Annotated in this window: 170 protein-coding genes, 1 rRNA gene and 1 riboswitch; of the genes, 66 read left to right on the top strand and 105 right to left on the bottom strand. The window is 50.4% G+C overall.

The genetic code is table 11. The features are described 5' to 3' along the window. Positions 1-955: 955 nt before the first annotated feature. The gene (locus tag CWI84_RS08720) at positions 956-1,675 is read right to left on the bottom strand and encodes a M48 family metallopeptidase (protein WP_157981011.1); all 720 of its coding nucleotides are present in this window, start codon (positions 1,673-1,675) and stop codon (positions 956-958) included. Positions 1,676-1,795: 120 nt separating this feature from the next. On the opposite strand from CWI84_RS08720, the gene gorA reads away from it, so the two are divergent. Beyond that, positions 1,796-3,148 (top strand): glutathione-disulfide reductase, encoded by a 1,353-nt coding sequence (gene gorA, locus CWI84_RS08715; RefSeq protein ID WP_126842208.1) that lies wholly within the window; start codon positions 1,796-1,798, stop codon positions 3,146-3,148. 81 nt (positions 3,149-3,229) lie between these two features. On the opposite strand, the gene gdhA is transcribed toward gorA, so the two are convergent. The 5 genes from gdhA to CWI84_RS08690 form a co-directional block, all read right to left on the bottom strand. Beyond that, positions 3,230-4,582 carry an NADP-specific glutamate dehydrogenase gene (gene gdhA / locus CWI84_RS08710; protein WP_126842207.1) on the bottom strand — a complete coding sequence of 451 codons (1,353 nt, stop codon included), beginning with the start codon at positions 4,580-4,582 and terminating at the stop codon, positions 3,230-3,232. 23 nt (positions 4,583-4,605) lie between these two features. Beyond that, on the bottom strand, positions 4,606-5,154 hold the full coding sequence (locus tag CWI84_RS08705) for an acyloxyacyl hydrolase (protein WP_126842206.1): 549 nt from the start codon (positions 5,152-5,154) through the stop codon (positions 4,606-4,608). Between the two features lie 87 nt (positions 5,155-5,241). After that, complete coding sequence (locus CWI84_RS08700) at positions 5,242-6,435, bottom strand: GGDEF domain-containing protein (RefSeq protein ID WP_126842205.1); 1,194 nt, start codon at positions 6,433-6,435, stop codon at positions 5,242-5,244. A gap of 6 nt (positions 6,436-6,441) precedes the next feature. Then, positions 6,442-6,873, bottom strand: a complete 432-nt coding sequence (locus tag CWI84_RS08695) for a secondary thiamine-phosphate synthase enzyme YjbQ (RefSeq protein ID WP_126842204.1) — start codon at positions 6,871-6,873, stop codon at positions 6,442-6,444. A gap of 25 nt (positions 6,874-6,898) precedes the next feature. Continuing rightward, the gene (locus CWI84_RS08690; RefSeq protein ID WP_126842203.1) at positions 6,899-7,090 is read right to left on the bottom strand and encodes a zinc ribbon domain-containing protein; all 192 of its coding nucleotides are present in this window, start codon (positions 7,088-7,090) and stop codon (positions 6,899-6,901) included. A gap of 3 nt (positions 7,091-7,093) precedes the next feature. Here CWI84_RS08690 and CWI84_RS08685 point away from each other — a divergent pair, with 3 nt between their 5' ends. Then, entirely contained in the window at positions 7,094-8,236 is a 1,143-nt protein-coding gene (locus CWI84_RS08685) for a GNAT family N-acetyltransferase (protein WP_126842202.1), read from the top strand. On the opposite strand, the gene hemH is transcribed toward CWI84_RS08685, so the two are convergent. Together hemH and CWI84_RS08675 are read right to left on the bottom strand one after the other, a co-directional pair. Then, positions 8,202-9,302 (bottom strand): ferrochelatase, encoded by a 1,101-nt coding sequence (gene hemH / locus CWI84_RS08680; protein ID WP_126842201.1) that lies wholly within the window; start codon positions 9,300-9,302, stop codon positions 8,202-8,204. The genes CWI84_RS08685 and hemH overlap by 35 nt on opposite strands. A 95-nt stretch (positions 9,303-9,397) precedes the next feature. Next, positions 9,398-10,126 (bottom strand): sulfite exporter TauE/SafE family protein, encoded by a 729-nt coding sequence (locus CWI84_RS08675; RefSeq protein ID WP_126842200.1) that lies wholly within the window; start codon positions 10,124-10,126, stop codon positions 9,398-9,400. 115 nt (positions 10,127-10,241) lie between these two features. On the opposite strand from CWI84_RS08675, the gene trhO reads away from it, so the two are divergent. Both trhO and CWI84_RS08665 read left to right on the top strand, forming a co-directional pair. Continuing rightward, positions 10,242-11,171 (top strand): oxygen-dependent tRNA uridine(34) hydroxylase TrhO, encoded by a 930-nt coding sequence (gene trhO, locus CWI84_RS08670; protein ID WP_126842199.1) that lies wholly within the window; start codon positions 10,242-10,244, stop codon positions 11,169-11,171. 148 nt (positions 11,172-11,319) lie between these two features. Next, positions 11,320-11,796: a Dps family protein gene (locus tag CWI84_RS08665; protein WP_126842198.1), complete on the top strand. Its 477-nt coding sequence runs from the start codon at positions 11,320-11,322 to the stop codon at positions 11,794-11,796. A 68-nt stretch (positions 11,797-11,864) separates the two neighbouring features. On the opposite strand, the gene CWI84_RS08660 is transcribed toward CWI84_RS08665, so the two are convergent. Continuing rightward, positions 11,865-14,336, bottom strand: coding sequence for a TonB-dependent receptor plug domain-containing protein (locus CWI84_RS08660; protein WP_198674502.1), 2,472 nt, complete (start codon positions 14,334-14,336; stop codon positions 11,865-11,867). Positions 14,337-14,541: 205 nt separating this feature from the next. Here CWI84_RS08660 and CWI84_RS08655 point away from each other — a divergent pair, with 205 nt between their 5' ends. Continuing rightward, on the top strand, positions 14,542-14,739 hold the full coding sequence (locus CWI84_RS08655) for a DUF3185 family protein (protein ID WP_126842197.1): 198 nt from the start codon (positions 14,542-14,544) through the stop codon (positions 14,737-14,739). A 1-nt stretch (position 14,740) separates the two neighbouring features. Here the strand turns inward: CWI84_RS08655 and CWI84_RS08650 are convergent, their stop codons facing one another. The 9 genes from CWI84_RS08650 to trxA all read right to left on the bottom strand — a co-directional run bounded on the left by CWI84_RS08650 (position 14,741) and on the right by trxA (position 24,143). Continuing rightward, on the bottom strand, positions 14,741-16,063 hold the full coding sequence (locus CWI84_RS08650; protein WP_126842196.1) for an MFS transporter: 1,323 nt from the start codon (positions 16,061-16,063) through the stop codon (positions 14,741-14,743). Then, positions 16,038-16,847 carry a choline kinase family protein gene (locus CWI84_RS08645; protein WP_126842195.1) on the bottom strand — a complete coding sequence of 270 codons (810 nt, stop codon included), beginning with the start codon at positions 16,845-16,847 and terminating at the stop codon, positions 16,038-16,040. Before CWI84_RS08645 ends, CWI84_RS08650 begins: the two co-directional genes overlap by 26 nt. A 9-nt stretch (positions 16,848-16,856) precedes the next feature. After that, the gene (pnuC, locus tag CWI84_RS08640) at positions 16,857-17,465 is read right to left on the bottom strand and encodes a nicotinamide riboside transporter PnuC (RefSeq protein WP_126842194.1); all 609 of its coding nucleotides are present in this window, start codon (positions 17,463-17,465) and stop codon (positions 16,857-16,859) included. 3 nt (positions 17,466-17,468) lie between these two features. Beyond that, positions 17,469-17,717 (bottom strand): YkoF family thiamine/hydroxymethylpyrimidine-binding protein, encoded by a 249-nt coding sequence (locus CWI84_RS08635; protein WP_126842193.1) that lies wholly within the window; start codon positions 17,715-17,717, stop codon positions 17,469-17,471. A 9-nt stretch (positions 17,718-17,726) separates the two neighbouring features. Further along, the gene (locus CWI84_RS08630; RefSeq protein ID WP_126842192.1) at positions 17,727-19,853 is read right to left on the bottom strand and encodes a TonB-dependent receptor; all 2,127 of its coding nucleotides are present in this window, start codon (positions 19,851-19,853) and stop codon (positions 17,727-17,729) included. A 59-nt stretch (positions 19,854-19,912) separates the two neighbouring features. After that, a riboswitch (TPP riboswitch) is annotated at positions 19,913-20,015 on the bottom strand. 37 nt (positions 20,016-20,052) lie between these two features. Continuing rightward, a complete protein-coding gene (gene fre / locus CWI84_RS08625) occupies positions 20,053-20,751 on the bottom strand; it encodes an NAD(P)H-flavin reductase (RefSeq protein ID WP_126842191.1) in 699 nt (232 codons plus the stop codon). After that, entirely contained in the window at positions 20,752-22,224 is a 1,473-nt protein-coding gene (gene ubiD, locus CWI84_RS08620; RefSeq protein ID WP_126842190.1) for a 4-hydroxy-3-polyprenylbenzoate decarboxylase, read from the bottom strand. Between the two features lie 53 nt (positions 22,225-22,277). Next, the gene (gene rho / locus CWI84_RS08615) at positions 22,278-23,546 is read right to left on the bottom strand and encodes a transcription termination factor Rho (RefSeq protein WP_126842189.1); all 1,269 of its coding nucleotides are present in this window, start codon (positions 23,544-23,546) and stop codon (positions 22,278-22,280) included. A 270-nt stretch (positions 23,547-23,816) separates the two neighbouring features. Continuing rightward, complete coding sequence (gene trxA / locus CWI84_RS08610) at positions 23,817-24,143, bottom strand: thioredoxin TrxA (RefSeq protein ID WP_126842188.1); 327 nt, start codon at positions 24,141-24,143, stop codon at positions 23,817-23,819. An 88-nt stretch (positions 24,144-24,231) separates the two neighbouring features. Between trxA and rhlB the strand changes: the two genes are divergently transcribed. Both rhlB and CWI84_RS08600 read left to right on the top strand, forming a co-directional pair. Next, positions 24,232-25,509 carry an ATP-dependent RNA helicase RhlB gene (gene rhlB / locus CWI84_RS08605; RefSeq protein WP_126842187.1) on the top strand — a complete coding sequence of 426 codons (1,278 nt, stop codon included), beginning with the start codon at positions 24,232-24,234 and terminating at the stop codon, positions 25,507-25,509. A gap of 16 nt (positions 25,510-25,525) precedes the next feature. Next, the gene (locus CWI84_RS08600) at positions 25,526-26,455 is read left to right on the top strand and encodes a Ppx/GppA phosphatase family protein (RefSeq protein ID WP_157981010.1); all 930 of its coding nucleotides are present in this window, start codon (positions 25,526-25,528) and stop codon (positions 26,453-26,455) included. Here the strand turns inward: CWI84_RS08600 and hemB are convergent. The 11 genes from hemB to trmH form a co-directional block, all read right to left on the bottom strand. After that, positions 26,452-27,453, bottom strand: a complete 1,002-nt coding sequence (gene hemB, locus CWI84_RS08595; protein WP_126842185.1) for a porphobilinogen synthase — start codon at positions 27,451-27,453, stop codon at positions 26,452-26,454. The two genes, CWI84_RS08600 and hemB, sit on opposite strands and share 4 nt — an antisense overlap. A 3-nt stretch (positions 27,454-27,456) precedes the next feature. Then, positions 27,457-29,304, bottom strand: coding sequence for a sensor domain-containing diguanylate cyclase (locus tag CWI84_RS08590; RefSeq protein ID WP_126842184.1), 1,848 nt, complete (start codon positions 29,302-29,304; stop codon positions 27,457-27,459). Between the two features lie 8 nt (positions 29,305-29,312). Next, on the bottom strand, positions 29,313-30,095 hold the full coding sequence (locus CWI84_RS08585) for a TatD family hydrolase (RefSeq protein WP_126842183.1): 783 nt from the start codon (positions 30,093-30,095) through the stop codon (positions 29,313-29,315). Continuing rightward, positions 30,085-30,825: a twin-arginine translocase subunit TatC gene (tatC, locus tag CWI84_RS08580; RefSeq protein WP_126842182.1), complete on the bottom strand. Its 741-nt coding sequence runs from the start codon at positions 30,823-30,825 to the stop codon at positions 30,085-30,087. Before tatC ends, CWI84_RS08585 begins: the two co-directional genes overlap by 11 nt. Then, on the bottom strand, positions 30,822-31,193 hold the full coding sequence (gene tatB / locus CWI84_RS08575; protein ID WP_126842181.1) for a Sec-independent protein translocase protein TatB: 372 nt from the start codon (positions 31,191-31,193) through the stop codon (positions 30,822-30,824). Before tatB ends, tatC begins: the two co-directional genes overlap by 4 nt. Positions 31,194-31,198: 5 nt before the next feature. After that, on the bottom strand, positions 31,199-31,417 hold the full coding sequence (gene tatA, locus CWI84_RS08570; protein WP_126842180.1) for a twin-arginine translocase TatA/TatE family subunit: 219 nt from the start codon (positions 31,415-31,417) through the stop codon (positions 31,199-31,201). Positions 31,418-31,431: 14 nt separating this feature from the next. After that, a complete protein-coding gene (gene ubiB / locus CWI84_RS08565; protein WP_126842179.1) occupies positions 31,432-33,093 on the bottom strand; it encodes a ubiquinone biosynthesis regulatory protein kinase UbiB in 1,662 nt (553 codons plus the stop codon). Continuing rightward, positions 33,086-33,706, bottom strand: a complete 621-nt coding sequence (locus tag CWI84_RS08560) for a ubiquinone biosynthesis accessory factor UbiJ (RefSeq protein WP_126842178.1) — start codon at positions 33,704-33,706, stop codon at positions 33,086-33,088. Before CWI84_RS08560 ends, ubiB begins: the two co-directional genes overlap by 8 nt. Further along, positions 33,706-34,461 (bottom strand): bifunctional demethylmenaquinone methyltransferase/2-methoxy-6-polyprenyl-1,4-benzoquinol methylase UbiE, encoded by a 756-nt coding sequence (ubiE, locus tag CWI84_RS08555; protein WP_126842177.1) that lies wholly within the window; start codon positions 34,459-34,461, stop codon positions 33,706-33,708. The genes CWI84_RS08560 and ubiE overlap by 1 nt, the downstream gene beginning before the upstream one ends. A 64-nt stretch (positions 34,462-34,525) precedes the next feature. Continuing rightward, positions 34,526-36,613, bottom strand: a complete 2,088-nt coding sequence (gene recG, locus CWI84_RS08550; RefSeq protein ID WP_126842176.1) for an ATP-dependent DNA helicase RecG — start codon at positions 36,611-36,613, stop codon at positions 34,526-34,528. Further along, a complete protein-coding gene (gene trmH, locus CWI84_RS08545; RefSeq protein WP_126842175.1) occupies positions 36,614-37,297 on the bottom strand; it encodes a tRNA (guanosine(18)-2'-O)-methyltransferase TrmH in 684 nt (227 codons plus the stop codon). 59 nt (positions 37,298-37,356) lie between these two features. On the opposite strand from trmH, the gene CWI84_RS08540 reads away from it, so the two are divergent. Together CWI84_RS08540 and CWI84_RS08535 are read left to right on the top strand one after the other, a co-directional pair. Further along, positions 37,357-38,049, top strand: coding sequence for an RluA family pseudouridine synthase (locus CWI84_RS08540; protein ID WP_126842174.1), 693 nt, complete (start codon positions 37,357-37,359; stop codon positions 38,047-38,049). A 37-nt stretch (positions 38,050-38,086) separates the two neighbouring features. Further along, a complete protein-coding gene (locus CWI84_RS08535) occupies positions 38,087-39,295 on the top strand; it encodes an EAL and HDOD domain-containing protein (RefSeq protein ID WP_126842173.1) in 1,209 nt (402 codons plus the stop codon). Here the strand turns inward: CWI84_RS08535 and CWI84_RS08530 are convergent. After that, entirely contained in the window at positions 39,292-40,827 is a 1,536-nt protein-coding gene (locus CWI84_RS08530; protein WP_126842172.1) for a carbon-nitrogen hydrolase family protein, read from the bottom strand. The two genes, CWI84_RS08535 and CWI84_RS08530, sit on opposite strands and share 4 nt — an antisense overlap. 114 nt (positions 40,828-40,941) lie before the next feature. Between CWI84_RS08530 and CWI84_RS08525 the strand changes: the two genes are divergently transcribed. After that, positions 40,942-42,306 carry a Na+/H+ antiporter NhaC family protein gene (locus tag CWI84_RS08525; RefSeq protein ID WP_126842171.1) on the top strand — a complete coding sequence of 455 codons (1,365 nt, stop codon included), beginning with the start codon at positions 40,942-40,944 and terminating at the stop codon, positions 42,304-42,306. On the opposite strand, the gene CWI84_RS08520 is transcribed toward CWI84_RS08525, so the two are convergent. The 4 genes from CWI84_RS08520 to gmk all read right to left on the bottom strand — a co-directional run bounded on the left by CWI84_RS08520 (position 42,303) and on the right by gmk (position 45,903). Further along, entirely contained in the window at positions 42,303-42,695 is a 393-nt protein-coding gene (locus tag CWI84_RS08520; RefSeq protein ID WP_126842170.1) for a RidA family protein, read from the bottom strand. The two genes, CWI84_RS08525 and CWI84_RS08520, sit on opposite strands and share 4 nt — an antisense overlap. A gap of 1 nt (position 42,696) precedes the next feature. Then, complete coding sequence (gene spoT, locus CWI84_RS08515; RefSeq protein ID WP_126842169.1) at positions 42,697-44,802, bottom strand: bifunctional GTP diphosphokinase/guanosine-3',5'-bis pyrophosphate 3'-pyrophosphohydrolase; 2,106 nt, start codon at positions 44,800-44,802, stop codon at positions 42,697-42,699. Between the two features lie 124 nt (positions 44,803-44,926). Continuing rightward, positions 44,927-45,199 (bottom strand): DNA-directed RNA polymerase subunit omega, encoded by a 273-nt coding sequence (gene rpoZ, locus CWI84_RS08510; protein ID WP_126842168.1) that lies wholly within the window; start codon positions 45,197-45,199, stop codon positions 44,927-44,929. A 41-nt stretch (positions 45,200-45,240) separates the two neighbouring features. Beyond that, entirely contained in the window at positions 45,241-45,903 is a 663-nt protein-coding gene (gene gmk / locus CWI84_RS08505; protein ID WP_126842167.1) for a guanylate kinase, read from the bottom strand. A gap of 155 nt (positions 45,904-46,058) precedes the next feature. On the opposite strand from gmk, the gene mntP reads away from it, so the two are divergent. Then, the gene (gene mntP, locus CWI84_RS08500) at positions 46,059-46,625 is read left to right on the top strand and encodes a manganese efflux pump MntP (RefSeq protein WP_126842166.1); all 567 of its coding nucleotides are present in this window, start codon (positions 46,059-46,061) and stop codon (positions 46,623-46,625) included. Positions 46,626-46,665: 40 nt separating this feature from the next. Here mntP and arfB read toward each other — a convergent pair whose 3' ends face one another. From arfB to CWI84_RS08485, 3 genes are read right to left on the bottom strand one after another with little or no spacing between them, the layout of a single operon-like run. Beyond that, the gene (gene arfB, locus CWI84_RS08495; protein WP_126842165.1) at positions 46,666-47,076 is read right to left on the bottom strand and encodes an alternative ribosome rescue aminoacyl-tRNA hydrolase ArfB; all 411 of its coding nucleotides are present in this window, start codon (positions 47,074-47,076) and stop codon (positions 46,666-46,668) included. Then, positions 47,073-48,056 carry an META domain-containing protein gene (locus CWI84_RS08490; RefSeq protein WP_198674501.1) on the bottom strand — a complete coding sequence of 328 codons (984 nt, stop codon included), beginning with the start codon at positions 48,054-48,056 and terminating at the stop codon, positions 47,073-47,075. The genes arfB and CWI84_RS08490 overlap by 4 nt, the downstream gene beginning before the upstream one ends. Positions 48,057-48,078: 22 nt before the next feature. After that, positions 48,079-48,579 (bottom strand): DUF1543 domain-containing protein, encoded by a 501-nt coding sequence (locus CWI84_RS08485; protein ID WP_126842214.1) that lies wholly within the window; start codon positions 48,577-48,579, stop codon positions 48,079-48,081. Between the two features lie 170 nt (positions 48,580-48,749). On the opposite strand from CWI84_RS08485, the gene pgsB reads away from it, so the two are divergent. The 3 genes from pgsB to pgsW are packed head-to-tail and all read left to right on the top strand — an operon-like array spanning position 48,750 to position 51,719. Next, positions 48,750-49,982 carry a poly-gamma-glutamate synthase PgsB gene (gene pgsB, locus CWI84_RS08480; RefSeq protein WP_241968761.1) on the top strand — a complete coding sequence of 411 codons (1,233 nt, stop codon included), beginning with the start codon at positions 48,750-48,752 and terminating at the stop codon, positions 49,980-49,982. Next, entirely contained in the window at positions 49,979-50,557 is a 579-nt protein-coding gene (gene pgsC, locus CWI84_RS08475; RefSeq protein WP_126842163.1) for a poly-gamma-glutamate biosynthesis protein PgsC, read from the top strand. Before pgsB ends, pgsC begins: the two co-directional genes overlap by 4 nt. A gap of 10 nt (positions 50,558-50,567) precedes the next feature. Beyond that, positions 50,568-51,719, top strand: a complete 1,152-nt coding sequence (pgsW, locus tag CWI84_RS08470; RefSeq protein WP_126842162.1) for a poly-gamma-glutamate system protein — start codon at positions 50,568-50,570, stop codon at positions 51,717-51,719. Here pgsW and CWI84_RS08465 read toward each other — a convergent pair. Continuing rightward, positions 51,716-52,696 carry an LLM class flavin-dependent oxidoreductase gene (locus CWI84_RS08465; RefSeq protein WP_126842161.1) on the bottom strand — a complete coding sequence of 327 codons (981 nt, stop codon included), beginning with the start codon at positions 52,694-52,696 and terminating at the stop codon, positions 51,716-51,718. The genes pgsW and CWI84_RS08465 overlap by 4 nt on opposite strands. A 103-nt stretch (positions 52,697-52,799) precedes the next feature. Between CWI84_RS08465 and CWI84_RS08460 the strand changes: the two genes are divergently transcribed. Next, complete coding sequence (locus CWI84_RS08460) at positions 52,800-53,258, top strand: DUF3293 domain-containing protein (RefSeq protein ID WP_126842160.1); 459 nt, start codon at positions 52,800-52,802, stop codon at positions 53,256-53,258. A gap of 3 nt (positions 53,259-53,261) precedes the next feature. Here the strand turns inward: CWI84_RS08460 and CWI84_RS08455 are convergent, their stop codons facing one another. From CWI84_RS08455 to CWI84_RS08445, 3 genes are read right to left on the bottom strand one after another with little or no spacing between them, the layout of a single operon-like run. Then, positions 53,262-53,720 (bottom strand): GNAT family N-acetyltransferase, encoded by a 459-nt coding sequence (locus CWI84_RS08455; RefSeq protein WP_126842159.1) that lies wholly within the window; start codon positions 53,718-53,720, stop codon positions 53,262-53,264. A 33-nt stretch (positions 53,721-53,753) separates the two neighbouring features. Continuing rightward, positions 53,754-54,533: a dioxygenase family protein gene (locus CWI84_RS08450; protein WP_126842158.1), complete on the bottom strand. Its 780-nt coding sequence runs from the start codon at positions 54,531-54,533 to the stop codon at positions 53,754-53,756. Continuing rightward, a complete protein-coding gene (locus CWI84_RS08445) occupies positions 54,533-54,976 on the bottom strand; it encodes a DoxX family protein (RefSeq protein WP_126842157.1) in 444 nt (147 codons plus the stop codon). The genes CWI84_RS08450 and CWI84_RS08445 overlap by 1 nt, the downstream gene beginning before the upstream one ends. A gap of 124 nt (positions 54,977-55,100) precedes the next feature. Here CWI84_RS08445 and CWI84_RS08440 point away from each other — a divergent pair, with 124 nt between their 5' ends. Next, the gene (locus CWI84_RS08440; protein WP_126842156.1) at positions 55,101-55,982 is read left to right on the top strand and encodes a LysR family transcriptional regulator; all 882 of its coding nucleotides are present in this window, start codon (positions 55,101-55,103) and stop codon (positions 55,980-55,982) included. A 79-nt stretch (positions 55,983-56,061) separates the two neighbouring features. After that, entirely contained in the window at positions 56,062-57,156 is a 1,095-nt protein-coding gene (locus tag CWI84_RS08435) for a S41 family peptidase (protein ID WP_126842155.1), read from the top strand. Positions 57,157-57,222: 66 nt separating this feature from the next. Here CWI84_RS08435 and katG read toward each other — a convergent pair whose 3' ends face one another. The 3 genes from katG to CWI84_RS08420 form a co-directional block, all read right to left on the bottom strand. After that, positions 57,223-59,451 (bottom strand): catalase/peroxidase HPI, encoded by a 2,229-nt coding sequence (katG, locus tag CWI84_RS08430; protein WP_126842154.1) that lies wholly within the window; start codon positions 59,449-59,451, stop codon positions 57,223-57,225. Between the two features lie 229 nt (positions 59,452-59,680). After that, positions 59,681-61,495 carry a ferrous iron transporter B gene (feoB, locus tag CWI84_RS08425; RefSeq protein WP_126842153.1) on the bottom strand — a complete coding sequence of 605 codons (1,815 nt, stop codon included), beginning with the start codon at positions 61,493-61,495 and terminating at the stop codon, positions 59,681-59,683. 52 nt (positions 61,496-61,547) lie between these two features. Next, entirely contained in the window at positions 61,548-61,778 is a 231-nt protein-coding gene (locus CWI84_RS08420; RefSeq protein WP_126842152.1) for a FeoA family protein, read from the bottom strand. A 180-nt stretch (positions 61,779-61,958) separates the two neighbouring features. Here CWI84_RS08420 and CWI84_RS08415 point away from each other — a divergent pair, with 180 nt between their 5' ends. Then, complete coding sequence (locus tag CWI84_RS08415) at positions 61,959-64,106, top strand: TonB-dependent siderophore receptor (RefSeq protein WP_126842151.1); 2,148 nt, start codon at positions 61,959-61,961, stop codon at positions 64,104-64,106. A gap of 84 nt (positions 64,107-64,190) precedes the next feature. Here the strand turns inward: CWI84_RS08415 and yjjJ are convergent, their stop codons facing one another. Next, complete coding sequence (yjjJ, locus tag CWI84_RS08410; RefSeq protein WP_126842150.1) at positions 64,191-65,567, bottom strand: type II toxin-antitoxin system HipA family toxin YjjJ; 1,377 nt, start codon at positions 65,565-65,567, stop codon at positions 64,191-64,193. A 182-nt stretch (positions 65,568-65,749) separates the two neighbouring features. Continuing rightward, positions 65,750-65,968, bottom strand: coding sequence for a DUF1653 domain-containing protein (locus CWI84_RS08405; RefSeq protein ID WP_126842149.1), 219 nt, complete (start codon positions 65,966-65,968; stop codon positions 65,750-65,752). Positions 65,969-66,068: 100 nt separating this feature from the next. Here CWI84_RS08405 and CWI84_RS11825 point away from each other — a divergent pair, with 100 nt between their 5' ends. Then, a complete protein-coding gene (locus CWI84_RS11825) occupies positions 66,069-66,176 on the top strand; it encodes a peptidyl-prolyl cis-trans isomerase (RefSeq protein WP_241968760.1) in 108 nt (35 codons plus the stop codon). Positions 66,177-66,221: 45 nt separating this feature from the next. Here CWI84_RS11825 and CWI84_RS08400 read toward each other — a convergent pair whose 3' ends face one another. The 4 genes from CWI84_RS08400 to CWI84_RS08385 all read right to left on the bottom strand — a co-directional run bounded on the left by CWI84_RS08400 (position 66,222) and on the right by CWI84_RS08385 (position 68,729). After that, positions 66,222-66,563 (bottom strand): zinc ribbon domain-containing protein YjdM, encoded by a 342-nt coding sequence (locus CWI84_RS08400; protein ID WP_126842148.1) that lies wholly within the window; start codon positions 66,561-66,563, stop codon positions 66,222-66,224. Positions 66,564-66,710: 147 nt separating this feature from the next. Then, a complete protein-coding gene (locus tag CWI84_RS08395; RefSeq protein ID WP_126842147.1) occupies positions 66,711-67,937 on the bottom strand; it encodes a TonB family protein in 1,227 nt (408 codons plus the stop codon). Beyond that, on the bottom strand, positions 67,930-68,325 hold the full coding sequence (locus tag CWI84_RS08390; protein ID WP_126842146.1) for a BlaI/MecI/CopY family transcriptional regulator: 396 nt from the start codon (positions 68,323-68,325) through the stop codon (positions 67,930-67,932). The genes CWI84_RS08395 and CWI84_RS08390 overlap by 8 nt, the downstream gene beginning before the upstream one ends. Before the next feature lie 107 nt (positions 68,326-68,432). Then, a complete protein-coding gene (locus CWI84_RS08385; protein WP_126842145.1) occupies positions 68,433-68,729 on the bottom strand; it encodes a hypothetical protein in 297 nt (98 codons plus the stop codon). Positions 68,730-68,794: 65 nt separating this feature from the next. On the opposite strand from CWI84_RS08385, the gene CWI84_RS08380 reads away from it, so the two are divergent. Beyond that, entirely contained in the window at positions 68,795-70,489 is a 1,695-nt protein-coding gene (locus CWI84_RS08380) for a class I SAM-dependent methyltransferase (RefSeq protein ID WP_126842144.1), read from the top strand. Between the two features lie 20 nt (positions 70,490-70,509). Here CWI84_RS08380 and CWI84_RS08375 read toward each other — a convergent pair whose 3' ends face one another. The 4 genes from CWI84_RS08375 to CWI84_RS08360 form a co-directional block, all read right to left on the bottom strand. Beyond that, on the bottom strand, positions 70,510-71,511 hold the full coding sequence (locus CWI84_RS08375; protein WP_241968759.1) for an SEC-C domain-containing protein: 1,002 nt from the start codon (positions 71,509-71,511) through the stop codon (positions 70,510-70,512). 45 nt (positions 71,512-71,556) lie between these two features. Then, on the bottom strand, positions 71,557-72,630 hold the full coding sequence (locus CWI84_RS08370; protein WP_198674500.1) for a Fic family protein: 1,074 nt from the start codon (positions 72,628-72,630) through the stop codon (positions 71,557-71,559). A gap of 212 nt (positions 72,631-72,842) precedes the next feature. Beyond that, positions 72,843-75,971: a DUF3427 domain-containing protein gene (locus CWI84_RS08365; RefSeq protein ID WP_126842141.1), complete on the bottom strand. Its 3,129-nt coding sequence runs from the start codon at positions 75,969-75,971 to the stop codon at positions 72,843-72,845. Between the two features lie 111 nt (positions 75,972-76,082). Then, the gene (locus CWI84_RS08360; RefSeq protein WP_126842140.1) at positions 76,083-76,961 is read right to left on the bottom strand and encodes a YicC/YloC family endoribonuclease; all 879 of its coding nucleotides are present in this window, start codon (positions 76,959-76,961) and stop codon (positions 76,083-76,085) included. A gap of 166 nt (positions 76,962-77,127) precedes the next feature. On the opposite strand from CWI84_RS08360, the gene CWI84_RS08355 reads away from it, so the two are divergent. Beyond that, positions 77,128-78,048 carry an alpha/beta fold hydrolase gene (locus CWI84_RS08355; RefSeq protein ID WP_126842139.1) on the top strand — a complete coding sequence of 307 codons (921 nt, stop codon included), beginning with the start codon at positions 77,128-77,130 and terminating at the stop codon, positions 78,046-78,048. Next, complete coding sequence (locus CWI84_RS08350; protein WP_126842138.1) at positions 78,041-79,114, top strand: RNA polymerase sigma factor; 1,074 nt, start codon at positions 78,041-78,043, stop codon at positions 79,112-79,114. The genes CWI84_RS08355 and CWI84_RS08350 overlap by 8 nt, the downstream gene beginning before the upstream one ends. Here the strand turns inward: CWI84_RS08350 and smrA are convergent. Beyond that, the gene (smrA, locus tag CWI84_RS08345; protein WP_126842137.1) at positions 79,104-79,694 is read right to left on the bottom strand and encodes a DNA endonuclease SmrA; all 591 of its coding nucleotides are present in this window, start codon (positions 79,692-79,694) and stop codon (positions 79,104-79,106) included. The two genes, CWI84_RS08350 and smrA, sit on opposite strands and share 11 nt — an antisense overlap. 149 nt (positions 79,695-79,843) lie before the next feature. Here smrA and rph point away from each other — a divergent pair, with 149 nt between their 5' ends. Together rph and pyrE are read left to right on the top strand one after the other, a co-directional pair. Next, positions 79,844-80,560 (top strand): ribonuclease PH, encoded by a 717-nt coding sequence (rph, locus tag CWI84_RS08340; protein ID WP_126842136.1) that lies wholly within the window; start codon positions 79,844-79,846, stop codon positions 80,558-80,560. 12 nt (positions 80,561-80,572) lie between these two features. Beyond that, positions 80,573-81,217, top strand: coding sequence for an orotate phosphoribosyltransferase (pyrE, locus tag CWI84_RS08335; RefSeq protein ID WP_126842135.1), 645 nt, complete (start codon positions 80,573-80,575; stop codon positions 81,215-81,217). Positions 81,218-81,290: 73 nt separating this feature from the next. Here the strand turns inward: pyrE and CWI84_RS08330 are convergent, their stop codons facing one another. Continuing rightward, entirely contained in the window at positions 81,291-82,970 is a 1,680-nt protein-coding gene (locus tag CWI84_RS08330; RefSeq protein ID WP_126842134.1) for a cyanophycinase, read from the bottom strand. Positions 82,971-83,122: 152 nt separating this feature from the next. Between CWI84_RS08330 and CWI84_RS08325 the strand changes: the two genes are divergently transcribed. Genes CWI84_RS08325 through fieF form a run of 3 tightly spaced genes read left to right on the top strand, consistent with a single transcriptional unit; the run spans position 83,123 to position 85,827 of the window. Beyond that, positions 83,123-84,454, top strand: coding sequence for a type 2 periplasmic-binding domain-containing protein (locus CWI84_RS08325; protein WP_126842133.1), 1,332 nt, complete (start codon positions 83,123-83,125; stop codon positions 84,452-84,454). Between the two features lies 1 nt (position 84,455). Continuing rightward, the gene (locus tag CWI84_RS08320) at positions 84,456-84,920 is read left to right on the top strand and encodes a tRNA (cytidine(34)-2'-O)-methyltransferase (protein ID WP_126842132.1); all 465 of its coding nucleotides are present in this window, start codon (positions 84,456-84,458) and stop codon (positions 84,918-84,920) included. A 1-nt stretch (position 84,921) separates the two neighbouring features. Next, positions 84,922-85,827: a cation efflux pump FieF gene (gene fieF / locus CWI84_RS08315; RefSeq protein WP_126842131.1), complete on the top strand. Its 906-nt coding sequence runs from the start codon at positions 84,922-84,924 to the stop codon at positions 85,825-85,827. Here fieF and CWI84_RS08310 read toward each other — a convergent pair. From CWI84_RS08310 to glnA, 6 genes are all read right to left on the bottom strand, one after another. Next, the gene (locus tag CWI84_RS08310) at positions 85,821-86,819 is read right to left on the bottom strand and encodes an alpha/beta fold hydrolase (RefSeq protein WP_126842130.1); all 999 of its coding nucleotides are present in this window, start codon (positions 86,817-86,819) and stop codon (positions 85,821-85,823) included. The two genes, fieF and CWI84_RS08310, sit on opposite strands and share 7 nt — an antisense overlap. A 78-nt stretch (positions 86,820-86,897) precedes the next feature. Next, positions 86,898-88,247 carry a sensor histidine kinase gene (locus CWI84_RS08305; protein WP_126842129.1) on the bottom strand — a complete coding sequence of 450 codons (1,350 nt, stop codon included), beginning with the start codon at positions 88,245-88,247 and terminating at the stop codon, positions 86,898-86,900. Next, positions 88,244-88,924 carry a response regulator transcription factor gene (locus tag CWI84_RS08300; protein WP_126842128.1) on the bottom strand — a complete coding sequence of 227 codons (681 nt, stop codon included), beginning with the start codon at positions 88,922-88,924 and terminating at the stop codon, positions 88,244-88,246. Before CWI84_RS08300 ends, CWI84_RS08305 begins: the two co-directional genes overlap by 4 nt. Positions 88,925-89,086: 162 nt before the next feature. Beyond that, complete coding sequence (ntrC, locus tag CWI84_RS08295) at positions 89,087-90,490, bottom strand: nitrogen regulation protein NR(I) (protein WP_126842127.1); 1,404 nt, start codon at positions 90,488-90,490, stop codon at positions 89,087-89,089. Then, a complete protein-coding gene (glnL, locus tag CWI84_RS08290) occupies positions 90,487-91,536 on the bottom strand; it encodes a nitrogen regulation protein NR(II) (protein WP_126842126.1) in 1,050 nt (349 codons plus the stop codon). The genes ntrC and glnL overlap by 4 nt, the downstream gene beginning before the upstream one ends. Positions 91,537-91,656: 120 nt before the next feature. Next, on the bottom strand, positions 91,657-93,066 hold the full coding sequence (gene glnA / locus CWI84_RS08285) for a glutamate--ammonia ligase (protein ID WP_126842125.1): 1,410 nt from the start codon (positions 93,064-93,066) through the stop codon (positions 91,657-91,659). Positions 93,067-93,410: 344 nt separating this feature from the next. On the opposite strand from glnA, the gene CWI84_RS08280 reads away from it, so the two are divergent. From CWI84_RS08280 to typA, 3 genes are all read left to right on the top strand, one after another. Continuing rightward, positions 93,411-93,698 (top strand): metal-sensitive transcriptional regulator, encoded by a 288-nt coding sequence (locus tag CWI84_RS08280; protein ID WP_126842124.1) that lies wholly within the window; start codon positions 93,411-93,413, stop codon positions 93,696-93,698. A 9-nt stretch (positions 93,699-93,707) separates the two neighbouring features. Next, entirely contained in the window at positions 93,708-95,912 is a 2,205-nt protein-coding gene (locus tag CWI84_RS08275; RefSeq protein ID WP_126842123.1) for a heavy metal translocating P-type ATPase, read from the top strand. A 134-nt stretch (positions 95,913-96,046) separates the two neighbouring features. Beyond that, complete coding sequence (gene typA / locus CWI84_RS08270) at positions 96,047-97,891, top strand: translational GTPase TypA (protein ID WP_126842122.1); 1,845 nt, start codon at positions 96,047-96,049, stop codon at positions 97,889-97,891. 12 nt (positions 97,892-97,903) lie between these two features. Here the strand turns inward: typA and CWI84_RS08265 are convergent, their stop codons facing one another. The 3 genes from CWI84_RS08265 to CWI84_RS08255 are packed head-to-tail and all read right to left on the bottom strand — an operon-like array spanning position 97,904 to position 100,629. After that, complete coding sequence (locus CWI84_RS08265; protein ID WP_126842121.1) at positions 97,904-99,697, bottom strand: sensor domain-containing diguanylate cyclase; 1,794 nt, start codon at positions 99,695-99,697, stop codon at positions 97,904-97,906. Beyond that, positions 99,698-100,354: a PAQR family membrane homeostasis protein TrhA gene (gene trhA / locus CWI84_RS08260; protein ID WP_126842120.1), complete on the bottom strand. Its 657-nt coding sequence runs from the start codon at positions 100,352-100,354 to the stop codon at positions 99,698-99,700. Beyond that, on the bottom strand, positions 100,351-100,629 hold the full coding sequence (locus CWI84_RS08255; protein ID WP_126842119.1) for a DUF3081 domain-containing protein: 279 nt from the start codon (positions 100,627-100,629) through the stop codon (positions 100,351-100,353). The genes trhA and CWI84_RS08255 overlap by 4 nt, the downstream gene beginning before the upstream one ends. A 188-nt stretch (positions 100,630-100,817) precedes the next feature. Between CWI84_RS08255 and CWI84_RS08250 the strand changes: the two genes are divergently transcribed. After that, positions 100,818-101,414 (top strand): TetR family transcriptional regulator, encoded by a 597-nt coding sequence (locus CWI84_RS08250; RefSeq protein ID WP_241968758.1) that lies wholly within the window; start codon positions 100,818-100,820, stop codon positions 101,412-101,414. On the opposite strand, the gene CWI84_RS08245 is transcribed toward CWI84_RS08250, so the two are convergent. The 6 genes from CWI84_RS08245 to CWI84_RS08220 are packed head-to-tail and all read right to left on the bottom strand — an operon-like array spanning position 101,411 to position 104,526. Next, positions 101,411-101,932, bottom strand: a complete 522-nt coding sequence (locus CWI84_RS08245; protein ID WP_126842117.1) for an NADPH-dependent FMN reductase — start codon at positions 101,930-101,932, stop codon at positions 101,411-101,413. The two genes, CWI84_RS08250 and CWI84_RS08245, sit on opposite strands and share 4 nt — an antisense overlap. A gap of 26 nt (positions 101,933-101,958) precedes the next feature. Further along, positions 101,959-102,597 carry a DUF2959 domain-containing protein gene (locus CWI84_RS08240; protein WP_126842116.1) on the bottom strand — a complete coding sequence of 213 codons (639 nt, stop codon included), beginning with the start codon at positions 102,595-102,597 and terminating at the stop codon, positions 101,959-101,961. After that, entirely contained in the window at positions 102,597-102,836 is a 240-nt protein-coding gene (locus tag CWI84_RS08235) for a YqaE/Pmp3 family membrane protein (RefSeq protein ID WP_126842115.1), read from the bottom strand. Before CWI84_RS08235 ends, CWI84_RS08240 begins: the two co-directional genes overlap by 1 nt. Positions 102,837-102,847: 11 nt before the next feature. Further along, positions 102,848-103,327, bottom strand: a complete 480-nt coding sequence (locus CWI84_RS08230) for a carbohydrate porin (RefSeq protein WP_157981009.1) — start codon at positions 103,325-103,327, stop codon at positions 102,848-102,850. Between the two features lie 54 nt (positions 103,328-103,381). After that, complete coding sequence (locus CWI84_RS08225; RefSeq protein WP_126842113.1) at positions 103,382-103,789, bottom strand: hypothetical protein; 408 nt, start codon at positions 103,787-103,789, stop codon at positions 103,382-103,384. A gap of 23 nt (positions 103,790-103,812) precedes the next feature. Next, the gene (locus tag CWI84_RS08220; RefSeq protein ID WP_126842112.1) at positions 103,813-104,526 is read right to left on the bottom strand and encodes an SDR family NAD(P)-dependent oxidoreductase; all 714 of its coding nucleotides are present in this window, start codon (positions 104,524-104,526) and stop codon (positions 103,813-103,815) included. Between the two features lie 155 nt (positions 104,527-104,681). On the opposite strand from CWI84_RS08220, the gene CWI84_RS08215 reads away from it, so the two are divergent. Genes CWI84_RS08215 through CWI84_RS08200 form a run of 4 tightly spaced genes read left to right on the top strand, consistent with a single transcriptional unit; the run spans position 104,682 to position 107,822 of the window. Then, complete coding sequence (locus CWI84_RS08215; RefSeq protein WP_241968763.1) at positions 104,682-105,476, top strand: virulence factor BrkB family protein; 795 nt, start codon at positions 104,682-104,684, stop codon at positions 105,474-105,476. Next, the gene (gene pip, locus CWI84_RS08210; protein ID WP_126842111.1) at positions 105,463-106,461 is read left to right on the top strand and encodes a prolyl aminopeptidase; all 999 of its coding nucleotides are present in this window, start codon (positions 105,463-105,465) and stop codon (positions 106,459-106,461) included. The genes CWI84_RS08215 and pip overlap by 14 nt, the downstream gene beginning before the upstream one ends. A gap of 18 nt (positions 106,462-106,479) precedes the next feature. Beyond that, the gene (dtd, locus tag CWI84_RS08205) at positions 106,480-106,923 is read left to right on the top strand and encodes a D-aminoacyl-tRNA deacylase (RefSeq protein ID WP_126842110.1); all 444 of its coding nucleotides are present in this window, start codon (positions 106,480-106,482) and stop codon (positions 106,921-106,923) included. Then, complete coding sequence (locus CWI84_RS08200; RefSeq protein ID WP_126842109.1) at positions 106,920-107,822, top strand: bifunctional GNAT family N-acetyltransferase/hotdog fold thioesterase; 903 nt, start codon at positions 106,920-106,922, stop codon at positions 107,820-107,822. The genes dtd and CWI84_RS08200 overlap by 4 nt, the downstream gene beginning before the upstream one ends. Here the strand turns inward: CWI84_RS08200 and hutH are convergent. From hutH to hutC, 3 genes are read right to left on the bottom strand one after another with little or no spacing between them, the layout of a single operon-like run. Beyond that, positions 107,819-109,351, bottom strand: a complete 1,533-nt coding sequence (gene hutH / locus CWI84_RS08195) for a histidine ammonia-lyase (RefSeq protein ID WP_198674499.1) — start codon at positions 109,349-109,351, stop codon at positions 107,819-107,821. The genes CWI84_RS08200 and hutH overlap by 4 nt on opposite strands. A 9-nt stretch (positions 109,352-109,360) precedes the next feature. After that, positions 109,361-111,037 carry a urocanate hydratase gene (gene hutU, locus CWI84_RS08190; protein ID WP_126842107.1) on the bottom strand — a complete coding sequence of 559 codons (1,677 nt, stop codon included), beginning with the start codon at positions 111,035-111,037 and terminating at the stop codon, positions 109,361-109,363. A gap of 4 nt (positions 111,038-111,041) precedes the next feature. Then, entirely contained in the window at positions 111,042-111,764 is a 723-nt protein-coding gene (gene hutC / locus CWI84_RS08185; protein ID WP_126842106.1) for a histidine utilization repressor, read from the bottom strand. A gap of 124 nt (positions 111,765-111,888) precedes the next feature. On the opposite strand from hutC, the gene hutI reads away from it, so the two are divergent. Beyond that, positions 111,889-113,097, top strand: coding sequence for an imidazolonepropionase (hutI, locus tag CWI84_RS08180; RefSeq protein ID WP_126842105.1), 1,209 nt, complete (start codon positions 111,889-111,891; stop codon positions 113,095-113,097). Here hutI and CWI84_RS08175 read toward each other — a convergent pair. Together CWI84_RS08175 and rraA are read right to left on the bottom strand one after the other, a co-directional pair. Continuing rightward, entirely contained in the window at positions 113,094-114,134 is a 1,041-nt protein-coding gene (locus CWI84_RS08175; protein WP_126842104.1) for a formimidoylglutamase, read from the bottom strand. The two genes, hutI and CWI84_RS08175, sit on opposite strands and share 4 nt — an antisense overlap. Positions 114,135-114,136: 2 nt before the next feature. Continuing rightward, on the bottom strand, positions 114,137-114,622 hold the full coding sequence (gene rraA, locus CWI84_RS08170) for a ribonuclease E activity regulator RraA (RefSeq protein ID WP_126842103.1): 486 nt from the start codon (positions 114,620-114,622) through the stop codon (positions 114,137-114,139). Positions 114,623-114,810: 188 nt separating this feature from the next. Here rraA and CWI84_RS08165 point away from each other — a divergent pair, with 188 nt between their 5' ends. Beyond that, complete coding sequence (locus CWI84_RS08165) at positions 114,811-116,907, top strand: putative bifunctional diguanylate cyclase/phosphodiesterase (protein WP_126842102.1); 2,097 nt, start codon at positions 114,811-114,813, stop codon at positions 116,905-116,907. Here the strand turns inward: CWI84_RS08165 and hslU are convergent. The 5 genes from hslU to priA all read right to left on the bottom strand — a co-directional run bounded on the left by hslU (position 116,897) and on the right by priA (position 123,484). Further along, a complete protein-coding gene (gene hslU / locus CWI84_RS08160; RefSeq protein ID WP_126842101.1) occupies positions 116,897-118,234 on the bottom strand; it encodes an HslU--HslV peptidase ATPase subunit in 1,338 nt (445 codons plus the stop codon). The genes CWI84_RS08165 and hslU overlap by 11 nt on opposite strands. Before the next feature lie 13 nt (positions 118,235-118,247). Then, positions 118,248-118,793 (bottom strand): ATP-dependent protease subunit HslV, encoded by a 546-nt coding sequence (gene hslV, locus CWI84_RS08155; protein WP_126842100.1) that lies wholly within the window; start codon positions 118,791-118,793, stop codon positions 118,248-118,250. A 103-nt stretch (positions 118,794-118,896) separates the two neighbouring features. Next, a complete protein-coding gene (locus CWI84_RS08150; protein WP_126842099.1) occupies positions 118,897-119,460 on the bottom strand; it encodes an SPOR domain-containing protein in 564 nt (187 codons plus the stop codon). A gap of 2 nt (positions 119,461-119,462) precedes the next feature. Continuing rightward, the gene (gene argS, locus CWI84_RS08145) at positions 119,463-121,205 is read right to left on the bottom strand and encodes an arginine--tRNA ligase (protein WP_126842098.1); all 1,743 of its coding nucleotides are present in this window, start codon (positions 121,203-121,205) and stop codon (positions 119,463-119,465) included. A 98-nt stretch (positions 121,206-121,303) separates the two neighbouring features. Continuing rightward, complete coding sequence (gene priA, locus CWI84_RS08140) at positions 121,304-123,484, bottom strand: primosomal protein N' (RefSeq protein ID WP_126842097.1); 2,181 nt, start codon at positions 123,482-123,484, stop codon at positions 121,304-121,306. A gap of 194 nt (positions 123,485-123,678) precedes the next feature. Between priA and rpmE the strand changes: the two genes are divergently transcribed. Both rpmE and CWI84_RS08130 read left to right on the top strand, forming a co-directional pair. Next, positions 123,679-123,891, top strand: a complete 213-nt coding sequence (gene rpmE / locus CWI84_RS08135; protein WP_126842096.1) for a 50S ribosomal protein L31 — start codon at positions 123,679-123,681, stop codon at positions 123,889-123,891. Positions 123,892-124,141: 250 nt separating this feature from the next. Continuing rightward, the gene (locus CWI84_RS08130; protein ID WP_126842095.1) at positions 124,142-125,398 is read left to right on the top strand and encodes a malic enzyme-like NAD(P)-binding protein; all 1,257 of its coding nucleotides are present in this window, start codon (positions 124,142-124,144) and stop codon (positions 125,396-125,398) included. On the opposite strand, the gene metJ is transcribed toward CWI84_RS08130, so the two are convergent. Continuing rightward, positions 125,395-125,721 (bottom strand): met regulon transcriptional regulator MetJ, encoded by a 327-nt coding sequence (gene metJ, locus CWI84_RS08125; protein WP_126842094.1) that lies wholly within the window; start codon positions 125,719-125,721, stop codon positions 125,395-125,397. The two genes, CWI84_RS08130 and metJ, sit on opposite strands and share 4 nt — an antisense overlap. A 178-nt stretch (positions 125,722-125,899) precedes the next feature. On the opposite strand from metJ, the gene CWI84_RS08120 reads away from it, so the two are divergent. Further along, positions 125,900-128,344, top strand: a complete 2,445-nt coding sequence (locus CWI84_RS08120; RefSeq protein ID WP_126842093.1) for a bifunctional aspartate kinase/homoserine dehydrogenase II — start codon at positions 125,900-125,902, stop codon at positions 128,342-128,344. Between the two features lie 16 nt (positions 128,345-128,360). On the opposite strand, the gene CWI84_RS08115 is transcribed toward CWI84_RS08120, so the two are convergent. Next, positions 128,361-130,847 carry a penicillin-binding protein 1A gene (locus CWI84_RS08115; protein WP_126842092.1) on the bottom strand — a complete coding sequence of 829 codons (2,487 nt, stop codon included), beginning with the start codon at positions 130,845-130,847 and terminating at the stop codon, positions 128,361-128,363. 140 nt (positions 130,848-130,987) lie between these two features. On the opposite strand from CWI84_RS08115, the gene CWI84_RS08110 reads away from it, so the two are divergent. The 13 genes from CWI84_RS08110 to yjjG all read left to right on the top strand — a co-directional run bounded on the left by CWI84_RS08110 (position 130,988) and on the right by yjjG (position 142,219). Then, positions 130,988-131,779, top strand: a complete 792-nt coding sequence (locus CWI84_RS08110; protein WP_126842091.1) for a hypothetical protein — start codon at positions 130,988-130,990, stop codon at positions 131,777-131,779. A 53-nt stretch (positions 131,780-131,832) separates the two neighbouring features. Next, positions 131,833-132,258: a hypothetical protein gene (locus CWI84_RS08105; protein ID WP_126842090.1), complete on the top strand. Its 426-nt coding sequence runs from the start codon at positions 131,833-131,835 to the stop codon at positions 132,256-132,258. Next, entirely contained in the window at positions 132,251-133,144 is an 894-nt protein-coding gene (locus CWI84_RS11820; protein ID WP_241968757.1) for a hypothetical protein, read from the top strand. Before CWI84_RS08105 ends, CWI84_RS11820 begins: the two co-directional genes overlap by 8 nt. Further along, positions 133,051-134,307, top strand: coding sequence for a type IV pilus secretin PilQ (locus CWI84_RS08100; RefSeq protein WP_241968762.1), 1,257 nt, complete (start codon positions 133,051-133,053; stop codon positions 134,305-134,307). The genes CWI84_RS11820 and CWI84_RS08100 overlap by 94 nt, the downstream gene beginning before the upstream one ends. A gap of 126 nt (positions 134,308-134,433) precedes the next feature. Continuing rightward, positions 134,434-134,961, top strand: a complete 528-nt coding sequence (gene aroK, locus CWI84_RS08095; protein ID WP_126842088.1) for a shikimate kinase AroK — start codon at positions 134,434-134,436, stop codon at positions 134,959-134,961. A 22-nt stretch (positions 134,962-134,983) separates the two neighbouring features. After that, positions 134,984-136,075 (top strand): 3-dehydroquinate synthase, encoded by a 1,092-nt coding sequence (gene aroB / locus CWI84_RS08090; RefSeq protein WP_126842087.1) that lies wholly within the window; start codon positions 134,984-134,986, stop codon positions 136,073-136,075. A gap of 25 nt (positions 136,076-136,100) precedes the next feature. Further along, positions 136,101-137,666: an AAA family ATPase gene (locus tag CWI84_RS08085; protein WP_126842086.1), complete on the top strand. Its 1,566-nt coding sequence runs from the start codon at positions 136,101-136,103 to the stop codon at positions 137,664-137,666. Between the two features lie 43 nt (positions 137,667-137,709). Continuing rightward, positions 137,710-138,585, top strand: a complete 876-nt coding sequence (locus CWI84_RS08080) for a Dam family site-specific DNA-(adenine-N6)-methyltransferase (protein WP_126842085.1) — start codon at positions 137,710-137,712, stop codon at positions 138,583-138,585. A gap of 14 nt (positions 138,586-138,599) precedes the next feature. Next, entirely contained in the window at positions 138,600-139,061 is a 462-nt protein-coding gene (locus CWI84_RS08075; protein ID WP_126842084.1) for a GNAT family N-acetyltransferase, read from the top strand. Further along, positions 139,058-139,828, top strand: a complete 771-nt coding sequence (locus CWI84_RS08070) for a class I SAM-dependent methyltransferase (RefSeq protein ID WP_126842083.1) — start codon at positions 139,058-139,060, stop codon at positions 139,826-139,828. Before CWI84_RS08075 ends, CWI84_RS08070 begins: the two co-directional genes overlap by 4 nt. After that, on the top strand, positions 139,821-140,303 hold the full coding sequence (locus CWI84_RS08065; RefSeq protein ID WP_126842082.1) for a peroxiredoxin: 483 nt from the start codon (positions 139,821-139,823) through the stop codon (positions 140,301-140,303). The genes CWI84_RS08070 and CWI84_RS08065 overlap by 8 nt, the downstream gene beginning before the upstream one ends. 6 nt (positions 140,304-140,309) lie before the next feature. After that, on the top strand, positions 140,310-141,536 hold the full coding sequence (locus CWI84_RS08060) for a BaiN/RdsA family NAD(P)/FAD-dependent oxidoreductase (RefSeq protein ID WP_126842081.1): 1,227 nt from the start codon (positions 140,310-140,312) through the stop codon (positions 141,534-141,536). 8 nt (positions 141,537-141,544) lie between these two features. After that, on the top strand, positions 141,545-142,219 hold the full coding sequence (gene yjjG, locus CWI84_RS08055; protein WP_126842080.1) for a pyrimidine 5'-nucleotidase: 675 nt from the start codon (positions 141,545-141,547) through the stop codon (positions 142,217-142,219). Here yjjG and CWI84_RS08050 read toward each other — a convergent pair. From CWI84_RS08050 to CWI84_RS08025, 6 genes are all read right to left on the bottom strand, one after another. Beyond that, positions 142,211-143,827, bottom strand: coding sequence for a phosphoethanolamine transferase (locus tag CWI84_RS08050; RefSeq protein WP_157981008.1), 1,617 nt, complete (start codon positions 143,825-143,827; stop codon positions 142,211-142,213). The two genes, yjjG and CWI84_RS08050, sit on opposite strands and share 9 nt — an antisense overlap. Beyond that, positions 143,827-144,552 carry a phosphatase PAP2 family protein gene (locus CWI84_RS08045; RefSeq protein WP_126842078.1) on the bottom strand — a complete coding sequence of 242 codons (726 nt, stop codon included), beginning with the start codon at positions 144,550-144,552 and terminating at the stop codon, positions 143,827-143,829. The genes CWI84_RS08050 and CWI84_RS08045 overlap by 1 nt, the downstream gene beginning before the upstream one ends. A 103-nt stretch (positions 144,553-144,655) precedes the next feature. After that, a complete protein-coding gene (locus CWI84_RS08040) occupies positions 144,656-146,395 on the bottom strand; it encodes an ArnT family glycosyltransferase (RefSeq protein WP_126842077.1) in 1,740 nt (579 codons plus the stop codon). Continuing rightward, positions 146,379-147,065: a TVP38/TMEM64 family protein gene (locus tag CWI84_RS08035; protein ID WP_126842076.1), complete on the bottom strand. Its 687-nt coding sequence runs from the start codon at positions 147,063-147,065 to the stop codon at positions 146,379-146,381. The genes CWI84_RS08040 and CWI84_RS08035 overlap by 17 nt, the downstream gene beginning before the upstream one ends. Then, positions 147,049-147,792, bottom strand: coding sequence for a glycosyltransferase family 2 protein (locus CWI84_RS08030; protein ID WP_126842075.1), 744 nt, complete (start codon positions 147,790-147,792; stop codon positions 147,049-147,051). Before CWI84_RS08030 ends, CWI84_RS08035 begins: the two co-directional genes overlap by 17 nt. After that, the gene (locus CWI84_RS08025) at positions 147,789-148,784 is read right to left on the bottom strand and encodes an SDR family NAD(P)-dependent oxidoreductase (RefSeq protein WP_126842074.1); all 996 of its coding nucleotides are present in this window, start codon (positions 148,782-148,784) and stop codon (positions 147,789-147,791) included. The genes CWI84_RS08030 and CWI84_RS08025 overlap by 4 nt, the downstream gene beginning before the upstream one ends. 146 nt (positions 148,785-148,930) lie before the next feature. On the opposite strand from CWI84_RS08025, the gene CWI84_RS08020 reads away from it, so the two are divergent. The 3 genes from CWI84_RS08020 to CWI84_RS08010 all read left to right on the top strand — a co-directional run bounded on the left by CWI84_RS08020 (position 148,931) and on the right by CWI84_RS08010 (position 152,478). Continuing rightward, entirely contained in the window at positions 148,931-150,004 is a 1,074-nt protein-coding gene (locus CWI84_RS08020; RefSeq protein ID WP_126842073.1) for a transporter substrate-binding domain-containing protein, read from the top strand. A gap of 8 nt (positions 150,005-150,012) precedes the next feature. Then, positions 150,013-151,869, top strand: a complete 1,857-nt coding sequence (locus tag CWI84_RS08015; protein WP_126842072.1) for an ABC transporter ATP-binding protein — start codon at positions 150,013-150,015, stop codon at positions 151,867-151,869. Positions 151,870-152,013: 144 nt separating this feature from the next. Beyond that, complete coding sequence (locus tag CWI84_RS08010) at positions 152,014-152,478, top strand: Hsp20 family protein (RefSeq protein ID WP_126842071.1); 465 nt, start codon at positions 152,014-152,016, stop codon at positions 152,476-152,478. Positions 152,479-152,547: 69 nt separating this feature from the next. Here the strand turns inward: CWI84_RS08010 and CWI84_RS08005 are convergent, their stop codons facing one another. Beyond that, a complete protein-coding gene (locus CWI84_RS08005; RefSeq protein ID WP_241968756.1) occupies positions 152,548-153,999 on the bottom strand; it encodes a sensor domain-containing diguanylate cyclase in 1,452 nt (483 codons plus the stop codon). Positions 154,000-154,135: 136 nt separating this feature from the next. Here CWI84_RS08005 and CWI84_RS08000 point away from each other — a divergent pair, with 136 nt between their 5' ends. Further along, complete coding sequence (locus CWI84_RS08000; RefSeq protein ID WP_126842070.1) at positions 154,136-154,759, top strand: LysE family translocator; 624 nt, start codon at positions 154,136-154,138, stop codon at positions 154,757-154,759. Here CWI84_RS08000 and CWI84_RS07995 read toward each other — a convergent pair. The 4 genes from CWI84_RS07995 to recQ are packed head-to-tail and all read right to left on the bottom strand — an operon-like array spanning position 154,756 to position 161,425. Further along, positions 154,756-156,522, bottom strand: coding sequence for a cation:proton antiporter domain-containing protein (locus CWI84_RS07995; RefSeq protein ID WP_241968755.1), 1,767 nt, complete (start codon positions 156,520-156,522; stop codon positions 154,756-154,758). The genes CWI84_RS08000 and CWI84_RS07995 overlap by 4 nt on opposite strands. Next, positions 156,515-159,337 (bottom strand): EAL domain-containing protein, encoded by a 2,823-nt coding sequence (locus CWI84_RS07990; protein ID WP_126842069.1) that lies wholly within the window; start codon positions 159,335-159,337, stop codon positions 156,515-156,517. The genes CWI84_RS07995 and CWI84_RS07990 overlap by 8 nt, the downstream gene beginning before the upstream one ends. Beyond that, positions 159,330-159,599, bottom strand: coding sequence for a DUF3630 family protein (locus CWI84_RS07985; RefSeq protein ID WP_126842068.1), 270 nt, complete (start codon positions 159,597-159,599; stop codon positions 159,330-159,332). The genes CWI84_RS07990 and CWI84_RS07985 overlap by 8 nt, the downstream gene beginning before the upstream one ends. Next, the gene (recQ, locus tag CWI84_RS07980; protein ID WP_126842067.1) at positions 159,596-161,425 is read right to left on the bottom strand and encodes a DNA helicase RecQ; all 1,830 of its coding nucleotides are present in this window, start codon (positions 161,423-161,425) and stop codon (positions 159,596-159,598) included. The genes CWI84_RS07985 and recQ overlap by 4 nt, the downstream gene beginning before the upstream one ends. A gap of 78 nt (positions 161,426-161,503) precedes the next feature. On the opposite strand from recQ, the gene CWI84_RS07975 reads away from it, so the two are divergent. The 3 genes from CWI84_RS07975 to CWI84_RS07965 all read left to right on the top strand — a co-directional run bounded on the left by CWI84_RS07975 (position 161,504) and on the right by CWI84_RS07965 (position 164,714). Further along, positions 161,504-161,959: a thioesterase family protein gene (locus tag CWI84_RS07975; RefSeq protein WP_126842066.1), complete on the top strand. Its 456-nt coding sequence runs from the start codon at positions 161,504-161,506 to the stop codon at positions 161,957-161,959. A gap of 14 nt (positions 161,960-161,973) precedes the next feature. After that, positions 161,974-162,906 (top strand): EamA family transporter RarD, encoded by a 933-nt coding sequence (gene rarD, locus CWI84_RS07970; protein ID WP_126842065.1) that lies wholly within the window; start codon positions 161,974-161,976, stop codon positions 162,904-162,906. 92 nt (positions 162,907-162,998) lie between these two features. Further along, positions 162,999-164,714 carry a sensor domain-containing diguanylate cyclase gene (locus CWI84_RS07965; protein WP_126842064.1) on the top strand — a complete coding sequence of 572 codons (1,716 nt, stop codon included), beginning with the start codon at positions 162,999-163,001 and terminating at the stop codon, positions 164,712-164,714. Positions 164,715-164,756: 42 nt separating this feature from the next. On the opposite strand, the gene CWI84_RS07960 is transcribed toward CWI84_RS07965, so the two are convergent. The 8 genes from CWI84_RS07960 to lptM form a co-directional block, all read right to left on the bottom strand. After that, entirely contained in the window at positions 164,757-165,179 is a 423-nt protein-coding gene (locus CWI84_RS07960; protein ID WP_126842063.1) for an OsmC family protein, read from the bottom strand. 58 nt (positions 165,180-165,237) lie between these two features. Continuing rightward, a complete protein-coding gene (gene uvrD, locus CWI84_RS07955) occupies positions 165,238-167,415 on the bottom strand; it encodes a DNA helicase II (protein WP_126842062.1) in 2,178 nt (725 codons plus the stop codon). Between the two features lie 79 nt (positions 167,416-167,494). Next, positions 167,495-168,199, bottom strand: a complete 705-nt coding sequence (locus tag CWI84_RS07950; protein ID WP_126842061.1) for an HAD-IA family hydrolase — start codon at positions 168,197-168,199, stop codon at positions 167,495-167,497. Between the two features lie 10 nt (positions 168,200-168,209). Continuing rightward, on the bottom strand, positions 168,210-169,115 hold the full coding sequence (locus tag CWI84_RS07945; RefSeq protein WP_126842060.1) for a tyrosine recombinase XerC: 906 nt from the start codon (positions 169,113-169,115) through the stop codon (positions 168,210-168,212). Next, positions 169,102-169,797 carry a DUF484 family protein gene (locus CWI84_RS07940; RefSeq protein WP_126842059.1) on the bottom strand — a complete coding sequence of 232 codons (696 nt, stop codon included), beginning with the start codon at positions 169,795-169,797 and terminating at the stop codon, positions 169,102-169,104. The genes CWI84_RS07945 and CWI84_RS07940 overlap by 14 nt, the downstream gene beginning before the upstream one ends. Then, a complete protein-coding gene (dapF, locus tag CWI84_RS07935) occupies positions 169,794-170,621 on the bottom strand; it encodes a diaminopimelate epimerase (RefSeq protein ID WP_126842058.1) in 828 nt (275 codons plus the stop codon). Before dapF ends, CWI84_RS07940 begins: the two co-directional genes overlap by 4 nt. Before the next feature lie 3 nt (positions 170,622-170,624). Continuing rightward, positions 170,625-171,899 carry a diaminopimelate decarboxylase gene (gene lysA, locus CWI84_RS07930; RefSeq protein ID WP_126842057.1) on the bottom strand — a complete coding sequence of 425 codons (1,275 nt, stop codon included), beginning with the start codon at positions 171,897-171,899 and terminating at the stop codon, positions 170,625-170,627. After that, complete coding sequence (lptM, locus tag CWI84_RS07925) at positions 171,896-172,048, bottom strand: LPS translocon maturation chaperone LptM (protein WP_126842056.1); 153 nt, start codon at positions 172,046-172,048, stop codon at positions 171,896-171,898. The genes lysA and lptM overlap by 4 nt, the downstream gene beginning before the upstream one ends. A gap of 82 nt (positions 172,049-172,130) precedes the next feature. Here lptM and cyaY point away from each other — a divergent pair, with 82 nt between their 5' ends. From cyaY to CWI84_RS07895, 6 genes are read left to right on the top strand one after another with little or no spacing between them, the layout of a single operon-like run. Next, positions 172,131-172,454 (top strand): iron donor protein CyaY, encoded by a 324-nt coding sequence (gene cyaY, locus CWI84_RS07920; protein ID WP_126842055.1) that lies wholly within the window; start codon positions 172,131-172,133, stop codon positions 172,452-172,454. A 13-nt stretch (positions 172,455-172,467) separates the two neighbouring features. Further along, complete coding sequence (locus CWI84_RS07915; protein WP_126842054.1) at positions 172,468-172,884, top strand: DUF2914 domain-containing protein; 417 nt, start codon at positions 172,468-172,470, stop codon at positions 172,882-172,884. After that, the gene (hemC, locus tag CWI84_RS07910) at positions 172,881-173,810 is read left to right on the top strand and encodes a hydroxymethylbilane synthase (protein ID WP_126842053.1); all 930 of its coding nucleotides are present in this window, start codon (positions 172,881-172,883) and stop codon (positions 173,808-173,810) included. The genes CWI84_RS07915 and hemC overlap by 4 nt, the downstream gene beginning before the upstream one ends. Then, a complete protein-coding gene (locus CWI84_RS07905) occupies positions 173,811-174,548 on the top strand; it encodes a uroporphyrinogen-III synthase (protein ID WP_126842052.1) in 738 nt (245 codons plus the stop codon). Beyond that, positions 174,545-175,648, top strand: coding sequence for a uroporphyrinogen-III C-methyltransferase (locus tag CWI84_RS07900; protein ID WP_126842051.1), 1,104 nt, complete (start codon positions 174,545-174,547; stop codon positions 175,646-175,648). The genes CWI84_RS07905 and CWI84_RS07900 overlap by 4 nt, the downstream gene beginning before the upstream one ends. Next, positions 175,645-176,802: a heme biosynthesis HemY N-terminal domain-containing protein gene (locus CWI84_RS07895; protein ID WP_126842050.1), complete on the top strand. Its 1,158-nt coding sequence runs from the start codon at positions 175,645-175,647 to the stop codon at positions 176,800-176,802. The genes CWI84_RS07900 and CWI84_RS07895 overlap by 4 nt, the downstream gene beginning before the upstream one ends. Before the next feature lie 35 nt (positions 176,803-176,837). On the opposite strand, the gene CWI84_RS07890 is transcribed toward CWI84_RS07895, so the two are convergent. The 3 genes from CWI84_RS07890 to rrf form a co-directional block, all read right to left on the bottom strand. Further along, positions 176,838-177,413 (bottom strand): YceI family protein, encoded by a 576-nt coding sequence (locus tag CWI84_RS07890; RefSeq protein WP_126842049.1) that lies wholly within the window; start codon positions 177,411-177,413, stop codon positions 176,838-176,840. After that, the gene (locus tag CWI84_RS07885) at positions 177,410-177,964 is read right to left on the bottom strand and encodes a cytochrome b (RefSeq protein ID WP_126842048.1); all 555 of its coding nucleotides are present in this window, start codon (positions 177,962-177,964) and stop codon (positions 177,410-177,412) included. The genes CWI84_RS07890 and CWI84_RS07885 overlap by 4 nt, the downstream gene beginning before the upstream one ends. A 922-nt stretch (positions 177,965-178,886) precedes the next feature. Then, a 5S ribosomal RNA gene (gene rrf / locus CWI84_RS07880) occupies positions 178,887-179,002 on the bottom strand. Between the last annotated feature and the right edge of the window lie 12 nt (positions 179,003-179,014).

Here is a 179,014-nt window from a genome sequence, read left to right as displayed (position 1 = left end):
AGAGGAAGCCTAGGTATGTTATTCAAAGAAAACCGACCGAGGCCATCAAGACCAAGGTCGGTTAAACTATCCAAAACCCGCTATCCGGTGAATCGCAATGCTGCTCCGCTTAAGTGAACAGCATTGCGCTTAACCGCGGGCTTTTTTGTGCCTGCCAATTCTTTACTGCGGCTGTTAGCTTGGGCTCGCGGCAGGCTTGGGATTGGTTGCTCTCTACCACGGCGTCTAGCTTGGGTGCGTCGGCATCGTGAGGGGCTGGAGGGCGCTTGGTGTGTAGGCGCTTGTTAGAGTCATTGCACGGCACCCCGCCGGTTCACGAAGCTGGGGAAAAAGCCGCTCAAGCTCATCCATGAGGCGCTTAGTCTCCGGCCGTCCATGGCCGGAGATACTTTTTCCCCAGCTTCGCGCCCCAACGTTGTGCGTTAAATGTAGGTGAAGTCGCGCCTACACCCCAAGCTTAGGGCTACGGAGAAGCGATGCCGAAGCCACACCGAGCGCGCCGTGGCAGAGAACAACCAACCCCAAATAGGCTGTCTGAAGCTAATAAATAGAAGCGAGTGGATAAAAGCTGGTACTTCTTTACTGCGGCTTTCCGCGATGGTGGACGGCATCGCTTCTCCGCACCTATTTGGCTCGGGGTGTGGGTGCGTTTTCCTCGATATTGATTAGCGTGTCGTTGGGGCGCGGGGGCTCCGGTAAAAAGCATCTCTGGCCAGGGAGGGCCAGAGACTGAGCGGCCATGGATGGCTCGAGCGTCTTTTTACCGGAGACACCGTGAACCGACGGGACGCTGAGCACCAATCACCCCAGCGCCCACACCCCGAGCCTTCCCCCAACCCTGACGATGCCGCGAGCCCAAACCCCCGGCCGCAGTAAAGAATTGGCCCCTCACGATGCCAACATGCTCAAGCTCATCGCCGTGGTAGGGAACAAACAACATCCCCGACCCCATGATTCAGTTTGCGAAGGCGGTGTAATGAGGGTTCAGTACGGTGATGCCGTGGCGCTTTAGCCAGGCTTCTGCGGCTGGGTAGTTGGGGTCGTGCTGTTCGACGAGCTGCCAAAAGGCTTTACTGTGGTTAAAATGCTTTAGGTGGCAGAGTTCATGGATAACCACGTAGCGCACGACATATTCCGGTGCTAACCAAAGGCGCCAGCTCATTCGGATAGCTCTGGTGGCGGAACAGCTTCCCCATTTTCCGGTAAAGCTCGCAATATCATGGCTGCTGGGTTGTAACTCCGCCACCTGCCAACTATGGATAAAGTGATCTAGCCATTGTTTAGCAAGCGCTTTGTAGCAATCTTCGACTAACTTTTGGGTATTTTTTTGGGGCTGCTTTACTCGGTTGGATAAGGCGACTTGAAAGCCATTATCGTTAAATTCACAGTGGGATTGCTTGGCACCTAAGTGCACCCATAGTGGATAGGTTTCACCCAAATACTGTAGTGTTTCGCCATTTTCCCAGAGCCGTTCGGCGAGCTTTGACAACTGCTGTTGTTGCCGCGCTAAATGGCGGTTTATCCAGTTTGCCTTGGCACTGACAAACTGCTGAATCTCGCGCTCGGCTAAACCATGTGGTGCATTCACCCGTACTTCGCCTTGCACAACTTTAATTGATAAGCTGCGTCGTCGACTTCGATGGATAGAATAGATTAGGTCTATCGGTTCTTTCACCGCGGCTTCCACTGTTGGTTAATTGATTAAAACGGCGTTTTACGCGACCATAATGGCATTTTTCGCACGACCCGTGTCGGCGGCATCCGCGTGCTGCCAGTTGAATCAAGGAGTTTCTACATGAGCAGACATTATGACTATCTTAGCATCGGTGCAGGTAGCGGGGGAATCGCCTCAGCTAACCGCGCGGCAATTCACGGCGCCAAAGCAGCCGTTATCGAAGCCAAAGCGGTTGGTGGCACCTGTGTGAATGTCGGCTGTGTGCCGAAGAAAGTCATGTGGTATGCCGCTCACGTTGCAGAAGCGGTAAAATACGCGCCGTCGTTTGGTTTTAACCTTGAGCAAGGCCAATACGATTGGGCCACCATGGTCAAAAATCGGGAAGCCTATATTGAGCGCATCCATGGCGGCTATCATCGTGGTTTCCAAGGGAATGGCGTTGAATATATCGAGGGTTTTGCCAAGTTTGTGGATCCACACACCGTCGAGGTGAATGGTGAACGCATTACCGCCGACCATATCACTATCGCCACTGGCGGTCGGCCAATGATTCCTGATGTACCCGGTGCCGAACATGGCATCGACTCTGACGGCTTCTTTGCCCTCACTGAACAACCGAAAAAGGTTGCCGTCGCTGGTGCCGGTTACATTGCCGTAGAAATTGCCGGGGTATTCCACGCGTTGGGTTCAGACACCCATTTGTTGGTCCGCCGCGATCGACCGCTGCGTGACTTTGATAGAACCCTGACTGACGGATTAATGGAGCGGATGCAACAAGACGGTCCAACGTTGCACACCGAGACCACGATTCAACAAGTGGTGAAAGAAGATAACGGCAAATTGACGCTGCATTTCACCAACGGTGAACAGATGACTGATGTTGATTGCCTCGTTTGGGCGATTGGGCGTGTACCAGCGACCGACAACATCAACATTGAATGCACGGGCGTAGATGTGGATGAGGCCGGTTATGTCCGTACGGACTTATTCCAAAACACCAATGTGCAAGGCATCTATGCAGTAGGCGACATCACTGGCCGCGCACAGTTAACGCCGGTGGCCATTAAAGCTGGTCGGCAACTGGCTGAACGGTTGTTTAACAACAAACCGAACGCCCACTTTAACTACGAGAATATTCCTACTGTAGTGTTTAGCCACCCCACTATCGGCACTGTGGGCTTATCGGAAGAAGATGCCATCGTGAAATATGGCGAAGAACAAGTGAAGGTTTATAAGTCGTCTTTCGCGGCCATGTACAACGCAGTAACACCGCATCGCGCGCTGAGTTTCTTCAAACTCGTCTGCGTTGGTAAAGAGGAAAAAGTGGTCGGTATTCACGGCATTGGTGAAGGCATGGACGAAATCCTTCAAGGCTTCGCGGTCGCATTAAACATGGGCGCCACCAAAGCAGACCTCGATAACACCGTGGCTCTGCATCCCACCAGCGCCGAAGAGTTCGTGACCCTGCGTTAAAAATGCATCATCAAATAATACTGTAAATAGAAAAGGGGCGCTGAGCGCCCCTTTTCTTATTTCGCTAGCTGCGAAAGCGGTTTATACAACACCCTGCTGGATCATTGCGTCCGCGACACGGCGGAATCCAGCGATATTGGCCCCTAACACTAGGTTATCGGGCTCGCCAAATTCTTCCGCGGTGGTTTTCGCGTTGGTATAAATGCTGTGCATGATTTCCTGCAAGCGTGCATCCACCTTTTCAAACGGCCAGTGTTCCATTCCGGCATTTTGCGCCATTTCTATTTGGCTGGTTGCGACACCGCCAGCATTGGCCGCTTTACCTGGTCCGTAAGCCAATTTTTCGGCAATGAATAAATCCACGGCAGCTTGTGTAGAAGGCATGTTGGCGCCTTCAATCACACCAATACAACCGTTACTGAGCAACGCTTCGGCATCTTTTTCGGTCAACTCGTTCTGGGTTGCACAAGGAAATGCCAAGTCGGCTTTATAGCGCCAAATGGTATGGCCGTCAGACGGGTAGTCATCTCGCGCGGTGTATTCTGCATCAGAGTGGGTGTCTAAATAGGCCTTCAAGCGCTCATGGCGGTGCTCTTTCAGGTCTTTAACCAAATCTAGGTCAATGCCTTTGGCGTGGTACAACGTGCCGCTAGAGTCGCTACAAGCAACCGGTTTAGCCCCCAACTCGTAGAGTTTTTCCATGGCATAGATAGTCACGTTGCCTGAGCCTGAAACCAAGCAGGTTTTGCCCTCTAGGCTCTCACTCTTGCCTTCAAGCATGTACTTAGCAAAATAGACTGCGCCATAGCCAGTTGCTTCTTTGCGCACTTGTGAACCACCAAACAGCAAGCTCTTACCGGTCAGCACACCGTCAAAGCGGTTGGCCAGTTTTTTATACTGGCCAAATAGGAAGCCAATTTCGCGTCCACCCACACCGATGTCACCGGCAGGAACGTCAGTATTAGCACCGATATGACGGTAAAGCTCACTCATAAATGATTGGCAAAAGCGCATGATTTCTGCGTCTGATTTACCTTTCGGGTCGAAATTGGCACCACCTTTACCGCCGCCAATCGCCAGTCCTGTTAAGGCATTTTTAAAGATTTGTTCAAACCCAAGAAACTTAATGATGCCGGCATTTACACTCGGGTGGAAACGCAGTCCACCTTTATACGGACCCAGCGCCGAATTAAACTCGATGCGGTAGCCTTTATTCACTTGAATATCGCCGTTGTCATCCATCCACGGCACGCGGAACATGATTTGCCGTTCGGGTTCGACTAAACGCTCAATAATGCGTTGCTTGCGATACAACGGCCGTTCTTCAAGTAGTGGCTCAATAGACTCCAATACATCTTCTACCGCTTGGTAAAATTCGGTTTGTGCCGGGCTGGTACGTTTTAATTCATCAATCGTCTCTTTGATGTAAGACATTCTCTCCTGCCTGTTGTTAAATGTTATAGGGGCATTACCCAGTACAGCGAAAAAAAGTTCACGCCATCATTCGGTGCTTCAATATCTGCGTTCGAGTAATGCGAAAAATATAACGATAACCGTTGCTTCGAATCGGGGTCGAATTGCCAAGAAACACCAACACGATCCTCAAACTGAAAGTGCGTCGATAAATCACGGTCGCCAATCGAGGTCTGGTCAAGATAGCTACCACCTATTCCAGCTTCTAAATAGATCGGCGTCGCAGACTCTGTCAGTTGCCAGCGAAACATCGGGCTTAACGTTAGTGCAGTTATGTTATCAGAATGGAGATCGGAATTTTGCCAAACATTCAGCGCGCCTTCTAAACCGATTTCAGGATCACCAAACCATTGCTGCAAACCACTTGGTAACTGCCAGCCCAAATCGGTCAAGCGATAACCTAATCTTACGCCGCGTTCGTGCGAAGGGGAATAGGCTGCGCCAATGTGCCATTCATCGGCATCAGCGTTCACAGTGGTGACCAAGGAAAGAAACATGATTGCGCTGAAAAAGCGCCAGAATTTAGCCCGCATACAACGACCTCCGACTACAACTGCGGAAAAAATTAATCATACATACACGAATGTATGATTGTTGGATCAACTTTTCCCGCTAAGAGGTCAAGAAATCAACGTCACACGGTTCCTTCCAGCTTTCTTCGATTTGTATAAGGCTTGGTCCGCACGTTTTAGCAACGCCTCGGTCGCTTCGCCGGGTTGGCGCAGGGCGCAACCTAAGCTAATGGTAATACGTAATGTTTTACTGGCGCTGCCCTTGCCGCGTTCTGCTTTACCTTGGCGTTTATCTTCGGGGCGTTGTTGGTCGCGAAGCACAAGTGGGTAGTCGGCAACCTGCTGCCTCACATCTTCCAGCGTCTCGGCAATGCGTTCAGCCTTGTTATGCGAAAACACCAAGGTAAATTCTTCACCACCATAACGGTAGGCTTTACAGCGCTTTTCCTTGCTTAGCAAGCTACCGAGTAGTTTCAGAACTTGGTCTCCTACGTCGTGACCATGGCGATCATTAAATTTTTTAAAGTGGTCGACGTCTAGCATTGCCACGGCACTGCGTCTACCTAGTCTTTGCAGATGGTTTAATAGCGCCCGTCGCTGCGGCAATTGCGTTAGCTCATCAATGTACGCCAAACTCAATAACCGTTGCGTCAGCGCCAACAAGAATCCCACTAAAATGCTCAAGGTCATCCATGCGGAGGCATAGGGTTGGGCAATAAAAAACAAAAACACCATACTCGCCAGCCATGCCGCCCACTGGCTCCAACGATAGCTCTCTACTTTTCGGTAGAGTAATGCTGTTGCCCAAAGGCCTGAGATCAAAACGGTCCATAGTACCAACCCAGAATGGGCGTACCAATCAGCCATAGAGGGCAATAACAACCATTGGTTGGGCTCAATAATGGCGAGCGTGCCGGCAATACTGGCTAACAGCAAGCTCTGCGGTAATAGCCCAATCAGCGCGACAACAAGGAAGCCTCTTACCGTCGGCAATGGCGGTCGGGGTAATAACGCCAATAATACGCCTGACACACTCAGCCATACCGCTAACGCCTGATAGCGCGCCATAATATCGGGGTCGGCCAGTGGTTGTTGCAGCCCTTGTTGGATAAAGGCGTAATTGCCGCCCACCCAAGCTAACCAGAACCACCAATCCCATTGCCTTAATACTGCGGTTAACACCGCCACCAAGGCTATCGCGCCGACCACTGTCGACAGCTCAGAAAATGGAAATTGCGCCAACCACTCAGGCCGCCACAACGCTAATAGAATACCCGCAATAACGGGAAGGGCTCCCCACATCCTTGTTTACTCTCCGTGTATTGTGGCGATAATACGTCGCGCACCCGCGTGGTCGCGATGCTCGCCAAGGTATATTCCTTGCCAGGTGCCCAAGTTTAAACGGCCATTACTGATCGGCAAGGTTAACTGCACACCAAGCAAACTGCTTTTGATATGCGCCGGCATATCGTCAGGGCCCTCGCAGGTGTGCTGAAAATACTCTGCACCATCCACTACGGCGCGATTAAAATGGCGTTCAAAATCCCCTCGCACATCAGCATCCGCATTTTCGTTAATAGTGAGCGAGGCCGATGTGTGCTGTAAAAACAACTGCAAAAAGCCGATTTGGTAATCGCCAATCTCAGGCAATTGCGACACAATTTCTTCGGTGACTAAATGAAAGCCTCGTGGTCTAGGCTTTAGTTGCAGCGTCTTTTGTTGCCAAAAACGTGAAACCAATGGGTACTCCTTATCGATGTCTGTATTAGGCGTTTTCCGCCTCAGCGTCTACACGCCACTGGCTGCCCTCTCGCCATACCGTTAACACAATAGGTTGGCAGCAGATTTGGCAATCTACCACGAATTGCTGACCATCATCATGGTACTCGTCAATTTCCAAATCATTGGTTACCATGCAGTACGGGCAGTTAAATGTTGTTGAATAGGTTAAGCTCATTTCGTGTCACACTCCACCGCTTTCATCGATGCTATAGACACCATCCCCAGTGAACAATGGGATGCGTTATTTCCTGCGTCGGAGCCGTTTACCCAGCACGCGTTTTTGCACAGCCTAGCAAGCTCTGGCGCTACCACCGCGCGGAGCGGATGGCAGCCACATCACTTTTGCGTTTGGCAAGGCGAACAGCTCATTGCCGCCGTGCCGCTGTACCAGAAAACTCATTCGTATGGCGAATACCTGTTCGACTGGCCTTTCGCCGAAGCGCACCAACGCTATCAACAACCATACTACCCCAAATGGCTTGGCGCTATCCCCTTTACCCCAGCCACCGGACAACGCTTTGGGATTCACCCACAGGCGCCGCAATGGCTAACGGTTGAATGGTTGCTGCAAACTGTTGCCGATAAAGCCCAGCAGGCGGGCATTCAGCATCTTCAAATCTTGTACCCGTTAGCAACAGAAGCGGTGCAAGCGCCCGAGCCTTGGTTAACCCGTTACGATTTACAATTTCACTGGTATAACCGTGGATATCAAGATTTCGAACAGTTCTTAGCAGCACTGAAGTCACGCAAACGCAAAATCGTGCGAAAGGAGCGCCAACAGGTTGCTCAGCTGCCACTCAGTATCGAGGAATACTCGGGGGATCAGCTCACTGCAGCGCAGATTCGTCGCTGTTTCGCCTTTTACCGCGACACCTATACCAAACGCTCCGGCCATTTAGGCTATCTTACCGAGCAGACCTTCGAGCAATGGTTTACACGCTTAGGCCAATCGATTGTGGTGGTTGCAGCTAGTGATGCCAACGGTTGGGTTGCGGCGGCGATATTCTTCCGTTCTGAAACCACACTGTATGGTCGTTACTGGGGTTGTTTAGAAGATTACGACAAGTTGCATTTTGAGCTGTGCTACTACCGGGGCATTGATTACTGCATTCGTCATCAATTACAACGTTTTGACGCCGGTGCGCAAGGTGAACACAAGCGGTTACGCGGGTTTGAAGTCACTCGGTGCTATGGCCTTTACCATGTTGAGGCCTCGGCGTTGGCAGCCGCAATTAGCGATTACTGCCAAACCGAACGCCAACAAATAGATGCCTTAGCGCAGGAGTTTATTGCTCAGTCACCTTATCTTGCTGAGCCTTGAGCGCATCGATATGCTGTTGCCGCTGCGCTGCGTCATCAGCACTGACGTTCCAACCTTGCAAATGTTGCTCAATCAACTGGGTTAAGGCATCAATATGCTCAGGCTCTGCGTTCAGTGCAGAAATATACTGGTAGTCCTTACCACCACTCTGAAGAAAATACTCACGGTTTTCCTCACCAATTTCCTCAATCGTTTCTAAGCAGTCAGCGGAGAATCCAGGACAGAAGACTTGCACCGATTTCACCCCGTTATTTGGCAAAGACTTCAAGGTTTCATCGGTGTACGGGCGGAGCCATTCTTCACGACCAAAGCGCGACTGAAAGGTGGTGAGATACTCATCGCCTTTTAGCCCCAACTGCTCAGCGATTAAACGTGACGTTTTGTGGCATTCACAGTGGTAGGGGTCGCCATTTTTTAGGTAACGCAGCGGAATGCCATGGTACGAAAAAATCAGTTTATCGGCTCGACCATGTTCTGCCCAATGGTTTTCAATGCGTTGTTTGGCAGCATTAATAAAAGCCGGAAAATCGTGATAGTGCGCCACAAAGCGCAATTCTGGTAGCCAGCGGCGTTGGGTAAAGTCCTTTGCCAAGGCGTCGAAGGTTGATGCGGTCGTGCTCGCCGAATATTGCGGGTATAGCGGTACCACCAACAGTTTGCGAACCCCCTGTTGCAACATCCGCTCTATGGCGTCTGCTACTGCGGGCTGGCCGTAGCGCATAGCAAAGTCGACGACGATATTGTCACCCCAACGCTTAGACAGCGTTTGTTGCAGTGCTTGGGCCTGATCTTCGGTGTGGTACATCAGCGGTGAACCCCGATCAGTCCAAACGCTTTGGTAGGCCGCAGCGGAACGTTTTGGCCGAAAACGTAGAATAATGCCGTTAAGTATCAGCGCCCACAGCAATCGCGGAAACTCTACCACACGAGGGTCCGACAAAAATTCTTTTAAATACGGCTTTAGCGCCGCCTTGGTTGGTGCGTCCGGGGTACCCAAGTTGGTAATTAATACCCCAACCTTATCGGCTTGTTGATGGCTAAAGTTGGGCGAGCCGCGATACTTCATTTGTTGGTTACTCTATTAGTCGTTAATGGCTATCGGCTTGATTACGGCCTTCAGCGAGCTTTCGGTTCAGTCTATTGGCTAATGATCTATCCGCTTTAACTGAGATGCAAGAGACCATCAACGATTAACTTAATCGCTAACAGTGTAATCACCCAACGAAATACCCAGGCAAATCTCGCTGCTGGCATTCGACCGAGCAATTTTAGCCCGACCCAGGTTCCTACTAACCCCGCCGTAATCATGGCGATAATCAGTGGCCACCATTCTGCCAAGGAAAAACCGAGGGCATTGAAAGCGAAGAACTTTGGTAAATGCTGTACCGTCATTGCCACAGCGAAGGTCGCGACTAAACTCATGCGGTGCGCAATCACAGTACGAAATAAGCTCGCGACTAACGGACCGGAAGCCCCGACAAACAGCGACACAAATCCAGTAATCACCCCACTTAAAGGCAAACCCCAGCGCCTATTGCCGACGGCCGGGATCTTCGGCGACCACTGAATCAATAATAAAAAACCACCAATGCTCAGTTCTAACCACGCCAGCGATAGCTGCACTAACACTTGGCCCGCCAACCAAGCGCCAACTAAGCTAAACGGCACAAAGGCCACCACCACAGACCACTGGATGTGGCGCCAGGCCAGAGAGGCTCGACCCGCATTAGACCCCATTTGCACCATGCCATGCACTGGAATAATCGCAGCGGTCGGTAATAACGATGCCATTACAGCGAGTAACAGCGACCCACCGCCAGCGCCCGCTACCGCACTGATTAACGAGGTAAAAAACGATAACCCAACTAAACTGAGTTCGGTAATGCTCATAACACTCCATGCCTAGCGTCTGCGGTTTGCCAACATATGGCGAAACCCGATATAATTGCGCCCGATTTTTACGCACTGAATTTGCGATTCAGTTAGCCGAAGAGGAAAAACTATTATGTATATTTGCGCGGCACTCTACAAATTTGTGGAGTTGAACGACTATGAAGATTTGCGTCAACCATTGTACGACGTGATGGTTGCTAACGAGGTAAAGGGAACCTTACTGCTGGCCAGAGAAGGGATTAACGGGACTATCTGTGGTACCCGCGAGGGCGTTGACGCCGTGCTAGCGCATCTGCACACCGATGCTCGCTTAAGCGGTATCGACCACAAAGAATCTCCCAGCGACACCCAAGCTTTCTACCGCACCAAAGTGAAGCTGAAAAAAGAAATCGTGACCATGGGGATTGATTGGGTCGATCCGAAAAACACTGTCGGCACCTACGTCGATCCTAAAGATTGGAACGAGCTTATCAGTGATCCCGAGGTATTACTGATCGATACCCGTAATAACTACGAGTACGCGGTTGGTACCTTTGAAGGTGCAGTGAATCCAGAGACCGAGACCTTCCGGGAATTCCCTGACTACGTTAAGCAAAACCTCGACCCCAACAAGCACAAGAAGGTCGCGATGTTCTGTACGGGTGGCATTCGCTGTGAAAAATCCACCGCCTACCTTAAAGAACAAGGCTTCGAAGAGGTTTACCATTTAAAAGGCGGTATTCTGAAATACCTTGAAATGGTGCCGGAAGATACCAGTAAGTGGAACGGCGACTGCTTTGTTTTCGACCAACGCGTAACCGTCAGTCACGGTCTCAAACAAGGTGACTATGAACAGTGCTATGCCTGCCGCATGCCGATCACCCAAGAAGAAATGCAAGCGCCAGAATACCAAAAGGGCGTCAGTTGCCCACACTGTTACGATACCACCTCTGCAGAACAGAAAGCGCGCTTTGCTGAACGAGAAAAGCAAATTCAACTGGCGAAGGCGCGTGGCGAACAGCACATCCGTGACGGCAAAGTGGAAACCTTAACGCAAGACTGATCAAAAGCTGATTCAGCTCCGTAGAAACTTGCATCGGAATTTTCTGTTGAGGTAATCGTTAACAATCGCTTTTACCTCAACATAAATTCGACTATCTTTATTGGTAGTTATACATCATACAGAGTTTACAACATCGGAGGGTTACACCATGAAACAGCTCAACGTGATTGGTTTAAAAAAGGAAAATGCTGAAGCGTTAGCGAATAAACTTAACGAGCTTTTGGCTAACTACCAAATCTTTTATATGAACGTTCGCGGCTTCCACTGGAACATCAAAGGCGAACGCTTCTTTGAACTGCATGTGAAGTTTGAAGAAACCTACGATGACCTGTTAGAAAAAATTGATGAGGTCGCGGAGCGTATTTTAACCTTGGGTCAACGCCCTATGCACGCTTACTCAACCTACATCAAGAACAGTGAAATCGAAGAAGTGAAAGATGTGCACGATGGTCGTGCCTGTGTTTCTAATATTGTCGACAGTTACCAAACGATTATTAGCTTGCAGCGCAAGATCTTAGCACTCGCTGGCGACGCTGGTGACGAGGGTACCTCGGCATTAATGAGCGATTATATTCGCGAACAAGAGAAAACTTCGTGGATGTTGACCTCCTATTTGGGCGACTAATACGGTAATACCAACAGGCAATAAAAAAGCCCGCAACCAGTGCGGGCTTTTTGTTTTTCGCATCAACCTTAGAAGCGGTAAATGGCTTTTGCGTAATAGTAGCCACCATTGATACCGAACGGTAAGGTTTCCCAACCATACTTAAAGCCAGCTTGTGAGAATGGGATGCCATCGTCACCCCACTCGTCGGGGTAGGTATCAAACAGGTTGTTGGCGCCGACACTCACAGTAAAGTCGTCAGTAAAGTCATAACCAACAGACACGTCTGTTACCCACTTGCTGCTCCAAGTGTGTTCGATACCCGTAAAGGCTTTACCTTTCACTTCACCAAAGTAGTTAAAGGCAACGTTTGCATGCCACGCGTCTTTATCCCAATCAGCGCTGATAGTGGCTTTTTCGCCTGGTTGGCCTTCTTCCAAACGCAATACCTGGGTATCGTTGTAAATACGCTCTGCAGGAATTAGCGATGATACCGAGTTGATGTTTTCGACATCAGTATTCACAAAGCTGAACGCACCGGTGAGGTTCAATGAGCCGCCTGCCAACTGGGTTGGGTAAGACAGGATAATATCAACCCCAGTGGTTTTGGTATCGACCGAGTTAGTGAAGAACTGCACCGCACCTAGGTTGTTCGCTTCCAAAACATCAGCAAACTCTTGGCCCACGTCAGGCGTCAGTGGTTCAGACAATACAATGCGGTCATCAATGGTAATTTGGTACGCATCTAAGGTAATGTCGAAACCGCTATCGAAGCGCTTAATAAAACCAATGCTGGCGCTTTGCGAGGTTTCTTCTTCTAACTGGTTAATCCCAAACTGACGCGCTACCTCGGAATCGTTAGCAACAGTACCTGTTTGTACCAGCGTGCCGTTAACGATGTTAGTCAGTACTTGGCTGTAGTAAATCTGTTGCACGCCAGGTGCGCGGAAGCCAGTGGCCAAGGTACCGCGAATCGAGAAATCATCCGACACATCGTAACGTGCCGACAACTTACCGGAAATATTGTCGCCAGCGATGTCGTAATCCTCGTAACGCAGCGCACCCGCTAAGCGGAAGTCTGGTGTCACGTAGTATTCGGCATCCACATAAGCACCGTAGCTATCTCGGTCCGCATCGACGGCTTGGCCTGGGCTGAAGCCCGGGAAGCCTTGAATGCCGGCTTCGGCTGGGTCACCAGAATCGGTTTCAATCACAATCGACGGATCGTTGGTACGGCCGTAAGACCATGACACAGGGTCGCCTGCTTCAATTTGATAACCGTCGCGGCGCATCTCCAGACCCATTGCCAAGTACAGTAGGTCAGTGCCCATATCTACTGTACCGTTAAAGTCCAAATTGAAGGTGGTTTGCTCAGCAGTTAAGCGACCATCAAAGGCTGACGTAGGTGTTTCAGCGTAAATACCACCGTTGCCGTCGGGCTCGTAGTACCAGCTTACGTTTGCTGAGTTTGACGAACCAAAGGTAAATTCGTTCTTCCCGTAAACCACGCTGGCATCCCACATCCAAGCGTTGGGTAAATCACCACGAACACCGACTGCTAACGACGTATCGTCGGCTTCGGTATCCAGTTGTGGTAAGAAGCCATCGGGATAGATTTCTTCGATAGTACGAGGGTGCCCAGTGCCTCGGAAGAAGCCGGCTGACCCACCATCACGCTGCGAAATACCCCCAAAGGCATACAGTTCAGTGGTGTTGGTTAGGTAAAAACCACTGTTAAACCAGGCATAGTAGTTTTTCGAATCGGCGTCACCAATATGCAACCGCACAACGGGGTCACCATTTTCATCCCACCAGTTACCGATTAATTGACCGCCGGTGGCTTCAAGCGTTGCTGGAGCCGCGCGGTTAGTCATACCTCGGTCACGGTATTCTAGCGTGCCGTTGAAGTAACCGTTCGAAAAAGTGGTACCAATGTTTAATCCGACTTTAACGTTCTCACCATCGCCTTCATACGTCTGTCCAACTTCTGCCGACAGGCTGCTGGTATCGCCGCTTTTCAGGGTTACGTTAATGACCCCGGCAATCGCGTCCGAGCCGTATTGTGCCGCGGCTCCATCACGCAGAATTTCAACCCGCTCTACCGCAGAAATAGGAATAGAGTTGATGTCATAACCGGCAGAGCCTTTACCAATGGTCTCTTGGACGTTAACCAATGCCTGCTGGTGGTAGCGTTTGCCGTTTACTAACACTAAAACTTGGTCTGGACCTAATCCCCGCAATGTCGCAGGGCGGATAATATCCGAGCCATCTGAAATTGTCGTGGTCGAAAAATTAAACGACGGTGCCGTCATTTGGATCGCCTTACCAAGCTCAGTTGCCCCGGTAGAAACTAGCTGTTCACTGGAAATAATGTCTATTGGTGACGCAGACTCGGTAGCAGTGCGACCGTTGACTCGAGAGCCTAAGGTTAAAATCCGTTCCATATCCTCTGGCGCAGCTTGTTGCTGATCGTCAGCTTGCTGAGCAACCGCAGCAGGAATTGATAATGCAGCGGCGAGCGATAATGCTAAGTAATGGCGCTTTGGCTTGAACATTTTCATGTGCCCATCCTGTCTTGTTGTTGTCATTGTTATTGTCGATGAATCGCTTGTTTTGTGCGATTAATCTACAACTACGCGGATCGACGTCATTTTGGAATATGATGAATGTTTAAGTTTTGCAATTTTATTGAAAACTTTTCGCAATCATATAAATATTTGCTAGGGTGTTGTTTGTAAAGTTTTTTTTCATAAAGGGAGAACGGCTATGAATAAGGTAATTAGTATTGCGCTGATTGTAGCAGGCGCTATTTTGTTATGGTTTGGTTATCAAGAATCTCAATCGCTGGCCTCTGAAGCCAGTGAAATGGTGACTAATCAACCCACCGATAACGCTATGTGGTTTATGATTGGCGGCGCAGTTGCTGCCGTAATCGGCCTGTTTGGGTTATTCCGCGGTAAATAAATCAGTCGCTGCTGCCGGATACGTCCGGCAGCGCTAATACTGCAATAAAGGCAGCAATCCCTACTCCTACCAGAACCCACAATACGCTCACCACGCCGAGCTGAGCATCCAACCAGCCCAACAGAATACCTAATAGCAATACAATGCCCATTAGCGTATTGGAGACGGCGGTAAGTTGCGCGCGGTTATCCTGATTTGCCATATCCACCAAATAGGTTTTACGACCAACTCTCGCCCCTTGGTGGGCGACGGCAGAAATGAATAATAGTGCACCGGCAACCCACTGCGATGCTAGCCAATCAGTTGCCCACGCATTAATGGCAATCGCCACCAACAATACCAGCGTCGACATCATTGACGCCGCCGCCATGACCCGATGGCTAGCCTGATCCGACCAACGCCCCCAAAAGCGTCCGGCCAATAACCCGGCTAACCCACTGGCTAACATCAACGCACCTAGGCTGGCCAGTTCAGCCCCACCTTGACGCTGAATAAGCACCACCAAGTAAGGAATAGCAAAGGCGGCAGCCACCAATAGCGCGCGCGACAATACAAAATGGCCGAATGTCCGGTTACGCCACAACAGGCTTACGGAACGCAGCGCTTCACTCACGGCATTTCCGCCACCTTCCGTGGAGCCAGCAACTTCAGGAATGCCTGCATAGCTAAACGCGGCTAGTAGCCATAGCACAGCGCCAGCGGTTAACAGTGTGGCGAATAACCAGCCCTGACCGTTGACGTCCGGCATAAAAATAATCACTAACGCGGTGATCAGTGTCAGTAAACCCGCCATTGATGCCGCCGCACCCGACAGCCGACCCCGACGTGTTTTGGAGATGGTTTTGCCCACCACATCTTTATGAGTGACCGAGCATACTCCGCGGCTCAAACTAAACGTGATCAAGAGAATGATCACCCCCCAGCCAAGCGCACTGCCTTGAGTAAAACTCACCACCCATACCATAAGTAACAGCGAAATGGCTTGCCCCAAACTGCCGGCCACCCAAAACCATTTACGCACCGGCTGCTCTCGTAGCCGTTGAGCAACAAACAGTTGCGGCAGCAACGCCAGCGATTCACGAATCGGCACTAATGCACTAATAAAGATGGCAGGCGCACCTAAACTGGAGAGCATCCACGGCAACACGAGGCGGGCACTGACCAGGCTGTCGCCCAACTTTGTTAGGGTAAGGGAGAGTAATACTAGTAAGAAAGATCGAGGCTGTTCATTACAAGCGGATTCGGGGATATCTTTGCAAACGCGAGCGTCTTCGTCTTCCGCTAAAAAGTGGTAGATCTCATTCGGTAGCTTCGCCTTGCTCATCGTTCCCTTCTCCCTTCGTCAAATACCGGTGTAGCGCAAACCATAGCTGGTTTAGCCATACGCTAAACGCTTGCCAATCGGCAACCCTAACCGGGTCAACTAATTCACCACTCACCCCATCATAGGCATTTATCAGGGATTTAGATTGCTGGTCAGACAGATTATTTATGGTTGTGGCACTGGCTAAATCGAAACAACGGTCGCCATAACCACTGTATTCCCAGTCAATCACTCGCCGCGGTTGTGCCAACAAAACATGGTTGAAAGACACGTCGTGATGACAAAATACCGGGTGTAAGCAAGCCTGATTCAACAGTGTGGCGAAGCGCTGCAAGGTTTTGCGATGTTGTTTGGCGAGCTTTTTGTCGAATTCAGCGAGCTGCTCACAGTAATCGCTACAGCGTGACTTTAACGACCATGGAGACATTTCCACACTCACCCGGTGAATCCGCGCCAGAACTTCGGCGAGTTCACGCAGCCGTTGGTTATCATCTAGCTGCGCCGTGGTTAAATCACCGTCGGCGTAATACGGCATTAACACCAAACCACGCTCGTAATCAAAATGCAGAATTTCCGGGGCTAAATCGAGGTCGGCTAGCTGCCTTTGCAACGCCACTTCTTGGCGCCTGTCCAAGCCAAACCGCTGGCCGAATTGAAACCGCTTAAGCACATATTCGCCACTTTCGTGTTGCAAATGAAACACGTGGTTAGCCGTACCAGACGTCATTGGCGTAGCCGTCACAGGGCCTTTAATAGGGAGGTGACTTAACCCGCTAATTTGCACAAGCGCTCCTCAACTGACTTGGTTGGCAAGCGGTTCTGGTGCACTATACCAGCGCCACATTGCGTACAACACCAACAGTACATACACAACGAACAGCAGGGCTGTTGCGTAAAACCCTTTCACAATATAAAGATAGACATAAACTGAGTCGATCACTAGCCAGTACCACCAAGTAGCGAAGACTTTCTTAGCCACTAACCAAGTGGCTAACAGGCTAAATACCGTAGTAAACGTGTCCAACCAAACTTGGTCGGCATCGGTAAAGGTTCGCAATAAAATTACCGTTGCCACCGCGACCGGAATTAACCACGCCCATTGCGCTAAATGCCAGCGCCAAGATAACGACAGACTCTGTGGCTCATCGGTCTCCGCTTCAAGCCGGTGCCACTGCCACCACCCGTAGCCTGCAAGCACGATATAAATCACTTGCAAGATAGCTTCCATATACAACCGACCCTGCCAAAACATCACTGAGTAAATGGCACAACTCAGCGCTGCTGCGTACCAGCAAAGCTGCTTTTGGTGTGCGGCTAACACCAGGTAGGCCAGCGCTAAAATTAGCGCCAGCCACTCATACCACGTGGTTGCGAACAGCAGAGATTGCCACCAATCAGCCATCACTTAAGGCCGTAAATCGCGATTGATGAATTTACACACCAATACTTGGCTTGGCACTTGCTGATAAACCTGCTCAAGTTCAACCTGTAACACCTTCATTACTTGCTGGTAGTCACCAAAAATTTGGGTGCTCATGGTATTAGTATGAACGCTGATCTCCGGGTATTGGTTCAACCGATCAATAAATCCTTGGATAACTTCAAGGTACTGATCCGCCAATGGGTACAGCGACATTTCTACCGATAATTGCATAACCCCTCCTTAAAAGGCGTAGTCAAGGCTCACACCGAATCGGCGTGGCTCACCAAACTGTTTGTAGGTTTCAGTCACGTATTGCTTACGCGGGTCGTTGCCAAAGTAGAAGCCGCGGATAGCATAATCCTCATCGGTCAGGTTACGCGCCCAAATCCGCAGCGTTAATTGCTGCCAGTGGTAACTGAGTTGGGTATTCAATAACCGCGTTTGTTTGGCTTGCTGGTTATGTGAATTAGAGAAATAGAAACCGTCTTTACCGTCAACTGAAACGCTCCACTGCAGGTGCTCAGTCAACCACCCTTCGATACCGGTGGAGAATTGATAATTTGGCGCATGTGCTTGATCACGCCCACTCATATCAATGCCGTCTTCGGTGACAAAGCCGTCAATCTCGGTTTCTAGCCAGCCAAGGTTAGCAAACCATCGCCAGTTATCGCTCAAGGCACGGGAAATACTGGCTTCAATGCCGTAGTTATTACCTTCGGCTGCATTCTCAATGTAACCAACAAACGACTGCTCGCGGTTCACCCAACTTTTCAGTTGCACGTCATCGCGCCATTGGTAAAACGCACTGATAGAGGCCCGCAATTGGCCGTCAGCACTTTGCCCTTTCACACCGAACTCGGTGCTCCAAAGTACTTCCGGTTGAAAGGTTGCGCGTGACAACAAGTAGTCGGTAATCTCGGTCAGGCCTTGGTCCTGCGCTTTGCCGAGCGCCTCGCCGTTAACGCCGCCCGCCTTATAGCCCTTCGCAACCGTCAAATATACACTGCTGCGCTCGTTGACGTCATGGCGTAGGCTTATATTGCCGCCCCACATGGTGTCTTTGGGGTTCGCGGTAATGCTACGACTATCTTGGTAGTCGTTGTCATAACGCTCTACCCGTAAACCCGTTATTAACGTCGTTTTATCGCTAATATGCTGGGCCAACTCACCATACAATGCATTACGACGGACTTGATAATCGCTGTTGAAAACGCTTGGCTGGTCTAAATCCCAGTTATAGTAATCTCGCGTTAACGCCGTATCTTGTTGGTAATGGTAAGCGCCGAAGACCCAGTCGGTCGCGAGGCCGAACAACTGAGCCGGTTGCTTTGAAGTCCAACGCAATTCAGCAGAACGATCATCGCGGTCACGGTAATAGGCATCGAACGATGAGTATTCCCAACCTGGGGCAATGCCGACATAGGTCCAGTCTTCGTCAAATGCGTACCCCAAATCAGCATGTAACCCTGTTACCGCAAACAATAACTCACTGTCAGCAAAACCTTGATAACTGAGTCCCAACCGCACAGCTTCACTCTCAACGCGGTCAAAACCCGGTTCATCGGATAGTGTGGTGCGGTCGTTGTCCAACGAAAACGCGTCATAACCGTTATCGATATTGCTGTAGTGAACCGTGGTGTCGAGTGCCCAGTCTTTTGTCAGTTGGCTGGTGAGGTTAAAACGTAGCGTCAGTTCGTCACGATCGTTGGTGTCGTCACGCTCTAGATAACGGTTTTCAATAAACCCATCTTGCTTGAATTGATTTACCGAGAAGCGCGCTAAGCCCAGCGCGCCAAGTGAACCACCCAGCGCCAGCCCGGCTTCACGTTCACCATAATTGGCAACCCCAGCATGCCAGCGGCCACGGAAGTCTTCACTGGCAGCCTCGCTTTCGAGCAATACCATCCCGGCCAACGCATTAGTACCAAAACGGCCGCTTTGCGGGCCTCGGAAAATTTCCATATGGCCAATATCAAACAGCGTGGCAACACTGCCAAGGCCGCTATAGTCAATGCCATCAATCAGCAAACCCACTGACGGATTAATGGGGTCAACAAACTGGCTGCGCTCGCCGATACCACGAATTTGGATAAAGCGTGCAGTGCTGGTTCCGCCGGCAAAATTCACATTTGCGGCAGTATTTAACACATCTTGCAGTTGCGTCGCATTGCGCCGCGCCATCTCTTCACGGCTAATCAATTGGACGCTTTGTGGAATCTCATGCAATTCGCGTTGTTGCAAATCGCCCGTCACCAGCAAATGCTCGACAGTGCTTTTATTGTGCTTGTTGCTGTCGTCATCAGTAGCCAATGCTGGGGAGCAACAAAATAATGCGACCAATGTCGCAATGGGAGTGTACTTCAACATGGATTATTTCCTTTGTTTACGACCTAAAGAAACAATCCGGTTAGGCAAGCCTATTGGAAGGGTGTTGTTACTACCATCCCTACGCCAGTATTAACCGGATCAGGTACAAAGGGTTCGCTTTCGCATCTCAGCCCAACCATCTGGGCACCCCTTGGTAATGCGCGGGCAGTATAACCAATTGCTCGCGCGGTTCCAACAATCAAATAAATGCTAGTGCATCACCGTGGATTTGCGCTAGCGGTACATCACGGGCAACGAAGTCATCACGAATCACGCGCACCATTTCAAACCGCCCAGCCACATAAATTTCATAGTTTGCTAAATCTTTATGTCGCGTCATCACCGCGTGGTGCACTAAACCCACATCATAATTCCACGACGAGTCTGCCTCTTCGACAACTGGCCGATAAACAAAATTGGAATGCTGTTGGGCCAGTTGCTCAAGCTCGTTATGGAGATACAAATCTTGTGGGGCTCGGGCTCCCCAATAAAGCGTTAATGGCTTGTCATGGTGCTCGCGTAAATGGTTTTGCACAATTGCGTAGGCATACGAAAACCCCGTACCGCCAGCAATGACGATCGCTTCACGGTTTGAGGGTTGATAAAACGCCTCACCCAATGGCGCTTCAATCTCTAGCTCGCCGTCGCGTTCTATTTTTTCTAGTACGTCCAGCGCATAGCGGTTATCGGGGGTAGCCCCAATGTGCAGTAGCCACTCATTTTTGGCACTTGGGCACGATGCGATGCTGAACGGGCGTTTGTCACGTTCATCCATCACGACTTGCAGGTATTGGCCTGCATTAAATGCCACTGGCTGAGGTAAACTCACGACCACTTCCCACACCGTTGGGGTAAGCTGTTGGCTTATCCGAACGGGGCAACGTAAGCGTTCTGCCATTTAAGACTCCATAATTCCTAATTCATTCCAAAGCGCATCGACTCGCGCTTTCACATCATCCGGCATAGCAATGGGTTCACCCCATTCGCGATCCGTCTCGCCTGGCCATTTATTGGTGGCATCTAAGCCCATTTTCGAGCCCAAACCTGATACCGGCGAGGCAAAATCCAAATAATCAATCGGGGTGTTTTCTATCAACGTGGTGTCCCTAGCCGGATCCATACGCGTCGTCATCGCCCAAATCACATCTTTCCAATCGCGTGCGTTAACATCGTCGTCACAGACAATCACAAACTTGGTATACATGAATTGCCGTAAAAAAGACCAAACGCCCATCATCACTCGCTTCGCGTGACCAGGATATTGCTTCTTCATGGTTACGACCGCCAAGCGATATGAACAGCCCTCCGGCGGTAAATAGAAGTCGACAATTTCCGGGAACTGCTTTTGCAGCAAGGGCACAAATACTTCGTTCAATGCCACTCCAAGTACTGCCGGTTCATCCGGCGGGCGCCCCGTGTAAGTACTGTGATAAATCGGCTGTTTACGATGCGTCACATGAGTCACGGTAAACACGGGAAAAGTTTCTACTTCGTTGTAATAGCCGGTGTGGTCACCGTAAGGCCCCTCTTCCGCGGTCTCTTCGGGGTCGATGTACCCTTCAAGAATCATTTCCGCGTGAGCCGGCACTTGTAAATCGTTGCTTAGACTTTTAACGACTTCCGTTTTGCCATCACGCAGCAGCCCAGCAAAGGCGTATTCTGATAACGTGTCGGGAACCGGTGTTACTGCGCCGAGAATGGTCGCCGGGTCTGCCCCTAATGCCACCGAAACCGGGAACCGCTCGCCGGGGTTCTGCTTACACCATTCTTGAAAATCCAATGCACCGCCGCGATGCGATAGCCAGCGCATGATCAGCTTGTTGCGACCTAACAACTGCTGCCGATAGATGCCTAAATTCTGGCGCGCTTTATGCGGACCGCGAGTGATGGTTAAACCCCAAGTAATCAACGGTGCTACATCACCCGGCCAACAGTGTTGAATGGGTAATTGGCGCAAATCGACATCATCACCGCTTTGTACCACTTCTTGGCAAGGTGCTTTACGGATGGTCTTTGGCGACATGCTCAAGACTTTTTTATAGACCGGCAACAAATTCAGCGCATCCCGAAATCCTTTCGGCGGCTCAGGCTCTTTCAAGAATGCCAGTAAGGTGCCCACATCGCGTAATGCCTCGACCGACTCTTGCCCCATCGCCAAAGCCACTCGTTCAGGAGTGCCAAATAGGTTGGCGAGTACCGGTATGCTGTGACCTTTGGGATTTTCGAACAGCAACGCTGGGCCTCCCGCTTTTAATGTGCGGTCAGCAATTTCGGTCATTTCTAAATACGGATCGATGGTCTGGCTAATACGCTTAAGTTGACCCCGATCTTCAAGTTGTTGAAGAAAGTCTCGTAAGTCTTGGTATTTCATCGGAATCTAGCCTTAGAAGGCACTCGCCAATAGCGAGTGCCTGATAGGAGGGATTAGCTATTGCGCTGACGCTTCATCGACTCAAAGAACTCTTCGTTGGTCTTGGTCATTTGCAAGCGGTCGATAAGGAATTCCATGGCTTCCACTTCACCCATTGGGTGGATGATTTTGCGCAGAATCCACATCTTTTGTAGCTCATCTGGGGTCGTCAGCAATTCTTCGCGACGGGTCCCTGAGCGGTTGAAATCGATAGCAGGGAAGACGCGCTTCTCGGCAATCTTACGGTTCAAGTGCAATTCCATGTTACCGGTGCCCTTAAACTCTTCGTAAATGACTTCGTCCATTTTCGAACCGGTATCGATCAGTGCCGTCGCAATAATCGTTAAGCTTCCGCCTTCTTCGACGTTACGCGCCGCACCGAAGAAACGTTTCGGTTTGTGCAGGGCGTTGGCATCAACACCACCGGTCAGGACTTTACCTGAACTCGGGATGACGGTGTTATAGGCACGCGCTAAACGAGTAATCGAGTCAAGCAAAATGACCACGTCTTTTTTGTGCTCAACCAAGCGCTTGGCTTTTTCAATAACCATCTCTGCAACTTGCACGTGGCGGCTGGCTGGTTCATCGAACGTTGACGCAACCACTTCGCCTTTCACTAAGCGGTGCATCTCGGTCACTTCCTCTGGACGCTCATCGATCAGCAATACCATTAATACTGCTTCTGGATGATTGGCGGCGATCGAGGTGGCGATGTTCTGCAGCAATAGCGTTTTACCAGCTTTCGGCGGTGCCACAATCAATCCCCGTTGGCCTTTACCAATCGGTGCCGCTAGATCCAATACCCGCGCTGTGATGTCTTCAGTACTGCCGTTACCACGCTCAAGGTGGAAACGCTCATCAGCATGCAGCGGCGTTAAGTTTTCAAATAGGATTTTGTTGCGAGAGTTTTCTGGCTTGTCGAAGTTAACTTCGCGAATTTTTAGCAGGGCAAAATAGCGTTCACCGTCTTTCGGTGGGCGAATTTTTCCGCCAATGGTGTCACCCGTGCGTAAGTTAAAGCGACGAATTTGGCTGGGCGAGACGTAAATATCGTCTGGGCCTGCCAAGTAAGAAGAATCTGCTGAACGCAGGAAGCCGAAGCCATCTTGTAAGATTTCCAACACGCCGTCGCCGTATATATCTTCACCGCTTTTCGCGTGCGCTTTCAAAATTGAGAAGATGATGTCTTGCTTGCGCAAGCGCGCCATATTCTCTAGGCCCATTGAGTCCGCTAGGTTTACTAGCTCGTTTACTGGTTTATTTTTAAGTTCTGTTAAATTCATAGGAGGGTTTCGATGTTATCGATTAAACAAAATAATAAGGATTTTTGCTCTGAAAGATGAATAAGAAACGCTGGTCTCTTTCAGAAACTGTAAAGGTTCTCAGCTTCCGGATATTCACTATGCGAAGTTATTTAGGCCGCCATCGGTGCTGGCTTGCCCTAGAAAGATTTGCTATCTGGTCGAAAAAGTACCACTAAAAATGAAATTCGTCCAGTTTTAATACGGCTGGAAAAACAAAAGCGGTGTAAAAACACCGCTTTTTGCAAATTTTTACAGATGCTGATCGAGGAATTCAGTCAATTGCGCTCGAGATAACGCGCCAACTTTAGTCCCGATGACTTCTCCACCTTTGAACAGCAATAATGTTGGGATACCACGAATGCCGTACTTCGGCGGAGTCTGATCGTTGTGATCAACATTCAGCTTACCGATTTTCAACTTGTCTGCGTAGCTCTCTGCGATGTCATCCAGAATCGGCGCTACCATTTTACAAGGGCCACACCACTCGGCCCAAAAATCGACCAATACTGGAACGTCTGAATTGAGAACGTCAGCTTCAAAGCCATCGTCGCTCAGCTGAACAATTTTATCACTCATGATAATCTCCGCTGCTTTCTCGCGTGAAATAATTGAAATACTATTATTTCTGTTTTTGAATACAAGCGCAAACTGATATGCTTACGCCATGAACAAAACACATTTAACCGAAACTCGTTTCGATAGCCTACCGCTAGACCAGCGGATTATTGAAGCACTTCACGGTGCAGGCTTCGAGCAATGCACTCCGATTCAAGCGTTGAGTCTTCCTGTCGCGCTTGCCGGGCATGATGTCGCCGGCCAAGCACAAACCGGAACAGGCAAAACCATGGCGTTTTTGCTTGCGACTTTCAATAAACTTATGCAACAACCCCGGCAAACGGATCACTCCGGACCGCGTGCGCTAATTATGGCGCCAACACGCGAACTGGCGATTCAAATTGCTAACGATGCTGAAGCATTGGCTGAACACTGTCAGTTAAAGCTTGGAGTAGTATATGGGGGCGAGGGGTATGAAAGTCAACGGCAAACCCTAGAACAAGGGGTCGATATTTTAATCGGCACCTGCGGCCGCTTGATCGATTACTTCAAACAAGGTGTTTACAGCCTCGACGGTATCGAAGTGGTGGTACTAGATGAAGCCGATCGGATGTTCGATCTAGGCTTCATTAAAGACATCCGCTACCTCTTTAACCGCATGCCACCGCAGAAGCAGCGCCAGAATTTCTTATTCTCGGCAACGCTGTCTTACCGTGTGCAAGAGTTAGCTTATGAACACATGAACGCACCGACCAAGTTGGAAATCGAACCCACGCGAAAAACGGCGGAGCGAGTCAGCGAAGAGCTGTTCTACCCTTCTAAGCCCGAAAAAATGCCGTTATTGCTGACGCTTATCGAAGAAGACTGGCCAGATAAAGCCATCGTCTTCGCTAACACAAAGCATGTCTGCGACAAAATCTATCAGTGGCTAGCGGCTAATGGCCATCGTGTTGGTCTTCTTACTGGTGACGTACCGCAGAAAAAGCGGCTAAAGATTTTAGAAGATTTCACCGAAGGGCATATCGACTTGCTGGTCGCAACGGATGTTGCTGCACGTGGCTTGCATATTCCGGAAGTCAGCCATGTCTATAACTACGATTTGCCAGATGACTGCGAAGACTATGTGCACCGAATTGGTCGTACGGGACGTGCCGGCGCAAGTGGTGCAGCCATCAGCTTAGCCTGTGAAGAGTACGTTTATAACCTACCGGCGATAGAAGACTATATCGACCACGCTATTCCGGTCACAAAATACGACAGCACCGCGCTGTTAACCGACTTGAAGCGTCCACACCCACAACGCCGGCGTAAGCACCATGGCGGAGGCCGAGGTGGTCAAGGACGTCGCCGCGGTCACAACAATAACCGTTCGCGCCCAAAGAACTAGGCACGCCGGAAAATTTATGACCCGCTACGCCGCCATCGACATGGGATCCAACAGTTTTCACTTGTTGATGGCGGAACGCTCTGACAACGATCACCCTGCCAAAATTGTCCGCCGGATAAAGCAGAAAGTACGACTTGCAGCCGACTTTAACGAGTATCAGTCGCATATTGGTAGCGACGCTGTTGCGCGAGCAAGCGAATGTCTCAAGCAATTTAGCCTCGCCCTGGCGGCGTTCAAACCTGATCTCATTCTTGCTGTGGCAACTGCGGCGATGCGCCAAGCGGATAACCAAACCGAAGTACTTACCAAGCTGCAACGCGCGCTGGGCCAGCCCATTGAAATTATCAGTGGCAGAACAGAAGCGGCGATCATTTTTCGCGGTGTCACGCAACATCTCCAACACCAAGAGAATGTACTGGTGATGGATATTGGTGGTGCCAGCACTGAAGTGATCTTAGGGCAACCGCATCATCACGCTAGCGTACTCAATAGTGTCGAACTCGGCTGTGTGACGCAGCAAAGCCGCTTTTTCAGCGACGGTCGGATTAGTGCTGAAGCCGTCAACGCAGCGGTATCCCATGCCGAAACACAACTGGCGGCAATTGCTGGCGATTATCAGCACGCCAACTGGCACACTACGCTAGGAGCGTCAGGAACGTTTCGCGCATTAGCAGAAATGGCCGCGGCCGAGAATCGGTCACTGATTGACGCAAACTGGGTGGATGAGGTGATCGTGCGCTGCATTCAGCAGGGCCACATTCAGCGCTTACGTTTTTCTGGTTTACGCCAAGATCGCCGTGCGGTATTGATTGGCGGATTGACGGTATTACGCGGCCTAATCCGCAGCCTTGGCTTTAACCAAATTAGCGTCAGCCAAGGTGCTTTGCGGGAAGGGTTGCTAGCAATATTATGCGACCCCACCCCGCAACTCCCACAACTGGGTTAGACCGCCTGTTGTAGGTCCTCAGCCACTTGCTTAGCAAAATAGGTCAGAATGCCATCGGCGCCGGCTCGTTTGAACGCCAGTAAGCTTTCATGAATAACGCTCTTATCTAACCAACCGTTCGCAATTGCCGCATTGAGCATGGCGTATTCACCGCTTACTTGGTAAGCAAAGGTCGGTACCTTAAATTCGGCTTTGACTCGCTGTACCACATCTAAATAAGGCATGCCCGGCTTCACCATTACCATATCAGCGCCTTCTTCAATATCCAGCGCAACCTCGTGCAAGGCCTCATCAGTATTGGCAGGGTCCATTTGATAGGTGTGTTTATTACCACCTTGCAGGTTAGCAGCTGAACCCACCGCATCACGGAACGGCCCATAAAATGCCGAAGCGTATTTGGCTGAGTAGGCCATGATTTGCACATTATGAAAGCCGTAATCTTCTAACGCTTCGCGGATAGCACCAATGCGCCCATCCATCATATCAGAAGGGGCTACCACGTCGGCGCCGGCACGAGCGTGTGACAACGCTTGCTCTACAAGTATTTCGGTGGTGACATCGTTTTGCACGTAACCATTGTCGTCCAAGATGCCGTCCTGGCCGTGCGTTGTGAATGGGTCCAACGCCACGTCGGTCATTACGCCCAACTCAGGGTATTGCGCTTTAATCGCTCTCACTGCTCGTTGCGCGAGCCCATTGTCATCGTAAGCCGCCTCCGCTAATAACGATTTTGCCGATTGCGGCGTGACCGGAAACAGAGCCACCATGGGTACGCCCAAAGCCACTAATTGCTGGCATTCTTCCAACAGCAAATCGATAGAGAGCCGTTCAACACCCGGCATGGATGCGACACTTTCACGCTGTTGTTCACCCTCCAACACAAACACCGGATAAATAAGGTCATCAACGCTTAGCGTATTTTCTGCCACCAAACGACGACTGAAATTGTGTTTCCGCAGCCGTCGCATGCGGCGCAGAGGAAACTGCCCTTGGATCATACCTTACTCCTCATCTTTGCTTAGGGGTTGTGCCGCATCGCTACTTACCACTTGGTCACGGCCATCGCGTTTCGCGCGGTAGAGCGCGGCATCCGCTTCGCGGAATAGATTTTCCGCATGCTCACCTGCACCGATAACGGCCTCAGCAATACCGATACTCACAGTAATGCTTAACGGACCTTCATCGGTATCGAATTGTGCATTGCTCACTGCCTCTACGACTTGCTGTGCCAGACTTTCGGCACCTTCGGCATCGGTTTCCGGCAAAATAATGGCGAATTCTTCTCCGCCGTATCGACACACCGAATCCGACGGACGCCGCACCGAGCCTTTCAGTAGCTCGGCCAGTTGCTGCAAAATTTGGTCGCCAACGAAGTGACCATGAGTGTCGTTAATCGGTTTAAAGTGGTCAATATCGATCATCAATAATGACAGCGGCGTTTGATTACGTTGGGCGCGCCGAAACTCTTTTTCTAAATGCTGGGTAAAGTAACGCCGATTGTGCAGTTTTGTGAGTGAATCTTCCGCACTCTTACGCTCCAGCTCGTTGTTAGCCTCTTGCAACTCACGCAGCGCAATTTGTAACTCGAAGGTTCGCTCGGCGACATTTTCTTCCAACTGCTCGTTCTGCTTCGTTTGTGTCTGTTGCATCTCTACCGCTTGTCGCAGTGCCTTCGACTGGGCTTTCATTTTCTCGCGCCGTTCCTCGGAATAACGCACCGCTAGAACCCACGACAGCAATAATATTTCAATACCGGAGCCCAACATAATGGCATGCCGTTGGATGAACATGCTGTCGATAATGCCCAAGTAACCCAGTGAATTAGCAATCACGGCTATCAATAAGCTCGCCCAGGCTAGAGTAAATATCCGTGCATAGACTAAGCCTTTACGCCATACATAAACACCCACTAACAGCAGGTACAAACAACCGGGAGCGGCCAATGCTAAAGTAGCTTTAATACTGGTTGAATAGGGGGTAAATAGTGCCAGCACCAAAACAATACCAGCCAATATAATTAAGCCGTGAAGCCCGCGCGCAACGAAACGACTGTGCTCCCTCACTTGCAGTAGATTTAACGCAAATAGGCTGCCGGTTATCAGTGCCAAACTGCCGAACATTGGTATGCCATGCGCTTGCAGCCACTGCCAATTAGGCCAAACATAACGGTAGCCCATACCCTCTAGTGCCAGCATGAGCCCGCCAATACAAATGGTGTACAGCGAATAAATCGCAAAGCCACTCTCGCGCGACGAAATAAAGCCAAACAAGTTATAGACCACCATGCACAGCAATACGCCGAAATACAGCCCCTCGGCAATTCCGCTATTTAACTCGGTATTTAAGAATTGTTGCGGCGTCCAAACCTTGATCGGTACACGCATCGAGCTACTGGTTTTTACCGCCAAATAAACACTACTAGGGTACTTTGACGGCTCCAGCACGACCGCAAAATCTTGCACCTTCAGCGGCCGCTGTTGATAAGGTAGGGTATCGCCTAAATAAAATTGTTGCAGGCCATCCGCACGCTGCCAGTATATACGAATGTCGTCGAGCAACGGGTAGGCGATATGCAAAATTCGCTTATCGTCACTGGCGCCCAAACTAAAACGAAACCAGTAGGTTTTTTCGGTGTAACCAAACGATGCGCGATGTTTTCCCAAATGTTGCCAGAGGTCCGCTGGAGCCCGCTGCACTTTTTCCAAATCCCAGTCATCGTTGGGAGAAATTAGATAATATTGGTCCGGAACCACAGCACCATCGCTGCTGCGTGACTCCACTTGCGCTGGTGCGCTGAAGCTTAGCAACAGACTAACAAATAGCAAAATCGCTGAGGTTGTTAGTCGCATCAATGGTCCTATGTGCTTAACTGAAAAAATCGCTGACTGTTGGCGCTGGTCTGTTGTGCCAGTACTTCGGGTTCGACTTGGCGTTGCTGCGCAACAACGCGACCGACTTCGGCAACCCACGCCGGTTCATTCATTTTCGGTCGCGGCCGAATGCTGCGCGGTAATAAAAACGGCGCATCCGTTTCTAACAATAACCGATTATCGGGAATAAGGGTAAGTGCGTCCAGTAATGGCCCATTTCTGCGCTCGTCACACACCCACCCGGTAATCCCGATGTAGTGATCGCGCCTAAGGTATTCTGCCAGTGCCGCACGATCGCCGGTAAAACAATGGGATAAACGCTGCGGCAATTTATCGCCAAACTTGTCCAATAGTTGCAGTACTTGCGGTTGCGCATCACGCTCATGCAAATACACCGGCATTTGGGTCATCGCCGCCAATTCCAGTTGCTTCTCAAACACTGCCAATTGTTCAGTCTGCGGAGTATAGTTGCGGTTAAAATCCAAACCACACTCACCCACAGCGACGACATCCGGATGTTGCAAGAACTCGCGTAATAATTGCCAGTCGCTCGCCTTAACCTGACCGGCGTCATGCGGATGAATACCGGCGGTGGTCTTCAGGTAATGCGGAAATTGTTGGCATAACGCAATCGCCGCTTCCGCTTCGGCGACGGACGTAGCAATCACAATACAATGCTGCACCCCAGCGCGGCGCGCATTTTCGATAACCTCGTCCACTTTGCCGTGAAAACGGCTGTTAGTAAGGTTTACCCCTGCATCAATCCACACGGCTCTGGTCCTCGACCGCCTCACGTTTGCGATACAGCGACGCTACCAACAAGCCCAACTCAAACAGTAACCACATCGGTACCGCCAAAAGTGTTTGTGAAATCACATCAGGCGGTGTTAACAACATCCCTATCGCAAACGCGGCGACAATCACGTACGGGCGTTTATTGCGGAGCGACTCAACACTGGTAACGCCGCTCCAAATCAACAAGATAATGGCAACCGGAGTTTCAAAGGCTAAGCCAAAGGCAAAGAAAATCGCTAACACAAAATCAAGGTAACGGGCGATATCTGTGGCTATGGTTACACCTTCCGGTGCTACGCTGGTAAAAAAGCCCATCGCTAGCGGCAACACTACCCAATATGCAAAGGCGATACCTGCATAAAACAACAGCGTGCTGCTGAGCAGTAACGGTGCAATCAGACGCTTCTCACGGCGGTAAAGCCCCGGCGCAATAAACGCCCAAATTTGCCAAAGTACAAATGGCACCGATAGCGCAAACGCTAGCATCATTACTAGCTTAAATGGGGTGAAAAATGGTGCGGCAACATCCGTCGCAATCATCGATGAGCCGCTGGGCAGATGCTGCAGCAGCGGTTTAGCAAGCAGGGTATAAAGATCGTTGGCAAAATAAGCCAGCGCGGCAAATACAATCCCGACAGCCAGCAGCGAGCGTAATAAACGGCGCCGCAACTCTAGTAGATGGGCAATTAACGGCGTATCACTCATGCGTTATCGTCTTTCTTCGGCGGGTTTTCAGCAGAGGCCGATGGCGTATCAGCCGGCTTGGCGCTATTCTCGGTATTAGCGTAAGGCCGTTGCACTTGCGCTGCGGCGTCCTGCAGTTCGGTTAGCGAGCGCTGTAATTCTGGGCTGAGATCGTCCAGCGAGCCCTGTTCCGCTTTTTTCAGATGTTCGTGCAGTTCTTTAATCCGCAACTCGTGGTCGAGCTCGTCTTGCACCCGCTGCGAGTACTGCTTCACCTTGGCAATACCACGTTGCACACTGCGCAGCGCACTGGGCAGGCGTTCGGGGCCGAGCACTAACATGCCGACCACCACAATCACCACTAACTCCCAGAAACCGATATCAAACATCTTGTTTACCGCGGTTGGTCGTCGCCGTCTTTGCCTTTTTTATCGTTATCTAACGAGGCTGTTTGGTCCTGCTCGGAGGCGCTGTCATCATCGCTTTTTACCGACTTTTTAAAGCCTTTAATGGCATTCCCTAAATCGCTTCCTAAACCACTTAGACGCTTGCTACCGAACAGCAACACGACAATCAGTAGTAGAATTAATAATTGCCAGATTGAGATACCCATATCATCCTCAGAGGTTAAAAGTGTGGATCCACAGCGACCGCTGCCGGCCGTTTCCGCCAACTCAGCCACGCGAATACGACTGCCGCAGCAGCTCCCGCAGCACTCACTACCCATGGTTGGCTGAGCGCATAAAACACGCCCGCGGTAACCACGCTAGCCGCGCTTAACATCGCCCATAAACGAGACTCTGCATTATGCCGTTGGGCGTTGATCAATGCCACTGAACGGCGTTCAAATTGCTGCTGGAAACGCTTTTGATTGCGCAGGTTGTCGTAAAGTAACATTGGCATTTCGGGCATTTTCTCCGCCCAATACGGCGCATTTTCTTTAACCGCGCGCACCACGGCACGCCAACCCACTTGCTCTTGCATCCAACGTTCTAAAAACGGTTTGGCCGTTTCCCACAAATCCAGATCAGGATATAGCTGCCGCCCTAACCCCTCAATGTATAGCAACGTTTTCTGTAACAGCACGAGCTGCGGCTGCACTTCCATTTGGAACCGACGCGCGGTGTTAAACAAATTCACCAACACATGGCCAAACGATATTTCCGCTAACGGCTTTTGGAAAATAGGTTCGCACACGGTGCGAATGGCTGATTCAAATTCTTCAATATTGGTATTCGATGGGACCCAGCCGGAATCCACATGCAGTTCGGCAACCTTACGGTAGTCACGGTTAAAGAACGCCAAAAAGTTTTCCGCTAGGTAGCGTTTATCTTCGCGGTTTAAGGTACCGACAATGCCGAAATCGATACCGATATATTTCGGGTTTTCCGTTTCGTCTTTCGCAACAAAAATGTTCCCCGGGTGCATGTCTGCATGGAAAAAGCTGTCGCGGAATACCTGCGTGAAGAATACTTCGACGCCACGCTCCGCAAGCTTTTTCATATTCACTCCGCGCGCTTGCAAGGTATCCACGTCACTCACCGGAATACCATCGATGCGCTCCATCACCATCACGTTATTGCGGCTTAAGTCGGAGTAAACGCGAGGTATGTATAGCAGCTCTGAATCTTCGAAGTTGCGGCGCAATTGGATAGCGTTAGCGGCTTCTCGCGATAAGTCCAATTCGTCTAACAAGGTTTTGCGGTATTCGCGAACCACCTCTTTCGGCTTCAGGCGGCGTCCATCAGGAAGGTGGCGCGCTAAAATCGCCGCGAGGGTTTCCATCAACTCAAGGTCGGCATGGATGGTCTTGCGAATGTCAGGGCGGATAACTTTCACCACCACCTGCTCAAGCTCGCCCTCGATCCGCATTGAAGCACTATGCACTTGCGCAATCGACGCCGACGCCAGCGGTTGCACCGTGAAGTCGATAAACAGTTGCTCAATACTCTCGAGTTCTAGCGCTTTCTCAATAATTTGTTGTGCTTGCTCACCGGCGAAGGGTTTAACCTTGTCTTGCAGTTTTGCCAGCTCCAATGCCACATCGGGTGGCAATAGATCGCGCCTCGTCGACAGCATTTGTCCGAACTTCACCCACACAGGCCCCAATTGTTCTAAGGCTAAGCGCAAACGTTCGCCGCGTGGTTTGTTTTTGTGCCGATTCGGCATCCAAAACAGTGCATGCCGGGCAAACCGTAACGACCAAGGTAACCAGCGCGCCGGAACAATATCGTCCAAGCCATACGTCAGCAGGGTTTTGGTAATACGGTATAAACGCCGACTACGCATCTAAATCTCCGGCAGATAGTTGTTGAGCCCGACGTTCTAGGCGGTCGATCTCGCTGCGCAGTTGTTGCAGCTGCTCGCGCCATTGCTGAAATTCATCTTGGCTCACTAGCAGTGATTTTTCGTCGGTGACAACACCTTTCACCCAGCGTTGGTTTTGCTGCCAAAGCTGCTGCATTTGTACTCGGCTGCGACGCCAGAGTCGCATAATAGTATGTGCAGGAATGTCGCCTAACTGCTCCGCTAAGCGCTCTTCCCAGTCGATATCTAACTGGCGGAACACCTGTGTGAGCTGTTGCGCCAGCATTGGGTCGCCCTCGATATCTAACGCATCGGCTTTGATCAGTCGCGTAATATTGGCGCTGTCGCGTAGTTCCGGAAGGACCGCTAGTTGGGTCCGAATTTCACAGTCTACCGCGGCCTCATCTGCTGTCATCATTCGCACTGCGTCGGCCTCTACTTGCACGGTAATGGCTTTCGGTAATTCCTTTAACACCAAACGTACACGTTTACCCTGCAACGCTTGCAACCGTTGTGGGCTTGATTCGTCCAACGCCAATAACTGGTTGGCAGCAGACTCAATCAGCATGACCGGAAGCAGCGGTAGCAACGTCATTAGAATTTATACCCCCGATGCAGGGCAACGATACCGCCGGTCAGATTTTGGTAATCCACTTGGTCAAAGCCGGCGTCTTCCATCATCGCTTTGAGGGTTTCTTGATCGGGGTGCATACGAATAGATTCCGCCAAATACTGATAGCTATCAGCGTCATTCGCCACAACTTGTCCCATTTTCGGTAATACTTTAAATGAGTAGAAATCGTAAACTTGGCTCAGAGCTTCAGACGTTGGCTTGGAAAATTCCAACACTAACAGTCTGCCGCCCGGTTTTAGTACACGGTACATCGAACGCAGGGCGGCGGCTTTATCAGTGACATTGCGCAGACCAAACGCGATGGTAATGATGTCGAAGGTATCATCAGCAAAAGGTAATGTCTCAGCGTCCGCCTGCACATAACTGACATTGCCAACGACGCCTTTATCGCGCAGTTTGTCACGCCCCACGCGCAGCATCGCTTCATTGATATCGGCTAACACTACTTCACCTTGTGGGCCCACACGACGCGAAAATGCTGCGGTTAAATCCCCAGTACCGCCGGCGATATCAAGCACTTTCATGCCCGCACGTGGCGCGCTGCAGTCGATGGTATAGCGCTTCCACAGGCGATGAATGCCGAACGACATAACATCGTTCATGACGTCATATTTGCTCGCAACCGACTGAAAAACGTTAGCCACTAAGCCTTTTTTCTCGCCACGAGCCACTTTTTGGTAACCAAAGTCAATCTGGTCGTCTGGTTTATCCGACATCCCACTACCCTTTCATACTGTTTCGCGTAGTTTACTGCATCCGCGCATATTCCCCAACACAGAGTTATACCTGTGCGTAGACATCGCGGCGTGGTAACCAGCGTTCAATCATCAGTGTCACTGTCTGCGGATAATCCGCGTACAGTGTTTCCGCAAGCTCTTGCACCTTAGGCAACAAGCTCGCATCGCGTTCAATATCGGCGACCTTTAATTCGGTCACTCCGGTTTGTTTATGCCCCAACAATTCTCCAGGACCTCGCAACTCTAGGTCTTTTTGCGCGATCACAAAGCCATCGTTGCTATCCCTTAATACGCCCAAACGCTGGGTTGCGGTTTTCGATAGCGGGCTATGGTAAAGCAATACACAATGGCTATCGACCGCTCCACGACCCACCCGACCGCGCAATTGGTGGAGTTGCGCTAAACCTAACCGCTCCGGATTCTCAATGATCATCAGCGACGCATTGGGCACATCTACACCCACCTCAATCACTGTGGTCGCGACCAATAAATCTAACTCGCCCGCTTTAAAGCGGTCCATGATTTCGGCTTTTTGGTCGGCTTTTAAACGGCCATGCACCAACCCCACGCGCAACTCTGGTAAACTCGCCTGCAACGCATCAGCAGTATCCTCTGCGGCTTGGCATTCCAACGCTTCAGATTCTTCAATCAAGGTACAAACCCAATAGGCTTGGCGGCGCTGCTGGCTGCAAACGTCGCGCACCCGATTAATGACTTGATCGCGGCGCGCATCTGGAATCGCCACCGTGGTAACCGGCGTGCGGCCGGGCGGGAGTTCGTCAATCACCGACGTTGCTAAATCGGCATAGGCGGTCATTGCCAGCGTTCTTGGGATGGGGGTTGCTGTCATGATCAGCTGGTGCGGGTGAATGCCTTGCTCAATAGCTTTTTGGCGTAACTCTAGACGTTGGTGCACACCAAAACGGTGCTGCTCATCAATAATCACCAAAGCCAATTGCTGGTAGTGCACATCCGCCTGGAATAGTGCGTGAGTGCCCACTAACAATTGGATGTCACCCACGGCCAACTGTGCCAGTAACTGCTGACGCGACTTGCCTTTGTTGCGCCCACTTAGCCAACCGACACGAATCCCCAAGGGTTCTAACCATTGGCTAAAGGTTAGCGCATGTTGCTCAGCCAGAATTTCTGTTGGCGCCATTAATGCCACCTGATAACCAGCTTCCAAAACTGGCAATGCACTGAGCGCGGCAACCACCGTTTTGCCTGAGCCCACATCGCCTTGGACCAAACGCATCATCGGCTGTGGTAATGCTATATCCTTCGCCACTTCGGCCACGACGCGCTGTTGCGCATTGGTCGGGGCAAAGGGCAACTGTTGTAAAAATTGCTGTGTTAACTCCCGAGAAGCCGGTATCGCAACTCCCGGTTGCTGTTGCTTTTGCTCCCGGAGTCGCAACATACCCAACTGATGCGCCAGCAACTCTTCCATCGCTAGGCGTTGTTGCGCTGGGTGTTCACCCTGTAACAACTGCGCGACGTTGATGTTGCGGTCGGGGTGGTGGACAATCTGTAATGCTTCCAGCAAACCGAGATGATGCGGCTGGAGCGCTTCGGGTAATAGTTCTGGCAGTGCTTCATCGGATAGATAGGTTAGCGCTTGCCCCACCACTTTCCGAATCAGGGCTTGCGAGACACCGTCGGTAGAAGGGTACACCGGCGTTAAGCGATCATCGGTTTGTAGCGCTTCATCGGCGCCGAGGTGTTTGTATTCAGGGTGAATCATTTCCCAACCTGAGGGGCCGGGACGCACCTCACCAAAAATCTGTAGCCGTGTGCCTCGGCTGAGTTGCTTTAGCTGTGCGGCACTGAATTGAAAAAAACGCAACGTCATGGCACCGCTGTCATCGCTGACTCGGCATAGCAACATACGGCGCCGGCCATATTTGATATCTGCTTGTTCTACCTGCACCAACACATTCGCCGACTCACCGGGTCGTAGTTCGGCAATGGTTGCGACGCGGGTGCGATCTTCATAGCGGATGGGAAGATGAAATATCGCGTCATTGACCGTTTCCAGGCCAAGCTTGGCAAGCTTTACTGCCACCTTTTCTCCCACACCTTTCAAGCTGGTAAGGGGGATTTTCTGTAACGCGCGTCCATCCGCTGCCATTTATTTTTCCCTCATTGTCTGCCACCAGCGGTCATCGGCATCAATCTGGCCCTGCTCATCCAGCGCCGGATAAGCAACACCTTTGCGCCGACACGCCTTGGCATAAATTGGATGGCCACCTTCAAATAACACGCGATGTCGTTCTTCCGCCGATATTTGCGCTGTATCATAGCGTCCCGCTTGCTCGCGTTGTCGTTGTGCCTCGTACAACATGACAGCCGCGGCAACCGAAACATTCAATGACTGCACCATCCCCACCATCGGGATTTTCACGTGCTGGTCGGCCATCGCGAGAGCCTTTTCGGTGACCCCGTACTTTTCTTGCCCCAACAAAATAGCGGTCGGACGGGTATAATCAAGTTCACGAAAATCTACTGATTCGTCAGACAGATGCGTCACAACCACTTGCATATTTTGCTCACGCAAGCGCCGAATCATCGCTTCCACATCACTGTAATGGTGGGTCTTTACCCAGTTTTGACTACCGAGTGCGGTACCGCCCGCGACTCGACGCTTGTCTTGCGAAATCCAGCAAGCGTGCATCTCATGCACCCCTACAGCATCAGCGCTGCGTACTACTGCTGACAAGTTATGATGCTTGTGGACATTTTCCATTGCCACGGTAAGATCAGTTTGGCGCTTGTCGAGCATTTCGTTTATCCGGCGAAATCGTTCCGGGCTCATACTGTCATCCCATATTACTCGTTCTAGCGCGAGTATACCGAAAGCCCGAGAGAAGTCCTATGGCGGAACTGGCAATCTTAATTGAGCACCCCGATTACCTGGTTATTGATAAACCCAGCGGGCTCTCTATGCACCAACAACATGGCGTAGACGAAAGTGTTGTTAGCCGCTATCAACAGGCTGTCGATAACCAGTTGCGCCCTTGCCACCGACTCGATACCGGCACTTCTGGCGTGTTGATACTGGGCCGAACAGATGCGTTCGTCCGCCGTTGTAGCGAGGCATTTGCCAGTCGCGAGGTCAGTAAGTTTTATCTGGCAATCGCCAGCGGCAAGCCCAAGAAAAAGCAGGGCACGATTAGCGGCGACATGGTGAAAGCGCGAAATGGCAGTTGGCGCTTACAAAAAAGCCACAACAAGCCAGCGCTGACCCAGTTTTTTAGTTACGGACTGGGCAACGGTAAGCGCTTGTACCTGCTGCGCCCACTAACCGGCAAAACCCATCAACTGCGCGTGGCATTGAAGTCGTTGGGGGTCGCCATAGACGGTGACCAACGCTACGGCGGCGTTGCTGCAGCAAGGCTGATGTTGCATGCCTGGCAACTCAGTTGGCAACATCCGCAATGGCCGTTAACTGCCATCGCACCAATACCAAATGCCATGTTGGCACACATCAAAGACCCGGGAATCATTCCGCAGGCCCCATCACAATTGGCCTGGCCGCGAACAGTTGCGCGCTTGGCAGATCGCTGACATACTCTTGATATTGTGACAATTTTTTAATCAGTCGATGCCATATTCCTATATCGCCCGACAAGCCATATTAGACCGCCAACAACGCGTCTACGGCTACGAGCTGCTATTTCGCGATAGCAACGATAATCGCTTCCCGGATATTCATCCCGATGAGGCGACCTCAAAAGTTCTGTTGCAACAGCATCTGTTAGGCGACATAGAAACCTTGTGCATGGGTCGACAAGCGTTTATTAACTTTCATACCAACACCCTCATCCACCACTTTCCGTCGTTTTTGAATAACGACAATATTTGGATTGAAGTGTTAGAGACCGTAGATTTAAATCCCGACCTGATCAAAGCCTGCGAAATTGCCTCCGGCAAAGGTTATCGTATTGCTCTCGATGACCACGATTTTACTGAACGCTGGGATATCTTGATGCCACATGTGCATTTGGTAAAAGTGGATATTCAGGAACAAGGATTAGATATTGCTGATCGTCTAACGCGCTTTAAGCAACACGGCGTGCCGTTGTTAGCCGAACGCGTAGAAACCAAAGAACAATTCAATACCTGCCTAGAGCTTGGCTTCGACTTTTTCCAAGGCTTTTTCTTCGAGCAGCCTGAGATCGTTCGTCAGCACTCACTGACCCCACAACGCATCAGTATGCTGAACTTGCTCAGTGAAGTGTTTAAAAACAAGCTCGACTTTAAACGCCTGGGTGAGATTATTCAGCAGGACTTATCACTTACCTACAGCCTGCTTAAACTGGTCAACAGTCCAGCATTGGGAGCACGGGTAAAAATCAAAGACATTCGGCAAGCTTTGGCCTACTTGGGTGAGCGAGAACTGAAGCGCTTTTTAACCTTAGTTCTGTTAGCCAACGTGACCTCCGACAAGCCTGAGGAACTGACAATCAAGTCAGTTACCCGAGCACGCTTTATGGAACTGCTGACCCGTGAAATGCTCAACCAGCAACATGCCGACACCGCATTCATGGTGGGTATGTTATCGCTGTTAGATGCCATTTTAGGGCAACCGATGGAAGTGCTGACCGAACGCTTACCGCTGTCGCAAGACGTGGTCGATGCACTAACATCTCGCAAGGGGGTATGGGGACACCTGCTGCATTTGTGCGAACTTTATGAACGCGGCAAATGGCACGCATTGGAAAAACACCCGCTGCAATCGCGCCTAAGCAAGACCGACATTGGCCAGCATTTTATTGATGCCAGCCAATGGTGTCGGTTGATGCTGGTTTAACGCGACATCCGCATTTTGCGTGACACTTCATAAATGTCGGTTCTACGGTCACGCTTATTGGTCACTGAGCCCTCGTGGTGCAAGTAACGCAACTCATCCAAATTAAGATCCGAGAACATCAACATTTCAGTATTCGGCGTCGTCTCTGACATCACCGCATCGTGCGGGAAGGCGAAGTCCGACGGTGAAAATACCGCAGATTGTGCATACTGCACATCTAGGCTTTCTACTTGCGGTAAGTTGCCGACGCTGCCACAAATCACCACATAACACTCGTTTTCCACCGCCCGCGCTTGTGCACAGTGGCGTACCCGCAGATAAGCATTTCGCGTATCGGTCCAGAACGGCACGAATAGAATTTCCAGACCCTCTTCCGCCATAATGCGCCCAAGTTCAGGGAATTCGACGTCGTAGCAGATCAAAATACCGACCTTGCCGGCATCGGTATCAAACACCTGCACATCGTGGCCGCCTTCAATCACCCAATCGCGTTTTTCATGCGGCGTAATATGCAGTTTGCGCTGTTCCTCAACCGAACCATCGCGGCGACACAAATAGGAAACGTTATAGAGCGCATCGCCTTCTTGCAGCGGCATCGAGCCTGTGATGATGTTGATATTGTAGCTCACCGCCATCTGCGACATCTCTTTAATAAAGCGCTCGGTAAAGTCTGCCAAAAAGCGAATAGCATTCATTTGCTGGCTTTGATCGGTCAAGCCCATTAGTGGAGCATTAAAAAATTCGGGGAATACCGCAAAATCACTTTGATAGCTCGACAACGCATCAACAAAGTACTCGACTTGTTGCAGCAATTCATCGGCGGAACTGACTTGACGCATTTGCCACTGCACAGCTCCCACACGCACGTTACGCGTGCGCGAGGTTAAGATGCTATTCGATGGCTCGTATAAAAAGTTATTCCATTCCAACAAGGTTGCGAACCCTTGCGAACGCTTATCTTCGGGTAGGTATTGCCCCAGCAAGCGCTTCACACTGAAATCATTGGCCAGTTGAAAGGTCAGGATGGGATCATAAATCTCGCGCCGCTGGACCTTATCCAAATACTGGCTGGCGCTGAGCTTGTCGGCATACTTGTGATAATTAACAATCCGTCCGCCTGCCAAAATTGCGCGCAAATTCGACTGTAAGCACAATTCTTTGCGGGCATCGTACAAGCGGCGACCCAGCCGGTAGCCGCGGTAGTCTGGATGAATCAGTACATCCAAGCCATACAACGCGTCACCATTTTTGTTGTTCAAAATGGCTTCACGGTGGCCAATAAGGTCTTCGTAGGTATGCGGGTTACTGAACTGCGCGTAAGCCACTTTCACGGTCAGCGCAACACCGACGATTTGGCCGTTATCTTCCAAGCAAAATTGTCCCTCAGAGAAATCCTTGATCAATTTCTCAATGGTGAATTTGCTCCAAGCCCCGCCGATGTCGGTATACACCGCGTCCATTAAGGTCTTTAGCTGTGGGTAATCTTCCAAGCGCAAATTGCGCAACTGCAAATGAAGTTCATCGGGGCTCATAGTTTTTCCCTGCCGAGAGTTTATGATGATATTTTACACGAAATACGATTAACTGTTGCAACGCCATTTTGGGCTGTATACACTTCTGGACGTCTAAATGAATTTGGAGTCGTTATGTCGAATGCTGTTCCGCCGCGCCCTGCGCAAGAAGCTGCGAGTGCGCGTGCGCTGCTACCCCTTGCGGTATTTCTGATTTTATTCCTTGGTACAGGGTTATACTTTCAAAGTGAAGGGGTAGATTACGCCTTCTACCAATTACCGAGCCCCGTTGCCATTTTACCCGCCATCGTCTTGGGTATTTTGCTCAGCCGCCAAGCATTCGACCAACGCATTGCCACCTTTGTCTCCGGTGTGGGCGAGAGCAATATCGTCACCATGTGCTTGATTTACTTGCTCGCCGGAGCCTTCTCAACAGTTGCAGAGGCAACCGGCGGCGTCGACGCCATGGTGGCATTGGGGTTAACCATTATTCCCGCATCATTTTTGTTGCCTGGGCTATTTATTATTGCTGCCGTGGTTTCGACCGCGATGGGCACCTCAATGGGAACTCTAGCCGCATTAGCGCCGGTGGCATTGGGCTTAGGTAACGCCGCAGATATTTCGCTACCACTGCTGGCCGGTGTATTAGTCAGTGGCGCCATGTTCGGGGACAACTTGTCGATTATATCTGACACCACCATCGCCGCGACCCGTACACAGGGCTGTAGCATGCGTGATAAATTCCGCGCCAACTTAAAAATGTCCATTCCGGCTGCCATTATCACCGTGGGCTGGTTATTGTCTTACGATACCGGTAGCACGCCATTAGCGATTCCAGAAGCCAACCTATGGCTGTGTATCCCTTACTTTGCCATTATCGTATTGGCGGTTTTAGGGCTAAATGTGTTCGCGGTGCTTGGACTGGGTATTGTGATGGCCGCAGCGTTCGGAATGGTGTCGATGGATTATCAGTGGGTGAAGTTTAGCCAAGATATTTATTCAGGCTTTACCAGCATGCAGGAGATTTTCTACCTGTCACTACTTATCGGCGGGCTTTCTGCGTTAATTCGCCAACAAGGCGGATTGGCATTTCTCGCTAAAGCAGTGGAAGCGGTAACTCAGCGCTTGAGTAAACACAAGCAACGTGCTGCAGCACTGGGTGTCGCTGGGTTAACCGCACTCACCAACCTGTGCGTAGCAAATAATACCGTCAGTATATTGCTGGCCGGAGAGGTGAGTAAAAAATTAGCCGCGAAAGGCAACCTTGCAGCACGCCAGAGCGCCAGCCTATTAGACGTTTTCGCTTGTGTGGTTCAGGGCGCTTTGCCGTATGGTGCACAAGCGCTGCTGATGGGTGCGAGTTTTGGTATTTCACCACTGTCGGTAAGCTTACACAGCGGCTATAGCTTTATTCTGGCGGGGGTTGCCGTAGCGTTGATTATCTGGCGCAAACCGCTGGAAGACCGTGAGGCCCCAGCGGCTGCTGAACCGAGTGCTTAGTTAGTGCTAGGTAACTCAAGCACGCCGTCAATTTCAATCTGCGCGCCTTTTGGCAATTGGCTTACCCCAATAGCCGCGCGCGCAGGGTATGGCGTTTTGAAGAAGCTCGCCATCACTTCATTGACCACCGCAAATTCGTTCAGGTCAGTCAGGTAAATGTTCAGTTTCACCATATCCTGCAACTCACCACCTGCGGCTTGGCACACTGCCGTTAGGTTTTTAAACACTTGCTCAGCTTGCGCACGAAAATCGTTACTGACCATCTCCATGGTTTCTGGAATGAGCGGAATTTGTCCCGATAAATACACCGTAGTGCCAATTTTGACAGCTTGAGAGTAGGTGCCAATCGCCGCTGGGGCTTTATCGGTTGCAATAATTACTTTAGACATCTTATTTCCTTAAACGCGTAACGCGCTGTACATCTGGCATCTTGCGAATATGACGGATCACATCAGCAAGGTGCTTGCGGTTTCTAATGGTTAACGCCACATCAATAAAATAAATATTCGAATCGATTTCTTCCGTTTTTAGGCTGTCGATATTACAGCCAGTCGCCGCAATGGAGGACGTCAGTTTAGCCAGTGCGCCTTGGTGATTAATAATCTCAATCCGCACTTCTGAAATAAATTCTGCTTCGGGTTTGTTATCCCACTCTACAGGGAAATAACGCCCCGGCTCTTCTTCAAAACCGCGCACGTTCTTACACTCGCGACGGTGAATGACTAGACCCTTACCTGGGCTAACGTGAGCAATAATATCGTCGCCCGGAATCGGTCGACAGCACTTAGCAAAAGTCACCAACAAGCCTTCAGCGCCTTTAATGGCTAAGCTCTTTCTCGAAGGCTCATCGTCTTTCAGGGTCGAGAGTTCGCCCAGCAAGCGTTTTGCTATCGCCACCGACATCATATTGCCCAGCCCAATTTCGCGCAGCAATTGATCTAACGAGTCCATCTTGGTTTCTTTTAATACCCGCCCGATTTCGCTCTGCGGGATATTGTCATAACTGACTGGGCCGAGTGCCGAACGCAGCAGACGTTCGCCCAATTGCTGGGCTTCTTGGGCTTCTTGGCCTTTCAAGTATTGGCGAATCTTGGCGCGCGCTTTTCCGGTGACCACAAAATTTAGCCAAGCGATGTTGGGGCGCGACCCTGGCGCCGTTTTAATTTCTACCGTCTGCCCGGTTTCTAGCGGTTTACTCAATGAGTAGGTACGGTGATTAACCCGTGCTCCAATGCAGGTGTTACCGACATCGGTATGCACCGCATAGGCAAAATCGACAGCGGTTGCGCCCTGTGGCAATTCGGTGATGCGCCCATCGGGACTGAATACGTAAATCTCTTCCGGAAACAGCTCCGATTTAACGTTCTCAATGAATTCGAACGAACTGCCCGCGCTTTGTTGTAATTCCAGTAGCGATTGCATCCACTTCCGTGCCCGCACTTGCGCCGTAGTGCCGCTGTCCTCGGTATTTTTATACAACCAATGGGCAGCAACCCCTCGGTCCGCCATCAGGTTCATTTCTTCGGTACGAATTTGCACTTCTACCGGGATCCCGTGCGGACCTTTTAGCGAGGTATGCAATGATTGGTAGCCATTCGACTTTGGAATAGCAATGTAGTCCTTGAAGCGTGTTTCGATGGGTTTATAAAGGTTATGCAATGCACCCAACACCCGATAACAGGTATCAACGTCGGCAACGATCACACGAAAGGCGTAGATGTCCATCACTTGTTCAAAGCGCAGTTCTTTATTCAGCATCTTGCGGTAGATACTGTGTAAATGCTTTTCTCGACCCAGCACGCGTGCTTCAATTTTATTGCCGTCTAAACGCGCCGTGATTTCGCCTTTCACCCGCTCTACCAATTCACGGCGGTTGCCCCGGGCTTTTTTCACCTCAGACTCGAGTAACCGTGCGCGCCATGGGTATAACGCCCAAAAGCCCAGATGCTCGAGCTCATTTTTTATGTCATGGATACCCAAGCGATGTGCTAATGGTGCATAAATCTCTAGGGTTTCGCGGGCAATGCGGCGGCGCTTATCGGGGCGCAGGTGCTGAATGGTTCGCATATTGTGAGTGCGGTCAGCCAGCTTAATAAGAATCACACGAATGTCTTGCACCATCGCCATGATCATTTTGCGATAGTTTTCTGTTTGTGCTTCTTCTTTTGAATTGAACTGCAGTTTATCGAGCTTAGAGACCCCTTCAACCAGCTCGGCAATGGTATGGCCAAACTCTTCGGCTAGGTCTTCTTTGGTGACCTCGGTGTCTTCAATCACGTCATGTAGTATGGCGGCCATCAGCGTTTCATGGTCGAGGCGCATTTCTGCCAACAAACCGGCAACAGCAACCGGGTGAGTGATATAAGGTTCACCGCTGCTGCGCTTTTGCTCAATGTGCGCGTCATTCGCCAATAAGAAAGCTTGGTAGACACGTTCCACCTGCTCTTGCGGCAAATACTCGCTAATTTGTTGACGTAAACCTTCGAATAAATACACCAATAGACTCCAGCCACCTAGGCTCGGTTAAATAGTTAGGGGGTCTATGTCACAGAATACGGTGATTACTTGCATTTGCCAACGGTCAGGACAACCGTTGGCAACACAAGGGGTATGCAAGGCCTTATTCGATACCACGCAAGGTATCGACAGCACGAAGCTCTTCTGCTTCTTGTTGCTGTTGAGCTAAACGGTCTTCTTCGTCCAAGCGTGCAGCGTCTATTTTGCCATTTTCAATTTCACGCAAGGCGATAACTGTTGGCTTTTCGTTCTTGGTTTCGACCAAAGGCTCTTTGCCTTGGACAGCCAATTGACGCGCTCGACGGGCGGCGACCAAAATCAGGTCAAAACGGTTACCAATGCGATCAACCGCATCTTCTACAGTGACGCGAGCCATGAATTACTCCCAATCCAGCGTTTACAATAAATAATTAAGGGTCAAGAATTATACGGAAAAGCAGCGCTTGATCCAAGCAGATCTTTTAAGGTATCGGCGTAACGAACCTGTTGCAATGGCATACGGTGCCGGTGAGCCATCACGATATGTTCAAATTCATGCAGAGTTTGGTCAAAATCGCCGTTCACCAGGAGATAATCGAATTCGTGATAGTGCGACATTTCTGACTGTGCTTTCGCCATACGTTTGGCAATAACCTCGTCACTGTCCTGCCCACGCGAGCGCAGGCGCTGCTCCAGAGCCGTTAAACTCGGCGGCACAATGAAAATTGAGCGCACTTCTGGGTAGGCTTCGCGCACTTGCTGAGCGCCTTGCCAGTCGATGTCCAAGAACACATCAATACCGCGCTGTAGGGTATCTTCAATCACGCTACGAGAAGTGCCGTAGTAGTTATCAAACACCTTCGCCCATTCGTAGAATTCGCCTTCGGCAATACGTTTTTGAAAGGCGTCTACGCTAAGGAAATGATAATGCACGCCGTCTTGCTCACCAGGGCGTGGCGCGCGGGTGGTCGAAGACACTGATACCTGCATCGAGCCATCGTTGTGGCGCGCCAAAAGGGCACGGATAAGGCTGGATTTTCCTGCACCGCTTGGTGCGGCGACAATAAATAAATTACCTGGAGCGACGGTTTTGGTTGCCATACTCGTTGGTTAATTCCTTGAGTTAATGGCAACAAATCATAGCATGACAGTTTCAGGCTGGCGATAGTGTTTGCTTGCAGTTCGCTTCTGGCGGTGGTAATTTTTCGCGCTTTCGCCCTTAGCCTTTTTTTCTGCAGCACGTTTTAAGGTCATTTATGCACATTGTTTCGTTGTTATTTATCGCCCTAGCGATGTCGACCGACGCCTTTGCTGTTGCGGTCGGTAAGGGTGCAGCCCTGAAAACACCGCGGCTTAGTTTGGCACTTCGTACTGGGCTGCTATTCGGTGTAGTAGAGGGCTCAACGCCAGTGATTGGCTGGCTACTCGGCCGTGGGGCGTCGCACTGGGTCAGCGAGTGGGATCACTGGATAGCCTTTGCACTATTGGTAGGCTTGGGCCTGCGTATGATCAAAGAGAGCTTTAGCGAAGACGACGACGAAGACGATAAACCTCGAGCTGCCCACGCCAGCCTGCCTATTTTACTGCTAACCGCGGTTGCCACCAGCATTGATGCCCTCGCGGTGGGTATTGGTCTTGCCTTTGTTGATGTAAACATTGCATTGGCGGCGCTACTGATTGGTTGCGCGACGTTCATTATGGTCACCATTGGCATCATGCTCGGACGCTATATCGGCGGCTGGGTTGGCAAACGGGCGGAGCTGGTCGGCGGTTTGGTGCTGATCGTTATCGGCGCCAGCGTGTTGTACCAACATATCGGCTGAGGCTGCACTCAACACCGCGCAAGAGCACGCGGTAACGGGGCTAAAGCGGCTTTTTCCGCAGTGCCTTCTTTTCGCCCCGTTGCTTTTTACTTTCCACTCGACGACGTTGGCTGGCCTTAGTGGGTTTGGTCGCTATGCGCGTTTTACGTTGTACCGTAACCGACCGGACTAGCTCGACAAACTGTTCTAACGCCCGTGCTTTGTTATCGTGCTGGCTACGTGTTTCTTGGCACTTGATGATAATTTTACCGGCAGCAGTGATGCGATGGTCGACCTTATTCAGTAACCGTTGTTGGTAAAACTCTGGCAGCGACGATTGGCGAATATCGAATATTAACTGTGCCGCACTAGCAACCTTATTCACATGCTGCCCACCCGCACCACTAGCACGGATGAATTGCCAATCGATTTCACTGTCGGGTATCTGTACGCGTTGTGAAATCTCGATCATTCCGCGGCCTCGCTGACCAGACGTAACTGGTGCCCGCGACCGTCACTCAACACCAGCTTACCGTAATCGCTAAAATTCATCTTTTGGGTGGATTCCAAGCGCTTTAAAAACCCTTGTTCGGCGGTCATTACGGCTTCGGGACAATCTTTCCGCGTCGCGATCAATGGTCCTATGCTGAGCGTTTGCCCCTGAACTTTGTAACGTCCGCGGAATGCATTACAGCCAGCATTGCCGGTCACACGGCCATCTAGGGTAAACTGCAACCAAGCTTCGCTATTAGAATCGTCAGCCGTCGCTTCCGGTATCCAATGTGTGCCGAGTAGCAACTCGTCCGTCTCCCCCGCACAGCCTTGGTATTGCTGCTGTTGGTAATTAAATTGCGCGCGGTACGGAAACCATTGCCCGCTCATCGTGTCTTGGCAAAGTTGTTGGGTAATTTCTAGTTCGATACGTTCGTTACCCGCGCGCTGGTCATTGCCAGCCGCATAAGTCCAACGCAAGGGCTCAATGCTGCGCCGTTGCGAGTCGATAAGCGGGAAACGCCGGCTATCGTCGGGCGTTTGCCAATGCAGCTCAACCAGTGACTTATCCACTCGCCAAAACGGTTCTTGCCCACGGGCTACCAACGCATTCGGTAAAAAGTTTTTCTCCACACAGGTTGGTAACCGCTCGCCTTCAATCAGCACTAAAGCCTCATGGCCTTTATTCCAGAATTCCGTGAGTGGCTTTGTTTGGTCCTCGGTTTTATAGTGCGCCCCAGAAGCGGAAACCTGACGCGCGAGTTGATATTGCTGACCGTGATGGCTTAACAGCAGTTGTTCATCATTAGGAAAGCTCACTGTCACGGTGTCGTTGGCACAATAGAATTCAACCTTTCTGCTCGCGCTTGGCTCAGTGTGTTCCGCAGCCGGCTGACATCCCGCCAGCGCCAATCCGGCTAACATGGCCCACAGCACCATCCAACATTTATCCGTTTTCACCGTATTCTGTCCCATTTTTGTATTAACGCCCTGCAATAACCCGATAACCGAACCAGTCAGGCACTAATGCTTGCTCAATACCGTCATGATGCAATTCAACTGCATAAGACTCAAGCAGATCCACCGCTAAGCAGTCATCAACAGCGTGTAAGTTGTCTTTGTGCGGTTGTTCAAACGCTTGCGCTGGTAGCAGCTTTTGTTTAGCTTTCTGCTTGGCCTGTTCGGTAGATTCAGCCACTACCAAGGTAAAAGCGTGCTGTTCTGCCATCAACTGCGGCTGGTAACCACCCAAATTCACAAAATACAGATGCTGCTGGCTCTGGCGCGGTTGTTCACTTAGCACAATGCGATAGCCGTCAACGTGATGCACCTCCACATAGCTATCGATATGCAGGTTTTTCTGCAGCCCAAACCATTGCTGCTTAAGCTGTGGGATGGTGTCTTCGATGGTTTCGCCAACCACCAGCCGGACATCATGTAGTTCTATGTTGGCTCCTTGGGCTGTGCCACCCAAATAGACCATGAATAATTTGGCCGCCACTGGCTCACTCCTTTCGATGGTTTCGAACATTCCGTTAATTATTGCGCAAAACAGGTAAATTGAATGTAAAAGTCCCTCTTTTTATTGGCAATTTTTCGGTTTTAGGTGTTTATTTAAAGCTCTTTCGATGAAAATTTAATCAAGGGGGTCATTTGTCTATTTCAGACTTATTGGTGTTCCCGGGCATCCCTCCCACCCTAGCGGTAGTGATCGGCGTTTGGCTAGTGCTAATCGTTTTAGGCTTAGGGGAAGCTTGGCGCCACCGGCTTATCTTACAGAAAATTCCAATTCGTGTGCACGTGAACGGCACCCGTGGCAAAACCAGTGTTACCCGGCTGATTGCGGCAGGCTTGCGTGCTGGGGGCATGAAAGTGTGCGCAAAAACCACGGGGTCCGCTGCAGCGTTGACCGACCCGCAAGGGCGAGAGTTCCCCATTTTTCGTATTAGTGGCGCAAATATTATTGAGCAAATGCGTTCCCTTAAGCGTATCGCCAGCCTCAAGCCCGATGCCGTAGTGATTGAATGCATGGCACTGCAACCGCAGTACCAATCGTTGAGCGAATTAAAGATGGTGCGTTCAACCGTTGGTGTGATCACTAATGCGCGAGCTGACCACTTGGACGTGATGGGGCCAGGCGAAGAGGATGTTGCCTTAGCGCTCGCTGGAAGTACCCCAGTGAAAGGCCATTTATTTACCGCTGAACGTGACTTGCTGAATATATTCGAGCACTCCAGTAAAAACCGCCGCTCGCAACTGCACGCGGTAGAACTGAATGAGGTCGATGCCATCAGCGAAGACATGCTGAAACGCTTTACCTATTCAGAACACGCCGAAAACGTGGCGTTGGCACTGAAGGTATGCGAACACCTAGGGGTGGACAGAGAAGCTGCGCTGCAGGGCATGACCCAACTCGAACCAGAAGCTGGCGCGATGCAGATTCTGCATATCAATTATTTTCAGCGCGACATTGTTTTTGCGAATGCGTTTGCCGCCAACGATCCTGAATCTACTGGGCGTATTTGGACCCAAATGGTGGAAAAGTATGGTGAAAACCGCAAAAAAGTGGTGCTGATTAATTGTCGTGTTGATCGTCCCAACCGTTCCCAGCAAATGGCGCAAGCGGCGGTCGAGTGGCCGCTGGCTGACCGCTATATTTTGATGGGCTCAGGTACCCTGCTATTTGTTCGGGAAGCCATTAAAAAAGGCTTAGATCCTAACCGTATTCTGGTCATGGAAGGCGCAGAAACCACCGATATCACCGAAATGATCCTGGAAGAAAGTGGCAAACGCGCACTGGTTGTTGGCGTTTGTAATATCCATGGCGGCGGCGAAGAAGTCGCACGCTTTTTCCAAAACCGTGCGCTGAAAGAGGAGGAGCTATGATTGCTCTGAATATTCTGGCCGTCGCCATCGGCGTCGGGCTTTTCTTCACCTTGTTGATCAGCCAAGCCTTAGGGTTGGCGGCAGGGGGATTGGTCGTTCCCGGTTACGTTGCACTGCAGCTTACCGACCCATTAAGCGTAGTCATTACCCTTTTCGCAGCCTTCGTAACGTTTTTGATTGTGCGCATGATCGCTAGCTACGTGGTGATTTATGGCCGCCGCCAAACCATCATCATGATCTTAACCGGTTACCTGATTGCTGGCCTGATTGATCTTTTCCTCGGTAGTTTGGTGACGTGGGTAGACTTAGAAATGGTCGGCGCCACCGCGGGCGACGCCGAAGCACAAGTCGCAATGCTGGAATCAACTACGCTAATGACCATTATGGAAACCAGTATTATCGGTTACATCATTCCTGGCTTGATCGCCATCTGGTTTGATCGCCAAGGGGTGTTACAAACGCTCTGTGGTTTAGCAGTAACCGCTGTATTGGTGCGTTTAGCACTGATCGTGCTTATGCCTGAAGCACTGGGTGCTTACGAGGCATCAAAAGCCTTCCACATGCCAGGTTGGTAAGGAGAGTATTATGAGCAGTTTTACCAAAGTTTATTGGCGTTCAACCGGGGTACCGGCGTGGGGCCTAATTTTTCTTATTATTATTGCAATTGCAGCTTTACTGGCGGCGGAGAAATTACAAAAGCGTAACCCCATAGTGGAGCAAAATTACTCCACCATGATCACCGCAGCGACCACCATGCGCCAAGCCATGGACGTGATTAAGCCTATCCGTGCAGGCATGGAACCGATTAACCCAGTGACCGATCCACAACGTTCTGGCTTGGTCGGTATTTCGAACAGTATTGTGACCAGTAATCACGGCGGCAAAACCTCTAAGCAGACAACAGTGAACCCAAACTGGGCCGCCGTCGCAGTGAAACTGATGGCAGAAGCTGGCGTGCAGAAAGGTGACCGCGTGGCGGTTACGGTATCTGGTTCATTCCCAGCGATTAATTTGGCGGTCTATTCAGCCATTGAAGCCATCGGTGCGAAACCGGTGATCATTGCCTCAGCAACCTCATCGCAGTGGGGAGCTAACGTGCCCGGGTTATTGTGGATAGATATGTCGCGCAAACTGCGCGAGAAGGGCATTTTGCACCACAAAGAAACCGCCGTGTCATTGGGCGCTATTGAAGACCGAGGGGTAGGCATTGATGACCAAGGTATCGAATCGGTTAAACGCAGCATTAACCGCGTCGGCACGGAATTTCTGTATCCACGCAACTACCAAGAAGCGGTGGCAAAACGCATTGCGATTTTCCGCGAAGCGGCCGAAGGCGAAAAATACAAAGCGTTCATTAATGTCGGCGGTGGCGCCACCATCGTTGGACCGCCAGGAATCGATGATCAATTTCACAATGGTTTGATTTACGATGCCTCGTCACGCGCCTTTGCGGTAGACACGGTAATGGGTTACTTCCTGCAAGAAGGGATTCCCGGCATCCATTTTATTAATATCAAAAACCTTGCCGACGAATACGGCTTGCCTATTGCGCCAGCAGAGCCAGTAGCAGTGGGTAATGGCGGCATCTACTCTGCCAGTAGTTACCGCCGTTGGTTAGCAGCAGTATTAGGGCTTGCGCTGTTTGGCATGACTTGGTTAATCGTGCGCTCAGCGCGAATCACCAGTGTTTGGCGCCGCAGCCATGACCACAACAAGAGCGTTCGGCCGATGGTTTAATCGGCCAACGCTTGTGCCGCAATAGTGAGGCTGCGTTTACGCGCTTCATGGTCGTAGGCATGGCAAGTAAGCATGACTTCATCAATGGCGTGTTGCTCGGTGAAGTTGTGCAACTGCTGCTTCACTTGCTGTGGATCGCCCACCGCAGAGTATTTTAACGCATGGTTTGCCGCCGCCAGAATCATTGGATCGAACAACGTGGTGATGTCGTCTACCGGTTTTGGCAGCTTACCAGGGTTGCCCTGCCGTAGCGCCACAAACTGCTGCTGCATAGAACTCATCAGTTGCCGCGCTTGCTGTTCAGTGTCGGCAGCAAAGACGTTCATCACCGCCATTGCATAAGGCTCGGACAAATACTGTGATGGCCGGAAGTTCTCGCGATACGCCTGCAACGCAATGTCTAAATAGTCGGGCGCAAAGTGCGACGCGAAAGCATAAGGTAACCCCATATGTGCCGCTAACTGCGCCCCAAACAAACTGGAGCCTAACAACCACACCGGAATATGCGAGCCTTGCCCAGGGGTTGCGGCAATCGCTTGTTGCGGCTCAGCATCACCGAGGTAATGCAATAGTTCAGCAACATCATTGGGGAACTGCTCCGCCGCCTCAACACTGCGGCGTAATGCGCGCAGCGTCTGTTGGTCTGTGCCCGGCGCTCGGCCTAAACCCAGATCGACGCGGTTAGGGTAAAGCGCATTCAGCGTGCCGAATTGCTCGGCAACCACCAGCGGCGCATGGTTAGGTAACATGATGCCACCGGATCCAATGCGGATTTTATTGGTACGGCTACCCACGTAACTCAATGCCACGGCGGTTGCGGCACTGGCAATACCCGGCATATTATGGTGTTCTGCCATCCAGTAACGGTAATAACCCAATTGCTCAACATGCTGAGCAATGTCAGCCGCGTGCTGCAAGGCAACCGTAGCATCACTGCCTTGATTGATGGGGGCGAGATCGAGCAACGAAAAGCGCATACTGGACTCCGATTTACTGACAAAAAATACTTTTTACATACAATAGTGTATCAAAAGCACTGGCACGGGTAGAGCCCTTTAATAAAGGAAATTGCTATCTATTATGACGCAATCATCTAACATTCGTTGGCTAAATAAGCACACGGCTAGAGTCAGCGACCAATTGCTTGAGGCCTATTGCCAAACCTATTACCAACTCAGCATTGCCGGGCAAACCATTGAATTACAGGTGGGCAAACCTTGCGCAGACTTGGAACGCCTGTTTGGGCATGCCTTTGGCGCGGTGATAACGGCGGTCAACCCGCTTAGCCAAGCGCTGAGTGACGACGAGAATGAACGCCGCCAACAGCAACTGCAGCAAGCCCTAACCGCCTATGCCCAATGTTGGCCTGCGGCAGCAGTCGACCCGCAACAGCAGTGGCCAACTGAACAGGGATTTTTTGTGTTAGATATTAAAGCCGACGAATTGTTAGGACTCGCACAACTCTACCAACAACACGCAGTCGTGGCGTGGCAGAGTGGTGAACCCGCGCAATTGTGGGTGTTAAGCCAGCCAGAATAATCGCTATTCGGGGCGCGGCAAGCGCATTGCCACCATCCCTCGGTCTTCGCCCGCCACTTGGTAACCTAGACGTTCGTAAAGTTTTCGCGCCGGCGTGTTGTCTGGGTAAACATTCAGAGTAATGGTATTCACTTGCGGCTCGGCAAAGGCGACCTCCATTAACGCTTGAACAAACGCTTTACCGACACCTTTGCCACGAAACTCCGCATTCACGATCAAGCAAGCAATGTGAATGGCGTCATCGACTTTATGATAGGCCTGGCCGAAACCGACCAACTCATCGCCAGCATAGAATGCGTAACTTGGCCGCTCATCGCCCTGAATTTTTTCCCAGATAGCGTCGGCACTAGTACCCAACGCAATATTGGGTCCAAACCAAAATTTAAAGGTCTGGCTGTCTTTAGCCCACTCCAGCGCCTGTTGCAAGGTATCTAGCGTAGCCGGGGCTAATCGGTAACTCATGCTGCTTTCCCAATACTGAGCAAAGCCCTCATATTACTGGTTAAAGCAAAAACCGTCCATTGCCAGCGCGCGATGCTCGATACCACCTTTTATGGTTTGTAAATGATAATCTGGCGCTGCGGCGCCCAAAGCAAACAACAGTGGTAGAAAGTGTTCGGTGGTGGGATGCGCACGCGCGGCATCGGGCGCATCATTCAATGCCCGAATCACTGCAGCGCGGTCGTGTTGTTGCAACCGCTCAGTAATCCATTGCTGAAATCGCTCAGCATAGGCTACCGGCTGTTGCGCATTAAACACCACATCCTGAAGATTGTGAGTAAGGCTGCCCGAACCGATAATTAATACGCCTTGTTCAGCAAACGTGTTCAACGCCTGACCTAGGTCGAAGAGCCATTGTGGACTGGCGTGATAGGGCAACGACAATTGTACAACCGGCCAGTCGGCTTGTGGTCGCAAGTGTAATAACGGTACCCAAACACCGTGGTCTAGCCCTCGTTGGCTATCTAAACGTGGCTGATAGCCCTGAACTTGTAAGTACTCACTCACCGCATGCGCGAGCTGAGGATGGCCTTGTACTGGATATTCCAGTTCGTACAGCGGCTGTGGAAAACCACCAAAATCATGCACCGTTACCGGTTGCGGATTAGCATTAATGGTTAATTGCTGAGACTGCCAGTGAGCGGAAACCACCACAATGGCTTTGACCCCAACTAATTGCTGACCTAACTGCGCTAGCGCCTGACCAGCCCGACCGGGCGCCAACGCAAAGGTTGGCGCTCCATGAGAAACAAATAGACTGGGTAAGCGAGCCATTAGCGCACGCCTTGGCTAAGCTTGTGATCGAGCGACCAGCGTCCACCACCACTGATAACTAACGATAGCGAAATCACCAACAACGCCAGGCCAAACTCATAACCATTGTTAGCCATAAATAAGCCATTACCAAGATGAACCGATAGAATAGCCACAACCATGGTAACGCTTAACATTAATGCCGCTGGACGGGTTAAAAGACCAAAGAAAATGGCGATACCCCCTAAAAACTCGGCGAGCCCTGCCAGTAACGCCATCAAGTAACCGGGTTCTAAGCCTACAGAAGCCATCCACTGTCCGGTACCTTCCAAGCCATAGCCGCCAAAAGCGCCAAATAACTTTTGTGAACCATGAGCAAAAAAGATAATACCCGCTGCAATCCGGAGCACTAGCGGTGCCCAACTCTCATCGGTTTTCATCGATTGTTTAATGGTGTTGATCATTGTCTTATCCTCAAAGTTGTAATGATTAAACGACTTGAACAGTTTAGAAGCTATAAAAAATAAGATAAATAACCTAAAATAAGAATCACTGTTGCATAGATTGAAACAATTATAAGAACTCGTTATGGATCGCTTTACTGAAATGCAGACCTTTTGTGCCGTTGTAGAGAAAGGTAGCTTTGTTGCTGCAGCAGCGCACCTAAACCTTTCCAAAGCAGCAGTTTCGCGCTATCTCCAGGGTTTAGAAGAACGTTTACAAGTACGCCTGTTGCAGCGCACGACCCGACGCATGACGCTGACTGAAGAAGGCACCTTGTTCTATGAACGAGCAAGGCAATTAGTAGACGGCGTATTCGCTGCTGAAGATATGTTGCAAGAAAAAACCGAGCACGTGCAGGGGACTTTGCGCATTAATGCGCCGATCACCTATGGAGTAAATCATCTGGCGCACCTGTGGCCTGAATTCCACCGTCAATATCCGCAGTTAAAGTTAGAAGTTACGCTATCGGACCGCATTACTGATGTTGTTGAAGAGGGTTTTGACTTGGCCATCAGGATTTCACAATTACCGCAATCGACACTGATAACGCGCAAGCTGGCGAGCACCGAGATTGTTATGGCAGCGTCACCCAAGTATCTCCAGCAATTTGGTACGCCACAACAGTTAAGCGACTTAAAAGATTACCCGATTGCTCACTACAGTTATTGGTCGGACGGATTACATTGGCGCTTCCAAGGGCCGAACGGCACCGAGTCTGTTGCCATCCAACCATGGTTTGTTAGCAATAACGGCGAGAGTTGCAAAGCCATGGCATTAGCTCACCAAGGACTGATTCTACAACCCGACTTCTTGCTCGCTAACGAACTTGCTAGCGGTCAGCTATTGCGAGTGCTGCCGCAATACAAAGCGCTGCAGTTGGGTATTTACGCGGTATTCCCCTCACGTAAACAGCTCGCGCCAAAAGTACGAGCGGTTATTGATTACCTCGTGGCTGCACTGGCTTAAAATTCCGTTACAAATAGGAAGCGGCATTTGCAGTTGAGCGGAGGTATGATAATGCGCTCATGTGAGTTGGAGTTAAATCATGTTTAAACCCTTGTTATTGAGCTCTGCTTTACTGCTCACCGCATTACCTTTTTGCAGTTCGGCACAAGACCCTGCCGACCAGTGTTTGAATGATTTGGCCGCATTACCCAGCTTTTTAAAAGCCAATGATGCCGGTGCTAAAGACCATATTGCCTATTATGGCCAAGAGCACTTCGATAAGGCACTCGACAAAGCACAACTGGAAGCGGCCAATGTCGAATCGATGAAAGATTGCGAGCCAGTGCTCAGCCAATATCTGAAAGCCTACCGCAAAGGCCATTTGCGCGTTTGGTACATCAACGAAGAAGATCGCGGCGAGGTATCTGTACCAGACGCGAAGAAAGCCGATGAACCGAGCATTAATGTGTTGTCTGAACAAACGTTGCAATTGCGCCTACCAAGCTTTGACCCGCGCCATACCGAAGCCTTGAAATCGTTGCTTACAGCACAGCAACAAAGCTTAGCAAGCCACCCGTTCTGGATTATCGACGTGCGGGGCAACGGCGGCGGCAGCGACTCGACCTACGCAGTGTTACTGCCCTACTTTATGGTCAACTCCTACCAAAGTGTCGGTGTGGAATGGTGGGTAACAGAAGAAAATATCAAAGCCCAGCAACGCATTTGTGATGTGTTTATGCCAAACGACGAAGCGTGCCCGAAAATGCTTGAACCGGTGGTTAAAACCATGCGAGCAGCGCCTCTGAACAGCTTTGTTTCGAACGATCCAAACGCCAAACCAACGGATTTTAACGAGCCTGAGAAAGCGCCTATTCAACGCCCACAACGGGTGGTTATACTGGTCGACAGCGGTTGCGGCAGTTCATGCGAGCAATTCCTTTTAGCGGCACGGCAAAGTTTTAATGTGAAATTGATGGGGGAACGCACCCATGGCAGTTTGGACTATTCCAACTTGCGCCCACATTTGTTGCCTTCAGGCCAGTACCAACTGATGTATGCCACCTCACGCTCTAAACGCATTCCTGCGCAACCGGTAGATGGCATTGGCGTTGTTCCAGATGTATATGTGCCGTTAGATAAAAACGATGGTGTGGATGTCGCCAAAAAATGGCTGGAAGAGACCATCTCCATGTAACCAAAACGGCAGTAGGACTAAAAAAGCGGCACTCAAGGTGCCGCTTTTGTGTTTTTGCTGAATCACTTAGTGGTGTAAGTCGAAGCGGTCGAGCTTCATCACTTTGTCCCATGCAGCAACAAAGTCGTTGACGAATTTCTGTTTACCGTCGTTTGACGCGTAAACCTCAGCCACTGCTCGCAACTCTGAGTTAGAACCGAAGATCAGGTCTACTGGTGTAGCCGTCCACTTCAGTTTACCCGTCGCGCGGTCACGACCCTCATAGATACCCTGCTGACCTTTGGCTGGACTCCACTGGGTTCCCATATCCAATAAATTCACGAAAAAGTCATTGGTTAACGTACCCGGCTTGTCGGTAAAGACACCATGCTTACTGCCACCGGTGTTGGCATTCAACGCCCGCATACCGCCAACCAAGACGGTCATTTCCGGCACGCTCAACGTCAGCAAGTTAGCTCGGTCAACCAGCGCCTGAGTCGGTTTGTAGCGCGCTTCTGAACTGTAGAAGTTGCGGAAGCCATCGGCATGCGGCTCTAATGGCGCAAAAGCCTCAGCATCGGTTTGCGCTTGGTTGGCATCGTTACGGCCTGGCGTAAACGGCACAGTGACGTTGTAACCGGCGTCTTTTGCCGCTTTTTCTACCGCAGCGCCACCCGCCAAGACAATCAAGTCGGCCAAAGAAACCTGGGTACCATCAGACTGTGCGTTGTTGAAATCGTTTTGGATGCGTTCCAACCTCGCCAGCACTTTAGCAATCTCTTGTGGATTGTTAACTTGCCAATCTTTCTGCGGTGCCAAACGCAAGCGCGCACCATTGGCACCACCGCGCATGTCGGTGCCACGGAATGACGCTGCTGCGGCCCAAGCGGTACGTACCAATTCAGGAACTGTTAACCCAGAATTCAGTACCTTGGCTTTCAAATCAGCAATATCACTACTGTCGATGAGCTTATAGTCCACCGCCGGAATCGGGTCTTGCCAGATCAAGGCTTCTTGCGGTACGTCTGGACCGATGTAACGCGCTCTAGGCCCCATGTCACGGTGAGTTAATTTGAACCACGCTTTTGCAAACGCTAACTCAAATTGCTCAGGGTTTTGTTGGAAGCGTTTCGCAATTTCACGATACTTTGGATCCACTTTTAAGGCGATATCGGTGGTGAACATCATTGGTGCGTGGCGTTTACCCTCGATGTGTGCGTCTGGCACCATGTTCGCGCCTTGGCCATCCTTCGGTTGCCACTGAATAGCACCGGCAGGGCTGCGGGTTTGTTCCCACTCAAAGCCAAACAAGTTGTCCAAGTACTGGGTCGTCCATGCGGTAGGGTTTACCGACCATGCCCCTTCTAAACCACTGGTGATGGTGTCTTCGGCATTGCCTTTGCCACAGGTATTTTTCCAACCCAAGCCTTGCTCCTCAATAGCGGCGCCCGCAGGAGCTTCTTTCAAACAGTCTTTCGGATCGTGCGCGCCATGCGCCTTACCAAAGGTATGGCCGCCCGCTATCAGTGCGACGGTCTCTTCATCGTTCATCGCCATCCGCCCAAACGTCTCGCGGATGTCATTTGCCGCCAACTGCGGATCCGGAACACCGTTTGGACCTTCTGGGTTTACATAAATTAAGCCCATTTGCACCGCCGCTAAGGGCTTCTCAAGTTCGCGGCCTTCTTTGTAGCGTTTATCGCCCGCTAGCCATTCAGTTTCTGGGCCCCAATACACCATGTCGGGCTCCCAGTCGTCTTTGCGACCACCCGCGAAGCCAAAGGTTTTAAAGCCCATAGACTCCATTGCCACGGTACCGGTGAGCACCATTAAGTCGCCCCAAGAGATATTGCGGCCATACTTTTGTTTCACTGGCCATAATAAGCGCCGCGCTTTGTCTAAGTTGGCGTTATCTGGCCAGCTATTCAACGGTTCGAACCGTTGCTGCCCACCGGCAGCACCGCCACGACCATCTTCCACACGGTAAGTACCGGCGCCGTGCCATGCCATCCGAATAAAGAACGGACCGTAGTTTCCATAGTCGGCTGGCCACCAAGGCTGTTCGGTGGTTAAGGTTTGCTTGATGTCGCGCTTAACCGCTTCCAAATCGAGCTGGTTAAAGGCTGCAACGTAATCGAAATCGGCACCGTAGGGATTAGATTCGACACTATGTTGGCGAAGTGGCTCCAGATTCAGTTTTTTCGGCCACCAGAACTGGTTTGACTTTGCTTGGCCTTCCATATCTTGCGCCACTGCGACCGAAGAGATCGCGAGCGCCATGGAAACCGCCAGAGCAGGAAAGGCTTTTTTCAACATTGGACTCACCTGTTAATAATTGCAGTTAATGGGAAAACGTCTGTGCACATCTGAAATGAGCGTAGATGAATTTTGCCGAAAGTAGATGTAAATGGAATGTTAAAAAGACGATTGGTATAATCGGAAACTTCGGGGTTAACAGTGAAGTCCGCGATACTTGTATAAAAAGGCCCCGAAGCGATATCGCCACGGGGCCGAAAATATTTGGGAAATGGCTAGGTTGTTTGGGTTAACTCACCAGTTGGAAGGTGACCACCGCAATAATGTAAGCCAGTACGCCATAGGCCGCCATTAACCCCCAAGCAATAGAGCCTTTACCGGTTTCAGCGCGAAGGGTTGCTACCGTTGCAACACATTGCAATGCCACCACGTAAAACAGCAGCAGCCCCAGGCCGGCTCCCAGAGTCAAACCATCGGCTTGAATATTCGCCGCTAAGCCGGCGATATTGTCGTCGGCACCGGCCATCCCAAACAATGTACCCAGCGCGCCAACGAAAACTTCCCGCGCCAAGAACGACATAATAATCGCCACGCCATAGCGCCAGTCTAAGCCCATGGGTTCAAAAATCGGTTCGATGATATGGCCAATTTGGCCTAAGAATGAGCCCTGTAGACCCGCGCCTTGGGGGAAGTAACCAAGCACCCACAAACACAAAGAGATAATGAAAATTACCGGTGCCGCGCGGCGAATGAAGTATTTGCCACTGTTCAATACCCGATGAAATAGCGGCTTCCAATGCGGAACCCGATACGATGGTAACTCCAAAATAAATGGCATATCCATTTCGTCGCTTTGGTTACGGGTAAAACGATTGAGCAGTAAACTCACAATAAGCGCAACGATAATACCGAACAGGTACAAGCCAAAGAACGCCGCACCACGGAAATCAAAAATGCCGAACAGCGTTGCATCTTCTGGTATCAGTACCGCAACCAACAAAGCATATACCGGTAACCGCGCCGAGCACGACATCAACGGAATGGTCATCATGGTAATCAACCGTTTACGCGGCGATTCGATAGTCCGCGCGGCCATAATGCCGGGAATAGCGCAGGCAAAGCCGGATAAGTATGGGATAAAGCTGCGCCCGGACAAACCGAAATAACTCAATGGTTTATGACAAATCAGCGCTGCGCGGGCGAGGTAACCGCTATCCTCCAGCAGGCCAATAATAAAGGTCAGCACCATAATCTGCGGCACAAACACTAAAAATGCCCCAACACCGCCAAACACGGCATCGTTCAAGAAGTCGGAAATCATTCCGGGGCCGATTAACGCCGTTAACCAATGCGCGAACTCGGTGATACACCATTCCACCCCATCCATTAACGGCGTCGCCCAAGTAAAAATACTTTGGAACAGTAAGAACATCACCGCCAAGAAGGCAACGCCACCTAGTACATTGTGGAGTAAAAAGCGGTCGATACGATTCTGGCTTTTCAGCACAACATCGGCTTGGATGCCATATTGTTTGCTGATGTTACGCGCACGTTCAATGACTTTTTCTCGTGCTTCAGGAATATCGTGATGGCTGGTTTTGCCTTGCTTAACTAACGCCGGCAATGCCTTTTTGAATTCTGCGACACCGATGAGCTTTTTCGCCGATAGCGCAAATACCGGCGCCCCTAAGGCCTGTTGCAAACCGTCTACATCAATTTCAAAGCCGTGCTTTTGCACTTCGTCGATCATGTTCAACACAAACACTACCGACTTACCGTTTTCTTCCGCTAAACGCTGCGCTTGCAAACCGAACACCAAACTGCGCTCTAAGCGGGTTGCGTCTAGTACACAAACCACCATTGAAGTGTGTTCGTCGTGAACCGCAATATTCAGTTTTTCGATGGCTATTTGTTCATCGCGCGAAAGACTATTTAGGGAATACGTGCCAGGGAAGTCGATGAGTTCGAACTCATCAAACTGGCCACTTTTTAATTCAACCGTAACGCCCGGGAAGTTGGCGACTTTTTGGCGTAAGCCAGTGAGTTGGTTAAACAGCAAGCTTTTGCCGCTGTTTGGCTTACCTACAAGAATAATGCGTTGCATGACGCCCCTACTATCTAAACGGTTTGCCAAGAGGGTGGAAGCGGTTTTTGGCCTACGCTGCCGTTAAATGGATCTGCTCAGCAATGGTTTGCTCAAGCGAGTACACGCAATCGCCCAATTGCACCACTAGCGGCCCTTTTAAGGGCGAGCGACGCAAACACACAATTGGCTGACCTTGGCAAAATCCCATTTCTTCTAAACGGTTGGCAACAGTCGTCGACAACGCGTTGTGAAAGTTTTGAACATGGGCAATTTGATTAGCCTGTAGATCCCAAAGCGTCATAACCACCTCTCAAGTTAATTGATAACCATTATCAACTAGACCTAAATAAGAATCAACCTAATTTGCATGAAAACTGTGCATTTTGACTGGGGGAGATAACCAACTCAAATTAGGTATTGCGAATCATTCGCATTTACATTAAGCTTGCCGGACTTTCCATTGTTGATAGAGGACAACGCCGTGAAAACCGTATCTCGCGTAGCATTAGCCGTAGCCGTTGCAATCCACACAGGCACTGTGCTGGCACAAGAAAAACAGGCCGATGATATAGAACGCATTGAAGTCGCTGGTGAGAAGCAAAGCGGTTATTTAACCAATAACCAGCAAGGCGCCAGCAAGTTAGACATCAGTTTGAAAGATACCCCACAAATGGTATCCAGCATTAGCAGCCAAAAAATCAAAGACTTTGCGCTGGACGATCTGAACACCGCATTAGAAACCTCGGCGACGATTAATGTTGAGCAAGTCGAGAGCGACCGCACCTACTTTAGCTCGCGTGGCTTTGCAGTGAATAACTTTCAAATAGACGGGATTGGCTTGCCTTTGGCGAACGGCAATTCACACGGGCGCATCGATACCGCGCTGTATGAAAAAATCGAAGTCATCCACGGCGCCAACGGCATTATGACCGGAATCGGCAGCCCCTCAGCAACGGTAAACTTAGTGCGCAAACGCCCGACTACCGAAACTCACGCCAATTTTAGCGCACAGTTGAGTTCGTGGAGTGGTAAGCGGCTGCAAGGCGACGTTTCCGGTACTCTGACAAACAATGTCCGCGGCCGTATTGTCGCGGTGACCGACAACAGCGATTCCTATTTAGACCGCTACAGCAACGATAGCCAAGTATTTTACGGCGTGCTGGACTACGCACCGACCGCTGATACCCTAATCACTATCGGCCACAGCGAACATCGAAGTAATACCGATGGTCCACTCTGGGGCGCGCTGACGCTTTACTATGGTGACGGGACACCGACCAACTTTGACCGTTCAACCAACATCGCCGCCGACTGGTCGGAATGGAATGTCAGCGAAAGCCGATCTTTCATAGACGTGGTCACCGCGTTGAACAACGATTGGAGTTTGCGCTTTGCCTACAACCGTGAACGCAAAGACGAAGACACGGTATTGTTTTACACCTATTTAGCCGACGCGCAAGCTGGGCTGGATCCCGAAACCGGGCTTGGCCTTATCGGTTACGGTAGCGACTATACCCTAGATGAACAAAAGGATACTTTCGACACCTATTTAAGCGGTAACTTCAATGCTTGGGGACTGACCCACCAAGTAGTCGTTGGGGCGAGCTATGCGCGTTTAGACTGGGTAGATACCTCACTCTATGATTACCATACCGGCAACGGCTTCCCCGCCATGCCAGCATTGCCTGAGTGGGACGGTAACACGCCATTGCCCGAATTTACCGACGGTGAAGACGGCAGCGTTATTGATACCACACAAAAATCGGTGTACGCACAAACTCGCTTGAGCCTAACCAAAAACGCCAAGCTTTTGCTCGGAGGACGCTTTAATCAGTTCGTCGCCGACGGAATTGGCTATGGAGTGGACCAATCGCGCGATGAAAGCCAGTTTATCCCATATTTTGGGTTAACCTACGCGTTAAGTAACTCCACCACGGTTTACGGCTCTTACACCGAAACCTTTATGGCGCAAAGCGAGCGAAATCGTGACTTTGAACGTTTGCCACCGTTAACCGGTAAGAATAGCGAAGTGGGCATAAAGTCGGAATTATTCGACGGCAACGCGTTGCTATCGGCCGCCTATTTTCAGGTAAAACAAGAGAACTTAGCCGTCGCCGACGGCACTGCGCAAAACCCGTCGACGAACGTGCCTGAAACGGTGTACCGAGCAGCCAAAGAAGTTGAGAGCAAGGGTATAGAGGTTTACCTGTCGGGAGAAATTGCACCAGGGTTAAATGGCGTAGTTGCCGCCACGGCGTTTGATATTTCCGGTGACGAAACGGTCGAGAGTTATACCCCAGAGCAACTCTTCCGTACCTCACTAACCTACAGCCCGAGTAATCTGCCGCAGTTGAAAATCGGCGCCACCTACATATGGCAAGCGAGCATCTACCGCAATGAGGGCTTAGTGGCAGAGCAATACGACAATGCTGGCGAGCCGATCATTGTGCGCCAAGATGCCTACGGCCGTTTGAACCTGATGGCAAGCTACCAATTCACTGAACAATTAAGCTTGAGCCTGAACGCAAACAATGTGACCGATGAAAAGTACATCAACAGCTTGTATTGGTCACAGGGTTACTACGGCGCCCCAAGAAACTACTCAGCGACCCTGAGTTACCACTTTTAAACCGAGTTGTGTGAACGCTGGAACGTGACAGCGACGTTAGCCCCAGCCATTTTGGTTGGGGCTTTTTTTATTGGCTTGATATCGCTACGCCATACGATTGATGACCGAAGAAAATTCATCTACTGCTGCGAGCTGCTGTCTGGCTAGAATTTTGAAGTGTTCACTAACATCCGCGCTTTCTAACACGTTATGCCAGAAGTCCAAGGCCATCTGATAAGCCGCTTGCCAGCAGACTTTTGATACACGGGCAGTTGTTCTAATCGGGAACACCGAAGACGGCAAGTCTCCATTAGGCTTTGGAGAAAAGTGCATTGGGAGCATGTCATAGATAGGTGCTAATGACAGCGGTCGACCACCGCAATTTTCTACGGATACATTGCCAAGGTGCATATCTGAGTTCGCAATAAGTTGGCCAAATGCCCAAGCTATTTTGCACTGATTAGTTGCTTCGGCAGTAATTACTCGCTGCGCCTGCAATTCGTCTGCAACTTCAGGCCATGACTGCAGCCCCTTCCCAACAAACTCTGCCTCAAGACTTAGGAATGAAACCACGCCTACTCTGCCACCATTATTCAACCGATCAAAACGTCTAGAAGCAAGCAACACCCTGTGGTTAGCACAGAAACTGCGATTATGTGCCGCTTTTAGGAAGTCAGAGCGGTTCATCACATGAGATGATATAGCCTCAGCGTGCAATAGATCGGCCCAACGCCTAGCAACCGAATCGGTCTGGTCGCCACTGATTCGCCCCGAGAACTTAACGATGCATTCAGCGTCTCCAAGTTTTCCAGTAAACTTTGGCTGCTCTCCTCTGGCAGATGAATCGAAATGCTCGCCACTGGCAATTTGCTCTGCCATAAGAGAGGCATCGTTGTCGTTTATGGACTTTTTCACTGGTGCATTTAACCAACGCTGATAAGCATCAGCGCCAATCAATAAATTGCCAATATGGTCTTGCGGGTATTTTGCTAGCATCGCCAATACATCATCATCGGACCAAGCTCGAGGGTCTGTATCTACTCGTTCGGATTGCTCTGCTAAGCGCTTCGCAAACAAGCGCCCCAGAAACCCTTGAGGTCGCATATCGGAAAGCCACCAAGGAAGCGACTCATAGAACTTCCATTCGCTAACAGATTTATTGGCGTCAGATTCGAAGCGAAAATACTGCACCAAATAGCAGTTCGCAGGATACACACTGTAAAGTTCGGCCATCTTTTCGGCCTCTCCATTACGATTTACCCGATAGATAGGCAGTGACGTAGCGCCATTGAACTGAGGGAGTGTTCTACGCAAAAACCACCTTGTAGACCTGCCCTCACCAGCCTTTAGCACTTGGGACGATAATTTTGCCAATTGACGGCTAATCGTCGTTCCATCCACACCTAACTGTCTCGCTAAACTTGCAGCAGACTTTGGCTCAAGCTTAAGCGTTAAAATAATGTTATCTGTTAACTTTGACACACACTTTTCTCGCTAAATAGTGCTTCCGAAAGATCAAAATACGGCGCATTTTTGCATTGATTATTAAAAATATAAAATATTGTTTTATATATAAAATATATAATTACTTCGCAAAATGCAGTGTTTTATGCATCGATTATATATATGCGTTTATTATGTTATAGCAGAAGTGAACTATTTTGTCAGTTCACGAAGGTGAATCGCGGTTGTGCAGTACCGTTTATTTCCACGGTTTCGACAAACATGTCGTAGGGGCGAACCCAAAGATCTTGGTCACCGTAAAGCGGCTTATAAAGGACTAACCATTCTTCGGTTTCGGAGTGGCGGACAACGTCTATCACTTGATAAAACGGACCTTTGTAATGCTGGTACTTGCCGGTAGGTAACGGTGGCTTTTGCATAACTCGTGTTTGTTTGAGGAACGTTGCTGCGCATTATATCGCAAACTGGCCTCACAAAAGGGTACAATAATAGTGCTACAGCAACAGACAGGAGCAGAGCATGGCGAGCGCGCAGGCACTACATATTTTGGTCAAAACCCGCGAAGTTCACGGCCCAGTGAAAACCGCATTCGGTTGGCACCTGATTAAAACCCTGTCGCGCGACTGAGCCGCACATAATAGAGCCTATAAAATACCTTTGTTTTTCGTTTGTTCAGGCCTTTTTCACAAACTCGGATTTTAACTTCATCGGGCCAATGCCATCGATTTTGCAGTCGATATTATGGTCACCCTCGACGAGTCGACCAATTTTTACTTTGGTACCTATTTTCGCGGTTGCTGAGGTTCCTTTTACCTTCAAATCTTTAATCAGCGTAACGTAGTCGCCGTCTTTCAATTGCGTGCCGTGCGCGTCTTTTACTACAAGTTCATCGTCGCTAGCTGTTTCACTACCTGCCACCCACTCATTGCCGCATTCAGGGCAAACCAGCAAGTTGCGGTCTTCATAGGCATACTCCGAACCGCATTTTGGACATGGGGGTAATGGGCCAGTCATTTTCTCTTCCTCGTTAGGCAATACAACGGCCAAACAAACGTCCGTATTCTGATGAGGAATAATACCACAATATGAGTAGGGTTTTGTGAAATGAGGGACCAGTGCTCACACATAATGCATAAGCACTGGTTTATTGGCTGACAGGAGTTAGTCTTTATCGAGCTTCATTTGCATGCGAACTTGCATGGGCTTGTTGTCTTGCGGAACATAGCGCCAGCGCTCAAGTGCAGCTATTACCGCCCTATCAAACACGCCCTCTGGTTGCGAATCTAGCACCTTAATTTGCGACGGTTTGCCTTCATCATTGACCACAAATGACAGATCCACATGCCCCTCAATACCCTGTTCCACCGCTTGCTGCGGGTACCGCGGCTCAACGCGTAACGTGGGTATTAGCGGCTTATTATTGTCTGCCGCAGACGCCTGGCTAGATTCTGAATGCGCAGGTAGCTGCCAAATAACTGCTAACGAACAAACCAGTAGCCCACTCACAAGAGCTGGAGCACGACGCACCGTGTGGCGCTGTTTTAATTGCATTAAACGTTCTTTGATCATGGTAACTCTCCCTTGATGATAACCATAGTGAGTACTACAAAGGCCTAGATGTACCAAGCCTTTATCTCGGGATGAATGAATCGTGGTTTTCAGTAATGCCTCGGCATAGGCCAAAGTGCCAGATGAAGCATCGTCATGGCTAAATTGCGCCAACACATCAGCATCGCAGGCTAATTCTTGGTCGGCACGGAAGCGACGGTAGCTCAGCCACACCAACGGATTAAACCATTGCGAGCAGACCAACAGCCAAGCCAGTAAATTGATGCGGGTGTCGCCGCGACGCCAATGCATGAGCTCGTGGCGCAGAATGAGTCGGCGTTCCTCGGCGGTATAACTGCGGCTAAAGTGTTGGGGCAGTTGAATGGTGGGGGTCAGCCATCCAAATATGCCTGGCGTTGTGATGCTTTTAGTGCGCTGTAATCGCAGTCGACCGATATGCGTGCTGCCACGACCCGACAATACAGCAGCTTCTACAATTGTTACGGCTAGCATTGCCATTGCACCGCATAGCCAAACCGTTGTGATGGTTGACCATGAGCTATCTGTAATATTTGCTGTAACCGCAGAATTATTGCCGGCATAACCCACAATGGCCGCAAAGGTCGGTAGCACCGAAATACCCATTGCTATGCACACCGATTGTAGCGCCGGGGCTAGCCAAGGGCTTGCAATGGCTAAAGTCGCAATAAGCGGCATAACCAACCATTGGTTATAGAGGGTTTTGGCACCCAATAAATTGAGTAACCCTTTATGGAATATCAGTAACACCAGGCAGGCACATGAAATGGCTAGAGTGTAGCCTACGAGCAGTTTAATCATCGCTCTGCTCCTGTTGCTGCTCCCAGTCGGCAATAATGCGTTTTAACGACTCCACATCTTCACGACTTAAATTCCGCTGCTGCGCAAACCCCGAGACTAAACCGGATAGGCGCCCAGAAAAAAGGCGGTCGACAATGGTCGAGCTGACCTTGGTTTGGTAGTCCTTTTGATCAACCAACGGAAAGTACCGATAGGCTCGCCCCGACTTATGAAAATCAATTGCGCCTTTGTTCACCAAGCGGCTCAGCAAAGTCTTAATCGTTTTCTCGTGCCAATCGTTGGTTTGCTGAACGGTTTTCACAATATCCGCCGAGAACTGAGGTGACGACTCCCAGAGGACATTCAAGATCTCCAATTCGGCATTTGAAATATCAATGTTTGACGGCATCCTTCGCTTCCTTAAACTGACTACACATGTAATCCTTAAGGCCAAAGATTACAGATGTAGTCGAATAAAGCAAATATTTTTCGGACTTTTTTTAGGTGGGCGGTTGATTAATGCAGACGGTGTTCGCGCCGCGCTTCGATTTGCTTGGCAGGTAGGTGTTTGCCAATCACCGGTTTGAGGGCGTGCTGTACCAACGGAATTAGCTGTTTGAATTCCTCCATCAGCACCGACTCCGCGACCTCTTCATTAAATACCAGCGTCACGGTTAAACTGGCAGGGAAGCGCTGATAGTCGACGGTGTGGGTTAACCAAATAAACCCGGACAACTGCGGTTTCATAGTCTCACACACGTCGGTAAGCCGCTGAATAATCTGGTTTTCCATTTTTTTATCGGATTTGCGCATGTCTCGGCTTTTGTCTAGGTGTATGGTGTAATCAATGGATTAAGAGAAAAAGCAACGTCACCATAATGGATAACAATATTTCGTTCTACAGCAAAAACGCAGAAACCCTAGCGGCACAATACGATGATGTGCCGTTTGAGGCCGTGCATAAAGACTGGTTAGAACATATCCCGAGCGAAGGCATGGTCCTCGATGTCGGTGCAGGGTCAGGACGTGACGCACGATACCTCGCCGCCAAAGGGCTGACGGTTGTTGCTGTTGAACCTGCGGCAGAGTTGCGCGAGGCATCACCCAAATACCAAGTAGCTACACGCAAACCCATACATTGGGTCGACGACCAGCTACCAGAATTAAGCAAAATATTCGCACTACAAACCAAGTTTGATTTGATCTTGCTAAGCGCCGTCTGGATGCACATAGCACCCTCGTCCCGGGAACGCTGTATCCGCAAATTAAGCAGTTTATTAAAGCCCAACGGCAAACTGGTGATATCGCTTCGTCATGGAAGTTGCCATGACGAACGCACCATGCACCCGGTATCGGCGAGCGAACTGGCAGAATTTGCCAAGCAGTTTGGCCTGACCTACCGACTACTAACGCCAGCCAATCAAAAAGACGAACTCGGCCGCAACGACGTAAGCTGGCAAACCGTATTACTCACCCTGCCTGATGACGGTACCGGCGCTTTTCCATTACTCAGAAATATTGTGGTGAACGACAACAAATCGTCGACTTACAAGGTGGCGCTATTACGCGCGCTGCTGCGCATTGCCGAAGGACACCCGGGCGCGGTCATTGATCAGTCCGATACGCATGTTGCGCTGCCTATGGGGCTGGTCGCGCTTTATTGGTTAAAACTGTATAAACCGTTAATTGACCAATATGGTATGCAACAAGGCAGCTCAAGCGGCATCGGGTTTATCAAGGACACCGGCTGGAAAGTACTAACGCCTTACAGCAATAACGATTTTTATATTGGTGCCAGCTATAGCGATGATGCCCTCGGGCAAGGCCTGTTTCGAGCATTAAAAGATATCTCGGCCACTATCAAAAACATGCCGGCGAAATATATTACCTTACCCAACAGCCAGACCGCGGTGTTTGACGTAGCGCTGGCACGTCACTCACAGCCTAAAAACGCGTTTTGTTTGGACCTGGATTTTCTCTCAGCATTTGGCCAGTTTAGTGTACCGCGACATATCTGGGATTCACTGACACGATTTAGTGTTTGGATAGAGCCGGCTCTAGTGAACGAATGGGCCGTACTCATGGCAGGCTACGAAAACAATAGGGCAAAGCAGCTAACCAAACTGGACTACCTAAACGCCTTGCATTGGGAAGACCCAAAGCGGACGACAGCCCGCGTAAGAAAGCGTGCAGAAGAACTGATGGCAAACCATCCACTGCACTGTTGTTGGACTGACGATAAGCTTTCAGCATCAAATTATGCTATCGACCACGCCTTACCCTTCGCACGCTGGCCGAACAACGACTTGTGGAATCTACTGCCAACGACTACTGCAGCGAACGGTCAGAAATCGGATAAGCTACCAACCTCAAAACGCCTGCAAGCGTCGCGACAACGCATTCTTTATTGGTGGCAGCAAGGCTGGGGCGAACAGACTAATGAATTCTTTACTCAAGCCACACTCGCGCTACCGAACTTGGGCAACCATAACAACAGCTACGACGACGTATTTGAAGCCCTAGCCCTGCAACGCGAACGGATTAAAGATTTTCAGCAGTTGGAGGATTGGTAGGTGGCGAAAGTGTCATTTATTTAGCTTACCGAAAACTGAAAAGTCTGCGCTAACATCGGCAGTAAGCGCACATCTGTTGGAACACGCTTACCATTATTAAAAATTCTAGGGTTTACCACAACAAACCCAAAAAACTCCAAGAAGCGTGTTAAAAAGCGCGTCTCAATTACGGAACGCAGCTGCTCCTTTGGCGTCTGGTATTTATCGTCTTCAAAAAAATCCAGTACATCGGGAAACGCTATCGCCGTCTCTTCGGTAAGCTGCTCAAGTGCGCCATGCTTTTGAATTCGCCAGACCATGAACAACCAAAATTCTCTTAAAGGAATATCCTCTGACCAAAGATCGAAATATCCCCAGTTATAGCGCTTCGTCGCCGCTTCTAAAAGTGCCGGGAAAAATCCGTTAATCCCTAATTTTGGGTATTGGGTTTGTGCCCAACGGGTTAACTGAAATTTACCTTTGCGAATAGCAATGATTCCCGCCAGTTGAGCTTGAACGCGGGTGTAATGTAAAGCGTTGAACTTGTCCTCGTTACTGCCCGCGTAATCGCTAATACTGACAGTATCGTTGAATTCTGCCAACGCAAATTCAGGCAACAGTTCACTGGCGCGCTTCACTAAAGCCGCCGGTAAGTTGCCTTTTGTCGTGGCTTTAAGGGCACCACCCTGCTCTATAATGGCATCCAATATCACTTCAAGATAGCGCATCACTGGGCTCGCGCTTAAGTCAGATGGCGTTTGAATGGTGACGTTCTTCAGCTCAGATAAAGGCGCGTAGAGCCAATTAGTCATTTGATTCGCCGACAAACCACAAAAGTCAGCTTGCGGCTTGTTATTCTGCTCGTCTACTCGCTTTTGCAATACAACGTTTAAATCATCCAGCGATAAATTAGGATTCATCGAAACAGTTTGTTGAATAGCGTCATGCAATTCCGCTGGCATTGCCAAACCCTTGCTCATACAGCAGTTTTCAAATAGTTTGCCACTACCACACGGGCAGATACGTTTGTTCGCGTTTTTCACTGTCTATATACCTAATGTATTGGGTAGGACGGTTGTGAATTTACATTAACTATTAATCGCTGGAATGAAATCTTCTCTCTCAAGCACCTGAATCAAGCTCCGCATCAAATAATTATTCATAAAGCTGACACTATAAGTGCGACCGTTTGGCTTTAGTGGTCGAATAAAGCCAGCGTCCTTCATCTTAGCAATCAAATGTGTACGTTGCCGCATCGATAGACCATCTAAGATATCGTCGAGTTCACCAGCTTTAAAATGCTGCTTTTCAATACCGATACTGAGTACCCGTGCTTCTTCGTTTGTAAGGTATCCACGCTCTTTCGCTAGATTTAGCGTTGGTACAAGGATTTTTCTGTATAGAAACTCAAAATCGAGTAGCTTATTGACTTTAGTGACCTCGTGCAAAATTCCCGTTAGCACATAATCACACCAGTTAAGTACTGATTCATCGGTGCCTAGGTCGGCATCTGCTAACCGTTCATAATAGTAATCCCGATCATTACAAAAAACGGCTGTTGGGTTCAAAATTTTACCGTCCTTAACATTGAATCCATACTTGATAAGCAATGCGTACGTTAACAAACGAACCACTCGGCCATTGCCATTTCCAAAGGGATGTATCCAGGTAAAGCGATGGTGTGAGATAGCTGTTTTCAGTAAATCATATTTTTCCGAGCTCTTTTCATTGATAAAGTCTAAAAGTTCGTCCATGTATTTTTGCACATGAATTGCGTCTGGAGGTACATGTGCTGACTGGGATATCTCAACATTCCACGATCGATAAGCTCCGGGAGTGCGATCACCCTCGACAGTCAAATCTCCAACAACCAAAGCGTGAAGTTGCCGAATAAAGTGATGAGTAATATCAGAGCCTTCTTCTATCGCTTGTTCTATGAAATCCATAGCCGCTTCAACGTTCGCTATCTCAGAAAATCGTTCGGAAACGTGCTCGCTTTTTTCAATTTTACGCTCAATATATTCCGAAATAGTTGTCCGATTTCCCTCAATACGAGCTGAGCCGACACTTTCCAGGATGTGAAATATTTCTTTCAGCTGGAAGAATATCCACGGCGCCGTGGTCCCATGTAAACGCAGCTTTCTTAAATGAGTCAGCTCCATTAACGTATCCGTTAGCGGAGCGTCGAAGCTCGGACTCACAACGCGAAGTGGAAACCCCATAAAGCAACCCTATTATTTACAAAAGAGAACAAAAAACACAATAAAAACAATTATTTGATTTTTATCAAAATAGCGTTAATTACATTATAGCGGTTGCGTTAACTACATCAACGTTTTTTAGAATCGGTAGGTATTTGGCTAACAACACAAGCCTAACGGGCCACAGAGTATTCCTGAAATAATTTAGCCGTTAGCGGGTATTTTAATCGCCAAGTAATGCTCATAGGCCTTTCACCTTCACTTTTTACAAATTCAAGCGGCCCACATGCTCGATAAGGAGAGTCTTTATTAACTCTTACGAACAGTTGAAACTGCCAACCATTTGTTCCGCTTTCTATGTAGCGCTTCCCAACAGGCGTTTGCGGTGTAGCCGTATTCTGCGATTGCCAATGAAATAAGCTACGGCTTATCGCATAATCGTCATAAGCTACACCTTCGTGAATGGCATTTTGCTTATCCAGAGTCACGAACATCAACTCCAGTTTTGCAGCCTGATCTCGCCAAACCCCCTCCCGCACTGCTGCAAAATGTATTTCAGTATGATAACCAACAGCCGTCATGATTTCGCGATTTTGGTAAGCACTATGCAATTTTAGCCCTGACGCTTCCAGCTCAGGCAAAGGCCTGAATTGTTCATTCGTTGAGGCATCGAGTGCATCTGCAAGCTCTGTCAGTTCGACCAGCAATTCTGGCGTTTGCCGCAAATCATTTAAAAAGCCATCGACCGTCTGTACAGACTTTCCTCCGCAAACTTGATACGCCAGCATCAAAGCGCGTTTACGTGATAACTCATCACAACTTAGAGTGCCTTGGCCAATAGACCGAATGACATCCAAGTACTCTGGATCATCGATATGAAGTAAGCCTTTAAAACGGCGGTTTAGTCTAGATTCGAGATCAGTAGGCTCGCCGGATATGAGATGGGCATCACGTTTCAGGCGTGTCCATCCGGAGGCGCCGTTAGCGCGATAAATATCTTCAAAATCGATTGCTTGTTCACGAATAAATTCCGCTAGGTGAACATCTCCCGAACCGTGACGCGTTTGGTAACTATGGAGTTCTGTTTGCAGGCGCCGCCAATTTATGCTGACAGCTCGGTGAAGACTACCTAAAATTTGTTCCCTGGCTTGCTTTTGCATCTGTAAATAGCAGCCTGGAGGAAGGTTGCCAAAACCTTTTTCCACACCCTCAGTAATTTGGCGCTTTGATAGCCCGGTAATTGCGCTGTATAGAACGTCAAAGCGAAAATCTTGTGAGTATTGGCCGACAAAATCCAAAATTAGGCAACTATCTTTGCCTTCAAATAAGCGAAGCCCGCGACCAATTTGTTGTTGAAACAAGGTCGCACTCTGTGTGGGACGTAGCAGTAATAACGTATCCACAAAAGGTAAATCGATTCCTTCGTTGTATAGGTCAACGGTTACTATCACATTGATCTCACGCCGCTCTAACATGCCAGGTAATCGCTTGCGCTCGATTGATGATGTCTGCCCTGTTACCAGAGCAGCTCTTACACCATTTTCATTAAAAAATTGCGTCATAAATTCGGCGTGCGCGACCGAAACGCAGAATGCTAAAGCCCGACATTCGCCAATATCACTAACTTGTTCATCCCATGCCCTAAGCACAGCAAAAGCTCGGCTCGTTTCACCGGTAAGAATATTATTTAAATGCGATATTTCCGCAGCCCCGCGCCAATTTACGCCTGAGTAATCAATGCCGTCAGCACAAGCATAATACTCAAATGGTGCTAACAATTGCTGTTCTAGTGCATGCCATAATCTTAATTGTGCAGACGGCGTTCCATCAGGTCGCAAATCGAAATGCCGTAAAATATTAAGACCATCGCCGCGTTCTGGCGTTGCCGTGAGACCAAGTAAATACTGAGGCTGAAGTTGCTCAATGAGTAACTTAAACGAGCCAGCTTCGATATGGTGACATTCGTCAACAATCACCACATTCCAGTAATTAGAACCTAATTGCTCAATTAACTTACGACTGTTAACACTTTGGATAGTGGCAAATAAGTGAGTATAAGAATCGGGTTCGTGTCCATCAGCAAGGTAATCACCAAAATTGCCGTTTCTGAGAACATGCCTAAACGTAGCTAATGATTGCTGTAGAATTTCTTTGCGGTGAGCAACAAACAATAACCGTGGGTTTCCGCCTTTCTGTTCGCTAAGGCGCCTATAATCCAATGCAGCCATAACGGTTTTGCCAGTCCCGGTGGCAGCGACTAATAAATTACGGTGACGCCCATGGGCTCGCTCGTTCTGAAGCTGATCTAGTAGAATTTGTTGAAATGGCTTGGCTTGTATATCGAAAAACGTCGTAATGACGTTGTCTCCATAATCCGGCCTACCGCTCTCCCGCGCGAGTGCAATACGAAGTTCCTTTTCGTGGACGGCACTTTTCGGATCAAACGTTTGAAACTCTTCATCTTGCCAGAGCGTTTCAAAGTGTGCCCTAGCGCGCTGATATAAAAACTTCTGGCCTCTTTCGGTAAATTTCACAGTCCATTCTAGTCCACCCATGAGGGCAGCCCCAGAGAGATTTGCGCTACCAACGTACGCAGAGCCAAAACCTGTATCACGTTCAAAAATCCAGGCTTTCGCGTGAAGCCTATTTCGGCGGCCGTCTAGCGAAATTTTCACTTGGCAGTTGGGCAACTCCGCCAACATTTTTACAGCCTTCAGATCAGTCGCGCCGGTGTATGTTGTTGTAATAACTCTTAGACTCGTTCTGGACTGCTGCTGTGCATCCATCGCTGTGATATCGCGGAGTAAATTAATAATTTTTCGAACACCCGACATCGTGATGAAGCTCATCAAGATATCAACATGCTGGCAGCTAGAAAGTTCCGCCGTCAGTTCGTGAAATAGTGCTGGCGAATCTTTTCCTGAGGTAAACAACCAAGGCTGTGCCATACCGACCTGAGGCAACTCAGGATGCTTCTCTTGATGCTGTGCTGGATTATACAACGCACGTAAAACTGTGGGTGGGGTTTGATAAGGAGAGGATGGCGCTAAGTTAGCAAATTTTCTCGTGTAGACCAGCAGGTCATTGAGCATTTCCAGTTGGCGCAAAAGCTTTTCATCGTCTGAACCACCATTATTCTGCAGTTCAGCTAATAAATTAGAGATGTCTTCAGTTAGGACTTCAGCTAAGTGGCGGCTACTCGCTTTTATATCTAACTTTTCGCTAACCTGGCTTAGACCAGACTCGGCGATTGATCGCTCAAGCTCCTCGCTTTTTAAAAGCTCGTAAAATCCCTCTTTCATTCACTCACATTCCACGCTCAGGCCATTTCGGCTAACGTGCCAGGTTTTGTTTTGATAAACAACCTGTTTTCGGAGCCGTACCTGCGGTAATAACCGCAGGCTACGCCAAAACTATTCAATATTCTGGATCTGCTCCCGCATCTGCTCTATCAGCACCTTCAGTTCTACGGCGGCGGCGGTGATGTCGGCGTCGATGGATTTGGAGCCGAGGGTGTTGGCTTCGCGGTTGAACTCTTGCATCATGAAGTCGAGGCGGCGGCCGCAGGCGCCACCTTTGTTCAGGATTTTGCGGGTTTCTGCTACGTGCGCGATTAGGCGATCAAGTTCTTCGGCGACGTCGGTTTTCTGTGCCAGCATTACCATTTCTTGCTCTAGGCGTTGTGGGTCTAGGTCTATTTTGGCTTCTTCAAAGCGGTTTTGTAGGCGTTCGCGTTGCCATTGCATCACTTTGGGCATTTGCTCACGCACTTGCGCCACTTGCGTTTCTACGCCTTCTAGGCGTTCAACAATCAGTTTGTTTAACGCTTCACCTTCACTGGCGCGGTTGCTAATAAAGTCTTTTAACGCGGTATGAAAAGCCCCCATCAGTTCCTTTTGCAGGGCGTCCATGTCTTGTTCTTCGGCGGCGACCACACCGGGCCAGCGCAATACGTCTAACGCATCTACTGGCTGCATTTCATTGCCGTGAGCGGCGCCTTGTTCATTCACCCATTTGGCACTGGCGAGCACGCTATTGGCCAAATCTTCGTTTAAATTCAACGCGGTCTGCGCACTGGCCTCTATGTGCAAGCGCAAATTACAGTCGACCTTGCCACGGTTCAGTTTTTTCCGCAGTTGTTCGCGCAGGGCATTTTCCATCGCCCGCACGCTCTCTGGCAGGCGCAGGTTGGTTTCTAAATAGCGTTGGTTTACCGAGCGCAGTTCCCACACGGCACTGCCCCAATCGGCTTTGTGTTCGTAGCGTGCGTAACCGGTCATACTGTGAATCATGCTTTCGTCCTTAATATCTGCGTCAGTGCGGCCTTTGCGTGTTTATCCCGCCTCTAACAATAGCAAACAGTATACGGGCTTCGCGTTAATAAAAAAATAAATGTCACAGTTTTCGCCAAACTCCTGACTGTAGAGGTAACCCTTTACTTTATTGCTGGAGACACAGATGAAAACGACCCACAAACAACAACGGCGGGCTCGCATTCTGCTGGCCATTGCACCGCTCTTTACCGCGCTTGGCTTGTTCTTAGCCACGCAAGTGCATGCCGACGACATTGTTCAGGTGCAAACGCAAGGCAGCGGCCAAGATGTGGTGCTTATTCCTGGGCTAATGAGTGATGCGTCGGTGTGGCAAGGTACCGCCGCTCGCTTAGCCGCTCATTACAAAGTGCATATTCTGAGCATTGCTGGCTTTGGTGAAAATCCCGCCAATCCGCAGCTTCAACAGCAGTTTCTCGACCCAGTTACAAAAGCTATCAATAGGTATCTGCAACAACACACGCAACGGCCAGTAGTGGTAGGGCACAGCTTGGGTGGCACGCTCACCTACAAGCTAGCCATCGAGCATCCACAAAGCCTGCGCTGTGGCGTTAGCGTCGATGGCGTGCCATTTTTACCGGCGCTGATGATGCGCAATGCCGATGTCACGGTGGCGATGATGAAACCGCAAGCGCAGCAAATGCGTGCGGCTTTTACCCACCTTAGCCAACAGCAACTGCGCCAGCAGGCGCAACAAGGGGTTGCCATTCAAGCCACGAGCCAACAAGACCAGCAGAAAGTCTTGGCGTTGGCTGAGCAGTCAGATCCGCAAACCGCCGGCCAAGCCATGTATGCCCTTATGGTCAACGATTTGCGGGATAACCTAGCGGCTATTCAAGTGCCGATGCTGCAAATGGCGGCGACTGGCGGTTTTAGTGAACGCGCACAACAGCAACACGCGTTGCAACTGTACCGCGAACAAATCGCTGGTAACCCGAATATCCAGTTGCTAGAGTTTGCCAATGCGCGCCACTTTATTATGTGGGATCAGCCGCAAAAATTTGTTCAGCAACTTAACCACTTTATAAAGGAGGCTTGCCATGAATGAGCTCACGCTGCAGGTGGCTGCGGCAGCGCAAGGCGATCAGCAAGCCTACGCCAAAGTGGTCGCACGCACTCAGAACCTCGTCGCCAGTGTGGCATTGGGTATTGTTAAAGATGTCCGCGCCAGCGAAGAGGTCGCGCAAGAGGCCTTTATTCTGGCTTGGCAGAAGCTTGGCCAGTTACGTCGCCATGCCAGCTTCCTACCGTGGTTACGGCAAATGACCCGGCACTGTGCCTACCAGTGGCTAGAAAAGGAACATCCGGGGCGCTACCAGTTAATGGTCAATATTAACCAAGAGCTCGAAGCGCAGTTCGATTCCGACCAACCGGATACGCCCGAACAGCAGCTCAGCCGTGACCAACAGGCGCAGTTCCTGCGTCAGGCGTTGGATACCTTGCCCGACGATACGCGCGACGTGGTGGTGTTGTATTACCGCGAGCAGCAATCCAGCCAACAGGTGGCAGAGCTGCTAGGGCTGAGCAGTGCGGTTGTTCGTCAGCGTTTATCTAGAGCACGCGGCGCATTAGCGGAAACGCTCATGAAGCGGGTTGGCAAGGCGGCGTTGTTTACTGCGCCGTCACTGAGTGTTAGCGCTATTCTGGGCAGCAGTCTAACCTTTGCCAGTCCGCCCGTTGCCGCTGCCGGTTGGGGCGCAGCGAGTTCGGCCGGTGGCTTTAAGTGGTTAGCGATTCTCGGTATATACGCTCTGGCACTGTTTGGTGCATTAGCCGGCATTTTTATTGGTTCGCACCAAGCGCAAAAATGGGCCAATACCGACGCCGATAAAGCCGGTCTCCGACGTTTACGTAACCAAGCGGCCATTTTTGTGGTGCTTGCCGGTGGGCTATTTATCAGCAGTTACCAAATCGATGACGGCTGGGTGATGCCGGTGGTGACTTACTGCATCTTCTTAGCAGGCATTGTGTTGTATCAGCGCAAAGTGCAACGCCACATCACCTGTCCAGCCAACAAGCGCTGGCAGTGTTACTTGGGTTACACGCTTGGCTTGGGGGGCGGCACCTTTGGCTTAGTGATGGGGCTGGTGCAAAGCGGGCGCCTCACTTTTTAGCGTGGCGCTCGCGGTTTAGCTGCTTCTGCTCGGCATTTTTCTTTAACATCACGTACAGCGCGCCACAGCCACCGTGGAAGCGCTGTGCACTATGAAACGCCAATACCGGGCTAAGCTCACGCAGCCATTTATTCACATAGCTTTTTATCAGCGCCGGATGCGGCTTGCTGTTTTTACCCATGCCATGAATCACTAATGCGGTACGTACCCCCGCTTTATGGCAGTCCTGCACAAAGTTGAATAATGCGGTGCGCGCTTCACGCAGGGTATGATTGTGCAGGTTTAAACTGGCTTCCATGGTGTAACGCCCCTGTTTCAGGCGCTTGTATACCCCGTCTTGCACGCCTTCACGGCGGAAGCTGATTTCCTCGCCTGGTTCCACCAAGTCCACATACTCGGTAGAGAGGAAGTTGGCATCTTCCTGTTCAGCTTGCTCGGCAGCACGGCGCCGCTCTTTTTGCGCCAGCGTTGGTTCAAATGCCTTCTTAATGTCGGCCACTTGCTCGCCACTCAGGGGCGTGACATCATTCATTTCCTGGCGGAACAGTTCAAACGTTTCATCACTATCTAGTTTGGACATACTCACCCCCTAAAAACTGCTTGGCTTGAATGTATTGTAATACGTTGGAATACGGATCGCGATCGCCGAAATGCTAACTGCGGTGCATTGTTGTATACTAGCGCGCAGAAATTATTCCCATCCATTCAGCTAACGTTCAAGGAGTTTGCATGCGTCCAAGCGGCCGTACCGCCCAACAAATCCGCCCGGTGACTATTACCCGGAACTTCACTAAACATGCTGAAGGTTCAGTACTGATTGAATTTGGCGAAACCAAAGTATTGTGTAACGCCTCGGTTGAAACCGGCGTGCCACGCTTTATGAAAGGCCAAGGCAAGGGCTGGGTCACCGCTGAATACAGCATGCTGCCACGCGCTACCCATACCCGTTCACAACGCGAAGCGGCACGCGGTAAGCAAGGCGGCCGTACGCTAGAAATCCAGCGCTTAATCGCTCGCTCGTTGCGCGCTAGCATCGATTTAAAAGCCCTTGGCGAAAACACCATCACTGTCGACTGCGACGTTATTCAAGCCGACGGCGGTACTCGCACAGCCAGTATCACCGGTGCCTGTGTCGCTCTGGTCGACGCGCTGAACTGGATGCGCAAGCAAGGCTTAGTAAAGACCAACCCACTTAAGGGTATGGTGGCGGCAATATCTGTCGGTATCTACGATGGCGAGCCAGTAGCCGACTTGGAATACGTGGAAGACTCGGCGGCCGAAACCGACATGAACGTAGTGATGACCGAAGCGGGCCAATTTATCGAAATCCAAGGCACGGCCGAAGGCGAGGCCTTCAGCTACGACGAAATGACGCAGCTCGTCGACATTGCTCGGGTCAGTATTCGCGAGCTTATCGACATTCAACGCAGTGCATTAAATAGCTAAGCGAGGCGAGCAATGAAAGACTATCAACGCGACTTTATTGCTTTTGCTATCGACCGCCAAGTGCTGCGCTTTGGTGAGTTTACCCTTAAATCTGGCCGCACCAGCCCGTACTTTTTTAATGCCGGCTTGTTCAACAAAGGTTCGGACCTTGCCAAGCTTGGCCGTTTTTATGCGGCGGCACTGGCGGATTCGGAGGTCGACTTCGACGTCCTATTCGGCCCAGCCTATAAAGGCATTCCTATCGCGACCGCGACCGCCGTCGCGTTGTTCGACCACCACGGCATCGACACCCCATACTGCTTTAACCGGAAGGAGAAAAAAGACCACGGTGAAGGCGGCAACCTTGTCGGTGCAGAGCTTAGCGGCAAAGTGATGTTAGTCGACGACGTTATCACTGCGGGCACTGCTATTCGTGAGGCCATGGATATTGTCAAAGCCAATGGCGCCGACCTCGGTGGCGTATTGATCGCCCTCGACCGTCAAGAAAAAGGCCAAGGTGAACTGTCAGCGATTCAGGAAGTGGAGCGTGACTTCGGTGCCAAAGTCATCAATATCGTTAGTTTGAACGATATTATTGAATTCTTAAAAGACGATGCTGAGTTTGCCGAGCACTTACCCAAAGTGAAGCAATACCGCGAAAAGTACGGCGTGCAGTAATTACTGTTAACGCTGGTCATAAAAAACGCCGCCCGAAGCATCTCTTGGGGCGGCGTTTTTGTTTGTTCTGCAGTTACAGTGAGGCTTGCGGCTGCCAGGCAATACCTAAGCGGCCATTGATAATCTGACACTCACCGCCAGCCGCTTGAGTACGGCTGGCATCGTCTAGTTGCACCACCGCTTGAAAATCTTTGCTCAGTAACTTCAACGACGTTTTATCGCTATCACACAGCACTCGAATGGAATCGGTTAAACCACGGTCGGTTAAAAAGTCCGTGGTCGGTTGCGCTTTCACCACGTCTAGGTCTTTAGCAAATTCTGCCGTTTCGATACCTGTCGGCGTCATCAACCCGGACGCACCTGCCACAAGATAGTGGAATAACCCAGCTACCGCGTGTTCACCCTGCTGTGCATCTTCGACGAAAAATACACCCTGCTCACCGATAATCTTGAAGTGGCCATTTTTCAGGTTCACCAACAACGCGGTACGCTCGTCAATACCGGCACCAAACGGGCTTTTGACTTCCGCGGCTAAGCGCATCAGCCGTCCCTGACGGCCCATATCCGACACGTGAGTATCTAGTAAACCAAAGTGGAACAAGCTCATACCGCCCATTGGATGGTAAGTGAGTGTATTTGGCTGAGTATTCGGTGGGCAGCTTTGGTCCAAGTCACAACCGTAGGCGGGCGGATCAGAGGCTACTGGCTGCTGTTTCAACGCACCTTCAGTGGTGCCATTCGATACCATCGCTTTTGAGGTCAGCACTGCCGCTCCGGCGCCACTACCACCTACCACCAGATGCTCTTCACTCACCCGTTGAATGATGGTTCGCAAGATGTCGTTCGGACGGTTATTCTGTGTGACAAAGGTCTCTCGTGTTAAATTGACCTCACCATCGTTTAGGAACAAGCCGTCAGCGCTGGCAATCATGTCTTCCACGCTATCCAAGTTCTTACACAACGTGACCTGTTGTTGATACATATTAGGATAAACTTTATCGCGGTTATAACTGCCTAAAACCTCTTCCTGTACTTTGTTTAGGGTCTCGCACTGGCCGTCTCGGGCAGCGGTGATCACTGCCGCATCAATCGGCAACCACTCTGCCTCTACGCCCAATTGGCTGAAAATGTCTTGGTAGTAAGACACTTTGTCGTACGGGTCAAAATCGGCAGAGGTCGTGAACAGCACTTTCGCATCACCATCTTTGGCACCATGCACGCGTTTGGCCATATCCACAAAGCGTTGGAAAATTTGTACCGTATTTTGGTTAAGGTTTTCGTCCAAGTTCACCACTTCATGGGTGTCTTCTGGTACCGGCATTTCCAGTAAATTTACAATCCGGCGCCATTCAGCATCAGACAGCTTATTGTATAAGTATTTCGTTGCGCGACGTGTAAATTCCTCTTGAAATACCCGCTCTGGAATCACGCTCTCGCGTATACGGTCATGAATCAGTCGCAATGCTTCAGCAACGTCATTACGCATTTTTTCGCGATAACTTGGCCACGCTGCCTCGGCTGTTGCCTCTTTCCGGTGTTTCTCGTCAATATTCAAATAGCGATCGGTCCGCATACTGTTGCGGTCAATCCAGTCGGTCTTATTGCAGTACTGCGGCGCCATGCTGCTACACGCGTGTAAGCCACCACCGGCCATCAGTAAATGATAGGTTTCTGGTGCTAGCTTTGTCTGCCCGTGCGCCGACATGAAGGGGATGACCCCTGCCAGCGCGAGCAACGATAACCATCTACGCATTGCCAACCTCTTATTCTCGAAAGGGAAGTAACCTTTAGTATAACGCTCTGCTAAGACATTTTCAGTCCTTTACAGTTCCGCCACGGTTAAATCGCTGAATTCTTCAACCGCTCTTGGTATAATTTTGGCTGATTTTCTTTCGGTGAGGTTTGATGTTTAAGATAGCTATTCGCTGGGCGCTGTCTCTGGTCTGGTTGTTCAGTTTCACCGTTGCCGCCCAAGCCCCTAAAACCGTCACTTTCCGTGATCTCGATCCCGGCGAGTTTTCGCAATACCTGAAAACCGTTCTCGGTGAAGCATACGCTAAACTCGGCACCCAAATTCGCTATCTCGATTTGCCACGCCCGCGCGGTCTGCGATTGGCGGTTGAAGGCGAACTCGATGGTGAAATTGCACGGGTGCCTTCGCTGGCGTTTGACTATCCTACCCTGATGCCGGTGCCATTCCCGTTGTACGATTTCTCTGTTGTCTTGGTTGGCGACCGCCGTAAATGTGGTGAATGCCGCATAGAAGACGTCGACAACCTAGCCTACACCCAAGGCATGGTGGTGATGCCGAAAGTGATAGAAAAGCACAATTTTAAAGGGCCTGTGGTCACCCCTGCCGATATCACCCAAGTGCTCAATTTATTGTTAGCAGAACGCATCGATGCGGCGCTAATGACCAATTTCCAATTGCAAAACATCGATTTAAGCCGCCACCCCCACTTGGTGGTGCGACAGTTGATGATCGAACAAGGCTATCATTACCTTAACGAAAAACATCGCGACTGGCTGCCACGCTTAACCCGCGAATTGCAGAAAATGCAGGAGCGCGGGCGGATTACCGAGCTGCAACAAAAATACGGCATTAAAACCCTGCACCAATACCAACCCTTCGAACATATTGGGTCATTGAAAATTGTTGCCGCTACCCGTGCTGGTCGCACCGAAGCCAACGGTAAAGGCCGTTATTGGCAAACTCTGCATGAACTGTTCGATCCTATTGCCGACAACGTCGACACGGAAGCCAGTAATTGGCACCGCGCCCAGCAGCTGCTCGCGGAAGGGCGAGCCGATGCGATGGTCACCATGTGGAATAAAACCATACCGGAAAATACGCTGTATTCAGCCAGCCATATCGATTATGGCGAACCGCTGTACTTGTTTGCCACCGATAACCAGACGATTGCCGATATTCAAAATGGTGATGCCGATAAACCGGTGTGCATTTCTACCGACCGTGATATGCGCCAGTGGGTGCCTCACAATGTCGAAATATACAGCACTGAAAAAAGTCTCGACTGCTTTGCTATGCTCGATCTTGGTCGCGTATCTGGCGTTTTGGATTATCGCAGTGCACTGCCCGACTGGACCGAAAAGCCCTATGCCCGCAAGCAAGTGCGCGAAGGCTGGCCGGTGTTATTGTTATTCCAAAATAATGAGCGTGGCCGCCGCTTAAAAGCCACGTTTGAACAACGCTGGGAACAAACAAGAGAACAATAACGTGTTTGATATCGCCCTTCACGAACCAAAAATGCCACCCAATACGGGTAACATCATTCGCTTGGTCGCCAATAACGGCTGTCGCCTGCATTTAATCGAGCCATTAGGGTTCTCGCTGGACGAAAAGAGTGTCCGCCGTGCTGGTTTGGATTACAACGACATGGCGGTCGTAAAAGTGCATAAAGATTATCAGGCGTTCAAGCACGCTGTTGCTGGGCAGCGCATTTTTGCGGTCGAAACCCATGCCACGCAGTTTTACCATGAGCCGCAGTATCAACCCGGGGATGTGTTATTGTTTGGCTCAGAGACCGCCGGCTTGCCGCAACATATTTTGGACGATATCGGCCAGCAGTTTGCGGTGCGCATTCCAATGATGCCGAGCAACCGCAGCCTTAACTTGTCCAACTCAGTAGCCATTGTCAGTTACGAGGCGTGGCGCCAACAACATTTTCAGCAGGGGAGCTGATATGAGCGAACGTCGCGAACATTATGCCTTTTGGGTCAAGCTGGCTACCCGAGCGTCGGTACTGGTCGTTTTTACCCTTATTGGGCTGAAGTTATGGGCTTGGTGGGTTACCGAATCAGCCAGTATGTTGGCTTCGTTAACCGACTCATTGCTCGACAGCGGCGCCTCTATTTTCAGTTTTTTTGCTATTCGCTACGCTATTCAACCTGCCGACAACGAGCACCGGTTCGGCCATGGTAAAGCCGAGTCGCTTGCTGCGTTAGCGCAGTCGGCCTTTATTGCTGGCTCCAGTGTGTTACTGATCTTTCACAGTACCGAACAGTGGTTGCGGGGCGATACACTGCCACAAACCGATTTAGGTATTTGGGTATCAGGCTTCGCGATCATCATCACCTTTGGTCTATTGGTGATTCAGCGGCTCGCCATTCGCCATACCAATTCTCAAGCGGTCGCTGCCGACCATCTGCATTATCAGTCCGACATATTACTCAATGCCACGGTGATCATTGCGTTGGTTATGGCACAATTCGGCTATACTTGGGCTGACAGTGCGTTTGCCATTGTGATAGCGCTCTATCTGATTATCGGCGCCAGTAAAATCGGCTGGGATGCATTCCAAGCGTTAATGGACCGTGAACTGGAGCAATCACAACTCGCCGAAATTGAGCGTTTAGCGAAAAGCGTGACAGGGGTTGAAGGCATGCACGGCTTGCGAACGCGCGCTGCCGGTCCAACGCGCTTTATTCAATTGCATATCGAGCTGGATGATCGGATTTCATTGTTACGCGCGCACGCGATTGCCGATGAAGTCGAGATGGAATTGATGCGCGCTTTCCCAGGCGCTGACATCATCGTTCACATGGACCCCATGATCATCGCCCAAGTCGAGAATAATCCGAGCTACTGAGCCTTTACTTTCTCAACCGCTTGCTGAATAGCTTGCATCAGTGGCTCACGGTAGTAGTCGGCTTCCATCAGTAATTCGTGACGCGCACCATCAATGGTAATTACTTGGTTTTGGGTACCTTTTAAGCGCTGAAAGAATGCTTGTTGACCACTGGCAGCCACCACTGAGTCAGCCCCCGCCTGAACCAAGGTTACCGGTAGCGTTAGCTTACTGGCACTGGCCACAGCTTGGTCGCTAGCAGCAAAGGCTTCTGCTAACCAATTAAACGTCGGCCCACCTAATTGTACATCTGGGTTGTCTTGGTACACCTGCCGAAATACGTTGTAGCGTGCCTCGCTATGCGTCAGCTCGTTGCGGTCAAAGTGAATCGGTTGGTAGTCACCCATGCCGGGAAAATACCACGGCGTATTGCGGGCAATAATATGGTTTAACCAAGCGCCGAATCTGGCAATGGCGCGAGCAATCGGTTTCGGAATACCGTGCGTGTGAATCGCGAACATTGGCGAACTTAAAATGAGCTGCTGAATACGGTGCGGGTGATTAGCACAGAACAACGTCGCAATCGCACCGCCCATAGAGTGGCCGACTAACAATTGCGGAGCAGCGTCAAACGTCTCATTTAAAATACCAACAAAATCGGCAAAATCTTGCACAAAGTCGTCGAACTTGGCCACATGTCCTTGATGAGGATTGGCCGTCATCCGCGCTGATTGGCCCTGCCCCCGATGGTCGATAATCGCCACCGAGCACCCCCACTGAGCCAGTTGCCAAATCACTTCTTGGTACTTCAAACACGCTTCTATACGGCCTGGGGAAATGATCACGAGGGGCGCATCAGCCGCTTCGGCACGATACTGCACGTAGCGAATACACAGCCCATCACGGCTGGTGAATTGCTCTTGGCTAACCTGCTGTTGCCAGAACGGCAACACCTTTTCGCGGTAAAACGAGCGCCATTCCGGCGTATCATCGTGCGGTATCGCTGAGCTCATCGGTTTCCTTCTACTGCCGCTAATGCCAATTGTTTGGCGGATGACCAGAGCTCAGGATAACGGAAGCAACAGAGAAGTCTAGTCGAGCGGTAAGCGGATGGTTACCTGCAACCCACCTTGTGGATGATTCGCGGCATTAATCTCGCCGCCGAGCACGCGCGTCGCACGTTGGCTAAGGGCGAGCCCTAACCCCACGCCAGCTTTATGATTGCGCGCTGGGTCGCCACGATAGAAGGGCGTAAACAGTTTCGCCAGCGTTTGTTCATCAACGCCGGGACCATGGTCACGAATACTAATCTGATACTCCTCCGCGCCGTCCTGCAATTGAATCTGCACTTTGCCATCACTGTAATGCAAGGCGTTACGGCTAAGGTTTTCGATAATTAAGCGGAGTAATTCTGCATCGCTATTTACCAACAAATTGTCACCGCCGATACGCTGCAAACGCTTTTCTGCTTCGCTGTCAGCATAGCTTAAATCGTCGATCAGTTGGTCAACCAGCTTGGCTAAATCGAGCGGCTGCTTTTCTAATTCAACCAAGCCATTTTCTAGCCGCGACAGCGACAGAATGCGATCAATAATTTGGCTCAGGCGGTCAATATCACGCCGCAGTTGCTGCCAATGCGGATTGCTTTCCGCGTCTTCCGGTTCGCCTAAATCTACCGCCACTTGCATCCGTGCCATGGGCGACCGTAGCTCGTGCGATACATCGCTTAGCAAGCGCCGCTGTGCATCACGTGAAATCGCCAAATCACGCGCAGTGGTCTGTAATGCGCGAGCGAGTTCACCAATCTCATCACCGCGTTTAGGTAGGCGCTTTAAGGTAGGCTCTAGGCTACCCTTGGCGATCTCTCGGGTAGCGCCAATCAGGCGTTTTATCGGACGGACTAACCAGAAGCCGAGCAGCAACGCGAACAGACCGCTGCCAATGATCAAGGTGTATGCTCTGGCATCTTGGGTTTGCCGTTCGAGCTGTTCTTTGTCGTATAACTCGCTGGCTTTTAACGGTCGCGCCAGAATTAAGCGCGTGCCTTCAAGGCTAAACGGGCCGACAAACAGCCATTCAGTTAGCGCCAGTTGCTGTGCCTTTTCCGATTCCAACATCGGCAGCAACATCGAACCATAATTTACTTGCATCCCTTCATCTATCAGCAAACGCTGCGGACCTTGTGCCGACAACTTCGCCGCCACTCGGTAATCACCAGCAACAAGGCGCCCGGGCAGCATCGATTGAAAGGTATTAAAGTCGCTCAACAGCGGTTGCAAGGTATTGCGAATGTCGTCGCTAAGCGGCTCTGGCTTAGGTGGTGCCGATTTCCACACAGCCAACAGGTAGCCGCTGCTTGCGGTGATGAATAACAACACCCAAAACAGCACCAGCAGGCGCAATGATAGTGAGCGATACCATCGCGTCCGCCGTGGCTTCATGACAATTCAACCAACCGGTATCCTCGCCCACGAACGGTCTGAATGCGCTCGCTACGCGCGGGAAGCTTTTTCCGAATATTACTAATATGCACGTCTAGGCTGCGGTCGAAGGGTGCCAGCTTGCGCCCTAATGCCGCCACAGACAGTTGGTCTTTACTCACTAACTGACCGGGCTGCTGCATCAGCGCCCGCAAAATATCAAATTCGGTCGGTGTTAGAATCAGCTCGGCCTCGTCGCAAGTGACTTCGGCACGCGTTGGATCCAATGCAAAACCACTGAACTTCAGCGTTTCATTAATAACGGTAGTGTTCGGAGCGCGGCGCAATAGCGCTTTTACCCGAGCAACAAGCTCGCGTGGATTAAACGGCTTCGGTAGGTAATCGTCAGCGCCAAGTTCAAGCCCCATCACCCGGTCTTCGTCATCGCCGCGGGCGGTTAACATCAGCACAGCGGTGTCACGGTGCTGTTGGCGCAGCCGTTGTAACAACTGCATACCATCAATGCCGGGCAACATAACGTCGAGCAAAATCAGCTCGAAGTCACCGCGCAAGGCTTTTTCCAAACCGGTTTCTCCGTCTTCTACGCAGGTCAACTCTACGCCCTCACGGCGGAGCAACTCGGTCAGCATTGCCGACATTTCTGCGTCGTCATCAATCAGCAAAACGTTATGTGTCATGGCAGTTCAATGTCCTCTGTGACTACTTGATGCCTTCCTAATGTAAAGATTTGAGCGATTTTTTCGCCATTCTTTACATAACTTTTACCCCCGAGGGGCTTTCTCAATCGCGTGACTCTGTCACACTTAAGCCTGTGATGCCTTGGAACGCTAGCGCCCGAATTACAATCCAAATTGTTGGATCTTTCGGGTTAAGGTGTTCCTTCCCCATCCTAGCCATTCGGCGGCCCGCTGTTTGTGGCCGCCCGTTTTTTCCAAGGCTATGGTTATCGCTTGGCGCTCCATTTGCTCTACCAATTCTGCTAAGACATCGTGTTCAGCGGTTTGGTTTCTTAATTGCGCCGCAAAAGCCGCTAACCAGTCATCTTGCTCCACCGCCTGCGTCTCTTCAGTATGGCTGACACTGGCAAATATATCCTCTGGTAAGTCGTCGACAGACACTTGTGTCGCAGGCGCCATTACCGTGAGCCAACGGCACGTATTTTGTAACTGCCGCACATTGCCCGGCCAGCGTTGCTGCATCATTGCCTGCTCTGCCGCTTTAGTCAGTTGCTTACTGGCAACATCAAGCTCGATCGCGGCTTGTTGCAAAAAGTAGCGAGCCAACGTCGGAATATCGCTCGCCCGCTCGCGCAGCGGTGGTAAACGTAAGCGAATAACGTTTAAGCGGTGGTACAAATCTTCCCGAAAGCGCTGTTCCGCCACCAAGTTTTCTAAACCGCGGTGCGTTGCGGCAATAATCCTTACATCCACGCTCACCGACTGGTGACCGCCGACCGGATAAAACTGCCCTTCGGCCAACACACGCAATAACCGTGTTTGCACGGCTAACGGCATATCGCCAATCTCATCCAAAAACAGGGTGCCACCATTCGCTTGCTCAAAGCGACCTTTGCGGCGTTTATCAGCGCCGGTAAAGGCGCCTTTTTCATGACCGAATAACTCAGATTCAATCAAATCGTTCGGGATCGCCGCCATATTCAACGCCACAAACGGCTTTTCCGCACGCGGACTGTGTGCATGTAGCGCCCGCGCCACTAACTCCTTACCGGTCCCCGACTCGCCCGTCAGCAACACACTCACACTAGACCGTGATAAACGTCCAATGGCTCTAAAGACTTCTTGCATGGCCGGCGCTTCACCAATCAACTCGGCTTCAGTGTCAGTCGCTGTCGGGGTCTGGGGCGCAGTTGCTTGCCGTTGTCGCAATGCGCGCTCGACCGTGGCAACCGCTTCGTCAACGTCAAATGGCTTCGGTAAATACTCAAAAGCGCCACCCTTAAACGCTTGCACCGCACTGTCGAGATCGGAATGCGCCGTCATCACTACCACCGGAATGCTGGGCCAATGCTGCTGTAAATGCGCTAATAGCACCATGCCATCTTTTCCGGGCATCCGCACATCGGTAAGCACCACATCTGGCTGCTGCTGTTCTAGCGCTTGGAACAATGCATCGGCACTGGCAAAACTTTCGGTGGTAAAAGGCTGTTTACGGAACGCACGTTCCAATACCCAACGAATAGACTCGTCGTCGTCAACTACCCATAGCAACGGTTTTTGGCTCATGCTTCAGCCTCCTGGTAGGGCAGATAAATCAAAAACTCGGTATGTTCCGACTCTGGGTTTAACGCAATTTTGCCGTCGTGTTGGTGCACCAGCGACTGAGCAATCGATAACCCCAGCCCGGTGCCATTGGCACGCCCGGTTACCATCGGGTAAAACAAGGTCTCGCGCAGTTGCGGCGGAATGCCCGGGCCATCATCGCTGATGGCAATCACAGCACATTGTTTATAACGCCGACCGTACAACGTTTGTTGGTGCAGTACTCGGGTACGAACGGTCACTTTGCCTCGGCTATCAGTTGCTTGTGCCGCGTTTTGCAAGATATTCAAAACCACTTGTTCAATGGCATCTGGCGCTACCCACAAGTCTGGTAACGACGGGTCATAATCACGCACCAAGGTTAACTCTGGGTTCTCCAATGCCACCATGCGGCTGGCGTGCTCCAGCACCTTATGTGGGTTAATCCATTGCTTGTCTGGTACCTGGTTCGGTCCCAATAAGCGGTCGACCAAGCCCCGCAAACGATCGGCCTGCGCCATGATTAAACGGGTATATTCGCGTTGCTCTTCGTCGTATAGCTCACGCTCGAGTAGCTGCGCGGCGCCGCGTAAACCACCCAACGGGTTTTTGATTTCGTGAGCTAAACCACGCACCAACGCCTGCGCAGCCAACAATTGTTGTTGCTGCCGTGCTTCTTGGTTAATCCGTTGAATTTGATCGATTTGCCGCATTTCCAGCAGCATGTGGCCTTGCCACGGCGCAACCGTTAGTGGCTGAGCTAGCAGTTCTACGGTCAGGCGATGGTGATTGTGTAGTTCCAGCACGACTTCGCTGTCGGAAACGGACTGTTGCTCTAGCAGGCACTGTTGAAGCCATTGCGGGTTCAAAGAAGTACTGCGAAACAGGCTCAAAAACGGCTGTTGGCGTAATCGTGACGCGCTATTATCCAGCAGCGTTTCGGCGGCAGCATTCACCGAATCTATCTGCAATTGTGGATTCAGGATGACAACGGCGGTCTGCAGTTGATCGAGTAACAATTGATGGGACACAAAACACCTCTCATAGCTTTGCACTATTTTGGTGCATGCGAAGCTTTTTGACCAGCCCCGAAGGTAAAAATGAACAAAAAAACGGCGGGGGAGATTGGCTCCCCCGCGCTTGGGTTGCGCTTAAACGCTGTAGTACATATCGAATTCCACTGGGTGAGTGGTTTTCTTCAAGGTTTCTACTTCGTTGTACTTCAACGCAATGTAAGCATCGATCATATCATCTGACATAACGCCACCTTGCTTCAAGAAGTCGCGGTCGTTATCCAATGCTTCCAACGCCATTTCTAACGAGTGGCACACTGTTGGGATATCTTTGGCTTCTTCTGGTGGCAAGTTGTATAAATCTTTGTCCATCGCATCACCAGGGTGGATCTTGTTACGGATACCGTCCAAGCCCGCCATTAACAATGCGGTGAAGGCTAAGTAAGGGTTCGCAGCTGGGTCTGGGAAACGTACTTCAATGCGGCGTCCCTTGGCACTTGAAACCAATGGAATCCGAATTGATGCAGAACGGTTACGTGCCGAGTAGGCTAACATTACCGGCGCTTCAAAGCCCGGGACCAAACGCTTGTAAGAATTGGTCGCTGGATTGGCAAAGGCATTAATCGCACGAGCGTGTTTGATAATGCCGCCGATGTAGTACAGAGCGGTTTCGCTTAAACCAGCGTATTGGTCACCCGCAAACAAGTTCTGGCCACCTTTAGACAGTGACATGTGCACGTGCATACCTGAACCGTTATCACCCACCAACGGTTTTGGCATAAAGGTCGCGGTCATGCCATAAGAATGAGCAACGTTGTGCACCACATATTTGTATACTTGCAGCTCGTCAGCTTTGGTCACTAGAGTGTTGAAACGGGTTGCTACCTCGTTTTGACCCGCAGTTGCCACTTCGTGGTGGTGCGCTTCTACCACTAAGCCCATATCTTCCATGACCAAGCTCATGGTGCCACGGATGTCGTGTGCTGAGTCCACTGGTGGTACTGGGAAGTAACCGCCTTTCACGCCAGGACGGTGCGCCATGTTGCCTTCGGCATAGTCACGGCCTGAGTTCCACTTAGCTTCGTCGGCATCGATCTTGTAGAAAGATCCGCTCATGTCGGTGTGGAAGCGAACGTCATTGAACAAGAAGAACTCTGGCTCAGGACCAAAATAGGCTTCGTCGGCAATGCCGGACGCTTGTAAATATTCTTCGGCACGTTTGGCGATAGAGCGCGGGTCACGGTCGTAACCTTGCATGGTGTCTGGCTCTAAAATATCGCAACGCACATTTAGGGTTTGGTCATTCGCAAACGGGTCCAGCACCAAGGTTTCTGGGTCTGGCATCAACACCATGTCTGATTCGTTAATGCCTTTCCAGCCAGAAATAGAAGAGCCGTCAAACATTTTGCCGCTCTCGAAAAAGTCGTCATCGATCTGCGATACTGGGATGGTTACGTGTTGCTCTTTACCTTTGGTGTCGGTGAAACGTAAATCAACAAACTTAACGTCATGCTCTTTGATGGCGTCTAAAATCTTACTGAATGACATGAGATCCTCCACGATCGTTCAACAGTAACCTAATGGTTGGGCGTTATACCCGTTGGTGCGACTAAATTCGCTTTGCATGATGCAAAGCAACCACCGTGCCATAACATAAAAGCGCAATAAAAACATCAGCTTAGATATTTCCGGTATTGTTTAGCACAGCTTCAAAATCATTATCGCACCATTTTGGTGCGTTTTCGCACTAAAATAGCACAACAATCAGTCAATATCGCTCAAGTGTAGTCGCTCTTCGCTGATCTGCCACTTACTCAGCAAATGATTTGCAAACTTGCAATATAGGGTACGGGGGTATACTATAAGGTCATCATCCATTATTGGAGTAATGTATGGACTATACCGTAGTACCGCATCCAGAGGGGCTAAAGAAGAACCTCAGTCAGCGTCTCGCGCGTATCGAAGGCCAAGTTCGTGGTCTGCAAAAAATGATCGACAACGATACCTACTGTGATGATGTTCTGACCCAATTGGCGTCAATCCAATCGGCATTAAACGGGGTTGCCCGTAAATTATTGAGCCAACACATGCATACGTGTGTTAAGCACCGTCTGGCCGACGGCGACGACGCCGTGCTCGATGAGTTGGACGCCACCATCGAACGCTTGCTGAAACGATAAGGAGGCAGTATGTCTCAAGCCAAATCTGTGCAGCTACAACTACAAGGCATGAGTTGCGCCGGTTGCGCAAAAGCCATTGACCGTGCATTGTCTGGGGTCAAAGGCGTTAACCATGTGAACGTCAACTTCGCTAACGAAGTAGCCGCCGTCGAGGGCGAAAACCTTAACCCCGAGCAGTTAATCCACGCGGTGGAAGAAGCGGGTTATGGTGCCAGCGTGGTAGACCACAGCAACGATCAAGCGCAACAACAGGCGCAGCAAAATAAGCAGCTGTGGAAGTTTATTATCGCCGCAGTGCTGTCTCTGCCGTTACTCTACACCATGGTCGGCCACTTTAGTTGGACCGCTAGCCTACCGTTACCCGATATTCTGATGAACCCGTGGGTACAGCTCGCGCTTGCCACCCCAGTGCAGTTTATTATTGGTTGGCAGTTCTACCGTGGCAGTTATCACGCACTTAAAGCCGGCGCTGCCAATATGGACGTGTTGGTCGCTCTGGGTACCTCAGCGGCATACTTTTACAGTCTGGTTTTGGCACTGCAGGGAAAAGCACACGAAGGTCTGTACTTCGAAACCAGTGCCGTGTTGATCACCCTTATTCTGTTGGGTAAGTGGTTCGAAGCGCGCGCCAAAGGCAACTCTTCTTCCGCTATTCGCCAGTTGTTGCAGTTGCAGCCAAAGCAAGCGCTGCGTGAAAACGCTAAAGGTGACGTTGAACAAATCGCGGCCGAAAAGCTGCAAGTGGGCGATATTGTTCACATAAAACCCGGCCAACAAGTCCCCGCCGATAGCGAAGTCATCGAAGGCGAAACCGCCATTGATGAATCAATGCTAACCGGGGAGAGTGTACCGGTCAGCAAAGCACCCGGTGATGAACTGATTGGCGGCACCGTCAACCAGCAAGGCTTTATCAAAGCCAAAGTCAGCAAAGTGGGTAGCGACTCGGCGTTGGCACAAATCGTCCGCGTGGTTGAACAAGCGCAAAATTCGAAAGCACCGATTCAGCGCCTTGCCGACAAGGTCGCATCAATTTTTGTTCCGGTGGTATTAGGTATTGCCGCGCTGACCTTCGTTTTGTGGATAACGTGGTTTGCCGCGGGTGATTTTTCAGCAGCATTGCAAGCCACGGTGGCGGTATTGGTTATTGCCTGCCCTTGTGCGTTGGGCTTAGCTACACCAACATCAATCATGGCGGGTTCAGGCCGTGCGGCGCAAGCGGGTGTGCTGTTTAAACGTAGCGAAGTGTTGGAGCGCACACAGGCAATAGACACCATGGTTTTCGACAAAACCGGTACGCTGACTTTTGGTAAGCCACAACTCACCGATAGCCAATTTGCCGAGGGTGTCGATGAACAGCACGTCCGCCAAGCAATTGCGGCGCTGGAGTCGCAATCTGAGCACCCGCTGGCGGCTGCCATTGTCGAGGGCTTAGCGGTTGACACCAAGGCGGCAACATTTAGTCAGTTTACGTCTAAGTCAGGCTTAGGTGTGGAAGCCACGCTAGAGGGCGATCAGCCCGTCACCGTGCGCATCGGCAGCTTGGAATATATCCAACAGCAGGACATCGACATCAGTGCATGGCAAGAAACAGTGACGCAACTGCAAAAGCAAGGCAAAACCGCCATGTTAGCAAGCTTCGACCAGCAGGTTGTGGCTTTGCTAGCGGTCGCCGATAAAATTCGTGATAACGCCGCCGAGGTGATCACCGCACTGCAAAAGCGTGGTATCAAAACAGTCATGCTCAGCGGTGATAACTCGCGTACTGCGCAAGCGATTGCCGACCAAGCCGGTATTGATGAAGTCATTGCGGGTGTGTTGCCCGAACAAAAAGCCCAACATATCGAAAAGCTACAGCAACAAAGCCACTGTGTCGCGATGGTTGGCGATGGCGTGAACGATGCCCCGGCTCTTGCCACTGCTGACATCGGTATTGCCATGGGCGCAGGTACCGATATCGCCATCGAAGCGGCAGATATTGCCCTAGTTCGCGACGATTTAAGCAGTATTTTAACCGCGCTAGAAATGAGCCGGTTAACGGTACGCAATATCCGCCAAAACTTGTTCTGGGCCTTCGCCTATAACACCTTGGGCATCCCAATTGCTGCATCCGGGTTGTTAGCTCCTTGGCTAGCAGGGGCTGCGATGGCACTGAGCTCAGTCTCAGTGGTGATGAATGCGCTGCGGTTACAGCGAGTGAAGCTCAATAAAGGGTAAAATAACCCCGGCTAAGACGGTTGCGGCTATTATTTCAACAGAAAACCTGTATAATCGCCGCCATTTCGGTGCCCGACCCAGTCGGGCACCTTTTCAACCGGTCTCCGGCCTCGGAACCTTATTGAGATGTATGCATGAGTAATATTGAAAACACGAGAGATATTAGTAAGTTAAGAAACATTGCCATTATTGCGCACGTTGACCACGGAAAAACCACCCTGGTTGATAAGTTGCTGCAGCAAAGCGGCACGCTGGAAAGCCGTGGCGAAGTCGAAGAGCGCATCATGGACTCTAACGACTTAGAAAAAGAGCGTGGCATCACCATTTTGGCGAAAAACACCGCGATCAACTGGCAAGATTACCGTATTAATATCCTTGATACCCCAGGGCACGCTGACTTCGGTGGAGAAGTTGAGCGGGTATTGTCGATGGCGGATTCAGTATTGCTATTGGTCGACGCGGTTGACGGTCCAATGCCGCAAACACGCTTCGTTACCCAGAAAGCGTTCGCTCACGGTCTGAACCCAATTGTTGTGATCAACAAAGTTGACCGCCCAGGCGCGCGTCCAGATTGGGTAATGGACCAAGTATTTGATTTGTTCGATAACCTTGGCGCAACTGACGAACAATTAGACTTCCCGGTCGTATACGCATCGGCTTTACAAGGTTGGGCGTCTATGGATCTCGATCAGCAAGGCGGTGACATGACGCCGTTGTTCGAAGCCATTATTGAGAAGGTTTCTGCACCTGATGCCGACCCTGAAGGCGACTTGCAGATGCAAATTTCTCAGTTGGATTACTCTAGCTACGTTGGCGTTATCGGCATCGGCCGCGTCAAGCGCGGTAGCGTGAGCGTAAACCAAGCCGTCACCATTGTTGGTGCTGACGGTAAAACCCGTAACGGTAAAGTCGGCCAAGTATTTGGTTATTTAGGCTTGGACCGCTTTGAATCAGACAAAGCTAGCGCTGGTGATATCTGCGCCATTACCGGCTTAGGTGAATTGAAAATTTCTGACACCGTATGTGCCCAGGGTAAAGCAGAAGCGTTACCACCGTTAACTGTCGACGAACCTACCGTAACCATGACCTTCCAGGTAAACACCTCACCGTTCGCGGGTAAAGAAGGGAAATTTGTTACCTCACGTCAAATCCTTGAACGTTTGCAGCAAGAATTGGTGCACAACGTGGCATTGCGTGTACAAGAAACCGATAACCCTGACCGCTTCCGCGTATCAGGCCGGGGTGAATTGCACTTGGGCGTTTTAATCGAAAACATGCGTCGTGAAGGCTACGAGCTAGCGGTTTCTCGTCCGGAAGTTATTCTCCGCGAAGAGAACGGCCAGAAGATGGAACCGTACGAAAGCTTAACGGTCGACATCGAAGAACAGCACCAAGGCGCAGTAATGGAAAAACTCGGCTTACGTAAAGCTGAAATGACCAATATGACGCCAGACGGTAAAGGTCGTGTGCGGGTAGACTTCGAAGTACCAAGCCGTGGCTTAATCGGCTTCCAGACCGAATTTATGACACTGACCTCAGGTACGGGCTTGATGTACCACACATTTGACCACTACGGTCCGCACAAAGGCGGCACCATTGGTCAGCGTGTGAACGGCGTATTGATTTCAAATGCACAAGGTAAAGCCTTGGCTTATGCCCTATTCAACCTGCAAGAGCGTGGTAAGTTGATGAGCAGCCACGGTGACGAAGTGTACGAAGGGCAAATTATCGGTATTCACAACCGTTCTAACGACCTCACCGTTAACTGTTTGAAAGGTAAGCAGTTAACCAACGTTCGTGCAGCGGGTACCGATGAAGCATTAACGCTTTCACCGCCTATCAAAATGACCTTGGAACAAGCGCTAGAATTCATCAACGACGACGAGCTGGTGGAAGTTACACCACAGTCTATTCGTATTCGTAAGCGCTTGTTAACTGAATCAGACCGTAAGCGCGCGGGTCGCGCACCAAAAAGCTAACCCTTGGTTCAGCTAATCGGTTACCGAATCAGGGGCCCAACATACCGTGTTGCGGCCCTTTTCTTTTGCCTCATACAAAGCATTGTCAGCGCGTTTTATCAATTGGTCGAGGGATTGCTTTTGCTGCCAAATCGCCGCACCAATGCTCACCGTTACCGACACCTCGCCCATCTCTTCAAAATGCTGTTCTGCTAATGACTTTCTGATCCGCTCTGCGACTTCTTCAGCACTGCTCGTTTGCGGCCGCTCTAACATTACAATGAATTCTTCACCGCCGGTTCGCGCAACCAAGTCGGTATCCCTGACTGCGCTGCGGAGAACATCGGCAAACCGTTGCAACACTTGGTCACCCATTTGGTGGCCATAGTCATCGTTAATACGCTTAAAATGGTCGAGGTCGAGCGCTAGCACCGCACTGTTATCACCATGCCGCTCAGCCCGTTGCAGCAATTGCTCTGCACGTTCAAAGAAACGCCGACGGTTGGCCAATTGGGTGAGTGGATCAGTGTTTGCTTGCTCTTCTAATTGGCGAATCAGCTTTTCCCGCTCATTCTGCATGGCTCGACGTTGGGCGACTTCATCACTAAGCTTAGCGTTCAATTGTTCGAGTTCTGCGGTGCGTTGTTGCACCTTACTGTCCAGTTCGGTATTCAATTGGCGCAACTGTGTGCGCTGCTCACCTAAACGGGTCACCATCGAGCGCAAGGTTTCACTCAATACGCGAACTTCCGGATATTGCTGGTAACTGCCGTGCAGCTCCAACGCATTATTATCGTCCAACGCCACAGTCGCTCGCGTTAACTGCCGCAATGGCAAACTAATATACTTGGCGGCAAACCAACCAATTGCGGCCACGCCAATAATCACCAAAATCGAAATCAGTAAGATGGTTTGCTTCAACTCGGTAATTTCACTGTAAGCCGCCGTAGCTGACTCGGTCACCAATACCGTCCAACCCAAGCCCTCATAACTGCGAAACCCTTCGCTACGGGTGTAACCGACAATTTGGCGGTTGTTGCCGTTGCTCGTCGCAAACCAGCCAAACTTATTGTTGTGCTGCTGCAACGGCTGCCGCAAATGCTCTGGCAATTGCTCAAGCTCTTCCGAGTCGTTTGGACCTAAGACAATGTTGTTATTGCCGTCGATAATATAGACATGAGCATCGTCTTCATTACGCAACAAGTAGGCAATGGATTTCTCCACATCGCGCGCCCAGCGCCAGTTTAAATGGGCGCCAATCACCCCTCGCAGTTTGCTCGGGTCGGTGTGATCCCTTACTGGCGAGGCAACATCAAGAAAACGCAGCGGCTCTTTGCCGCCATTCAGCTTCTTTGACAGCAACAGCGCGGCATGCACATCACCAACAAAGGGTTCGGTTTGCGCGTGCTGGAACCATGGCCGCTGCACCACGCTTTGTCCCTCAAGCAATTTTCCGGTCGCCGAAATCACCTTACCATTGGGATCAACGAAGCCAATCCAGGCATAGTCGCTATAGGTTTCTTGCAGTTTGTTTAATAAATCACGGACGGCTTGCTGGTCGTCGCCCAAGCGGTAACGACTGATCAAGCTTGCAGCTACTTGGATATCACGCTTACGCTCGTAAAGACCACGGTCTAACGTATCGCTGAGCTGCGATGATAATTGGGTGAGGTTTTCTCCGATTTGGCGCTTCAGTTGCGCGGTCGCCAGCTCAGAGATATAGGCGCTGAGAGAAATCGTTAAAATACCAGCGACACCGGCAAACAGTAAAAACCATCGCCAGTGCAGAGCCAGATTTTTAGGAAAGAGCCTCAGCGCTTTTTCCACTTAGTAAATCTCCGGCTGTGGTAGCACGTAATAAAAAATCGAGAAAAAGTGAAAGACACTGCCGGCAAGCACAAACAGGTGCCAAATCGCGTGGTGATAAGGCAGTGACTTCCAAACGTAGAAAATAACCCCCACAGTGTAAGATAGTCCACCGGCTAGCAATAACAGCAGGCCGCCAGTATCTACGTTATCCAGCATTGGCTTAATGGCGACCAACGCCATCCAACCGAGGGTGAGGTACAGCGTTAAAGAAAGCGCCTTCTTGCGCTCTTTCATTACCAGCTCTAGCACCACACCAAGAATGGCGATGCCCCAAACCACACCGAGTAACGACCAGCCCCAAGCGCCTCGTAAATTAATCAGCGCAAAGGGCGTATAGGTACCCGCTATCAGGACAAATATCGCTGCATGATCAAGCTGCTGAAAAAAGTACTTTACCCGTGGCCACGGGAAGGCATGATAAAGCGTTGACGCCGTATACAATAAAATTAAACTGGCACCGTAAATGCTGGCAGCCACAACATGCCAAGCATTCCCATAAGCAACCGACCACACCAGCATAACGACTAATGCGCCAATGCTTAACGCCGCACCTATCCCATGTGTTAGGGCATGGGCGACTTCTTCCATTACCGTATAGGCTTTATCTTTTGTCATCGTTCTAAACCTGGGGTCTCGTAGCCCTTACTAATATTTTTCACAGCCCGCATAAATTGATCAAATTGGCGTTCATTATCATAATCTAAACGGTATTTGTTATGAAATTCCAGTGTCAGTTGTACGCCGTGGCCTTCCATAAATACCGTATAACCATCGTGATCCGTGTACGCGGTAATGCCATCAAGCACATGGCGGCCCTGTTCAGCCTTGCCGTGCGTGTGAATTTTTTCATAAGCATCAAGGATTAAGCGGTGATCGATCTCGTTTTTCATCGGTGTCCCTCCGCACTTTCAGAAATTTTATTTGTCTAACTTACACTTACGTAAAAGTAGCATGCTTAGATGACTCTGTGTCGGGTTTTAATCATACAGAAGTGCATGTTTAGGCGATCTCTTGTATACTTCGCAAAGTCATTAGAATACGTGGGGTTATTTTGGTTCGACGCACAAAAGCAGACGCAATGGAAACTCGCTCGCATCTTCTCGATGCCGCTGAACAGCTATTCAGCGAACGCGGAGTGACCAATACATCGATGATGCAGGTCGCCGAGGCCGCAGGGGTGACTCGCGGTGCCATTTACCACCATTTCCGCAATAAACTGGATTTGATCAATTCATTAATGGAACGGGTGATGCTCCCCATTGATGAAATGCGCGAGCAAGTCGCTCAGGACGAGAAAAACCAGAACCCATTAAAGCAAATTGCGCTGCGCACCAAAGAATATGTTGGCAGTTTAGAAACCAATCCTCACGCCCGTGCGCTGTCGAATATTTTGTTCCATAAGTGCGAATACATCGACGATGTATTACCGATAAAAATGCGCCACTTATCGGGTCGTAATGAATGCATTGATGAAATGGCTAAACTGTTTAACGCTGCTATCGACAAGCAACAAATTCCCGCTTCCGTCGATTCGGTTCGTGCGGTGATAGGGCTGTTTAGTCTGATCGATGGCTTAGTTTACAACTGGTTGCTCGACACCGACTATTTCCCGCTCAGTGCCACCGCCGAGCAAGCGATTAACGCTTATCTCGACGGTTTAGCACGCGCCGCTTAGGCGTCGTCGTCACCTTGGCGTAAGAAATTCAGCAGGAACGCATCGTCCATTGCGGCGATGGTTTCATCGCTGGCGTTACGGCAGCTAGCAAACAGAGGCGCTGTCCAAGCCAATACATTGCCTAAAATATCGCGCAAGTGGCTGAGCCCTCGGATGCCACCTAAAGCACCGGGCGATGCCGCTGCCAGCAACACCTTTTTGTGCTTCCACACACCGCTATCTAAACGTGACGTCCAGTCAATGGCGTTTTTCAACAATGGCGGGATTGAGGCATTGTACTCAGGAGTCACAATCACCACTTTATCTGCTGCCGCAATTTTCTTACCTAACGCTTGCATGCTCTCCGGTACACCCGACTGGTCTTCATCATCGCCGTGATAAATCGGTGCATCAAGCGCATCGGCAGATAAGCACTCTGCGTTAATATCGTTGGCTAACGCCAACTCGTGAATACGTTTTTGAAAACGCTTGTTTAACGAAGCTTCACGGCGACTTGCCGCCAAAATTAAGATACTCATGCGTCACTCCTAATTGACTCAATCTATCATTGAGTACGCATTTCATCGATAAAACGATCGGATTCGGCAATCGCCTGCTCCATATCTTCGATCAATCCTTTAATGTCGCCTTGCAAGGTTTGGTATTCGCCCTTAATCGCATCAATCGCCGCGGCATTCAAATTGTGCTTAAGGTACAACACATTATCCTGCATGCGCTCTAGCACCGGGTCCATCTTATCCGCCGATCGCCGCATGGTACGGATAAGGTCGGCATAGCGGCGTTGGGTATGGCGCAGTTTCTGTTCGCTATCACGGCGTAACGACTGGCTTTGGTATTCATCCAACTCATTCTGCCATTCGTCAAATAACGCCTGCGCTACCTCATCGACAGCGGCAATGCGGTCTCGTACCCGCTCTGCCGCATCTTGGCTGGCTTCGTATTCGTCGCGCAATGCATCGTATTGGTCTTCCAGCTCACCACCATCAAATTGAATTAATTGCGATAGCTGCTCTAGTGCCGAACGAAAGGTCTGTTGCGCCTCTTCTTGCGCGTCTTTGGTATCATCCACGCGGTCCACCAAAATATCGCGCTTTTCGATACCAAATTTTTCCATCGTGCCGTAATAAGCACTTTGGCAAGCGGTAAGCATGAACACCGCCGCGATTGCTACCAATGTACGCATTATTTTTCCTTCATGGCTTTAATGAGGCGTTCATCACGCTGTTGCTGGTGATACCCATGTACCACAATGATGGCGTGAATAATCGCCACAATGTACAAGCCTCCCAGTACACCCAGCGAGAAGATAAATAGCAGTATTGCCGCAGCAGTTAGCACAATGCTAAACAACGTATGAAAAATACGTCCAGTAGACAGCACTGCCAACGGCGGTACTAAGATGGCAAAAAGATATCGAAACATAAACTTTCCTGTTACCAGTTCATCGCTAATCGTAGCGTCAGTATTGTCGAATCCTGACCGCGTTGTAAACTTTTTCGGCGTTGGTCGAGCCATTGAATGTCCGGTTGTAGCGCCAGCCAATCGGTAATTTTTGCACGCCAATAGATCTCATACGCCCTCTCATCGAGCTGCTCCGCCACCGTCTTGACCCAAGACGTAGCTAGACCAAACTCATGGTCATGGCGTTGCCAGGTGATCCCAACACTGCGGTGGCGATGAAAGAGTACTGGTGTGTCGTTATGGCCATACTGCGCGAACACACCCCATTGCCCTGAATAGCCCAGCCAGTGCTGTTCAACAATAGCGTAAGGCTGACCTTCACGGCCCCCGACTGTCCAATTGGCACCACGAAACGGCCGCCATTGTAACTGTGCTAACCAAGCGTTATCTCGGTCGTGGCTAAACCCCAGCTTTGCGTTAACGGCTTTGCTTAATTGATAGCGAGCGTTCACTAACCAACTGCTTTCTGGATATGACACCAGCGATTCAAGCGTGGGCGAATAGCCTTACGATGATTGGATGAACTGCGTTGCGGAATCGGCTCCGGCGAATACGCTGTTTTCGTCACGACGGCCAAGTTCAACCCGCCATTGTCCGGCCTCCCAGCCTAGGTACGCTTCTGCAACACGTACACTGGCTTGCGACTCAATATTAGACGCCCCCTGCAGGTCTTGCGCAATAGCGGAAACCGAGCCATTAGTGTTAGCAAAAGCCGAGGCCTGCCAATAGAGGTTCTCGGTGACCTGTTGCGAGCCGCTCAGTTGATAAAAACCAATGACTTCACCCTCGCCATCGAGGTGTTCTGGTTGCACAGCATATAAATCAATCAGGGCAGTGTGATGCCAACTCACTTGGTCAGCGGATGCGCCGCAGGCAATCGCCGCAAATAACCATAACCATTGAGTCCGTTTCATGCTGAGTCCTTGTTGCCTATTCTTTAGTAAGGTAGCTCGGTTCCATCCCAATGCCAAAGCTTACCGCTTTGTTCTGGGCTCAGCTTAGCAATAACCGCCATAATTCGCGCAGCCGATTGTTCGGGGCTGTAGAGTTTGTCTTTCGCCACATGCTTTTGAAAGGGTTTAGAGAGTGCAGTATCGGTAGTCCCAGGGTGAATCGCCGCAACACACAACTGCTTATGGGTTCGTCCTAGCTCTATGGAAGCTGACTTCAGCATCATATTCAGTGCCGCTTTACTCGCCCGGTAACCGTACCAGCCGCCTAAATAATTGTCGCTAATACTGCCAACCTTTGCGCTCAGCTGCACCCAAAAGCGGGTACGTTTACGGTCAAGTTTGGGTAAAAACTGTTTAAGCAGCAACAAAGGCAAGCTGGCATTAACATAAAAGCTGTGCGCAAGCTTATCGGCGGCTAACGCTTGCAAGTTCTTCTCCGGTTCAATGGTACCGTCGTGGAGCACACCGATGGTCGAAATCACGCCAGTAATCGGTTCTGCCGTAGCATCATAATCGGCAATCCACTGCGCCAACTTGGCGCTTTGGTAATCATCGACCGCCAGATAGTCGACGCCATCAAGCTGTTGCTGTGGTTGTCTGCGGCTGATAGCCACCACCGTCTCATCCGTGCTTTGCTGGAGCGCTTGCGTCAATGCTTGGCCTAAACCGCCGGCAGCGCCGAAAATAATAATCGCCATGGTTCCTCGACTGGTCTCTGTAACCGCTCTATGCTAATGATGTAGCTACGAATCGTTGAATATGCATAGATCACAGAAAGGAACCTGACGTGTCGGTGCCCCATCAAGATGCAGAGGCCGAGTCCTCACTCACCCATTACCAACGTGGCAAACAGTTGCTGCGGTATTTTGTCGACCGCTGCTTGCGCGACCAAATCACGGTTACCGCTGGGCACTTAGCCTATGTGAGCCTGCTCAGTTTGGTGCCGTTACTGGTGGTCACCTTTACCATCTTTTCCGCGTTCCCTGTGTTCGAAGGGCTGCGTGAGAATATTGAGCAAGCACTGTTTGCGAATTTATTGCCAACCTCTGGCGAACAACTGCGCAGCCACCTCAACCAATTTGTCGGTAATGCCTCAAAAATGACGGCGGTCGGGATTGGCTTTTTGTTTGTTGTCGCGGTCATGCTGATTTCAGCTATCGACAAAACCCTCAACCGTATTTTTCGTAACCACCGCAAACGTCGATTCACCGTCTCGTTTGCGATTTATTGGATGATTCTTACCTTAGGCCCGGTATTAATTGGTACTGGACTAGCCGCCACTTCTTACCTTATCAGCCTAAGCCAGTATGCTGATGCTTATGTGTCTGGGGTGCGCAGTACCATGCTCGTGATCGTACCGATTGTGACCTCTTTTGCGGCGTTTATGCTGCTTTACATTATGGTCCCTAACCGTATTGTGAAGATCAAATACGCGGCATGGGGCGCGGGCTTAGCCGCGATTCTGTTCGAACTCAGTAAGCAAGGATTTAGCCTCTACATTAAGCATTTTCCTACCTACCAAGCAATTTATGGGGCGCTGGCAACCATCCCATTGTTAATTGTCTGGATTTACCTATCTTGGATAGTGGTTCTGGTGGGGGCTGAATTAACCATTAGCTTAGAAGAGTTTGATCATGAGCAAGACTAGTCGCGGCATCATCTATCCTGTGACCAAGCCGTTTGCCAGTGGTCATTTCAAAACCGCCGACGCCCAGCATGAAATTGCCTTTTACCGCTATGGTAATCCTGATGCGCCGGCACTATTGCACTTACATGGTGGCCCTGGTGCGGCCTCTGCGGATTATCATGCGAGTTTCTATGATCCTGAGCGTTGGCACATTATCACCTTCGACCAGCGCGGTTGTGGCGATTCTCGGCCCAGCGCGAGCCTAACCAATAACGACACCGACCACCAACTGGCCGACATTGAACAATTACGCCAATTGCTCAACATCGACAACTGGGTGGTCAGCGGCGGCTCTTGGGGTAGCACCCTCGCGCTCGCTTATGCCTGCGATTTTGCCAAGCGCGTCAATGGCTTACTCTTACGCGGGGTGTTTTTAGGCCGCGGTTGCGATATCGATTGGATGTACGCAGCAGACAACGCCGCGGCGAGAAGCTTCCCACAAGCCTATGAACAACTCACCCATGCCTTAACCGAGCATAGCGAGGTGAAGTTAGATGGCAGTGCACGGCAGCTCATTTCGGAGTTCTACCACGCGCTCAAAAACCCACGCCATCCTAAGCGCCTATTGCTAGCCCAAGCGTGGTGTTACTACGAACTGCGATTAAGCGCCATCCATGCTCGCAACGATCTGCACGATTACGTCACTAACCACCCTAATACACTAAATATGGCGTTAATTGAGTTACATTACTTTCATCACCAGCTATTCTTGCAGAAGAAGCCTTTGTTACAACGGTTGAAAGCGTTGAAAGATAAACCCGTATACATTGTGCATGGCCAACAAGATATTGTCTGCGCACCGGATCAAGCTTGGCGAGTCGCTCAACAACTCGCTAACGCTGAGCTACATTGGGTTGCTGGAGCGGGCCATGCGAGCAGCGAACCCGCAATTGCCAAATGCCTCGTTGACCTCGGCAATAGATTAGCCGACCATAGTCATTCCTAAAGCAACTCTGGCACTCTAATGATTGGACTGATACAACGCGTCAGCCGCGCTAGCGTGAACGTGCAACAAGAGACTATCGCCACCATTGGTAACGGCATGTTGGTGCTATTGGGTGTTGAACGTGAAGACAACGTCGCGGTTGCCAACAAGCTGGCCAACCGGGTCGCACATTATCGGATGTTTAATGACGCCGAAGGCAAGATGAATTTGAGCGTCGCCGATACCCAAGGCGAAGTTTTAGTGGTATCACAGTTTACCCTAGCCGCCGATACTCGCAGTGGCCGGCGTCCAGGCTTCTCAACGGCTGCCACGCCGGTACAAGCTAAAACCCTATATCATGCATTCTGCGATGCCATGCGCCAGCAAGGACTGAGCATTGCCACTGGGCAGTTTGGCGCAGATATGCAAGTGTCGTTGGTCAACGATGGGCCAGTGACCTTTTCCCTGCAGGTAACCGAATGAGCCAGATCATAACGCCAGAGACGCCAGAGCAGTTTGCTGACTATTTCCACCTGCGTTGGCGTGTGCTACGCGAACCTTTCCAACGGCCGCTAGGTTCAGAACAAGACGAATACGATCAGCTCAGCCATCACCGTATGTTAGTCGACGATGACGGCAAAGTGTTGGCTGTCGGACGATTACATTTTAACAGCCCTGAAGAGGCACAAATTCGCTATATGGCGGTTGACCCAGACGAGCGCGGACAAGGTCATGGGGTGGCTATTATTTTTGCCTTAGAAACCGCAGCGCGCCAAGAGGGTGCGCAACAAATCGTCATTAATTCGCGCAAAGAAACACTCGGCTTTTACGAGAAGTGCGGCTATCAGCTAAATGATGACAGTGCAGCAGTGGGTGGACCGCAAGCAGAATATCAATTGCGTAAAACCTTTAGTGAGGTAAACCGGATTATTTATCGGCCTGAGTGGTGTGCCGAATTACAAAACGAATGGCAGCAAAAGATTCCGATTTCTGACGCGATGGCGATAAAAATTCACCAGTACACCGGACGAGTATTTGAAACACGTGCGCAATTAAGCCGTAATATCAATGTCCATAACACCATGTTTGCCGGCAGCATTTATTCACAAGCCACGCTGACCTGTTGGGGATTGCTGCACTTACAGCTACAGGAACGCGGCTTGCCAGGCAGTATTGTTTTGGCCGACGGCCAAATAAAATACCGCAAGCCAGTCACTGAAGACCCTCGTGCGTTGGCGAAGCTCGCCGATATTCAAGGAGATTTTAGTGACCTTGAGCAAGGTCAAAATGCGCATTTATTGATTCGCGCAGAAGTGCTCTCGGAAGAACGGCCGGTGGCTGAATTCACCGGCCGCTTTGTGGTGCTTGCGCCGCGCGATTAGTGTTGGAACAGATCCAACGACTGCAACGGTTTGGCGAAGCCATTTTCGTTAATTAGGCGAGTAATGGCTTCGATGTCAGGCGAAAAGTACCGATCTTGATCATAAAATCGTACTTCCGCGCGAACCGCCGCAAAACCGGCTTCGACTTTCTCGGACGACTTCAACGGACGACGGAAGTCCATTCCCTGCGCTGCTTCAAGTATCTCAATGGCAACAATGCCCGCCACATTTTGCGCGATTTCGTTGAGCTTGCGTGCAGCAAACGTTGCCATCGACACGTGGTCTTCTTGGTTGGCAGAGGTTGGCAACGAATCCACTGAAGCCGGGTGTGCTAACGTTTTATTTTCAGACGCCAATGCCGCCGCCGTTACTTGCGCCAACATAAAGCCAGAGTTAACGCCGCCGTCATTGACCAAAAACGCTGGCAGATTGCTCAGGTGGCTATCAATCAACAATGCGGAACGGCGCTCTGACAACGCGCCAATCTCGCTGCAGGCAATACCAAGAATATCCGCCGCCATCGCCACTGGCTCGGCATGGAAGTTACCGCCAGAAAGAATGTCTTGTTGCTCAGAGAACACTAATGGATTGTCGGTTACCCCATTGGCTTCACGCACAAGAATTGCCGCCGCGTGATGGATTTGATCCAACACCGCGCCCATGACCTGTGGCTGACAGCGCAGTGAGTAAGGATCTTGGACTTTTTCACAGTCTTCATGCGCTGCGGCAATTTCAGAACTATCGCTGAGCAACTCACGGAAGTAGCGCGCCACAGCAATCTGTCCTGGCTGCCCGCGTACCGCGTGAATGCGTTCATCAAATGGGGTCCGTGAACCCATTGCCGCTTCCACAGACATCGAGCCAGCCATCAACGCCGCACCGAATACCCGCTCGGTGGCAAATAATCCTGCCAACGCCAACGCGGTGGAGGCTTGGGTACCGTTCAACAGTGCCAAACCTTCTTTCGGGGCCAATTCAAACGGTTCTAAGCCCACTTTAGCAAGCCCGCTTTTCGCGTCCATGCGTTCGCCATTGATCCGCACTTCGCCTTCGCCTAACAATGGCAGCACGAGGTGTGCAAGTGGTGCTAAGTCACCCGATGCACCGACCGAGCCTTTCGCCGGTACGCAAGGATACACTTGCTGGTTAAGCAAGGTTAACAGCGCCTTGATCACTTTTAAGCGCACGCCAGAATAGCCCCGCGACAACGAGTTGATTTTCAGCAACAACATCAGGCGTACTACGTCATCGCTCATCAGCTCGCCAGTACCGGCAGCATGCGACAGCACGATGCGGCGTTGCAGATCGGTGAGCTTGTCTTTTGGAATGCGGGTATTAGCTAACAGCCCAAAACCTGTGTTGATGCCATACACTACGCGCCCTTGTGCTAAAACATCGGCAACGGTCTGCGCCGATATCTCAATAGTTTGTTCGCTGTCTTCACTAAGGCGATAGGTCGCCCGCGAAAAATAGCCCTCACGCAAATCGCTCAGGCTTAAATGACCGGGTTGGAGTACCACGTCTTTCATCATCTCTCCTTATTCGGCGTCTAACATGGGCAAATCCAAGCCCTGTTGTTTGGCACATTGTTTAGCAATATCGTAACCAGCGTCGGCATGGCGCATAACACCTGTACCGGGGTCATTCCACAACACCCGGCCTAACCGTTGTTCGGCGGCATCGCTACCATCCGCAACAATCACCACACCAGCGTGTTGCGAATAGCCCATACCCACGCCACCACCATGGTGCAAGCTAACCCACGTAGCGCCACCAGCGGTGTTCAATAGGGCATTCAATAACGGCCAATCCGATACCGCATCGGAACCATCCTGCATACTTTCCGTTTCCCGGTTCGGGCTGGCAACCGAGCCTGAATCTAAGTGGTCACGACCAATCACGATCGGCGCTTTCAATTCGCCGTTGCGCACCATTTGGTTAAACGCCTTGGCAATCCGCGCACGATCTTTTAACCCAATCCAGCAAATTCGCGCTGGTAGACCTTGGAAACTGATCCGCTCTCTCGCCATGTCCAACCAATTGTGCAGGTGCGGGTTATCCGGAATCAGTTCTTTCACTTTCTGGTCGGTTTTGTAGATATCTTCCGGATCACCTGACAACGCAACCCAACGGAACGGCCCGATACCTTCACAGAACAGTGGACGGATATAGGCTGGCACAAAGCCTGGAAAATCAAAGGCGTTGTCTACCCCAACATCTTTTGCCATCTGGCGGATGTTGTTGCCATAGTCCAAGGTGGCCGCGCCGCGCTGCTGTAGTGCTAACATCGCTTTTACTTGTACGGCCATTGACTGCTTCGCCAGTGCTACCGTCTTTTGTGGATTTTCTTGCTGCTGCTGTTGATACTGCTCCAGCGTCCAGCCTTGTGGCAGATAACCGTGCAATGGATCGTGCGCTGAGGTTTGGTCGGTCACAACGTCTGGGGTGATGTTGCGTTTCACCAACTCGTCGTAAACATCTGCTGCATTACCCAATAACGCCACTGAAATGGCTTTGCCTTTCTCTAACGCTTGGTTAATTTGCTCTAGCGCATCATCGAGTGAGGTCGATTTGCGGTCAACATAGCCCGTACGTAAGCGGAAATCGATGCGTGACTCATCACACTCTACCGCCAGCATACAGAAGCCTGCCATGGTCGCAGCCAATGGCTGCGCGCCACCCATGCCACCAAGACCACCGGTTAACACCCACCGGCCTTTCGCTTCGCCATCAAAGTGCTGGCGTGCAACCGCACCAAAGGTTTCGTAAGTGCCTTGCACAATGCCTTGCGAACCGATGTAAATCCACGAACCCGCGGTCATTTGTCCGTACATCATCAAGCCGGCTTTATCGAGCTCGTTAAAGTGTTCCCAATTCGCCCAGTTCGGTACCAAGTTTGAATTGGCAATCAGCACTCGTGGCGCATCTTCATGGGTTGGGAACACCCCGACCGGCTTACCGGATTGAATCAATAGCGACTCGTTCGGCTTTAACCGTTCAAGTGTCTCAATAATTTTGTCGTAGCATTCCCAACTGCGTGCAGCACGACCGATACCACCGTATACCACCAACGCTTGTGGATGCTCGGCGACCTCGTCATCAAGATTATTCATTAACATCCGCTTGGCGGCTTCGACTTGCCAGTTACAGGTGGTCAACTCGCTGCCACGAGGCGCGATAATTTTGCGACTCTTGTCTAAACGTGTGAATGCCATGTAGCTACTCCTTGGTGGTATTCGATAAACCGTTAAATGTCAGATGCCCGCCTAGTTGAAAGCGAGAACCTGGATGGGTGAGCGTAGCGAACGTTACTACGCCTTCAGAGCTCCAAGTGCGGCGGATAATCCGCAAGCACGGCTCTGGTTTGTCTAAAATCAGCCAGTGACACAGGGTCGGTGACGGTAGTACCGCTTCAATTTGGTGGCTCGCTTCAGTCAGCGGTGAGACCACACACAAATACTCATGCGGCGTTACCTTACTAAAATCTTGGCGCAAATAATCTGGCACCAATTGGGGATTCACGAAGCGCTCTTCTACCTGTACCGGAAGCTCATCTTCATAATGGCTAACCACCGAGTGGAACACTGCGGCACCGGTTTCAATATTCAATGCTGCCGCCACGTGCGCATTTGCCGTTTCTTCGCGCAAAGTATGAACTTTGGCGCGATAACGGTGGCCGCGAGAGCGTACCTCGTCGGCAATATTGCGAATCGCCATAAACGAGGTTTGCGACTTAATTGGCGCCACAAAGGTGCCTGATCCCTGGGTACGGATAACTAACCCTTCGTCAGCAAGTTCTTGCAACGCTCGGCGAGCGGTCATGCGACTGACTGCAAACTGGTTTGCCAAAGCATTTTCCGAACTCACTGGGTGGTTTTCTGGCCAATCGCCGGATTCAATTTTTTGATAAATAAACTGCTTAATCTGTGAAAATTTCGCCATTACCGGTTCCCTCTGCGAGGCGACAGGGTGATCTAGTGTAAGAAAACTAAATTGTCTATACAAGATGAAATCGGGTTTGTTATGCTAACGCACTGAATTGCTAGCAATCAAAGGGAGTACCACTATGTCGCTGCAAGTGACTACCGCAATCCATAATGTCCGTGTCGCCACCATGCAAGGCGACGGTTACGGACTCATTGACAATGCGTTGGTATTAATTGACGGCGAGCATATTCGTTGGGTCGGAGCAGCCGACGCCGCGCCTCAGTACCAAGCCGGACAGCGTATTGATGGTCAACGCGGTTGCTTAACCCCGGGTCTTATCGACTGTCACACCCATTTGGTTTGGGCCGGCTCGCGTGCCAATGAGTTTGCACAGCGCTTGCACGGCGTAAGCTACCAACAAATTGCCGAACAAGGTGGAGGGATTGCCGCCACCGTTCGTGCAACCCGCGAGGCTGATGCAGCAACATTACTGCAACTCGGTAAAACCCGCGCATCAGCGCTGATGGCGGAGGGCGTAACCACTGTCGAAATCAAGTCAGGCTATGGTTTAGATTTAGAAAATGAGCGCAAACAACTGCAAGTCGCCCGCCAAATTGGCGAACAACTGCCAATTAATGTGCAAACAACGTTGTTAGCTGCCCACGCCGTTCCCCCTGAGTTTAAAGGCAACGCTGACGGTTACATTGATGAAATCGTCAACACCATTTTGCCAACGCTGAGCGAGGAAGGGCTCGTCGATGCGGTCGATGCGTTTTGTGAATCCATCGGTTTCACACCGGCGCAAACCGAGCGCGTTTTCCAAGCGGCGCAGCAACGTCAATTACCAATAAAGTTGCATGCCGAGCAGCTCAGCAATCAAGGTGGCGCCGCACTGGCGGCAAAATATCAGGGGTTATCGGCTGACCATTTAGAACACTTGGATGAACAAGGCATTGCCGCGATGAAGCAAGCCGGCACGGTTGCGGTGCTGTTACCGGGGGCATTTTACTTCCTTCGCGATACGCAATATCCACCTATTCAAGCACTACTAGCCGCGGAAGTTCCTATTGCGTTAGCCACCGATGCCAACCCTGGTTCATCACCGCTTCATAGCTTGCTGTTGATGGTGCACATGGGCGCGACCATTTTCCGAATGACCCCGGAAGCCTGCTTACGAGGAGTCACAGTGAATGCCGCCAAGGCTCTGGGACTTAACGATAGAGGCGTGATTGCCGAAGGGATGCGAGCCGATTTGGCACTGTGGGACATTAGCGAACCTGCAGAGCTTGCTTACCAGTATGGTGTTAATCCACTGCAACAGGTTTGGTTGGCAGGGCGTCCCCGCTAACGCTGACGCCGCCCTTGAAAATAGGCTAATACCAGTTCGCTGAGCAATTGCCCACAAGCGCGCCGACCTTCCGCTTCACCAGCAGGATGTAATCCAGGTGCTGCTTCGGCAAGGTGTAAATAGCGTGCTTCAGCGACTTCAGCAAGGCGGCTAACGTAGCTAAATGCATCCGCGAACGTCACCCCGGTGTAGTTCATGGCGCTGGCAGGCGCTTGGCTAATCGCATCCACATCGACTTCAATAGCAAGCGGGCGTTGCCAAGAAACCGCGCGACTCATAGTGCTATCGAGTGCGTTGGCGAAACCCTCGGTCAATAACTGGTGGACGGCGTCGTAGCGCACGCCAGCATCGAACATTTGACGTAAGCTTTGGACCGAGTTTTTGGCTTCGTGTAGGCCTAAAACGTGATAGGCAGATAACGCACCTTCGGTATAGGCATAGCTGAACCCATTACCGCTGTGGCGCCCCTCTCGCGGGCGAAAGTCGGCATGGGGATCTAAGTTAACAGCGCCGCAAGATTGTCCGGTGGCTTGCGCTAACGCGGTTAGCAATGGGTAGGCGTTATTATGCCCACCGCCAATCGCAATAACTTCAAAGCCAGCCTCAAATAACGGCTCGACAACCGCCTTAACACGGCCATCGACAATCCCACATAATTCACGAATACGGTTTAGCTCGGTTTGTTCGTTGGGATCTAACGCCTCAGCTTGCTGCTGAATATCATCACAATCTACCGCGCCTACCAAGAGCAACTCATCGAGGGGAATAATGCCGGTTGCTTGCAGGTTCAAAAAACTTTGCAAAAATGCCTGCCAACCCAACTCCGCACCAGCGCGACCCAAATTGCCTTTCACGCCAATACTTTCTGGAATACCGAGTACAGCAATCCGCCGGCCTTGTTGCCAGGCATCGTTGATCTGCTGTTGGTAGTCACCCTCTACGGGTAACAGATGGATAGCTTGACCGACCTTGGTTTCGCCCTCACGAGCGCTTACCCAATGCGCTGGCGAGGGTAATTGCAAAGGTACTTGCTGCATAACTACTCTAAATCCAACGCTTCTGGTGACAGAATCACTCCGGTGGTATCCACGTATAAGTGGTCTTCAGGCAAAAAGGTTACGCCGCCAAAATTCACCGGCACATCAACTTCACCGATGCCTTCACTGATGGCACCGACCGGAATAGAACCGACCCCTAAAATACCAATATCAAGCTCTTCTAGGGCATCAACGTCGCGCACCGAGCCGAAGCATACGATGCCTTCCCAGTCGTTATCCATGGCTTGTTCAGCAATCGCGATATCGATAAGTGCGCGCCGCGTAGAACCGCCACCATCGATCAACAACACCTTACCGCCACCGTCCTGCTGGACAGTTTCCTCAATAATCCCTTTGTCTTCATAACATTTGATCGTCACTAATTGGCCACCAAACGAACTACGGCCGCCAAAGTGTTCAAATAACGGCTCCACGACATCGACCATGTCGGGGTATAAATCACAGAGTTCTGAAGTGTTGTATTCCATGTTTCGCCTTCCCATTGAAGCGGCTACGACATAGCAGAGTATAACGGCTAACCCGCAATCACAAAAGCAAGCGTTGGCAAATAACAATAATCGGCTGAAACATTTTGTTAATATCTCTTGATGTCGAGCAAGAAAACCCGTTTAATCATGGACATAATAATAATGATAAAAATAACTATTTAGCATTCATGGCAGATTTTGACGTTTTCACAGGCCTGACAGTTACGACCTTTAGTTACGCCATCCAAGCACTGTTACTTTTCGGTCTGAGTTTTCTTCTTCGCTACTACTTTCAGCTATACGGACATGTATACTTGCGTTTTTGGGCGATCGCCTCGGCCGTATTCGCGTTCAATCAACTGGCATTTGCTGGTTTTTCTAGCGATCTCATTAATGCTCACTGGCTCGGCAGCGAAGGCTTTTCGTTACTTAAGAGCCTGGCTCATACGTCGCTTTATTTAGCCATCACCTTACTGACCATCGGCGCCATCGACATTCTTTACCAACGGCAACTGGGCTTAAAGCTACGCTTATTGTGTTATGCCGTGGCGGTTGCCATTGCGGTGTTAACCTACACATTATCTAGCCATCACCTCAGGCCTGGGGTTCCATCCTTCGGCATGTTAGTCAGCAAGTTTCTTCCCATGGGCATTGCTTTAGTGGTGATTGGCTTTGCTTTGCTAAACCGGATTAAACAGGGACTTGGGCCACGATTGATCAGCGGCTCCTTTATTGCCGTCGGGATAAAAAATCTCGGCTTATTGATCATTATTGCAGTCACTCAAGATGAGCTGGCGAATTTATTATTGCTCAGTTTTCAGGGTTTACTGAATTGCTTATTTGTAGCCGCGGCTGCGCTTGGGGTAGTGATTTGGCTATTGGAATCCGAGCGTGATAGCGCCGTTGTCGCTATTCAACAAGCAGAATATTTGAATACCCACGATTCGCTCACAGGCGTGCCCAATCGCGAACAGCTGGTGTCAAAAATTCCCTTACTGATAGAATCCTGTCGCTCATCAGGCCGTCACTTAACGGTGATGCTGATTGGCTTGAACCGCTTTAAAGCCATCAATGAAACATTAGGTTTACGCGGTGGCGACCGGGTGTTGAAAGAAATTGCGCACCGCTTAATCCAAATTAAACCGCAACCCCTGGCGGTGGCGCGAATTGGCGGTGATGTCTATGCCGTGGTGTTTAATCATTTAAAACGCAAGTCGTTCATTATCGACCTGGCCGAACAACTGCGCGCCACCGTCAATGCGCCGCTTAACGTCGATGGCAAAAACATTTCTGTACATTGCGGTATTGGTATTTCGCGTTATCCTCAACATGGTCATCGCGCTGAATTACTGCTCAACAAAGCCACCGTAGCGTTGGCGCAAACCAAAGGGCAGAGCAATGAAGCGACGGTGATTTACCAGCGCGGCATGGACGATGAATACACCCGCTTGGTCGACTTGGAGCCCGTACTCAAACATGCCCTGCAGACCGACCAATTTGAGCTCTATTTACAACCGCAGTTCTCCACCCAGAGCCAATCGACGGTGAGCTTTGAAGCGCTCATTCGTTGGAATCATCCAGAACAAGGAGTCCTGGGGCCGGCGGAGTTTTTGCCTTACATCGAACAGTTAGGCTTATCTATTGAGCTGGATGACTGGGTTTTAGAGAATGCAGCCAAACTGCTGCAGCGTTGGCAACAACGATACCAACGCACCTGGCCCATTGCAGTAAACCTCTCAGCGCCCCATTTTCAGCATGCTGCACTGGTGGAAAAACTGCATAAATTGGCCCAGCAATACCACATACCGCACCATCAGTTGGAGCTAGAAATTACCGAAAGTGTGGCAATGTCGGATATCAACAACGGCATGAACGTGATCAGTCAATTACGCGATGCCGGCTTTAGCATTGCCATTGATGACTTCGGCACCGGCTATTCTTCACTCGCTTATCTGCGCAAATTGCCGATACAAAAAATCAAAATCGATCGCAGTTTTATTCATGAGCTGGATCAATCACGAGATGACACCACTATTGTACGAACCCTGATTCGGTTGGCCCACGGCTTGGGCAAAAGTGTTGTCGCGGAAGGCGTAGAAACGGAACAGCAGTTGCGCATTTTGCAGGCGCTGGATTGCGATTTAACGCAGGGCTATTTTCACTCTGCGCCTGTCTCACAAAAGCATTTGAGTCGATGGTTGGACGAGGCAGTTAAACCTCGCCCGACGCATCAGGCACAACCGAACAATCCGTTGTTCGGCGCACCCTACAGCGTTAAAGAATAAAGCGACTTAGATCTTCGTCTTGCGACAATTCACCAATATGCTGGTCAACGTAAGCCGCATCAATGGTCACCACATCACCATGGTAGTCGGTGGCATTAAAGGAGATTTCTTCCATTAACCGCTCCAATACCGTGTGTAACCGGCGCGCGCCGATGTTCTCAGTCGTCTCGTTCACATGGAACGCAATTTCCGCAATGCGCTGAATACCATCTTCAGCAAACGCCACATCCACGCCCTCGGTTTTCAGCAGCGCTTTGTATTGCGTCGTCAACGACGCATTTGGCTCGGTCAAAATACGCACGAAGTCGGCGCTGGTTAACGCGTCTAACTCTACGCGAATAGGCAAACGCCCCTGTAACTCAGGAATCAAATCTGACGGTTTGCTCATTTGGAATGCGCCGGAGGCGACAAACAAAATATGGTCGGTTTTGATCATGCCATGTTTGGTCGATACCGTCGTTCCTTCAACCAAAGGCAGTAGATCACGTTGCACACCCTCGCGAGAGACGTCAGGGCCACCGCCACTGTCGGCCCGTTTGCAAATTTTGTCGACCTCATCAATAAAGACAATGCCGTTTTGCTCAACCGACTCAATAGCCTTTTCTTTGACCTCTTCGTGGTTCAACATTTTCGCCGCTTCTTCTTCCACCAACTGCTTCATCGCGTCTTTGATTTTCATCTTCCGCGGTTTGGTTTTTTGGCTGCCCATGTTTTGGAACATGCTCTGCAACTGCGAGGTCATTTCTTCCATGCCCGGGGGCGCCATAATCTCCACGCCCATCTGCGGCATCGCTAAATCGATTTCAATTTCTTTGTCGTCTAGCTGATGCTCACGCAATTTCTTGCGGAATACCTGGCGGCTATGCTTTTGCTCGTCGGTGCTTTTATTGTCGCTATCCCAGCCACCTTTAGCCGGCGGTAATAGCACGTCTAAAATACGTTCTTCCGCCGCTTCTTCGGCACGAAAACGTACTTTCTGCATCATTTCTTCGCGCGTTTGTTTTACTGCGACATCGGTTAAGTCCTTAATAATCGACTCAACCTCTTTACCCACATAACCCACCTCAGTGAATTTGGTGGCTTCAACTTTAATGAAGGGCGCCCGCGCAAGCTTCGCCAAACGGCGTGCTATCTCGGTTTTACCAACACCGGTTGGACCAATCATTAGAATGTTTTTTGGCGTCACTTCGCCGCGCAATTCATCGTCCAGTTGCATCCGGCGCCAGCGATTACGTAACGCGATGGCAACGGCCTTCTTTGCGTTATCTTGGCCGATAATGTGGCGGTTCAGTTCGTCAACGATTTCCCGTGGGGTCATGTTCGACATCGTAATACTTCCCCTATGATTTTGATTTCGCGGCAATAGAATCCTGCTCTTCAATGGTCTGGAAACCATTGGTGTAGACGCAGATATCGCCGGCAATCGTTAAGGCTTTTTCGACAATTTCGCGCGCTGGCAGCTCGGTATTTTCAAGCAACGCTCGCGCCGCTGACTGTGCATACGGGCCGCCAGAGCCAATCGCGATAAGATCATTTTCTGGCTGCACCACATCACCGTTACCGGTAATGATCAGTGAGGTTTCTTTGTCGGCAACAGCCAATAACGCTTCCAAGCGTCGCAAAGCACGGTCGGTTCGCCAATCTTTGGCAAGCTCTACCGCTGCCCGCATCAAGTTACCCTGGTGTTGTTCAAGCTTTGCTTCAAAACGTTCAAAAAGGGTAAAGGCATCGGCGGTTCCGCCAGCAAACCCTGCTAATACTTGGTCGTGATACAGCCGCCGCACTTTGCGCGCATTGCCCTTCATCACGGTATTGCCCAGTGATACTTGGCCATCACCACCTATTGCCACTTTATCGCCGCGGCGTACTGATACTATCGTGGTCAAATCGATACCCTCTCGCTGTGTTAGCTTTTTACCGACCCTTTGGTCGGCGCGATAGGGACTATGTGAGGATGCAAAGCAGAGATTTCAAGAGAACCTCGACAGATTAGTCGAGGTTCCAATTCCAAATGGCACAGCCATAAATTTTATTGCGTTGCAGTTTGTGCCGTTCGCTCTCGGCAGCGCGTTTAGTTTTGTAGGGCCCCAAGACCACTCGGTACCAACGTCCTGAATCGCCGTCGGAGGGATAAATTTTCGCTTCCAAACCGACCATCGCAATTTGTGCTTTCAACTGCTCGGCATCTGTCTGCTGTCGGAATGAGCCACACTGCATGAGTTTTGGTGGGCCGAGTTCGCGCTCGGGAACATCAACCTCGACTTCTTTATTTTCCAACGCTTCAATGTACTGCCAGCGTTCTTTCGGCTTTTCCGGTAGCTGCTGTTGCGGCTTTGTCTGGGCTGCCGGTGGCGTCACAGTAGCTGGGTGCTTGTCGCCTTCGCCATTTATACTGATCAAGAAATAGCTAAATAACGCTATCAAGGCGATGGCTAATAACACGATCAACCAAGGCACTGGGCGCCGTGCCACCGAGGCTTTTTTGGCGTTCGACTTAGCGCCTTTTTTAGGTTTCTTCGGACGCTGCGGTCGGCCGCGATTAGCGTAATCCATGGTTACATCTTATCCAGTGTTGGAATACCTAACAGTTGTAAGCCCTGACGTAGCGTATTCGCTGTCAGTGCCGCGAGTTTCAAGCGGCTGTTACGAACCGCCAGATCGTCGTTATTCAAAATTGGGCAGGCCTCGTAGAAGCTCGAGAATTTGCCAGCCAACTCGAACAAATAGCCACATAAGAAGTGCGGCATCGCTTTTTGGTAAACGCTATGGAGCACTTCGTTAAAACGCACCAACTGGTTAGCAAGCGCTAACTCACGTTCATCAGCAAGCTGCCAATCAGCGTTTTGATAACGTTGGTCTGTGCCCAGTTTCTCGAAAATGCTGTTGACCCGAGTGTACGCGTACAGCAAATACGGTGCGGTATTACCCTCAAAGCTCAACATCAGGTCCCAGTCGAAGATGTAGTCACTGGTACGGTTTTTCGACAGGTCAGCGTATTTCACTGAACTGATACCGACCACCTTGGCAACCGCTTGTTGTTCTTCCTCGGTCAATGACGAACCTTTGCTCTGCATCAAATCCAATGCTCTGCGCTCGGCTTCATCTAATAAATCAGCAAGCTTGGTAACACCACCGTCGCGGCTTTTATAAGGGCGGCCATCTTTACCCATCACTGTGCCAAAACCAAAGTGTGCTAAATCGATATCACCTTCCACAAAGCCCGCTTTACGCGCCAAGGTAAAAATTTGTTCGAAGTGCAGCGATTGACGTGCATCAACAAAATACATTAGGTAATCACCACCCAGCGTCTTCTGACGATATTCAATTGCTGCTAAGTCGGTAGTCGCATACAAGTAGCCGCCGCCACGCTTTTGCACAATAATCGGTAGTGGGTCGCCTTCTTTGCCTTTAAATTCATCCAAGAAAACACACTGCGCACCTTGATCTTCCACTAACAGATCACGTGCTTTAAGGTGCTCAATAACACCGGGGAGTTTATCGTTATAGGCACTTTCAGCCATCACGTCAGCACGGGTTAACTTGACCCCTAAACGGTCATAAACCTCTTGGCAATGAGCCAGTGATACATCGATAAATTGGTGCCATAACTTCAAACAGTAGTCATCACCGGACTGTAACTTAACCACTAATTCACGCGCGCGGTCCGCGAACGCTTCGCTGTCGTCAAAGCGCTTTTTCGCGGCTTTATAAAACGTCTCTAAGTTACTCAGCTCGTAAGCTTGTTCACCGGCATCTAACTCTTCCATATGCGCCAGCAACATGCCGAACTGCGTACCCCAATCGCCCACATGGTTTTGGCGAATGACTTTGTGGCCCAAGAACTCTGCCACGCGTGATACGGCGTCACCAATAATGGCGGAGCGCAAGTGACCCACATGCATTTCTTTGGCAAGGTTGGGCGAGGAATAGTCAATGACGATGGTTTTGCTATCGGCATCAGGCTGCACATTTAACCGCCCACTGCTATACATCGCTTGTAGTTGGTCTAACAATTGCTGTTGGCTGAGGGTAAAGTTAATAAAGCCTGGGCCTGCAATGTCGGTTTTTTCCAGCAGCTCATTCGCTGGAATCGCGGCAATGAGTTTCTGCGCGAGATCCCGTGGCGGCATTGCCGCTGGCTTTGCCATCATTAACGCGAGGTTGGTCGCAAAATCACCGTGTGATTTGTCACGAGGTCGATCGAGCTGAATTCGGGGTTGCACCGACTGCGGAAGAATGCCATCGGATTGCAATTGCGCGACAGCGCTGGCGAGTAACTGCTCAATCTGGTCTTTCATGCGTGCGACTACCTACTTAAAACGCGTTTATGGGTATAAAAATCTGGAGAAAGGGTAGTTTAATCGCTTCCTGCGCTAAAAAAAACCGTTTCCCGCCGCTAACTGAAGTCTTGCGGGTCAATATCGAGGTTCCAACGGACCTGTTTCAAGCTGGATATCGCCGCTAATCGCGCTAAAACGTGATTCAATACTTGATAACGTAGCGCCCGAGAAGTGCAATGAATCAGTAATTGCATGCGGTACTTTCCGGCACGGCGCTCCATGAGTGCCGGCATCGGCCCTAACACATTCACGCCGTCTACCGCGGGAAACTGGTTAGCAATATCCTGCAATGCCTGATGCACCGCGTCTAATTGCAGTGCTTCAGCGCGAAACAGGGCGAGGTGCGCAAAGGGTGGCAACTGTGCTTGTTGGCGTTCCGTCATTGCCGACAAGGCAAAGTGACTGTAGCCGTTATTGAGCAGATCTTGTAACAGCTCATGCTCAGGGTGGTGGGTTTGCAGCACCACGTAGCCCTGATGCTGTGCGCGTCCTGCACGCCCAGCGACCTGCGTGTATAACTGCCCCAGTCGCTCTGCAGCCCGAAAATCGCCACTATAGAGTGCGCCGTCAACGTCCAATAAAGCAACCAGCGACACCTGCGGAAAATGGTGGCCTTTGGCGAGCATTTGCGTCCCTACCAGAATGCCATGCTTATTGTCCGTCGCTTCCTTTAAGTAGGTGTCCAAACTGCCTTTACGCCGCGTACTGTCACGATCAATACGCAATACTGAGGTTTCTGGAAATAGCTGGCTAAGGGTCTGCTCAACCTGTTCGGTGCCTATCCCTTGGGTCATCAATTCTAAGCTACTGCATTGTGGGCATTGCTTGGGTATGGGCCGATGGGCACCGCAATGGTGGCAATGTAACTGGCGAATGCCATGGTGCACGGTGTAATAGGCATCACAACGCTGGCAACTCGCTAGCCAGCCGCATTCATGGCACATCAGGGCTGGCGCAAAACCGCGGCGGTTGAGGAATAACAACACTTGCTGATGCTTGGCCAGGGTATTTTTGATCATCTCCAACAGGGGTTCTGATAATCCGGCATTCATACGCTGCTGCTTTAAATCGATCAGCTGTTGCTTAACCGGTTGCGCACCGCCTGCTCGACTGTTCAGCGGTAGCCAGCGGAAACGCTGTTGGATAGCGTTGTTCAACGTTTCAAACGAGGGCGTAGCACTACCCAATACCAACGGCACTTGCTCCAGTTGGCCGCGTTTACTCGCAAGATCACGCGCACTGTAACGGAAGCCTTCTTGTTGTTTAAACGACAAGTCATGCTCTTCGTCCACAACGATCAATCCCAATGATTTAAACGGTGTGAAAATCGCCGAACGCGTGCCAATCACTAACGCCGCGCTGCCATTGCTCGCATCTAGCCAAGCATCCAGCCGTTCCCGGTCAGTCAATGCAGAATGCAGCATCACAATTGGCACCGCGAAGCGGTTACGGAAACGCGCTAGGGTTTGTGGTGTGAGACCGATTTCTGGCACCAGTACCAGCACCTGCTGTTGGCGTTCAAGCACTTGCTCAATCGCTTGCAGGTAAACTTCGGTTTTACCGCTGCCAGTTACACCATCGAGCAAAAACGTTTCTGCACCCTTTGCTTGGTTAATGGCACTGACCGCTAACGCTTGTTGTTGGTTCAACGTTAACGGTTGTTCGGCGCGTTGGTACCGCCAGCGACTCGCGGCTTTTACCTGCTCTATCTGTTCAGCCCAACCAGCATCAATTAACGGTTGCCGTTGCTGTTTCGGAGCATCCGCTATGGCCAACTGTTGTTGCTGTTGTAGTTGCTGCAATAACTGTTGGCGTTTTGGCGCGCGTGCAATTTCGCTACTATCAACCTTAGTCCCCGCTGCGGTTATTGCTAGCACGCGCTGGCTGGCATATTGTGCCGCCTCACCCTTGCGTAAAAGGGCAGGAATAGCTTGTTGCAACACATCACCCAGCGGATGGTGATAATAATCTGCCGCCCACTCACACAGTTGCCACATCATTGCAGGCAATAATGGTTCGCTATCAATAATTTCGCTGATCGCTTTGCACGACATATCCGCTGGACTGTCTTGGGGTTGTTGTGCCACACAAAAGCCAATCACGTTACGGCGCCCAAACGGAACCCGTAGCCGAGCCCCCACTGCGGGTAGCGGGAACTTTTCGGGGATTTCGTAATCAAAATATTGGCGTAGTGGTACCGGCAATGCTAGCCGCACACGCCGCAGACTAGCCTGCATATAACAGTGTACCTAGTGGCTGGCGATCATAGCGTTATTGTGCGGAGCGCTTAGGCAGAATACAAGCATCGTTTGTGCTTGATCCTTGCTGCAAGATCCACTAGAATGCGCCGCTCTTAAACCATTGATGTTTTTTTGCGCATGGTGTCCGGCTTTGGATCGGATAGCGATGCGGCCCAACTTGAGGTAACCCCATGAAACAAGGTATTCATCCTAAGTATGAAGCGATCAAAGTGACCTGTTCTTGCGGTCATAGCTTCGAAACGCGCTCAACTCGCGTTGAAGACTTGCACATCGACGTATGTTCAGAGTGCCACCCTTTCTACACTGGTAAACAGCGTGTAATGGACACTGGTGGTCGCGTTGACAAATTCAAAAAACGTTTTGGCGTTTTGGGCAAGAAATAACAGCCTAAACACTGTAAAACGTCGAATTAATCGAACGAATACTAAGAAGGCGCCAAAAAGCGCCTTTTTTTATGCCTGCCTTGCGCCAAAGTTATGCTGTTTAAGGAATTCAGCATGGTGTTATTTTCAGCAACCTTGCAATTTGACGATTACCGCCTAGCCTATCAGGTACGATCTGTTATTTACCTGAAAGGTTTTACACTAAAGCATTATTGACATTTTCTACTAAGCGTCAGGACACCGATCACTTATGAGCAACGATTTTCGCCAACAAGCGCTCGACTATCACGCCCAACCTAAACCTGGAAAGATCTCGGTTACCATCACTAAATCTGCGGAAACCAGTAAAGATTTAGCACTCGCCTATAGTCCCGGGGTGGCTGAGCCTGTTCGTGAAATTGCCGCTGATCCAGAAACAGCGTACCGTTATACCGCTAAAGGTAATATGGTTGCGGTGATCACCAACGGAACCGCAATCCTCGGCTTAGGCAATTTGGGACCCCTAGCATCGAAGCCAGTAATGGAGGGCAAGGCATTACTGTTTAAGCGGTTTGCCGGATTGGACGCCATTGATATCGAGGTGAATCATCGCACCACGCAAGATTTTATCAATACAGTGGCGAATATTGCCGATACCTTTGGCGGCATCAACCTGGAAGACATCAAAGCCCCAGAATGCTTTGAGATTGAACAGGCGTTGATCGAACGCTGCAACATTCCTGTCTTTCACGATGACCAGCATGGCACTGCAATAGTGACCGCCGCAGGGATGTTGAACGCCTTGGAGATTCAAGGTAAATCACTTGAGCAAGCCCGTATCGTTTGCATGGGCGCCGGTGCCGCAGCGATTGCCTGCATGGAATTATTAATAAAATGCGGTGCCCAGCGCGAGCACATTTATATGTTGGATTCCAAAGGGGTTATTCATACTCGGCGGGAAGACTTGAACGAATATAAATCGCTGTTCGCCAATAATACCGATAAGCGAACACTCGATGATGTAATTGAAGGCGCAGATATTTTTGTTGGCGTGTCAGGCCCAGACCTACTGCCGCCAGAGTCACTAAAGTTGATGGCGGACAACCCAATTATCTTCGCTTGCTCCAATCCTGATCCAGAAATCAAACCAGAGCTGGCACTGCAAGCGCGTGATGACGTGATTATGGCAACGGGTCGCTCAGACTATCCGAACCAAGTGAATAATGTGCTGTGCTTCCCGTTTATTTTCCGCGGGGCGCTTGATGTTCGGGCAAATGCCATCAACGATGAAATGAAAATTGCCGCGGTTGAGGCGATTCGTGAGCTTGCGAAAGAACCCGTTCCAGAATCGGTATTGAAAGCGGCGGGCGTGGAGGCATTAAGCTTTGGCCGCGACTATATTATTCCTAAGCCATTAGACCCGAGGTTATGCGAACGGGTGGCAACGGCAGTGGCTAAAGCCGCGGTGGAATCGGGCGCTGCGCGGATTGAAATGCCAGAAAATTACGCGCCGTCCAGTGGTGACTAATCGTCGTTAATAATGTCGTCTTCGGGAATGGGCAAGCCACGCGCTTCGAGCTCTTCCCGAACGGCTAGCGGAATGCGGTGAGGGTTCGCTTTTTGTAAATCGTCATCGGTGGGTAAAGGTTGCCCAGTGAACGCATGCAAAAAAGCTTCGCAGAGTAACTCACTATTGGTGGCGTGGCGCAAGTTTTTCACCTGCCGACGGGTGCGTTCGTCGGTGAGCACTTTTAACACACGCGTTGGAATTGACACTGTGACCTTTTTTACCTGCTCGCTCTTTTTGCCGTGCTCGGCATAAGGATAAATATACTCGCCATTCCACTTCATATTGCTCGCCTCGACGCTAAAACCCTGTAAACTGTAGTGGATTTTACCTGATTGCAGAATTTGGTCAAATATATACGGCTAGATGGCTAAAAATGGGTAAATCCTTTTGACGCCGCGACACCCCTACGTATAATCAAAGTTTTGGCCCGTTTGACCCGATAAGGAGTCGCGTCGACTCATGACTGCAATGAATGCTGTTTCTCCTGCCCAAGCAGAAGCTGTCGCCAATAACGTGCAAGTGCACAAGTTTGGTGGTAGTAGTTTAGCTGACGCCTTTTGTTACCGCCGCGTGGCGCGCATTCTAACCGAATTTTCCGGGGCCAGCGATATCGCTGTGGTCTCTGCTGCTGGCGACACCACCAACCGCATTCTTGCTATCATCGACGCGAAGCAACAACAGGGCGATGCGGCCACTATTCTGCTCGACCAATTAGAACGCTACCAGCAAGGCTTGATCACTGATTTGCTCAGTGGCGATTTGGCACAGCAGCTAATGCAATGGTCACAGCAGGATTTCGCTCGTTGGCGCCGCTGGTTAGCCGGCGAAGAGACGATTGAACGTAAACCTGAACTGCTGGCTTATGGCGAGCTGTGGTCCGCACGCTTATTAGCCGCACTGCTGCGCAAACAGGGTATGCGCGCTGACCATATTGATGCGCGCGATTTTCTGTTAGCAGACGACGCCCCGGAGCCGCTTATTCGTGTTCAACCGTCACGCCAAGCGCTGTTAGAACGGGTTGCTCCACATCCAGGAACACGCTTTATTATCACTGGCTTTATTGCCCGCGATCCAGAAGGCCACTCGCTGATTTTAGGCCGCAACGGTAGTGATTATTCAGCGACACTTGTCGGTAGCTTGCTGGATGTTAAACAAGTCACCATTTGGAAAGATGTTGCGGGCGTATACTCAGCCGACCCACGCAAAGTGGAACGGGTCGTCAGTCTACCGTCATTGGACTGGCACGAAGCCGAAGAGTTAGCTCGCTTGGGTAGCCCAGTATTGCACCCACGCACGTTCCAACCAGTCGACCGCGAACGCATGATCATCTCCGTGCGCTCCAGCTTAAAGGTCGAAAACCAACAGACACGGATAGGCCAATACGAGAATACCGAACCGCGCGGCAAGGTATTGACCTCACTGGCTGATGTTGCCTTGTTCCGCGTTGAACTCGCGGATAAGGCGTTAATCGATGCCATTAACGAGCTCGAACTCACTCCACTTGTGCGCTGGACCGAGCCAGAAAATCAACACGAATATTTAGCCTTTCACCAAAACCATGTGGAATTTCTTAATCGTTGGTTTGCCGCTGCACCGGGTTCTGAGCATGTTCAACAAATTCACGGCTACAGCCTTGTTGCGCTAGTGGGTAATCGGATTCAAGAGACCGATGAATTTGCCACCTTTAAACGCCAATTGGGTGAGCAGCGAGTTAAACGTTTCGGTTTCAGCCCCGACGGTAACTCGGCGATAGCCATCTTGGAGCAAACCTTGGATAACCGTTTGCTCAACCGCCTTCATAGTCAATTATTTACCTATCGCCGTAGCCTTGGGGTACTGGTTGTTGGGCGCGGTAATATTGGAAGTGAATGGTTGAAGTTGTTTAACCAACAACGCGACCGCATTAACCAAATGATGGACGTGCGGGTCATAGGTATCTGTAACTCTACGCGTTTGTGGCTGGATTATAGCGGTGTTGAGTTAAATGGCTGGCAAGACAGTTTCGAGCGTTTAGCCCGTCCCTACGTGATGAGTGAACTCATCCGCGAACTGCCAAACGCACCCTATGATGAATTAGTGATGATGGATTTAACCGATGCTATAGCAGTGGCCCAGCAATACCCCAGCTTCTTTGCCAACGGCATGCACATTATTGCGGCGAATAAGCGCGCTGGTAGTGCCGACGAGCCATTGTACCGCGAAATCCGCACCATTCAACGCGAGTACAAACGTGAATGGCTTTACAACACCACCGTTGGCGCGGGGCTACCATTAAACTACGCGATTAACGATTTGCGTAATTCCGGCGACGAAATTCGCAGTATCTCGGGGATTTTTTCGGGCACCCTATCTTGGTTATTTGAAAACTTTAACGAAACCACAAAGTTCAGTGATCTTGTGCTGGAAGCCAAAAAGCGCGGATATTCTGAACCTGACCCGCGCGAAGACTTATCCTGCCGAGATCTCATTCGCAAACTTTTAATTTTGGCACGCGAAATAGGGCTGTCACTGGACTGGAAAGATGTAGAAGTCACGTCTTTAGTGCCAGAACACCTGCAGCAAATTCCGTTGGCAGAATTCTTACAACGCGTCGATGAACTGGATGAACCGATCCAGCAGCGTTACGCCAAAGCAAAAGCCGCTGAAAATGTCCCACGGCTATTGGCAAGTTTTTCGGTCGACGAAAACAACCGCGTGCGAGCCAAAGTAGGTGTCGAAGATATCCCTGAAGGAGATATGCTCGCCAACTTAATTCCAGGCGAAAATATCTTTGTCATTTATACCGATTGGTACTCAGAAATGCCACTTGTTATCAGCGGTCCTGGGGCAGGAAAACAGGTCACCGCGGGCGGCGTTCAGTCCGACCTCAACCAATTATTGAGCAAATTGGCCGCACAACAGTAACACCAGCAAGGCGCGCTTAGAACAGCGAGCCTTGCTCGTCGTATATCACCGTATCCTCGCCACTGTCAGCATATTCCGTGGGTTGCGTTCCGGCTTTAAAAAACTCAAAGCGGCTGGTGTAATCATTACGGCGTGACAGCTTTCCGGAGGTTAAATCAATGCGAACAGAGACCACTCCAGGTGGTACTGGAATCGCATTTGTTTCAACGTGTTGAACGGCTTCTTCCATATACAAAATCCACCCCGGCAACGCCGTTTTTGCGCCAGCTTCGCTGCCGGTGATAGCTTGTTCACTACGGTCTAAATTGCTGTTCATCGTAGTCCGCCCAAGTTGCCGACTGACATCATCAAAGCCAACCCAAGTGGTAGTCACTAGGCCGCTAACGAAACCTGAAAACCACGTGTCTTTAACGTCGTTGGTGGTACCGGTTTTGCCCATAATCTCGCGTCCAGCCTTATCGGTGATCGGATCAGAGCGTTGAATCCGCCACGCGGTGCCATTCCAGCCAGTCTTATGTGCCCAACTGCCGCCGCCCCAAACGGTAGATTTCATTGCTTGCGCAACCAAAAATGCCGTTTGTTCACTGATGACCTGCGGTGCCTGCTTCAATGGTCGCTCATAGGGTGCGTCGTCTGCCACACATGCAGTGCAGGCGAAACTCGGTTGAGTTTGCACCACGATATTGCCCTCAGCATCTTCTACACGATCAATAAAGTAAGGATCGATTAGGTGTCCACCGTTAGCAATAGCAGTATACGCTCTAGCTACCTCCATTGGCGTCATCGAGATTGAACCCAACGACAGTGATTCATTTTCTGGTACCCGCTCACGCGGGATGCCAAAGTCGGCAATTCGGTCAGCCACAACGTCCACGCCAATCGCCCTAATTAGCCGCACTGATACCACGTTTTTTGACTTCGCCAATGCTTTACGAAGGCGAATGGGTCCTTCGTACACATCGGGAGAGTTCTTCGGCCGCCAAGCGATACCGGAACCCGGATTCCATTGGTTAATCGGTGCATCGTTGACCAGCGTTGCCAAAGTAAAGCCATTATCAAAGGCTGCCGAATAGAGCAACGGCTTGATATTTGAACCGACTTGTCGCTCCGCTTGAATAGCGCGGTTATATTGGCTGAGAGAGAAGCTGTAGCCGCCGACTACCGCCGCTACAGCACCATCGTTTGGGTGCAGCGACACTAATGCTGAACTCGGTTCTGGGATCTGCGCTAACCGCCATTGAGCCGTACCATCTGCGCCAGCAACTTGGCGTAAATAGATTTGCTCGCCCGGATGCAAAATGTCGCTTGCAGTTTCAGGCGCCGGCCCTTGGCGATCTTCGTTAATGTATGGGCGAGCCCAGCGCATTCCTCGCCAGTTTAACGTAATCTCTTGATTTTGCGGTAATTGTACGGTGGCCGTTTGCTGAGCAACGGCCACAACCACGGCTGGCATCACGGCGCCATAGGCTTTTTGCTTAGCGAGGTACTGGTTAATAGCTTGTTGCGACCAAGGTTGCTCTTCAGGCCCCCAGAGGGTCGCCACAGGCCCTCGATAGCCATGACGCTCGTCATAATCGTGTAAATTTGTCCAGACTGCTTGCTGCGCGGCAGCTTGGTCGTGCGAGTCTACGGTGGTATAGACTTTGTAACCGCCACTATAGGCCTCATCTTCGCCAAATTTATCTACCATCGCCTGCCGCACCATTTCCGCTAGGTAAGGTGCACTCATAGTGACTTCTGCACCATGGTAGCGAGCCGTTACGGGCGCCGCGGCCGCTTCATCAAACTCTGCACGAGTGATTTTCTTTTCGTCCAGCATACGCAGCAGCACCACTCGCCGACGTGCTTTTGATGCTGCGGGGTCGGCAATTGGATTCAACGTCGATGGTGCCTTCGGTAGCCCGGCAATGGTTGCTAACTGCGCCAGCGTAAGATCTTTTAACGGCTTACCATAATAAACCTGTGCAGCTGCGCCGACTCCATACGCACGGTTACCAAAGGCAATTTTATTCAAATAAAGTGTTAAAATTTCGTCTTTGGTCAGCAATTGTTCTATGTGCACGGCAATGAATGCTTCTTTAATTTTACGCATCCATACTTGATCGAAGCTTAAGAAAAAGTTTCTTGCTAGCTGCATGGTAATGGTGCTGGCTCCTTGGCTGATGTGACCCGTCACTAGCAAGTTACCAAAAGCGCGGGCAACACCAATCGGATCCACACCAAAATGCTCATAAAAGCGGCTATCTTCAGTGGCAATAATCGCATCGCGCAGATTTTGTGGAATATCTTCCAATTTAACGGGGATACGGCGCTTTTCACCGAACTGGGAGATCAGTTGACCATCTTTTGAATACACTTGCATGGGGGTTTGCAAGTGCACATCTCGCAGCGTTTCCACACTCGGTAAATCGGGTTTTACGTAGAAATATAAACCTACGACGGTTGTTAACCCAAGCACCAGCATAACCACGCCGGCAATTACCATTCCTTTGAGAAACTTCAACCTATCACTCCGCTGCTTCACCGTTAAATGCTTGCCATTGTCTTACAAGACAATCTATCCCGCTTAAGGTTGCCTATTATGGCTGATTTTTACGCAATAAACTACGCTTGAACACTTTTTCGTCAGTGCTGGAGACAAGGATGTCACTCAACCGCCGTAGCCATCTCGCCATAGATATTCATCAACACCGCGCTCAGCTATTGCAAATGATCCCCCAGCAAGGGCAATTACTGGTCTGCTTTCATCAGTTTTGCGACCTTGCAGAATTACCCGAGCGACTGCATCTGCCGGTACCCTTCCTACTCAGCGCGCTGCCGCACAATACTACGTTACACCAATACCTCACCGGAATTGAACATTATCGACGTGACGCGATAGCGGCTCAGCTCAGCGCAAGCATTCCCCACCAACAACTGCAAGAATCACCCCAGTTTGATTACGCCAACCACTGCAACGGGGTCGAAGTGATTACCGCAAATCGTCAAGCTTTACAGGATTTTCAACAACCTTTCCAGCAACTCTCCAGTCCCCTTACGGTGTTGGAGAGTCGCGCACAAAGCTTATTACGTGGCGCTTGTTGGCTGCTACCACGCTGTTATTCCAATAGCCAACCGGTCACCGCTGAGTGGACATTAGTTGAGTGCACCGAACAGTATTTTCAGCTGTTGTTTTGTCAGTACGGTTGCTTGATACAGCAACAGCCAGTGACCGCAATGGATGATTTATTGCAGGTTCGATGGCGTTACTTCTTACTCTGCGGTGAACCGAAAGTAGTGTCCCGTACTGCTGCATTTTTACAGCGCCGAGCGTTACCTGTGATTATATTACAACCCCATTTTCTCACCACCAATAAACAACCCGCAAACTTAGCGAGCGACGCCATCGCTGCTATCGGTTTGGTAATACGAGGGTTTAACCGTTGTCATCGTTAAATATCATCGATTGGGTGAGAAACAGGCGCGAAAAGCGAAGAAAGCACGCGATTGTGATTGCATCCTTATTACTTGTTATTAATGCCAGTAACTTGATAATGCGTTATTACGAGAGCCCCGCAGAACAACTCTCCCAAGCTACTGCATTGGCTAGACATCAGTTGCAGCAATTACTCCATCAACAGCAACAAAGACAACAACAGCACTTGCGCTATCAACAATTCAAGCAAGCACAACGGCCATGGAACATGGTCGCGCAACTGTCTCAGCAACAATGGCCTCAGCCGCTGATCGCACTACGCCTTGATACTAAACAGTTGCAGCTAACACTGCCGCTTGCTCCCACCGTTAGTGTTCAGCAACAGTGGCAGCAGGGCTTAAGTAAATGGTTGCCGGATGCGATCTGGCAAATTTCCCAGCCCAATGACAAGGTGCGCATATTGCGGTGGTTATTCAACGATGCCCAGTCACGTGGCTAAATTGCGACTAAGCAGCAGCGCGTTGCGCATCGTTCATTACTGCCTGTGGTTAGCAAATCTGACCTTATTGGTAGCTCATAGCGTGGTTCCAACCAGCAGCGAAAACGCGTTATCGCAATTGCGGGCGCACATTCTGCAACTGCAGCAACAACTTTCCGTAACATCCACGGTCGCGGTACCGGCACCGTTACCAAGAGATGCATTGCCATCACGTATTCAGCAAGCGCTTCAGTCGTTTTCCAAGCTTCACCTCATCACCTTGGAATGGCAAGCGCAGCAGCTACATTGGCAGGTCAGCGGGGATTTTAAAACCTTGATGCAAGCGTGGAAGCACTTACTGCAACTCACAGTATGGCGCACTGACAGCGTAACAATGCGCGCTAACGATGCACAGCAACTGACGCTTGATTGGCATGCGACGCTAGACCCAGATGCTATTGCGTTGGGGTTACCCGACATAGCCGCGGCGACGCTAACGCGGGATCCATTCTCTAGCGCTGTGGCGCGAGCCGATTGTACGCCAAGCCCGCAACACTACCAGCAGCTGCCGGTTGCAGCTACGCTGCATTTTGTGGGTATTGAAGGACACCCGCCAAAGGCACTGTTAGTCGATGCCCAGGGCCGCTTATACAGCCAATCGCCACAACAATGGCTCGCTCAGCCGCTGATAAAGCTCGAAGCCATCACTCACAACACCATTATCGTCAGTTATTGGCAACCCATTAGCCATCGCCAGGACTCATCATGTTGGAAAAAATCGCACAGCGTTGTTTTGTCTATGCCGTCGCCGTTATCGGCTGCTACAGCACAAGCTCTCACGGCGCCGAACCGCAAGCTTGGCTTGCACAACTCAGCCAGCAACAGCAGCAACACCCGGTTACCCTGACGGTTCAAGAAATGCCGCTGCAAACCCTACTGCAACTTTTAGCAGACGATGTGGGCATTAATGTTGTGGTCAGTGAGGCATTACAGCAACGCGTACAATTACGCTTTAACCAAGTACCCTGGCGCGAGGCGATGCGCTCATTAATAACCACTTACCAGCTCGATGTTAGGGTTAACGGTAGCGTCTATTCAATCACTCAAGGGCAACCCATAACGCAACCCGGGCAAGCTCGGACAATGGTCTCGGAACTGTTAACGATTAATTTTGCCAATGCCGCAAAGTTAGCGGAACTGCTCGCCAGTAATGAGCAAAAATTTCTTTCGGCAGACGGTGCGGTTAGCGTCGACGAACGCACCAATACACTGATATTGCGTGATTATCCAGAGCGTCTCAGGACAGTTAAAGCGTTATTGAAAAGCCTTGATATACCCGTCAAACAGGTGATGATTGAAGCCCGAATGGTGACATTAAAGTCGTCTGCCAGCGAAGAGCTGGGAGTACGCTGGGGATTATCCCCTAGCGGACTGCAACGTACCGCTGCGGGTGGTGGACTGAGCTATTCACGACCGCAATTTGAAGTTAACCTACCGACCGTGGCGGCAGCCGGGTCGCTGACCATGAACATCGGCAAGTTACACGATAACTTGCTACTCGATTTAGAGTTATCAGCGCTAGAACGTGAAAATCAGGCACAGATTATTGCCAGCCCGAAAATCTTTACCGCCAACCAACAGCCGGCGTATATCGAACAAGGCAGTGAAATTCCTTACGTGGAGAGTGCGGCCTCTGGCGCCACTGCCGTGCAATTCAAAAAAGCGGTGATGGGCTTAAAAGTCACACCGCAAATCACCCCTAACGACCACGTCTTGCTGAACTTAGTGATGACCCAAAATACTCGTGGTGAGACGGTGAGCACACCCACCGGCCCCGCGGTAGCGATTGATACGCAAGAAATGGGAACACAAGTCTTGGTAAAAAGTGGGGAGACCATCGTGCTTGGGGGCATCTTTCAGCGCCAAGCACTGCACGATCAAGATAGCGTGCCGCTACTTTCCAAGTTGCCATTGGTGGGTAAATTATTCAGCCATCAACGAACACAAGCCGATAAACGAGAGTTATTGATATTTGTGACGCCGACAATCGTCGATGAGCAGGCAAAGTGAGGGTAACTGTTGCTAAAAACGTTGTAAGTTGCGATAATCGCGCTTCTTTATCGTTGAGTTGAGGAAGGTCTCTAGACACTCCGGATTCGTGAGTTACAGCTAATTTAACAGTGATGTAGCAGGAATATGGCTGAGAAACGTAATATTTTCCTTGTTGGGCCAATGGGTGCCGGCAAAAGCACAATTGGTCGTCAAATCGCCAGACAACTCCACCTAGATTTTTTCGACTCTGATAGTGAAATTGAACGCCGCACTGGTGCAGAAATCAGTTGGGTATTCGAGCTCGAGGGCGAAGAAGGATTCCGTACCCGCGAAGAGAAGGTCATTGAAGAACTGACCGAAAATATGGGTATTGTGTTGGCAACCGGTGGTGGCTCTATTATGAGCAAAGAAAGCCGCAACCGCTTATCTGCACGTGGTGTTGTTGTTTACTTACAAACGACCATTGAAAAACAGTTAGCGCGAACACAGCGCGACAAACGTCGACCGTTGATTTCCGAAGCGGACGACCCTCGCCAAGTATTAGAAGACCTGGCAGAAGTTCGCAATCCGTTGTACGAAGAGATTGCTGACATTACCGTACGCACCGATGATCAGAGCGCCAAAGTGGTGGTCAACGAAATTATTGAACAACTTGGTGTAAACGGCATTTAAACACGCAAAATAGGGGGCGACTATGAAGCCACTGATGGTTGAACTGGGTGAGCGTAGCTATCCCATTATCGTCGCCCCAAATGCGTTGGCAGATTTTCCTCAAATTTGCCAAGAAAATCGAATCGCACTCCCCAAACAACTGGTCATAGTCACCAACGATACGGTTGCCCAACATTATTTAGCAACATTGCAAGCCGCATTAGCTGGTTACCAAATGCTGGTCATAACCGTCGGCGACGGGGAGTCATTCAAGTCGCTGGCTAGTTACGAACACATCATGAGCCAGTTGATTGCTGCCAATATTTCTCGGGATGCCGCCATTATCGCACTCGGCGGTGGTGTTGTTGGCGATCTAGCGGGTTTTGTTGCGGCGACTTATCAACGCGGTGTCGACTTTATTCAAATTCCGACCACCCTGCTTGCCGATGTCGATTCCTCCGTTGGCGGAAAAACCGCAGTTAATCATCCGGGTGGGAAAAATCTGATTGGCGCCTTCTATCAACCGAGGCTGGTAGTGATTGATCCAAACTGCTTACTCACACTGAGCGACCGTGATTATCGCAGCGGCCTGGCAGAAGTCGTTAAATATGGAGTGATTTACGACCCTGAACTGCTTGCCAGCCTGGAGCAGCATAGCCAAGCGATTTTACAACGTCAGCCAGACATCATTGCCGCGGTTATCCGCCGCTGCTGTGAAATCAAAGCAGCAATTGTCGCCGCGGATGAACGTGAACAAGGCGCACGTGCTTTGCTTAATCTTGGCCATACCTTTGGCCACGCGATAGAAGCTGCGGCAGGCTTAGGCGAGTGGACCCACGGCGAAGCAGTTGCTGCTGGTATGATTATTGCAGCTAAGCTGTCAGAACAGCTTGGTGAGATGCAAACGTCAGAATATCGTCGATTACGCCAGTTGCTTGTCGATATGGGATTACCGGTAACGCCGCCCCAACTTGACCCGCAGACGTGGTGGCAGTATATGCGACGCGACAAAAAGGTTAAAGCAGGGGCTGTGCGGTTTGTGATTCCCGTAGGACTCGGGCAAGCACGGCTGACATCAGATATCGCCCCAGAACTTGTAGACCAGTCGATTCAACAGGCACTCACTGATTCGTAAAGTACTTTGATTATCAGTGGAGCAGATGACAGCGATGAACGCAGTGGCAGAAAACGACCAAATCGTTGCCGCGCCGGTAAAAGCGACCAATAGCCAACTACATACGGTTGATGAGTTACATCAACAATGTCGGTTTAATGACGCTATCATCTTTTTGCACGGCCGTGAGGGCAGCGGTAAAACCACCATCAGCGAATTGTTTCTCGAACAAGCGTCTGAGTATGCTGAAGTCGCGTTAGTCAGCGCCAGCGAACGTAGCCACCCAGACCGCATTCGCGCGCAAATTCTCACCCAATTATTTGGCACTATTCGGATTACCGACGAGTCGCTCACTCGGCAAATCGGTCAGCAACAACCACTGCCTCATATTATTGTTGTGATCGACAACGCCGACAGTTTGGCCGATGCAATGGTTGCCGAATGCATTAGCACCATGGCTCAGCTTAATGCCGTCGGCCGCAAAATCAGTATTGTATTAGTGGCCGATAGCCGCTGGGCAATTCAACAAAAGCCAGCACCAGAAGTGCGCGCGCAGGGCCCAGTGATGGTTGAAGTTGGGCCATTGACCGCACAAGAGCAACTGACATTTGTTCGCCGCCTGTTACCGGAAAAGCAAAAGCCGTTTTGGAGTGCCGATAAGCTGGACCAATTCCTTCGCACCATCAACGGTTATCCAGGCGAAATTCAGCAACGCTTGCAACTGTCGTTAGCGACCCAAGCGCAACGTTATAGAGAACCAGAACCCGAAGCCAGCGCTGAGCCAAACGTCGTCTTCCATAAGCAAGGTAAACGGCAAGCTCAACCTCGCTCCGCAGGTAAGCGCCGAAATCCGTTAGCGCTTATCTTAATGGCGTCGATTCTGATGACGTCGGCAGTGGTCGCCTATCTCATCCGCGACCAATGGTACCCAGATTTGCAACAACTGCTGGCCCGCTCCGAAGCTGTCGCAGAGCCTGAGCAAAACGCTTCAGCACCGGCAGCTGCCGAGCAAACAAGCGAGCAAGCAGCCACGAAAAATCCAGAAGAAGCAGCAACTCAGCCGGCGGCTACAAGCGCTACCGAACAGTTTCAGCCGGTAGACTTTACCCTTCAGCCGAAAGAGCTTGCCGTATCCTATAATCAGGCGTTAAGCTCGCTGAACCGCGAGGCAGCAAAAGAGAATGACCCACGTGATGTGCAAGTCGCGCTGGTTAAAACGCCGCAAGAAGCGAAGCCGGTAAGTTCGGAAAAGCCCGCGCCTACCAAGCCGAAGCAACAACCGAAGCCAGCATCGAAGCCCGCTGAATTATTTGATAGTGCCTGGGTGCAGCAACAACCCGCAAGCCACTATACACTGCAAATTAGCTTAGTCAGCTCTACTGAGTTATTAAAAAACTTTTTAGCCGATAATGACTTAACCGAGATAACTAAGGTCTACCCCGAACAACGCAATGGCCAACGCCGTTACGTGGTAATTTACGGCAGTTACCCGAGCATCGAAGCGGCTCGAGCCGCGGTCAACGCATTGCCAGCAGGGGTACAAGCTATGCAGCCGTGGGCGAAGTCTTTCGCGACCGTACAAGAAGAGTTAACAAGCGTTTTAACGCCTTGATCTTTGGGTTACAATCGCCGGTAAACGTTCTCACGGCATCGGCATGAAAAAACATCGCGCATTCCTAAAATGGGCTGGCGGCAAGTACTCGCTCATCGACCCTATTCGGCGCCTGCTCCCGGAAGGACGCAAGCTGATAGAGCCGTTTGTTGGCGCTGGCTCGGTGTTTTTAAATACCGACTACGAACGCTATGTGCTGAACGATATTAATCCTGACCTGATTACCCTCTACCAATACGTAAAACGGCGGCCAAAAACCTTTATCAAAGACGCGCGTAGCTTCTTCTGTGGCCGCACTAATCAGGCTGATGCCTATTATGCGATGCGCCAGCGTTTTAATCTAAGCCGAGATCCCTATGAGCGCTCGTTACTGTTTTTGTATCTCAACCGACATGGCTACAACGGCTTATGTCGTTACAACAGTAAAGGGGGCTTTAATGTGCCCTTCGGTGAGTATAAAAAGCCTTATTTCCCCGAGGCCGAACTTGAGGTGTTTGCCGAAAAAGCTAAGCGCGCGCAATTTGTGTGTGCCTCGTTTGAGCACATTTTCCGTCGTGCTCGTCAGGGGGATGTGATTTACTGCGATCCGCCTTATGCCCCACTCACGCCCACCGCAAACTTTACCAGTTATGCTACCGGTGGGTTCGGCTTAACCGACCAAAATGAGTTAGCGCGGCGGGCAAAAATGGCTGCCGAGAAACGCCACATCCCGGTATTGATCAGTAACCATGATACTAAGCTGACTCGGGCGCTATACGATACCGCAGAAATCACTAGCCTATCGGTGGCGCGCAATATTAGTCAAAACGGTAAGACTCGAAAGCCGGTGGCTGAACTCCTTGCTCTGTATGATTATCGCCAAGCTGAAGGCTACGATAACGTTGTTACGTTAACGCCAAAGTTGGCGAAAGCACAATAACCAGATCTGACACTATGAACACGTTACATTGGCAACTTGCTCCGTTCGCATCGCTCACCCTCCAACAGCTTTACGCCATATTGCAACTCCGCCAAGAGGTGTTTGTGGTAGAACAGACCTGCCCTTATCTTGATGCTGACGGCGAAGACCAACATGCCATGCACCTGTGGGCAGAAGACGCTGGCGGTAAAGTCGTCGCCTATGCCCGCTTGTTTTTGCCCGATAGTGGTCACTTGTACGCGCGTATCGGGCGCGTGTTAACGTCCGCCAGCGTGCGCCGCCAAGGCGTCGGCATTGAATTGATGCAACGCGCCATCGACTGGTTAGAGCAACAAGCGCCAAGCCGACCGATTCGCTTGGCTGCACAAGTTTACCTACTGGCGTTTTATAAAAGCTTTAACTTTATGCCAATTGGCGACGAGTATTTGGAAGACGATATCCCCCATCAGGATATGGAGCGAGGCACACTAATATGATGGTGCCAGTGCTGGGCCAAGGCGAGTATGCCGAGCGAGCGGCTAAACTGGCGGCTACGGCTGGATTACCGAACCAAGCCAGTGTAGAGGATCGCTTTCAACTGCAGTTAGATGCCGAAGGATTAGCATTACACTGGTGTGGCGAGAGCGTCGCACCACTGCGGATTGATTTTAGCCACGGCAAAGCCGCTTACCGAGCACAGCACACTTCTTGGCGTAACGAGGCGCTTGCTAAAGCCGTCGGTGTTAAGCAAGGAAAAAGACCGGTGGTATTAGACTTAACCGCGGGTTTAGCGCGTGATGCGTTTATGCTCGCCAGTGTCGGTTGCCCCATTTATTTGGCCGAACGCCACCCCGTGGTGCGGTTATTATTGGCGGACGGGATTCAGCGTGGCCAACAACTCGACAGTGAGGTGGGCGAAGCGTGTCGGCGGATGCTGTTACTCCCACTCCGCGATGTAACGCTACAGCAACAACTGATGCAGCAACATTTCGGTATTGCTGACGTGGCCTATGCTGATCCAATGTACCCGAAAACGGGTAAACGCAAGGCGCAGGTAAAAAAGGACATGCAAATGTTCCAGCAACTGGTAGGCGAAGATAACGATGCCGACCAGCTCATGCCCTTGGCAGAACAGTATGGGTGCCAACGGATAGTGGTCAAAAGGCCAGGCGACGCACCCAACCTTGACCAGCGTCAGCCCAATTATGTTTTGGGCAGTAAAAAACATCGGTTTGATATTTATTTAAGGAATTCCAATGATTAGCAAAGACCAACGTATTCCCAGCGGCAACTTAACCAGCAAAGGCGAACTCGGTATTCAGCAGTTCGACCCGGCCGAACTGTTTGCCACGGGTACCCACGTATTATTCGCTGTGCCAGGCGCATTTACCCCGACCTGTTCAGAGCAACACTTGCCAGGCTATGTCAGCCACGCACAAGCATTTGCCGATGCAGGCGTTGCCAGTATTAACTGTGTTGCGGTAAACGATGCCTTTGTCATGCAAGCATGGGGCAAGGACTTAAATGTGGGGGATAGCGTACGTCTGCTTTCTGACGGTGACGGTGCGTATCACCAAACGTTAGGGTTGGCGAAAGACACGGGGTCGTTTGGCGGTATTCGCGCGCAACGCTATGCCATGATCATTAAAGAGGGTGTCGTCACTGACCTGTTCGTGGAAGACGACAAGCAATTTGAAGTGAGCAAAGCCGAGCACGTATTGCAGGCGCTGAAAGGATAACTCGCATTGCCTGATTACGATGCCATTATTATCGGTGCCGGCGCTGCGGGGTTGCATTGTGCAGCCTTCGCAGCAGCCACCGGCAAACGGGTTTTAGTGCTCGACCACGCCAAGCAAACCGGTAAAAAAATACTGATTTCTGGTGGCGGCCGTTGCAACTTTACCAACCTCTATGCCGCGCCAGAGAACTATTTATCGGACAATCCGCACTTTTGTAAATCGGCATTAGCACGCTATACGCAATGGGACTTTATTGACTTAGTGAGTCGCTATGGCATTGCTTACCACGAGAAAACCCTCGGCCAATTATTCTGCGACGACAGTGCTAAGCAAATCGTTAATATGCTGGTATCCGAGTGCACTAATGTCGGCGCAGAAATTTCCCTGCGCACAGAGATTATTGGCGTCGACTATCAGCAAGGGCAATACCGCATTAATACCAGTAAAGGCGAGTTCCGTAGCACGAACTTAGTCGTCGCCTGTGGCGGGTTATCGATGCCGAAACTCGGCGCGACCCCGTTGGGTTACCAGCTCGCAGAACAGTTCGGCCATAGCATTACGCCAGTACGCGCGGCACTGGTGCCGTTTACCCTGCACGACCAAGACAAACAGGCCTTCGCTGAGCTCTCTGGGGTTTCTATACCCGTCACCGCCAGCGCCAACGATGGCAGCTTCCATGAAGCCATGTTATTTACTCACCGCGGCGTCAGCGGCCCCGCCATGTTGCAAATTTCTTCCTATTGGCAGCCTGGTGAGGCATTAACCGTGAACCTGCTACCCTCCGACGATATCAGCGAGGCCATCAAACAAGGGCAGCAACAGCAGCCTAAAGCGCAATTAGGTAGCTTACTGCAGCAGTATTTTCCGAAGCGTTTAGTACAAGCGTTGGCAGATTATTGGCAATGGCCGTTACAACAGCGCTTAGCCGACTGCTCCAACGAGCTCATTAACAGCGTGCACGACAACCTCCATCAATGGCAACTCAAGCCCAATGGTACCGAGGGGTATCGTACCGCCGAAGTCACTTTAGGCGGGGTTAACGTGAATGAAATCAGTTCTAAAACCATGGAAAGCACCCTCCAATCCGGACTCTATTTTATTGGCGAAGTCATGGACGTTACCGGCTGGCTAGGGGGCTACAACTTCCAATGGGCTTGGGCCAGCGGCTACGCCGCCGGCACCGCGTTGGCTGAGCAAGCGCAGAGCGTTTATTGGGCCGAAAAATCTTATTAGGAGTCTATATGCATTACGATTGGGTCGTTTTTGATGCGGATGAAACCTTGTTTACCTTCGATGGTAAAGCGGGTTTGCAACAACTGTTAGCGCAGCACAACGTCCCGTGGCATGAGGACCATTTTGATGATTTTGCGCGGGTGAATAAGCCACTGTGGCACGCCTTTCAGCGCGGTGAAATTAGTGCGCAAGATATTAAAGAGCAACGCTTTGTCGGTTGGGACGAGCGTTTGGGATTGAGTTCTTTCGAACTTAACCGCCGCTTTATGTCTATTATGGCAGAGATCTGCGAACCCATTGACGGTGCCAAAGCCCTGCTGGATAGCCTCCATGGCAAAGCCAAGATGGGGATCATTACCAACGGCTTCACCGAGCTGCAACAAGAGCGCCTAGACGCACACGGGTTTAACCACTTTTTTGATTTTATCGTGGTTTCAGAAGAAGAAGGATTGGCTAAGCCAGACCCGGCTATTTTTCATTTAGCCGAGCGCCAGCACATGCAGCACCCCGAGCGCGAATCGGTACTAATGGTGGGTGACAACCTACATTCAGACGTGCTAGGTGGACAGCGCGCTGGCTGGCACACCTGTTGGTTTCAGCGCCAGCCCGAGCCAGTGCCGGAGGATATTATCCCAACACTGACTGTTAGCCACTTATCGGAACTCCAGCGCGCGCTAGTTTGAACAACTGGCGCTGATATCCATGTCGGCTTGGTACAACGACGTGGAAATATCCGCCAGACCGAGCATCGTAGAGAACAGGTTATCGTGACTCCAAGCTTTATCGGCCTGCGCCTTCAAGCAGTCACGCTGCTGTTGTTGCGAATCCGGTAGCCAGATAATCTGCGGCACATGGGTTTGCGTGGTCGGTGCCATCCAGTACGGCAGGCCGTGCAAGTAAATACCATCTTCGCCCAACGACTCGCCGTGGTCCGATACATAGAACAAGCCACGCTTAAACGCTGAATAACTATCAAGTTCGTCGATGAGTTGGCTCAGCACCGCATCGGTCGTTGCGATAGTATTATCATAGGCGTTCACCACCTGTTGCTGCGGGCATTCATCAAGTTGCGCGCTTTCACATTCTGGCAAGAACGCTTTGTATTGCTGTGGTGAGCGCTTGCTGTAATCTGGACCGTGGCTGCCTACCATGTGCACGACTAACAAGGTATTGCCCTTGGCTTGCTGCAAGTAACCACGCACCTTGCTCGGTAGAATGGTGTCTTGGCAGTAGGTATCACCGCCACAGGCTTCCGGCGTCTCTTTTTCTGGGGTGATTTGCTCACTATCCACACGGTCACACATCGACTTACAACCGCTGTTGTTATCAACCCAGACCACGTTAAAGCCTGCCGATTTAAACACATCCAGCAAGTTCGAAGAGTGTTTTGCCAGGGTTTCATCGTACTGGTCTTTAGTCAGATAGCTGAACATACAAGGCACTGAAACGGCCGTTGCGGTGCCACAGGAGGATACTTTACTGAAGTTAATCACTTCACCACTGTCGACCTTCTGCTGCAGCATTGGCGTCGTTTGCCGTTCGTAGCCATTAAGGCCAAAGTTTTGTGCCCGCGCGGTTTCACCAACCACTAGCACCCACAATTGCGGCTTATCGCTATGGCTTTGCAGTTGCGTGTTGTTTGCTATCTGCATAAATTCTGGCGGCTTATTCGATGATAGCTTCTCTTGTGCCACTTTCACCGATGCCGAAATCCAATTTAACGGGGTCGCAATATATTTGATTTCCCGGTGTTCACGAAACAGCGACGCATAGGTACCGTATTGGCTGAACAACACCACGACAATTGCCACAAACGTCACCACAATGCGTAAAAGGTTTTGCCGATTGCGCCGAATCCAAGGCTCAGATTTGGTCGGTAACCAAGCCACTATTGCGGCCGGGATAATTCCCAGGAACAGTAGATAAGACAGTAAGTTCCAAGTAAACAGCTCACGCACTTCGGCGGGATTGGTTTCCAAGGCGTTGATCAGCATTGAATCGTCGATCAGCGTACCGTATTGGTCGTAAAAATAACGCGCAGAGGCGCTACCAATCAGTAATACGATCGCGACCGCTTTAACAATATAGGCTTGGTTAAAAATGGATAACACGATGACATTGATCGCGAATAGCAAAATCAAAATGCCAAGGATAGGAAGAATAGGATTTTGGGTTAACCAACTGGCGATGGCTTCAAACAACGGCCAATTGAGTACCACTGCAAGAAATAACGAAACGACGTATATCAGTTTTGCGTGACTGAATGGCACACGAAAAAAACGAGCCAACACTATGACCTAACTCCTTGGTTCCTACCTAACTTAAAAATTCCCCAACTGATCACAGTACAAACAAAAGCGGTTGTGATGTCGTCAGTAAAAAAGTGTGCGCCGCGTAGTTGTTGCACAATACCAAGCACTATGCCAGCAATGAGTGCGATGGCTAATCCTACTTTGGCGGCTTGTGGGCGACGCCGATGCCAATAAAAATACAGGCTGATCCAAGCGTAGCCAATACTCGCGTGGCCAGCGGGGTAGCAATGCCCCATCGGCGCACTTTCTGGTTTAATAGAAAATATACCGTAATAATCCCTATTACCACCAAAATCTACTATATCCCATGGGCAATCCATGTTGGTAATCTGTTTTAAATAAGCCACCAAGCCAAAGCAAAACAGCAACGACACAAACAATAGCAAACGGTCGCGCAGCAACCACCGCGATTTGGCAAAAATTGCCGCGTTGAATACGCTTAATATCACCACGACTACCGCCAGATAATTCACCCAACGAATGTCGTTATGGAATATCTGTTCAAACCAGAAGTTATTGCGCAACACCCAGTCAGAGCCTTCCCATTGGTAAAGCAACGAGGTCCAATCGTAGGCTAAATGGAAATAGTCGATGGCAAATAGCAGCAGAAAAAAGCTGAAAGCAAAATACAGCGGCCGCAAAGTGCAAGAACGCCAATCGATAATGCGGCTGTCTGGGCGCTGTGTGGCAAACAGATCTAACATGAACACTCATCACAAAAAAATGTATGAGCGTAAGATAAAAGCTAGGCGTTAAGGCTGACTTAACGCAATATTAAGCCAACCTTAAGAGAGGGTAGTGTGCCGACTAACGAGCCTCAATGTGCTCGTTCGGAGGGCTAACGTAAACCTTATGCTGACTTGGCGCTTGGCAAGTAGCGTCAGCCTGCTCGATGCCGAGTAACTTCCATTCTTCCCGGTGAGCAATCCCTAGATCTTTAGCACCTGCGCCAGAAAAACAGGTAAATTCCACGTTAGTCGGCGCCATAATGAAACGGTTTGGCTGCTCATGAATCCACTGCCAAGCACTACGGAATTGTTCATCCGACTCACGGAAATAACTAAAATGGGTAACCGGAATTGGTGAGAACAGCAAGTACTGCTCTTTCATCTCAATAATGCCCAATTCGCCGCCATCGACCGCGCGGGTTGCTTCCTGCATAACGTTCTTCGGTGTCCGTAAGGGCTCCATAATCGGGTAAGCCCAAAAACTGATGATCACCGCGATAACGGCAACTTGTCCTGCATAGCGAGTAAATGCACCATGCTTTCGCAACGTCCATTGCAGTACCAGCATCAACGCGACAATCACGCTCAGCATCAGTGCCAGATGTTGTAACACAGCATCACGCTCGGTGTAGTTATCCAATACGTCCATTAGCTTTGGGTGTTGCATCCATGCCAAAACCGCCAACAAGGTAAACACACCCAGCATTATCCAGTTGATACCGATAACGATGCGGCGTTCTATAGCCGATGCCTTAACCTTATCCCAAATTGCGGCAACCGCTAGCGCAAACATCGGTAATGCTGGCAGAATATAAACGCCACGCTTACCGGGCGTGGTGCTGAAAAATACAATTACTAGCAACACCCAACCCAACAACACGGCGATGCGTTTATCCGCTTTACACTGTTGCCAAACCGACTTAAACCGGCCTAACACGCATAGACTAGCCGGCAGCCAGAACCATGGCGCCACACTGGTCCACATGTAATACCAAGGCTTCACATGCGCCCAGGAATCGGCATAACGCTTACCGGTTTGCTTAAATAGAATATTGTTCTTGTAGGCGACAAGTTCGGCAGTGTTCTGGCTGTACACAATTAGCAACATCGGCACTAGCCAGCACGCGATAACCGCTAACATGACCAATACGCCAGCAAAGCTACGCCAACGAAACGTGCCCGGTAAACGGCTTGCAAAAAAGTAATACAACGCAATAGGAATCAACATAAAGATGGGTAAAAAGCCGACCCCTTTAGTGATGATCCCCAACCCCATAAAGCCCCAGGCAGCGAAATACCAACGCCAATGGGGTCCTGCAAAAAAGTGCCTGATAAGGCCATAACAACCAAGGGTTATCCAGCAAGCCACCATTGCATCGATTTGCGCAAACTTCGCTTGAATAAGGAATTGTGGCGTGACCAATAGTAACAACGCGGCATTGCGGCCAACGTTCAGATTCCACAGCCGTTTACCTAAATCGAACACGGCGATGAGCACCACTAAGCTGCAGAGTGCGTTAGGCAGTAATGCCGCCACCGAGATACTGCCGGTTAACCAGTAAAAGAATGCAATACTCCACATAAATACCGGCGGTTTATCCGGGTAAAATTCAGCGCCACGGGCTGGAAAAAACCACTGCCCAGTATCTACCATTTCGCGGGCCACATCGGCAAAGCGCGGTTCGTCCGGCGGCCAAGGTGAACGTAGCCCGATACCCGCGAAAATCAATACCGCGGCGAACACCAAAATCCACGCCAACACCACACGTGAATTTTCATCTTCCAGCGGTGCAAGAATTCTATTAACGATGTTGTTCATCCGTAGTAATTCCTGTTTCCATAGCCGATGAGCGGCTGCGATAAAGCTGCCAGCCGATTAACGAAGCAATAACGAACAACGCCGAACTGGCGATGAGCTGAGTACCATTTGCAAAGCCGATACCTCCACCGACTAATGCAAATACAATAGTCTGCGGCAGGTAGCCTAAAACGCTGCCGGCCCAAAAACGATAAAATGGTGTACCTGCTGCGCCGGCAACGGTATTCGTTAGCAAGTTATTGCCAATCGGCATCAGCCGAATCATTAGTACTTTGCGGAAGGTTCGTGTTGCCAGCCACAGCGAAAAACGTTGCGTTGCCCAAGCAAAACGGCGTTCAACAAATTGCTTCAACACGGTGTGCGCAAGCCAATAGTTCAGCGCGCAGGCTAAACCACTCACCAACAGCGTCGCAGCGGTTCCCCAATACGCACCAAGGCTGAAACCCAAAGTAATTGCGACTAATTGCCGCGGTACCCCAACCATCAACAATAGGGTCAACGCACCTAGCATGATCCAGTAACCTAATTGCCCGTGCTTGGCTAAGTAATCACTGACCCACTGCTCGTTGGTAAAATCACTGAGCGCACCGCTCGCTACCACGATACCTAAAATTACCAGTAGCGCGGCAACAACAATGACTTTGATGATTCGTTTAGCGGCTATCTTCATCGTTTAAACGTTCAAGATTGGCAACTTTGGGCTGACGCGAGCGATGGATCAACCATAACACGCCCATGATATCCAACAAACCAGCCCAGAAGCGGTTCCATGCATTATATTTGGACACCCCTTGTGTGCGCGGACGGTGATTAACCGCAACGCTTTGTACACTGCCACCCATCCGCCGCACTAAAGCGGGAATAAAACGGTGCATATGGTGGAAATAAGGTAACTGCAAATAGGTATGGCGCGGCAGAATTTTCAGCCCACAGCCGGTGTCTGGCGTTTCATCACGCAACACGAATGCGCGGAAACGGTTAGCAATACGCGACTGGAAACGCTTCCATGGCGTATCTTTGCGCTTTTGCCGATGGCCAATCACGCACAAGTGCTTGGCATCGATGGTTTGCACTCGCTCATACAAATTGGGAATATCCGCGGGGTCATTCTGGCCATCCGCATCGAGCACCACAATCCAGTCACCCCGAGCGTGCTGGACTGCCGTATACAATGCCGTGCTCTGCCCACACGCCTGCTGATGAGTAATCAGTTGAACCGGGCAAGCTAGGGTTTCAGCGGTACGTTTTACCACGTCACCGGTGCCGTCCGAACTGCCATCATCCACCACAATGATCTCGTGCGCTTTACCTTGCAGCGCTTGATGGATTTCGTTTAATAGCGAATCAATATTGTCTGCTTCATCTTTCGCTGGAAGCACGACAGAAAACTGCATCATGCGATTGTCCTTTTTTCTTGATAGCGCTTAAACCATTCAGCAAAACGCGCGATTCCCTGCTCGAGCGACACTTGCGGGGTAAAGCCAGTAACCTGTTCCAAGCTTTTCGTATCGGCCCAAGTACGCTCTACATCGCCCTCTTGCATTGGCAAATACTGTTTGTCCGCTTCGCGCCCAAGCGCTTGCTCTAAACATTTAATAAAGTCTAGCAATTGTACCGGCTGACCTCGACCAATATTAAACACTCGATGGGGAGCGCCGTTTTCGGTGTTCGGTGCTTTATCGATTAACCGCACCATGCCTTCAACAATGTCGTCAACATAAGTGAAGTCACGCGCGAGGTTGCCATGATTGTACACATCAATTTTATCGCCCCGCATAATGCGGCTGGCGAACTTAATCGGCGCCATGTCTGGACGCCCTAATGGGCCATACACGGTAAAGAACCGCAGTCCCGTCGCCGGAATATTAAATAAATGCGAATAAGAGTGTGCCATCACTTCGTTAGACTTCTTGGTTGCCCCGTACAACGATACCGGGCTGTCGACTTTCTGGTCGGTCGTAAATGGTGCTTGCTTATTATTGCCATACACCGAAGACGACGAAGCATAAATAAAGTGCTGAGGCGGATGTTGTCGCAGCCACTCAAGTATATTGACGAATCCAACCAAGTTACTTTGAACGTAAGCATGAGGGTTCTCAAGCGAATAGCGAACGCCTGCTTGCGCAGCCAAATGGAATACCGTAGAAAATGCCTGCTGTGCTAGCGTGTCGCTATATAACTGCGGATCGCTGATGTCAGCTTTGATGAATTCGAAGCCGTCATGCTGCTGCAATAACGCCAGCCGATCGTGTTTGAGTTCGACCGAATAGTAGTCGTTGAGGTTGTCGATACCGACAACTTGCCACCCCTGTTGCAGGAGTCGTTCAGCTAGGTGGTAACCAATAAAGCCCGCACAGCCGGTTACCAACGCACGTCTTGGTTGATTCATTAACAAATCCGCAGTCACAAAATGCTAAAAGTCGCTATGGTAGCAAATATTACTTAACTTCACCTTAATATCGACCGCTGGCTATGCTTTTATGTTACTCGCCAGTATTGCTATGCTAATTTTTTCTTCTCTGTAGGAGACAACAAATGACCCTGCGCCAGCTGATATTTCTGTTTGCCGTAACACTGATCAGTTTTAACAGTTTTGCCCAAGCCCCCGCAAAAACCACACTCGATGTTGCCGTACGCGCCACACCGCCATTTGTGATCAGCACTGAAGAAGGCGGCTATAAGGGGCTCAGCAGTGAATTGTGGCAAACCATTGCTGAACACCAGGGCTGGCAATATCGGCTCCATGAAGTTAGCCTCAAAGAATTGTTGGATGGCGTCAGCGAAGGACGCTACGACGTCGGTATTGGCGCGTTAACCGTCACTGCCGAGCGCGAGCGCACAATGGATTTTAGCCAGCCGTTTCACAATGCTGGCATCGCCATCGCGGTCAATAGCGAAAAGACGCCTGGTTGGATAGCAGTGACCCAACGCTTTTTCTCGTTAGCCTTCTTGCAGGTGATGCTGGCCTTAGCAGCAGTATTATTGCTCGCTGGCTTTCTGGTGTGGTGGTTCGAAAAGCGTGCTAACCCAGAAGAATTTAGCAACGATCCAAAGCGCGGAATTGGTGCTGGCTTCTGGTGGGCCGCGGTAACAATGACCACGGTGGGCTACGGTGACAAGTCTCCTCGCTCACTGGGCGGTCGCATTGTTGGCTTAGTGTGGATGTTCACTTGCGTCATCATCATTTCCAGTTTCACAGCTTCCATCACTTCTTCACTCACCGTTAGCCAAATTCAAACGGGCATTGAAGGCCCTGACGACCTGCCGTCGGTGCGCGTTGCTACGGTTAAGAATTCCTCTTCGGCGGTTTGGCTTGAGCAACAGCAAATTGCTTTCAGTGGCTACAGTAGTTTGGACGACGCTTATCAAGCCCTTGCGCAAAAGAAGGTAGATGCGGTGGTTTATGATGCGCCGATGTTGCAATATTTGGTGCGCAACGATGAAACATCAAATATCCGTGTGTTACCCAACAGTTTCTTACCACAACAATACGCATTTGCTTTGGCACAAGGCAGCAACCTCCAAGAACCAATGAATCGAGAGCTGCTTAGTATTACCCGCTCAAGCGAGTGGCGTGATAAACTTAAGCGTTACTTAGGCTCGCAATAAGGTCACTCATGTTTCGCTGGTTTGAACAACGTCTAAACCCATTCCCGGCCGAAGAGCCAGAACAAGCCCCCACTGGCTTTTTTGCCTTCTGTTGGCATTTTACCAAAGGCGCCACCCCATATTTGATCATCACCGCGATCGCTATGGCCGGTATTGCTATGACCGAGGTTTGGCTGTTTGGCTTTTTGGGCAGCATTGTTGATTGGCTTGCGCAGCAGAGTCGCGAGAGCTTCTTCGAGCAACAAGGGATGCGCTTGCTGGGAATGTCGGCAGTGGTGTTAATTGGCTTACCAGCACTGGTTTGGTTACATTCCTTGCTGACCCACCAAACCCTATTAGGCAACTTCCCCATGCGCATTCGTTGGCAGGGCCATCGCTATTTAATGAAGCAGTCGCTGGCGTTCTACCAAGATGAGTTTGCCGGCAGGGTTGCGACTAAATTAATGCAAACGTCATTGGCTGTGCGCCAAGTCATAATGAGCGTGATCGAGCTACTTAACTACGTAGTCGTGTATTTTATTAGCATGTTCGTGCTTATTGGCAGCGCAGATTGGCGCATGGCAATACCTCTTGCTGCTTGGATGGTGCTGTATGGGATTCTGCTCTACTACTTTGTTCCACGCTTGGGTCAAGTGTCGGCGGCGCAAGCCGATGCTCGCAGCACTATGACCGGTCGTATCGTTGATAGCTACACCAACATTCAAACGGTTAAGCTGTTCTCTCATGCGCAACGTGAAGCCGGTTTTGCCAAAGAAGGCATGAACGAATTTCTACAAACCGTACACAAACAAATGCGTTTAGTCACGCAATTGTACGGTGGACTGTATTTTATTAACTGCTTGCTGTTATTTAGTTCAGCCGCGGTTGCGATTGTACTTTGGCGCGGTGATTGGGTATCGCTAGGCGCCGTTGCCGTGGTCATTGGACTGGTGTTGCGACTCTTCGGCATGTCGCAAATGGTGATGTGGCAAATGTCGACCTTATTCGAAAGTGTGGGCACGGTGCAGGACGGCATGGGCTCTATCGCAGTACCACAAAGAGTGGTGGATAAGCCAAATGCGCCAGCTATCGACGTCAGCCGTGGCGAAATCGTCTTCGACCATGTGCGTTTTCATTATGGTAAAGAAAAAGGCGTGTTCGACGACCTAGACCTAACCATTAAAGCGGGCGAACGGGTGGGAATTGTCGGCCGTTCGGGCGCAGGCAAGTCGACTTTAGTGAATCTGCTATTGCGTTTTTATGATGTCGAAGCAGGGCAGATACGCATCGATAACCAAGTGATTGCCGACGTTCAGCAAGACAGTTTACGTGCGCAAATCGGCATGGTGACGCAAGATACGTCACTATTGCACCGCTCTGTACGCGACAACATTCTTTATGGCCGCCCGGACGCTAGTGAAGCAGAAGTCATTGCGGCAGCGAAGAAGGCACATGCCCATGACTTTATTCTCTCGCTGACCGATGCCAAAGGCCGTACCGGCTACGACGCCCATGTCGGCGAGCGCGGGGTAAAACTGTCTGGCGGTCAACGGCAGCGCATAGCGATTGCCCGAGTGATGCTTAAAGATGCACCAATTCTTATTCTCGACGAAGCAACGTCAGCATTAGACTCAGAAGTCGAAGTCGCGATTCAAGAGAATCTTTACCAGCTTATGCGCGGTAAAACCGTTATCGCGATAGCGCACCGGTTGTCGACCATTGCAGCCATGGATCGTTTGGTAGTGATGGATAAAGGCACCATTGCAGAGCAAGGAAGCCACGAACAATTACTCCAGCTCGATGGTATTTATGCGCACCTGTGGGCGCACCAATCTGGCGGTTTCCTGCTCGACGATAGCGAAGACCACGCAGCCGTGAATGAATAATTTTTTAGCCGGCACTTGAAAAGCTTTTCACTTGCCCCTAAATCAGTAACTGAGGGCGACGTCTCCAAGAGAGTCGCCTGGTAAAACACTTGGAACGTGTTTTGTTATCACTGAAAAATGTTATTGCTTCTTAGGAGAATGACTATGGCTACTATTGATTTAAGTCCATTATATCGCAGCAGTGTGGGTTTCGACCGCATGGCTTCACTATTAGATTCAGCACTACGCTCAGATACCAGCGCTTCTGGTTATCCGCCCTACAACATTGAACGGGTAGCGGAAAATCAGTACGCAATTACCTTAGCGGTAGCTGGCTTTGAAGAAAACGACCTAGAAATTGAAGTGGAAAATGGCGTGTTACGCGTTCAAGGTCGCAAAGCCGAAGAAAACGCTAACCGTGAATACCTCCATCGAGGCATTGCTAACCGTGCCTTCGAACGTAAGTTTAGCCTCGCTGAACACATCGAAGTAAGCGGTGCGGCATTGAAGAACGGCCTACTCACCATTGGCTTAGTGAAAAATATTCCTGAAGCCAAAAAGCCGAAACGCATCGACATTAGCCGCTCTCAAGAAGAGCTGCTAGAAGACCGCTCTAAAAGTCGCGAGTAAGATGTGGCAATGGCTAAAGCGTTTTAATCAACGCTAACAACAAAAAAGGGCAGTGGTTACTGCCCTTTTTTAATGGCGATTTCTATCGGTACTCAATACCGCCGCTCTGGCTGAACTCACCAACTGGTTTCTACCGGACATCTTCGCCGCATAAAGCGCCTTATCCGCACTCTCAACCATCCGCTGAACCCATTCATCAATACTCCGTTCATCAACATTCGGACGCTCAAAGTGCAACCCGACACTCGCAGTGAGATGACTGGAGATATCCGAGTCTTGGTGAGAAATACATTCTGCCTCAATGGCTTCAACAATGCTGTTACCCAATTCCACCACTTGGTCGAATTCAGTATCGGCAACAATAATGACAAACTCTTCACCGCCATAGCGCGCAACAAACTCGGTACTGCGCTGGCATTGCTGCTGTAATATTTTGGCGACACACTTTAGGGCTTCGTCGCCTTTTAAATGCCCATAGCGGTCGTTAAAAGACTTAAAATGGTCAATATCCAACATCATCAACGATAAGCTGCGTTGATGACGCAGTGCTCTGCGTAATTCTGTGTGCAACCGTTCATCCAACGCACGGCGGTTAGGGATTCCGGTAAGTCCGTCCAGGGTTGCTTGTGATTGCAGTAGCTGGTTAGCCGTCTCGAGTCGTCGTTGCACGTTCAACAGCTCCTCATGGGCATAAATCCGCTGTAGCGTATTAGCAATCATATCGCCAACCAAACGAATACGACGAATATCGATATCGGTCCACTTCCGTCGTCGGTCGACCATGTCACATCCGACAAAGCCAATAAGCTCTTCGCCCATTACCATGCCAATGCAGATAACCGAGTAAATGGCTTCACGCTGGAATTCCGCTCTTTCATCGCCAGCTTCATCAGGCAACTTGTCAACATCATCTACGATCATGACGCGATGTGTTCGCATTTGTTCAAAAAACCACGGTAAATCATGATCGGTTAAGTTTTGAAGCTCATCCATATGAGGGGAAATGCCGGTACGGCACCACTCAAAGGTATTGCTCATTTCAGTCACTTGCTCGGCAAATTCGAACACATAACAGCGGTCGGTATCACAGTAGGTGCCGAGCGTTGCCAGTGCATCTTGGATATGAATAAGGGTATGGTTAGCATCGCTGCTAATAAGTGCGGTAGAAATTTCGGAAATAATTTGGTCAAAAGGCTTTTGCCCAGTTTGATCGGCCAATTGTTGATGCACTACCACGGCCACTGAGTTACCGATAACAAAGGTTTCGGTCGTCAACCGCTCCAGCTTAGCGCCGTTATTCAACCAGCTTTGAACCTTATTAGCCGGGACACCGTCAAGCAGCCACTGAGCTAGATTGGTACCATCGGCAGTCCACTGCTGGCAGGCCTGGCGCAGATCGCCAGCCTCCGCGTCATCAACCAATAGCGCGACGGCTTTATCGTTCCCTTCTACGCCACTACCACTACTCCATAGGCAGGCAACAGGAAGTGATGTTAAATACTCAACCTCTGGTTGCTTCATATTATCCCGTATTGATGTCGCTGAATGCGCAATAATTCGTTATTATTTTTAATAGACTCATGTTAATCGTCTATTAATCTTAGACTCAAGCTTAACCGATTTTAACGGTGTTGCTAAATTCAATTGCAGGAAGCTTATGCTCGAAATATTTTTTGCGGTATTTTTCTTTGCGCTATCCAGCACGATTACACCTGGACCCAATAACGTGATGATGATGTCATCTGGGGTTAATTATGGCGTTAAAGCAAGCCTTCCCCATTGGTTAGGGATTTGCCTCGGCTTTCCCGCCATGGTGTTGATCGTGGGCTTGGGTTTTGGCGTGGTGTTTGAACGCTTCCCTAATCTGCACCAGTTAATAAAGGTTTTAGGGACGCTCTACTTACTATGGCTTGCGTGGCGTATTGCCAGCCAAACCCCAAAATCTATTGAAGCAGGCAAACGCAAACCCATGAGTTTTTGGCAGGCGGTATTATTTCAATGGGTGAACGGTAAAGCTTGGGTCATGGCAACCAGTGCGGTCGCCGCATTTACCTCGGTAAACGGCCAAACTTTTTGGGAAGTTTTAGCCATTACATTAACGTTCTTATTGGTCAGCTTTCCCTGCGTTGGTTTGTGGCTCGTGGCGGGAGCCAGCTTAAGACGATTGCTAACCAACGAGACGGTGCATCGGGTTTTCAACATTCTAATGGGGCTACTGCTGGTATTAGCGGTTATTCCAGTTCTTGAAGACCTTTGGCATTACTACTTCTTGTCGGTTTAAAGCCCTTGCTTATCGCGTTCAAATAGCGCCTCTAATTCTTTCCGACTGCGCACCCCGGTGGCGATAATTTTATCTACGTCGTCACCGTGTTTCGCCATTTCCTTCATCATCGCCTCATCGTGTTGCCTAAATAGCGTGATTTTCCGCTTCGCCTCCGTGTCGCTGAAGCCGATTTTCAACATTATCCGTTCAGCAGCTTCTAAACTCGAACCAAACAATTCACGAATCATTTCTAAGCCACTGTTATCGTAGAAATTCAAATAGCTAAAACGGTTCCGCACGCGAGCGATAATGTGAATTTTCGGGTAATGGGTTTGTAATACTTCAATAATCTGTTCAGTTGCCGCTTCATCATCAATGGCGATTAAGCACACTTCCGCATGATCAATACCCGCTGCTTGCAGCAAATCTAACCGTGCAGCGTCACCAAAAAATACTTTATTACCAAAGCGCCGAACGAATTCGATATGCGCGGCGTTTTTGTCGAGCGCGGTAAAACGAATATGGTTGGCGGCAAGCAATCGACCAGCAATCTGTCCGAAACGTCCAAAGCCAGCAATAATAACTCGTGGCGCTTCTTCCTCCGCACGTTCATCATACTCAGGCTCGGGACGAGCGGGGAGGCGTTTTAGTAGCCACTCAACCAAATTCAGCAATGGCGAAGTAAACGCCATCGACAGACCAACAACTAAGGTCACTTGTGCCGCCAGAGTATCAGGCAAAATGCCCAAGTTAAGCGATTGCGACATCACCACAAATGCAAACTCACCGCCTTGCGCCAACATTACTGCCATCCGAATAGACGCGCCCATAGTGCTACCTGTTAGGCGCATCAGCAAGGTAATCACCAGCGTCTTTATCAACATCAATGCCAACGCAGCGGCAATAAGTAACAATGGCTGTTGCCACAGTAGCGACAAGTCCAATGTCATCCCAATGGCGACGAAGAACAATCCTAACAATAGCCCCTTAAATGGCTCGATATCGGTTTCCAGTTGGTGCCTAAAGCTCGAGTTCGCCAGCAGAATTCCAGCAGTAAAAGCGCCCAGCCCCATGGATAATCCAGCACTTTCCATGCCTACCGCGGTGCCCAATACAATCAACAATGCCAGCGCCGACATCACCTCTTTACTACCGTATCGAGAGACGAGCCGCAACAGAGGGTTCACCACATAGCGCCCCAACACCAGCACCCCGGCAACGGCTAACAACCCACACCACCAAGGCACGCTGTGCTCGGGCGATTTGCCTGCGTAACCCTGCACAATCAGTAACACCGGAATCACCGCCAAATCTTGCATTAATAGGATCGCAAACGCTTTCCGTCCTTCCCGGCTTTGGGTAATAGAGCGCTCTTCTAAAAGTTGCATAGCAAATGCTGTGGAAGACAGTGCCAAGGCTAACGCCAAAATCACAAACACTGCTTGCCCCGCCGGCGCCAGCAAACCATACAAGGCAACCGCCAAGACCAGCGCAGTCAGCATCAACTGGCCGCCACCTAAGGAAAGAATCATGCGCTTCATTCGCCACAACTTGTCCGGCTCGAGTTCCAAGCCAATCACAAACAGTAGCAATACCACCCCGATTTCAGCAGCGTGAAGCAAGCTCACTGGGTTATCGTAAAGCCCAAGAACGAATGGACCTGCAGCAATCCCGGCGACTAAATACCCTAAGATCGCACCCAACCCCAGTCGCTGAAACAGCACCACGCCCGTAATCGCTAAGGCAATAATAGAAAGGGCCGGAACCAGGCTATCAATCACGCAAAAAGTCCTCGTTTACTGGTTGCCAAGGGCGCGGTTCACCGCAAGCAAAGCCCTGCAAATAGTTCACCGAGGTTTGCCGTAAACGCGCACGCACTTCATCCACCTCCACACCAACTGCACAGGCTTTTACGTTTGCGGCTTGGGCGACCCGAATTGAGGTAAGTACTAACTCCGCATCCAATGGATCAATTAACATATCCTGCACCCAAAAGCGGTTAACCTTAACCATTGTTAACGGTAACTGCTTAAGTAGCCTAAACGATTGAAAGCCGGTACCGAACTGATCGATCGCAGTGTTAACACCGAATGCCTGTAATGCGCTAAATAGGCGGTAACAGTCGTCAAATTTCGACGCCGCGATGGTTTCATTAATCTCAATGACCAGTTGCTGAGGTTTGAGATGGCAACTCATCAAACCGGTTTCGATAAAGCGGATGAATTCAGGATCATCAACGCTCTGTTCGGAAATATTCACATGAATATGGTGTAGCCGCCGCTGTTGCATCCGCTGCTCACTGGCGTATTCCCATACCTGCCGCAGGATCCAACGGTCCACTCTAGCCATTACCCCTGAACGCGCTGCAGCGGGCAGGAATTGATGCGGTGCCAACAACTCGCCACGGCGACTGCGTAACCGCAGTAACACCTCGAATGACCACAAGTCCTCTTCACCTAGGCTGATAATAGGTTGCTCATAGAGCTGCCAGCTTTCGTCGGCTGCGGCATTCTGTAGCAACTGTTGCCAATCATGCTCTATTTCTTTGCTCTGCTCTGCGACTGCATGCTGCGATTCACTGGAGAGACTGAAATCACCTTGTTGGCGCGCAACCCGCAGTGCTTCTTTGGCTTCTCGTAGTAGCGTGTCCCAGTGCAAGGTATTCGCTGTGGCCTCGGTTAAGCCGGCATTGGCACGCAAACTGTAGGTGCGCCCCGCGGTCGCGTATCGATACTCGCGCACCGTCTGAATCAGGCGGTAACCGAGTGCATGCGCGCCCTGAATATCGTCATTCAGTAATACCGCAAATTCATCATCGCTCAGGCGCGCAATTTTTGCCCCGCTGGGAATAATCTGACGAATCATTAACACCAGTTGCAGCAGCGCCTGATCACGAGTTTCCGCACCGCGTTGCTGATAGATAATATCGGTATCAAAAATCTGTAACAGCACCAAACTTAAACGCCGTTTGTGTTCCAACGCTTGGGAAACCAGTTTCGCGAATTCGCGTCGGTTTAGTAGCCCGGTCAGCGCATCATGATGGGATAAATAGCTAAGGTGAGTCTCGGCTTCTACGCGCGCACTGACATCCACCGCATGACCCTTACCGTCTTCATGTAAATGCACATCAAACCAGCGTTTGCGACCATCAAAACGCTCAATGGTGATCAAGTCGTTCCAAGCGATTCTCTGCTGAAAGGCTTGCTTCGCAGCCTTACCCATCACCTCAAATGGCGCTGGGTAGTGACACTTAAGCCCGGCCAAACGCTCCAATCCCAACATTTCTAACCAGCGCTTATTGGCACTTTTCCACTGCCCTTGTTTAGTCAGGCTAAACCAGCCCTCGGAAGAGCGCGCTAAGGTATCGTGGTAACGGCGTTGATAAAGCCGCATTTGTCCTTTCAATACCGCGATCCGCTGTGCCAAGCGACGAAGTCGATGGCCTTGTAATGCAGCCAATAGCAAGGCAAGCAGTAGGGTTAAAACGGAATACAGCAAGTAACCGGAAATGCCCGCCCACCAGCTACCAAAATGGGGCATGGTCATGCTAGCAATTAAGCCACTAAACACTACCCACAATAACCATTGCAGGCGGTATTGACCACGCCGGCGCGTGGATGTCGCAGCGGCGACACTGAAGGCCAGCAAAAACGTTGCCTCGGTAATTGCCAATACGCGACTAAAATGCGGAGTGAGCCAAACAGAAGCCAACAGCAACAATACGGAAATGACCGTGCCCCACTGCGCTATTCGCGTTAACCAGCGCCGCCCAATTCGCGCTTTCAGTATTTCAGCCACATACCAATACATTGTCACTAACAGTAATTGCATAACCAAAGGCAGCCGTTCTGCAACAAACCCTGGGTGTTCAGCGGCTAAGTAGGTAATGCCGATACCACTGTGAAAAGTCAGTGTCACCATGGTGGCCGCCGCAACGCACGTGAACGCTGAAAGGATACGATTACGCAGGAGAATGGCAGCGACTAAAGCAATCACACTTAAGATAAAGAGGGTTCCGGCATTAATCCCCAACAAAATTTGTTGGCGTTGGTCATGCAATTGAAAACTTGAGGGTTGCCACAGGGTCAGTTTCGGTAAATGCTGCGGCCACTGCTGAAACGCCACAAAGACGGTATCAACTTGGTTCGGTTGCAGGCGTAATGGAATGATTAGCTTATAGTTCGGAAATGGCCGCTGCAATAGCGGTACATCAGCTCCCGTATGCTCAACATAACGGAGTTCGCCGTTGTTGCCGATAATGTAAACCGAGGCGCGACTAATATAAGGTTGGTCGATTTCGAGTAAATAGGTTCGGTTGTGCTCAATACGCTGAAAAATTTGCACCCGCGCCCACACCATGGGTGTTTCGCCGGCATAATGTTGATCTTGGAAAGCGCTGGCAGTTAACCAAGCGGTATCGTTGTTCTGCAATACCGTTTGGATTGTCGCTTGCGGTGAGGTTAGCCGAAACTGCAGCTGCGAATTCAGTTCTAGCTTAGTAGAATTAGACGACAGCGTGATGATTTTCGGCTCGGCTTGCGCCTGCACCGTCGCCATCCATAGTCCCAGCGCTATCGCTAACATCCATCTAAACATATCCGGCTCGCTTCAGTCTTTCTGTTACGTCAACCTGCGGCCGTTCTAGCAGTTCCAGCCACGCCGCCTGACACATAGTAGAGTAAAGCAGTAAGGCATGTTGTTGGTCAATAGTTAAGCGCCAGCACCATTGGTCGGCGGCAACTTCACATTCACGCACGCGACCACCGGCAGCACTGGCCACTTGTGCAGCCCAAACGTCGAGTTCGGCCTCATGCAAATCAGGAAACGGTAATTCTATGGTCTGCTTAGCTTGGTTCATTGCAACAAACTCTTATCACTCGAATGGTCGAGAAAAGCAACAATTTCGCGCAGGAACGCTTTTCCATAACGTTCAAATTTTTTCTCACCAACCCCAGAAATCGCCAACATTTCACGCTGATTGGTTGGAAATTCGGTGCACATCTCTACCAATGTCGCATCACTGAAGACTACGAACGGGGGCACTTGCTCGCTGTCCGCCAAATCTTTGCGCAGAACCCGTAAGCGACGGAATAACACGCGATTATAATCCCCTCTATCGGTCACTTTGCCCGCACTGGTGAGTGCGGTTAACCGCGGTTTCGCCAGCGCTAGAGCAACTTCTCCACGCAGCACAGGGCGGGCTTCCTCTGTGAGCTGCAACGCTGAGTAACGGCGGATATCCTGAATTAATAGGCCGCGATGAATTAACTGCCGAATAACCGCCAGCCAATATTCATGTGACTCCGCTTTACCGATACCAAACGTAGAGAGCTTGTCGTGCCCCAACTCAATCACTCGCTGCGACTTTGAGCCACGCAACACATCAACAACATGGTGCAATCCAAACTGCTGGTTTACTCGGTACACACAGCTCAACGCCATTTGTGCATCCGTCGTACCGTCATAACGTTGTGGTGGGTTCAAACAAATATCGCAGTTACCGCAATCCTCAGACCGGTATTCATTAAAATAATTTAATAGTACTAGGCGTCGACAAGTCTGAGACTCGGCCATAGCTTGCATGGCGACAAACTTATGCTTCTCTACATTGCGTCGCGCTTCGTTGGGTTGGTCTTCTATCATTCGACGCACCCACTGCGCATCCTTAGGGTCGTAAAACAGCACGGCTTCCGCCGGAAGACCATCCCGCCCAGCACGTCCGGTCTCCTGATAATAGGCTTCTATACTGCGGGGAATATCAAAATGCGCAACATAGCGAATATTGGGCTTATTGATTCCCATGCCGAATGCCACAGTAGCAACCACAACATCCAAATCATCGCGTACAAATCGTGACAAAGTACTAGCACGCAATTCATGCTCAAGTCCCGCATGGTATGGCGCCGCGCGAACACCTTTTAGTTGCAAGCGCTCGGCGAGATCTTCGGTCTTCCGCCGACTACCACAATAGATAATGCCAGACACCCCGCGTTGCCTAACCACATAATCCACCAATTGCTTAATGGGTTTATATTTTTCTTCAACCACATAGCGGATATTGGGACGATCAAATGAGCTTCGGTGAATCAGTGGTTGGTGCAATTGCAGCCGCTGGACGATATCGGTTTGGGTAGACGCATCAGCCGTTGCGGTCAGCGCCATAATTGGCACCTGTGGAAACTGTTGTCGAATAACCCCCAACTGACCATATTCCGGCCGGAAGTCATGACCCCATTGCGAAATACAATGCGCTTCGTCAATGGCAAATGCCGCTAGCGTCAAGCCATGCAAGCGTTCAAGCATTGCCGGCTGGAGCAAGCGCTCTGGAGACACATACAACAGCCGAAGCTGTTGTTGGTTTAATTGTCGGTACACCTCTTGGGTCTGTTCCGGTGTCATCGTCGAGTTCAGAAATTCTGCCGCTACCCCCATGGTTTTTAACGCGGCTACTTGGTCCTGCATTAGTGAAACCAGCGGTGACACAACCACCGTCAGACCCTCGCGGATCAATGCTGGTAGTTGATAGCACATCGACTTTCCACCACCGGTTGGCATTAACACCAAACTGTCTTGGTTTTGCAGTGAGGCTAGCATGACTTGCCGCTGCCCTTGGCGGAATTCGCGATAGCCAAACACGCTAGCTAATTGTTCTTCAAGCGCATTGTTTAGCTGTTGCTCTACCATGAATAGTTACACCAGAATTGACGAAGCTGAATAGATAGCCCTATTGTAAGCGTCGAAGCCCACAATCACCATGCCGAAATGAACAAACAACAAATTCTCGCAGACGTTTCCGACTTTATGGCGGAGCAGATCCCGTTCCAAAAAATGCTTGGCTTTGAAATCCGCAAATTTCATCCCGAACACTGTGAGCTAGCCTTCCATTGGCGCGATGAATTAATGGGCAACGTGCCGCAGCGCATTTTGCATGGTGGGGTGACCGCTACAGCGCTGGATACGGTGGGTGGTTTGGTTGCCATTGCCAGCATGTTAGAACGCTTTGAACCGGAGAGTGAAACGCAGTTGCTTGAGCGCCTAAGCCGTTGTGGAACGATCGATTTACGAGTCGACTATTTGCGTCCAGGACGGGGCAAGACTTTTACCGCCAGTGCGACTATCATTCGCTCCGGCAATAAAGTCGCTGTTGCTCGAATGGAGTTGCATAGCGATAACGGCGAGCATATTGCCTTCGGTACAGGAACATACTTGGTAGGTTAGTCGGAGAGTGGTAAATGACAACTGAAGCAGCAACAAAAAAGCAGGGGGTACTTTTTGCCCTCGGCGCCTACGGTTTTTGGGGATTTGCTCCCATTTATTTTAAGTGCGTTAAGCAGGTTGCTCCACTAGAAATTTTAGCGCATCGAATTATTTGGGCGTTCTTGTTGGTGTTTGTGTTGATCGTGCTACTGCGTAGGACTGACCGTATTTTACCGGTGCTGCGCAACCGTTCTCACGTGTTACGGCTTACCGCTGCGACGTTTTTGTTAGGCGGAAACTGGTTCCTATTTATCTGGGCCGTAAATAATGACCACATGCTCGACGCAAGTTTAGGCTACTACATTAATCCGTTGCTCAACGTCGCCATCGGTATGCTGTTCTTTTCCGAGCGCATGCGCCGCTTACAACTGGTGGCAATTGCCATGGCAGTGACCGGCGTGTTGGTGCAAGTGATCTCATTTGGGTCGATTCCGTGGGTAGCGCTGGCTTTAGCATTCAGTTTCGCTATCTATGGCGCTATTCGTAAACGTTTACCAGTCGACTCAATTACCGGACTGTGGCTGGAGACAGCCATCTTACTGCCGATCATGTTGGTGTATTTATTTGGCATCGCCGATTCTGCCACCTCTGACCTGAGCGCTAACCCGATGAGCTTAAACCTGCTGTTGGTGCTGGCTGGCGTGGTGACTACCGTGCCTTTATTGTGCTTCACCGCCGCCGCACAACGCATCCGCTATTCAACCTTGGGGTTCTTCCAGTATATTGCGCCGAGCTTAATGTTTTTATTAGCAATATTCGCCTACGGCGAGCCGCTCTCGGAAGCTAAATTAATTACCTTCATCATTATTTGGACAGCGTTAGCGCTGTATTCAGCGGACTCCATTTTGTTTCAACGCCGGCAACGCAAAGAGCAGCAAAATCGCTGCACCCAAGAGCCGGCGTTGTAATGACGCCGAAAAAACCACGACAGTCGCGCTTATCAATGCTATAACAAAAATTATGTATGCCGAATTTCGGCAGCACAATAATGCGATAGTTTATGAGCGCGACGCCTGATCCTTCAGCCCACTACAAGAGCGAAATTCAACGCTTACAGTCTATTATCGACGGGACCCGTGCAGGCACCTGGGAATGGAACGTGCAAACCGGTGAAACCCGATTTAACGAGCGTTGGGCAAATATGCTCGGCTACAGCTTGGCAGAACTCGAGCCAACCTCGATTGATACCTGGTTAGCCTTGACCCACCCCGACGATCTAACGATTTCAGAAAAACGTTTAGCGGAATATTTTGCTGGCACCACTGACTTTTACGAATGTGTTATTCGCATGCGGCACAAACAAGGTCAGTGGGTTTGGATCGAAGACCGGGGCAAATTGATCAGCCGTAGCGCCGACAATAAACCGGAGTGGATGACCGGTACTCATATCGACGTCACCGAAGCTCACAGTGCTCGCGTAGAGCGTGATGAAGTTTCACGCCGCATAGAGAAGATTTCGGCAACCATTCCCGGCGTTATTTATCAATTCACATTATCGCCTGAGGGAGTGCTTGGCTTTCCATACTCAAGCGAAGGAATGGAGCAAATATACGGCGTTAGCCAAGAGGAAGTCCGTGAAGACGCGGAGATATTGAAAAAGATTATCCACCCAGATGATCTCGAACGCGTGCTGGATGGGGTGATAGAGTCGGCAGAACAACTCACCGTTTGGCATGACGAATACCGCGTCATCATTGATGGTAAAGTGGAATGGCGTGAAGGACATTCAACCCCGGAGCGGATGGCTGATGGCGGCACCATCTGGCACGGTATTATCATGGATGTTACGCACCGCAAAAAGCTAGAACAAGAGCTAGGCGTGTATCAAGGCCGATTAGAGCAGGCGCAAGCGATTGCCCAAATCGGTTGTTGGGAAGCTGATATCAAACATCAAAGCGCGTGGTGGTCAGACATTAATTACGATATTTTCGGGTTACCGCGGGATTATGAATTGACCATGGAGACCTTCCTTCAGCATGTGCACCCAGACGATGTCGATATGGTGAAACGTGCGGAAGCGCAAGCTGAGTACCAAAACGGCTATGAAATAAAGCACCGTATCGTGCGCCCAAACGGTGAGATACGATGGGTTCATGAAATTGCCTCGATTGAATACGATGATAATGGGGCTGTTAGCCGCTTTATTGGCACCGTGCAAGATATTACGGACTATAAAAAGCTGGAAGAAAAATTGCGCCTGCAAGCCAGTACCGATGAACTCACTCGGTTAGCCAACCGGCGTTCATTTATGCAATCACTGGCGCATGAATACGCACGTTATGAACGCCATCCCGAAGCTGTCGCTTCAGTGCTAATGCTAGATATCGACTTCTTTAAGCGCATTAACGATACTTTCGGCCATGCAGTGGGTGATGACGTCTTGGTACAGTTAGCACAATTAATGGCAGAACGGTTTCGCAAAACCGATATGTTGGGGCGCTTGGGTGGTGAAGAATTTGCCGTGCTAATGCCGCACACCTTAGCGGACGAAGCTGAGCAAGTGGCAGAATTGGTTCGCCAGGCGATCGCCGATATGGACATTGTGGTTAATGGGGTTGAGCGCCCTCTGTCTATCACCATCAGTATTGGGGTTAGCCAGTTCTTGCCGTCTGATCAACGTGATGACGAGGGCTTACTAAGAGCCGACAAGGCGTTGTACCAAGCAAAATCTAACGGCCGCAACAAGGTTGTCGCATACCAGAATAAAAAGGGGTGAACAGCCGTACTGCTCACCCCCCTCACGAGCTTTGCTACGAGGTTAGTTTAGCGTTGCATCCAAGTGGATATTGGCATTCAACACCTTGCTAACAGGGCACCCTTGTTTCGCATCGTTAGCCAACTTTTGGAACTCACTGTCATCGATGTCATCGATATCAGCCTTCAGTGTTAAGTGGATGTCGGTAATCGCAAAGCCACCATCTTTTTCTGCCAAAGTCACTTGCGCTTTAGCATCTAACTTGTTGGGTGTATAACCCGCTTCGCCTAAAATCATCGAGAATGCCATGGCAAAACAGCCGGCATGTGCGACGCCGATGAGCTCTTCGGGATTGGTACCTTTGCCATCTTCAAAGCGCGTTTTAAAGCTGTATTGGGTATTATCCAACACACCACTATCGGTGCTCAGCACGCCAGTTCCCGATTTTAAATCACCTTTCCAAACTGCATTTGCACTGCGTTTCATATCATACTCCTTGAGTATTGAATGGTAGTGCTAGATACGGCCTCGCAATACGAGTAGATCAAAAACCCGCGGGTTCTAAACGCGCATAGGCGACCACTAGCCATTTGCTACCGACGTTATCAAAATTAATTTGAATACGGCTTTGCGGACCTGACCCCTCGTAGTTCAGTACAGTGCCTTCGCCGAATTTTTGGTGACGTACGCGTTGTCCCAAACTAAATCCGGTTTGCTCAAAGGTTTCATGGCTAACCGAGTGATGGAAGCGACCGTATGACTCTGTTTTGGTAGGCGTGGCCTGAGCTCGAACTTCATAAACGCTGTCTGCTGGCATCTCGCGCACGAATCGGCTTACGGTATGAAAGTGCTCTTGCCCGTAGATTCTGCGTTGTTCTGCGTAAGTAAGCACCAACTTTTGCATCGCTCGAGTCATTCCAACATAGCAAAGCCTACGTTCTTCCGCTAACCGACCTGGCTCATCCATCGATTGTTGTGAGGGGAATAACCCTTCCTCAACCCCCGCCATGAACACTAACGGAAACTCCAACCCTTTTGCGCTATGTAAGGTCATCAATTGCACCGCATCTTGGTATTCGTCAGCCTGCTCTTCACCGGCCTCTAGTGCGGCATGCGCAAGGAACGCCGCTAACGGTGTCATTTGCTCTTGCTCAGTATCGTCTAAGTTGAAGTTTTCGCAGGCGCTGACTAATTCTTTTAAGTTTTCTACCCGCGTTTCTGCTTTCTCGCCTTTTTCCGCCTCATACATCGCAAGCAGCCCGCTTTGCTTGATCATTTCATCGGCTATTCGACCCAACGAGAAATCGATAGTATGGTCATCAAGCCTTGTTGCTAGCTCAATAAAGCTCGCCACCGCGTTCTTCGCGCGACCCGACAGCATCGCTTCCGACACCATGAGGTTAGCCGCATCCCACAAAGATAGCTGTCGATCTCTCGCCGTTTGCCGGATCATATCCATGGTGCGATTACCAATACCGCGACTGGGCGTATTGATAACCCGTTCGATAGCCGCGTCATCATCGCGGTTAGCCAGCAAGCGTAAATAGGCCAGCGCGTCCTTAATTTCTTGGCGCTCGAAGAAACGCAAGCCGCCGTATATCCGGTAAGGAATACGTTGGTGTAATAGCGCCTCTTCTAACACGCGCGATTGGGCGTTGCTGCGGTACAGAATTGCGGCATCTTGGTAGGCATTACCTTGCTCTTGCCAAGCCATAATTTGGCTGACGATATAACGTGCCTCTTCCATTTCGTTGAACGCTGCGTATAACGCAATAGGCTCGCCATCGTCGCCGTCGGTCCACAGCTCTTTACCTAAGCGGTCGGAGTTATTAGCAATAACGGCATTAGCGGCATTCAATATCGCTGCGGTCGAGCGGTAGTTTTGTTCTAGCCGAATGGTTTTAGCGCCAGCGAAATCGTCTAAAAATTGCTGGATATTCTCCACCCGCGCGCCGCGCCAACCATAAATCGACTGATCATCATCGCCAACAATTGTCACCGAATTCTGCTCTCCAGCCAGCAATCGTACCCACGCATACTGAATCGAGTTGGTATCTTGAAACTCGTCAACTAACAAGTGGCGGAAGCGCCGCTGGTAATGTTCCCTTACCGTGCGATTATCCCGCAATAACTCGTGGGCGCGCAGCAGTAACTCAGCAAAATCAACCAATCCAGCGCGGTCACAGCTCTCCTGATAAAGCTGATAAATCTGCTTCAGCGTCTGCTCTGTAGGGTCGTACGTATCGATATGTTGCGGCCGCAAGCCCTCGTCTTTTTTGCCGTTGATATACCACTGTGATTGTTTTGCGGGCCAACGCTTGTCATCTAAGTTCAACGACTTAATTAAGCGTTTTATCAGGCGTTGCTGGTCGTCACTATCAATGATTTGGAAGTTTTGCGGTAGCCCTACGTCCATGTAATGCGCTCGCAGCAATCGATGCGCCAAACCATGGAAGGTACCAATCCACATTGAACGAACGTTACTGCCAAGTAAGCGTTCAACGCGGCCGCGCATCTCCGCCGCTGCTTTATTGGTAAAGGTAACGGCTAAAATACTGTAGGGCGAAAACTGCCGTTGCTGAATAAGCCACGCTATCCGGTGCACAAGCACTCGCGTTTTCCCACTCCCCGCTCCGGCAAGCACCAACAAGTGGCTGTCATCATTACTGACCGCTTGTTGTTGTTTATCGTTGAGTCCATCTAATAGGGGATGTTGGCTCATCGGGAGGGTCCTTTTGGCAAATGGCTGAACTACCGCAAAGTGTAATGATCGGATACTGTATATGCAACCAGTTATCGGTTTAGAGAATATCGAGTAGATCCGTCACTCGAGATAACTCAATCGTCGGTAACACCCGTAAGTGCTCTGGCCTGCCGAGACCATCGTTAAACCAAGCGGTTTGCCAACCTGCGCGTTGCGCACCGACCACATCAGAAACTGGATGATCGCCAACATGCAACCACGCTGATGCTGGAATATCCGGTAAATAGCTTTGTGCCAGCTTGAACATGTCCTCATGAGGCTTACCGCGGATGCTGACTGAGGGTTGAATAACTGCACTAAAATAGTCGGCCAAGCCAATTTCATCCACATTAACATTGCCATTGCTTAGGGCAAACAGTGGATAACGTTGCTTTAGCCGCGTTAATAACTGGTGCGTCTCGGCACTGATAGTCACCGCGTTTCGGTGGCGCAAAAATTCTTCCATGATGCGTTGGGCATGTGTCTCTATTTGCTGCTCGCCGCTTTTCTCCAGGCCAATGGCAAGCGTTTTCAAACGCAACTCAGTCATATTGGTTGCCAGCTCTGGATAGCGTTGCATTACCTCAAGCCGCAACGCTCGCCAGTCTTCTATCCGCCAATCGCGCAAGCTGGGGTAACGCTGCTGAATAAACGCTTGTACTTGTTGTTCCGCATTCAGCATCACTGGAACGTTGTCGTAGAGCGTATCGTCGAGGTCAAAGCTAATCGCTTTAACGGGTTTTGGGCGACGAAAAAATTTCATCGGTTACGGCTCACTTTTTTGATTTACGTTTTGCCCGTGGGTGCGCGTTGTCGTAAACGTCAGCTAAGTGTTGAAAATCCACGTGCGTGTATACCTGCGTGGTGGTTAGGTTAGCATGGCCTAACAACTCTTGTACGGCGCGAAGGTCGGCGCTGGATTCCAACATATGTGTCGCAAACGAGTGGCGCAACTGGTGTGGATGCAATTGCCCCTGCACGCCTTGCCTTTTGCCCCAGTAATTTAACCGAGCTTGAACAGTTCGCGGGCTGATACGCTGGCATCGTTGACTAATAAATAACGCGACAGTGGCTTTGCCATTCAACCAATTAGCGCGCACCTTTATCCACCCTTTTATAGCGTTCGCTGCATGTCTTCCGAATGGCAAAATTCGCGTTTTTTGGCCTTTCCCGGTCACTCTTAGCTGTTGATGGCGCATATCCAAATCATCAATATCTAACGACACTAACTCAGCCAAACGCAGTCCGGAGGAATAGAACAACTCCATCATCGCTTTGTCGCGGATACTAATATCGTCGTCAGGCATATTGAGTAACTGACTAATGCTATCAACATCCAAATTCTTCGGTAATCGGGTTGGGGCTTTGGGAGCACTTAACCCCTGTAGTGGATCGTTCAACAATCCTAGCCGAGCTTGCATGAAGGCAATAAATGTCCGCCAACTGGAGAGTTGCAAAGCAATACTGCGCGCGCCTAAGCCATGCTTTCGCCAACCAATCAGCAAGCGCTCCATCGCAAATGGCGTGAGCTCGTCCAATTGCTCGATGCCTTGTTCGGCTAATGCTGCTTGATCACGCGTGAGTACGCGCTGATAGTTTTTGATGGTGAGCTCAGCTAAGCCTCGCTCACCTTTTAGGTGACGAACAAATTGCAAAACCGCATCATTAAGCGTGGTCATGGTCCAGTAAACTCGGCAACAATGCGCCTAACAAAGCCTGCAATTGCGTAATCAATAGCGCATCCATGGATGGATCGAAATGATGACTGTCGTGGCTACCTATGGCTAACAAGCCCATTTCACCCTCATCACCCAACAACAGTAACGCGACTGAGCCAATGTTTTCCTCGGGGAATAACAAGTGCTGTTCACGCGCGGTTAAACGCCCCAGATAGACCGATTGTTCATGCAACCGGTCGGCGATTAACTCGCGTTGCGCATCGCTAATAATGGCAACTTGGACGTTGTTTTCCAGCGGACTATCGAAAAACTTCAAGGTCAACGCAGGCATTCCTAACTCTTCAGCGAAGGTTTTCCGCAGCTCTGCAAGCGCTTGCTCTAAACTTGCACTCTTTAATAAACGGACATAAAGGTCACTGTAGCTTTTGAACAGCGCATCATTACGGGCTCCTTCTGCCATTAGCGAGGTAATTTCTTCTTCTAATGTACGCACCCGTTCGCGCAATTTTTGTTGCTGTCGCTCAATCAGCGAAACTGCGCCTTTCTGTTGGTGCTGCAAGGTAAGCTGATCCAATAGGTCGTCATTGCGAATAAAAAAGTCAGGGTTCTCCTGCAAATATTCGCGAATAAAGCTATCGTCAATCTGTGCGTTACCAGGCAAGCTGGAAGAGTCGTTTTTCATAAGCGTAATTGTCCGTCAAAAACATGTTCTGCAGGCCCAGTCATTTTCACTACCGAACCCTCGCGCCAGCGAATTTGTAATTTCCCACCGGGCAGTTCAACCGTCACTTGTGGGTCTAACTCACCCTGTAAAATTCCCGCAACCACTGCGGCACAGGCGCCACTGCCGCACGCTTCGGTTTCTCCGACACCGCGTTCAAAAACGCGCAAGCGAATCAAATTCCGATTCACCACCTGCATGAATCCAACATTCACCTGCTCTGGAAAGCGTTCATGCTTGGTTAGGCGTCCACCCAACTCGGCGACCGGCGCCTGCTTCACGTCGTCCACTTTAATCACGCAATGGGGATTACCTAAACCCACCACGCTACAAAGGATGGTTTCGTCTGCGTCGCGTAAAATATAGGTCTGTTCCGTTTTGTTTGCCTTAAATGGAATCGCTGCCGGTTCAAAAATTGGCTCTCCCATATCCACCGTCACATCGCCATCTTTCTCATGGTGTAACGTCAATTGCCCGGCTTTAGTGCTGACCTTTAAATGGTGCCGATTGCTCAGCCCTTTGAGTTTCACAAAGCGAGCGAAACAGCGAGCACCGTTACCACACTGCGACACTTCACTGCCATCTGCGTTAAAAATGCGGTAATGAAAATCCAAATCTGGGTCGTAAGGGGGTTCCACTAACAGCAACTGGTCAAAACCAATGCCTCGGTGGCGGTCCGCCCACTGCCTAATTTGCTCTGGGTTTACATATAAATTTTGCGAAACGTTATCCACCACCATGAAATCGTTTCCCAACCCATGCATTTTTGAGAACTGTAATAACATCGGTTAAGCCTCTCCCTCGTCACTCTGCATGGTATACACAAGTTGCTCGCGCTGCCACAGTTGCGAATACTGTTCACGTGCGGTTATCAATTTTGCCTGTTGGCCTTGCAGCAATACCTCCGCGGGACGTCTACGGCTATTATAATTAGAACTCATACTCATGCCGTAAGCACCGGCATTAGCGACAGCAATCAGATCCCCAGGCGCAACGGCTAAATGACGAGCATGAGCCAAAAAGTCTCCAGTTTCACAAACTGGTCCAACAATATCCGTCACTTGCCCCAGCTGCTGTTCCTCACGCTCTGGCAGTATCGCGTGATAGGCCTGATAAAGCGCGGGTCGCAATAGGTCGTTCATGCCGGCGTCGACAATGGCAAAACGCTTTTCTGTGGAGTGTTTTACATACTCTACGCGGGTCAGTAACACACCTGCCTCAGCAACTAATGATCGTCCTGGCTCGAGCATGAGGGTTAATTGTGGATAATCTTTTGCCAAGCCTAGCAAGCCCTGCAAGTACTCTGCTGTCGGGAAGGCTGCTTCGTCGTGATAAGGCACCCCAAAGCCACCCCCTAGGTCGAGATGAGAGATGGCGATGCCACGTTTCGCGAGTTTATCGACCCAGGCGAACATGCGCTTGGCTGCATCTAAAAATGGCGCAGGCTCGGTAATTTGTGAACCAATATGGCAATCAATACCCTGTAAATTGAGTGTTGGGCTTTGCGCAGCGTAATCAAAAACGGCGTCGGCAAGCTCATAATCGATACCAAATTTATTGGTTTTCAAGCCGGTAGAGATATACGGATGGGTTCCCGCATCAACGTTTGGGTTAATCCTGATAGAAACGTTAGCCACTTTCCCCATATCGGAAGCAATGGCTTCAATGCGTTGCAACTCTTGCTGTGATTCAACGTTAAAACAGCCAATGCCCACAGACAGGGCGCGACGAATTTCTTCGGCAGATTTTGCTACCCCAGAAAATACCACGGTCGCGGGCTCTGCGCCTGCCGCCAGAACTCGCTCTAGTTCACCTTGGGAAACAATATCAAAACCCGCGCCCAAGCGTGCCATCAGTTGCAAAATAGCAATATGGCTATTAGCTTTTACCGCATAACAAATGCGATGTGGTGCTGGCCAAGCATCAGCGAAACGCAGCCAGCGATCGATTATGGTCTGTTCCGAGTACACATAAAGCGGTGTTTGAAACTGCTGCGCTAAATCACGCGCCCGGAAGTCGTCCAGCCACAATACTCCGTCTCGGTAATGGCACACGCGGTTCATGAATGCTGCTGTCCATCATCGTCAGGCGTTTGTTGGGGTTGGTTCTGTTGCGGTTGTTTAGGCAGTTGTAACGGCCCCTTTTGACCACAACCGGCAATCGCAAAAACCGCGGCTATCAAACATGAAATTATTACTTTCTTGGCAAACATCGCTACACTTTTTAGACGTTCTTTTTGGTGATATTTGTTATCATCGCACTGCTATCAGTAAATGTCATTAACAGGAGTTGTCATGAACGACAATGAATACCACGAACTCGCCGATCAAGTCTTACTCGATATCGAAGAAGCTATAGAAGATTGCGGTGTGGATATCGACTTCGAATCTGGCGGCGATATTCTGGAACTGACGTTTCCCAACAACACCAAAATGGTGATCAACAAGCAGCCGCCACTGCAACAAGTATGGGTTGCCACCAAGTTCAACGGTCACCACTTTGAATACCGCTCGGGGCAATGGATTGATAATCGTACCGGCTCTGAGCTATGGGCATTGTTGTCTGATGCTGCCAGCAAACAAGCCGAAACCGAAATCACCCTAGCGCCACAACAGTAACGGAGCGGAACCTATGCGCCACTGTCTGACTATCGCTATAACAGCGTGGTTACTGCTGTTCACCGGCAACGCATTTGCCCAAGACACTTTCGACGATAGCGTAGCTCGCGCACAACTCACTTCGGCGGTGGAAAACCATGAGCCAGTAGATAAGCTGGAACACGTCGTGGTGACTGAGCCCGTTGCGCAAGTCGCGTTCTTTACTGAAATTGTGGGTCGTCCTGACAGCAAAATCCAGCATTTGTGGTTTTATCAAAATAAGCTGATGGCTGAGGTAAATTTGACGATTGGCAGCGGGCGTTGGAGAACCTATTCAAGTAAGAAAATTCGCCACGACTGGACCGGCAATTGGCGCGTCTTAGTGGTTGATAACCAACAAAACATTTTAGCAGAGCACCCGTTCGAAGTGGTCGCAGGGAGTCAGCAGTGAGTCAGAAGTTAGTGATCGCCACTCGCAAAAGTAAGTTAGCAATGTGGCAAGCCGAGTTTATTCAGTCACGGCTGGAGCAAATCCATAACGATTTAGTGGTGAAGCTACTGCCAATGTCTACCCGTGGCGACGTCATCCTAGACACCCCGTTGGCTAAAATTGGTGGCAAAGGGCTTTTTGTTAAAGAGCTTGAAGTGGCAATGCTAGAACAGCGTGCGGACATTGCGGTGCATTCGATGAAAGACCTGCCGGTAGAATTTCCCGAAGGTTTAGAATTGCACACCATTTGTGAGCGCGAAGATCCACGCGATGCATTCGTATCCAATCACTACAAAAACCTGGATCAACTGCCTGAAGGCGCTGTTGTAGGAACCTGTAGTTTACGGCGCAAATGTCAGATTATGGCTAAATACCCGCATCTGACCATTAAAGACCTTCGCGGCAATGTGCAAACCCGTTTAGCGAAGCTCGATGATGGCCAATACGATGCCATTATTTTGGCGGCGGCTGGATTAATTCGGTTAGAACTGGGTGACCGCATCACCAGCTTTATTCCAGTAGAGCAGTCCATTCCCGCTAATGGCCAGGGTGCCCTCGGTATCGAGTGCCGAGCAGATGACGAACGCGTGAAAAGCCTTCTAAAACCGTTGGAATGTCAGCAAACTCGCATCCGCGTGTTGGCCGAAAGAGCCATGAATCGCCGTTTGGAAGGTGGCTGTCAGGTGCCTATCGGCGCCTATGCAGAGATCCACGACCAGCAACTGTTCCTGCGTGGGGTGGTCGGGAGTCCAGATGGTAAGACATTGCTCCAAGACGACATCAGTGGCTCAACCGCAGACCCTGAAGCCTTGGGTATAGCGCTTGCAGAGAAACTCCTTAAACAAGGCGCGGGAGAAATCCTTGCTGCCGTTTACGCTGAGGAATAAATGAAAAAAGCGCTGATTATTCGTCCGGATAATCAACAGCAGGTTCTGCAGCAAAAGCTCAACGATTTGAGCCTGCCGCACTTGCTGTATAGCTTTTTGACCATCACTGAGTTACCACAAGCCGGAGACCCTGTTGTCCTAGCGAAACACTGGGATGGGATTATTTTCGTCAGCCAAAATGCCGTCGACTTTTCGCACCAGCAAATGACTTCCTACTCTTGGCCGAATACGCGCTACTTTGCAGTCGGTCCCGGCACGGCAAAGCATGCGGCAAACGTTATCCATCACGCAGTGACCTGTCCTTATAGTCAGCACAATAGCGAGGGCTTGCTCAGGCTAGCTGAACTGCAACGTACACCAGCACAACAGTGGCTCATTGTTCGCGGCAACGGCGGTCGCAACCTATTGGGTGATAGCCTGATTGCGCGCGGTGCCGCCGTTCACTATTGGGAGGTCTACCAGCGCCAAGCAAAAGCGGTGGATGGTGACGCGTTGTACCAGCAATGGCATGAAGCCGTCGATACCATTGTGGTTTCCAGTGCCGAACAACTGGGTAGCTTCCTTTCTCGAATGCCTCGGCAAGCTATTTCGTGGCTACAGCAGTGCCGCTGGGTTGTTCCTAGCGCGCGGATTGCGGCGTTGATTCCTAGCTCGCAATCAGACAATATCGTTATAACAGGTAGTGCCACAGAAACTGCTATGCTTGAAGCCTTACAACAAATGGACAATAACCCATGACTGACGAACAAAAACCCACCAGCCAAGCTGAAGCCTCAGCACCGCAAGAGGCAACAACAACCTCAAGCTCGTCGGCTGCACGGCCTGTTACCGTCGCCATTGTCCTATGGCTACTGCTACTCGCTAGCATTGCCGCAGCCGGTTATTTCTACCTTTGGCCGCGCTGGCAAGGGCTTAACCAACAACTCAGCAGTGTGCAACAGCAACTTCAACAACGCCAACAATATGCTAGCCAGCACAGCGTAACGCAACTACAGCAACAACTGCAGCAGCTGCAACAGCAACAAAGCCAGTGGCAACAACTGGCTGATCAACAACAACAGCTCAGTCAGGCGTTGGCAGCACAAGACAACAGTATTCAACGAGTGTTGAAACGCCTAGACACGCTTACCGAACAGCGCCCGAATCAATGGCGCTGGTTAGAGGCGAAACAGTGGATCAGTGCTGCCGCAAGAGCGCTATGGGTTAGCCACGACAGCGCGGCGGCCATTCAGTGGTTACACCAAGCGGATGCGCAAATCGCATCCATTGAACAACCTGAGGCTATCGCCGTGCGACAAGACATCGCCGATGATATCGCCATATTGGAAGCTCTGCCAAAGCGAGATACCACTGAGTTACAATTGACGCTACGCGGCTTAGCTAAGCGTAGCCAACAGCTCAACCTGGTTAACGCAACCAAGGCCACGCAAGAGAGTAATCAGCAACAACAGACCTCCGCGTCATGGAGCGACTGGAAGACGAATTTCTTGAGTAATTGGAATGCTTTCTTAGATCAGTTCATTCGTATTCAACCGAGTACTGAAAAGGCCAAGCCATTGCCATCACCACAGCTATTGGCATTGCGGCAACAGCAAATCCAATCGCTATTTATGTTAGCCCAACAAGCGGTAGCGATGGAACAGCCAGAAGTCTATGTGCAAGCATTACAGCAAATTACCGAACTCGCGCCGGAGACTTTCCAACAGTCGGCAGCGCGGGACGATCTACTAGAGCGCGTCAACGGCCTAGCAAAACACGATATCGTTAGCCACTACCCGCAACAGTTACAGTCTCTACAGCGAATTCAGCAACTGCTTAGTCGCGGAGGTAGTGCATGAGACGCTTGCTAATATTACTTGCACTGTTACTCGTAGGAGTAATGGTTGGCCCCTATATCATCGATAACAGCGGCTATATTCTCGTGCAATTCCTGGGCTACTCGGTAGAAATGACCGTCGTCAGCTTCGTGTTAAGCCTGCTTATCGTCGCCATCATAATCTTATTAGTGGCAGGCCTGATTAAGGCAGTTGTTCACCGCGCGGCTATTGGTCGCCGTTGGATGCGTAAGCGTAAAGTGCAACGAGCCAAGTCGCTGGCATTAGAGGCTATTCAAGCACTAATAGAAAAGCAGCCTCGTGTTGCGTTAGAAAAACTGAAAAAGGCACTGGCACTGGAACACACCGACGAAAGACGTTTGTTGCAATGCTTGGTTGCCGACCAATTGGACGACCCTGAGCTAATGCGTCGCTTATACCAAGAGCTCGGTGACATCATCAAACCGAGCCCGCTGCAGCAACAAAAATTGGCGATTCGCGAGGCCGCAAAACAATCACCACAACAAGCTGCAAGGCTATTACAGCAAACCCTAGAAAAACATCCGGACGATATCGAACTACTCTCGCTAGCGTTACAACTGTTTGCACAGCAGCCTGCACAGTTACGGCCATATGTTGACCAACTGCTGGCAGCGGAGTTGATCGACAGTGCGATGCGCGAACGAATATTTTGCGCATGGTTCATTGAACTTGGTCAGCAAGGTGGAGATACACTGAAAATACGCTGGCAGAGCCTTAAAAAGGCGCAACGTAACGATGCAGTGATTCGACTGGCGTATATCCGCGCGTTACAGCACCTAGGAGAGCAGGGCATCGCCGCTAAAGTGCTATTAAAAGGATTGAAAAAAGCGGTTTTCAACTTTGAACAACCCAGTGAGCGGCAACTCTTCCGTTACCCAGACACAGAGCTTATCAGCTATGTTCAGAGCCACTTGAAAGCAACACCAGAAGACCATTTTGCGCTGGCTGCACTTGCTCGTTTGGCGCTGGCGGCAAACGATGCGGAGCTTGCCCAAAAAGCCATGAACAAAGCGTTACAGGTTTACCCAACTGCAGAACGCTATCGACTGCTAGGCGACATCCATCTCGCTTTGCATGAGTCGCAAGCAGCAGCGAAAGCCTACCAACAAGCCTTCAATGTAAAAAACCCCAGCTAAGTGCTGGGGCCGTTTTTATCGGGTAGGGAATGTGCCTACTGACGCACGCCTTCAATAGATAAGTACATATCTACGGTCTTCGCGGCGGGACCAAGATTGTAATCAATACCATAGTCCGCCAAGGTCAGCGTGGTCGTTCCTTCGAATCCGCGACGATAGCCGCCCCAAGGATCCGGGCCTGCACCCACTTCATTGACATCAATGCTGATCGACTTAGTGACACCACGTAAGGTTAAGTCACCTTTCAAGGTCCCCGTGCCATCGCCATTTGGCATGTAGGCTGTACTCACAAATTTCGCTTGTGGATACTTTTCTACATACAGAAAATCATCGCTACGTAAGTGTTTATCACGTTCGGCGTGATTAGAATCAATACTACCTGTGTCGATCGTCATCATCACTTTAGCGGCTTCTGGGTTAGCTTCATCGTAGCTGAAGTTGCCACTGAATTGGGTAAACTCGCCCAATAGCCAGCTGTACCCCAAGTGCTGAATTTTAAATTGGATAAACGCGTGTTGGCCCTCGGTATCCACTTTGTAATCAGCCGCTTGGGCTGGTGCAAGCAGCGTCGCGGACAATACGAGAGCGGTCGCTAATAAGGTCTTTTTCATGATTTTCTCCGTTGTTTTGCAAAAATTCGTAGCAGCGTGTCACGCTGATCAAACCAATGATGCTTTATCGCAAATAGTGCATGACCGAGCGAAAGGATCACTAAAATAACAGCGCTATACCAATGAATTTTTCCAATCAGGGTCGAGTCATAGGTGAGGCCGCTAAAAAACGGCGGAAAGGTGATGCTATCGAACACCGCAATCCCTTCACCCTCGGCGGTAGGGATAAGGTAGCCGCTTATTAACACCACGAATAATAGGAGATACAGCAATAGATGTCCAAATCGTGCGCCGATACGTTCCCAACGTCCACCTTCTAACACAGGGGAGGGGTTTATTAGCTTCCATAGCACCCTCAACAGGGTCGCCAGCAATAGTAAAACACCAATAGATTTGTGCCACCAAGGCCCCAAGTGATACCACTGGTCATAATAGGTTAGCGTTAGCATCCACCAACCTAGGAAAAACAAGCCATAGATCGCCAGCGCTGATAACCAGTGAAATAGTACCGCCACCAAACCATAAACCTGAGAACTATTGCGCCAAAGCATAAGTCACCCCTAAATGCCGATATCCCAACACCATAATGTATCACGTTGCCCGCAACTGTACCCTAGCCCTTTGCTATGCTGTAGCCCGTTGCTATGCCGTAGCCTGTTGCTATGCGGTAGCCTGTTGCTATTGCAACAGGAATTCCGCGATGTTTAGGGTTGTCAGTGTTCGGAGATCAGAGATCGGGGAAGCGGTGGGTGATGTCGATGTCCTGCCGCAGTAGCGGCAGGCTACGGAACGGGGGGTAGCCTGTTGCTATTGCAACAGGAATTCCGCGATGTTCGGGGTTTGCGGTGTTTGGAGATCAGAGATCGGGAAAGCGGCGAGTGATGTCGATGTCCTGCCGCGGTAGCGGCAGGCTACCGCACGGGAATTCCGCGATGCGGCCGTAGCCTGTTGCTATTGCAACAGGGATTCCGCGGTGTTCGGGATTGTCGATGTTCGGGGATCAGAGATCGGGGAAGCGGCGGGTGATGTCGATGTCCTGCCGTGATAACGGCAGGCTACCGCACGGGAATTCCGCGATGCCGTTATGCCGTAGCCTGTTGCTATTGCAACAGGGATTCCGCGATGTTCGGGGTTTGCGGTGTTTGGAGATCAGAGATCGGGAAAGCGGCGAGTGATGTCGATGTCCTGCCGTGATAACGGCAGGCTACCGCACGGGAATTCCGCGATGCCGTTATGCCGTAGCCTGTTGCTATGCCGTAGCCTGTTGCTATTGCAACGGGAATTCCGCGATGTTTGGGGGTTTGCGATGTTTGGGGTTTGCGATGTTTGGGGTTTTTCGGTGTTCGGTGATCAGAGATCGGGGAAGCGGCGGGTGATGTCGATGCCCTGCCGCGGTAGCGGCAGGCTACGTAGGCCACAGGCCATAAAATAAAAAATCCCCCGTGCTTGCGCACGAGGGATTATTTATTTGAAATCTGGCGGTGTCCTACTCTCACATGGGGAAACCCCACACTACCATCGGCGCTGGTGCGTTTCACTACTGAGTTCGGAATGGATTCAGGTGGTGCCACACCGCTATGGCCGCCAGACATAAACTGTTC

The organism is Idiomarina tyrosinivorans (assembly GCF_003987475.1).
Taxonomy (GTDB): Bacteria; Pseudomonadota; Gammaproteobacteria; order Enterobacterales; family Alteromonadaceae; genus Idiomarina; species Idiomarina tyrosinivorans.
This window is presented reverse-complemented; position numbering and strand designations above follow the sequence as displayed.

What these genes read in the sequence shown, in the direction of transcription:
- gorA (WP_126842208.1), top strand. Translation starts at nt 1,796, where the DNA reads ATGAGCAGACATTATGACTATCTTAGCATCGGTGCAGGTAGCGGGGGA.
- gdhA (WP_126842207.1), bottom strand. Translation starts at nt 4,582, where the DNA reads ATGTCTTACATCAAAGAGACGATTGATGAATTAAAACGTACCAGCCCG.
- CWI84_RS08705 (WP_126842206.1), bottom strand. Translation starts at nt 5,154, where the DNA reads ATGCGGGCTAAATTCTGGCGCTTTTTCAGCGCAATCATGTTTCTTTCC.
- CWI84_RS08700 (WP_126842205.1), bottom strand. Translation starts at nt 6,435, where the DNA reads ATGTGGGGAGCCCTTCCCGTTATTGCGGGTATTCTATTAGCGTTGTGG.
- CWI84_RS08690 (WP_126842203.1), bottom strand. Translation starts at nt 7,090, where the DNA reads ATGAGCTTAACCTATTCAACAACATTTAACTGCCCGTACTGCATGGTA.
- hemH (WP_126842201.1), bottom strand. Translation starts at nt 9,302, where the DNA reads ATGAAGTATCGCGGCTCGCCCAACTTTAGCCATCAACAAGCCGATAAG.
- CWI84_RS08675 (WP_126842200.1), bottom strand. Translation starts at nt 10,126, where the DNA reads ATGAGCATTACCGAACTCAGTTTAGTTGGGTTATCGTTTTTTACCTCG.
- trhO (WP_126842199.1), top strand. Translation starts at nt 10,242, where the DNA reads ATGTATATTTGCGCGGCACTCTACAAATTTGTGGAGTTGAACGACTAT.
- CWI84_RS08665 (WP_126842198.1), top strand. Translation starts at nt 11,320, where the DNA reads ATGAAACAGCTCAACGTGATTGGTTTAAAAAAGGAAAATGCTGAAGCG.
- CWI84_RS08660 (WP_198674502.1), bottom strand. Translation starts at nt 14,336, where the DNA reads ATGAAAATGTTCAAGCCAAAGCGCCATTACTTAGCATTATCGCTCGCC.
- CWI84_RS08655 (WP_126842197.1), top strand. Translation starts at nt 14,542, where the DNA reads ATGAATAAGGTAATTAGTATTGCGCTGATTGTAGCAGGCGCTATTTTG.
- CWI84_RS08650 (WP_126842196.1), bottom strand. Translation starts at nt 16,063, where the DNA reads ATGAGCAAGGCGAAGCTACCGAATGAGATCTACCACTTTTTAGCGGAA.
- pnuC (WP_126842194.1), bottom strand. Translation starts at nt 17,465, where the DNA reads ATGGCTGATTGGTGGCAATCTCTGCTGTTCGCAACCACGTGGTATGAG.
- CWI84_RS08635 (WP_126842193.1), bottom strand. Translation starts at nt 17,717, where the DNA reads ATGCAATTATCGGTAGAAATGTCGCTGTACCCATTGGCGGATCAGTAC.
- CWI84_RS08630 (WP_126842192.1), bottom strand. Translation starts at nt 19,853, where the DNA reads ATGTTGAAGTACACTCCCATTGCGACATTGGTCGCATTATTTTGTTGC.
- fre (WP_126842191.1), bottom strand. Translation starts at nt 20,751, where the DNA reads ATGGCAGAACGCTTACGTTGCCCCGTTCGGATAAGCCAACAGCTTACC.
- ubiD (WP_126842190.1), bottom strand. Translation starts at nt 22,224, where the DNA reads ATGAAATACCAAGACTTACGAGACTTTCTTCAACAACTTGAAGATCGG.
- rho (WP_126842189.1), bottom strand. Translation starts at nt 23,546, where the DNA reads ATGAATTTAACAGAACTTAAAAATAAACCAGTAAACGAGCTAGTAAAC.
- trxA (WP_126842188.1), bottom strand. Translation starts at nt 24,143, where the DNA reads ATGAGTGATAAAATTGTTCAGCTGAGCGACGATGGCTTTGAAGCTGAC.
- rhlB (WP_126842187.1), top strand. Translation starts at nt 24,232, where the DNA reads ATGAACAAAACACATTTAACCGAAACTCGTTTCGATAGCCTACCGCTA.
- CWI84_RS08600 (WP_157981010.1), top strand. Translation starts at nt 25,526, where the DNA reads ATGACCCGCTACGCCGCCATCGACATGGGATCCAACAGTTTTCACTTG.
- hemB (WP_126842185.1), bottom strand. Translation starts at nt 27,453, where the DNA reads ATGATCCAAGGGCAGTTTCCTCTGCGCCGCATGCGACGGCTGCGGAAA.
- CWI84_RS08590 (WP_126842184.1), bottom strand. Translation starts at nt 29,304, where the DNA reads ATGCGACTAACAACCTCAGCGATTTTGCTATTTGTTAGTCTGTTGCTA.
- tatC (WP_126842182.1), bottom strand. Translation starts at nt 30,825, where the DNA reads ATGAGTGATACGCCGTTAATTGCCCATCTACTAGAGTTGCGGCGCCGT.
- tatB (WP_126842181.1), bottom strand. Translation starts at nt 31,193, where the DNA reads ATGTTTGATATCGGTTTCTGGGAGTTAGTGGTGATTGTGGTGGTCGGC.
- tatA (WP_126842180.1), bottom strand. Translation starts at nt 31,417, where the DNA reads ATGGGTATCTCAATCTGGCAATTATTAATTCTACTACTGATTGTCGTG.
- ubiB (WP_126842179.1), bottom strand. Translation starts at nt 33,093, where the DNA reads ATGCGTAGTCGGCGTTTATACCGTATTACCAAAACCCTGCTGACGTAT.
- CWI84_RS08560 (WP_126842178.1), bottom strand. Translation starts at nt 33,706, where the DNA reads ATGACGTTGCTACCGCTGCTTCCGGTCATGCTGATTGAGTCTGCTGCC.
- ubiE (WP_126842177.1), bottom strand. Translation starts at nt 34,461, where the DNA reads ATGTCGGATAAACCAGACGACCAGATTGACTTTGGTTACCAAAAAGTG.
- recG (WP_126842176.1), bottom strand. Translation starts at nt 36,613, where the DNA reads ATGGCAGCGGATGGACGCGCGTTACAGAAAATCCCCCTTACCAGCTTG.
- trmH (WP_126842175.1), bottom strand. Translation starts at nt 37,297, where the DNA reads ATGAGCCCGGAACGATTTCGCCGGATAAACGAAATGCTCGACAAGCGC.
- CWI84_RS08540 (WP_126842174.1), top strand. Translation starts at nt 37,357, where the DNA reads ATGGCGGAACTGGCAATCTTAATTGAGCACCCCGATTACCTGGTTATT.
- CWI84_RS08535 (WP_126842173.1), top strand. Translation starts at nt 38,087, where the DNA reads ATGCCATATTCCTATATCGCCCGACAAGCCATATTAGACCGCCAACAA.
- CWI84_RS08530 (WP_126842172.1), bottom strand. Translation starts at nt 40,827, where the DNA reads ATGAGCCCCGATGAACTTCATTTGCAGTTGCGCAATTTGCGCTTGGAA.
- CWI84_RS08525 (WP_126842171.1), top strand. Translation starts at nt 40,942, where the DNA reads ATGTCGAATGCTGTTCCGCCGCGCCCTGCGCAAGAAGCTGCGAGTGCG.
- CWI84_RS08520 (WP_126842170.1), bottom strand. Translation starts at nt 42,695, where the DNA reads ATGTCTAAAGTAATTATTGCAACCGATAAAGCCCCAGCGGCGATTGGC.
- rpoZ (WP_126842168.1), bottom strand. Translation starts at nt 45,199, where the DNA reads ATGGCTCGCGTCACTGTAGAAGATGCGGTTGATCGCATTGGTAACCGT.
- gmk (WP_126842167.1), bottom strand. Translation starts at nt 45,903, where the DNA reads ATGGCAACCAAAACCGTCGCTCCAGGTAATTTATTTATTGTCGCCGCA.
- mntP (WP_126842166.1), top strand. Translation starts at nt 46,059, where the DNA reads ATGCACATTGTTTCGTTGTTATTTATCGCCCTAGCGATGTCGACCGAC.
- arfB (WP_126842165.1), bottom strand. Translation starts at nt 47,076, where the DNA reads ATGATCGAGATTTCACAACGCGTACAGATACCCGACAGTGAAATCGAT.
- CWI84_RS08485 (WP_126842214.1), bottom strand. Translation starts at nt 48,579, where the DNA reads ATGGTCTATTTGGGTGGCACAGCCCAAGGAGCCAACATAGAACTACAT.
- pgsC (WP_126842163.1), top strand. Translation starts at nt 49,979, where the DNA reads ATGATTGCTCTGAATATTCTGGCCGTCGCCATCGGCGTCGGGCTTTTC.
- pgsW (WP_126842162.1), top strand. Translation starts at nt 50,568, where the DNA reads ATGAGCAGTTTTACCAAAGTTTATTGGCGTTCAACCGGGGTACCGGCG.
- CWI84_RS08465 (WP_126842161.1), bottom strand. Translation starts at nt 52,696, where the DNA reads ATGCGCTTTTCGTTGCTCGATCTCGCCCCCATCAATCAAGGCAGTGAT.
- CWI84_RS08460 (WP_126842160.1), top strand. Translation starts at nt 52,800, where the DNA reads ATGACGCAATCATCTAACATTCGTTGGCTAAATAAGCACACGGCTAGA.
- CWI84_RS08455 (WP_126842159.1), bottom strand. Translation starts at nt 53,720, where the DNA reads ATGAGTTACCGATTAGCCCCGGCTACGCTAGATACCTTGCAACAGGCG.
- CWI84_RS08450 (WP_126842158.1), bottom strand. Translation starts at nt 54,533, where the DNA reads ATGGCTCGCTTACCCAGTCTATTTGTTTCTCATGGAGCGCCAACCTTT.
- CWI84_RS08445 (WP_126842157.1), bottom strand. Translation starts at nt 54,976, where the DNA reads ATGATCAACACCATTAAACAATCGATGAAAACCGATGAGAGTTGGGCA.
- CWI84_RS08440 (WP_126842156.1), top strand. Translation starts at nt 55,101, where the DNA reads ATGGATCGCTTTACTGAAATGCAGACCTTTTGTGCCGTTGTAGAGAAA.
- CWI84_RS08435 (WP_126842155.1), top strand. Translation starts at nt 56,062, where the DNA reads ATGTTTAAACCCTTGTTATTGAGCTCTGCTTTACTGCTCACCGCATTA.
- katG (WP_126842154.1), bottom strand. Translation starts at nt 59,451, where the DNA reads ATGTTGAAAAAAGCCTTTCCTGCTCTGGCGGTTTCCATGGCGCTCGCG.
- feoB (WP_126842153.1), bottom strand. Translation starts at nt 61,495, where the DNA reads ATGCAACGCATTATTCTTGTAGGTAAGCCAAACAGCGGCAAAAGCTTG.
- CWI84_RS08420 (WP_126842152.1), bottom strand. Translation starts at nt 61,778, where the DNA reads ATGACGCTTTGGGATCTACAGGCTAATCAAATTGCCCATGTTCAAAAC.
- CWI84_RS08405 (WP_126842149.1), bottom strand. Translation starts at nt 65,968, where the DNA reads ATGCAAAAGCCACCGTTACCTACCGGCAAGTACCAGCATTACAAAGGT.
- CWI84_RS11825 (WP_241968760.1), top strand. Translation starts at nt 66,069, where the DNA reads ATGGCGAGCGCGCAGGCACTACATATTTTGGTCAAAACCCGCGAAGTT.
- CWI84_RS08400 (WP_126842148.1), bottom strand. Translation starts at nt 66,563, where the DNA reads ATGACTGGCCCATTACCCCCATGTCCAAAATGCGGTTCGGAGTATGCC.
- CWI84_RS08395 (WP_126842147.1), bottom strand. Translation starts at nt 67,937, where the DNA reads ATGATTAAACTGCTCGTAGGCTACACTCTAGCCATTTCATGTGCCTGC.
- CWI84_RS08390 (WP_126842146.1), bottom strand. Translation starts at nt 68,325, where the DNA reads ATGCCGTCAAACATTGATATTTCAAATGCCGAATTGGAGATCTTGAAT.
- CWI84_RS08385 (WP_126842145.1), bottom strand. Translation starts at nt 68,729, where the DNA reads ATGCGCAAATCCGATAAAAAAATGGAAAACCAGATTATTCAGCGGCTT.
- CWI84_RS08380 (WP_126842144.1), top strand. Translation starts at nt 68,795, where the DNA reads ATGGATAACAATATTTCGTTCTACAGCAAAAACGCAGAAACCCTAGCG.
- CWI84_RS08370 (WP_198674500.1), bottom strand. Translation starts at nt 72,630, where the DNA reads ATGGAGCTGACTCATTTAAGAAAGCTGCGTTTACATGGGACCACGGCG.
- CWI84_RS08365 (WP_126842141.1), bottom strand. Translation starts at nt 75,971, where the DNA reads ATGAAAGAGGGATTTTACGAGCTTTTAAAAAGCGAGGAGCTTGAGCGA.
- CWI84_RS08360 (WP_126842140.1), bottom strand. Translation starts at nt 76,961, where the DNA reads ATGATTCACAGTATGACCGGTTACGCACGCTACGAACACAAAGCCGAT.
- CWI84_RS08355 (WP_126842139.1), top strand. Translation starts at nt 77,128, where the DNA reads ATGAAAACGACCCACAAACAACAACGGCGGGCTCGCATTCTGCTGGCC.
- CWI84_RS08350 (WP_126842138.1), top strand. Translation starts at nt 78,041, where the DNA reads ATGAATGAGCTCACGCTGCAGGTGGCTGCGGCAGCGCAAGGCGATCAG.
- smrA (WP_126842137.1), bottom strand. Translation starts at nt 79,694, where the DNA reads ATGTCCAAACTAGATAGTGATGAAACGTTTGAACTGTTCCGCCAGGAA.
- rph (WP_126842136.1), top strand. Translation starts at nt 79,844, where the DNA reads ATGCGTCCAAGCGGCCGTACCGCCCAACAAATCCGCCCGGTGACTATT.
- pyrE (WP_126842135.1), top strand. Translation starts at nt 80,573, where the DNA reads ATGAAAGACTATCAACGCGACTTTATTGCTTTTGCTATCGACCGCCAA.
- CWI84_RS08330 (WP_126842134.1), bottom strand. Translation starts at nt 82,970, where the DNA reads ATGCGTAGATGGTTATCGTTGCTCGCGCTGGCAGGGGTCATCCCCTTC.
- CWI84_RS08325 (WP_126842133.1), top strand. Translation starts at nt 83,123, where the DNA reads ATGTTTAAGATAGCTATTCGCTGGGCGCTGTCTCTGGTCTGGTTGTTC.
- fieF (WP_126842131.1), top strand. Translation starts at nt 84,922, where the DNA reads ATGAGCGAACGTCGCGAACATTATGCCTTTTGGGTCAAGCTGGCTACC.
- CWI84_RS08310 (WP_126842130.1), bottom strand. Translation starts at nt 86,819, where the DNA reads ATGAGCTCAGCGATACCGCACGATGATACGCCGGAATGGCGCTCGTTT.
- CWI84_RS08305 (WP_126842129.1), bottom strand. Translation starts at nt 88,247, where the DNA reads ATGAAGCCACGGCGGACGCGATGGTATCGCTCACTATCATTGCGCCTG.
- CWI84_RS08300 (WP_126842128.1), bottom strand. Translation starts at nt 88,924, where the DNA reads ATGACACATAACGTTTTGCTGATTGATGACGACGCAGAAATGTCGGCA.
- ntrC (WP_126842127.1), bottom strand. Translation starts at nt 90,490, where the DNA reads ATGAGCCAAAAACCGTTGCTATGGGTAGTTGACGACGACGAGTCTATT.
- glnA (WP_126842125.1), bottom strand. Translation starts at nt 93,066, where the DNA reads ATGTCATTCAGTAAGATTTTAGACGCCATCAAAGAGCATGACGTTAAG.
- CWI84_RS08280 (WP_126842124.1), top strand. Translation starts at nt 93,411, where the DNA reads ATGGACTATACCGTAGTACCGCATCCAGAGGGGCTAAAGAAGAACCTC.
- CWI84_RS08275 (WP_126842123.1), top strand. Translation starts at nt 93,708, where the DNA reads ATGTCTCAAGCCAAATCTGTGCAGCTACAACTACAAGGCATGAGTTGC.
- typA (WP_126842122.1), top strand. Translation starts at nt 96,047, where the DNA reads ATGAGTAATATTGAAAACACGAGAGATATTAGTAAGTTAAGAAACATT.
- trhA (WP_126842120.1), bottom strand. Translation starts at nt 100,354, where the DNA reads ATGACAAAAGATAAAGCCTATACGGTAATGGAAGAAGTCGCCCATGCC.
- CWI84_RS08255 (WP_126842119.1), bottom strand. Translation starts at nt 100,629, where the DNA reads ATGAAAAACGAGATCGATCACCGCTTAATCCTTGATGCTTATGAAAAA.
- CWI84_RS08250 (WP_241968758.1), top strand. Translation starts at nt 100,818, where the DNA reads ATGGAAACTCGCTCGCATCTTCTCGATGCCGCTGAACAGCTATTCAGC.
- CWI84_RS08245 (WP_126842117.1), bottom strand. Translation starts at nt 101,932, where the DNA reads ATGAGTATCTTAATTTTGGCGGCAAGTCGCCGTGAAGCTTCGTTAAAC.
- CWI84_RS08240 (WP_126842116.1), bottom strand. Translation starts at nt 102,597, where the DNA reads ATGCGTACATTGGTAGCAATCGCGGCGGTGTTCATGCTTACCGCTTGC.
- CWI84_RS08235 (WP_126842115.1), bottom strand. Translation starts at nt 102,836, where the DNA reads ATGTTTCGATATCTTTTTGCCATCTTAGTACCGCCGTTGGCAGTGCTG.
- CWI84_RS08225 (WP_126842113.1), bottom strand. Translation starts at nt 103,789, where the DNA reads ATGAAACGGACTCAATGGTTATGGTTATTTGCGGCGATTGCCTGCGGC.
- CWI84_RS08220 (WP_126842112.1), bottom strand. Translation starts at nt 104,526, where the DNA reads ATGGCGATTATTATTTTCGGCGCTGCCGGCGGTTTAGGCCAAGCATTG.
- pip (WP_126842111.1), top strand. Translation starts at nt 105,463, where the DNA reads ATGAGCAAGACTAGTCGCGGCATCATCTATCCTGTGACCAAGCCGTTT.
- dtd (WP_126842110.1), top strand. Translation starts at nt 106,480, where the DNA reads ATGATTGGACTGATACAACGCGTCAGCCGCGCTAGCGTGAACGTGCAA.
- CWI84_RS08200 (WP_126842109.1), top strand. Translation starts at nt 106,920, where the DNA reads ATGAGCCAGATCATAACGCCAGAGACGCCAGAGCAGTTTGCTGACTAT.
- hutH (WP_198674499.1), bottom strand. Translation starts at nt 109,351, where the DNA reads ATGAAAGACGTGGTACTCCAACCCGGTCATTTAAGCCTGAGCGATTTG.
- hutU (WP_126842107.1), bottom strand. Translation starts at nt 111,037, where the DNA reads ATGGCATTCACACGTTTAGACAAGAGTCGCAAAATTATCGCGCCTCGT.
- hutC (WP_126842106.1), bottom strand. Translation starts at nt 111,764, where the DNA reads ATGGCGAAATTTTCACAGATTAAGCAGTTTATTTATCAAAAAATTGAA.
- hutI (WP_126842105.1), top strand. Translation starts at nt 111,889, where the DNA reads ATGTCGCTGCAAGTGACTACCGCAATCCATAATGTCCGTGTCGCCACC.
- CWI84_RS08175 (WP_126842104.1), bottom strand. Translation starts at nt 114,134, where the DNA reads ATGCAGCAAGTACCTTTGCAATTACCCTCGCCAGCGCATTGGGTAAGC.
- rraA (WP_126842103.1), bottom strand. Translation starts at nt 114,622, where the DNA reads ATGGAATACAACACTTCAGAACTCTGTGATTTATACCCCGACATGGTC.
- CWI84_RS08165 (WP_126842102.1), top strand. Translation starts at nt 114,811, where the DNA reads ATGGCAGATTTTGACGTTTTCACAGGCCTGACAGTTACGACCTTTAGT.
- hslU (WP_126842101.1), bottom strand. Translation starts at nt 118,234, where the DNA reads ATGTCGAACATGACCCCACGGGAAATCGTTGACGAACTGAACCGCCAC.
- CWI84_RS08150 (WP_126842099.1), bottom strand. Translation starts at nt 119,460, where the DNA reads ATGGATTACGCTAATCGCGGCCGACCGCAGCGTCCGAAGAAACCTAAA.
- argS (WP_126842098.1), bottom strand. Translation starts at nt 121,205, where the DNA reads ATGAAAGACCAGATTGAGCAGTTACTCGCCAGCGCTGTCGCGCAATTG.
- priA (WP_126842097.1), bottom strand. Translation starts at nt 123,484, where the DNA reads ATGCAGGCTAGTCTGCGGCGTGTGCGGCTAGCATTGCCGGTACCACTA.
- rpmE (WP_126842096.1), top strand. Translation starts at nt 123,679, where the DNA reads ATGAAACAAGGTATTCATCCTAAGTATGAAGCGATCAAAGTGACCTGT.
- CWI84_RS08130 (WP_126842095.1), top strand. Translation starts at nt 124,142, where the DNA reads ATGAGCAACGATTTTCGCCAACAAGCGCTCGACTATCACGCCCAACCT.
- metJ (WP_126842094.1), bottom strand. Translation starts at nt 125,721, where the DNA reads ATGAAGTGGAATGGCGAGTATATTTATCCTTATGCCGAGCACGGCAAA.
- CWI84_RS08120 (WP_126842093.1), top strand. Translation starts at nt 125,900, where the DNA reads ATGACTGCAATGAATGCTGTTTCTCCTGCCCAAGCAGAAGCTGTCGCC.
- CWI84_RS08110 (WP_126842091.1), top strand. Translation starts at nt 130,988, where the DNA reads ATGTCACTCAACCGCCGTAGCCATCTCGCCATAGATATTCATCAACAC.
- aroK (WP_126842088.1), top strand. Translation starts at nt 134,434, where the DNA reads ATGGCTGAGAAACGTAATATTTTCCTTGTTGGGCCAATGGGTGCCGGC.
- aroB (WP_126842087.1), top strand. Translation starts at nt 134,984, where the DNA reads ATGAAGCCACTGATGGTTGAACTGGGTGAGCGTAGCTATCCCATTATC.
- CWI84_RS08085 (WP_126842086.1), top strand. Translation starts at nt 136,101, where the DNA reads ATGACAGCGATGAACGCAGTGGCAGAAAACGACCAAATCGTTGCCGCG.
- CWI84_RS08080 (WP_126842085.1), top strand. Translation starts at nt 137,710, where the DNA reads ATGAAAAAACATCGCGCATTCCTAAAATGGGCTGGCGGCAAGTACTCG.
- CWI84_RS08075 (WP_126842084.1), top strand. Translation starts at nt 138,600, where the DNA reads ATGAACACGTTACATTGGCAACTTGCTCCGTTCGCATCGCTCACCCTC.
- CWI84_RS08070 (WP_126842083.1), top strand. Translation starts at nt 139,058, where the DNA reads ATGATGGTGCCAGTGCTGGGCCAAGGCGAGTATGCCGAGCGAGCGGCT.
- CWI84_RS08065 (WP_126842082.1), top strand. Translation starts at nt 139,821, where the DNA reads ATGATTAGCAAAGACCAACGTATTCCCAGCGGCAACTTAACCAGCAAA.
- yjjG (WP_126842080.1), top strand. Translation starts at nt 141,545, where the DNA reads ATGCATTACGATTGGGTCGTTTTTGATGCGGATGAAACCTTGTTTACC.
- CWI84_RS08045 (WP_126842078.1), bottom strand. Translation starts at nt 144,552, where the DNA reads ATGTTAGATCTGTTTGCCACACAGCGCCCAGACAGCCGCATTATCGAT.
- CWI84_RS08040 (WP_126842077.1), bottom strand. Translation starts at nt 146,395, where the DNA reads ATGAACAACATCGTTAATAGAATTCTTGCACCGCTGGAAGATGAAAAT.
- CWI84_RS08035 (WP_126842076.1), bottom strand. Translation starts at nt 147,065, where the DNA reads ATGAAGATAGCCGCTAAACGAATCATCAAAGTCATTGTTGTTGCCGCG.
- CWI84_RS08030 (WP_126842075.1), bottom strand. Translation starts at nt 147,792, where the DNA reads ATGATGCAGTTTTCTGTCGTGCTTCCAGCGAAAGATGAAGCAGACAAT.
- CWI84_RS08025 (WP_126842074.1), bottom strand. Translation starts at nt 148,784, where the DNA reads ATGAATCAACCAAGACGTGCGTTGGTAACCGGCTGTGCGGGCTTTATT.
- CWI84_RS08020 (WP_126842073.1), top strand. Translation starts at nt 148,931, where the DNA reads ATGACCCTGCGCCAGCTGATATTTCTGTTTGCCGTAACACTGATCAGT.
- CWI84_RS08015 (WP_126842072.1), top strand. Translation starts at nt 150,013, where the DNA reads ATGTTTCGCTGGTTTGAACAACGTCTAAACCCATTCCCGGCCGAAGAG.
- CWI84_RS08010 (WP_126842071.1), top strand. Translation starts at nt 152,014, where the DNA reads ATGGCTACTATTGATTTAAGTCCATTATATCGCAGCAGTGTGGGTTTC.
- CWI84_RS08005 (WP_241968756.1), bottom strand. Translation starts at nt 153,999, where the DNA reads ATGAAGCAACCAGAGGTTGAGTATTTAACATCACTTCCTGTTGCCTGC.
- CWI84_RS08000 (WP_126842070.1), top strand. Translation starts at nt 154,136, where the DNA reads ATGCTCGAAATATTTTTTGCGGTATTTTTCTTTGCGCTATCCAGCACG.
- CWI84_RS07990 (WP_126842069.1), bottom strand. Translation starts at nt 159,337, where the DNA reads ATGTTTAGATGGATGTTAGCGATAGCGCTGGGACTATGGATGGCGACG.
- CWI84_RS07985 (WP_126842068.1), bottom strand. Translation starts at nt 159,599, where the DNA reads ATGAACCAAGCTAAGCAGACCATAGAATTACCGTTTCCTGATTTGCAT.
- recQ (WP_126842067.1), bottom strand. Translation starts at nt 161,425, where the DNA reads ATGGTAGAGCAACAGCTAAACAATGCGCTTGAAGAACAATTAGCTAGC.
- CWI84_RS07975 (WP_126842066.1), top strand. Translation starts at nt 161,504, where the DNA reads ATGAACAAACAACAAATTCTCGCAGACGTTTCCGACTTTATGGCGGAG.
- rarD (WP_126842065.1), top strand. Translation starts at nt 161,974, where the DNA reads ATGACAACTGAAGCAGCAACAAAAAAGCAGGGGGTACTTTTTGCCCTC.
- CWI84_RS07965 (WP_126842064.1), top strand. Translation starts at nt 162,999, where the DNA reads ATGAGCGCGACGCCTGATCCTTCAGCCCACTACAAGAGCGAAATTCAA.
- CWI84_RS07960 (WP_126842063.1), bottom strand. Translation starts at nt 165,179, where the DNA reads ATGAAACGCAGTGCAAATGCAGTTTGGAAAGGTGATTTAAAATCGGGA.
- uvrD (WP_126842062.1), bottom strand. Translation starts at nt 167,415, where the DNA reads ATGAGCCAACATCCCCTATTAGATGGACTCAACGATAAACAACAACAA.
- CWI84_RS07950 (WP_126842061.1), bottom strand. Translation starts at nt 168,199, where the DNA reads ATGAAATTTTTTCGTCGCCCAAAACCCGTTAAAGCGATTAGCTTTGAC.
- CWI84_RS07945 (WP_126842060.1), bottom strand. Translation starts at nt 169,115, where the DNA reads ATGACCACGCTTAATGATGCGGTTTTGCAATTTGTTCGTCACCTAAAA.
- CWI84_RS07940 (WP_126842059.1), bottom strand. Translation starts at nt 169,797, where the DNA reads ATGAAAAACGACTCTTCCAGCTTGCCTGGTAACGCACAGATTGACGAT.
- dapF (WP_126842058.1), bottom strand. Translation starts at nt 170,621, where the DNA reads ATGTTATTACAGTTCTCAAAAATGCATGGGTTGGGAAACGATTTCATG.
- lysA (WP_126842057.1), bottom strand. Translation starts at nt 171,899, where the DNA reads ATGAACCGCGTGTGCCATTACCGAGACGGAGTATTGTGGCTGGACGAC.
- lptM (WP_126842056.1), bottom strand. Translation starts at nt 172,048, where the DNA reads ATGTTTGCCAAGAAAGTAATAATTTCATGTTTGATAGCCGCGGTTTTT.
- cyaY (WP_126842055.1), top strand. Translation starts at nt 172,131, where the DNA reads ATGAACGACAATGAATACCACGAACTCGCCGATCAAGTCTTACTCGAT.
- CWI84_RS07915 (WP_126842054.1), top strand. Translation starts at nt 172,468, where the DNA reads ATGCGCCACTGTCTGACTATCGCTATAACAGCGTGGTTACTGCTGTTC.
- CWI84_RS07905 (WP_126842052.1), top strand. Translation starts at nt 173,811, where the DNA reads ATGAAAAAAGCGCTGATTATTCGTCCGGATAATCAACAGCAGGTTCTG.
- CWI84_RS07900 (WP_126842051.1), top strand. Translation starts at nt 174,545, where the DNA reads ATGACTGACGAACAAAAACCCACCAGCCAAGCTGAAGCCTCAGCACCG.
- CWI84_RS07895 (WP_126842050.1), top strand. Translation starts at nt 175,645, where the DNA reads ATGAGACGCTTGCTAATATTACTTGCACTGTTACTCGTAGGAGTAATG.
- CWI84_RS07890 (WP_126842049.1), bottom strand. Translation starts at nt 177,413, where the DNA reads ATGAAAAAGACCTTATTAGCGACCGCTCTCGTATTGTCCGCGACGCTG.
- CWI84_RS07885 (WP_126842048.1), bottom strand. Translation starts at nt 177,964, where the DNA reads ATGCTTTGGCGCAATAGTTCTCAGGTTTATGGTTTGGTGGCGGTACTA.